We start from the raw sequence: 223,482 nt of genomic DNA, 5'->3' as shown, positions 1-223,482 counted from the left end.
AACCTTTGGCCAGATCGCTTATCGCGACCTCCCTGGCGCTCAGCTGTCTCATGGCTCACGCGGCATCGGTGGCACCGGTCGCGGCGGAAAACGGCATGGTAGTCACCGCGCAACACCTGGCGACCCATGTCGGCGTCGATGTGTTGAAGAACGGCGGCAACGCCGTGGATGCGGCAGTTGCGGTGGGTTACGCGCTGGCGGTGGTCTATCCGGCAGCGGGTAACCTCGGCGGTGGCGGATTCATGACCATTCAACTGGCGGACGGGCGCAAGACCTTTCTCGACTTCCGCGAAAAAGCCCCGCTGGCCGCGACCGCCAACATGTATCTGGACAAGGAAGGTAACGTCATCCCCGAGCTGAGTACCCGTGGCCACCTCGCGGTTGGTGTGCCGGGCACGGTGTCCGGCATGGAGTTGGCCCTGAGCAAATACGGCACCAAACAGCGCAAGGAGATGATCGCTCCGGCGATCAAACTGGCCGAAGACGGCTTCGAACTGCAGCAGGGCGATGTCGAGTTGCTTGAGTACGCCACCGACGTGTTCAAGAAAGACCTGCGCGATTCCGGTTCGATCTTTCTGAGCAATGGCGAGCCGATGCAGGTCGGGCAGAAACTGGTGCAAAAGGATCTGGCAAAAACCTTGCGGACGATTTCCGACAAAGGCGCCGACGGTTTCTACAAAGGCTGGGTCGCCGATGCCATCGTCACGTCCAGCCAGGCCAACAAGGGCATCATCACCCAGGCCGACCTGGACAAATACAAGACTCGCGAGCTGGCCCCGGTGGAATGCGATTACCGCGGTTATCACGTGGTCTCGGCGCCGCCGCCAAGCTCCGGTGGTGTGGTGATCTGCCAGATCATGAATATTCTTGAGGGCTATCCGATGAAGGATCTGGGCTTTCATTCGGCTCAGGGCATGCACTACCAGATCGAAGCCATGCGCCACGCTTATGTCGATCGCAACAGCTACCTCGGCGATCCGGATTTCGTGAAAAATCCGATCGAGCACCTGCTGGACAAGAACTACGCCACCAAGCTGCGCAACGCCATTGAGCCACAGAAGGCCGGTGTTTCCGCTCAACTCAAACCCGGCGTCGCCCCCCATGAAGGCAGCAACACCACCCACTATTCGATCGTCGACAAGTGGGGCAATGCCGTCTCGGTCACCTACACCCTCAACGACTGGTTCGGCGCAGGTGTGATGGCCAGCAAGACCGGGGTCATCCTCAACGACGAAATGGACGATTTCACCTCCAAGGTCGGCGTGCCGAACATGTACGGCCTGGTGCAGGGCGAAGCCAACGCCATCGCGCCGGGCAAGGCGCCGCTGTCGTCGATGAGTCCGACTATCGTCACCAAGGACGGCAAAGTGGTGATGGTGGTCGGCACGCCGGGCGGCAGCCGGATCATCACCGCGACCCTGCTGACCATGCTCAACGTCATCGATTACGGCATGGGCTTGCAGGAGGCCGTCGACGCGCCGCGTTTCCATCAGCAGTGGATGCCGGAGGAAACCAACCTCGAAGACTTCGCCGCCAGTCCGGATACCAGAAAAATTCTCGAAAGCTGGGGCCACAAATTTGCCGGCCCACAAGACCCCAACCACATCGCAGCGATCCTGGTTGGCGCGCCGTCCCTCGGGGGTAAACCGGTGGGCAACAACCGCTTCTACGGCGCCAACGATCCACGGCGCAATACAGGGTTGTCACTGGGCTACTGAGCGGAGTAAAAAGGGGCGGGCTCAGGTCCGCCCCATCTCCAGGACAAATCAAGGAAGGCTCGACATGACCACCGCATTACTGATCATCGACGTCCAGCAGGCCCTGTGTGCTGGTGAGTATCAGTGCTTTGAAATCGACCGCGTGATCGCCACGATCAATGATCTGAGCCAGCGCGCCCGCGGCGCCGGCGTTCCGGTCGTGTTGATTCAACACGAGGAAAAGGACGGTCCGTTCGTTCGTGGCGCAGACGGTTGGCAACTGGCCAAAGGTCTGCAGACGTCCACGCAAGATCTGCGGGTAGGCAAATCCACCGGCGACTCTTTCTATCAGACCGACCTGGGCAGGCTGCTACCCAGCGAAGATTTTGAACGCCTGATCATCTGCGGCCTGCAAACCGATTACTGCGTCAATGCCACAGTGCGTAGCGCGCATAAGCTGGGCTACGACATCGTTGTCGCGCAGGATGCACATTCGACGGTCGATAACGGCAGCATGAGCGCCGAAGACATCATTGCCGGACACAACAAGGACTTCGCCGCCCTCACCAGTGCCGTAACGCGAATTGATGTCACACCGGCAGCCCAAATCGCCTTCTGAAACAGACACATTGGCTGTAGGAGCGAGCCTGCTCGCGAATGCGGTGCGTCAGAAGACAACGGGCTGACTGACCCGCCGCCTTCGCGAGCAAGCTCGCTCCCACTAGCTGGCTGAGTGCAAAGCGATAGCATTGCAGTTATTTGCCTGTTCACCCTTTTCATTACCGATTGCGGTCTCTAGAATCCGCTCCGCTTCTGCAATAGAGGCGTATTGCCACTATTTGATCATTATTTAGGGACGGACATCATGCAATTCGGGAAAACGCTGGCGCTGGGACTGGTTCTTGCGCTGGGCGGTTGTGCCAGTTTCACTAAGGATGAAGTGGCACCGGTCACTCTGCCGTCGATGGCCAACTACGCCAACAAGCCAAACGTCTACGTCGATTTCGACTTCTATCAGGGCGAGCCGAAAAGTGCCTCTGCCGTGGAAGTGCCGCAAGCACGTGATCAACTCAAGCCACAGCTGCAGAAAATTCTCACCGATTCAGGCCTGTTCGGTCGGGTCACGCTGGATGAGTTCCAGAAGCAGCCGGGCGACTACAGCCTGCGCCTGAAAATGTACAACCATCCACCGAATGCCGGTTCCATGGTGCTGGCTTTCATCAGCGGTTTCAGCATGATGATCATTCCGGCCTACGGCAGCGATCAATACACTCTGAGCCTGGAAACCCTGGATGGACAGGGACAGGCTTTGACCACTGCGAGTAACCACGACGCCGTCGGCACCTGGATCGGCATCTGGTTCATACCGCTGATGGCCAACACGCCTAAAGAAGCGGTGAACGACACCTTCACCCGTCAGGTCAATGCGCTGCTCAAACAGATGGTTGATAACAACAACCTGAAGTACTCGGCGCTGGAAACCGGTATTCCCCGGGCGTGAAACAAAAAGAGCCGCAATCGCGGCTCTTTTTTTGTCGGTTACTTCAACGCCTGAATGAATTTCGGGTCGCTGTACAGCTCTTTGAGCAGATCACGCAGCATCGGGTTATAGGCGTTGACCGCGTTCGGGATCGCAATGAAACCGAAGAAGCTGCTGCCCCACTGGCTGCTGACATCCTTGGTTGCGTCGTACACCACATCGCTGCCGTTGAGCAGAGTAAAGCGCGCCGCGAGCTTGCCGTCACCCGTGCCCATACCGGCGGACAGTTCATTTTTCACCACGAGAACTTTCAACTGACGCTGCGCCTGCGGGTCGAGCAAACCGGCCTTGCGCAGCTCTTCGGTGATGGCGTCCTGAATGTGCGCCGGGATGCTGCCCGATGGAGAGCGGACCGGGTTGGCGCGAACCATCAGCGAACCTTCGCCGGATTCGGCGCTTACCTGAGGATTGCTGATGGCATGCAGGGGCGGGGTCTGCTTGAGCTTCTGGACGTTTTCATAACTCGGCTCGTAGCGGGTCATGGTCATGCCACAACCTTGCAGCAACAACGCCAGCATCGGGATCAACAGCAGAGACTTCTTCACGGCAATACCTTGCACAGAACATAGAGGGGCGCGAATTATGGGCAGAGTGCCATCATTGAGCAACTGCGTTTTCCATTTTTGGCCGGCGCCTATCGGTGTCAGCGTTTCACTGGCCCGAGCCCGTACAATTCCGTAACATTCGCCTCCCTCTTTTTTCGCGAAACAGCGACCGTTCTCGACGGCCGCTCATTCAGGTATGCCATGAAACCGATTCGTCTGCGCGCCGATGTCCTGGCCGGACTCACCACCTCGTTTGCTCTGTTGCCCGAATGCATCGCCTTCGCGCTGGTGGCGCATCTCAATCCGTTGATGGGCCTGTACGGCGCTTTCATCATTTGTACGCTGACGGCGTTGTTTGGCGGTCGCCCAGGGATGGTTTCCGGCGCGGCGGGTTCGATGGCGGTGGTGATTGTCGCGCTGGTGGTGCAGCACGGCGTGCAGTATCTGCTGGCGACAGTGCTGCTTGGCGGTCTGATCATGATGGCGTTCGGGTTGTTGCGCCTGGGCAAACTGGTGCGCATGGTGCCGCATCCGGTGATGCTCGGTTTCGTCAACGGCCTGGCGATCATCATCGCGCTGGCGCAACTGGAGCATTTCAAAAGTGGCGAGCACTGGCTCAGCGGTACGCCGCTGTACCTGATGACCGGGCTGGTGCTGCTGACCATGGCCATCGTGTATATCCTGCCGCGCCTCACCAAAGCAGTGCCGCCGGCATTGGTGGCGATTCTCGGTGTCGGCCTGCTGGTTTACCTGTTCGGCCTGCCGACTCGCACCCTCGGTGACATGGCACACATCGCCGGCGGTCTGCCGACTTTCGCGTTGCCGGACATCCCGTGGACGTTCGACACTCTGCGCATCATCGCCCCCTACGCGATCCTGATGGCAATGGTCGGCTTGCTGGAAACCCTGCTGACTCTCAACCTCACCGACGAAATCACCGAAACCCGTGGCTACCCGGATCGCGAGTGCGTGGCGCTGGGCGCGGCGAATATGGTTTCCGGTGCCTTCGGCGGCATGGGCGGTTGCGCGATGATCGGGCAGACCGTGATCAACCTCAGCTCCGGCGGACGCGGGCGCTTGTCCGGCGCGGTGGCGGGTGTGCTGATTCTGTTGTTCATCCTGTTTCTCTCACCGTTGATCGAGCGCATTCCGCTGGCCGCGCTGGTAGGAGTGATGTTCGTGGTATCGCAGCAGACCTTCGCTTGGGCGTCGTTGCGGGTGATCAACAAGGTGCCGCTGCACGATGTGCTGGTAATCATCGCCGTGACCACCATCACTGTGTTTACCGATCTGGCTACGGCGGTGCTCTGCGGGATCATCATCGCTGCGCTCAATTTCGCCTGGCAGCAGGCGCGTGAACTGTATGCCGATGAACATCTGGAGGCCGATGGCAGCAAACTCTATCGCCTGCACGGCACGCTGTTCTTTGCCTCGACCACGCCGTTTCTCAACCGGTTCGACCCGGCCAACGATCCGGCCAGGGTCATCCTCGACTGCCGGCATCTGAGCTTTGTCGATTATTCGGCAATCGCCGCGTTGAAAACCCTGCGTGAACGCTACGCCAAGGCCGGCAAGCAGTTACAGGTGTTTCACCTGTCGGAACGCTGCAAGACATTACTCAAGCGTGCCGGCGTCGATCACGACTGACGCCGCAGGCGTTGCGTCCTTGAGCCAGGTCTTGGCGAGAATCCGCGAAACCTGTTCGGCGGAATAGGGCTTGGCGAGGAACTCGAAACCTTCGTAACCGCTGCGCGCCAGTTCTTCGCTGTAGCCGGAGGTCAGAATCACCGGAAGATCGGGGCGACGCTGGCGCAACATTCTGGCCAAAGCGACGCCGGTGGTGCCCGGCATGACCACGTCGGAAAACACCGCATCGAACGCCAGGGCATCGGCGCCGGCCAGTTGCAGGGCTTCCTCGGCGTTGGTCGCCCACGCCGTTTCATAGCCCAGATCCTGCAGGATCTGATTGGCGAAGCGGCCGACCTCCAGATTGTCCTCGACCACCAATATGCGCCGTTGCTCGCAGGTCCGATGCACCTCGCCATCGTCGTCCGTCTCGTCCACTTGTGCCTCGGTCGCCGGCACTTGCGGTAAATACAGGGTGAACTCTGTGCCTTGGCCGAGCACGCTGGAGACATCGACGTTGCCCCCCGATTGTTTGGCGAAGCCGAATACCTGCGACAGTCCCAGCCCCGTGCCCTTACCGACCGCCTTGGTAGTGAAGAACGGTTCGAAGATGTGTTCCAGGGTGTGCGCATCGATGCCGCCCCCGGTGTCTGCCAACGCGATCGACACGAACGGACCGTTGGAACCACCATGGCCGCGAATCGGCGGCAGGGGTTTGTGGCACTCCAGGCGCAATCTCAGTTCGCCCTGACCATTCATGGCATCGCGGGCGTTGAGGGCGATGTTGATCAGCGCGGTTTCGAACTGACTCAGATCGACGCGGATATAGCAGGGGTGATCCGGCCGCTCGACGCAGACATGAATCTGCGCACCAGTGACCGATTCGAGCATTTCACCGATATTGGCCAACCGTTCGCCGGCATCCACCACTTGTGGATTGAGCGGCTGGCGCCGGGCGAAGGCGAGCAACTGGCTGGTCAGTTTGGATGCGCGTTCGACCGTGTCGGAAACCGCACGCATGTAGCGCTGGCGGCGTTCTTCCGACAGATCGGGCTGGCGCAGAAAATCCATCGACGAGCGAATGATCGTCAGCAGATTGTTGAAATCATGGGCCACGCCGCCGGTCAATTGGCCGATGGCTTCGAGCTTCTGCGACTGACGCAGCGCCGATTCGGCCTGAGCCAGGCGCAGGCTGCGCTCCTCGACCCGTTGCTCCAGCGTGGCATTGAGTTCTGCCAGCGCCAGCAGACCTTCACGCACATTGGCATCGGCACGCACTCGCTCGATATGCGCCCAGCAACGCTCGGTCACTTCGCTCATCAGCGCCAGCTCGAAGCGCGACCAGACTCGCGGCACCTTGTCGTGGACGGCCATCAATGCCGTCAGGCGCCCCTGCTTGATCAGTGGCACGCAGATCGTTGCGGTGATGCCGATGGCCTGAAAGGTCGCTGATTCTTCAGGGGGCAGTTCGCTGCGATTGTCGTGAATGACCAACGGTTCGCCGGCGCGCAGCAGGGTTACGGCTTTCTCGCCGAAATCGCGCAAGCGGTAGTGGCCGACGATACTTGGCGACCCCGGTGCCGCGTAATCGCCGCGAATGGTGAAGCCGTCCTCGTCGGCGTCCATGTCGGCGTAGGCGCAGTTGGACAGGCGCAATTGCTCGACCATCAGCCGTGTGCTCGCGGCAAGAATCGCTTGCGCGTCAGTGGCGTTGGCCACCGCGTCGCCGATCGCGTCGAGCACCGCCAGACGTTGGTTGAGGTAGACCGTCTGGGTGGTTTCGGTAACGGTGTCGAGCATCCCCACCACATTGCCCAGCGAGTCGCGAATCGGGCTGTAGCAGAAGGTGAAAAACGCCTGCTCCGGGCCGCTGCCGCGTTCGATCTTCAGGGCGAAGTTTTCAATGTAGGTGGCTCGCCCGGCGAATGCCGCGTCGGCAATCGGGCTGATCTCCTGCCAGGCTTCTTTCCAGATGTCGCTGAATGGCCGTCCCAGCGCATGGGGCTTGTCGCCAAGAATCGGCACGAAGGCGTCGTTGTACAACGTGATCAGTTGCGGCCCCCACACGATCGCCTGGGGAAAATGCGACGCGAGACTGAGCGAGACGGTGGTCTTGAGTACATCGGGCCAGTGTTCCAACGGGCCGAGGGGCGAATTGGCCCAATCGTGACGGCGGATCTGCCCGGCCATCTCGCCGTTGTCTTGCAACCAGTCTGTCATGAGGTTCGTGTTTTTCCGGGCGTTTGTCCGAGGACAAAGACCTTTGCCCAGGGTGTTTGGTTTCAGCACACCAGACACTGTGTGCGCTATGAGTTCTTCTGACCTGCATCATGGCAGCAAATAACCACGGTGGCGAAGGAGCCTGTCTCTTCGCCACCGGATTTTTTCAGCTCGTGAGGGACTGATCAGGCATCGATGGCCGGGAAGTCGATGTCAGTCAGGGCGGTGTTGTTCAGATAGTTGGTCAGTGTCTGCACGGCCACCAGTGCAATGACTTCGATGATCTTGCGGTCATCGATACCGGCGGCGCGGGCGGCGGCGAGTTGGTCATCGCTCAGGTGGCCACGGGTTTCGGTCAATTGGCGAGCGAGGGCGGCACAGGCATTCAATTCGCCGTGACGTGCCGCGACGATGTCCTGCGCCGACAGCCCGGCCTTGCCGGCAAACACCGTGTGTGCGGACAGGCAGTAGTCGCAGCCGTTGACTTGCGACGTAGCGAGGTAGACAGCTTCTTTTTCCTGAGCGCTCAGCGAGGTCTTGCCGAGGATGGCCGAGGCCTGCAAGTAGGCGTCGAGTGCCACCGGTGCCTGGGCCAATGTGCCGAAAAGGTTGGGCAGGAAGCCGATTTTCTTTTTCACGCCTTCCAGGACAGGGCGGGTGGCATCGGTGGCGGTGTCAAGGCTGATTGCGGTAATGCGGCTCATGGTGATTCTCCGAAAATCCGCGGCGAAGTGCAGCGGCGATGGAGAGATCTTAAGGGCGACCGATGGCGCTTCGGCGGCAAATCGTCGAGGATATGCGGCAGATCGTCCAGATATGCCCTCGGGAGTCAGCCATGGATCGCCTTTCTACATTGCTCAGCCATTTCGGCGTGAATGCCGGCACCTTTCACAGCGGTGCGTTTTGTGGGGTGAGTGTTCACGAGGGCGAGCCGGTTGGCCATGTGCATGTATTGCAAGCGGGGGCGTTGCTGCTCAAACCTGGCAACGAGCGGGAGATGCGTCTGGAGGAGCCGTCGCTGATTTTCTTTCCCCGGCCGTTCACGCACAGAATGTCTGCCGACGAGGCCATGGCCAGCCAAGTGGTGTGCGCCTCGCTGACCTTCGACGGCGGTTCGGGCAATGCCCTGGCCGCTGCGTTACCGGACTATCTGGTGTTGAAGCTCACTGACATCCCCGAATTGCGCAGCACCCTCGACTGGCTGTTCAACGAAGCCTTCGAAGGGCATTGCGGACGTGTAGCGGTGATGGATCGCCTGTTTGAATTGCTGGTGATTCTGCTGCTGCGCCATCTCATCGGCAGCCGCGATCAGCAGCCGGGAATGATGGCCGGGCTGGCTGATCCGCGGTTGTCTCGCGCCTTGAACCTGATTCATGAGCAGCCTCATGAATCGTGGAGTGTGGCCGCTCTGGCTGCTGCGGCGAATATGTCCCGCGCCGGTTTTGCCGGGCAGTTTCACCGCGTGGTCGGGCAGACGCCGGCCGATTATCTATTGAGCTGGCGGGTCAGCCTGGTGCAAAAACGCCTGCGCGAAGGCCGGCCGATTGCGCTGATTGCCGAGGAGGTCGGTTACGAAAACCCGTCGGCGCTGGCCCGGGCTTTTCGGCGCAAGACCGGCCTCAGCCCTCGGCAATGGAAAGCCGGACACTGACGCTTATCTGGCGAATTTTTTCGCCCCGGCCACACAGGCGATTACGCCCAGCGTCACGGCCAGCATGCTGACGCTGACCTGCTCATGCAGCAATGTCGCCGCCAACGCCAGACCGAAAAACGGTTGCAGCAATTGCAGCTGCCCGACCGCCGCGATCCCGCCCTGGGCCAGGCCGCGATACCAGAATACGAAACCGATCAGCATGCTGAACAGCGACACGTAGGCCAGGCTGATCCACGCCGACACGCTGATGTGGCCGAAGGAGGCGGGTGCCAGCCACAGGCTCAGCAGCGCCATCAGCGGCAACGACAACACCAGCGCCCAGCAGATCACCTGCCAGCCGCCGAGGCTGCGTGACAGTTTCGCCCCTTCGGCGTAACCGAGGCCGCAGGCCAGAATGGCCGCGAGCATTAGCAGGTCTCCGGTGGGCGAGGCGCTCAAGCCTTGGGACACGGCGAAGCCCACCACTAACGCGCTGCCCAGAATCGAGAAGATCCAGAACACCGGACGTGGCCGCTCACCGCCACGTAAAACGCCAAACATCGCCGTGGCCAGCGGCAGCAATCCGACAAACACAATCGAATGTGCCGACGTCACGTGCTGCAATGCCAACGCCGTAAGCAGCGGAAAACCGAGCACCACGCCCAGCGCCACTATCAACAACGACAGCCACTGATTGCGCGCCGGCCGCCGCTGTCTGAACAACAGCAAAAGGCCTACGGCTAATACACCGGCAATTGCTGCACGGACTACGGTCAGAAATACCGGCTCGAATTCAAGCACCGCCAACCGCGTGGCCGGTAGCGAACCGCTGAAGATCAGCACGCCGATAAAACCGTTGATCCAGCCGCTGGTTTTTTCCAGTGGCGGGTTGCCCGGTGTCGAGGTTGTGTCCATGTTGCTCGCGCTCAAAAGGAGGTTGTGTGGCTGTGATGCTAGGGCGGAGAATCGGCACAATCAAAAAATTGTCATGGATACAGCCACCATGCCCCGTTCCCGTTACAAAATCCTGGTCGATCGCTACGCGGCGGACATTCGTTGCGCACGACTGGCACCGGGCACACGGTTGCCGACGCATCGGCAGTTGGCCGCTCAAGAGGGGCTGGCGCTGGTCACTGCCTCAAGGGTTTACGCAGAGCTGGAGGCGATGGGCCTGGTCAGTGGCGAAGCCGGACGCGGCACCTTCGTGCGTGAAACGTCACTGGCGCCGGGGCAGGGCATTGATCAGAAGGACGTGGCGGTCGGCATGGTCGACCTGAATTTCAACTATCCATCGTTGCCCGGTCAGGCTGACCTCTTGCGCACGGCGTTGCGCCAACTGGCCTTATCCGGGGATCTGGAAGCGCTGTTGCGTTATCAACCCCACGCCGGGCGCACACACGAGCGTGCTTCGGTCGCGCGTCATTTGCTGGCACGCGGTGTGGCGGTCGACGCCGGGCAGGTGCTGATCGTCAACGGTGCTCAGCAGGGTCTGGCCGTGACGCTGATGGCCCGGCTCAAACCCGGCGATGTGATCGCCGCCGATGCGCTGACCTATTCGGGGTTCAAGGTATTGGCCGAAGCACTGCACCTGGAAGTGCTGGCGGTGCCGGTAACGGAGCACGGCCCGGACCTGCAAGCGCTGGAAAGCCTCTGTCGCAAGCGCTCGGTGCGCGCCGTCTACAGCATGCCAACGCTGCACAATCCGCTGGGCTGGGTGATGCCACTGCAACAGCGCGAGCAGTTGGTCGCGATTGCCCGTCGGCATGATCTGATGATCATCGAAGACGCGGCCTACGCGTTTCTGGTGGACAACCCGCCGCGCGCCCTGATCGATCTGGCACCGGAGCGCACGTTCTACGTTTGCGGCCTGTCGAAAAACATCGCCACCGGTTTGCGGGTCGGCTTCATTGCGGCGCCGTTGCCAGACGTGCCAGCGCTGGAACGGATCATGCGCGCGACGACGTGGAACACGCCCGGGGTGATGACGGCGATAGCCTGCGGCTGGCTTGATGACGGCACAGTCAACTTGCTGGAACAGCAGAAACGTCAGGATGCCTTGGCCCGACAGGCTTTGGCCGCCGAGGTGCTGAAAGGGTTGCGATATATCACTCACCCGGCCTCGTATTTTCTGTGGCTGCCGCTGCCGGAGGACGTACGCGCCGATCAGATCGTTGTCGAGCTGATGCAGCAGCAGATTTCAGTCACCACCGCCGAGCCGTTTTCGGTGTCATCCAGCACGCCCCATGCGATTCGTCTGGCGCTGGGTTCGGTCGACATGGACGTGTTGCGCCAAGCGTTGATCGCCGTCAGAACGGTTGTGGCCGCTTATCTGTAAACTACGCTCCGCCCTGAAAAGCCAGATCTGGACTGTTAAATGAAAGCCACCACATCACTGATTCTCGCCTTGATCTTCAGCGCTGGCGCACAGGCTGATGGTGACCCTGAAGCCGGGGCAAAAATCTTTCCGCGCCTGTGCGGCGGGTGCCATCAGGTTGGCGAGTCCGCCCGACCGGGATTTGGCCCACAGCTCAACGGCATCGTTGGCCGGGCCGCCGGGACTTCAGCCAATTACGTTTATTCGGACGCGATGAAAAACTCGGGGATCACTTGGGATCGGGAGACGCTGAAGGCTTACCTCGAGGATCCCAAAGGGGTAGTGCCGGGCACGCGGATGATCTTCTGGGGGCTGAGCGATGAGGAGAAGCTGAACAATCTGCTGGCCTATCTGCAAACGTTCAGCCCCGAATCGAAGTAGAAACGACGGTATCAATGGAGGTGGCAGGCCACCTGATTACGCCCCGCAGCCTTCGCTTGATACAACTGTTGATCGGCACGTTTGATCAGCGCCGTGTGGGTGTTGTCTGCCGGATCGGCCAGGCCCAGGCCAATGCTCACGGTAACGTTGCCGACGCCGGGGAAATCCGCGGTGGCAACCGCAGCACGAATCTTCTCGGCCACGACTTCCGGAGTGTCGGGATGCGCCACTTCCGGTAGCAGTACGGCGAATTCTTCACCGCCGTAACGCGCGACGAAATCGGTGGTGCGCACGCTGCTCTGGATCAGCTTCGCCAGTTGTTGCAGAACGTCATCGCCCACTGCATGGCCGTAGGTGTCATTGATGCGTTTGAAATGGTCGGCATCGATGAGCAATAGAGCAAACGGGCGTCCGGTGCGGCGCGACAGCAGGGAGTATTCGGAGATTTTTTCGTCGAATCGCCGACGGTTGTAAACGCCGGTCAAGCCGTCGTGGGTTGCCAGACTCAGCAGCTCGGCATTGGCCTGGGTGAGGGCAGCGGTGCGTTGCGCCACGGTGGCTTCCAGCGAAGCATTGGCTTGCTGTAGTTCGCGCTCCTTGCCGAGCAGCGATCGCGTCATCGCATCGATCGACTGGCCGAGCTGGGCGATTTCAAGCACTGGATGATGGAGCGGGAACTGCGCGCCTGCATGGTTGTTTTGCACCTGTTTTGCCGAGCGCGCGAGTTGTTCGATGGGACGGCTCAGATACAGCGCCAAGTAATACGCCACCATACCGAAAACCACGGCGGCGAACACACCCAGCATCAACAGCTCATATTGCAGCAGCCGCGCCGGTTGCAGTGCGGTCTCCAGCGGCTGGCGGATGGCGATGGACCAGGACAACGTTGTACCCGCTGGCGTCGGCACGGTGACCAGACTGGTCAGGTAGCCGTTGCCCGTTGTCCATCCAGGCAAAGCCGGATTATTGACCGCCAGCCGCTGGCCGAGCAGCGCTTCGGGGTAGAGCACCTTACCGTCGTGGTCGACGATAAGCGCCTGAATATCCGGCGCCGAGTTCTTATGGGAAAACGCCGCCGATTCGACGATGCGGGTCACCCAGCTCCAGTGCGCATGCGCTCCCAGCACACCAATCACCTGGCCTGCGGCGTTATGTATCGGCGCTGCGAAGTCGATGAAGCGCAGTGGTTCGCCATTGGGCAGGCCCGGCAGCAATTTGGCCAGCAACACCGCTTCATGGGGATCGCCGGTGTATTGCCCGCGCAAGCCGCTCTGGAACCACGGGCGTTTTTGCACCGATTGACCAACCAGCAAGTCATTCACGGCCTGCCGGACGTTGCCCTCGGCATCGGTAACGCCCATCCAGGCGTATTCAGCGCGGGCCTGCGTGCGCAGTTGCATGGATTTGAGGATGCTCGGGTTATCCAGATCACCACGCTCCAGATGCGGCGCGCGGCTGAGCAGGTAGACCTCCAGTTGCCGCTCGCGCAGTTGTTCGCCCAATAAGGTCGCCGCCGCCCGCGCTGTGTTAAGCAAGGCGTTGCCGCTGGCCTGTTTCATCTGTTCGGTGGCAATGTGACCGACATAAAAGCCCACGCTCAATAATGTCAGCAGGGACAAACCGCCGAACCAGAGAGTGAGATGGCTACGCAGACTGGCTTTGAACATGAGAGGCGGTGTCTGTGTTTATAAAAGTGGTGCCATGGTATGCGACATCGCCGACGGCCGGCCAGCGAACAGGTTCATAGAAATGCAAGAAGGTTGATGGCAGTGAGACATCGTTTTCTCTGGCGATGTGATCAAGCTGAAACCGCGCAGCAAGCGCGGCTGAATGAAGAAAGCCCGGCTGATCAGGCCGGGCTCTTCACGGGTGTTGCGGTACAGCGATGGATTCAAGCGACCCGACGTTCGATCAGACGATCAGAACCACCTTCGGCAACGCGGCGTTCGATCAGACGATCGGAACCACCTTCGGCAACGCGGCGTTCGATCAGACGATCGGAACCACCTTCGGCAACGCGGCGTTCGATCAGACGATCCGAACCTCCCTCGGCAACGCGGCGTTCGATCAGACGATCGGAACCACCCTCGGCCAAACGACTTTCAATCAACCGGTCCGAGCCGCCTTCAGCGACCAGGGTGTGAACGGGGGTTGCGGCAAAAGCGTTAACTGCGAAAACCGAGAAAGCGATGCTGAGAAGGGTTTGGCGTTTCATGATCGTGTGCTCCAGAGAGTTGTTTGTTTGTCTGGAGCCGATGTTACGCCGCGCAGTTTTTATGAGAACTTCATTGACGTGATGTTGAACATCGACGCTGATGATGGTTGCTCAACCCCGCGACTCAGAGGGCTTTCATGCCAATGCACAGCTCGCCGCTGGCTCGTATCAGCGCCAACTCATGCAACGCATCAGAGGCCAGACCGCTGCGGGCGCTGGCCAGCCAGGCTGGGCATTTCGGGTCGTGGCGAAAGGGCGCGAACTCGGCGTACTGCTGCAACAGGCGTTTTTGCAGCTCATCCAGACGCGGGCGAATCTGCTTGCCCAGGTCCGGGCGCGCTGTACCCGGCGCCGCACCAGCCGCTTGCCATTGCGCAAGCAAACCGTATTGCACCAGTTTGTTTGCTTCCATTTGCGCGGCAATCAACTGCTCGACATCGTCGGCGTCGAGCTTGTGTTCGGCGGCCAGCGTTCGGGCATTGGCGATCACCTGAGCTTCTCGCGGGCTGTCCTGGATCGGTTTGCCACTGTCCCATTTGGTAAGCGCCACCAGATCACCGATAGTCAAACGCTCATTGAGAGTTGTCAGTAATGGCTTCAAGGAATCCGGTGCTGCGGCAGGTGCGGCAGCCTGGGTGCTGGCGGCCAATAGAACGAGGAGGGTGCTGAACAGCACATTTGCAACGTTACGCATGAACCGAGCCTCAAGTACATGTTGGTGGAAGCGTGATTTACCACAGCCGCACACTGACACAAAGTGAACGCTGGCATTTACACAAATGCAAAACAGACGATCAACGCCGATTGCAAATGTTGATTGCGCCCTGCACGCAACTCACCGAAGCTGTCTTCAATCGGGCCTCCCGCCGTCGAGATGGACCTCCATTCAATGCAAAGCGCCACCTTCGCCAGACCCCTCTGGCAAACCTATCTGCTGTTTCTCGCACCGATGGTGCTGTCGAATTTCCTGCAATCGATGTCCGGCACGGTCAACAGTATCTACATCGGCCAGATGCTCGGCACCCAGTCGCTGGCGGCAGTGTCCGGCATGTTTCCCGTCGTGTTCTTTTTCATCGCTCTGGTCATCGGCCTCGGTGCTGGCGCGGGTGTGTTGATCGGTCAGGCGTGGGGCGCACGCGAAACGCACCTGGTCAAAGCGATCGCTGGGGCGACGTTGCTTTTGGGTGTGTTGATCGGTCTGGTCGCGGCGGTGCTGGGTACTGTGTTCGCGCGACAGGCACTCGCCGGGCTGGGCACCCCTGCGGATGTACTCGACGATGCCGTGGCCTATGCCCATGTCATGTTGTGGATTCTGCCGTCGCTGCTGGTGTTCGTGCTGTTCACCCAGTTGCTGCGCGGGGTCAGCGATACGCTGTCACCGCTGCTGGCACTGATCGTATCGACCACCGTGGGGCTGGCGCTGACACCGGCATTGATCCGCGGCTGGCTGGGTCTGCCGCCGTTGGGTATTCAGAGTGCGGCGTATGCGGGGCTGGCCGGTAATCTGGCGGCGATGGCATGGCTGGCGTGGCGGCTGATCCGCAAGGGCCATCCGCTGGCGCCGGATCGAGAATTCTTTGCGGCGCTGCGACTGGACCGCGCGATCCTCGGCAAGGTCTTGCGCATCGGCCTGCCGACCGGGGTGCAGATGATCGTGCTGTCGCTGTCGGAACTGGTGATTCTGGCACTGGTCAACCAGCACGGCTCACAGGCGACGGCGGCGTATGGCGCGGTAACGCAGATCGTCAATTATGTTCAGTTCCCGGCGCTGTCGATTGCGATCACCGCATCGATTCTCGGCGCACAGGCGATCGGCGCCGGGCATCTGAAACGCATGGGGCCGATCCTGCGCACCGGGCTATTGATTAACGTCTGCCTGACCGGCGGCCTGATTGTGCTGGGTTATCTGCTGTCGCACTGGTTGCTGGGACTGTTCCTCACCGAAGATTCGACCCGGGCCATGGCTGAGCACCTTTTGCACATCATGCTCTGGAGCCTGTTGGTGTTCGGCTTCCAGGCCATCATCGGCGGGATCATGCGCGCCAGCGGCACGGTATTGGTGCCAGTGTTCATTTCGATTATCTGCGTGGTCGGCGTGCAACTGCCGGCGGCTTATTGGCTGGACGGACAGTTTGGCCTGCAAGGCGTATGGATGGCGTTCCCGGTTGCTTATGTGGGGATGCTGGTGCTGCAGACGCTTTATTACAAACTGGTGTGGAAGCATCAGAAGATCGAGCGGTTGGTGTAGGCGCTGGCGTAACGGCCGGTTGTTTGCTTAAGTCAACCAATCCCCTCGACGCACGCGCCGCCCGGAGAATTCCATGTCGTTGCGATTGCTGCTGGTTGCCGCGTTTTGCCTGTGCGCCACGCCCGTCGTGCAGGCCGTTGAATACCCCGGGTCAATACCAGCGCCAGCCAGATCAGCTTTACCTACAACCAGATGGGCTCGCGGATGTACGGCACCTTCGGCGAATTTGAGGCGACGCTGGACTTCGACACCGACAACCTTGCCAATGCCCGTACCACGTTGCACATCGACCTCAACAGCATCGACGCTGGCAGTGATGACGCCAATACCGAGCTGGTCAAACCGGCCTGGTTCAACACTGAGAAATTCCCGCTGGCGGTGTTCGAGTCCAGCCGTTTCACTCAGGTGGCCGAGCACCGTTACCAAATCGTCGGTCGGCTCACCCTGAAGGGCATCACTCGCGAGGTCGAGGTTCCGGTTGAGCTGAAACCGGACAACGCCATCGGTATTTTCGACGGCGAGCTGGTGCTCAATCGCGACGAGTTCGGCCTCGGAGCGGGAGAGTGGGCGGACAGCGTGGTGTCCAGGGACATCAACATCAAATTCCGAGTGGTGGCGCCGCAACAGTGACAGTTCAGTAGTACCGGTCTTGTTCTTTCATCGCCTGAATCTGCCAGAACGTCCGGCCGGAAATCAGCAGGAACAGCAGGGCGAGCAATATGCCGCCGGTCATGATGTAAAAACCTGCTCGATAGCTTTGCAATTGGCTGGCGATGGCGCTTTTTTCCGGCATCCATGGCGAAACCAACAGCGGAATCAGTCCATTGAGTTCGTACTGGGTGTGTTCGGCGTAGCGTTCGTCGACAAAATCACCTTCATGAAGCTGGCCGTGTTCGTCGGCATAGCGATAGTGGATCACCTTGGCATTCTTGTTCATCCGGATATCTTCCAGTTGCGTGACAGTGCCGTTGGTGTGCGTGCCGTTGAAACTAAGCAGCGCGTACAGAATGCCTTGCTGACGAGCCATGCCCGCCAGGAGCAAGACCACGCAACATGCGACAGTCATCATGACAATACGGTTATAAAGATGATCTTTGGCGGCTTCGCGCGGGTAATACATGGCCCGATCCTTGGTGATGAAGTGAGGGGAGATCGTTACATCGGCTTTCGACACGGGATCTTTAAACGGCAGTCGTTGCGGGCACGGTATGATGTCGCGGTTCGTCGATGGCTCAGATCCTCGGCAACGTTTTTTACCGCCGGAGTTTGCCCATGCCACGCATCACCCACTACACCTGCCCATGCCCCGAAAGCGTCAACAGTCAGATCCTGCAAATGGTCGTCGACTACCTGACTGACATCAGTGCGGTCGGTCTCGGCCCGAGCAATCTGCTGTACAACGTCTACCAGTACGCGGTCGGTTATGAGGTGCATCTGTATCTCGAAGCCTTGAACGGCCAGAAGGGCACCGAGGTGGAATTGCTGGTGGCCACTGACGATGAGGATCCTGAGCAGGTCATCGGATTTCTCATCTGTCTGCCGGTGCAGGGCGATTGGGAGGCGTGCAGCGTTGCCTACATGGCGGTGCGCGAAGGCCATCGGCGCCAAGGCGTGGCACGGGCGATGCTCGCCGAAATGGTTGGACGCTATCCCCACGCGGAACTGGCGTGCAGCGTCGGCAAGGTGCCGTACTTCGAGGCGCTGGGATTTGAAGTGATCGGCCAGCGCGAGACCCAGGTATTGATGAGCACTGGGCATTACCGCAGCAACGGCCTGCGCGGCTTTATCGACACAACGCCAATCTACCGTTCACTGGAAGTGCAACAGATTCACACCTACCTGCTGCAGAAGAATGGCAAGCGCGCGATGCTTGATGCGGAAAAACAGCGCGACCGGCATCTGGATCAGACCAGTCGCCACGTTGCAGAGTTTGTCCGTCAGCGCTTGACCCTGCACTGACCGCCCCGCCCAAACCCTATGCTGCGCTGCCCCGCAGCGTCGCGATCGCGTGCACTGTTCCGAGCACTGATTCTTGCGAACTCCTTGGGTGAGCTGAATATGGCTGACCAGCACATGACCTGTAGGAGTGAGCCTGCTCGCGAGAGCGGTGTATCAATCAGCAATTTTTTATCTGACACAGCGCTTTCGCGAGCAGGCTCGCTCCTGCAAGGGATTCAGGGTGTGTCAGTGGGTGCGTTGGAAAACCAATGCTTTCAGGCCACTCTCCGGGTCGATATCCGGAAACTCCGGCGGATTGTCCAGCCGTTGTTCGAAGCGCAGGCTTGGCGCTTCCCGGGTTACGCCATCGATCAGGAAGTCCGAACCGAATGACGGATCGTTCATGCACGCCAGCACCGTGCCTTGCGCGGTCAATAGTTCCGGTAAGCGGCGTAGCACCCGTTGATAATCCTTGGTCAGCAGAAAACTGCCTTTTTGAAAGGACGGTGGGTCGATGATCACCAGATCGTACGGCCCGCTATTGATGACTTTGCCCCAGGACTTGAACAGGTCGTGACCGAGGAAGCTGACCTTGCTCAGGTCATGGCCGTTCAGGCGGTGGTTGTCGCGACCACGGCTCAGGGCGGCGCGGGACATGTCGAGATTGACCACATGACTGGCGCCACCCTCGATCGCTGCCACGGAAAAGCCACAGGTGTAGGCGAACAGGTTCAACACGCGCTTGCCCGCTGCCTGTTCACGCACCCAGTTGCGCCCGTAACGCATGTCGAGAAACAGTCCGGCGTTCTGCTTGCGGCCGAGGTCGACACGGTATTGCAAGCGACCTTCGACGATGGTCATTTCCTCGATTTCCTCGCCGATCAGCCATTGCGCCGTGCTCTGCGGCAGGTAACGGTGCTGAATCAGCAGGGTATGCGCGCCGGCCTGCTGCCATTCAGGGGAGGCGGGGAGTTGCAGCAGTAGATTTCTCAGCCCCTGTAATTGCTCAGGCGCCGGCTCCTTGAACAGCGACACCAGCACAACGCCCTGCAGCCAGTCCACCGTCAACTGCTCCAGTCCAGGCCAGCAGCGCCCGCGGCCGTGGAACACGCGACGGGTTTCGCTCGGCGCCGCCGCAAGTGCGGCCAGCAAATGAGCGTGGAGGGTGGTGAGGGCTTCAGGGGTCATGGATCACGGTTGGCCAGGCAAAGGGGCGGCATTTTAACCATAAATCAGCGTTCCGGTCGGGGGCTGTGCCTCGAAAAACAACAGCTTGTAGAAAAGCCCTGTATCAAAAATGAATTTCTGCAAAACGCGCTGCTCATACCAGATAAGCAGCGGATTCAAGCCGCTATTCGAAAATGTAATTCGGGGGAGTGCTGTTCATGTGCCCTACACCTACGTCGAGCGCGCACCTTCCTGGCGGGTTGATTCTGGTTGTCGAGGACGATCCGTTGATTCTGGAGTTTCTCTGCGAAATTCTCCAAGAGGAAGGGTTCAAGGTCGAACCACAAACGAGCGCCGACGCCGCGTCGCAATACCTGGAGCAACACGCGGCGGACGTCGCGCTGTTGTTGACCGACATCACCATGCCCGGCACGCTTAACGGCGCCGACCTGGCGAATCTGGTCGGCGATCGCTGGCCAGACAAACCGGTGATGGTCATGTCTGGCTATGAAACGCCGGAAACCTCCGGGGTCAAGCATTCGGTGGCGTTTATCAAGAAACCGTGGGCGATCGGTCAGTTGCTCGATTGCGTAGACAGTGCGTTCAAATCCAAGGCACCGCAGCTGCACTGACAAGTGCTACATTGCCGGCCACTCTTTTCGGCCATCTGTCAGAGGATTTGATCTTTTGTCTGCACCAGCATCGGTTTTCGACCGCGCGTTTGGCGCGTTCCTGTTCGACATGGACGGCACCGTCCTCAACTCCATCGCCGCCGCCGAGCGCATCTGGTCGGCGTGGGCGGTGCGCCATGGCGTTGATGTCGAGACGTTTTTGCCGACCATCCATGGCGCGCGGGCGATCGACACCATCACTCGGCTGAACCTGCCGGGTGTGGATGCCGAACAACAGGCGGCGTTCATCACTGCTGCGGAAATCGAAGACGTCGACGGCATTGTCGAGATCCCGGGGGCTGCCGCGTTTCTCAATGGTTTGCCAAAAGATCGCTGGGCGATGGTCACGTCGGCGCCACGGGATCTGGCCCTGCGGCGGATGGCGGCAGCGGGGATTCCCGAGCCGGCGGTGATGGTCACGGCTGAAGATGTAAAGGCCGGCAAGCCTGATCCTTCGGGTTACCTGCTGGCTGCGCACAAGCTTGGCGTCAAGCCAGCGGATTGCCTGATTTTTGAAGACGCCGCGGTTGGCATCCAGGCTGCGGAAGCGGCGGGCGCGGCGCTGATGATCATTACTACCACGCACCAGCATCCGCTTGAAACGGCGCACGCCACACTGGCCAGTTACGATTTGATCAGCGTCAGGGTCGATAGCGATGGTTTGCTTCGCCTGACGGAAATCTGATCTGCTCCGAAAGCCCCCTGACACTCTCCCTCGCGAGAGGGCCAGGGTGAGGGGCTACCGTCTGCCAAGCGCAAGGAGTGCCGCGCCGAACCCGATCCCGTCACCGGTCGGCAGCTCGACCGCGCACGCAATATCGCAACTACGCTGATCCATGCTTGCGAAATAGTCGCGAATTCGAGCCAGTCACAGGCATCGTCGGCCCAATGAGATCCCTTGCAATGAGGTAACCCCATGAAAATTGATCTGAGTGGAAAACTGGCCATCGTCAGCGGCAGCACGGCCGGCATCGGCCTGGGCATCAGCCAGTCGCTGGCCGAAGCGGGCGCCACGGTGGTGGTGATCGGTCGCGACACGACCAAGGTCGAACAGGCGCTGGCGAGCATCCGCCAAGCCGTGCCGGGCGCGCAACTGCGCGGTCTGACCGCCGATCTGGGCACGGCCGAGGGCGCGGAAAAACTCTTCGCCGCCGAGCCGCGCGCCGACATTCTGGTGAACAATCTCGGCATCTTCAACGACGTTGACTTCTTCGACACGCCCGACAGCGAGTGGACGCGCTTCTATGAAGTCAATGTGATTTCCGGCGTGCGCCTGGCGCGCCATTACGTGCCGGCGATGGTCAAGCGGGGCTGGGGCCGGGTGATCTTTCTGTCGTCCGAGTCCGGGGTGGCGACGCCGGCGGACATGCTCAATTATGGCGTGACCAAAAGCGCCAACCTCGCGGTGTCCCATGGCCTGGCCAAACGTCTGGCTGGCACCGGGGTCACGGTCAATGCGATCCTTCCGGGGCCGACCTACACCGATGGCCTGCAGGACATGCTCAAAGACGCCGCTGCCGAGTCCGGGCGCAGCCTGCGTGACGAAGCCGACGCGTTCGTGCGCAAGGCCCGTCCGACCTCGATCATCCAGCGTGTGGCGGATGTCGAGGAGGTGGCGCATTTGGTCACCTACATCGCTTCGCCGCTGTCCTCGGCCACCACTGGCGCCGCATTGCGCGTCGACGGCGGTGTAGTCGACAGCCTGACTATTTGAATTCTTCGAGAGAGACGTTTTATGCCCACAGCATCCGCAACCATGGATATTCCGGCCTCGGCCGATCAGGTCTGGCAATTGATCGGCGGCTTCAACACGCTGCCGGACTGGCTGCCGTTGATTACCCAAAGTGAATTGAGCGAAGGCGGGCGCGTGCGCACCTTGCAAACCGCTGACGGCGGCGTGGTGGTCGAGCGTCTGCAGACCTTCGATAACGCCGCCAGAACCTACAGCTATTCGATCGAACAGGCACCGTTCCCGGCCAGCGATTACCTGGCGACGATCAAGGTCGAAGCCCAAGGGCAGGGCGCCCGGGTGACGTGGTCGGGACGCTTCAACGCGGCCGGCGTTAGCGATGAGGAAGTGGAGGCTTTGTTCAACGGTATCTACCAGGGCGGCCTCGACGCACTGCGGGCCAATTACCCAGCCTGAATCCTTACACAACCCCTGTGGGAGCGAGCCTGCTCGCGAAGGCGTCAGTTCAGTCAATATTGCTGTGTCTGATCCACCGCATTCGCGAGCAGGCTCGCTCCCACAGGGTGTCCTGCATTTCTTCAGGCCTGGCTGATCAGACTCTGCCGACAATCCAGCACCAGTTTCGCCCCGCCCAGGTCGCTGCTTCCGACCTCAAGGCTGAAGCCGTGCAAGCTGACAATCGCCGCGACGATCGACAGCCCCAGGCCAAAGCCACTTTGCGGCTGGCCGCCCTCGGTGCGGTAGAAACGCTGGAACACCGCCTCACGTTCAGCCTCGGGAATCCCCGGCCCGGAATCGTGAACCTCGATTCGCGTCTGCCCACTCGCGTTGACCCCACGCAACATCACCGTGCCGCCCGGCGGGGTGAATTTGATCGAGTTGCTCAGCAGATTCGCCAGTGCTTCGAACAGCAACGCGCGGTCGCCATTGAGCGGCGGCAGCGTCTGCGGCATGTTCAACTGAAAGCGCAGGTCACCTTCCTCGGCCAGTGGCAGATAGAACTCGTGCAGCTCTTCGAGCAATTGCACCGGATCGAGCTCGACAAAACCTGAGCGGCGCTGGCGATCCTCCAGTTCGGAAATCCGCAGCAAACCGCGAAAGCGCGCCATCAGCGTGTCCGCTTCGGCCAGTACCAGATCCAGCTGTGCCGCCTCCTGCGACCCTTCGCCGGCCTGTTGCTGCATGCGATACAGCTGCGCGCGCAAGCGGGTCAGCGGTGTGCGCAAATCGTGGGCGATGTTGTCGCAAACGCCTTTGACTTCGTTCATCAGGCGCTCGATGCGCTCGAGCATGGCGTTGACAATGGCGGCAAGCATGTCCAGTTCATCGCGACGATTGGACAGCGGCAAGCGGTGAGTCAGGTCGCCGGCGACGATGGCCTGGGCGCTGTTCTGAATCGCGCGGATCCGCTGCAGCGGTCGCCGGCGCAGCAGATGCCAACCGGCGATACCGGGCAGAATCGTCAGCGAAACCCCCCAGAGCAGCGCATGCAGGATGATCCGCGTCACCGCGAACAGCGAGCCGTTGTCGCGCAGCAACACCAGCCAGCGACCGTCGCGGGTTTGTGTCGCTACGGCATCGCAGCTGTCGCTGGGCAGGGTCGGATCGTCGGATTCGGCACACTCGGCGAGCATGTGGATCTTGCCGTCCAGCGGCAGGCCTTCGGGAATCTGCTGCAACGCGCCGCCGAGGTAATTGCCCTGCGTGTCGAACAGGCCGTAGGCGTCGATACCGCGAATATCAAAGGTCATGCTGGCGGCGAGGGCGTCTTCCAGTTGCTCGCCGCGAAAATGCGCGAACAGATGCTGACGTTGCATCAACGAATGTTTGGCGAGCTTGTCGAGGTAGCCGGAAACCTCGTAATACATGACCCCCATGAGGATCGCGCTCCACGCCACGAACAGCGAACTGTACAGCGCCAACAAGCGGCTGCTGGAAGAACGCCAGCCGTCAGACGGGTTCGGCAATGACATAGCCGGAGCCCCTTACCGTGCGGATCAGCGGAACATGGCCCGCTGCGTCGATCTTCTTGCGCAGACGGCCGATGTGCACGTCGATCAGGTTGGTGCCCGGATCGAAGTGGTAACCCCAGACCTCTTCGAAAATCATCATCCGCGAAAGAATCTGGCCGCTGTTGCGCATCAGAAATTCCAGCAGCTTGTATTCGGTCGGCAGCAGCGTCAGCACCTGCTCGGCGCGTCGCGCTTCGTGGCTGATCAGGTCCAGCTCCAGGTCAGCGACTTTCAGCGTGGTGGTCTGGGTGGCGACGCTGTTCTGCCGGCGCAGCAACACTTCAACGCGCGCGGCCATCTCGTCGGTGGCGAACGGCTTGGTCAGGTAGTCATCGCCACCGGCACGCAAGCCGCGCACACGCTCGTCGACATCGGAGAGGGCGCTGATCATCAGAATCGGCGTGGCCACGCCCATGGTGCGAAGTGTGGTGACAATGGCCAGGCCATCGAGCTCGGGCAACATGCGGTCGAGGGTGATCAGGTCGTAGTTGCCACTGACGGCGCGGTCGAGGCCTTCGCGGCCATTGTCGACCCAGTCGACGTCCAGCCCGTGGCTGCTCAATTCGGCGACGATTTCCCGCGCGGTCACGGCGTCGTCTTCGATGGTCAAGATACGAGTCATAGGCAGGCCTGCTGATCGGTTCAAACGGAATGGCAGCATTTTGCCAAGAATTTGCCGTGACGCTTTAAATTAACTTTCATCTTCGCGCCGCAGGTGAACCGGATCGAGTCGTATCTGCAGAGCTGTCATTAATGCAGAAAACCCGCAGTCCGTTGCGCTTTATTGCAAATTGCACGGGCCGGGGAAGTTCAAGTTTTCTAACGCATTGAAAACAAAGGGTTTGTTCAGGGGCGCTAACTGGCACGGTCACTGCAATTACTCATCTGACGAGTTGTAACACCATTTTTCATGCCTGGAGCACTAGAACAATGAATAGATCCCCTGATGACTATTATCCTGCCTTGGCAGAGTCGAGCAGCGTGTCAGGCGTGTCCTGGGGCGCGATCTTCGCAGGTGCCGCGGCTGCCGCTGCCTTGTCGATGATTCTGGTGCTGCTCGGTTTCGGCCTGGGCTTTTCGGCAGTTTCACCGTGGGCCGGAGAGGGCGTCAGCGCCAAGGGCCTAGGCATTTCGACGATTGTCTGGCTGGCGGTGACGCAGATCATTGCCTCCGGGATGGGCGGCTACATCGCCGGTCGTCTGCGGGTGAAGTGGGCCAACATGCACGGTGACGAAGTGTACTTCCGCGACACCGCCCATGGTTTCCTCGCCTGGTGCGTTGCGACGCTGGTCACCGCTGTGCTGGTGGTGGGTTCGGTCAGCAGCGTCGTCAGTGGCGGTGTGCAGGCCGGTGCCAACGTCGTTGGCGGCGCTGCCGGTGCGATGAGTCAGGCCGCGGGTTCCGCTGCCGCCAATACTGACAGCGATCAGTACGGCTACTTCGTCGACAGCCTGTTCCGTGACGACCGTCCTGCAGCGGTCAGCGATGACGCTGCACGCGGTACCGTGACCCGCATCTTCACCCAGAGCCTGGCCAACGGTCAGCTCAGCGCCGAAGATCGTACCTACCTCGCACAACTGGTGTCGCAACGTACCAACCTGAGCCAGGCCGATGCCGAACGCCGTGTCGACGAAATCTATGCCAACACGCAGAAAGCCATCGCCGACGCCAAACTGAAAGCCCAGCAAGCCGCCGACACTGCTGCGAAAGTCGCTGCCTACACCTCGCTGTGGATGTTCGTTGCCCTGCTGGCCGGCGCGTTCTTCGCCAGCCTCGCAGCCACCTTCGGCGGTCGTCGTCGCGATGCGGTCGAGTACGTCGAAGTCGACACCTACACCACTACCACTCCGGTTCGTTAAAAAGGAGAGTCACCATGCGCTCATTACTGCTGTTCTTCCTCGGCGTACCGATCCCGATCATCATCCTGATCGCCCTGTTCGTCCACTGATTGCTCTATTGAGGCTTGTGCCTCTGCCGCTTTCACCTTCGGGTGGAAGCGGCGTTTTGCTTTCTGGGGGTCTTGAGTGGCGAGTTCATAGGGATGAGGCGGGCATGAACAGCGGTTTTTGCTTTCCCCCGCTCAACAAAGCGACAATCCGCACACGAAGTGCATCTTTCCTTCACCCCCCGATTTATTAATCAAGGACGAACACGTTGGACAAGAAAGAAATCAAACGTCAGGTCGGCGAAATGCTTGATGCTGGTCGCTCGAAAACCGAGACGTTTCAGGCGCTTTCCGGTGATGCGCTGAAAGACAAGGCGCTGGCGTATCTGATCGGCGCGCGGCCTGATCCGGTTTTACTGGAACGGCATGCCGGCAAGCGCAAAATCCTTCTTGGCTTGATGGCTGCCCAAGTGTTGATAGGTCTATTGGCCGGTATTTTTCTGGGGCTGACGCTCAGCACCGGTTTTGCCATCGGTCTGGGACTGTTTGCCGGCGGCGTTCCGTTGCTGTTCGGTTGGGGCTTCTATCGAAACATGGCGCACGCTTACACCGTTTACGTCATCCTCTCGATCAGTCAGATACCGCGACTGTTAAAAGATTTTGGCGAGGATTCGTCGGGTATTCTGATCGCCGTGGCAATCACGCTGGCGATGGTGTTCTACGTCGCATGGCTGAAAAACCTGCTGTTCCCCGACCTCGGCTTTTTCGGCGCGAAGAAGATCAAAGGTCAGTTCGTTTTCTCCAATTGATCGTTTGAACGTCCCGCCATCTTCACTGGCCTGGATCAATATTTCGCCTGGCGATATCGCCTACCGTAAATGATGCAAGCCTTTGCTGAGGTATGAGCTACAGTGCTTCTCGCGCACCTTGTTGCGCTGACGGAGTAACCGCGTCGACGTCCCGAACAAAGCAAAAACCCGTCGACGAGGTGTAGTGCAGCAAGGAGCTGACACAACCTCACTTGAATCTTCACGGACGAACACCGTAATGAACTGCCTAGAAAGATCCTTCGATATCCAGCCCTTGGTGCAGGCGGACATGACCGTGCACATCAATGGCCAAGCGGTCAGCGCTGCCATCGGCGAAACCGTTCTCAGCGTCATCCAGTCCCTCGGCGTGCGCCAGATCGCACGCAACGATCACGATCAGATCAGCGGCGCCTATTGCGGCATGGGCGTGTGCCAGTGCTGTCTGGTGAAAATCAACGGACGTCACAAACGCCGCGCCTGCCAGAGCGTGGTGCGCGATGGCATGCAGATTGAAACCCGGGTCAACCGCGTCGTCGGGCAGGAGGTCGTATGAGCCTGCAACCGGTGATCGTCGGCGGTGGGCCGGCGGGTATGGCGGCGGCCATCGAACTGGCACGCCATGGCGTGCGCTGCACGCTGCTCGAAGAGGCCTCGCGTCTGGGTGGCGTGGTCTATCGCGGGCCGCTGCGCGATGGCGTGCAACTGGATTATCTGGGGCCGCGCTATGCCGAGGCGCTGAGCAAGTTGCACGGTGAATTTCAGGAGCAATCGGGCCTGATCGATGTGCGTCTCAACCATCGCGTAGTCGGTGCCGAAGGCACCCGCGCACTGGTGGTGCTCGACGGTGACGAACAGCTGCATGAGATCGCTTGTCCGCAATTGCTGCTGGCCGCCGGTTGTCACGAACGCAGCGTGCCGTTTCCCGGCTGGACGTTGCCGGGGGTGATTCTGCTCGGCGGTCTGCAATTGCAGATCAAGAGTGGCGTGGTCAAGCCGCAAGGGCCGGTGATCATCGCCGGCACCGGGCCGCTGCTGCCGCTGGTGGCGACCCAGCTGCATGTCTCTGGCGTGCGCGTGGCCGGCGTTTACGAGGCGTGCGCGTTCGGCAGGATCGCCCGGGAAAGTCTGGCGCTGTTGAACAAGCCACAACTGTTTCTCGATGGCCTGAGCATGCTCGCCTATCTGAAATTGCACGGCATCCCGATGAATTACGGTTGGGGCGTGGTGCAGGCCCATGGCGAAGGCGAGTTGAAAAGCGTCAGCGTCGCGCCGTATTCGGCGACGTGGGAGGCGGATCTGTCGCGGGTCGAACGCTTCGAAGCGCAGACCCTGGCCGTCGGTTACGGCTTTATTCCGCGCACACAATTAAGCCAGCAAATGGGCATCGATCACGGCTTCAGCGATGACGGCTACCTGCGCGCCCACGCGAATGCCTGGCAGCAAAGCAGCGAGCCGCACGTGCATCTGGCCGGGGACATGGGCGGGATCCGCGGCGGTGAAGCGGCGTTGCTCGCCGGCAAGATCGCCGCGACGTCAATCCTGCTGCAACGCGGCGTACTCGACGCTGAACTGGCCGGTGTGCGGCGTGATCGCTACGCGAGCAAACTCAGGGCCATCGTGCGTTTCCGTGCAGCGGTGGATCGCTACACCGAACGTGGCGTCGGCCAGACTGCGCTGCCTGCGGCCGATACGGTGATTTGCCGCTGCGAACACGCCACCCGCGCCGACATCGATCTGGCCCTGGAGCAAGGGGTGCAAGACATCGCCAGCCTGAAAATGCGCACCCGCGTGAGCATGGGCGATTGCCAGGGGCGGATGTGCGTCGGTTATTGCAGCGATCGCCTGCGTCAAGCCACCGGACGCCAGGATGTCGGCTGGCTACGGCCGCGTTTCCCGATTGATCCGGTGCCTTTTTCCGCGTTCCAGTTCCTCGGCACGGAGGCCGAATCCCATGAGTAAGTTCTACGATGTGGTCATCGCCGGTGGCGGCGTGATCGGCGCGTCCTGCGCCTACCAATTGTCCAAGCGTAAAGACCTCAAGGTCGCGCTGGTCGATGCCAAGCGCCCCGGCAACGCGACCCGCGCTTCGGCCGGCGGTCTGTGGGCGATCGGGGAGTCGGTGGGCCTCGGTTGCGGGGTGATTTTCTTTCGCATGATGTCGGCCAACCGCAAGCGCGCAACCCAAGGCGCGGCGGTGGCAGTGGACGCCAGTACACCGCATATTTTGCCGGCGTCGTTTTTCGATTTTGCCTTGCAGTCCAACGCGCTGTATCCGGCATTGCACCGCGAGTTGAAAGACAACCACGGCATGGATTTCAAGTTCGAGAAGACCGGGCTGAAATTTGTGATTTATGACGATGAAGACCGGCTCTACGCCGAGCACATCGTCGGCTGCATTCCGCACCTCGCCGATCAGGTGCGCTGGCTCGATCAGGCGGCACTGCGCGAGGCCGAACCGAGCGTCAGCCATGAGGCGCGCGGGGCGCTGGAGTTTCTTTGCGATCATCAGGTCAGCCCGTTCCGCCTTGCCGACGCGTACATGGAAGGCGCGCGGCAGAACGGCGTCGACATCTTCGTCAACACCAACGTTACCGGCGTGTTGCATCACGGCTCGCGCGTCACCGGTGTGCAAACGGCGGAGGCGGGGGTGTTCCACTGCAAGACGCTGATCAACGCCGCTGGCGCCTGGGCGGCGGATCTGAGCGAGTGGGCGACGGGGATTCGTATTCCGGTGAAACCGGTGAAAGGCCAGATTCTGCTGACCGAGCGCATGCCGAAAATCCTCAACGGCTGCCTGACGACCAGCGACTGTTACGTGGCGCAAAAGGACAACGGCGAAATCCTCATCGGCAGCACCACCGAAGACAAAGGCTTCGACGTCACCACCACCTTCCCGGAAATCGCCGGGCTGGTGCAGGGCGCGGTGCGTTGTCTGCCGGAGCTTGCAGACGTCAACCTCAAACGCACCTGGGCGGGACTGCGCCCGGGCTCGCCGGATGAACTGCCGATTCTCGGGCCGATGCGCGGTGTGGAGGGATATTTGAATGCCTGCGGGCATTTCCGCACCGGCATTCTGACGTCGGCGATTACCGGGGTGCTGCTGGACAAACTGGTGAATGACGAGCCGCTGCCGCTGGATATCGCACCGTTTCTGGCGGATCGGTTTGCGGTTGCAGTTGCAGCCGTGGAGCCTGCGCCCGCGTTCGAGCTGGCCTGACCCAATCCCCCTGTAGGAGCTGCCGAAGGCTGCGATCTTTTGATTTTGCTCTTAAAAAACAAGATCAAAAGATCGCAGCCTTCGGCAGCTCCTACAGGGGATTGGCATGCATCAGGTGTTGCGGGCTTCCTCTTCGAGCTGATCCGATTCGAACAGTTTGGCCAGTTCCGCCCGGGCTTCCTGAGCGGTCTGCAGGACTTTGGCGGCATCGTCGTAGACCGCGTGTTGCGCCTCCAGCACCTGTTCGTCGTGGTGCTTGAAGCGCTTGATCCGCGCATCGGCCTGGGCTTGCGTCAGACCGAGGCCGACCAGGGTGCGACGGCTCATTTCCAGGCTCGAATAATAAGTTTCGCGAATTGCTTGCGCGCCTACATCAACCAGGCGATGCACGTGCTGACGGTTACGTGCGCGGGCGATGATTTTCATGTGCGGATAGAGCTTGTGCACCACTTCGGCAGTCTTGATGTTGGTCTCCGGATCGTCCGTGGCGATGACGAAATACTCCGCCTCGCCAACCTTGGCCGCGTGGAGGATTTCCGGGCGCATCGGGTCGCCGTAGAACACCGGCACGCCACCGAAGCTGCGTGACAGTTCGATGGTCTCCACCGAAGTATCCAAGGCGACAAACTTGATGTTCTGCGCGCGCAGAATACGCGCGACGATCTGGCCCATCCGGCCCATGCCGGCAATCACCACGCGCGGTGCTTCGGTGTCGATTTCGCGGAATTTCTCCGGCACTTCCACCGGCTGCACTTTCGGGCTGACCAGGCGTGCACAGATCAACAGCAACAACGGCGTCAGCGCCATCGACAGGGTAATGGTCAGCACCAGCAGATCGTACAGACGCGGTTCGAACAGGCCCTGATCGCGACCGATCTTGAACACCACAAATGCAAACTCACCGCCGGCGGCGAGGACGATGCCGAGGCGGATTGCGCTGATCTTGTTCAGGCCGCCCGCCAGACGCCCAACCACGAACAGCAGCGGCAATTTCAGACCGATCAGCAGCAGCGTCAGGCCCAGCACGGTGATCGGCGCACTGAGCAGCAGGCTCAGGTTGGCGCCCATGCCGACGCTGATGAAAAACAGCCCGAGCAGCAGGCCCTTGAACGGTTCGATCTGCGCTTCCAGTTCATGTCGATACTCCGAATCCGCCAGCAGCAGACCGGCGAGAAACGCCCCCAGCGCCATCGACACACCGACCAGATCCATCAACCATGCTGTGCCGATTACCACCAGCAGCGCGGTGGCAGTAGACACCTCCGGCAGCCCGGTTTTTGCGACCACGCGGAACACCGGACGCAGCAGATAACGCCCGCCGATCACCACCACGGCAATGCCACCGAGCACCTGCAGACTGTGACGGATATCGTCGGCAGTGCTGGTGTGGTGATCGACGCCGGCGAGCATCGGTACCAGGGCAATCAGCGGAATCGCGGCGATGTCCTGGAACAGCAGAATCGCGAAAGCCAGGCGCCCGTGGGGGCTGGTCAATTCCTTGCGTTCGGCGAGGCTTTGCAGGCCAAACGCCGTGGAAGACAGCGCCAGACCCAGGCCCAGCACAATCGCGCTGTTCAGCGGCTGGCCGAACACCGACAGCGCCAGCACGCCGATCACCGATGCGGTCAGCAGCACCTGCGCCAGACCCACGCCGAACACCGATTTGCGCATCACCCACAAGCGACGCGGCGACAGTTCGAGGCCAATGATGAACAGCAGCAACACCACGCCGAGTTCGGAAATATGCGCAACGCTCTGCGGGTTGCCGATCAGGCCCAGCACCGACGGGCCGATGATCACCCCGGCAAACAGGTAACCGAGCACAGCCCCCAGTTGCAGACGTTTGGCCAAAGGCACGGTGAGCACCGCCGCGAACAGAAACACGACAGCGGCTTGCAACAGATTGCCTTCATGGGGCATGAATTTACTCCTGACTACGGGTACGGCGGGGGGCGCCAAGGATAAGGGCTGACCCGATTCCAAATCCACCAAAGATCCTTGTAGGAGCTGCCGAGTGCAATAAGGCTGCGATCTATTGATCTTGCTTTTGCCTACAGAGAATCAACATCAAAAGATCGCAGCCTCGTTGCACTCGGCAGCTCCTACAGGATTTTCGGCGTTGTTGTGATAATTTGCATCAATTGGTTACATTCATAACCCCTGCGAATCAATTTCCGGAAACGCCATGGCCATCAACTTCGACCTCAACGACCTGCAAGCCTTTCGTGCGGTGGTCGAGCAGGGCAGTTTCCGCAAGGCCGCCGACACCGTGCGCCTGTCGCAACCGGCGCTGAGCCGGCGTATCGAAAAGCTTGAAGACGCCCTCGGCGTCAAACTGTTCGAGCGCACCACGCGCAAGGTCAGCCTGACCCAGGCCGGGCGCGGCTTCATGCCCAGTGTCGAACGGTTGCTGGATGATCTGGACATCGCTTTGCTCGGCATCAGCGAAGTCGCCTCGACCCGCCTGGGCCATGTCACCGTCGCTTGCGTGCCATCGGCGGCGTACTACTTCATGCCCCGCGTGGTTGCGCGTTATCACCAGCAATTTCCACGAATCAAAGTCAAAGTCGTCGATTCCAGCGCCCACGATGTGTTGAGTGCGGTGGTCAATGGCGAGGCGGATTTCGGCTTGAGTTTTCTCGGCACGCAGGATGCCAAAGTCGAGTTCGAACCGCTTGTGCAGGAGTGCTACGTCGTCGCCTGTCGACGCGATCATCCGCTGGCCGGGCGCAGCAGCGTGAGCTGGGACGAGTTCTATCAGCAGGATTACATCGCCCTGGACAAGACTTCCGGCAATCGCTTTCTGCTCGATCAGGCCTTGGGCGGGGTGGTGCCGCAGCGCCAGAGCATCTGCGAAACGCGGCATGTGACGACGATGATCGGGCTGGTCGAGGCGGGGTTGGGCGTGGCAGCGGTGCCGTTGATGGCGATGCCCGGGCCGGATCATCCGATCCTGACACGGGTGCCGCTGACCGAGCCGCAGGTGATGCGCAGTGTCGGCATCATCAAGCGTCGGGACCGTACGTTAACCCCGGCGGCACTGGAACTGGAGCGGCTGGTCGTGGAAATGCGCGTCCAGCCGCCAGCGATCAGCGCTTGATCGAATCCAGCCCGGTGGCCTGCACGTCAGCCTGGGCGGCCGGTGCAGCGAGGTAGGCGAGCAGGGCTTTGGCTTCTTCCGGGTGTTCGGCCTTGACCGGAATACCGGCAGCGAAACGCGTCACCGACTGCACCGACTCCGGAATCTTCGCGACGAAACTCACGCCCGGCACCGGCAGCAATTCGCTGACCTGCTGGAAGCCCAACTGATAGTCGCCAGTGGCAACCACCGAACCCACCGGGATCCTGGCGATCATCTTCGCTTTCGGTTTCAGCTGATCTTCGATGCCGAGTTTCTTGAACAGCTGCTGCTCGATGTACACGCCGCTGGCGCTGTCGGAGTAGGCCACCGATTGCGCGTCGAGCAGGGTTTTCTTCAGGCCGTCGACGCTGCTGATGTCAGGTTTTGGCGCGCCCTCACGCACCACCATGCCGATCCGTGAATCCGCCAGTTCGACGCGGGACGCAGGATCGACCTTGCCTTGTTTGATCAGCTCATCGAGGGCATAGCCGACCATGATCACCACGTCGGCGTGCTCACCGCGCGCCAGACGATTGGGGATCGCTTCCGGTGCCTTGCCCATCGACGGGCCGAGGCTGGTGGTCAGGGTGTTGCCGCTGGCGGCGGCGAACTTTGGCCCGAGAATCTTGTAAGCGGCAGTGAAGCCGCCGGAGGTCATCACGCTCAATTCTTCGGCCTGAGCCGCGAGGTTGAACGCAAGACCGGCGAGCAGGGCGGTGACAGTAAACAGTTTTTTCATGGCGAGTTTTCCTCAGGCCGCGACAGGTTGCAGACGACCACCGGCACGGCGGTACAGATAAAGCGTGGCGCACAGGGCGCACAGCGCACCGATGCTCATCCAGTAACCCGGCGCGGCTTTGTCGCCGGTGTACTGGATCAGGAAGGTCGACATCGCCGGGGTGAAGCCGCCGAAAATCGCCGTGGCCAGGCTGTAGGCCAGAGAGAAACCGGCCACGCGCACTTGCACCGGCATGATTTCGGTCAGCGCCGGGATCATCGCGCCGTTGTACAGACCGTAGATAAACGACAGCCACAACAGCGACAGCAGCATGTTGGTGAAGCTCGGTGACTGCACCAGGAACGACAGCGCCGGATAAGTCGTGGCCAGCGCCAGCAGTGCCATGCCGATCAGCACCGGGCGACGGCCGATGCGATCCGACAACGCGCCGCCAATCGGCAGCCAGAAAAAGTTCGACACACCGACCAGCAGCGTCACCAGCAATGCGTCGGAGGTGCTCAGGTGCAGCACGGTTTTACCGAAGGTCGGCGCGTACACGGTGATGAGGTAGAACGCGGTGGTGGTCAGCGCGACCATCAACATCCCGCCAAGTACCACGCCCCAGTTCTGGCCGAGGGTGCGGAACACTTCGCCCATGCTCGGGCGATGTTTGCGTGCGGCGAACTCTTCGGTTTCCGCCAGGTTACGGCGCAGAAAAAAGATGAACGGGACGATCATGCAGCCGACGAAAAACGGAATGCGCCAGCCCCACGCGCCCACTGCCTGCGGCTCCATCCACTGGTTCAGACCGTAGCCCAGCGCGGCGGCCACGATGATCGCCACTTGCTGACTGGCCGACTGCCAGGCAGTGAAAAAGCCTTTGCGACCGGGCGTGGCAATCTCGGAAAGATAGACAGAAACACCGCCCAATTCCGCACCGGCCGAGAAGCCTTGCAGCAGCCGCCCGATCAGCACCAGCGCCGGGGCAAACAGGCCGATGGTTTCGTAGCCGGGCACCAGCACAATCAGGATCGTGCCGCTGGCCATGATCGACAGAGTCACGATCAGGCCTTTGCGCCGCCCGACATCATCGATGTATGCACCCAGCACGATGGCGCCCAGCGGCCGCATCAGGAAACCGGCGCCGAATACTGCAAAGGTCATCATCAGGGAGGCGAACTCGCTGCTCGCCGGGAAGAACACCGCCGCGATCTGCGTGGCGTAGAAGCCGAACAGAAAGAAGTCGAACTGTTCGAGGAAGTTGCCCGAGGTCACCCGGAAAATGGCACCGGCCCGCGAGCCGTTATGTGGGATTGAGGCTGTCATAGAAAAGTACTCCACCGCTTTTATGACGTGCGCTACGGAGAAGCGGCGCACGGTTTTTATTGAGGTGGATGGTGGCGCAGATGTAACAATCTGTTAATTGCATTGTTGGCATGGATTGATGCGTGGGGCGGATCAATGGCCTCAGTTCTTGGCGCATTTGTGGGAGCGAGCCTGCGTCGCATCAAGCGATATTAGTCCTGGCTGACCGAGTACATATCCATTGCTGCGGTAACGGCGGCTTAGGGTTTCGCCCTGACGGCGACTCACTTTTTTTACAAACGCCTAAAAAAAGTAAGCAAAAAAACGCTTGCTCCCGCGTTCGGCCCTCGCAGGCTCGGGTTCCTTCGCTCCGGGACCGATCCGGGCGCAGCGTCTCCGGTTTGCTTCGCTGCACCTCCTCCCGCTGTGTCTGGCTGCGCCAGACGGTCGCTGCGCTCCCACGCCCGGATCAATCCCTCCACTCAGCCTTCCGACGTCGCCCGTGGATCAAGATCAAAAGCACTCGAGCTTACGCTCATCGTGTAGGAGCTGCCGAGGGCTGCGATCTTTTGCTTTTCTGTGGGAGCGAGCCTGCTCGCGATGGCGGCCTGACAGCCGACCTGATCTAGAGGTTTTGCCCAATCCAACTGTAGGAGCTGCCGAAGGCTGCGATCTTTTGATCTTGCTTTTGCTCCTGCTCTCACTCCTACAAGGACCGGAGCTCACGTCAAAAAATGTGGTGCAACACAACCCCTGTGGGAGCTGACCTGCCAGCGATGGCGGTCTGATGGACAAAGCCCTCCAACGGCCACCTCCGGCAAAAAACAAGGAATGTTTCCCGCGCCGCGCAGTCGGAGTTCAGGTATTACCCATCACAAAGAGGTTCACCGATGAACAGTAAAACCCTAATCGCCAGCCTGGCCCTTGTCGCCGGTATTGCCGCGATCAGTCCCCTTGTTCAAGCGGCGCAAACCTCAAGCGACCCTCAGGTGCAATCGCCGACCAGCGACCGCCAACTGAAGGTCAACGACCGCGCGCCGGAAATGTACCAGCGCGAGGAAAAGGCGTTGAAGAACTGGAAAGCCAAAGGTCTGAAAGCGCCGATCGAGCAAGCGCAGTGGGTGCAGATCAACGATCACTACGTCATGGTAATGATCACCAACGGCACGATTGTCGAGATGCAGCCGGTCGAGAAATAGCCTGAACACCGCGGGGAGCTTTTATACAAGCTCCCCCTTGTCCCAAAGATGCACCAGCTCCCCCGGCGCCTGATCCTCCGGCACCTTCAACACCATTTCCCCGGACTTGTAGCGCACTTCAATCTGATAGAAGCGTTGATCCCCGCGTCCGGATTTCTTGCTGTCCAGCGGCAGACATCCTTCCAGCACCGAGCAGATTCTTGAGCGCTGGCTGATGTCGCATCGCGCGAATTCGATTTCCCGTGGGCGGCTCAGGCTGTGGATCGCTGCAACGCCACCCTGGCGAGATACGCGCAAAACGGATTCGTCATCCAGCTCGGGTAGCGTTTTCATACAGCCTCCTCGGATTATTCGATGCCGACCTGCGCCCAGGCGTCCTGCACGGCTTCAGTCGCTTTGGCGCCGAAGCGTTGGCCGGCGTGCTCGATGGTCAATTTGGCGAACGCGTCAAACGTCGCGTCCTGGCTCAAGCGATCATCGCACAGCGTGTCGTACCAGATGGGGCCGGCTTTCTCCCAGGCAAAGCCGCCGAACGCTCGGGCCGCGAGATAAAACGCGCGGTTGGGAATGCCGGAATTGATGTGCACCCCGCCATTGTCTTCGCTGGTGATGACGAACTTGCGCATGTGGTCCGGTTGCGGATCCTTGCCCAGCAATGGGTCGTCATACGCCGTGCCGGGGTGCGACATCGAGCGCAGGCCCTTGCCCTGGATTTTCGGCATCAGCAGGTCGGCGCCGATCAACCAGTCCGCCTGCTCGGCCGTGTGGCCCAGGGTGTATTGCTTGGTCAGCACACCGAATACGTCCGATAGCGACTCGTTCAACGCACCGGACTGGTTGGCGTAAACCAGACCGGCCTCACTCTCGGTGACGCCATGGGCCAGTTCATGGCCAATCACGTCCAGCGAACGGGTGAAACGCTGGAAGATTTCGCCGTCGCCGTCACCGAAGACCATCTGCGCACCGTTCCAGAATGCGTTCTCGTAGCCCTGGCCATAATGCACGCTGCCAATCAGGGCAAAGCCTTGATTGTCGATCGAATCGCGACCGAGCACTTTCCAGAAGAAGTCATAGCTGGCGCCCAACGCATCGTAAGCCTCATCGACCGCCGGATCGCCCGACGGCGGCTGGCCTTCCAGGCGCACCGGCATGCCCGGCAGAAGCATTTTGTTCTGCGCATCATGCACGCTGCGCCGCGCCAGGCCGGGCTTGGTGGCTTCCGGCAGAATTGCCCGCGCCGGCGGCTGCGAAGGGCGGCCGGGATTGGGCAACAGGCTGCGCACATGGTTGAGCGTCTGCATCGCGGCACTGCGCTGCGGCTCCGAACCGTGGGCAATGATGCGGTTGAGGATGTAGGGCGGAATGAAACTGCGCAGCAATCTAGAGTCGGTCATCAAAGCATCCTTGTCGTCATACGATGTCGATACCTATGTGAGCGGCGCTGCGTGTTTTCGGTTCCATGGATTGCCATCGGCGACGGATTCTGCGAAAAACGCCGTCCGCGACAATCTCGACAGAGCCAACGACATGACAGACGAACTGCAAATCATCGACCTGCAACCGGGCGACGGCAAAACCGTGGTCAAAGGCGCCCTGATCACCACCCAGTACACCGGCTGGCTGGAAGACGGCACTGAGTTCGATTCTTCCTTCAGCCGAGGCAAACCTTTTCAGTGCGTAATCGGCACGGGCCGGGTGATCAAAGGCTGGGATCAAGGCCTGATGGGCATGCAGGTGGGCGGCAAACGCAAATTGCTGGTGCCCGCGCATCTGGGGTACGGCGAGCGCAGCATGGGCAAGATTGCGCCGAATTCGAATCTGGTGTTTGAAATTGAGTTGCTGGAGGTTTTGACGCGGGAGGATTGAGGTCTGAGGAACGTGCGTCTGGCTGAAGCCACCCTCATCCAGACGCTTGCAACTTCGGATGCTCAGGTGAACATCTCTATATCGTCAATCGTGTCCTCAATGACGCCCTGCAACGAGGGCATCCGACGCCTTACGTTTTCGAGCGCCGGCAAAACGGTTTCGGTATCCAGTCTTCCATGCCGACGAGCGATATGGCCCAGGGCGGTGATGGCAGAGGCGGCAATCGCTTCGGTTTCGCTGGAGAGGTACTTGGAGCAGATTTCCTCTGCCCAACTGCCATCGGGTTCATTCAAACCAATGGAAATCAGTGCGCGAATGACATTTTCCTGAGCGCCGCTGGCCAGTAATCGTATGGATTCATCATGATCTATTGACGGGTCTTGGTAGGTGAGGCTCACTTTCTTGCTCCCAGAATATTGCCCTTGCTGTCTACTTTCTTGGCTTTGATCAATGCGTTTTTCATGTCTTGATGAAGCTTATTCCATGGTCTTACGTGTCCGTGGTAGACCTCACCACCAGTGCGATCAAAAACGACCAACTCATTGGCATCGGGATCGACTCCAATCCTGCGCGCAGATGTAGGCTTTACCTGAACCGAACTCTCCAAAGCCTTCTGCCCATTCGAGGGACCTTTGCTTTTGACCGGCGTGTCTTTTTTTCCATGGTAGTTGGCAGCGTCGAACTCAAGTGCCAAGACAATGTAAAGAGGCTTTATTCCCGAGTCAGCCGGAAAGACCAGAATAAAATCCTGGTACTCAGGCGGGTAAACCGGATTGACAATGATTTTGTCCGCCTGCTCGGTCGGCGGGTATACCCAGATGTGCGGAACCTGCGGTGCACCCTCCAGCGGCGGAATTGCCGATCCGCGTGACGAGTCTACTGAGGGAGTCCAGAGTAGGGTCGACCCATTGCCAAAATCTGCGACGTACGAGGCGCCTTGCTTGACGAACTGGACGACAGGAATCATTTCCCAATCGCTGCGCGTTTGAGTGTTGTATCCGTATCCTTTCACCGTGCCGTCGGGCTGCTGTTCTACATGCAATCGAACCCGAGTCCGAGCTGTCTCGAGCGACTGTAGTTGCTCGTCTGTGTAGAGAGCGCTATCGGCGAGACTCGATGGCCACAGTAGCGCAACCAATCCGAGCAACCCCCCTGCGACGACACCGCCGGTGGCCAGGCTTGTGCTACTTGCGGTCGCAGTGCTGGCGCTCAGACTGCCAGAGCTGCCGAGAGCAAAAGCTCCGATGGATGCCTGCAGATTGGTGGCGCCAACAGCCTTTAGTGAGATATTCCCGGCCGAGTCACGCTCACGCCCCGCTAGCAAGGACAGCGTTCCATAATCCGAAATTTTCCCAACCGGTATAAATCCGGATGGATTGGCATCATTGATAACACCGTCCGGCAGCTTGCAACTTTTCACAAACACACAGCCGCTTCTATTTTGCTGTTGCTGTATGACCTGGTTGCGAAGTCGGTCTTCATGGGCCTGCTGCCGCGCCAGCATGTCTTCATAAGCGCCATGCGCGGCCTCGCGCTCAGCAAGTTCGCTGGCAGTCATGTAGCGGGTGGTGATGTGGTGTCCGTCTCCCTCTGGCAGGTTTTGGACCCGGGGGATGTCTTTCTTGCGAGCCATGAGCGTCCTTGTCCGCTGTTTAAAAACGAAGCGGACGCTAAAGCAACGAAGAAGTGATGGATGTAGGACGCGTCTGAAAGTGTTGCGGTTGTTACAACTGTAAAAAGGTCAAGAAACTATCGAATTCAGGTGTGCCAGATCACCTGCAGAGAAAGCGCTTATATTTTCGCCGAGCACGCCATTCATCGGCGTCTTTGTTATTTCCAATGCGCATTTCGACAACCCATTGCCAGACTCGTCAACAAATCGCTTTACCCTCCCGCCCAAACCGCTCCCGATAAACCGATGGCGGTACGCCCACCACACTGCGAAACGCCACACGAAAACTTTCCACCGAGCGATAGCCGCAGCGCTGGGCGATCTGCTCGGTGTGTTGATGGGTGCTCTCGAGCAATTCTCGCGCCCGCGCCAGGCGTTCATGCTGCAGCCACGCCTTGGGCGATTGGCCGCTGGCTTCGGTGAAGCGCCGCAGAAAGGTGCGCTCGCTCATTGCTGCTTCGCTGGCCAGATCGCGGACTTCCAGCGGTTCGTGCAGGCGTTCGCGGGCCCATTGCATGACGCGCGACAAGTCGCTGCGTGGTGTCGGGCTGACCGGCGTGGGGATGAATTGTGCCTGGCCACCGGTGCGTTGCGGCGACATGACCAGACGCCTCGCGACGGTGTTGGCGACCTGGGTGCCGAAGTCGCGCGTCACCAGATGCAGGCAGGCATCGATGCCGGCGGCGCTGCCGGCGGAGGTGATCAACTGACCGGCGTCGACGTAAAGCACATCCGGATCGACTTCAATGGCCGGGAAGCGTTGCGCCAGTTCGCTGGTGTAGCGCCAGTGGGTGGTGGCGCGGTGGCCGTCGAGCAAGCCGCTGGCCGCAAGGACGAACACGCCAGAGCAGATCGACAGCAAACGAGCACCACGGTCATGGGCGCGGCGCAACGCTTCGATCAGCGCTGGCGGTACAGGGGCGTTGCGGTCGCGCCAGCCGGGGATGACGATGGTACGCGCTTCGGCGAGCAGTTCGAGGCCGCCATCGGCCAGCACTTGAATCCCGCCCATGGCGCGCATCGGGCCTTGATCGACCGCGGCGATCGCATGCTCGTACCAGGGGAAATCGAACTCTGGCCTGGCCAGGCCGAAGATCTCCACGGCGATGCCGAACTCGAATGTGCAGAGGCCATCGTAGGCCAGAATGGCAACCAGATTCGGGTGAGTGGGCATTTGGCGGAAAACTCCCGGTCGGTGTCTTGTACGCCACTGTAGCGGCAAGCGGCGCCTCGATAAAGTCTGTTCACATCACACCGACAAAGGAGCAACACCGCATGACCAGCCTGGTTCGCGAAATTCCTGCCGCCTCATCGGCCATAGCCCTGATGCATTTCAGCAACCGCCTGACCTTCGAAACCGATTGCTCTGACGTATTCAGCAGCCAGGAGGCCGGGGAGGTCGACTTTGTTTTGGTGGATGTGCGGGGGCCACTGGCTTTCGAGCGCGGACACGTGCCGGGGGCGATCAATATCCCGACACGCTTGCTCACGGCGGATCGCTTGGCCGAATACCCGAAAAACAGCTTGTTCGTGGTGTATTGCGCCGGGCCGCATTGCAACGGCGCGAACAAGGCTGCAGTGAAACTTGCCGCGTTGGGTTATCCGGTCAAAGAGATGATTGGTGGCGTCACCGGATGGCTGGATGAAGGCTTCAAACTGAGCTCGGCGTCAGCAGCCAGCGCCCCTGTCGCTTGCGAATGCTGATCCCTGTGTAGGAGCTGCCGAAGGCTGCGATCTTTTGATCTTGCTTCTCGCGATCAAGATCAAAAGATCGCAGCCTTCGGCGGTTCCTACAGGGGGAATCATCGTTTTTTGCTCTGAATACAGTCTTGTCCTACAGCCTTTGCACCACCACGGCGCACGCGTTGACCCTCGTCAATGCGTGCGCCGAAGTTCTGTAAGTATTTGTCGCTTAAAAACAATTGCCCCTGTGCGCGTCGCCATAGACTGCCGGCCACTTCGGTTTTTGCCGTTACCACGCCATGACCGAACGCTGAATCCAAAGCTGCCAATAAAAGCCTCCGCACGGGAGTAATAAATGAAAAAGCTAGTGATGTTCGGTGCCCTGGCACTGTCGATGTTGTCCCTGACCGCTGTGGCCGCCGACGCCAAGCCGATCCGCATCGGTATCGAAGCCGGTTACCCGCCATTCTCGATGAAAACCCCTGACGGCAAACTCACTGGTTTTGACGTGGACATCGGCGACGCGCTGTGTGCGCAGATGAACGTCAAATGCACCTGGGTCGAGCAAGAGTTCGATGGTCTGATCCCGGCGCTGAAAGTGAAGAAGATCGACGCGATTCTGTCGTCGATGACTATCACCGATGACCGCAAGAAAAACGTCGATTTCACCATCAAGTACTACCACACCCCAGCCCGCTTCGTGATGAAGCAAGGCTCGGGCGTCAAAGACCCGCTGACCGAGCTCAAGGGCAAGAAAGTCGGTGTGTTGCGTGCCAGTACCCACGACCGTTACGCAACCGAAGTGTTGGTGCCGGCCGGGATCGAACTGGTGCGCTACGGCTCGCAGCAGGAAGCCAATCTCGACATGGTTTCCGGGCGTATCGATGCGATGCTGGCCGACTCGGTCAACCTCAGCGACGGTTTCCTGAAAACCGACGCCGGCAAGGGCTTCGAATTCGTCGGACCGACCTACGAAGACGCCAAATATTTCGGCGGCGGCGCCGGCATTGCAGTGCGCAAGGGCGATACCGCGCTGGCTGAGCAGTTCAACAAAGCCATCACCGAAATCCGCGCCAATGGCGAGTACAAGAAAGTCCAGGACAAGTACTTCGACTTTGACGTATACGGCCAGTAATAAGCCGTAAGAAAAAGTGGCCACCGTTTGCGCAGTGGCCACTTTTTTTATGCTTTCCTATTGGTGGACATTCCCTGTGGGAGCGAGCCTGCTCGCGAAAGCGGTTTAACATTCGACCTATTCATCGTCTGACGTAACGCATTCGCGAGCAAGCTCGCTCCCACAAGGGAATTGCGTGATATCAGCCATTCAGGAGTTTGCCATGCAACGCATCGACCACGTTCTGCCCTGGAGCCACTTGGGCAGCGAGCGCTCACTCAGTGTGTTTCGTTACGGTGCGGGCAGCCGCAAGGTGTATATCCAGGCCAGCCTGCACGCCGACGAATTACCGGGCATGCGCACCGCGTGGGAACTCAAGCTGCGCCTTAACGAACTGGAACAGCAGGGCCGCTTGCAAGGCGTTGTCGAACTGGTGCCGGTGGCCAACCCGATTGGGCTGGATCAGCATCTGCAAGGCAATCACATGGGCCGCTTCGAGCTGGGCAGCGGCAAAAATTTCAACCGGGCATTCGTCGAGCTCAGCGCCCCTGTGGCCGCGTTGGTCGGCGAGCAACTGGGCGCGGATGCCCAGGCCAATATCGCACTCATCCGCCAGGCAATGGCGCAGGTGTTCGATGAGTTGCCGGCGCCGGTCTCGCAACTGCAAGCCTTGCATAGGCTGTTGCTGCGCCACGCTTGCGACGCCGATATCACCCTCGATCTGCATTGCGACTTCGACGCTGCGATTCACCTCTACGCACTGCCGCAACACTGGCCGCAATGGCGATCGCTGGCCGCTCGACTGAAGGCGGGCGTGGCGTTGCTGTGTGAGGACTCCGGTGGTAGCTCGTTTGACGAGTCCTGCTCGACGCCGTGGCTGCGTCTGGCCCGGGCATTCCCCAACGCGGCGATTCCAGCGGCGAATCTGGCGACCACGCTGGAATTGGGCAGCATGGGCGACACCCGCGTCGATCAGGCGCAGGCCAATTGCGAGGCGATTCTGGGCTTTCTCGCCGAGCAGGGTTTCATCAGCGGTGAATGGCCGGCGGCGCCGAGCGAGTGCTGTGAGGGCCTGCCATTCGAAGGCACCGAATATCTGTTCGCCCCGCACCATGGCGTGGTCAGCTTCCTGCGCAATGCCGGTGAATGGGTAGAGCAGGGCGATGCGCTGTTCGAGGTAGTCGATCCGTTGCAGGATCGCGTGACCACCGTGCGCGCCGGCACCAGCGGAGTTCTGTTCGCGATCGATCGCGGGCGCTATACCGAACCGGGGATCTGGCAGGCGAAGGTGGCGGGGCGGATACCGTTTCGTACCGGGAAGCTGACCAACGACTGATGGATTGCGAGTGAGTTTTCGGACCTCTTCGCGAGCAAGCTCGCTCCCACATTTGAATGCATTCCCTTGTGGGAGCGAGCTTGCTCGCGAAAGGGCCACCAGCAACACCACTAGATTTAGATCTTCACTCTGCAATGTTAGGCTCCCACGCGAACCCGACACGCTGTGAAGGAACGCTCAATGTTGAAAGTCTTCGCTCTGCTGACCCTGCTCGCATCCACCGCCGTCCACGCACAAACGACCCTGCAATCGGATCTGCCGCTCAAATACCTCGAACAGGTTCACGCCGACGCCAAGCCGCGTCCGCTGGTGATTTTCCTGCACGGCTACGGCAGTAACGAGGCCGATCTGATCGGTATGAAATTTCAACTGCCGACGCAGTACAACTACCTGTCGGTGCGCGCGCCAATGTCGCTGGGTGAGGGACGTTACCAGTGGTTTCGCAAAAAAGGCGAAGGTGCCTACAACGGCGAGACCGACGATCTGAAGGTCAGCGGCCAGAAGCTGCGCGACTTCATCGCCCAGGCCGCGAAGAAATATCACGCCGCGCCGGACAAGGTGTACCTGATCGGCTTTAGCCAGGGCGCGATGATGAGCTACGAAGTCGGCCTGCGAGCGCCAGTGGTCGTGGGCGGATTTGCCGCGTTGAGCGGGCGCTTGTTGCCGGTACTGAAGGCCGAACTCAAGCCCGGGCAACCGCCGCTGCCGCTGAGCATTTTCATCGGCCATGGCACCGCCGATGATCCGGTGCCTTACCGCCATGGCACCGAGGCCAATGCTCTGCTGCAGAAGCTCGACTACCAACCCGAGTTTCACGCTTATCCCGGCGCCGGCCACAGCATCACTGCGGCCGAACTGCGCGACTTGAATGGCTGGTTGCAGCGGCTCAATCCTTGACGATGGCTTTTACCAGGGCGTCGTGAGCCTTTTTGTCGCTGGCGCGGGAAATCACCTGCACCAGCGCCATTTTCGTCCCGGAGCCAGCCAGCAACGTGGTGTTCAGCGTCTGGCCACCGCCCTGAGTGGCCGTGCTGTCAACCTGACGCAAACCCAGGCCAGTGCCTTTCTGAGTCAGGCTTTTCTCACTGAGCTTGTTGAAATCCGGCAGCGCCTTGCGTTGGTCGTCGATGAAACTCGACACGCTGCCGTCGAGAAATTCACCGTCGTTGTCCTTGACGTTCTGCCCTTGCGGGATCTGATTTTCGGCGGCGATGACCACGGTTTTGGTGGTCTGGTTGGTGTACATCGTGCCCTTGGCGCCGCTCGGGCTGGCGGGCAGCGGGTCGGCGACGAACCCTTTGGGCAGGACGAAGGAGAACTTGCCGTCGAGCATCGAGACCTTTTCGGTTTTGACTTTTTCCCTGGCGGCGTGCGCGTTGATCGCGGCGAATCCGGCGACGGCAGCCAGTATCAGGACGGCGGCTTTTTTGCTCAACAATGACATGTGAATCTCCGGTGAATGGTCGCGCGAGGCGGGCGATCATCCCACGCAGAGCGTGATCACTCCAGTCCGGCTCGTCTGGACACGGTGCAATTGTGGCGAGGGAGCTTGCTCCCGCTCCAGGGCGCAGCACTGGAAAAGCGGACACTTTGGTGCGTCAGGTGTGCTGAGTCGGATGGGTTTGGGGCCGCTTCGCTGCCCGGCGGGAGCAAGCTCCCTCGCCACGAGTGTGTTTCAAGGTTGGGTTGAAGTAGTGTTGGCGGGGGCGGGTCTGGCCAGCAGTTTGCGGGTCACGCCGAGCATGGCTACCGACACTGCCACGCCCACCACAAAACTGCTCAGGCCCATGCTGGGCAAGGTCAATGCCGACACCAGACAGAACGCCGAGAACGAATACATGCCGGTTGCCGTCGCTCGCAATAGCGCCGCAGTGAACGCCGGCCCGCGAGTCTGTTGCGAGAAAACCGCCATCACGCTGCCGAGCACCGGGAACACCGCGAGCAGGCCGCTCCAGCGTTCGCCGACGGTGCTGGCAAGCAGCGTCACCAGCAGCGTTAATGCCGCACCGGCAATCATCCGCCAGATCAATCTGTCCGACTTCGGTGCTGGCCCGTTCACCGCCGGCTGCACCTCGGGAAACAGATACGGCGATGCCAACAGCGCAACGGACGCGACGACCACCGAGAACGGCAAGGACGCCGGAATCACCGACAACAGCAGTGCCAGCACGCCCCAAACGCTCAATGAAGCCGCCAATGCCCATGGCCAAGTCGCCCGCTGTGCGACCTGCGCATACGTAATGCAGAAGGCGATCATCGCGAACATCGCTGACAGCGCCGCGACGGCGGATTGCGCGGCAAACTGCTGGCCTTGTTCGATCGCCAGGAAGAACAGAATCGGCCCGACCACCACCGGCAACCCCGACAGCCACCCGGCCACGCTCGGCCCCCAGCGTTTGCCCGCCAACGAGATCAGCAGGAGAAAACCGGGAATCAGCAGCAGTTTGAGGATCAGCACGTAAGTGTCTCGGTCAATAATGGTGAGTCACGTTAACATTGCTCACTGAAGATTGCTGCCTATGCGTGCAAGTTTTGTATACAAAATTCCATGGGCGAATGCGGCTATGCTCTGAACATCAGCATGCAGCGGAGACAATACCGCGATGAAAAGAACACCGAAGCTTGCACGTGGATGTTGTGGCATCGGCTTGTGGGCATTGCTGCTGACGCCGACATGGGCCAATTGGCAGGATGCTGTGCCGGGTGCGCAGATCATCGGCAGTGGCGATTTCAGCGTGTTCGGCTTCGACGTCTACAGCGCGCGCCTGTGGAGTACCGGGCGACCTTTGGTGGATGGCCAGCCCTTTGCGCTGGAGCTGATCTACCGCCGTGCGATCTCGCGCGACGATCTGGTCAGTACCAGTGTCGATGAGATCAAGCGCCTGAACGGCTCCCGCGTCAGCCCGGCGCAACTGGCCGGTTGGCAAGTGCAGATGCAGCAATCGTTTGTCGATGTGCAGGCCGGCACCCGCATTACTGGTGTGTATCTGCCGGGGCAGGGTGCGCGTTTTTTTGTGGGGCAGAAGCTGCAACACGAGATTGAAGATGCGCAATTTGCCAAGGCGTTTTTTGATATCTGGCTGGATCCGCGAACGCGCAGTCCCGAGTTGCGCGAGCAGTTGCTGGGCGTGAGTCAATAAGATCAAGAGACCGCATTCCACAGGTAGGAGCGGCCGAAGGCTCGGGCCGCGATCGGACGATCTTTTGCTCTTCAACGCTTCGTTCGAAACGACTAAGCTGCCCGGCTCCCGTGTTTGTTTCTGGATGTGTGCGTGAAATTCAGTTTTCCCAAAATCGCCACCGCGCCGTTTTGTCCGCCGGAAGTGGCCGGCAGTGTCGCGGTCGATCCGACTGCCTCGTTCTTCAAGCGCGTGCTGCGTTTTGCCGGCCCAGGTTTGCTGGTGTCGATCGGCTACATGGATCCGGGCAACTGGGCGACCGCGATCGAAGCCGGATCGCGCTTTGGTTACAGCCTGCTGTTTGTGGTGCTGCTCGCGAGTCTGGCGGGCATGGTCGTGCAGTGCCTGTGCTCGCGGCTGGGCATCGCCACCGGCCGCGATCTGGCGCAACTGTCCCGCGAGCGCTACAGCACGCCGACCGCGAGGTTGCAATGGGTCCTGGCAGAGATATCGATCATCGCCACCGACCTTGCCGAAGTGCTCGGCTGCGCGCTGGCGTTTCATTTGCTGCTCGGTTGTTCGCTGACTTTCGGCATCGCCCTGACGGCGTTCGATACGCTGCTGGTGCTGGCCTTGCAGAATCGCGGTTTCCGCCGTCTCGAAGCGATCATGCTGGTGCTGGTCGCGACCATTGGCGGGTGTTTCTTTGTTGAGCTGCTATTGATCAAGCCGTACTGGCCAGACGTAGCGCAGGGCTTCAAGCCTTCGCTGTCAGCCATCGGCGATGCTGCGCCACTGTATTTGGCGATCGGCATTCTCGGCGCCACGGTGATGCCGCATAACCTTTATCTGCACACCTCGATCGTGCAGACGCGGATGATCGGCAAGGATCTGGCGAGCAAGCAGGACGCGGTAAAACTGGCGCGCATCGACACCATCGGCTCGCTGGCGCTGGCGCTGTTGGTCAACGCGGCGATTCTGATTCTCGCCGCAGCGGCGTTTCACCAATCCGGGCATACCGATGTGGTCGACATTCAGGATGCCTATCACTTGCTCGACCCACTGGTCGGCGGTGCGCTGGCGAGTGTGTTGTTCGGCGTGGCGCTGCTGGCGTCGGGGCAGAGTTCGACCTTCACCGGGACCATCGCCGGGCAGGTGATCATGGAGGGCTATCTGAACCTGCGGATCCCGTGCTGGCAGCGGCGGTTGATCACTCGCGGGCTGGCGCTGATTCCAGCGTTCATCGGTGTGTGGCTGCTCGGTGATGGCGCGATTGGCCAGTTGCTGGTGTTGAGTCAGGTTGTGCTGAGCCTGCAATTGCCGTTTGCCTTGTATCCGCTGATTCGCATGACCAACGACCGGCAATTGATGGGGGCGTTCGTCAATCGCTGGCCGACCCGGGTGCTGGCGTGGGGGCTGTTTGTGTTGATCAGCGGGGCGAATGGCTGGTTGATAATGCAGTGGGCGGTTTGATCACCAAGTGGCGGTGACTGCGCAGGTCTCTTCGCAAGCAGGCTCGCTCCCACATGGCTTGGTGATGACCTCGACATTGTGGGCGCGAGCCTGCTCGCGAAGACTGACCATCAGGCGCCGCCAATGCTGAACAGTGGAATCCGCCCATTGAGCGAAGGCCCGTAATACCAGGCGAGGCTATCCAGATCAAGGCCACTGGCAAGGATTTTATTCAAGGTCGCAGCGGCAATAGTCATCGCCAGCCCTTGCCCCGGACACGCATGCCGACCGTTGCCAAAACTGAAACTGCGCCGATTCGGCCGCTGCAGCAGAAACCGGTCAGGCTGTTCGTTCAACGCTGGATCCCGGTTGGCCGAGGCCATCAGCAGCAGCACCACATCACCTGCCGCAAGGCGCATGCCGTCGATTTCACAGCAAGCGGCCAAGAACCGGCGGGTGTTCTGCACGGGTGGGTCGAAGCGTTGAACTTCCGCCAGCAGATTCTCCCTGGGTGCGGCGCGTAATTCAGGCTGACGCTGCAACATGATCAATGCGTTGCCGATCAACCCGGCACAGGCATCGAAGGTCTGCGAGCAGAGGCCGATCAGATTGGCAACCAAGGCGTCTGGGTCGCCTTCGAAACGCTGCCTGATCCCCGCCAGTAAGGCGCTGCTCACTTCGGCATCGGCCAACAGCTCGATGAAAGAGCCGCGTAACTGCGCCGCCGCAGCATGAGCAGCGGCAATTTGCGAGTCGTTGCTCAACGGCGAGAGGCACGCGACGAAATCAGCGGTCAGTTCGCTGATGGTGCGGCTCTGTGCCGGAGCGAAGCCGAGCAATGTCGCGACAACCGCGACCGGGCCGCGAAACATTGCTTTGCAGAGGCCATCTGCATCCGCGGTGAATAGTCGGGCCGCAACTGACTCATGCACTGCTGTGTCATCGATCAACTCAAGCGCCGGTTCGATGGCCGAGCGTGGACAGCGCTGGCGTTCGCCGTCATTCATGCGCATCAGCCGGCCGAAAACTTCGCCGGCCATTCCTGTCGCAATCGCCTGTGGAACCGGTTCCGAGGCCGGACGCACGCGACAATCGGCCTGCGCCAACACCGCCTCTACTGCCCGTGCGCTGCTGGCAACCCACAGTTTCAGCCCGTGATGAAAGACCAATCCGCCCGCAGCGCGGAGTTCGGCGTAATAAGGATAGGGATCGGCGTGAGTCGCAGCGCGAAGCGGGTCCATGATTGGCAGCCTTGTCAGCGGAGAAAGTGTTGCTACTATCTCCAGTCCTTGCAGGCGACGATTCGTTCGGGAGCGAAATATGCACGCAGAGCATCAAGATATCGGCGTCTCGCAAGTCGCCGCCGCCATCGCCGAACCGGCGCGGACGAAAATGCTCTGCTCGCTGATGGACGGCCACGCCCGTACCAGCACCGAACTGGCGACCATTGCCGACGTCAGTGCTTCCACTGCCAGCGCGCATCTGAGCAAGCTCAAGGATCTGGCGCTGGTGCGCCTGCATGTGCAGGGCCGTCATCGCTATTACAGCCTCGCCGATCCGCGCGTCGCCCAAGCGCTGGAGGCGTTGATGGTGATCGGCCAGAACGCCGCGCCGACGTTCAAATCGCACACGCCGGATCGTCTGCAATTTGCCCGTACCTGCTATGACCACATGGCCGGGACACTGGCAGTGTTGCTGCATGATCGTTTGGTCGAGCAGGGTTGGCTGGTGCAGACCGATGAGCTGGCGTATCGCTTGAGCGACAGCGGCGAGGCGCTGTTTGTGGGGTTGGGCATCGATGCGCAGGCGCTCGTCACCCTGCGCCGAAAATTTGCCTGCCCATGTCTGGACTGGAGCATGCGCCGCCCGCATCTGGGCGGCTCGCTGGGAGCGGCGTTGTTGCAAACGGCGCTGAAGCGCAAATGGGTGACGCAGGATCTGGACAGTCGGGCGTTGACGCTGACGGCGCTGGGACGCAGAGAGATCAGTGCGCGGTTCGGCTTTGAGGTGCCGGTAGACGGACAGATCAAAAGATCGCAGCCTTCGGCAGCTCCTACAGAAATCGCGTACATCCGATAAATCTCGACCCTACCCAATCCATGTAGGAGCTGCCGAAGGCTGCGATCTTTTGATCTATGCCTTGCGCCGACGAGGGGTCGTTGCCGATCTTGTGCACGCGCGCCTGACTCTATACTGTATATGCACACAGTAAAGAGCCCGCGCCATGCAAATCATCGACAAGCTCAGCATCCTCGCCGACGCCGCCAAGTACGACGCCTCCTGCGCCAGCAGCGGCGCGCCCAAGCGCAGCTCCGAGGGCAAGAGCGGGCTCGGTTCGACGGACGGCATGGGCATCTGCCACAGCTATACGCCGGACGGGCGCTGCGTATCGTTGTTGAAGATTTTGCTGACCAACTTCTGCCTTTACGATTGCCAATACTGCGTCAACCGCCGTTCCAGCGACGTGCCGCGTGCACGGTTCACTCCAGAGGAAGTCGTCACGCTGACCATGGATTTCTACCGGCGCAATTGTGTCAGTGGTCTGTTTCTCAGCTCGGGGATCATCCGTTCGGCGGACTACACCATGGAGCAACTGGTACGCGTGGCCAGGTTGTTGCGTGAAGAGCACGAGTTTCGCGGCTACATCCATCTCAAGACCATTCCGGAAGCCGACCCTGCCTTGATCGAAGAAGCGGGGCGCTACGCCGATCGCCTCAGCGTCAACATTGAACTGCCCACCGACGCCAGCCTGCAGACACTGGCGCCGGAAAAAGACATCACGTCGATCAAGCAAGCGATGAACACCATCTACACCGGTGTGCAGACGGTGCTGAACGAGCCGCGCTCGGCGAAGTTCGCCCCGGCCGGGCAAAGCACGCAACTGATCGTCGGTGCCGATGACACCGATGACAGCACCATCCTTCACAGCGCCCAGTCTCTGTATGGCAACTTTCGCCTGCGCAGGGTTTATTACTCGGCGTTCAGCCCGATCCCCGACAGCCCGAAAAGCGTGCCACTCGCCGCGCCACCGCTGATGCGCGAGCACCGCTTGTATCAGGCTGATTTCCTCTTGCGCAGCTACGGCTACAGGGCCGATGAATTGCTCAACGGGCCGGGTAATCTGGCGCTCGACATCGATCCGAAGCTGGCTTGGGCACTGGAGAATCGCGAGGTGTTCCCGTTGGACCTGAACCGCGCCGACGCGACCCTGATCGCGCGCATTCCCGGTATCGGCTTGCGCACCACCGAACGCCTGGTCGAGCTGCGTCGCCAGCGCCGCATCCGTTACGAAGACGTAGCGCGGATGCGCTGTGTGCTGGCCAAGGCCAAGCCGTTCATCATCACCAGCGACTATCACCCGCAACAGGCCGAGGTCACCAGTCACATGCTCTATCAGCAATTGCGCGATCGGCCGATGCCGCAGCAGATGGGGCTGTGGGGATGATCAGCCTTGATTGTGACGATCTGTTCGATGTCTGGCGGCAGCAGGCGCGCTGGTTGCTCAGTCATGAAATCGACCCGAGTCTGGTCAGTTGGGCGGCGGAAGGTGTGGGCGATCTGTTTGCCAGCGACGATCACGTGCCCGAAGGGCAGGGGCCGTTTCAGGCGCGTATCCCGCGCGCGCTGCTCGACACCCTAGAACAAGCGGCTCGTTATCGCGGCGAACAACGCTGGAGCCTGTTGTATGAAGTGCTGTGGCGAGTCAGTCATGGCGATCGCACGGCGATGATGGCCGGCGACAAACTCGGCAGCGAGTTGCAGCGGCGCATCAAACAGGTCAGCCGCGAGGCCCATCATCTGCATGCGTTTGTGCGTTTCATCGAGCGGCCGAAGGATCTGCCCGGTCCGCAATACGTGGCCTGGCAGGAACCTGCCCATGACATTTTGCACAGCGCCAGCGAGCACTTCATCGGACGCATGGGCCAGCACCGCTGGTTGATCGCCACGCCGCGTGACGGTGTGTATTACGACGGTGAGCAATTGATTCACGAGCGCCAGTGCCCGATTGAATGGCAGCAATTGGCGCAGAACGTCGACGACCCCCATGGCGATCTGTGGCTGACCTATTACAGCCACATCTTCAACCCGGCGCGGTTGAACCCGAAGGTCATGCAGGGGCATCTGCCGGTGCGTTTCTGGAAAAATCTGCCGGAAGGGGAGTTGATTCCGGGACTGATCACCCAGGCGCGGATGGGCAAGCAGCAGAATGGGCAGGCGAGCGGGATTGCCGATCGGACGGGTAAACGCATTACATTGAAATAAAAATCAAAAGATCGCAGCCTTCGGCAGCTCCTACAGAGACCGTGCAGGAGCTGCCGAAGGCTGCGATCTTTTGATCTTTTACCCCAACAAAAAGCCCCCATCAATCACTCAATGGAGGGCTTTTCCAGCATCAACAATGGTCACTTCAAACCTTGACGATCCAGCCCGCTGGCGCTTCGATGTCGCCGGTCTGCACGCCAGTCAGCTCTTTGTAGAGCTTCTGGGTCACCGGGCCAACCTCGGTTTCGCTGTGGAACACATGCAGGTGGTCGTTGTAGCTGATGCCACCGATCGGGGTGATCACGGCAGCGGTACCGCAGGCACCGGCTTCCTTGAAGTCCGACAGTTTGTCGATCAGCACGTCGCCTTCAACCACTTCCAGGCCCAGACGCGATTTGGCCAGTTCGATCAGCGACAGGCGGGTAATGCCCGGCAGAACCGACGGCGAGTTCGGGGTGACGAACTTGTTGTCGTGGGTGATCCCGAAGAAGTTGGCCGAACCGACTTCCTCGATTTTGGTGTGGGTCATCGGATCGAGGTAGATCGCGTCGGCGAAGTTGGCTTTTTTGGCTTTCGAGCCCGGCATCAGGCTGGCAGCGTAGTTGCCGCCGACCTTGGCGGCACCGGTGCCCTGTGGCGCGGCGCGGTCGTAGCTGGAGATCTGGAAGTTGTGCGGGGTCAGGCCGCCCTTGAAATAGGCGCCGACCGGGATGCAGAAGATCGAGAAGATGAACTCGGGCGCAGTACGCACGCCGATGTTGTCACCCACACCGATCACGAACGGACGCAGGTACAGCGCGCCGCCAGTGCCGTAAGGCGGGATGAAACGCTCGTTGGCGCGCACCACGGCTTTGCAGGCTTCGATGAACTGCTCGGTGTCGACCGTCGGCATCAGCAGACGCGCGCAGCTGCGTTGCATGCGCAGGGCGTTCTGGTCCGGGCGGAACAGGTTGATCGAGCCGTCCTTGCAGCGATAGGCCTTCATGCCTTCGAAGCATTGCTGGCCATAGTGAAGGGCAGTGGAGCCTTCGCTGATGTGCAGGACGTTATCTTCGGTCAGGGTGCCTTTGTCCCACTCGCCATTGCGAAAGTACGACAGATAGCGCTTGTCGGTCTTGATGTAGTCAAAACCCAGCTTGTCCCAATTGATGCTTTCGTTACCCATGACACCCTCTATCACTGAACAACCGCCGAAACGGTTCAAGGCTTCTGACGTTTTTTTGGATGGGCACAACAATACTTCATTCTTGAGCGGTTTCGCAGCCCGGACTATCGGATGACACACAGATAAATCGTGTTGCCCTCAAGAATTCGCGAGCAGGCTCGCTCCCACAGGGAAATGCATTCCAAATGTGGGAGCGAGCCTGCTCGCGAAGGGGCCTACAGGTGCAGTGCATGCCCGAGGGCACGCAACGCCGCTTCCTGCACGGCCTCACCCAGGGTCGGATGCGCATGAATGGTGCCGCCGATATCCTCCAGCCGCGCGCCCATTTCCAGGCTTTGCGCAAATGCCGTGGACAGTTCCGACACGCCGACACCCACCGCCTGCCAGCCGACAATCACATGGTTGTCGCGACGTGCGACCACACGCACGAAGCCGCTTTTCGATTCCAGAGTCATCGCCCGGCCATTGGCGGCGAACGGGAAGCTGGAAACGATGCAGTCCAGCCCGGCAGCCTTGGCCTCTTCCGGAGTCTTGCCGACCACCACCAGTTCCGGGTCGGTAAAGCATACGGCGGCGATGGCGGTCGGGTTGAATTCGCGGGTTTTGCCGCTGATCAGTTCGGCAACCATCTCGCCCTGAGCCATGGCGCGGTGGGCGAGCATCGGTTCGCCGCTGACATCGCCGATCGCGTAGACGTTACGCATGCTGGTCTGGCAACGGCTGTCGATCTTGATTGCCGCACCGCTCATGTCCAGGTTCAGCGCTTCGAGGTTGAAGCCTTGAGTGTTGGGTTTGCGACCGACCGCGACCAGTACCTGATCGGTTTCCAGCTGCAAGGTTTCGCCTTCGGGATCGCGCACCTGCAGCGTGCCGTCGAAACCCAGCACGCTGTGGTTGAGGTACAGCTGCACGCCAAGTTGCTTCAAGGCGTCATGCACCGGTTGCGTCAGTTCGGCATCGTAAGCGGGCAAGATACGATCCTGCGCCTCGACCACGCTGACCTCGGCGCCGAGCTTGCGATAGGCGATGCCCAATTCCAGACCGATGTAACCGCCGCCGACCACGATCAGGCGCTTGGGCACTGAAGTCGGCGCCAGCGCTTCGGTGGACGAGATGATCGGCCCGCCAATCGGCAGAATCGGCAGGTTGACGCTGGTCGAACCGGTGGCCAGTACCAGATGCTCGCACTGAATGCGCGTATCGCCGACTTCCACGGTTTTGCCGTCGATGATTTTCGCCCAGCCGTTGATCACCTGAACCTTGTTCTTCTTCAGCAGCGCGGCAACGCCAGTGGTCAGGCGATCGACGATGCCATCCTTCCACTCGACGCTTTTGCCAATGTCGAGGGTCGGCGCGGAAACATTGATGCCCAACGCCGAATGCTGGCTGTGATGCTGCGTCTGATGAAACTGCTCAGCCACATGAATCAGCGCCTTCGACGGAATGCAGCCGATGTTCAGGCACGTGCCGCCCAGCGACTGACCTTCGACGAGAATGGTCGGGATGCCCAATTGTCCGGCGCGAATCGCCGTGACATAACCGCCAGGGCCGCCGCCAATAATCAGCAGCGTGGTGTTCAAAGTCTGCATTCCATTACTCCACAAACAATGTGGCAGGTTGTTCGAGCAAGCCACGGATGGCCTGGATGAAGAGCGCTGCGTCCATGCCGTCGACCACGCGGTGATCGAAAGAGCTGGAGAGGTTCATCATCTTGCGGATGACCACCTGGCCTTTGACCACCATTGGCCGTTCGACGATTTTGTTTACGCCAACGATCGCCACTTCCGGCAGGTTCAGCACCGGCGTGCTGACGATGCCGCCCAGCGCGCCAAGGCTGGTCAGGGTGATGGTCGAACCGGACAACTCGTCGCGACTGGCCTTGCCATTGCGCGCGGCATTGGCCAGGCGCGAGATTTCTGCAGCGCTGTCCCACAAACTGCGTGCCTCGGCGTGGCGCACCACCGGCACCATCAGGCCGACGTCGCTCTGTGTTGCGACGCCGACATGCACGGCGCCGAGGCGAGTAATGACCTGTGCTTCGTCGTCATAGCGCGCGTTCATCTGCGGGAAGTCGCGCAGGGCGACCACCAGGGCTCGGACGAGAAATGGCAGCAAGGTCAACTTGCCACGGCTGGCGCCATGTTTTTCGTTCAGATGCGCGCGCAATTCTTCGATGGCGGTGACGTCGATTTCCTCGACATAGCTGAAGTGCGCGGCACGCTGTGTGGCGTCCTGCATGCGCTGGGCGATCTTGCGGCGCATGCCGATTACTTGAATCTGTTCTTCGTCGTGGCGTTGCGCGTAAGCCGCAGCAGCCGGGGTCGAGGCATTCGACTGACCATGCGCCAGATAGGCCTCGAGATCTTCATGCAAGATCCGGCCAGCCGGGCCAGTGCCACGAACCAGACGCAACTGAATGCCCAGATCCAGCGCATGTTTGCGTACGGCCGGCGAGGCCAGCGGGCGCTCATCCGCTTCGCGAGCAACCATCGGGCCTTGGCAAACGGGAGCAGGGCGCGGCGCGGCTGCAGCAGGTTTGCTCTCAACAACGGCTTCAACTTTTGGCGCAACCGGCGCTTCTTTGACAGGCGCGGGAGCGGCGGGCTCTTTCAAGTTACCGGCACCTTCAACCTCAATGCTGATCAGCACACTGCCGACCGCCATCACTTCACCCGGCTGCCCGCCAAGGGCAATGACTTTGCCATGTACTGGCGACGGGATATCGACCATCGCCTTGTCGGTCATCACGTCGGCCAGCACCTGATCTTCAACCACCAGGTCGCCAACCTTGACGTGCCACTGCGACAGTTCCACTTCTGCGATGCCTTCGCCGATGTCCGGCATCTTGATAACGTGCGTGCCCATTCAGACCTCCATGACCCGTTTCAATGCCGCGCCCACTCGGGACGGCCCTGGGAAATACGCCCACTCTTGCGCGTGCGGATAGGGGGTGTCCCAACCGGTGACGCGTTCGATCGGCGCTTCCAGGTGATGGAAGCAATGCTCTTGCACCAGTGACACCAGCTCGGCGCCGAAACCGCAGGTGCGCGTGGCTTCGTGAACCACCACGCAACGGCCGGTTTTCTTCACCGATTTGACGATGGTTTCCAGGTCCAGCGGCCACAGGCTGCGCAGGTCGATGACTTCGGCATCTACACCGCTTTCTTCAGCGGCAACTTGCGAGACATAGACGGTGGTGCCGTAGGTCAGCACGGTGACGTCCTTGCCTGGACGGGTGATCGCGGCGACGTCCAGCGGTACGGTGTAGTAACCGTCCGGCACCTGGGCTTGCGGGTGTTTCGACCACGGGGTTACCGGGCGGTCGTGATGGCCGTCGAACGGGCCGTTGTACAGGCGTTTCGGCTCGAGGAAGATCACCGGGTCATCGTTTTCGATAGACGCGATCAGCAGGCCTTTGGCGTCGTACGGATTGGACGGCATCACGGTGCGCAGACCGCAAACCTGAGTGAACATCGCTTCGATGCTCTGGCTGTGGGTCTGACCGCCGTAGATACCGCCGCCGCAGGGCATGCGCAGGGTCATCGGTGCGGTGAACTCGCCGGCCGAGCGATAACGCAGGCGCGCCGCTTCGGAGATGATCTGGTCGGAGGCGGGGTAAACGTAGTCGGCGAACTGAATCTCGGCGACCGGGCGCAAGCCGTAAGCGCCCATGCCGACGGCCACGCCGACGATGCCGCTTTCCGAAATCGGCGCGTCGAACACTCGCGAGGTGCCGTACTTGGTCTGCAGACCTTCGGTGCAGCGGAACACGCCGCCGAAATAACCGACGTCCTGACCGAACACCACGACATTGTCATCGCGCTCAAGCATCACATCCATGGCCGAGCGCAGAGCCTGGATCATGGTCATGGTGGTCGTGGTCATGGCGGTTTCCAACTGAATATTGTTGTTGTGATCGTTCATGTCAGATCCCCAACTGCTGACGCTGGCGCTTCAAGTGCTCCGGCATCTCTTTGTAGACGTCTTCGAACATGGTCGCCGCGCTCGGAATCTGACCGCCGGCGAGGGTGCCGTACTGTTCGGCCTGCTTCTGCGCGGCAATCACTTCGGCTTCGAGTTCGGCACTGACGGCGGCATGCTCTTCTTCCGACCAGTGGCCGGCCTTGATCAAATGCTGTTTCAGGCGCGCGATCGGATCGCCGAGGGGGAAGTGGCTCCAGTCATCGGCGGGGCGGTATTTCGACGGATCGTCGGAGGTCGAGTGCGGGCCGGCGCGGTAGGTGACCCATTCGATCATCGTCGGGCCGAGGTTGCGGCGGGCGCGTTCGGCAGCCCAGGCCGAGGCAGCGTAGACCGCGTAGAAGTCGTTGCCGTCGACGCGCAGCGAGGCGATGCCGCAACCGACGCCGCGTCCGGCAAAGGTAGTGGCTTCACCGCCGGCAATGGCCTGAAAGGTGGAAATCGCCCATTGGTTGTTGACCACATTGAGAATCACCGGCGCGCGATAGACGTGGGCGAAGGTGAGGGCGGTGTGGAAGTCCGATTCGGCGGTGGCGCCGTCACCGATCCACGCCGAGGCGATTTTGGTGTCGCCCTTGATCGCCGAGGCCATGCCCCAGCCGACACCCTGAATGAACTGGGTGGCGAGGTTGCCGGAAATGGTGAAGAAACCGGCGTCCTTGACCGAGTACATGATCGGCAATTGCCGGCCCTTGAGCGGATCGCGCTCGTTGGACAGCAACTGGCAGATCAGGTCGACCAGCGGCACGTCGCGAGCCATCAGGATGCTTTGTTGGCGATACGTCGGGAAGCACATGTCGTCGATGTTCAACGCCAGCGCCTGAGCGCTACCGATGGCTTCTTCGCCGAGGCTCTGCATGTAGAACGACATCTTTTTCTGACGCTGGGCGACCACCATGCGGTTGTCGTAAATGCGCGTCTTGAGCATCGCGCGCATGCCCTTGCGCAGGATCTCGACCGGCACATTTTCAGCCCACGGGCCGAGGGCGTTGCCTTGATCGTCGAGCACGCGAATCAGGCCGCGGGCGAGGTCGGCGGTGTCGGCCGGTTCTACATCGATGGGAGGTTTTCGCACCGTACCGGCATCGGTCAGATGCAGGTAGGAGAAATCGGTTTTACAGCCGGGACGGCCCGAGGGTTCAGGGACGTGCAGGCGCAGCGGTTCATACGCTTGGGTCATGGCTTCTACGCTCGATCTTGTGAATTTCTTGTAGTGAGCTGGCAGTCATTCCTGGGTAGAGGAAATCTTGTCCTACAACAATCATAGGCGCGGCCAAGAAGAATATTTCTCTGTGTTTCGTTGCGCTGGCGACCATTTGCAGATAGAAATTCTGCATAAACATAAAAAACTGGTGGTTTTGTCTCATGCGCAAACTGGACCGTACCGATATCGGGATTCTCAACAGCCTGCAGGAGAACGCGCGCATCACTAACGCCGACCTCGCCCGTTCGGTGAATCTGTCACCGACGCCATGCTTCAACCGGGTCAAGGCGATGGAAGAGTTGGGCTTGATTCGTGAGCAGGTCACACTGCTCGATGCCGATCTGCTGGGGCTGCACGTGAATGTGTTCATTCACGTCAGCCTGGAAAAACAGGTAGAGGAAGCGCTGCAGCATTTCGAAGAAGCGATTTCCGATCGCCCAGAGGTGATGGAGTGCTATTTGATGGCGGGCGACCCGGATTATCTGATCCGCGTGCTGGTACCGAGCATCCAGTCGCTGGAACGCTTCATGATGGATTTTCTGACCAAAGTGCCGGGAGTGGCGAACATTCGCTCAAGCTTTGCGCTCAAGCAGGTGCGCTACAAGACCGCGTTGCCGTTGCCGGCTAATGGATTGACGTTGGGAACCTGAAGATCAAAAGATCGCAGCCTTCGGCAGCTCCTACAGTTGCACCGTATTCCAAATGCAGGAGCTGCCGAAGGCTGCGATCTTTTGACGTTAAAGTTTGTTAAGCGGGATTTTCAGGTAAACCACACCGTTGTCTTCCGCCGCCGGCAGATTGCCCGCCCGCACATTCACCTGAATCGCCGGCAGGAGCAATGTCGGCATGCCCAGCCCGGCATCACGCTGGGTACGCATGTCGACAAACGCCGCTTCATCTATTCCGTCGTGCACATGAATATTGCTTTTGCGTTGTTCGCCGACGGTGGTCTGGCACTGCGAGGCGCGCCCTTCGGGCGGGTAATCGTGGCAGACGTAAAGCTTCACGCTCGCCGGAAAAGCCAACAGCTTGTGGATCGACTTGAACAGTTGCCGGGCATTGCCTCCCGGAAAATCACACCGCGCCGTGCCCACATCAGGCATGAACAGCGTGTCGCCGACCAGAATCTGTTCGCCGTCGATCAGGTACGCCATGTCCGCTGGTGTATGGCCGGGAACGTGCAACGCGGTGGCCTTCAGGTTGCCGATCAGGAACGACTCGTTCGGCGCAAACAGGTGATCGAACTGCGAGCCGTCGACGCGAAATTCCGGCTCCAGATTGAACAGTGCCTTGAACACGTCTTGCACCTTGCTGATCGACTCGCCGATGGCGATTTTGCCGCCGAGCTCACGGCGCAGGTACGGCGCGGCGGAGAGGTGATCGGCGTGGGCGTGGGTTTCCAGCAGCCATTGCACTTGCAACTGATGCGCCCGCACGAAGGCGATGATCTTGTCCGCCTGCACGGTGCCGGTACGCCCGGCGGCGCCGTCGTAATCGAGCACCGGGTCGACGATTGCGCAGTGTCCGCCGTCGGCTTCGTAGACCACGTAGCTGTAGGTCGAGGAGGCGGGGTCAAGGAACGCTTCAATCAAGGCGGGCATGGCAAAAACCTGTGCGGTGGAATTTCGGGTTGCAACACTTTATGTAAAAACATAATGTTCGCAGCTTAAGTGACCTTCAAGGCCTCGTGCAAATGCAATCCAGTCTGACCGAATGTGAAGTCGCCCAACTGCGCGCCTCGGCGTCCAAGGCCTGTGCGTTGCTCAAGGCCCTGGCCAATGAGGATCGTCTGTTGATCCTCTGCCAGCTGACCCAGGGCGAACGCAACGTCGGCGAACTGGAAACCATGACCGGTGTACGCCAGCCGACGCTGTCCCAGCAACTGGGCATCTTGCGTGACGAAGGGCTGGTCGCGACCCGCCGTGAAGGCAAATACATTTTCTACGGCCTGGCCAGTTACGAAGTGATTCAGGTGATGAAGACCCTCTCCGGGCTTTATTGCGGAGCGGTGCTCAAGAGCTGGGAACAGCCATAAATGCCGGCCCTCACAAGTCATCTCCCCTGTGGGAGCGAACCTGCTCGCGAAAGCGGCGTGTCAGTCGACGATTAATTGACTGAGCCAGCGCTTTCGCGAGCAGGCTCGCTCCCACATTGGTTGTTGTGGTGGGCCAAAAAATCCTTGCGTGCAGCAAAAGGAACAAGCAATGAACGATCAACACTGGGGCCCATCCATCAGTGCGGACATCGTGGTCATCGGCGGCGGGACGGCCGGCATCGGTTTTGTCGCCAGCCTGCTCAAGCGCGACCCGCACCTGAAAGTTACCGTGATCGAACCAGGTTCACAGCACTACTATCAACCGGCGTGGACGCTGGTCGGCGGTGGCGCGTTTGACGTGAAAGACACGGTCAGGCCGATGAGCAAAGTCATGCCGCCTCGGGCGACGTGGATTAAGGCCAGCGTCACCGCTATCGATCCGGACCAGCGTCAACTCACTCTCAACGATCAGCGCACCGTCACCTATCAGAACCTGATCGTCTGCCCTGGCCTGCGCCTGGCCTGGGAGAAAATCGAAGGCTTGCAGGAAAGCCTCGGCCAGCACGGCGTGACGTCCAATTACAGTTATCAGCACGCCCAATACACGTGGGATCAAGTGCAGAAATTACGCGAGGGCCGGGCGCTGTTCACCCAACCGGCGATGCCGATCAAATGTGCGGGGGCGCCGCAAAAAGCGCTTTACCTGTCCTGCGATCACTGGCGCAAATCCGCCGTGCTGCACAACATCAACGTTGAGTTCAATCTGGCTGGCGCCGCGCTGTTCGGCGTACCAACCTTCGTGCCGCCGCTGATGAAGTACATCGAACAGTACAACGCGCAGTTGGCCTTCAACTCCAATCTGGTCAAGGTCGACGGCCCGGCGCAAACCGCGTGGTTCGAAGTCAAGGACGCCGACGGCAATGTCACCCGTGAAGCAAAAACCTTCGATCTGCTGCATGTCGTGCCGCCACAGGTGTCGCCGGATTTCATCGCGCAAAGTCCGTTGGCCGATGCCGGCGGCTGGTGCGAAGTCGATCCGCACAGCTTGCAGCATCCACGCTATCGCGAGGTGTTCGCCCTGGGCGATATCTGCGGCACCGGCAACGCCAAAACGGCTGCGGCGGTGCGCAAGCAGATCGTGGTGGTCGCGCAAAACCTGATCGCCTTGCGCAAGCAGCAACCGTTGCCACTCAAATACGACGGCTACGGTTCCTGCCCGCTGACGGTGGAGAAGGGCAAGGTGATCCTCGCCGAGTTCGGCTATGGCGGCAAATTGCTGCCGACCTTCCCGCTGGATCCGACCGTGCCCCGGCGTTCGGCCTGGTGGCTGAAAGCGACATTGCTGCCGTGGTTCTACTGGAACGGCATGCTCAAGGGCCGCGAGTGGCTGACGCGTCTGTCCAGGGTCGACTGAGTACACTCTATGTTGCTGGCAAGTCTGTTTGGTGTGGTGATGGGGTTGGTGCTCGGCCTGACCGGGGCTGGCGGCGGGATTCTCGCGGTGCCGGCGCTGGTGCTCGGGCTCGGCTGGACGATGACGCAGGCGGCGCCGGTGGCCTTGTTTGCGGTCGGCAGCGCGGCGGCGGTCGGCGCCATCGACGGTCTGCGTCATGGCCTGGTGCGCTATCGCGCGGCGCTGTTGATTGCGGCACTGGGCGCGGTGTTTTCGCCGCTGGGCATCTACTTCGCGCATCAGTTGCCGGAGAAGATTCTGATGATCCTGTTCAGCATGCTGATGGTCATGGTGGCTTGGCGAATGTTCAGAAAAGAGCGACAGCAAGCGGGCCCCAGCGATCATGGTCACGCCAGTTGGGGCCAGAAGAATTGCATGCTCAACGAACACACCGGGCGCTTCGACTGGACCGCCAAATGCACCGCGACCCTGGCCGCGCTGGGGGCGATTACCGGCGTGGTCTCGGGGCTGCTCGGCGTCGGCGGCGGGTTCCTGATCGTGCCGGCGTTCAAGCAACTGACCGATGTGCAGATGCGCGGCATTGTCGCCACGTCGTTGATGGTGATCAGTCTGATTTCAGCGATCGGCGTGATCGGCTCGTTTCACGCTGGCGTGCGCATCGACAGCCAGGGCGCGGCGTTCATTGTTGCCAGCATTGTCGGCATGATCATCGGACGCAGGCTCTGCGCGCGGGTACCGGCGCGGGCGTTGCAGGTGGGGTTTGCCAGCGTGTGTCTGGTGGTGGCGGGGTATATGTTGTTGCGGGCGTGAAGATCAACAGATCGCAGCCTCGTTGCACTCGACAGCTCCTACAGGGGAATGCGATTCCTGTAGGAGCTGTCGAGTGCAACGAGGCTGCGATCTTTGCGGTTTACAACACCAGATGCGGCAGCCACAGCGAGAGGGCTGGAATGTAGGTCACCAGCATCAGCACCAGGAACAGCACCGCGTAGAACGGCAGCAGGGCCTTCACGGTGCTTTCGATACTGACCTTGCCCACCGCCGAGCCGACGAAGAGCACCGCGCCCACCGGCGGTGTTATCAATCCGATCCCCAGGTTGACCAGCATGATCATGCCGAACTGCACCGGATCGACACCGATACCCAGAATCACCGGCATCAGGATTGGCGTGAGAATCAGGATCAGCGGCGCCATGTCCATCACCGTGCCCAACAGCAGCAACATCACGTTGATGCACATCAGGATCACGTAACGGTTGTCCGACAGGGTCAGGAACATCGTGGTGATTTTCGCCGGGATCTGCATCAGCGTCATGATGTAGCCGAAGCTGGCGGCGAAACCGATCAGGATCATCACGATGGAGATGGTGCGTACCGTGCGGTGCATCAGCTTGGGCAGTTCACGCCACTTGTAGTCGCGGTAGATGAACATGGTCACGAAGAACGACCACAGCACGGCGATCGCCGCCGATTCCGTCGCGGTGAAAATCCCCGAGAGGATGCCGCCGAGGATGATGACCATCGCCATCAGGCCCCAGAGGGCTTCGCCGACAATTTTCAGCGCCTGGCGCATCGGGATCACTTCGCCCTTGGGGTAGTTGCGCTTTTTCGCGAAGATCAGGCACAGCACCATCAGGCAGGCGCTCATCAGCAGGCCTGGAACGATACCCGCCATGAACAGCGAGGCAATCGAAACCGTACCGCCAGCGGCCAGCGAGTAGAGCACCGAGTTGTGGCTTGGCGGGGTCAGCAGGGCTTGCACCGAACCGCTGACGGTCACGGCGGTGGAGAAGTCCCGTGGATAGCCCTTGCGTTCCATTTCCGGAATCAGCACCGAACCCACCGACGCAGTGTCGGCCACCGACGAACCGGAGATCGCGCCGAAGAAGGTCGAGGCGACGATGTTCACCAGTGACAGGCCACCGCGCACGAAACCCACCAGCACTCCGGCGCACGCCACCAACCGGCGGGACATGCCGCCCTCGGCCATGATCGCACCGGCCAGCACGAAGAATGGAATCGCCAACAGCGAAAATTTGTTCACCCCCGAGGCGACCTGGATCATCACCGCCTGGAACGGAATGTCGATCCACCACGCGCCGATCAGCGCGGCCGCGCCCAGTGCGTAGGCGACCGGCATGCCGATCAGGATCAATGCGATAAAACTGCCCAGCAGTATCAGAGCGTCCATTAAGCGGCACCTTCACTTTCTTCAACCAGGTCGAACTGCACGACCCGCCGTTTGCTCTGGTCACCGAGCAAGAGTTTTTCAAGAACAAAAATCAGCGTCAGCAAGCCGCCCACGGGAATCGGCAGATAGGTCACGCCAACGCGCAGATCGGGCAGGGCGGCCATGAACTGGTTCCAGGTGGACATGCACAGCTTGGCGCCCCAGATCGTCATGAAAATGCAGATCGCCGCCATGAGCAGTTGCGAAAAAATCGCCGCTGCGGATTTCAACTGCGGCGGCATGCGATCCGTGAGCATGGCCACGGCCATGTGCGCACCGGCACGGTAACTGGCGGCGGCACCAATGAAGGTGAACACCATCATCAGCAGGATTGCCGTCGGCTCTGGCCAGCTCGAGCCGGTGCCGAGCACATAGCGGGCGAATACGCCCCAGGGGATCATCAGGGAAATCGCCAGGACAGACAGGCCGGCGACCCAGATACACGTCATGTAGATCTTGTCGTTGATACGCAGCAGCAGATTCTTCATCGGGTTCCACCGTAACCGGGCGCGCCTGAATCATCGGGCGCGCCGGGCCTTGTCGTGAGTACGGAGCGGGAGGCGTTACTGAACGGCTTCGATTTTCTTGATCAGGTCGGCGTATTTCGCGCCGTACTTTTCCCGCACCGGGGCGGTGGCGTCGTAGAAGGGTTTCTTATCGACTTCGATGAACTCGACACCGGCAGCCTTGAGTTTTTCTTCACTGGCAGCTGACTTCTTGTCCCACAACACGCGCTCTTCGGCCTGGGCAGCCTTGGCGGCTTTCTTCACCAGTTCCTGCTGATCCGGGGTGAGTTTTTCCCAGGTGATTTTCGACATCACGATCGGCTCTGGCAGGATCAGGTGGCCGGTGAGGCTGTAGAACTTGGCGTTCTGGAAATGGTTGTGTTCGAGCAGGGTCGGCGGGTTGTTTTCCGCGCCGTCGATCACGCCGGTCTGCAGGGCGCTGAAGATTTCGCCGGTGTCCATGGCGATGCCGTTACCGCCCATGGCGTTCATCATGTCGATGAACATCGGGTTGCCCTGCACGCGGATTTTCATGCCCTTGAGGTCTTCGAGCTTGCGTACCGGTTTCTTGGTGTAGATGTTGCGCGTGCCGCCGTCCATCCACGCCAGGGCGACCAGGCCGAATTCCGAGTTGGTGATTTTGTCGAGGATCTCATCGCCAACCGCGCCGTCGATGACGTTACGCATGTGCTGATGGTCGCGGAAGATGAACGGCATGTTGAACACGTTCACGTCCGGCACTACAGGGCCGACGATACCCAGACTGACGCGCGACAACTGCACCGCGCCGACCTGCATCTGCTCGATGACTTCCTTTTCCGAACCCAGCACACCGCCCGGGAAGTATTGGAAGGTCAGCTCGCCGTTGGTTTCCCTGGTCAGGGTCTTGCCCATGTTTTCTTCGGCCACCACGGTTGGATAACCGGCGGGGTGGATGTCAGCGAATTTGAGTTGCAGGGCCTGAGCGGCGCCAGTAAAGGTGAACATCAGCGGGAGTGCAGCGGCGAGCAAGGTGCGTTTGAAGTTCATGGGGTGAGTCTCCAGTCTTGTTATTTTTGTGTTCAAGGCGCAGCGGTGCAGCAGAGGGTTCAAAGCAAACCGTTGAATTCAGGTTCCGCGAGGCCTTTGACGCCTGGCTTCAACGCGAATACGCCGCCGGCCAGCGATTGCGGATCATGATCGTCGCCGGGGCGGATCGAGGCGACAAACAAGGTGTCCAGATTGCTGCCGCCGAAGGCACACATGGTCGGTTTCTTCACCGGTACTGCCAGCGAAAAGTCGAGGCGTCCATCCGGGGCAAAGCGGTGAATCAGCCCGGCGTCGTTGGCGCAGATCCAATAGCAACCTTCGGCATCCACGGCAGCGCCATCGGGGCGACCGGGGAAGTGATTCATGTCTACGAAGATTCGGCGATTCGATGGCGTGCCGGTTTCGATGTCGTAATCGAACGCCCAGATCAGTTGCACGTTGGGGTGAGAATCCGACAGGTACAGGGTCTTGCCGTCGGGGCTGAAGCCGAGGCCGTTGGGCACGATGAAGCCATCCAACTGCGCTTGGATCACGCCCGTCTGCCCGGCGCTGTAGCGATAGAGCCGGCCCTCGCGCGCATTCAGGCCCATGTTCAACACCATGCTGCCGGCCCAGAAACGCCCCTGACGGTCGCAGCGACCGTCGTTGAGACGCATGTCTGCGCGACTGTGTTCGACGCTGGCGAGCAATTCGCTGTCGAGGCTGCCGTCGCTGTGCGGGTGCAGACGAAAGAAACCGCTCTCCATGCCGGCGACCCAGCCACCACTGCGGTGACGGGTGATGCAGGCGAGCATTTCTGGCGCCTGCCACGACGAAACATGGCCGCTGGCGGCGCTCCAGCGTTGCAGCCCGCCGTTGGGGATGTCGACCCAGTACAGCGCGTTTTCCTGCGGCACCCAGACCGGGCTTTCACCGACCGCGTTGCGGGCGTCGACGATCAATTCGGCTTGCATACTCATTCCCTTGGTTTTTATTGGAGGGGGATCAAGTCGAGCGATCAGTCGCCAAACGGGCCTGCTGCGACGAACGCGCCGCCCTGATAGATCCGCGCCGGGTCATCGTCGGCCGGCATCGGCTGCGCTTCGACCTTGTCGCGGAACACTTCTGAAGTGTCCTTGGCTTGGAAGCCGAGGTGGCTGGCGTAGCGGTTGTCCCACCAGACCTCTTGGTTGGCGGACATGCCGTAGACCACGGTGTGGCCGACGTTCGGTGTGTACAGCGAGCGTTCGAGCAGTTGCGTCAGATCGTCGAAGCTCAGCCAGGTGTGCATCATCCGGCGGTTCTGCGGCTCGGGGAACGAGGAGCCGATGCGGATACTGACGGTTTCGATGCCATAGCGATCGAAGTAGAAACTGGCCATGTCTTCGCCATAGGACTTGGACAGGCCGTAGTAACCATCTGGACGGCGCGCCGAGGTGGCGTCGAGCTTTTCGTCCTGTTTGTAGAAGCCGATGACGTGGTTGGAGCTGGCGAAGATCACACGCTTCACGCCATGCCGGCGCGCCGCTTCATAAATGTGGAAGACGCCGCAGATGTTGGCGCCGAGGATTTCTTCGAACGGACGCTCAACCGAAACGCCACCGAAGTGCAGGATCGCGTCAACGCCTTCGACCAATTGATGCACGGCCTGCTTGTCGGCGAGATCGCAAAGCACCACTTCCTCGTGCTCATCGACGGCCGGGGCGAGGGCGGCGATGTCGGACAGGCGCAGGACATGGGCGTACGGGCGCAGGCGTTCGCGCAGGACTTTGCCCAGGCCTCCGGCAGCACCGGTCAGCAGCAGGCGGTTGAAAGGGGCGCGGGGGGTAAAAATAGACGTCATGGCAATCCCTGAACACATTGTTATTAGGTTTGTTGTAGGTTGTCGTATGACTGTGCTGAAGTATCGGTAGGGTTTCCGGATCTTGTCAACGCGACTTTTGGTGTAGATGACGGAAGGGCTAGCTCATTTTCTCAACACCCGATACCCGCTTTGCAATGCGATCCCCTTGTGGGAGCGAGCCTGCTCGCGAAGGCGGTGTGTCAGTCACAACAACTTGACTGGTCTGGCGCTTTCGCGAGCAGGCTCGCTCCCACAATGTGAAACCGCGAACCTTTACAACAACGAAATCGGATAGCTGATGAAGATCCGGTTCTCGTCGAACTCGTTGGTGCTGAAGTCGCGGCGAATGGTTGCGTTGCGCCATTTCACGTTGAGGTTTTTCAGCGGGCCACTCTGTACGGTGTAGGCCAGTTCCGATTCACGGCCCCATTCCTTGCCGTCATCGGTAGTGGCGGTATGCACGTTATCGCCGCTGATGTAGCGGTTCATCAGGGTCAGGCCAGGCACGCCGAGGGCAGCAAAGTTGTAGTCGTGACGCAATTGCCAGGAGCGTTCCTTGGCGTTGTCATAACTGGCGTTGTAGCTGTCGTTGGCCAGGGTGCCGCCGCTGGTGCCGTTCACGCGCATCCACGCATCGTCGCCGCTGAGTTTCTGCAGGCCGACGTAGAAAGTGTTGCCTCCGTACTTGGCCGAGAGCAGGGCGAACGCGGTTTTGTTGTCGAGGTCGCCGGCCTGGGCGCTACCGTCTTCCTTGCCGGTGAAGAAACCGAGGTTGGCGCCCAGCGTCCAGTCACCCATCGGCTGGCTGTGGCTGAGGTTGAAATACTGCTGCTGGTAAATATCAGTCAGCTCGGCGTACCACACGCCGACCATAGTGCGCTTTTCGTTGAACGTGTACTCGCCGCCGCCGAAGTTGAAGCGATCGGAAGTAAAGGCACCACGGCCGTTCATCGACATGTCTTCCATGCTTGCATCGTTGCGCGGGCTGTTGCCACGGAACTGACCCCCATAGACGGTCAGGCCGTTGATCTCGGTGGAAGTGATCTGGCCGCCGCGAAAGGTCTGCGGCAGGGAGCGGCCATCATCGGAGCGCAGGATCGGCAGCACCGGCATCCATTCGCCGACCTTAAGTTCGGTCTTCGACACCTTGGCCTTCAGCGCCACGCCGAGGCGGCCGAAATTGTCGGCCGGGCGCCCGTCGTCGTGGATCGGCAACAGCTGCGTGCCGCCGGTGCCTTTGCCGCCATCGAGTTTCTGCGAGTACAGGCCAAGGATATCGATACCGAAACCGACGGTGCCTTGGGTGAATCCGGATTTGGCGTCGAGGATGAAGTTCTGCGTCCACTCTTCAGCCTTGCCCTGCGGATAGGCGGGGTTGACGAAGTTACGGTTGAAGTAGGCGTTGCGCAGATTCAGCGTGGCTTTGCTGTCTTCGAGAAAGCCTTCGGCCTCAGCGCTCATTGGCAAGGCAAGGGCGAGACTGCTGCAACCCAGCAGACTGAGGGTGGTGCGTGGGCGGACAACGGCAAAGCGCGGAGGGCGGACGGAATTGCGGGCGAGTGTGCTCACTGTGACGCTCCCAGAATCGTTTGTTGTTTTTATTATTTGTCATACGTCGTCGTACAACATCGATGCGGATACTTCCGCGATTTCCGGGGATTGTCAACTGGAAGTTATACGATGATTCCCTATCGTGACGCCGATTATCTTGTAGGAGCTGACGAGTGAAACGAGGCTGCGATCTTTTGCTTTTGCTTTGCTTTTAAGAAATACGGATCAAAAGATCGCAGCCTCGTTTCACTCGTCAGCTCCTACAGGGTTTTTTGTTGTCCATGGAAAAGTGTGCTGCAAAGAAATATGCGGCAAACTTCCCTCACCCCAAGCACCAGGCCGACCCATGGATAAATACGCCCCGCGCAACTGGCAGCCGCACGAAAAGCCCAGCCTGCCCGGTTCCCCCTCGACACCCTTGCACTCCACGCCCAAGCGCCTGGCGTATGCGGCGGTCGGGGGGCTGGTGGCGGTGACCGGTGGGCTGGGCAATTCGCTGGTGGTAGCCAACCTGCCTTATCTGCAAGGCTCGCTGGGTGCGACGACGGCGGAGATGGCCTGGTTGCCGGCGGCGTATGTGATGACCAACGTGTCGATGAACCTGCTGCTGGTGAAGTTTCGCCAGCAGTTCGGCTTGCGCGCTTTCACTGAGGTGTTTCTGGTGCTGTACGCGCTGGTGACCTTCGGCCACTTGTTCGTCAACGACCTGAACTCGGCGGTGGCGGTGCGTGCCGCGCACGGCATGGTCGGCGCGGCGCTGAGTTCGCTGGGTCTGTATTACATGGTGCAGGCGTTCCCGGCGAAGTGGCGACTCAAGGCGCTGGTGCTTGGCCTCGGTACTTCGCAACTGGCATTGCCGCTAGCGCGGCTGTTTTCCGAAGACTTGCTGCAGATCGCCGAATGGCGCGGCTTGTATCTGTTCGAACTGGGCATGGCCCTGCTGTCACTCGGCTGTGTCTTGCTGCTCAAACTGCCGCCGGGTGATCGCTTCAAAACCTTCGAGAAACTCGACTTCCTGACCTTCGCCATCCTCGCCACTGGCGTGGCGTTATTGTGTGCGGTGCTGTCGCTGGGACGGATCGACTGGTGGCTGGAGGAAGACTGGATCGGCATTGCTCTGGCCTGTTCGATTGCGCTGATCATCACGGGCCTGGCCATCGAACATAACCGCAGCAACCCGATGCTGATGACCCGCTGGCTGGGCAGCGGCGTGATGATTCGCCTGGCCCTGGCGGTGACCCTGATTCGCATGGTCACCTCCGAGCAATCCACCGGTGCGGTCGGTTTCATGCAGTACCTCAACATGAGCAGCCAGCAATTGCACAGCCTCTACGTGGTGATGCTGCTGGGCAGTGTCGCCGGGTTACTGGTCAGTGCGCTGACCATCAACCCCAACCATCTGCTGATGCCACTGATCATCTCGCTGGCGCTGATGGCCACCGGCTCGGTGATGGACAGTTCTTCCAGCAACATTACGCGGCCGCATAACCTGTATTTCAGCCAGTTCCTGCTGGCCTTCGGCAGCACCTTTTTCCTCGGCCCGACCATGGTACTCGGCACGCGCAACGTGCTGACCAATCCACGCAATCTGGTGAGTTTTTCCGTAATGTTCGGGATCTGCAATAACCTCGGCGGCCTCATCGGTGCGGCACTGCTGGGCACCTTCCAGATCGTGCGCGAGAAGTTTCATTCCAGCCACATCGTCGACCATCTGGTGCTGTCCGATCCCTTGGTCGCCGCACGTGTGCAAAGCGGCGGTTCGGCCTACGGTTCGCTGCTCGCCGACCCCAGTCTGCGCAACCTGGCCGGCCTGCGCAGCCTGGCCAACGCTGCCACGCGTGAAGCGAACGTGCTGGCCTATAACGATGTCTTCATGCTGATCGCGGTGATTGCAGTGCTGACCATGATCTGGATTTCGATCCGGGCGCTGTGGCTGATGAGCACCACCAAAACCGTCGAACCGACACCTACCGGACCTTCCAGCGGCGCCACTTCTTCATGACCGAACCGACCACCACAACCACCAACGCCATTGCCGCCACGCCTGAAGGTGAGGCGCCGCCATCATCACCCAATACCGAGCCACGTTCTTTGCGCGTGCGGATCATTTCTTCGCTGGGGTTCGCGGCAATTGCCATCGTCGGCGTGCTGATCGTGTTGTACGCCTGGCAACTGCCGCCGTTCAGCAGCGCCGTCGAAACCACCGAAAACGCTTTGGTGCGCGGGCAGGTGACGATCATCGGCCCGCAGCTCAGCGGCTATGTGTTCGAGGTGCCGGTGCAGGACTTCCAGTACGTCAAGGCCGGGGATTTGCTGGTGCGTCTGGACGACCGCATTTATCAGCAGCGCCTTGATCAGTCCCTGGCGCAACTGGCGGTACAAAAAGCCGGGCTGGCCAATGTGGTGCAGCAGCGCAACAGCGCCGAAGCGACGATCAAATTGCGTCAGGCAGTTCTGGCCGACAGTCAGGCGCAGTTGCGCAAAAGCGAAGCGGATCTGCGCCGCAATCAGGAACTGGTGGGCGATGGCTCGGTGTCCAAACGCGAGTTCGACGTGACCCTCGCCGCCAATGCGCAGAGCACAGCGGCGGTGGCGCAGGCCAAGGCCAATCTGGAAATCGCCCGTCAGGATCTGCAAACGGTGATCGTCAATCGCGGCTCGCTGGAAGCGGCAGTGGCCAGCGCCGAAGCGGCGGTGCAACTGGCCCGGATCGATCTGTCGAACACACGAATTGTCGCCCCGCGAGACGGTCAGCTCGGGCAGATTGGCGTGCGCCTCGGCGCCTACGTCAACTCCGGTGCGCAGTTGATGGCGTTGGTGCCGGACCAGAAATGGGTGATCGCCAACATGAAGGAGACCCAGATGGCCAACGTCCGCGTCGGCCAACCGGTGCGCTTCACTGTCGATGCCTTGAACCACCGCAGATTCACCGGCCATGTGCAGCATATCTCGCCCGGCACCGGCTCTGAGTTCGCCTTGCTGCAGGCCGATAACGCCACCGGCAACTTCGTCAAAATCGCCCAACGCGTGCCGGTGCGCATCACCATCGATCCCGATCAGCAGGAAGCAGAACGGCTACGACCAGGGATGTCGGTGGTGGTCAGCATCGACACCGCAGCGGGGGATACTCAGCATCACTGACAGGCTCACTCCTATAGGGTTGTTCATTCGGGCGAGGGGGTGACCCGGCAGCTCTTGCGGTTGCGAATCTGCTCGTCACTGGGCCTTTCGCGCACGAATTCAAAGCGCGGCTCGCCTTCGCTGTAATGCACCAGCCAACCCCATTCGAGTTCGCTTTCGTCCTGCCCGGGATGCGGTGGCCGGGCCCACCACGGTTCTTTGCTGAGGATCTCGCGCATGGCAGCCTCCGGTTATTGGCAATCCATGAACTATAGCTTCCTGCCGCGAGTCGGCAGAACAGGCTGTGTAGAATCGGCTCGATCATGACGAGCAAAGGAGCAGGTGATGATTGATGAGGTGCCGTCGAAGCGACTGTTTTTCGCCCTGGACTGTCCGCCTGCGCAGCGCAAGGCGATTGCGCAGTGGCGCTCGGAGCTGGGCCTGCGCACTGGCAAACCGGTGCCGGCAGATAACTTTCATCTGACCTTGCTGTTTCTCGGTGCGGTGCCGTTGGCGCAGATCCATGGCGTCTGCGAAGCCGCAAGCGCTGTGCGTACTCCGGGCGAAGCGTTGCGCATTTCACTGGATCGCTTGCAGGTCTGGCATCGCGCAGGCGTATTGTCGCTGGCACCCGAGCAGGCGCCACGGGCGTTGTTGCACCTGGTCTATGCGCTGGAGCAAGCGATGTTGCCGTTTGGCTTCGAAGAACCTGCCCGCGAGTTCCGCCCGCACCTGACCCTGGCCCGGGAGTACCGCGCGCCGGAGCCGGAAGCCAACACGCCGCCGGAGTTCTTCCTGCGTGCTGACCGCTTCGCTTTGTTCGAATCGCACAAGGGCCGTTATCGGATCTTGCAGGACTGGTCGCTGATCTGAGCTGACAAAAAAAGGCGCCCGAAGGCGCCCGCAAATTCACCCGAGCCGAGGGAGCCGGGTGAGGCCGTTCAGAGCAGGGGGCAGCGGTGGTAAGGCGCTGCGTGAACGGGAAACTTCAGAATCTGGCCAACTCACACCGATCCCCTGTGGGAGCGAGCCTGCTCGCGAAAGCGTCGGCACATTCGGCATATCAATCGCCTGGCACGGCGCCTTCGCGAGCAGGCTCGCTCCCACATTTGCACATCAGTGTGCTGCTTATTTCCCGAGCTTCACCCGAGTCCAGCCGCGGGTCATGATCCGCTGCGTGGCAATCGGCTGATCCGGCACCGCATACAAGGTCGCCATCACCGCTTGCGACGGATAAGAGCCTGGTTCATTGCGGATCGCTTCGTCCACCAACGGCGTGGCCGCTGCGTTGGCGTTGCTGTAGCCGATGCTGTTGGTGACCTCGGCGATGATGTCCGGGCGCATCAGGAAGTCCATGAACAGGTATGCGTTGTCGACGTTTGCGGCATCGCGCGGTATGGCAACCATGTCGTAGAAACTGCCGGCACCTTCCTTGGGAATGCTGTAGTCGATCACCACGTTGTTACCCGACTCCACCGCGCGGGCCTTGGCCTGCAGCACGTCGCCGGAGTAACCGACTGCCACGCAGATGTTGCCGTTGGCCAGATCCGAGATGTATTTCGACGAATGAAAGTACGCCACATACGGGCGGATTTTCATGAACAGCGCTTCGGCCTCGGCGATGTGCGCCTTGTCTTTGTCGTTCACCGGATAGCCCAGATAGTGGAGAGCGGCCGGGAGCATTTCGGTCGGCGAATCGAGGAAACTGATGCCGCAGGCTTTGAGCTTTTCTGCGTTCTCCGGTTTGAACAGCAAGTCCCAGGAATTGGTCGGGGCGTTGGCGCCGAGCACTTCTTTGACCTTGGCCGGATTGAAACCGATGCCGATCGAGCCCCACATGTAAGGGAACGCGTGAGCGTTGTCCGGATCACTGGCGGAAGCGTTTTTCAGCAGTACCGGGTTGAGGTTCTTCCAGTTCGGCAGCTTCGATTTGTCCAGCGGCTGATAAACGCCCGCCTTGATCTGCTTGGCCAGAAAACTGTTCGACGGCACGACGATGTCGTAACCGGATTTGCCCGCCAGCAGTCGCGCCTCAAGGGTTTCGTTGCTGTCGAAGACATCGTAGGTCACGCGAATGCCGGTCTCGTCTTCGAACTTTTTGACGGTGTCCGGCGCGATGTAATCGGACCAGTTGTAAACACGCAGCACCTTGTCGTTGGCCTGGGCGCCCATGACCATTGCGCCCATTAAGGACAGTGTCAGCAGAGTCCTGCCAAACATTTTCATCGGTACAACTCCCTTCTTCTTATTCAAAAACACAACACAAAACCTGATGCACACCGACCACTGTGGCGAGGGAGCTTGCTCCCGCTGGGCTGCGCAGCAGACCGAAAAAGCTTGTGAGCGCTGCGCACTCAAGCGGGAGCAAGCTCCCTCGCCACAAAAGCGATAAAGTCGTTATGCGGTCGCCGTGCGTTGCGGCTGCCACGACTCATTCGCCGTCTGGTCCATCGCTTCCTGGATCGCCCGTTTGCGGTTGGCTTCCGCCTTGCGGCCGAAGTACCAGACCAGGAACGTCACCAGCGACACCGCCAGCAGAATCAGACTCGCCACCGCGTTGATCTCGGGTTTCACACCCAGCCGCACCGCCGAGAACACTTCCATCGGCAGGGTGGTCGAACCTGGCCCCGAGACGAAACTCGCCAGCACCAGGTCATCCAGCGACAAGGCAAACGACATCATCCCGCCCGCCGCCAGCGACGGTGCGATCATCGGAATGGTGATCAGGAAAAACACCTTGAACGGTTTCGCGCCGAGATCCATCGCCGCTTCTTCGATCGACAGATCCAGCTCGCGCAGGCGGGCGGAGACTACCACCGCGACATAGGCCGCACAAAACGTGGTGTGGGCGATCCAGATGGTGACGATACCGCGCTCCTGCGGCCAGCCGATCAGTTGCGCCATGGCGACAAAGAGCAGCAACAGCGACAGACCGGTGATTACTTCCGGCATCACCAACGGCGCGGTGACCAGGCCGCCAAACAGCGTGCGACCTTTGAAACGCGTGACGCGAGTCAGGACGAAAGCGGCGAGGGTGCCCAGCGCGACCGCAGCAATTGCGGTATAGCAAGCGATCTCTAGCGAGCGCACCACCGAGCCCATCAGTTGCGAGTTGTCGAGCAGCCCGACGTACCACTTCACCGACCAGCCGCCCCAGACTGTCACCAGTTTCGAGGCGTTGAACGAGTAGATCACCAGAATCAGCATCGGCAGATAAATGAACATCAAGCCGAAGATCAGCATGAACCTGGAAAAGTTGAAACGCTTCATCCCCGTGCCTCCATCTCTTTGGCCTGGCTGCGGTTGAACAGCAGAATCGGCACAATCAAAATCAACAGCATCACCACCGCCAGCGCAGACGCCACCGGCCAATCGCGGTTATTGAAGAACTCCTGCCACAGCACCCGACCGATCATCAGGGTCTCCGGGCCACCCAGCAGTTCCGGAATCACGAATTCGCCGACCACCGGAATGAACACCAGCATGCAGCCTGCGATGATGCCGTTTTTCGCCAGCGGCACGGTGATTTTCCAGAAGTTGTTAAAGTTGCTCGAACCCAGATCCTGCGCGGCTTCCAGCAGGCTGTTGTCGTGCTTGACCAGGTTGGCGTAGAGCGGCAGCACCATGAACGGCAGATACGCGTAAACCACGCCGATGTAGACGGCGGTGTTGGTGTTGAGGATCTCGATCGGGTGATCGGTCAGCCCGATCCACATCAAGAACGCGTTGAGCAGACCGTTGTTGCTGAGGATGCCCATCCATGCATACACGCGGATCAGGATCGCCGTCCAGGTCGGCATCATGATCAACAGCAGCAGGACGTTTTGCGTTTCTTTGCCGGTCTTGGTGATCGCGTAGGCCATGGGGAAACCGATCGCCAGACACATCAGCGTGCTCAGCGCCGCGACCTTCAGCGAGCCGAGGTAGGCCGACAGGTACAGCTCGTCTTCGCCGAGCAGGGTGTAGTTGCCGATGTTCAGCAGCAGCTGGAATTTCTGTTCGGCGAAGGTGTAGATCTCCGAGTAGGGCGGGATCGACAGCGCCGCTTCCGAGAAGCTGATCTTCATCACCAGAAAGAACGGCAGCATGAAGAACAGGAACAGCCAGATGAACGGAATGCCGATTACCAGTTTTCGTCCGCTAGGCACCAGGCGCAGCAATTGCTGATTGAAAGTTCTCATGAGCGCAGTACCACGCCGCTGTCGTCTTCCCACCAGACGAAGACCTTGTCGTCCCAGGTCGGCCGCGCACCACGGCGTTCGGCGTTGGCCATGAACGACTGGACGATCTTGCCGCCGGGCAGCTCGACGTAGAACACCGAGTGGCCGCCAAGGTAGGCGATGTCATGCACCTTGCCTTCGGACCAGTTGTAGCGGCCTTCGGGCTGGGTGCTGCTGACGAGCATTTTTTCCGGGCGGATGGCGTAGGTGATCGACTTGTCCTGCACCGAAGTACTGACGCCATGACCGACGTAGATCTTCTGCTGCAAGTCCTTGCTGTGAATGATCGCGTGGCCTTCCAGATCTTCCACCACGGTGCCGTCGAAGGCGTTCACGTTGCCGATGAATTCGCAGACCATGCGGCTGACCGGTGCTTCATAGATGTCGACCGGGCTGCCGATCTGTGCGATCCAGCCCAGGTGCATGATCGCGATGCGCTGAGCCATGGTCATGGCTTCTTCCTGATCGTGGGTGACCATCACGCAGGTCACGCCAACGCGCTCGATGATCTCGACCAGTTCCAGCTGCATCTGCGAGCGCAGCTTCTTATCCAGCGCGCCCATCGGCTCGTCGAGCAGCAACAGCTTCGGTCGTTTGGCCAGCGAGCGGGCGAGGGCGACGCGTTGACGCTGGCCGCCGGATAACTGGTGCGGGCGGCGTCTGGCGTATTGGGTCATGTGCACCAGGCGCAACATTTCTTCGACACGGGCGTCGATTTCGCTGGCGGGCAAACGGTCCTGCTTTAGACCGAAGGCGATGTTCTGCGCCACCGTCATGTGCGGGAACAGCGCGTAGGACTGAAACATCATGTTGATCGGCCGCTCGTACGGCGGCATGTCGGTGATGTCCACGCCATCGAGCAGAATCCGCCCTTCGGTCGGCCGCTCGAAACCGGCAAGCATGCGCAACAGGGTCGATTTGCCCGAACCGGAGCCGCCCAGCAACGCGAAGATTTCGCCCTGATGGATCTCCAGGGACACATCGTCCACGGCCACGGTTTCGTCGAACTTCTTGGTGACACGATCGACTTTCACCAACACCTTTTTCGGTTGCTGATGACCTTCGAGTGCCTTGCGGTAAGTGCTGGAGGCGTTTGCCATGTGAAACTCCCAACAGGTTTCGTTTGCCTGGCCAACGTGGCCGGGCTTAAGTGGATTGCAAGCCTGCAAATGCACCTGTAGGAGCTGCCGAAGGCTGCGATCTTTTGATTTTGTTTTTCAGGATCAAGATCAAAAGATCGCAGCCTTCGGCAGCTCCTACAGGGCTCCTGCCCTGCGGCTTGTTCGGCGCCGCCGTCCTGGCTGCCTGGGTCGTACTTGTTGTTATTACGGGTGTTGCTGTTCACGACTGACGGGTGTGCAAACGCACACCCGCCAGCCGTGGGGGCAGTGAATCGTTATCAGGTTTGCAGGTGCGTCAGCGCTGACTGCGCCGCGCCGCGCGTTGCCGGCAAGCCTGGCCGAACGCCTGGAAAATCTTCAGGTAATTGGGGTTGTCCAGCACTTGCCATTCCGGGTGCCATTGCACGCCGAGGGCGAAGGTCGGGCTGTGTTCGACCGAGACCGCTTCGATCAAACCGTCCGGCGCCACGGCCTCGGCACGCAGGCCGGGAGCGAGGCGGTCGATGCCCTGGCTGTGAATCGAATTGACCTGAAATTCGGCGGGTAACTCCAGCGTTTCGAACACACCGCCAGCGAGCACGCTCACCGCATGAGCCGGTGCGTACTGCACCGCCACATCCGGGCTGTTGGCTTCACGGTGATCGAGCATGCCTGCCAGCTCATGGACTTTCTGATGCAGGCTGCCGCCGAACGCCACGTTCATTTCCTGGAAGCCTCGGCAGATTCCCAGCACCGGAACGCCCGCCGCGATGGCTGCACGCAATAGAGGAAGGGTAGTGGCGTCGCGGGCCGGATCGTGATCCGTGCCGGGTGCACTGGCCGGGCCATGATAGTGGAAAGGCTCCACATTCGACGGCGAGCCGGTCAGCAGCAGACCGTCGAGTTGACCGAGCAGGTCGTCGGTTTTAGTCAGGCTGCCGAGGGATGGAATGACTACCGGCAACCCCAGCGCCGCAACGCTGACCGCGCGCAGGTACTTGTCGCCGCTGATGTGATAGGGGTGCAGGCCAATCTGTTTGACGCACGCAGTAACGCCGATCAATGGCTTGAATGCCATTTTTATTCACCTCGAAGTCTGACACTTGAACGAGCTTTTCCGGAGCTTAGCGTCGTTGATTTTAATTAACAACTGTCATGTAAAAAATTCTAAACGCTGTTCCTCGGATCGCTCAGGTTTTCCGTGGTTTTGCGGCGGATCAGGCGTATGAGTGTTAATAAAGGCCCGAAAAATAAAGGCTGCGGGGCCAGCTGTTCGCTATTGACTTCACTTTGCCTTTCGGATTGACTGGCTGCGCAACACGGTGGTGAACATAATAATTAACAGCTAAATAGGTGCATCATGTCGGTCCCTCTGCGTACCGTTCAACTCAACGAAGCCAACGCATTCCTTAAGAAATATCCTGAGGTTTTGTACGTCGACCTTCTGATTGCGGATATGAACGGTGTGGTGCGCGGCAAGCGCATCGAACGCACCAGTCTTCACAAGGTGTACGAAAAAGGCATCAACCTGCCGGCGTCGCTGTTCGCGCTGGACATCAACGGCTCCACGGTGGAAAGCACCGGTCTGGGCCTGGACATCGGCGACGCCGACCGCATCTGCTACCCGATCCCCGGCACCCTGAGCATCGAGCCGTGGCAAAAGCGCCCGACCGCGCAACTGCTGATGACCATGCACGAGCTCGAAGGCCAGCCATTCTTTGCCGATCCGCGTGAAGTACTGGCCAACGTTGTGCGCAAATTCGACGAGATGGGCCTGACCATCTGCGCAGCGTTCGAACTCGAGTTCTATCTGATCGACCAGGACAACGTGAACGGCCGTCCGCAGTCGCCACGTTCGCCGGTGTCGGGCAAGCGCCCGGTGTCGACGCAGGTTTACCTGATCGACGATCTCGACGAATACGTCGACTGCCTGCAAGACATCCTCGAAGGTGCGAAAGAGCAGGGCATCCCCGCTGATGCCATCGTCAAGGAAAGCGCCCCGGCGCAGTTCGAAGTCAACCTGCATCACGTTTCCGACCCGATCAAGGCTTGCGATTACGCGGTGTTGCTCAAGCGTCTGGTGAAGAACATCGCCTACGACCACGAGATGGACACCACCTTCATGGCCAAACCCTATCCAGGTCAGGCGGGCAACGGTCTGCACGTGCACATTTCGATTCTGGACAAGGAGGGCAACAACATCTTCGCCAGCGAGGATCCCGAGCAGAACGCCGCGCTGCGTCACGCGATCGGCGGTGTGCTCGAGACCCTGCCGGCGCAGATGGCTTTCCTCTGCCCGAACGTCAACTCGTATCGCCGCTTCGGCGCGCAGTTCTATGTGCCGAACTCGCCGAGCTGGGGCATCGACAACCGTACCGTGGCCGTGCGCGTGCCGACCGGTTCAGCGGATGCCGTGCGCATCGAGCACCGCGTCGCCGGTGCTGACGCCAACCCGTACTTGCTGATGGCGTCGGTGCTGGCCGGTATTCACCACGGCCTGACCAACCAGATCGAACCGGGCGCCCCGGTGGAAGGCAACAGCTACGAGCAGAACGAGCAGAGCCTGCCGAACAACCTGCGCGACGCGTTGCGCGAACTCGACGACAGCGAAGTCATGGCCCGTTACATCGACCCGATGTACATCGACGTGTTCGTCGCGTGCAAGGAAAGCGAGCTGGCCGAGTTCGAGAACTCGATCTCTGACCTTGAGTACAACTGGTATCTGCATACCGTTTAACGACCAACACCCAACTCTGTAGGAGCTGCCGAAGGCTGCGATCTTTTGATTTGATTTTTCCAAGCAAGATCCAAAGATCGCAGCCTTCGGCAGCTCCTACATGGGAGCGGGTTATCAGATTTCGTTTGGCGTGCGTTCGCCCGTCCCCAATCCCCCTTGTCGAGCTCAAAACAATGACCACAACCCGCAACGACTGGGAACAACGCTTCCAGTCCCTGTCTATCGAATCCCGCGCCTTCATCAACGGTGAATACCGCGCCGCGATCAGCGGCGACACCTTCGAATGCCTGAGCCCGGTCGACGGCCGCTTTCTTGCCGCCGTCGCCAGTACCGATGAAGCCGACGCCAATCTCGCCGTCGAAGCTGCGCGCCAGTCCTTCAATTCCGGCATCTGGGCAAAAAAGGCTCCGGCCGAGCGCAAGCGCATCCTGATTCGCTTCGCCGATCTGATCCTGCAACATCAGCAAGAGCTGGCGCTGCTGGAAACCCTCGACATGGGCAAACCGATCAGCGATTCGATGAACATCGACATCCCGGCGACCGCCAACGCGATCCGCTGGAGTGCCGAGGCCATCGACAAGCTCTACGACGAAGTCGCCGCCACGCCCCACGACCAACTCGGCCTCGTGACCCGCGAGCCATCCGGTGTCGTCGCGGCCATCGTGCCGTGGAATTTCCCCTTGATCATGGCCAGCTGGAAGTTCGCTCCGGCGCTGGCGGCGGGCAACTCGTTCATTCTCAAACCGTCGGAAAAGTCGCCGCTGACCGCAATCCGCATCGCCCGGCTGGCGCTGGATGCCGGTATTCCGAAAGGCGTGTTCAACGTCCTGCCGGGCTTCGGTCACACCGTCGGCAAGGCGCTGGCATTGCACATGGACGTCGATGTGCTGGCCTTCACCGGTTCCACGGCGATCGCCAAGCAACTGATGATTTATGCCGGCCAGAGCAACATGAAACGCGTCTGGCTCGAAGCCGGCGGAAAGAGCCCGAACGTGGTGTTTGCCGATGCACCGGACTTGCGCGCGGCCGCTCAAGCCGCGGCCAGCGCCATCGCGTTCAACCAGGGCGAAGTCTGCACTGCCGGTTCGCGTTTGCTGGTCGAGCGCTCGATCCGCGAGCAATTCATTCCGCTGCTGGTGGAAGCCTTGCAAGCTTGGAAACCGGGGCATGCCCTGGATCCGGCGACCACCGTCGGCGCCGTGGTCGACCAGCGTCAACTGGACAACGTGCTGCGCTACATCAGCATCGGCCGCGAGCAGGGCGCCGAGCTGATTGCCGGCGGCCAGCGCACCCTCGAGGACACCGGTGGCCTCTATGTGCAGCCAGCGATTTTCGACGGCGTAACCAACGCGATGACCATCGCCCAGGAAGAAATCTTCGGCCCGGTGCTGTCGCTGATCACCTTCGATACCGCCGAAGAAGCGCTGCAGATCGCCAACGACAGCATTTTCGGCCTCGCCGCCGGCGTGTGGACCAGCAACCTGAGCAAGGCGCACACCTTCGCCCGAGGGCTGCGCGCCGGCAGCGTCTGGGTCAACCAGTACGACGGCGGCGACATGACCGCGCCGTTCGGTGGTTTCAAACAGTCGGGCAACGGTCGCGACAAATCGCTGCACGCGTTCGACAAGTACACCGAGCTGAAAGCGACCTGGATCAAGCTCTAATTCTTTTACAGCGGCGGTCGCCCTTTATTGGCGGCCCTCGGAGAGACCTATGAAACAGCAACATGTAAACAGCTACTACGCCGCCACCCGCAACGAAGTCATCGATTTTCCGATCCTTGAAGAAGCGGTGGACTGCGATGTCTGCATCATCGGCGCCGGCTACACCGGCCTGTCCTCGGCGCTGTTCCTCAGCGAGGCGGGCTACAAGGTCACGGTGCTGGAAGCGGCAAAAGTCGGCTACGGCGCCAGCGGTCGCAATGGCGGTCAACTGGTCAATTCCTACAGTCGCGATGTCGATGTGATCGAAGAGCGCTACGGCGACAAGACTGCAGAAATCCTCGGCAGCATGATCTTCGAAGGCGCCGACATCATCCGTTCGCGGATCAAGGATTACGACATCCAATGCGACTATCGCCCGGGCGGTATTTTCGCGGCGATGAACAAGAAACAGCTCAACGGTCTGGCCGAGCAGAAGCGCCACTGGGAGCGCTACGGCAACCGCAATCTGAAGCTGCTCGATGCGGCGGACATTCGCCATGAAGTCGGCTCCGAGGCTTACGTCGGCGGCCTGTTGGACATGCAGGGCGGCCACGTTCATCCGCTGAATCTGGCGCTCGGTGAAGCCGCTGCCATTGTGCGTTTGGGCGGCAGGATCTATGAGCAGTCCGCCGCCGTGGAAATCAGCTACGGCGAGCCCATCACCGTGCGCACCGCCAAGGGCCTGGTACGCGCCAAATACCTGCTCATCGCCGGCAATGCTTATCTGCCGCAGGGTCTCGACAATCGTGTCACGGCGAAAAGCATGCCGTGCGGTTCGCAGATCGTCGTCACCGAACCGCTGACCGAGCAACAGGCGCGCAGCCTGATCAGCAACAACTACTGCGTCGAAGACTGCAACTATTTGCTGGATTACTACCGCCTGACCGCTGACAACCGTCTGCTTTACGGTGGTGGTGTGGTCTACGGCGCGCGGGAACCCGACGACATCGAACAACTGATTCGGCCGAAGATTCTCAAGACCTTCCCGCAGCTCAAGGACGTGAAAATCGACTACCGCTGGACCGGCAATTTCCTGCTGACCATGTCGCGCATGCCGCAATTCGGTCGCATCGAGAAAAACGCCTATTACATGCAGGGCTACAGCGGCCACGGCGTGACCTGCTCGCATCTGGCCGGCAAACTGATTTCGGAAATGATTCGCGGCGACGCCGAACGCTTCAATGCCTTCGCCTCCTTGCCACACATGCCGATGCTCGGCGGCCGCACCTTCGCCGCACCGCTCACCGCTTTGGGCGCGGTCTACTATTCCCTGCGCGACCGTTTCGGCGTCTGAGTGACCTCACCGGCGGCGGTCCGCGGGCCCCGCCGGTTCACCCCTGTGGGAGCGAGCTTGCTCGCGAAGAGGTCATATCTGCCAACATCTCTGTCGTCTGACACACCGCTTTCGCGAGCGAGCTCGCTCCCACATTGGCCGTATTGCCAAGGCGGGAAAGACTTTCGTCACACCATCCATCGAACCTGCTGAGCAACACCCGCAAACGTGATTTAATAGCCGCCTTTCACGGTTCCGGGACACGGGAGCAACGTGATCCGCGCGACCTGCGCGGCACCCGCCACCCACCCCCATCGCCCTTAAGTCGTTTTCACATAAGGCAGTCATGGATACGGGTTCTCGACTCAAACTAGTACGCGAAAGCTACAAACTCTCCCAGCGCGAGCTCGCCCGGCGCAGCGGCGTGACCAACGCCACCATTTCGCTGATCGAACAGAATCGCGTCAGTCCCTCCGTCAGCTCACTGAAAAAGCTGCTCGAAGGCATACCGATGTCCCTGGCCGACTTCTTCACCTTCGACCAGCCCCCGCGCGAACACCAATACGTCTTCCGCGCCAACGAACAACCCGACCTCGGCCGCCACGGCCTGCGCCTGCTGCTCATCGGCGCCTCTGTCCCCAGCCGCCAGATGCGCTTACTGCGCGAACAATACGCCCCTGGCGCCAGCTCCGGAGAAGAGCCGATCGTGCATGCCGAAGGCGAAGAGTGCGGGCTGGTGACGCGTGGCACCGTGGAGTTGACCGTGGACGGCCAGGTGAGTGTGCTGAGTGCGGGGGACGGGTATTACTTTCCGACGACGCTGCCGCACAAGTTCCGGAATATCGGGGCGGATGAGGCTGAGATTATCAGTGCGAACACGCCGGCGAATTTTTGAAGGGCATGCGTTTCGCATCGCTTTATTGAGGTTGAGTCTTCTGAAAAGCGCGGGCCGCCTGGGTGTTTTTCTGCGAAGTATTCAGATGTCGAAATTTCGCGATGGCTTCGGGCGATAACCATTCGTCCGACGCGTCGCACGTTCGCCGCACACCTGCTTCCAATGCTGTAACTCACCACGCAAAGGAAGAGCCACCATGCTGAACCATAAAATCGCGGTGTTAACCTTCGCGGCGTTGCTGTTCGGCAGTTCGCCGTATGTGCTCGCGGCGGGCGAAACGTCGACCCCTAAGGCCAGCGACGGCACCAGCCAGACTCGGGAACCGGCGTCTCCAGCCACCAATGCCGACCCGGATGCCGATTCGCTGCCCAAAGGTGGTGATGGAGGCAAGACCGACAATGGGCCGGTGCCATCTGCCTCCAAACCCAGCCCTGCGGGTCAACCGTCCGGTAGCAGCAGTGGCGGGAGCGGCGGTAGTTGATGGGTATCGCAAACTAAAAGCCCGGTTTTTCGAGCCGGGCTTTTTTTCTGCGTACAAGACGTGGTCATTGAAAACCCGATGTCTCTTCGAGGCGTCGGGTTATTTATTTCTTCCATTCGTCAGCCGCTTCGCATTTTCACCGGACACCTGTTTCCAATGCGTAACCCACCCCCGCAAAGGAACCATCGATATGCGCCCAGTCAAACTCGCAGCACTCACCCTGGCCACCCTGTTATCCGCCACTTCGCTCTGCGCAACAGCCGCAAGCGAAACCTCAGCGCCGGCTGCCAATGACGGCAATAGCCAAACCAACCCGAGCGCGCCGGAAGACATTCATTCCAACGGCGCCACCGTGCCCAAGGGCACTCAGGGCAACACCACCAACAATGACGGCTCAACCCCTTCGGGCTCCAAGCCCAGTGGTTCGAAGCAGTCGAACGACAGCGGTACCAGCAGCGGCGCTGGTGAGGGTTGATGGTGGGTTCAAATACAGCAAGCCCAGCATCCAGCCGGGCTTTTTGATAGATCCTGGAAGCTATTTAGCCTTCCACTCACCACCACTGTTTTCACAATCAATCTTCGACTGAGCCAGATGTTCACCGTCGTAGTAATACGTGGTGACTTTGGCGTTGTCGGGCATGTTCAGCGGTTTTGCGCTTTTATCTTTGCTGGTGGAGTGCGGGTTGGCCAGGGATTCCTGGGTGAGGCGGGCAGTGCAGGTGGCCTGGTAGTGGTCGTCGCAGCGTTCGACTTTTTTCTTGGTGGCGCTGAGGGTGTCCTTGCTTTCATTGCTGCACGACCAGTTGATGGAGTCCACGGGCATGCCTTCGTATTCGTAGCAGCTGTGGGTTTCCACCGCCGGCACCGAGGCGCTGGAGGAGCGGGTTTGTACGTCGCAGCCTTCGGCCATGACGCAAGTGGGGATGATGCAGAATGTGGCGATCAGGAGCAGCAATCGGGTTGTCATCGGCAATTCCTCTCCAATGGCGCCGCGTCTGATCGGTGATTTGGCGCTTGTCTGGTTTCGAGGCGGCAATGGCGCGCAAGGTTCCATTGGCTTTGCGCCGGGCGATCTTCGCGTACACTGCGCAACAATCAGAAACATTCAGCGCCCAAGGACTGGAACGTCGCCATGCTTGAGATCAGCCCTACGACCCCTGAAACCACGGAGATTGCCATGGCTCAATCCCTCGAACGCGCCATCGCCATTGCCGCCATGGCCCACACCGGGCAGGTGGACAAGGGCGGCGCGCCGTACATTTTGCATCCGCTGAAAGTCATGTTGCGCATGAGCACCTTGGAAGAACGCATCGTTGCTGTGCTGCACGACGTGGTCGAGGATTGCGGCGTGAGCCTCGATGATTTGCGCCGGGAAGGTTTCAGCGAAGAGGTGCTGACGGCGATTGCCGCGGTGACCAAGGTGCCTGGCGAGTCCTACGAGGATTTCGTCGATCGTGCCGCGCAGAATCCGATCGGCCGAGCGGTCAAACTGGCGGATCTGGAAGAGAACAGCGATCTTTCGCGGATTGCCTCGCCGAGCTGGGAGGATCTGGAGCGGATCGAGAAGTATCGGCGGGCGATTGCGCGGCTTCGCGCATAGAAATGCCAATCCCCCTGTAGGAGCTGCCGAAGGCTGCGATCTTTTGATCTTGAAAAACAAAGTCAAAAGATCGCAGCCTTCGGCAGCTCCTACAGGGGACCGTGGTGTGTCAGTTGGATAGCCAGGAAGGCGAACTATGAAATCCATTTTGTGTGTGTTGATTGCTGCAGGTTTCGGCGCGTTGTTACAGTTTGAGGGAGTACCCCACGGCTTGTTGTTGGGCTCCATTGCAGTAACTGCTTTATTTGCCAGTAACACCGGCATTGCCCCGGCCACCCCGTATGGGCTGGGCTACATTCAGGTCACGCTGGGCATCGCCACCGGGCTGATGTTCGAAGCGTGGGACAGTGCGACGGCCTCGACGATGTTGCCCAGCCTCGGCGTGTTGCTCGTTTGCCTGACCGTACAAATCGCCCTCGCTGGCTGGTGGCTGATGCGCGGCGCCGGCTGGAACCGCACCGACGCACTGCTGGCGGTCTATCCCGGCGCGCTGGCAGCGGTGTTCGATCTGCTTGAGTCGGAAAAAGCTTCGAGCAAAGTCATCATCGTCCACTTGACGCGCCTGCTGCTGATCACCCTTCTGGTCAGTGTGCTCATCCCCGGGCAAGCAGCGGTGGCCGTGGTCACCAGCGATCCATTGACCACCGGCATGGCGTTGACTGCGCTGTCGGTCATCGCGTTGAGCATAGTGCTCGGGCGCTTGCTGCTGCTGATTGGCGTCCCGGCGCCGTTCATGCTCACCGCGATCATCATCACCGCGGTGTTTGTGAAAACAGGATGGCTGCACGGCTTTCATATGCCCGAATGGAGCCTGAACCTGGCGGCGCTGATTCTTGGGGTACGGATCGGTTCACGGTTTCAGGGGCTCGGCTTCGCTGAATTGGCGCGACACGGTCGCACGGCGTTGGTGTCGGTCGGTTTGATGGTCGTGGTTGCGGCGGTATTTGCCGAAGTAGCGGCGCGCTCGCTGGGCAGCGATCCGCTGTCGCTGTGGCTGGCGTATATGCCGGGGGCGATTGAAACGATTGCGATTGTCGCGTTCGGTGGCGGGCTGAATGTGGTGTTCATCCTGACGCATCATTTGAGCCGGATGGTGCTGCTGCATTTCGCGCCGGCGTTGTTGGTGCAGGTGCGGCGAGTGCGAGCGCAAAGCTGAACTACACTCCATGATTACCCCGCACCACCGCCAATCCAGGCTCGACGGAGGTAATCATGAATCACATAACGTGCATCCCGCTCTTGATCGGCGCCTTATTCATGGCTCAGGCCAGCGCCGAATCCGTCGTCCCGCTCAAAGGCCAGTCCTCGCAACAAACCCAGATCGATATCAATGACTGCCACTCCATCGCTTCGAGTTCCGGCACATCGACCCCGCAGACCGGCGGACGCCTGAAGGGCGCCGCCGTCGGTGCCGCGGCAGGGGCGGCCGGTGCAGAAGTGCGCGGTCGTCAGTACGACGATGTCTATGAAAACGTCGATGACGATCGCAAGCAGGATTACCGGCAGAACCGTGCCCGGCAGACTGCCGCCGCCGGCGCGGTAGTGGGCGGCGCACGGCAGCGCCAGGAACGACGTGCGCAAAGCAAGACCGATGCGGCGGCCAGTTCCAGTGCCTACGCGGGTTGCCTGCAGGGCCGCGGCTATCAGCTCGCGCCTTGAGGTTTCGGCGGGTGCGCCGCAAGCAGGTGCATCATCAACGTGCCGTAGAGCGTCACCAGAATGAACAGGCCCATGCGCACGGCGAACGCGGTGTAGACGTCCTTGCCCGCTTCGCTGTCCTGCACGGACTGGCCGAGCAGGATGATCATTGTAATCAGGGTATTGAGCCAAAAGCCCGGGCTGAAGCGTGTCGGGCTGAGGCGATAGAGCTTGCGTGCCAGGCACAGGCCGAACAGCAGCGTCCACAGAAAGAACATCCACAGGTGCACGAACAGGCTCAAGCCACACCAGAGCAACACGGCCAACACCCCGGCGAGCAGGGTTGACCCGAGCAGTTCGCGTCCGGCGTGATGGGTATGGGTGGTGGAGCTTTGCTGGCCGAGGCTGACAGCCTTGAGGATGATCGGCGTAAAGCTGGCCGGGTCGCTCAAGGCCAGCAAGAACGTTGGCAGCACGATCAGCGTGGCACGCAGGGCCACGCGCGGGACTTCGTCGGCAGGCATGGCAGGTGGTTTGGGGGGCGCGGGGCTGTCGGGGCGCTCCGCAAACAGCACGTGACTGATGCCGACCACGGCCACCGCCAGCAACAGGCCTTTGACCAGCGCGCCAATCACCGCCATCGCCAGATCGAATTCGGCAAAACCGGCGGCGGAGATCATGGTCATGCCGATCACCAGAAACGTCATGATCAACGGATTACCGCCCCGCAGGCCAAAGCGAAACACCACAAACAGACCGAGGCCGATCAACAGCACGCCACTCAGCGGGTAGTAGCGCAGCAACGGCACCAGCAGCAGGCCGATGCTGGTGGTCAATGCGGCGACCAGCGCCAGCACCAGCGCGCCTTTGAGCGGTAATGCCCGGGGCAGACTGGCTAGCAGCAACACCGCCAGCACCGGCGAGATGAACGCCAGTGGCAATGCCAATGCATAACTGGCGGCGGTGCACAGCGCTGTGCCGAACGCCAGGCGCAAGGCCCGTTGCGCCGGGACGCTGCGCTCAGTAGGCATACGACAGCCAGCTCATCAACCCGACAAACAATCGCCCCAACGGGTTGAGTGGATTGCCTTCGCTGGGGAAAGCCATGAGTTCAGCCTGCCCGCCGGCACGGATCGCGCGGCTGTCGATCAGGCGCTTCTTCGCCTCTTCGGTGAACTCGACGATCACCGGGAAACGTTGCGCCGGACGCAGCCAGTCGCGGCTGTTCTGGATGCTCGGCAGGGTACCGGGCGCCGGAGGCTGGCCGACGCTGACACCGTAGCCGACGCTGCGTACGCGACCGTCGAGGACTTCGCCGGGTAACGCATCGAGGACGATAGCGACCGGTGTTCCGGGTTGTACGCGGCCGAGATTGTTTTCCGTGAGATCGGCGCTGATCCATACGTCGTGGATCGCGATCAAGGTCATCACCGGGCTGCCAGCGGCGGTGAACTGGCCAACGTCGGTGCGCAGGTCGGTAATCAGACCGGCCGAGCGCGCACCGATGCGGGTGTTGGCCAGATCCAGTTCGGCTTTGGCCAGTACCGAGGCGGCGCTGCGCAGCTGGGCGTTGGTGTCGGTGCTGCCGCCTTCCTGTTCTTGCGCGCGCTGCACTTCGGCGCGGGCCGCGGCGACTTGGGCGACGGCTTGTTCGCGGTTGGCGCGGGACACTTCCAACAGCCGTACGGAGACCGTGCCGGGATCCTGTCGGTACAAGCCTTCGAGGCGCTGATTGTCTTGGCGTGCCTTGAGCTCATTGGCTTGCGCGGCCCTCAACGATGCCTGCGCCGAAGCGATCCCGGCGGTGCTGGCGCCGACCTGACGGCGGGTCGATTCCAGGTCAGCTCTGGCGCGATCCACAGCGATTTGCAGCGGCTGCGGATCCAGTTCGAAAAGCACCTGGCCAGCCTTGACGTCCTGGTTGTTGCGCACGTTGACGCGGATCACCCGTCCTGCCACTTCGGCGGCCACCGGAATCACGAACGCACCGACCCGCGCCTGCTGGGTGTAGGGCGTGTAGCGGTCGGCGAGCAGATACCAGGCCAGGCTCAGCACAATCCCCAAAAGAACCCAGCGAATGCCTTTCTTCGCCGAATCGGATTGGACGGGCGCGGAGGGCGGGGCGGGCGTCGCGTTGTCAGTCATGGCGGCTTACCTGCGAGGGAAGGGGATACGCCGGTCGGGCGGGCGGCGCGCTGAGCAAATCCGCCCAATCGGTACGTTGCTGCATCTGTTGCCGAGTCGGTTCATCGATCAGCGGCGCGTTGCTCTGCCAGCCGCCGCCAAGAGCTTTGTACAGGGCGATGAGATTGCTCACTGCATTGCTGCGACTGACCAGATAGTTGTCCTGCAACTCCAGCAGCGCCCGTTGCGCATCGAGCACCCGTTGAAAATCCGAATAGCCTTCGCGGTATTGCGTGTTGGCCAGCACCAGCGAGCGCCGCGCTGCACCTTCAGCGTCACGCAGAATACGCTCGCGCTCCAGCGCCTTGCTCATGCCGCTGGCGGCGTCATCCGCTTCGCGAGCTGCCTGGCGCACCTTGTCGCGATACGCTTCGATCAGTTGCTGCAAGCGCGCATCCTGCACCCGCACGTTGTTGCGGATACGGCCGTAGTCAAAGATGTTCCAGCGCAGGCTCGGGCCGCCGATGAGGTCGAGGCTGCGCGGGGTGGCGCTGAGTGTGTCGCTGGACCAGACGATGCTGCCAAGCAAGGTCAGCGACGGGTACAGATCGGTCTCGGCGACGCCGACCAGCGCCGATTGGGCGGCGACATTCAGTTCCGCCGCGCGCACGTCCGGACGCCGCAGCAGCAGACTGGCCGGGACGTCTTGCAACACAGCACGATCCACTAATGGAATGAGTCCGGTTTGTTCGGCCAGCAACGCCGCGCCACCGGGCGGCTGGCCGACCAGCACCGCCAGAGCGTTGCGCGTGCGCAGCAGTTGATCTTCGAACGCCGGGATGCTGCTCAACGTGCCGAGGTATTGGGTTTTTGCCTGCTGCAGATCGAGTTCGGCAGACTGGCCGCTGTTGAACAGTTTTTCGGTGATGTCGAAATTGCGTTTTTGCTGGACGGCGTTTTCCCGAGCGACTCGTAGCCGCGCTTCGGTGGTGCGCAGGGAAAAATAGCTGTCGGCGACCTGCGCACGCAGCAGCACGAGAGCGTCTTCGTAGTTGGCCTGGGCAGCGAAATATTGCGCATCGGAGGCTTCGATGGCACGGCTGAAGCGCCCCCAGAAATCCAGTTCCCAACCGACATCGAACGCCGCGCTGTGTTGCCAGAAGTGCAGATCCTGCGGATTGTTGCCGCCGGACTGGTCGCGGTCGACATGGAAGCTGTCGACGCCGAGCTGTTGCAGTTGCGGGTAACGACCGCTCTCGGCGATGCCCAGTTGGGCGCGGGCTTCGAGCACCCGCAGCGCGGCGATTTTCAGGCTGCTGTTATGCGCCTCAGCCTCGGCGATCAGACGGTCGAGCACGGGGTCGGCGAACACCTGCCACCACTGGCGTACATCCGGTTGGGCCGCGCGCGCGCTCGCCTGCTCCAGCGCCGCGCTGTTCCACTGCTTGCTCCAGGCCTCGGCCGGCGGCTGGAAATCCGGCCCCAATCGCACGCAACCACTGAAGCTCAACGCACCGAGTAAAAGCAGGTGACCGGGCCGCGTCAGCAGGGCGGTTGTTAGAGGCATTGCGTAGGTTCCTGACCCGCGAATATCAGTGGAGCATAGACGGCGGATTGCAGCTTGTTCGGGCAAATCTGCTGCTACGCTTCTGAGGCACTTGACCTTCACCTTCACAGGAACGAAAACATGGATACTGCCCAAGAACCGCTCACACCGCCGACGCCTGCTACCTGGCGCTTCAAGGTTGGCGTGGCGATCATTTGCCTGATGCTCGGCTCGTGGCTGATGGTGCCGCTGGCGGCCGCCCTCGACGTGCCCGGCCCGAAGGTTGCGGCGTTGACCGGGGTGCTGTTCATCAGCAACAAGGTGTTGTTGCTGCTGGTGATTGCGGTGATGGGCAAAGCCGGGTTTGCCGAGCTCAAGCGCACGATCGGCCGGCATGTCTCGGGGATGCTTCCGACGCCCGTGGCCGAAGTCTCACCGCTACGGCACCGAGTGGGTGTGGTGATGTTTTGCCTGCCGTTGCTGACGTCTTTTCTGGAACCGTATATCGATAACTTCTGGCCAGGGTTGCGGCCTAATCTGTGGCAGCTGCAACTGCTGGGGGATCTGATGTTTATCAGCAGCTTCTTTGTGCTGGGCGGCAATTTCTGGGACAAGGCCCATGCGTTGTTTGTGCGGAAGGCGAAGGTGGTATCGACCTGATGGTGAATTGAAATCCATTGTGGCGAGGGAGCTTGCTCCCGCTGGGCTGCGCAGCAGACCCAAACCTGACGACCGAGGCATTCTGATGCGACCGGGTTGCCAGGGTTTACGACGGCTTCGCCGCCGAGCGGGAGCAAGCTCCCTCGCCACAGGTTTGTGCAGTGCATTAGATGATGTGTGCAGCAAATCCTTGGAGATCCGGCGCGACATCATCTTTGAGCGTCAACGCCGGAATCTCGTAATCCCCGGCATTCTGTTGCCGAAACGCAATTGGCCGGGTGCTCCACAACTCATCCAGGCGCCGGCCCAATGCATCCGTTGTTTCAGCGTACCGGGCCGCGTCCATCTTGCTGGTGCGATAGATCAGGAACGGTGGCACCACTTCAAACCCCGGGTAATACAGAATTCCGTGCTGAATCGGGAACAGCAGGTCGTCCATCGGCCCATTGATGCCGCGTGGGCTGTAGTGCGATTCCCAACCGCCGGTGGTGACCAGCAGCATGGCCCGTTTGCCCTTCATTCTGCCTTCGCCATAGCGCTCGCCCCAGCGGCTGTCGGAGTGTTCGCCGACGCCGTAGGCAAAGCCGTAGGCGTAGACGCGATCGAACCAGCCTTTGAGAATCGCCGGCATGCTGAACCACCACATCGGGAATTGCAGAATCAGCGCGTCGGCCCAAAGCAGTTTCTCTTGCTCGCGAGCGATGTCGGCAGCCTGGGTGCCGTCGGCGTAGGCGCGTTTCGAGTCGAGCGAGGCATGGAACGGTTGCGATTGATCGCGCTGCGGCGCGTCGTCGGCGTCGAGTACGGGCTTCCAGTTCATTGCGTAGAGGTCGCAAACCTGCACGCTGTGCCCGGCGGCCTGCAGGCGCTGGACAGTGAAGTCGCGCAGCGAGCCGTTGAGCGAAGTCGATTCAGGATGGGCGTAAACCAGTAGTACGTTCATGGTGCAAGCTCCGTGGGTTGAATGACTGCAGGATCGGCGCTCGCCCGGTATATTGGAAATGAATGTCTGATATGTCTGGTATAGCCATGAATAATTTGAGGCGCCTGGATATCAATCTGCTGTTGACCCTGGACGTGTTGCTCGCCGAACACAACGTGACCCGCGCGGCCCAGCGCCTGCACCTGTCGCAACCGTCGGTGAGCGTGCACCTGGCCCGGTTGCGCGAAATCTTTGGCGATCCGTTGCTGTTGCCCGGGCCGAGAGGCATGCGCCCGACGGCCCGTGCCGATGAGCTGCGCGAGCCGTTGCGTGAAGCACTGGAGGCATTGGAAAGGGCGGTGGCGCCGGCCAGCGCGTTTGACCCTGCGCAGGCGACGCACAGCTGGAAAATCGCCGCGACCGATTACGGTGAATCCACCGTCGTGCTGCCGGCGCTGAGCGGGTTGCGCGAGCAGGCACCGGGCACGCGTCTGGCGATCATCGACCTGACGCCGGCGCAAATGGTCAGGCAAGCCGAACAAGGCGTGTTCGATCTGGCCCTGCACATCAGCGAAGACGCGCCGCCGGAGTTGCATCGGCGACCGTTGTTCAGCGAACGCTACGTGTTGGCCGGGCGCATCGGCCATCCGGGGTTGTCCCGTGCGCCCAGCCGCGAGCAGTTCTGCGCACTGGAACAGGTGCTGGTGTCGCGCGAGGGCGGGGGCTTCTTCGGGGTGACCGACAAGGCGCTGGCCGAGGTTGGGCTGGCGCGTAAAGTGGTGCTGTCGGTGCCGCACTTTCTGATGGCGATGTCGGTACTGGCAAGCACCGATCTGGTGGCGATGCTGCCGTCACGCCTGGTGCGCGGCAACCCGGCGCTGCAAGTGGTCGATGCGCCGTTGCAGGTGCCGGGCTACGAAATGGCGATGTTCTGGGCTGAACGTGTGCATCGGGATCCGGCGCACAAATGGTTGCGTGAGCAATTGCTCGCCTCGGTCTGACGGCTTGTCAGGCATGGCCGAGGGCAATCGCGAACGACACGACGATCATGCAGGCGAAGGCGAAATTCAGATTCATCAGCGGGTCATCCTGAGCTTTTTAGAGTGGGCCATTGTGAACAGTCGCAATGCAAAGAAAAAATTCGCCTTGTCGATTCCAATGATCGAAAGCATTGATAGCCGTCGCGTTTGTATTTAACGAGGGCTTTGGCTAACCTCGGAAAAACCTGCAACTACACGCACAAACAGGCGTAACCATGCACGATCACTCCTCCACTGAATTGCCGTCCCTGCGTCGGCAGAAGATACTTTTGCTGCTTGAGCGCGATGGCAAGGTCATTGCCTCCGAACTGAGTCAGCACTTTGCTGTGTCCGAGGACACCATCCGCCGCGACCTCGCCGAACTGGACAACGCCGGGCTGGTGCAGCGCGTGCATGGCGGGGCGTTGCCGCGGCCGAAGGATTCCGGCAAGGACTACTTCACCCGCCTGGATGAGACCGACGAGGTCAAAGTGCGCCTGGCGCAATTGGCGGCGCAGCATATCGAGGACGGGCAGATTGTGCTGTTCGACTCCGGCTCGACCACGTTGCAGGTCGCGCGATCGTTACCTGCACAGATCCGCATCACCGCCGTGACCGCTTCGCCGCTGACGGCAATTGCCTTGTCGGAATACAAGGGGGTTAAAGTGATTCTGGCCGGCGGGCAATTGAATCCACATTCAATGTCGGCCAGTGGTCAGGAGACGCTGCGCCTGCTGGCGGGCATCAAGGCTGACCTGGCGATTACCGGGGTCTGTGCGATTCATCCCGAGGTGGGGATCACTTCGCTGCATTTCGATGAGGTGCCGGTGAAACAGGCGATGCTCGACAGCGCCACGCGAGTGATTGCGGTGACCACAGCAGACAAGCTGGGCGCGGTGGAGCCGTTTGTGGTGGCGCCGTGCACGCGCCTGCATGGGTTGATCACCGAGCGGCATCTGGGGTCGGGCAGTGTCGAGGATTATCAGAGATTGGGCATCGCGGTGGAGCAGTTGCCGGATTGATTGTGGTGTCGCGTTTGAGGCCTCTTCGCGAGCAGGCTCGCTCCCACAGGGGATGTGCAGCGAACAAATGACCCTGTAGGAGCTGCCGAAGGCTGCGATCTTTTGATTTTGATTTTCAAAAAACAAGATCAAAAGATCGCAGCCTTCGGCAGCTCCTACGGGTAACGGATCAGCGCATCTTTTCAAGCATCTGGTAATACCACATCCCCGCCGCCAGCAACGGGTTGCCGAGCAGATCGCCCATTGGCACGCGAATGTGCTGGCAGGCGGCGAAGGTGTCGAACTGCTCCATCTGCCCGGTGATCGCCCGGCTCATGATTTCACCCATGATGTGCGTGGTAGCGATGCCGTGTCCGGAGTAGCCCTGGCAATACCAGACGTTGTCCGAGAGCTTGCCCAGTTGCGGGATGCGGTTGATGACGATGCCCATCGCGCAACTCCACTGATAGTCGATCGGCACGCCTTTGAGCGCCGGAAACGTACGTTCGATGCACGGCCGCAGTTCGGCGGCGATGTCCCGTGAATCCTTGCCGCTGTAGTTGGCGCCGCCACCGAACAGCAATCGACCATCGGCGGTGAGCCGGTAGTAATCGAGGACGAAGCGGCAGTCATACACGGCGAGATCCTCGGGGTTGATCTGCCGGGCCAGATCGCCCAGTGGCGCGGTGGTGACGATGCCGCCCATGGCCGGAAAAATCTTGCCCTTGAGCTGGCCCGGTTCGAGCTTGTGATAGACGTCCCCGGCGAGCATTACCTGATCCGCGTCGATCTGGCCGTGGGCAGTTCTCAATCCGGGCGCAGCACCGTGAATGATCTCCAGCACTTCGCTGTTTTCGAAGATCAGCGCGCCAAGGCTTTGCGCCGCCCGCGCTTCGCCGATGCACAGGTTGAGCGGGTGCAGGTGCATGTTGCGGGTGTTCTTGATCGCGCCATGGTAGAGGTCGCTTTGCAGCAGATCGCGCACCTGGCTGCGCTCGAGCAGACTGACCTCATCGCCCAGGCCTCGACGCACGGCTTCGTCGTAATCCTTGCGCAGATCGGTCATGTGGCTCGGCTTGTATGCCGCGTGTAGATGGCCGTGTTTGAGGTCGCACCGGATCGCATATTTCTCCACGCGCTGGCGGATGATTTCATGCCCGCGCCAGCGCAGGTGCCAGATGAAGTCATCGATCTCATCGCCGAGTTTCCCGCGCATCTGTTTGCGCATCGCGCCGTCACCGGAAAGGCTGCCGGTGACTTGCCCGCCATTGCGCCCGGTGGCGCCCCAGCCGATCTTGTGGCTTTCGACGATGGCGACTTTCAAGCCTTTTTCGGCGAGTTCGACAGCGCTGGCGACACCGGTGAAACCACCACCGATGATCACCACATCGACCTTGTGCCTCCCTTGCAGGGTCGGGTAGTCGGTATCCTGGTTGAGGGTGGCGGTGTAGTAGGAATTGCAGCGAATGGTCATGGCAGCGTCCACAAGAAAATGGGAGTCGAAATGCAATCTCCTGTGGGAGCGAGCTTGCTCGCGAAGGCGTTGTGTCATTCACAATAAAGGTGACTGACACGGCCTCTTCGCGAGCAGGCTCGCTCCCACAGAAGGTGTGTGTTCTCCAGGAATCAGGCCTCGGTGAGATACCACCGCCAATCCTGCTCACCCACTTCGGCCATGAACTGCCGATACTCGGCGCGTTTCACCGCCAGATACACCCCGAGAAACTCCTGCCCCAGCGCCTCCCGCGCCCACGCGGAATTTTCCAGCGCCTGCAACGAGGTCAGCCAATCGGTCGGCAACAGTTCTTTCGCCTGGGCATAACCGTTGCCCTCAACCGGCGCGCCTGGATCGAGCTGTTCACGAATGCCGCGATGAATGCCGGCGAGGATCGCCGCTGCCGCCAGATACGGGTTGGCATCGGCGCCGCAGATGCGGTGTTCGATGTGTCGCGTGTGCGCGGGGCCGCCCGGTACGCGCAGGCTGACAGTGCGGTTGTCGACGCCCCAGGTCGGCGCCAGTGGTGCGTAACTGTTGGCCTGAAAACGCCGGTAGGAGTTGGCGTTGGGGCAGAACAACAGCAGCGAATCGAGCAGGGATGCGAGCATGCCGCCAATCGCCGTGCGCAACAGCGGCGTACCGGCCGGGTCTTCAGAGGCGAACAGATTATGCCCAGCGCCATCGGCGAGGCTGACATGCATGTGCATGCCGGTGCCGGCCAGATCGTCGAACGGCTTGGCCATGAACGTTGCTTGCATACCGTGCTGGTGCGCCACGCCTTTGACCAGACGTTTGTAGCGCACTGCCTGATCCATCGCCGCCAGTGCATCGCCGTGTTCGAGGGTGATTTCCACCTGGCCCGGAGCGTATTCGGAAATCGCCGTGCGCGCCGGGATGCCGTGCAGTTTGCAGGCGCCGTAGAGGTCGGCGAGGAACGGCTCGATCTGCTCCAGCTCGCGCAAGCCATAGACTTGCGTATGGCGCGGTCGACCGCCGTCGGCGTCCAGCGCCGGTTGCGGACGTCCGTTGTGATCGCGTTTGGCATCGAGCAGATAGAACTCCAGCTCGCAGGCCATCACCGGGTGATAACCCTCCGCCTTGAGCCCGTCGATCACTTTGATCAGTAGATGACGCGGGTCGGCGATGCTCGCCGGCAGGCCTTCGCTCGGGTGCATGCTGACCTGCACCGCAGCCGTCGGTATCTGCCGCCACGGCAGGCGCACCAGGCTGCCAGCCAGCGGATAGGCGCGGCAGTCAATGTCCCCGACGTCCCAGACCAACCCGGAGTTTTCTACGTCCTCGCCCTGCACGGTCAGGCCAAGGATGGTGCTGGGCAACGGCCGGCCGCTTTCATACACGGCGAGCAGTTCTTCGCGATGCAACAGTTTGCCGCGCGGCACGCCGTTGGCGTCGAGGATGAACAACTCGATCATGTCGATATCGGGGTTCTGTTCGAGGAACAGGCGTGCGTCTTCGATGGCTGCGAATTTCATGGCAAATCACTCACGATGGCGCCGCACAGGCGCGCAGATTCGGCCGGACACGTAAAGGGCGTCCCGGCAGGGATTTCAAATGGATATCAGTCAGAGGTGACACAGAATCTGTGGCGAGGGAGCTTGCTCCCGCTGAGGCGCGAAGCGGCTCTCGCTTGTTGATTCAAAGGCGGGGACTGCGACGCAGTCCAGCGGGAGCAAGCACCCTCGCCACAATGGCTCACTGACTGACAGAAATCAGCAGGCGATATCCGGCGGGCGTGCGGAGTGACGCAGCTTGGAACGGCGCAGGGCCATGGGCAGATTGACGATGCGGTTCATACGCGGCCCCTGTTGCGGTGGGCGCATACAAAAGAGACGTTCAACCCTTGTGGTTGTTGTGGTGACGTACTCATAACGCGTGTTCCGTTGGCGGAAAGCGTCGGCAGCAGGGCAGGCCCGGCCACCGGTGTGCCCGGATAGTAAGGGGGAATTTGCGCGCATGTAAACGGGAGATTCGCCGGCGGCGTTTGCCCGCGCCATTCACCCGTTGACTCAGCCGCCGGTCATGTTCATGAAACGCACCACTTGCACGTCGTCGTTGACTTCGAAGTTGTGTCGATACGGTTTGAGTTTCATTGCCTCGATAATCGCGTTTTCCAGGCGTTCCGGGTGGCCCGGATGGGCGCGCAATACGGCTTTGAGATCCATCGAATGCTCATTGCCCAGGCACAGCAGCAGGCGACCTTCGACGGTCAGGCGCACGCGATTGCAGGTGCCGCAGAAGTTGTGGCTGTGCGGCGAGATAAAGCCCAGGCGAATGTTCGGCGCCTCGGCTACACGCCAATAGCGCGATGGCCCTTGGGTCGATTCGGTCGAGTCGATCAGGGTGAAGCGTTCGGCGATGCGTTCGCGCACCTGTGCGCTGGAATAGAACGACTCGGCACGACTGTGTTCGGCAATCGCCCCCAGCGGCATCTCCTCGATGAAGGAAATGTCCAGATCACGGTCGATGGCGAAGCTGACCAGATCGTTGATCTCGTGATCGTTACGCCCCTGCATCACCACGCAGTTGAGCTTGGTACGGGAGAAACCGGCAGCGCGGGCGGCATCGATGCCATCGATGACCTGCGCCAGATCGCCGGTGCGGGTCAGCTCCTTGAAGCGTTGCGCATCGAGGCTGTCGAGGCTGATGTTGAGACGCTTGACCCCGGCGTCGAACAGCGGTTTGGCCAGTTTGCCCAGCTGCGAGCCGTTGGTGGTGAGGCACAGTTCACGCAGGCCGGGCAGGGCAGCAATCTGCTCGCAGAGTTGCACCACGCCGGGGCGAATCAGCGGCTCGCCGCCCGTGAGGCGAATCTTGCGCGTGCCAAGCGCGACGAAGCTTTGCGCCACTTGAAACAGCTCTTCCAGCGTAAGGATCTGCTGACGCGGCAGAAACTGCATGTCCTCGGCCATGCAGTAGACGCAGCGGAAGTCGCAACGGTCGGTGACCGACAGGCGCAGATAATCCACGCGGCGGTTGTGACCATCGATCAATTCACGCTGTGTCATAGGCTCGCCTCGTGGATATGGAGCGCCGTTATCGGGCGCAGATTGCGCAGGGTAGGGTGCGCTCGCCACGCCGTCCAATCACTCCGGCTGACCGGATGATTGACGGCGTCGATGATGGTTCATGGCGCGCCGAACATTGCCGTCCAGTAGATGCCGGCATTGCTTTTCGGATCGGTCGCGTAGGCGGCACCCAATTCCTGGTATTGCGGGTTCATCAGGTTGGCGCAATGGCCGGGGCTGGCGAGCCAGCCGTCTACGACTTTGCCGACGGTGTCTTGCCCGGCGGCGATGTTTTCACCGACCAGTTGCCCGCTGTAACCGGACAGTTCGGCACGGTCGCCGGGCGTTCTGCCGTCGCGATCCTTGTGGTCGAGATAGTTATTGTTGGCCATGTCGCGGCTGTGATCCTGAGCGACCGTGCCCAGGGTCGCGTTCCAGGCCAGCGGCGCGGCCGCCGCGAAGGACTGGCCGCCGCACTGGCGCGCCTGACTGCGCGCGCTGTTGAGTTGCGCCAGCAGCTTTTGCCCTTCGCTTTGCGCATCGGCGAGTTTCGCCGTCAGCAACGGCCGCGCGAGGACGATGCGCCAGTCGCGGTCGGCGCGGCTGACACCGACATCGACAAACTGCGGATCGAGCACCACCTGACAGAAGCTTTCCTTGATCGCCTGCATCGCCGCCGCTGCATCGCGCGGGCCGTTGAGGGTGATCGCCTGAACGTTGACCATCGGGTAGCGGGCGCTGGCCATGGCCTGTTGCAGATCGACCGCGCCACTGGCCGGCAGGCGCAGCCGTGGGTCGGCCGACAGCGGTGGCAGCTCGTTCGACGCCTGGCTGCCGCAACGTTGCGGCTGGCTGCGATAGCTGTTGATCGACTCGATCAATTGCAGTTCATCGGCGGCCTGCGCCGAAGTGGCGAAAATCACCCCCAGTGACAATGCGGCACAACGCAAAACGGACGGCATGAAGCGCATGGAAATCTCCCTTGAGCTGAATGCGCCCATGATGCGCGAAAGGCCCCCGGTGGGTGCAATGTCTTTTTCTTTTCGGCAATTTTTTTCTGCACTGGAGTGTTCGCGCATTTGCTCGCTACACTCTGCGCAGACCCCCGGATTGCGGGCGTCTCACCGACGAAACAGGTTGCCCCCGGCGGGCATTGACGGAAGAACCGACATGGGATTGAAAGGCTTGGCAGGCGGTTTGTTGTGTACCTTTCTGGCCGGCGCAGCATGGGCCGGCGCTCAGGCCCCGATCGAGGCCAAGGCCGAACACAAGGCCCAAGTGCTGGAGGAGAAAGCGGCGGACAAGGTCAGCGCTGCTCCGGCGCCGAAATCCGAAGCCATTACCCCGACCGAGGCGCAAGCCGTGGATCCGGCCGGCGCCGCGCCGCTGGACGATCCGCTGACCTGTCTGGCGCGCAGCATCTATTGGGAAGCCAAGGGCAAGAGCACCCCGGAAATGGAGGCCGTCGCCAGCGTGGTGATGAATCGCCTCGGCCATGAAGGCTTTCCCGACACGGTGTGTGCGGTGGTCAAGCAAGGGTCGGAAACCGGCAATTGTCAGTTTTCCTGGTGGTGCGATGGCAAGCCTGATCAGGTCAAGGAAGACGCCGAATACGCTCTGGCCAAGGAAATTGCCGGCAAGGCGCTGAACCGCCAGCTCAAGGATCGCACCCGTGGCGCCCTGTATTTCCATGACCGCAATGTGCACCCGAGCTGGGCCAGGGCGTACCGCAATACGGCGCAGACCGGCAAGTTTCTGTTCTACAAACCTGCCGGGGGCGACGCGCGTTAACTGGCGTGGGTGTTGAGGATGCTCGCTACCTGCTGCGGCTGGCAGTTCAGGTACGGAGACTTTTGCAGCCAGCGCTGATCCGGATACCAGGAAAACATGAACTGGCCGTTCTTCAGGCGATCGATCACCTGTCTGGCGATCTGCGGCCGCACGGCGGGGCAACCCTGACTGCGGCCGATGCGCCCCTGACGCTTGCTCCACAACGGGTTCACGTAACTGGCGGCATGAATCACGATGGCGCGGTCGCGGGCCAGATCATTGAAACCGGGTTCGAGGCCGTCCATGCGCAGCGAATAACCGTGGGTACCCTCGTAGCTTTCCTGAGTGCGGAACAGGCCGAGGCTGGACTGATAACTGCCTTCGCGATTGGAGAACTGCGTGGCGAAATTTTCCCCGGAGTTCGAACCGTGGGCGACCAGATCGCGCAGCACCAGCTTCTGTTTGTTCAGGTCGAAAATCCACAGGCGGCGTTCGGTGGACGGTTGTGAATAATCGATGATCGCCAGATGTCGCGACGGTTTCGCACCGTTGTTGAGCGCGCACTGCATGGCGCTCAATGCACCTTTGAGCGCTTGGGGATTGAGTTGCGGCGCGGCGTGGGCGAGGCTGTTGTAGAGAACCGGCGATGGCTTGCCGGCGGCAAATACTGGGCTGGTCACAGCGACGAGGGTCGCGGTGCTCAACAGAAGTCGGCGCAAAAACGTCAACATTTTATAAAGTGTCCTCACTTGCTACAAAAACGGCACTTTGGCTCCTGACTCCCAGTCAATACCCGCAGGCTCGCGGTTCGAGCCTGACTGTTCAGCGCACCTGATGTAAGGTTGGCCGTCATCTGGACGGCCATGGATTGGAGTAAAGCAGTTGTTCAAAAAGTACGCATGCTACTTGAGCATTTGTTTGCTCGCTGCGCCGTTTGTCGCTTGCGCCGATGAGCCGCTGCCACCGCTTGAAACGCCGCCGACGGCGCCCGCGCAATTGCCGGTAGAGCCGAGCAGCCCGTTGCAGGCGGTTTTGATCAGCCTGGCGCACTCGTGTCCGGCGATTGCCCCGCGCCTCAATGGCCCGGCGCTGAGCCAGCTGCAGGCGTTCTACGAGCAGCAGGACTGGATGCCGGTGTGGGCGAGTGAGTCGGCGCGATTGCCAGCCTTGCGCGCGCAATTGCAGCTATTGGCGGACGACGGGCTGAATCCGATTCGCTATGCCGTGCCGACAACGCCGCCGCAGGATGGCGAGCTTTGTGCAGACATCGATATCAGCCGCAACTACCTGCAGGCCTTGCAGGATCTGCATTACGGTCGTCTGTTGCAGTCGCATTTCGAACCGCTGTGGCAGGTTGACGGCCCGTCGACCGACCGCCAGTCGCGCTTGCTCAGCATCGCCGTGCCGGGCATCCATGACATTGCGGCGGCGTTCGATCTGGCGCGTCCGCATCTGCCGCAATATCAAAGTCTGCGGCAGCTGTACGCCGCACAGCGCTTGCAGGCCTTGCCGCAATGGCGACCGCTCGGCAATGGCCCGTTGCTGCGCCCGGCCATGGAAGACAAGCGTGTGCCGGAACTGGCCCAGCGTCTGTACAACGAAGGCTATCTGGCTCACGCCGTCGTCACGCCGGGCAATGCCTACGATGACGTGCTGGTGGAGGCGGTGAAGCATTTTCAGGCCAGTCACTCGTTGCAGGCTGATGGCGTGGTCGGGCCGGGCACGATTGCCGAGCTGAATATCAGCCCGCTGACCCGCCGCGATCAGTTGCGCGTCAATCTCGAGCGTTTCCGCTGGCTGGCGCAGGACATGGAGCCCAACGGTCTGGTGGTCAATGTCGCTGCCGCTGAGCTGACCCTGTATCAGGGCGGTCAGCCAGTGTGGCAGACCCGCACCCAGGTCGGCCGCGCCGAGCGTCAGACACCGCTGCTCAAATCCCGCGTCACCCGGCTGACGCTGAACCCCACCTGGACCGTGCCGCCGACCATCTGGAAAGAAGACAAGCTGCCGGAAATCCGCAAGGACCAGACCTTCCTCAGCCGCCAGAACCTGCAAGTGCTCGATGCCAACGGCCAGCCTTTGGCAGCGGCGGACATCGACTGGGACAACCCCGGCAACATTCTTCTGCGTCAGGATGCCGGTCCGCGCAATCCGTTGGGGCAAATGGTCATTCGCTTCCCCAACCCGTTCTCGGTGTACCTGCACGACACGCCGAGCAAGGCGCTGTTCGAGAAAGGCCCGCGAGCATTCAGCTCCGGCTGCGTGCGCGTCGAGCATCCGCTGCAACTGCGCGATCTGCTGCTGTCCCCGGCGGAAAAGGCCCGCACCGACACGTTGCTCGCCAGCGGGACCACCCATGAATTTCGTCTGTCGGCGCCGGTGCCGATCCTGATGACTTACTGGACAGCGCAGGTCGACAGTGCCGGACATGTGCGTTATGCCCCGGACATCTACAGCCACGACAGCGCGTTGCTGGTGGGGCTGGACCGGGCGCACTGAGTCCGAACACCCCGGTCAGGCCCCTCTCCCTTGGGAGAGGGGCCTGACCGGGGTGAGGGGGCGAATCTTGAGTCGAGCGCAATACTCAAAATCTCACCGATCCAGCTCCCCCACCAACCACGGCAAAAGTTCTTCACACGACCCTTCAATCTTCAAATCGAGCAGATCATCGGCCCGGGTCTTGCCCAGATTGATCGCCATCAACGGCTTGCCACGTTCGGCAATCACCCGACACAAGCGAAACGCCGAATACGCCATCAACGACGACCCGACCACCAGCAAGCCCGCCGCATTCTCGACAGCGGCCATGGCTCGCGCCGCCGTAGCCTGAGCCACGTTCTCGCCAAAAAACACCACGTCCGGCTTCATCCGCTCACCTGCGCAATGCGGGCACTGCGGTACCTGAAACCGCGCCTCGAAAGCCGGGTCGAGCAAGGTATCGCCATCCGGTGCCTGCACGGCATCAACACCCCTCAGATAAGGATTTTGCGCTTCCATCTGGCGCTGGATCTCATCGCGCTGGCTGCGCTGCCCGCAGTCCAGGCACAGCACCCGATGCAGACTGCCGTGCAACTCGATCACATCGTGACTGCCCGCCTGATCGTGCAAGGTGTCGACATTCTGCGTGATCAAAGCGCTGATGCGGCCCCTCTGTTGCAAGGTGGCCAGCGCCTCATGGGCTGCATTCGGCTGTGCCTGACGCACACGCGGCCAGCCGAGCATGGCCCGCGCCCAGTAGCGTCGACGTGATTCCGGCGCGGCGAGAAATTCCTGGTACATCATCGGCTGCCGTCCCCGGCGTACACCATCGCTGTCGCGGTAATCCGGAATGCCTGACGGCGTGCTGATGCCAGCGCCGGTCAGCACCACAAAATCATCAGCGGCCAGGGCCTGCAGCAGGGTGTCGAGGTGTTCGCGGATCGGGCTGTCGAGCATGGTCGGCACTCCAGAATGGGCAGTGCCCGCAGGTTAGCATCAACCACTGTGGCGAGGGAGCTTGCTCCCGCCGGGGCGCGAAGCGGCCCTTGAAGGGAAGGGCCTGCTGCGCAGTCCAGCGGGAGCAAGCTCCCTCGCCACAGGTTCTTGCCAGCCTTTTCAGCCGGGCAACTCCAGATTATCCAGCACCCGGTTCACCGCCAGTTCGCCGAGCATGATCAACCGCGCGATCCCCATCAGCGTTCGGCTCTGGTCGCGGACAGGGCAGGGTCTTGGGGCCCCCTCGACCGGGTAAAGATTGAGTCTGGCGCCGGTTTGCCGATTCACTGCGCCCATGAACGACAGGCGTGCGCCCAGAAGCCACAGACGTAGCGCCAAAGACGCGTCAGTCAGGGCTCAACCATCGGGGCGGACAAGGGTGTTGGCGATAAAAACGCCGCAGGTGTGCCACGTCGTGTTCGAACCATGCGCCCAACCAGCGCTGGTACTGCGCTTGCGCCAGGTTTTGCAGAGGCGGATGAAGCAGACCGTCATGGACGGCCTGGGCGGCTTGCATCGCGCTCATCAGCGCCTTGAGTACACCGTGCGAAGACGCTGGATCGAGCCGGCTTGCCGCATCGCCGACGAGAAAGTAGCCTTCACCGGCAACCGCCGCGCTGTGACGCCAGGTTACATCCGCTCCCCTTGTCGGACCCTCTTGCGGCAACGCTCGCAGGGTTTCGGGCAGCCTTCGTGCAGAAAGCGCTGACGCATGGAGAGAGTCGCCTTCAAAGCTCAGATGCGTCCAGTGCAGCAACTGCGCCTCAACCTGAGCGAGCCACGTCCAGCCATCAGGTGTGGCGTGCAAGTGCGGATGGCTTGCGTAAGGCTCGACACACCCCCGTAAATAACCGTAGCGGGCCACTAACGCAGGAGAAGCGAATTGCTCTGTCAGCTGCAATTGCCGGCCCAGCCAGCCGGCTGCGCCACTGGCGTCGATCAGATACGAGGCGTAAAGACAGTCGCGGTCGGTCTCTACGCCGATCACTCGGTGTCCATGGGTGAGCAGCTTGCGCGCCCGACAGGGTTGCTGCACCTGCACACCCGCTGACGCCGCTTGCTGCAACAATGCGCCGTCCAGTTGCGCGCGGCTGACCTGAAAGCCGCGCCACGACCCGTTTGCATCCGCGCCAAAAGCATTGAAACGTGGCGGGCCGTTCCAGTGTACCCATTGACCTTCAAAGCGCAGCGTCGCTTGGGCGTGCAGCAGGTTGCCGACGCCCAGTTGCTGCAACAACGGTTCAATACCCGGATGCAGGCTTTCGCCGGGGCGGAATCGAGGAAAGCGCTGGCGTTCGATCAATGCCACACGCAACCCGCGGCGGGCACAGCAGATGGCGCTCGCGCAACCCGCAGGTCCCGCGCCGATCACCACCACATCAAAGTGTTTCAACAGCGATCTGCCAGCGACCGGCACCCCGTTTCATCAGGATGGCCTCGGCGCTGACAAACAGCAGCACTTGTTCCTCGATCTCAACGTGACGCAGCTTGAAATCTTCATCGGCAATGCCTACCGCCCCGCGCTTGTACATCGAAAACCGCTGAACCCATCCCTCAAGGACTCGCCCGGCCTGGTGCTGTGCGGTATCAAGTTCACTGTCCGGCGATTGAACCTCGCGAAACGACAATACCGGCCAGGCATTACGCTGGGCGTTGTCGCCGGCAGCACCCAGCGCTCGGTAGACGCGGTACATCGAGACGACGCGGCGCTGGTACACGGCTTGCGACGTATGGCCGGTCTGGCTCAGGGAAAACCGGCCATCAAGGGCGACTTGTGTGTAATCGGCGTGGGCGTAGGCGTGGTATTGGGCGATCAGTCGATTGTCCTGAACGATCACTTGCGGCCCCTGTTGATCATCCCAGGCAACCGCGCCGTTCTGGCCGATTTCCTCATCGGTCAATGGAATGATGGTGTGCAAACTTGAACGTGGCTCGAAAACACGCGCCGAGTCCGGCGCAACCCCAGGCCAGAAGGAGCCCAGTGCCGCACAGATTTTCGCATCTTCGGGAAAAGGGCTCGCCATCTGATAGCCAGCGAGGATATTGATCCACTGCTGATCGGGCGTTTTCTGCCGAACCCAGCCCACCTCCCAACCCGGGCCGAACACACCGGCCGCGCTGTCGGGCAGAAAGGATGGACGCGAACCGGACTCGAGCGGCATCTGTAAGGGTGTCGATTGCCGGGATTCAGCCAGGGCGACGATTGCCGTCACCCCGCGATCGCTGGCGCAGAACAATTGATCCTTGAGATTCAGGTTGGCGCAGTAGCGCACGTTGGAAAGTGCTTCGAGGCGGGCGTGCCAGATGTTTGCATCGGGGAACAGCGGCTCCTCTCGGACCCAGTTCAACAGTTTGCGCTGACTGCACAGCGGGTAGAAATCCGGAGGGCCGATGATCGAATAAGCGGCGACCGTCGGCAGACTGCCCGCCAGTGCCGGGCAGTCGGGGCGAACCCAGCCGTCAGCGGTCGCATCCTGATAATGCAAGGCCTGATAGCCGCCTTGACGCACCAGCGCCTCGACATCGGCGCGCTGGTTCAAGTCCTCGATGTTGCCATCCGCGTCAACCTTGTGCCGACCATGAACCATGCCGGCGGTGTTGGCCGGCATCAGAAACGACAGCGGCCGTCCCTCGACCTGCGCAGGTTCGACCAGCCGCGCTTTCGGTTGTGGCAGCAGCAGGCCCGCGCCGAAGTCTTCGCTGGCCGCCCAGTCCGCCAGCCCATCGACCACGACAAAGGGCGGCTGGCTGATCTGTGGTTCCTGCCAGCCGGTGCCGCTGTGACGCAAGTGGATGTGCCGCAATTTCTCGTTGACCTGATGGTTTTGCAGCGTCACTGACAGTTCCATGCCTGCCAGACACCGATCGCCGTTGAACAACTTGTGCAGCGGCACCCAGAAATCGAGCCCGGGATCGACCTCGGCCTGAAAGTCCAGCGGCCCGAAACGCTGTGCGTCACCGCGCAATTGCATGGCGATGTAGGCGCTGTAGCGCACCGGCATCACCCGAATGCCGCGTTCGTCATCTTCGACAAACGGCAGAAAGCTACGCAGCCTGGCTTCGTAACGGGCAGGGGCGGTGCCGACACGCGCAATGCCGGTACGGGAAAAACACAAATCGGCATGCTGACCGTGCACGGTGTCGGCTGCGCAGCGATATTCGCTGGCGAACGCCACCACCGCCAGCGGTGCGTCTCCCGCTTGCTGGCGCAGTCGGTCGAGTGTGGGCGGGGCAATGCTGTAGAGATAATCGAGCACGGCCTCGATTTCAGCTGGCGTCGCAAACAGCCGCAGATCCGCTCCGGTTTCGTCGACAGTCACCCGTGGCGAGGCGAGGGCGTGATAGAGCAGGCTGCGCGAGGGCGCTGCGGCTTCGATCGCGCGGTTGCCGTCAAGGTTGAAATCTTCGAACCCGCTCAGTGAGCGATCGATGGTCAGTGGCCGCCGCAGTTCGGCCGCCAGTGGCTCGGCCAGTAGATCAAGGCCGTGGGCCAACATCAGCGAATGCCAGCCGCCGGGGGCCAGTCGATGACATACCTGGGTGACGGATTCGAGCAAGCTCATGGCTGATCCTCGTTGCGGTTCGCGTGCGGTCATCAGACAGCAGAACGCTGATGCCCGCTACTGTCAGGTCTGACAGTAGCGGGGGCGTGGGGACACGCTGACAACGATAAAGGCGGGCGCTTGAGCGCAACAGTCGGGCGATTCCGGCGAAGCTGTAGGCAGACGCCTGCTGTTTGTCCGGAAACAGCAGTGGCTTGGGGAAGAAATTTAAACAGGCACAGTCAGAAGGCCTGGCTCTGCAGCGGCAGTTTGAGCTCGGCACACAAGCCGCCACCTTCACGGTTGCTCAATATCAGTGACCCCCCCAGCGCCATCGCCAATTGCTGAGCGATCGCCAGCCCGAGGCCGGTACCGCCGGTGTCGCGGTTGCGCGAGTTTTCCACGCGGTAGAACGGCTCCATCACCTGCGCCAGTTCCGCTTCGGCGATGCCCGGGCCGCGATCCAGGACTTTCACCGATACGCTGTTGTCGTGCGCTTCGACCTGCAACTGCGCGGCACCCGCGAATTTCAGTGCGTTGTCGGTCAGGTTCACCAGCACCCGGCGCAATGCCTGCGGGCGGGTATCGATCACGGCTTTGCTTTTGCCGCCCAGCTGCACGTCCTTGCCCATGTCCTGATAATCGAACACCAGGCTGTCGAGGAACGAGTCGAGATCGGTGCGCCGGCTCTCTTCGGTGGCGCCGTGAATGCTGCGGGCGTAGGCCACGCCTTCTCGCACCAGATGTTCGATCTCGCCGAGGTCGCTGCTTAGCTTGTCTTTTTCCACCGAGTCGTCCATGAACTCCGCGCGCAGTTTCATCCGCGTGATCGGCGTTTGCAGGTCGTGGGAAATCGCGGCGAGCAGCTGCATGCGTTCTTTAAGATAAGCGGCAATGCGCGTCTGCATGGCGTTGAAGGCACGTGCCGCGTGGACCACTTCGGTCGGGCCGTGCTCGTCGAGTCTGATCGGGTGCGCGTTGGGATCGAGAGTCTCCACGGCATTGGCGAGACGGGTGAGGGGGCGGATGGCGATGCGCACCGCGAGCCAGGTGCAGAGGATCAGCAACGCCAGTTGTCCCAGCAGCACCACCGGCAACCATGGCGACAATGGCACCATCGCCGGACGCAGGTCGATGGTCACCGGGCTGCCGTCGCTCAGGCGCAAATGGCCCTGAAAATGTCTTCTTGGTTCGCCGGGAATCTCGGTAAAGACGATCGGGTAGGTGTCGCCGATGGCGGCGGTGATTGAAGCGATGGCAACCGATTCGTCGCTTGAAGTCACCGGCATGCCCGGTTCGCCCTCATTGAGCAGGTAGCCGTAATTGCGCCGCGCCAGCCGTGGCAGCCAGGCCTGACGTTCTGCGGCAGGCAGGCGATCGAGGATTGCCATCGAGGTCGAGACGTCGGTTTCGAGATTGCCGAGCATGGTGCTTTTCGCACTCTGGTAACGCTCATAGTACTGCGCGCCGAACGACAGCCCCTGGGCGAGGATCAGCCCGATCAGGAAAATCAGCGACAGACGCGAGGCGAGTGTGCGCGGCCATTGCAGTTTGAAGGTCATGCCGAGGCCCCGAGCAGTTCCACCGGCAGCGAGAACACATAACCTTCACTGCGCACGGTTTTGATGTAGGCCGGCTCGCGGGCATCGTCAAGCAGGCGCTGACGCAAGCGACTGACCAACAGATCAATGGAACGGTCGAACAGATCGGCCTCGCGGCCCTGGGTCAGATTGAGTAACTGATCGCGGCTGAGTACCCGCTGCGGGTGGTCGAGGAATACGCGCAGCAAACGGTATTCGGCGCCACTGAGGGCAACCATGGTGCCGTCGCTGTCGAGCAGGTGGCGGGCCGAGGTGTCCAGTTGCCAACGACCGAAGGCCAGCAAACGTCCAGCCTCGGTGACCACCAGGTTTGGCGGCAGCATGCGGGTGCGGCGCAATACCGCGTTGATCCGCGCCAGCAGTTCGCGAGCGGCGAACGGTTTGGTCAGGTAATCATCGGCACCCATTTCCAGGCCGATGATACGGTCGGTTTCATCGTTGCGTGCGGTCAGCATCAGCACCGGCGTGGCCTTGTGTTTGCCCACGCGCAATTCGCGGCACAGCTGCAGGCCATCGTCACCGGGCATCATGATGTCGAGCACGATCAGGTCGACGGTGTTGGCATCGAGGAAGCTGCGCATCTGCCGGCCATCGGCGACCACCGTGGTGCGCAGGCCGTTTTTCTTCAGGTAGTTGCCTACCAGTTCACGGATCTCGCGGTCGTCGTCGACGATGAGAATGTGATCGACATGTTCCATCGGTTCAAGCCTCTGTCAAAAGGGGAATGTCGTGCAGTCTATAGCGCCGATGACCGCACGCCTGCCTGCCTTTGTATTGCAGTGTATCTGCCTCGACGACGGATACACGCCGACGCAAAAACGCGATTTTTTCCGGGGTTTGTATCGCTGTGTATCTACACACGACGTGGATACACAGCGATTGATTCTCGTCCTTTCCTGACACAGACGCGATACCTCCAAAGCCTCAAATAGGCTCCATCGAGGCACACACAGATGGCCTCGGCTCAAACCCACTGAAGCCTTGAGGACACCACCATGAACAACAAATCCGTATTCGCCGCCTGCCTGTTCGCCGCCCTGAATATCTGCACCCTGTCGGCCCACGCCGAAGCCGACGTCAGCCGGCAAACCTACACCTACGGCACCCATCTGGATATCAAGAAAGTGCTGTCGATGACCGAGGACACCTCAGTGACCTGCGGCATCACCGAGGCACGCATGACCTACCTCGATTCGGCCGGCAAAACCCGCGAGCTGGATTACAGCAAATTCGCTGACGGCTGCAACAACCAGAACTGAGTCATCCCCACTTTTTCTCCAAGGAGTTTTGCCATGAACAACGTCTCGCGCTTTTTGACTGCTATTGCCTTTGCCTTCACCGGTGTTGCTGCCCACGCCAACAGTGTTGTGGAGCAGAGCGGTTGCGCCCACAGCACCTGCTTCCAGCTGACCACGGTGGCGAAGGAGGGTAGCGATGCGCTGATCGCTGCTGACGGCTCCAGTCGGACACCGCAGGGCCAGACGCTCGCCGCAGATGGCTCCAGCCGCACGCCGCAGGGCCAGATGGTTGCCGCTGATGGTTCCAGCCGTACGCCGCAAGGCCAACTGGTCGCAGAAAACGGTGCCAGTCGCACGCCGCAAGGGCAGTTGCTGGACGGCCAGACCGCATGAGCCACGGCGTAGATAAAGCAGGCTAGCGAGGGACGTTTCCCTCGCTGCCCGGTTGCGTGCCCAGCCCCCCACATTCAAGGTGACCCCGTTATGTACCTCATCGCATTTCTCGGCGGTCTGCTGACCGTCCTCAGTCCCTGCATCCTGCCGGTGGTGCCGTTTCTGTTCGCTGGCGCCAACCGTACACGCTCATCCATCCTGCTGACGCTCGGCGGTATGGCGTTGACCTTCGCGCTGGTCTCCAGCCTCGCTGTGGTCAGCAGCGAGTGGGTGATTCAGGCCAGCAACACCGGCCGCCACGTTGCCCTGATCGTCATGGCGCTGTTTGCCCTGTCGCTGATCTCCGCCCGCGTCGGTGACTGGCTGACCAGGCCCTTCGTCGCCCTGGGCAATCGTCTCGATCAGGACACCCGTAAACGTGCCGGGCCATTGGCCTCGATCATGCTCGGCGTCGCCACCGGCCTGCTGTGGGCGCCCTGCGCCGGGCCGATTCTTGGGGTGATCCTGACCGGCGCGATGCTGCAAGGCACCAATGCGCAGACCAGTCTCTTGCTGCTGGCTTACGGTGCCGGCAGTGCCTTGTCACTGGGTACGTTGATCTTCGCCGGGCGCGGTCTGGTCAACCGGCTGAAACCGTCGATTCCGTTCAGCGGTTGGTTGCGCCGTGGTGCCGGGGTTGCGGTACTGGCCACGGTGGCGGTAATTGCCACCGGCGCGGACAAGACACTGCTCGCCAGTACTTCTTCCGAAGGCGTCGCCAGCGTTGAGAAAAACGTCCTGGAAAACGTGCCGAAAGTCGTCGACTACTTCGTCAGCAAAGTCCGCGCAGATTCGCTGATGGACGAGGCCCAGGGCGCGATGCCGTCGCTGTCCGGCGCTGTGCAGTGGCTCAACTCACCGCAACTGAGCGCCGAATCCCTGCGCGGCAAGGTGGTTCTGGTGGATTTCTGGACCTACGACTGCATCAACTGTCAGCACACCTTGCCGTACGTCAAAGAGTGGGCGAAGAAATACGAGAAGGACGGCCTGGTGGTGATCGGCGTGCACACGCCGGAATATGGCTACGAACGCATCATCAGCAACGTCAAGGATCAGGTGAGAAAGCTGGGCATCACCTACCCGGTAGCCATCGACAACAACTACGCCATCTGGCGCAACTTCGATAACCAATACTGGCCGGCGCATTACCTGATCGACGCCAAGGGCCAGGTGCGTTACAGCCACTTTGGTGAAGGACGTTACGAAGCGCAGGAGCAGATGATCAAGCAGTTGCTGGAGGAGGCCAAGGCACCGGCAGCCTGAACAAAAAAAGCAATGGCTCAGAGGTCGCGGACCATGAGCCATTGTCGGTATCTGCAGCGATCTGCCAGGCAACCTGTTTCATGCGCTTGACAGATTTCCACCGCTCATCGGCAAAGTCCCCGGTTTATGAGGTCGCCGGACGATTGACAGGGACGCCATCGAGTCCCGGCGCGATAGTGATAGAGCACGGTCCGCGTCTGCGCCCGTGCTTTTTCTCTGCCACGGAGCTCGATGTCATGAGTACCCCGATTGATCTCACCGCCCTGAAGGAACGTCAGAAAGTCGCTTGGGCCAGTGGCGACTACGCCGTGATCGGCACCACTTTGCAAATCGTCGGCGAAAACCTTGCCGAGGCCTGCGACCTGCGCTGTGATGAAGCAGTGCTGGATGTCGCTGCCGGTAATGGCAACGCAACGCTGGCCGCCGCGCGGCGCGGTTGTGTGGTGACTTCCACCGATTACGTTGCGGCCTTGCTGGAGCGCGGCCAGGATCGCGCCCGGGCCGAGCATCTGGAGGTGATCTTCCAGGTGGCCGATGCCGAAGCACTGCCATTTCCCGATGAAAGTTACGACGCCGTGCTGTCCACGTTCGGGGTCATGTTCGCCCCCGATCAAGTCACCGCCGCCGCTGAGTTGGGGCGGGTGTGTCGTCGTGGCGGGCGGATCGGTCTGGCCAACTGGACGCCGGAGGGTTTTGTCGGCCAGATGTTCAAAACCCTCGGCCAGCATCTGCCACCGCCAGCGGTTGCACAGCCGCCGTCAAACTGGGGCTCGGATGCGTGGCTGCACAAGCACTTCGATGATCGCGACTTCGTCGTCCGTGTGACCCGCAGCCACTTCAATTTCCGCTACCGCTCGGCCGCGCACTTTATCGATGTCTTCCGCCACTGGTATGGACCGGTGCACAAAGCTTTCGCCGTGCTCCCGCCGGAAGGCGTGCAGGCGCTGGAGGATGATCTGACGCAGTTGCTTAATCGCTCGAACCGGGCGGGGGAGGAGTCACTGGTGGTGCCGAGTGAGTATCTGGAAGTGGTGATTACCAAACGTTAGTTCACATCGATTTCACTGGTGGATGAACATCCCTGTGGGAGCGAGCCTGCTCGCGAAGGCGGTGTGCCAGGCAACTTTTATGTTGTTGGGTCCACGGCATTCGCGAGCAGGCTCGCTCCCACAGGTGGGAAAGCGTTTGCAGCCTATTTCACCTGCGGCCGGTCAAACCACTCCAGCGCCGTACGCCAAATGCAGATGCCCAGGAAATAAGCCGACATCAACAACCACAAGCCCATCACCATTGGGTTGCTCACCGGGTGATTGAGCACCAGCGACAGGCTGCACAACAGCCAGATCGCCGTCACCGCGATGTTGATCGGCATGAACCGGCGCACGCGGAACGGGTGCAGGAACTTCATCCGCGTGACCGTCAGCAGCGCCAGGCCGATCACGGTCAGAAAGGTGATCCACGGGCCCGGCCCGATGATATACAGGCACAGCGCGACAACATTCCAGGCGGCCGGGAAGCCGACAAAGTAGTTGTCCTTGCTCTTCATGTTGACGTTGCAGAAGCAGAACAGCGACGACACCAGAATCACCGATACCGTCAGCAGCAGGGTGTAATCGGGCAGGGGGATGTAGCGGTAGATGAACAGTGCCGGGATGAACACGTAGGTCAGGTAATCGATCACCAGGTCGAGGATCGAGCCGTCGAAACTCGGCAGCACCGATTGCACGTTGACCTTGCGTGCCAGCGCGCCATCGAGGCCGTCGACGATCAACGCCACGCCCAGCCACATCAGGCAATGGATCGGCTGATTCTCCAGCAGGGCAAGGGTGGCCAGGAAAGCGTTGACCACGCCGGTCGCAGTAAAACCATGGGCGCCCCATGCTTTGAGCCTGGCGATGTGTACGGTGGATATCACGGGGGCGTTCTCCAGAAAGTGAAGCAAGCCGGGTATCACCCTCAGGTAAAAGGGCGTCGGCAAACCGGGTCGGGTTGCAGCTATCGACCGGTTTGGCCGGGATAAGGTTCACCACCCTTGAATCTTAGCTGGCTGTCGGGAAATTTCTTGCGTAGCGATTCATCGATTATCAGGCTTCAGCCCAACGGTGCTGGCGCTATGACTGGGTCGGTCTATGGTTGCCTGACGCAATCGGGCCGGGGCTTTGAGGATGACGTCATGAACACCAGTGATTTGCTCGAACAACTGCTGCGAGGACAGGCCTCGGCAGGACAACAACGTGGCGCTTCGGCCGGTGATGGTCTGGGCGGATTGCTCGGCGGCCTGTTGGGCGGCGGTGGCCAGACACGGGCGGGTGGCGGCGCACCTTCCGCTGGCCTCGGCGGCTTGGGCGGTTTACTTGGCGGGTTGCTCGGCGGTGGCGCATCAGGAAGCGCCCTCGGTGGCGGCAGCCGAAGCCGTTCCGGCAGCACCCGTTACGCGGCACTCGCTTCACTGGGCATGATGGCCTACCAGGCGTATCAAGCCTGGCAGCGCAGCCAGGCCAGCATGGCCCCGCAGGAAATGCCCCAAACCGCCGACTTGCTCGCCGGCCCGCAAATCGAAACCCACAGCCATGCGGTATTACGCGCCTTGATCGCCGCCGCCAAGGCTGACGGTCGCATCGACGACTCGGAAAAACACCTGATCAGCAGCGAAATCGGCAAGCACACCGCCGACCCGCGGTTGCAACAATGGCTCGACGCAGAAGTCGCCAAGCCGCTCGACCCCAGCGAAGTGGCGCAATCTGCCGAAAACGACCCGGCCGTGGCGGCGGAAATGTACCTGGCTAGCGTGATGCTGATAGACGATCAACAGGACGCCGAACGCAGCTACCTCGATGAACTGGCTGCAGCCTTGCAAATCGATCCGGATCTACAGGTGCATCTGGAACAGCAGGCCAAAGGATTAGCCTGACGCAACGTCAAAAGATCGCAGCCTTCGGCAGCTCCTACAGTTGGAATACGGTGCAACTGCAGGAGCTGCCGAAGGCTGCGATCTTTTGCTCCTCAAAGCCAATGGCATCCCACAAAAGGTAATCCCCAGCCCGGTTTAGACAGGATTCCTGCCGCGCGGGACGCGCGTTTGAATATCCGTAGAAGATCGCAGCCTTCGGCAGCTCCTACAGTTGGAATACGGTGCAACTGTAGGAGCTGCCGAAGGCTGCGATCTTTTGATCCTCAAAGCCAAATGGCATCCCACAAAGGGTAATCCCCCACGCGGGCAACCAGGCCGGCTCGCACGGGATTCCTGACTACATAGAGCGCGGCGTCTTTAAGATTTTCATCTCGTCTCAAGGCGCGATCGTAATAGCCTCGCTGCCACAATTGCCCTTGGCGGCCATGTCTTCGATTGTATGCCTGGCAACTTCGGGATTTAACGCGGCACATCAAGTCTGCGAGCGAGCCCTCATTAAGCTCAACGAGCCAATGCAAATGGTCTGGCATTACGACCCACACCAGAGAGGTGGCGAGTCCAGCTTCACTGCACCGTCTCAACTCGTTGACCACCAGTCTCCCGTCGTGCCAATTGGTGAAAACACACTCACGTTGGTTAACCACAGCTGTCAGCAGATAAATTCTTCCGGTTTCAGAGTACCGGCCTTTTCTAAGACGACAGGCTTTCGCAGCAGCAGGCATTCCATTGCCTCCCTTTCAATATCCTGAAAAAAAACCTAGCGTCTGCACCGTGTTTAGCCACCCGCTGCAATTACCGAATGTGTCGATACGAGCCCCGGTCGCTCCATCCGTCCGGGGCTTTTTTACGTCGATTGAATTTTTCCGCGGCGATATCGCTCTTCTGCATAACAGAACCCGTCCGCCATCGGTGTGCTCATGAACAGGAATCTCGACGATTACAACCGCATGCGTGATTTTTCGGCGACTTCGGAACCGGCCGCTGTCAAGCGTCCGGGCCGTAAAACCGCCAAGGATCATGCCTTGCAGTTCTGCATCCAGAAGCACGACGCTTCGCACCTGCATTACGACTTCCGCCTGGAACTCGATGGCGCGCTGAAGAGCTGGGCGGTGCCCAAGGGGCCGTCGCTGGATCCCAAGGTCAAGCGCCTGGCGATCCATGTCGAGGATCATCCGCTCGATTACGCGACGTTCGAGGGCAGCATTCCCGAGGGGCACTACGGCGCCGGGGATGTGATCGTCTGGGATCGCGGCGTGTGGATTCCGCTGGAGGATCCGCACAAGGCCTACGCCAAGGGCCGGCTGAAGTTCGAGCTGCAAGGCGAAAAGCTTGGCGGCGTCTGGAACCTGGTGCGCACGCACATGCCGGGCAAGAAAGAACAGTGGTTTCTGATCAAGCATCAGGATAACGCCGCGCGCCCGCAGGATGATTTCGATGTGTTGGTCGCCGAGCCCGACAGCGTGCTCAGCGAGCGCACGATTGTCGGCAAACCCACGCTGGCCGCTGAACAGGTAAAACCGGTCAAGAAGGCCCCGGCAAAGCCACGCAAACCGGCGTCGGGTCAGCTTACTGGCGCGCGCAAGGCCAAACTGCCGGCGCTGATCAAACCGGAACTGGCCACGCTGGTCGATAGCGCACCCGAAGGGGAGTGGAGCTATGAGATCAAGTTCGATGGCTACCGGATCATGGCGCGGATCGATCACGATGAGGTTCAGCTGTTCACCCGCAATGGCCATGACTGGACGCACAAACTGCCGCAGCAGGCCAAAGCGCTGGCGGCGCTGGGCCTCGAATCGGCCTGGCTTGACGGTGAAATGGTGGTAGCCAACGAGCAAGGCGTGCCGGATTTTCAGGCCCTGCAAAATGCCTTCGAAGCCGGACGTAGCGGCAACATCGTTTATTACCTGTTCGACGTGCCGTACCTCAATGGCGTCGATCTGCGTGATGTGCCGGTCGAGGAACGCCGCGCTGCGCTAAGCACGATTCTCGGCACGCAAAAAGATCCGACTCTGCGCTTCTCCGAAGCCTTCGCCGAGACCCCGGAAGCGCTGCTTAACAGCGCTTGCCAGATGCAGATGGAAGGCCTGATCGGCAAGCGTCTCGGTTCTCCTTATGTGTCACGGCGCAGTGGCGACTGGATCAAACTCAAGTGCAAGCATCGTCAGGAGTTCATAGTTGTCGGTTATACCGAACCCAAAGGTGCGCGCAGTGCCTTTGGTGCCCTGCTGCTCGGCCTGCACGACCGAGACAGCGGCGAGTTGCGCTATGCCGGCAAGGTCGGCACCGGGTTCAATGAAACGACGTTGAAAAGCATCCTTGCCCGGCTCAAACCGTTGCAGACCAAAAGCGCGGCAGTGGTCAACCCGCCCAGTGGTTTCGAGGCCAAAGGCGTGCACTGGCTGAAACCGAAGTTGCTGGCCGAAGTAGCGTTCGCCGAGATGACCAAGGATGGCTCGGTACGTCACGCCGTATTCCATGGCATGCGCGATGACAAGCCGGCCGAGGACATTACAGAGGAGCGAGCGAAGCCTGTGAAAGCTGCCAAGAGCGAAAAACCGCAGAAGCCGGAAAAAACCGAAACCGCTGCAAAGAAGCCGGTAAAAAAAGCCACAGCGAGCAAGGCCGAAACTGCACCGTCGCAAGCCGGTCTGGCCGGCGGCAAGGTGCGCATCACTCATCCCGATCGGGTGATCGATGCGGTCAGCGGCACTACCAAGATGCAGTTGGCGCAGTATTACGCCAGCGTTGCCGAATATATTCTTCCGCAACTCAAGGATCGCCCGGTGGCGCTGGTGCGTGCGCCGGACGGCATCGGTGGCGAGCTGTTCTTTCAGAAAAACGCCGAGCGCTTGGCGATCCCCGGCATTACCACGCTGGACAAAGAGCTGACCGGCCAGCCAGTGATGCTGATCAACAACGCCGAAGCACTGATCGGCGCGGTGCAGATGAGCACGGTCGAGATGCATACCTGGAATGCCACAACGGTGGATCTGGACAAGCCCGACCGCTTCGTCCTCGACCTTGACCCGGATCCGGCGCTGCCGTGGAAAAGCATGGTCGAAGCCACCGCGCTGACGCTCACCGTGCTGGATGAACTCGGGCTCAAGGCCTTCCTGAAAACCAGCGGCGGCAAGGGTATCCATCTGGTGGTGCCGCTGACTCGCAAACATGGCTGGGACGAAGTGAAAGACTTCAGCCACGCCATCGTCAGCCACATGGCCAACCTGCTGCCGGATCGTATTTCCGCAGTGTCCGGGCCGAAAAACCGGGTGGGGCGGATCTTCATCGATTACCTGCGCAACGGCCTCGGCGCCACCACCATTTGCACCTACGCCGCGCGGACTCGTGAAGGCCTGCCGGTGTCGGTGCCGGTATATCGCGAGGAGGTCGCCGAGCTCAAGGGAGGCAACCAGTGGAACATCCACAACGTTCACGAACGCCTGGCCGAAGTCGGTGACGAGCCTTGGGCGGACATGAAGAAAACCCGGCAGACCATCACCGCCGAAATGCGCAAACGGGTCGGCATGAAAAAGTGATCAGGTGTCGCGCAGCAAGTCGTGGGCGTTGAGCAGTTCGAAGGCGATTTGCGGATGATTTTCCAGACCTTTGCGAATCGCCGCCGGGATCGCCGCGCGAGTCTTGCGACACAGGCCCGGCAAATCATCGACCTGGATGGCGATGCCGCGCATGGTGCGCACTTCATTGAAACCGGGGGCGACATCGACGCGGATGCCCAACTGCTCATACATGCGCTGTTGCAGGTGTTTGAGGTCGTCGAGGTCTTTGAGTTGTTCGAGGCGGCCGAGAAGGATTTTCTCCTCGGCGCGCGTCAGGCGCAGGATGCGCAAATCCGCACCGGGGGTTTCCAGCAACGGATCGCGCCCGCAAATGCAGGCGCCAGGGGGGCAGGGAGAGCGCAGGGGCATGGTGGTCGTCATGGCCTCCATCATAGAGGCCGGTCAACGCGTTTGCCTATGCGCACTCAGCGGCCGTCCATCGGCCGCTGCTTCCCTCGTGATTACTGATGCACGCCTTCGTATTGCACCAGAATGGCATTGGCCAGGTCTTCATCGCTGGCGTTCAGCCCAGGGTTGGCCTGACGCACCTGTTGCAATATCGATTCAAGATAAACCCCACGAATGGCACCGCCGCTGGCGACAAAGGCGGACACGTCGTCACGGGCCGGAATCACCATTTTGTCATCTTTGAAGGTCGAGTACAGCGACGCGGAGACACCCGCCGACGTGGCGACATCACCCGCATCGACGCGGGCCAACGCCGAACCCACCGGCAGGCAAAGCATTAAAGAAGAAAGCAGGACTAACTTGCGCATGACGTGTTCCTCCACAAGCGCGAAGCAAAAAGGAAGGGACTACATAACCTGAGAGGGGATCGCCGCGCCGGAGTTCCATAAGCGGCGAAAACCCGCGAGCGGTCGCCCCCGCGGGCCAGATTGGATTCAAGTCCCTGCCGACATCAGCCGATACGTTCTGTGTCGGCAGTTCTGTGCAGATAGGCTTAACTCAAACCGACAAGCGCAATCCAGCGTGCCCACGGGAGATTCCACGGTGTCGATCAAACTGCGTTTGGTGTTGCTGATTGCGACCAGCCTGCTGACGGCGCTGGTCGTGAGTCTGGTCAGTTATGTCGGGAATCAGCGGATGGCCACGGCGGTCAGCGATAACACGGTGAGCATGAGCGCACTGCGCAATCACATGGAAGCCGACATGATGCACGATGCCCTGCGCGCCGATGTCTATTCAGCCATGCTGGTGGGGTTGGGCAAAAGCACTGGCACGGCGAACGAGGTGCGCGATTCATTGGCCGAGCACGCCGGACATTTTCGCGAAGTGCTGGAAGCCAATCTGAAACTGCCGGTCAATCCGTCGTTGCGTACAGCGCTGGAGCAGATCAAACCGAGCCTCGACACTTACATCAAGACGGGCGAGCAGATTGTCGGGGTGGCGCTGGACGATCCGGACACCGCCCAGCAGCAACTCGGCACGTTCAGCGCGGCGTTCAGCCAGCTTGAAGAGCAGATGGCCGCGCTCAGCGAGCTGATCGAAAGCAACACCCGGCAGACCAGCGAAGGCACCGAAACAGCCATTCGCAACGCCAATTTCGCGCTTGGAATCGTGCTGATCGCCAGTCTGGTGCTGCTGCTGGTTCAAGGCCGCTGGGTGATGCTCAGCATCCTCGGGCCACTGAAGTCCGCCAGTCGCATCGCCGAGAGCATTGCGCATGGCAACCTCAGCGAGCCGATCGTCGAACCCTCCGGCAAAGACGAGGCCAGCGTCTTGATCCGCACATTGGCGACAATGCAGCGCGATCTGCGCAACATGATCGACGTGGTACGGCGCAATGCCCACGGCGTCAGCGGCATGAGCGACCAGCTCAGCCAAGGCTGCCATCAGGTCGCCGACAGCAGCCAACAACAGAGCGTCGCCGCCGGGACCATGGCGGCTGCCGCCAGCCAGATGACCGCCAGTATCGAGGAAATCACCCGTCACGCCGAACGCGCCCTGAGCATGGCCAGTCAGGCAGAAACGCTGGCCAAGGAGGGCGGTGGGGTGATTCATCAAGTGGTCAGCGACATGGACGACATCGCCCGCTCGGCGCAGCAGTCGGCGCAGGTGATTCGCACGCTGGACCAGGAATCCGAGGCAATTTCCAACATCATTCAGGTAATCAAGAGCATCGCCGACCAGACCAACCTGCTGGCGCTCAACGCCGCGATCGAGGCCGCGCGGGCAGGTGAGCAGGGCCGCGGCTTTGCCGTGGTCGCCGATGAGGTGCGCAGTCTGGCCGCACGCACCAGCGCCTCGACCCAGGAAATCGCGGCGATGGTCGCGCGTATCCAGAACAGCACGCGCGAAGCGGTCACCAGCATGGAGGCGGGCGTGGCTCAGGTCGACAAGGGCATGGCAGTGACAGCCGAGGTCGAGCGGGCGATCCGGGAAATCCTCGATGCCACGCTGAGCACCACGCAACTGGTCAACGACATCACCCGCACGATTGGCGAACAGAGTATGGCCAGTAACGAAATCGCCCATCAGGTGGAGATGATTGCCGGGATGTCTGAAGGCAATAGCCGGGTGATTGGTCAGACGGCAACGACCACGGACGAGTTGTCGAATCTGGCGGGACAGTTGGCGCGGTCGGTGGACAGGTTTCGTTTGTGATATTCAGTTGAGGGTTATGTGGTGTCTGGTCTGACGCAATCGCGAGCAGGCTCACTTCTACAGGGGATTGGCGGTGTAAATGCGATCTGCATGACACCGCTACCCTTTGTAGGAGTGAGCCTGCTCGCGATGAGGCCAGTTCAGGCTACCTCTATCTCCAAGAGATTCACCCCAATCAGAATTTGAACGCCTGCCGCCCGACCAACAACCATTTCCCACCCTGTTTCTGCCAGATCTGAAAATTCTCGATTTCGGTCGGAATCACTTCGGCCCCCTTCAACGCCTGCGCGGAGAAGTGGTGACGCACCAGCGCGGTGTCGCCGGACAAGGTGATGGTCTGCTTTTGCATTTCCAGGGTCTTGAATGCGCTGCGGCCGGTTTCGATGTCGGCAATGAATTCCTGCTTGTCCTGAATCTTGCCGCTGGAGTGGCCGTAAGTCAGGTTCGGTGCGGTAAGGGCGTTGAGTTCGGCGATGTCCTTGTGCAGCATCGCCTGGGTCAGGTGGTCGACCGCTTGGGCAACTTCCTTTTCCGCTGGGGCAGGGGCGGCCATGGCGCTGGCGCTGAAGGCGCAGAAAAAGCCGATCAGGAGGCGGGACTTGGTCATGTTCTTTCCTTGTTGTTATTGGGTTTGAAAATAGCTGATATCTCATTCATCAGTCATCGTACAACGTAGCAGGTTATTTTCTGCTTAGGCAACGCGCCGTGATGGTTGATTTCGCGAGTTGCGACGACCAGCACACCAAAAGTTTGAAGTCAGATGCTCAATGGCCATCATGTTTAGCGCGTGATGGCCGATAAGTTCCTGAGCGTAAAAGACTCTTGGGTCGGGAACAGACGCGCGGGTTTGCCTGACGTGATATTCTGCGCGCCAATTTGCTTTGACCTGATTCGGTTGGCCTGCCTTTCTGGCGGGCCGACGGGACCCCTGTCGCTCAAGCAACTGAGCCAATAACGATAAGAAGTCAGTTCAGAAGGGACATTAACTGAGGTCGATGCCACACATCGGCCTTGTGTGCCCACCCGTCAATATTGAAGTGTGCCGACATCCGCGACGCCAGCCTGAGCGTCAGCAAAAGCGGAGCGCATACTGATAAGAACGACGGGCGGAAGGCGTTTTATCATAGGTGCTACAGATGTTTAAGAAAGTGAACACGGCCTTGCTAGGGCTGGCTTTGTCGATGGGGCTGACGTCTGTTCAGGCGCAAGAGGCCAAGAAAGTTGACGTCCTGCTGATCGGCGGCGGCATCATGAGCACCACCCTGGGTGTGTGGATCAATGAGCTGGAACCGACCTGGTCGATGGAAATGGTCGAGCGCCTCGATGGCGTCGCCCTGGAAAGCTCCAACGGCTGGAACAACGCCGGTACCGGTCACTCGGCGCTGGCCGAGCTGAACTACACTCCGGAAGACGACAAAGGCAACGTAACGATCCCGAAAGCCGTCGAGATCAACGAAGCGTTCCAGGTCTCCCGTCAGTTCTGGGCCTGGCAGGTTCAGCAGGGCGTGCTGAAGAACCCGCGCTCGTTCATCAACACCACACCGCACATGAGCTTCGTGTGGGGCGATGACAACATCAAGTTCCTGAAAAAGCGCTACGAAGCCCTGCAGGCGAGCCCGCTGTTCGCCGGCATGCAGTACTCCGAAGATCCGGCAGTGATCAAGAAGTGGGTTCCGCTGATGATGGAAGGGCGCGACCCGAACCAGAAAATCGCGGCCACCTGGAGCCCGCTGGGAACGGACATGAACTTCGGCGAAATCACCCGCCAGTTCGCCGCTCACCTGCAGACCAAGCCTAACTTCGATCTGAAACTGTCGAGCGAAGTCGAAGACATCACCAAGAACGCCGACGGCACCTGGCGCGTCAGCTACAAGAACCTCAAAGACGGCAGCAAAACCGAAACCGACGCCAAGTTCGTGTTCATCGGCGCCGGCGGCGGTGCCCTGCACCTGCTGCAGAAGTCGGGCATTCCTGAAGCCAAGGAATACGCAGGCTTCCCGGTAGGTGGCTCGTTCCTCGTGACCGAGAACCCGACGATTGCCGAGCAGCACTTGGCCAAGGCCTACGGTAAAGCGTCGGTTGGCGCGCCACCGATGTCGGTTCCGCACCTGGACACCCGTGTTCTGGATGGCAAGCGCGTCATTCTGTTTGGCCCGTTCGCAACCTTCAGCACCAAGTTCCTCAAGGAAGGTTCGTACTTCGACCTGCTGACCAGCACCACCACCCACAACATCTGGCCAATGACCAAGGTCGGCATCAAGGAATACCCGCTGGTCGAGTACCTCGCCGGCCAACTGATGCTGTCGGATGAAGACCGTCTGAACGCGCTGAAGGAATACTTCCCGAACGCCAAGGCCGAAGACTGGCGTCTGTGGCAAGCCGGCCAGCGCGTGCAAATCATCAAGCGTGATGAAGCCGCTGGCGGCGTGCTGAAACTGGGCACCGAGATCGTGGCTTCGCAAGACGGCTCGATCGCCGGCCTGCTGGGCGCATCGCCGGGCGCGTCGACCGCTGCACCGATCATGCTGAGCGTGCTGCAGAAAGTCTTCAAGGACAAGGTCGCGACCCCTGAGTGGCAGACCAAGCTGCACCAGATCGTGCCAAGCTACGGCACACAGTTGAACAGCGATCCGGCCAAAGTGGCTGCCGAGTGGGCGTACACCGCGAAAATCCTCGAACTGCCGACGCCTCCGGTGATCGGTCAGGCAGCGGCTCCGACGGCGCCTGCGGCTGACAAAGCTGTAGCACCGAAGGAAAACGCTGCACGCGACATGGCGCTGTAACCCGACGCCAGCGACAACAAGCCCACTGCACCGGCGACGGTCAGTGGGCTTTTTTATACCCGGGATTTTTAGAAGCTGACTGTATGGGCTGACTGTAGGAGCTGACGAGTGCAACGAGGCTGCGATCTTTTGATCTTGATCTTGATCTTGATCTTCAAACGTCAAAATCAAAAGATCGCAGCCTCGTTGCACTCGTCAGCTCCTACGCTCCTACGCTCCTACGCTCCTACGCTCCTACGCGGCAGGGTTAGGATTTTGTGCTAGCCAGGTAGGCACCGAGGCGCCGACCCATTTCCTCGCCCAGTGCCTGTAATCCGCTCAGCGGCCGCACCATGACTTCAAACTCGACGATCTTGCCGCTGGCGTCGAAGCGGATCATATCGATGCCTTTAAGCTCTTTAGTGCCGACTTTGGCGCTGAACTCCAGGATCACGTTCAAGCCATCCGCCGTTGCAAACTCGCGGTGATAGGCAAAATCTTCGAAAACTTCGAACACCGTGTTGAGGATCATCGCCACCACCGGCGCGCCAGGGTAGGGCGTGTGGGCCATGGGCGAGCGGAACACGGCTTGGGGATCGAGCAATTCAGGCAGGGCTTTGAGATTGCCGCTGCGAATCATCTCGTGCCAGCGCTTAAGGGATTCGGCGACGTGGGGCTGCAAGGCAAGATCGGGCATGGTCACTCCTGGTTTTTGTTGTTGTTCGACGGCAGTGACTGTAGATCAACCCGGCTGGAAGTGAACCCTCGAGTCTCGAGCTGAATACCTGTTCATGGCCGAAGCGGATCAGATACGCATCTGATCCGTATATTTCTGTTTCATCTGCCTCTGTATTCAGTACAGCCGCAAGCTCAGAATGCCCCGGCAGTGCGAACACTTGCCAACCGGCCTCATCCGAAGCGTCCGGTGCACCGCATACTCAGTAACAAGGAGAGCAACATGTACAAGATGGCTATTTTTCTCGGCGGCTTCCTGACTCTGACCATCCTGATTGGCGTGCTCGCAACAATCTCTCCAGTCTGATCAGGACGCAGCTTTTTCGAACTCCAGCGTTGTTCTGCTTTCAGTTGCAGAACAGGGCCAGCAACAGGCCCGTCACTGAACGTTTGAGGAGCGAAACATGCGTAGTACAACCTCGCAGGGACGTTGGGTTCCCATCGGTTTGATGGTCGCCGCGTTGACCGGTTGCGCGATGAGCAACACCGATTCTCCGGTGCAGACTCCAGGGGTGGCCAAGGCCTCCGACACGGAAATGCTCGAAGTCGGTGCGCAGTTGTTGCAGGACAAGCCGCCGATTCGCGCGTTGAACATGTATCTGGATGGCTTTCATTTCTATAACGGCCATCCCGGCGCGCAGATGGAAGCTCACCATTACTGCTCAGCGCTCAACGAGGAAGTGTTCCAGTGCGTGATCTACGACGGCAATACCGCTGAAGCGAAGCTGATGGGCGTGGAATACATCATCAGCCAACGCCTGTTCACGCAATTGCCGGCGAAGGAAAAAGCCTTGTGGCACAGCCACGCGCACGAAGTCACTTCTGGCCAGTTGATTGCGCCCGGTATTCCGCAGGTGGCGGAAACCCGGCTGATGGAAAAACTCGCCAATACCTACGGCAAGACCTGGCACACCTGGCACACCGATCAGGACAAGCAACTGCCCCTGGGCGTACCGCAGTTGATGATGGGCTTTACTGCTGACGGTCAAGCGGACGCACAGATGGTTCGCCAGCGCGATCAGCGTCTGGGCGTCGACAGCGCGGAGAAGAAAAAGGCCCGTGCCCAGATCAAACCGGCACCGGTCGCGCAGGGCGCTGATGCTTGGCAGAAGGGCAACGTCTTGCAGCTCAACGACCCGACCGGACACCCGCACGTCATGCCCCGCCCGGCCACATCCGCTGATGAAAATGCCCGCAGTCGCAGTCAGCCTTAAGCTTGGGGAGGAGCTGCTCGCACCGTGAGTCAGCTCCGCTGGATATGGTCAAACTGACGCCTTCGCGAGCAGGCTCGCTCCCACAGGGGAAACGCATTTCAACGGTGGGAGCGAGCCTGCTCGCGAAAGCGTCCGCCCAACCGCCACCATCCTCAACGGTTCAACACATCCCCCATCCACTGCAAATATTCCCCCCGTTCGGAAATCGAGTTATGCCCCGAATCCGGCACCACCTTGAGTGTCGCCACACCCTGAGGGAAATTCTCCAACAGCCGCTGCGTACTGCCGCGTCCGATCACTTCGTCATCACTCGCCGCCAACAGCAATGTCGGCACGCGGATATGGGCGGCATATTTGCCCGATTCGAAACGATCCTTGAGCAACCACTTCACCGGTACCCACGGATATTGCTTCACAGCAATTTCCTCGAGGCTGTTGAATGGCGTCACCAATACCAGATTCTGCAGCGGTCGCTGACTGGCCAGACGCACCGCGACGCCTGAGCCGAGGCTGCGCCCGACCACCGCGACCTGCGGATGGCTGGCGTAGACCTGATCGAACAACGCCAGCGCATCTTCGGCAATCGCGGCCTCCGAGGGCGCGCCAGTGCTGCCGCCAAAGCCTCGGTAGTGCAGAAAATACAGCGCGTCATCTGGAAACGCTTCGGCGAACGCGGGCAGATTGCGCGAAACATCCTCGGCATTGCCGCCGAAATAGATCAATGCCCGTGAACCGGCGTGTTCGCGAACCGTGACCCAGACCTCTGCGTCGGGCATCGCCAGTTTCAACCGCGAATCCGCTGAATCGACGGTTGCAGGCTGAGGGAACCAGATCAGCGAACGCTGAAACACGAACAGCGCCGCGCACAGCACCAGGTACACGGCAACCAGCAAAACGACGAGTGACATCAGGGTTCGGGACATTCGGCTACTTTTAACGAAGTGAGAGGTTTGCCGTCGCAGTGTAGTTCAGCAACTGCGCCTGGCAGCGTTCGCACACAACGTGCAACAGATCCGCGCAGCAGGAGAACCCGCATGCGCCACACTGAGGGTTGCTCCCGTCGCCGGTTGCTCAGACTGGCTGCCGAGGTTGCGGCGGTTTTTACCTTTGATCGGGCGTTGGCCACCGGCATGTCGCCGACCGTCACTGCGCCGCACACGGCAGGAGACCAGACCATGCAGACCCGCGCCATCCCCGCAACCTCCGAGTCGCTGCCCATGGTCGGGTTGGGCACGTATCGCGGTTTCGACGTCGCGCCGGGCGATCCGGTGTACAAACAATTGCCGGGCGTGCTCGAAGCGCTGTTCAGGAAGGGCGGCACGCTGATCGACAGCTCGCCCATGTACGGTCGTGCCGAACAGACCACCGGGGAACTGCTGTCGATCCACGAACCGCGCTCACCGGCCTTTCTCGCCACCAAAGTGTGGACGCGCGGGCGCGAGGAGGGCATTGCGCAGATGGAGCGCTCATTCAGCCTGCTGCAAACCGAATGCATCGACCTGATGCAGATCCACAACCTGCTTGATTGGCAAACCCACTTGCCGACCCTGCGCGAATGGAAAGAGCAGGGGCGCATTCGCTACATCGGCATCACCCATTACACCTCATCGGCGTATGACCAAGTCGAAGCCGTACTGAAGGCCGAACCGCTGGATTTCCTGCAGATCAACTACGCCCTCGATGACCGTGGCGTCGAAAAACGCATCCTGCCGCTGTGTCGCGAGCGCGGGGTGGCGGTGATCTGCAATCGGCCCTTTGGCGGTGGTGACCTGCTCGCCGGGCTCAAGGGCAAGCCGCTGCCGGCGTGGGTTTCGGATGTGCAGGTCAACAGCTGGCCGCAACTGGCGCTGAAGTTCCTGCTGGCGCATCCAGCGGTGACCTGTGTGATTCCCGGAACCAGCAATCCGCGCTACATGGCCGACAATGCCGGGGCTGGATTCGGGCCGATGCTGACCGATGCACAGCGGCATCAGTTGATTGCCCTGGTGGGCTGAACTGCTCTGAAGTTCGACAAGCAAGCAACGTACCGCGTGAAGCCGGCCCGTCCCAGCCCTCTCCCGAGGGAGAGAGCCAGGGTGAGGGGCTCTTTGCTTCAGATCATCTCGGGCAACGCATCAAGAATCTTGTCCAGCGTAATCGGATACTCGCGCACCCGCGCACCGGTGGCGTTGTAAATTGCATTCGCCACCGCTGCACTCACGCCGCAAATCCCCAATTCACCAACACCCTTGGCCTTCATCGGCGAAGAAATCGGATCGGTTTCTTCGAGGAAGATCACTTCCTGATGCGGAATGTCGGCGTGCACCGGCACCTCGTATCCGGCGAGGTCATGGTTGACGAAAAAGCCCAGGCGCTTGTCCACCGACAGCTCTTCCATCAAAGCCGCGCCGACGCCCATGGTCATCGCGCCGATGACCTGACTGCGCGCCGACGTCGGGTTGAGAATCCGCCCCGCCGCGCAAACCGCCAACATGCGTCGCACACGCACTTCGCCAGTGGCCGCATCGACGGCGACCTCAACGAAGTGCGCGCCGAAGGTCGATTGTTGATACTTCTCGGCCAGATCACCGAATTCGATGCTGTCCTCGCCGACCAGCGCGCCGCCCTCAGCGGCATCGCGCAACGGCAGGCTCTTGCTGCCGACGCGCACCTGACCATCGGCAAACTCGGCCTGATCCGCCGCTAGCCCCAGCTTCTGCGCCACCGCTTCGCGCAATTTCACGCACGCAGCGTAGACCCCGGCGGTCGAGCAGTTACCGCCGAACTGGCCGCCGGAACCGGCCGAGACCGGGAAGTCCGAATCGCCCAGACGCACCACCACATCATTGAGACCTACACCCATCATTTCGGCGGCTGTCTGCGCGATGATCGTGTAGCTGCCGGTGCCGATATCGGTCATGTCGGTTTCGACTACGACTTTGCCGTCGCGCTCCAGGCGCACGCGGGCGCCGGACTTGACCAGCAGGTTGTTGCGAAACGCCGCCGCCACGCCCATGCCGATCAGCCAACGACCTTCGCGGCGAGTGCCCGGTTGCGCCTTGCGCTGATCCCAACCGAATTTTTCTGCGCCGATCTGCAGGCATTTGACCAGTTGGCGTTGCGAGAACGGCCGCTCGGTCTTCACCGGATCGACCTGAGTGTCGTTAGCGATGCGGAACAGCACCGGGTCCATCTTCAGCTGTTCGGCCATCTCGTCCATGGCGATTTCCAGCACCATCAAACCCGGTGCTTCACCTGGCGCGCGCATGGCATTGCCCTCGGGCAAATCCAGCGGTGCGAGGCGCATGCTCACGCGGCGGTTTTCGGCGGCGTAGAGCAATTGGCTCGGTTGTGCGGCGAGTTCGACCTTGCCATCGGCGAGGTTGCCCGACCAGCCTTCGTGGGCGATGGCGGTGAGCTTGCCGTCGGCGGTGGCGCCCATGCGGATGCGCTGAATCGTTGCCGGGCGGTGCGTGGTGTTGTTGGCCATCTGCGGGCGGGCGAGGGCGACTTTCACTGGCCGGCCAGCCATGCGTGCGCCGAGAGCGGCGAGGATCACGTCGGCGCGGATGAACAGCTTGCCGCCGAAACCACCGCCGATGTACGGAGAAACCAAACGGACTTTTTCTTTCGGCAGGCCGAGGGTTTTCGCAATGTCGCCGACACTCCAGGCGACCATCTGATTCGATGTCCACACGGTCAACTGATCGCCTTTCCACGCGGCCAGTGTGGCGTGGGGTTCCATCATCGCGTGGGACTGGTCTGGCGTGGTGTAGGTCTGATCGAACTGCACCGGTGCGGCGGTGAAGGCCTTGTCGAAGTCGCCGTGATTGACGTCGGGCAGCTCGTCTTTCGGCTCGACGCCGAGGTCTTTGACGCTGGCGAGATCGAACTTGCCCTCGGTGGTTTCGTAATCGACCTTGACCAGTTGCGCGGCGGCGCGGGCCTGTTCAAAGGTTTCGGCAACCACCAGCGCAACGGCCTGCTGGTAATGCTGCACTTCGGGGCCGGCGAGCAGATGCGCGGCGTTGTAATCTCCCTTGTCGAGCTTGCCGGCATTCTCGGCGGTGACAATCGCCAGCACGCCGGGCGCGGCTTTGGCTGCGTCGAGATGAATGGCTTTGATCCGTCCTTTGGCGATCGCCGAATCAACCATGAAACCGTAGGCCTGATTGGCCGCCGCTTCATGTTGCTCGTAGGCATAAGTGGCCTGGCCGCTGGTTTTCAACGGGCCTTCGATGCGCTCGGTGGGCTGGCCGACAACTTTCAAGCGATCGATTGGATTGGTGGTGGCGGGCGTGTCGAATTTCATACGGTTTCCCTCGCTTGCGCCAACACCGAAGCCAGCGTGCGCTCGACCAGTGTCAGTTTGAAGTGGTTGTCATCGGTGGGTGTCGCGCCTTCGAGCAGGCGTTCGCTGACTGCTTTTGCGCCTTTGGGCAGCAGCGCTTCTGCGGCTTCCACCCGCCACGGTTTCGGCGCGATACCACCGACGGCGACGCGGCCGGTGCCGTCCTTTTGCAGGATCAACCCCACCGAGACCAGCGCAAAGGCGTAAGACGAGCGATCCCGCACCTTGTGATAAATGTGCGTGCCGCCGACCGGCGCCGGCAGCGTCACGGCAGTGATGAATTCACCGGGCGTCAGGCTGGTTTCGATGTGCGGCGTGTTACCGGGCAATTGATGGAAATCGGCCATGGGGATGCTGCGAGTGCTGCCATCGGGCTTCACCGTTTCGATCTGCGCATCAAGCGCGCGCATGGCGATGGCCATGTCGCTCGGATGAGTGGCAATGCAGGTGTCGCTGACGCCAATGATCCCCAATTGCCGGGTGACGCCGCCGATGGCCGCGCAACCGCTGCCCGGATTGCGCTTGTTGCACGCCTGATGAGTGTCGTAAAAGTACGGGCAACGGGTGCGCTGCAACAGGTTGCCGGCGGTAGTCGCCATATTGCGCAGTTGCCCGGAGGCCCCGGCGAGCAGGGCGCGGGAGAGCAGGGCATAGTCCTTGCGCACGCGGGCATCGGCGGCCAGATCCGTGTTGCGCACCAGCGCACCGATGCGCAGTCCGCCCTCGGGCGTGGCTTCGATCTGATCCAGGCCCAGGTGATTGACGTCGATCAGTTGCACCGGGGTTTCGATGTCGAGTTTCATCAGATCCAGCAGGTTGGTGCCGCCGGCGATGAACTTGGCGCCCTCAATCTGTGCGGCCTGGGAAGCGGCTGCGGCAGGCGAGTCGGCGCGGCTGTAATTGAAGGCTCTCATGCCGGCACCTCCGCAACTTCAGTGATGGCTTCGATGATGTTCGAGTAGGCACCGCAGCGGCAGATGTTGCCGCTCATGCGCTCCTGCAGTTCGGCGGCGATCAGCTTCGGCGGCTCGGTCAGGCTCGGGCTGACGTGGCTGGGGATACCGTCGCGGATTTCCTTGAGCACGGCGACCGCCGAGCAGATCTGCCCTGGGGTGCAATAGCCGCACTGGTAACCGTCGTGCTTGATGAACGCGGCCTGCATCGGGTGCAGCTTGTCCGGCATGCCGAGGCCTTCGATGGTGGTGACCTCGCTGCCCTCGTGCATGACTGCCAGGGTCAGGCAGGAATTGATCCGCCGTCCGTCGGCGATCACTGTGCAGGCGCCGCACTGGCCGTGGTCGCAGCCTTTCTTGGTGCCGGTCAGGTGCAAGTGTTCACGCAGGGCGTCCAGCAGGGTGGTGCGGGTGTCGACTTCGAGGGTTTGTGGTTTGCCGTTGACTTGCAGGGTGACTTTGCTCATGGCCGGTTGCTCCAGACTGGCCGCATAGGCCTTGAGGCTGATAAAGGGGGGCATCGCGAACGCCGTCGCGGTTACGGCGCCGAGGATCAAAAAGTTGCGTCGGGAAATCGTCATGGTTCGATTCCTTGTCTCTCATCGGGCGGCAGGATTGCAAAAGGCCCATACGGGCGCGCCGGCATGCATGCCAGTCTCGTAAAAGGAGTGACCGCGGGAGGGAGGAAAAGGTTTTGTTGGATTTGCGCTATAGAGTCATGCGCGTGATTCACCAATCTTCAGATCACACAAAACCTCTGTAGGAGCGAGCAGGCTCGCTCCTACAGTGGAGAGGTGTTTTTCAGTTATTGCCCCACCACCATCGAGGTAAACGGCGCGACGTACGCCTGCAACGTCACCAGCCCGCCGACCAGTATCGCCAGCACGATCGAATGAAAGAACACGTAACGCAGAATCTCCCCCTCATGCCCGTACCAACGGGTCGCGGTGGAGGCGACCACAATGGATTGCGCATCGACCATTTTGCCCATCACCCCACCTGAACTGTTGGCCGCCGCCATCAGCACCGGGCTGATACCGAGCTGTTCCGAGGTCACTCGCTGCAAGCCGCCGAACAACACATTCGACGCGGTATCCGAACCCGTCAACGCCACCCCGAGCCAACCGAGCAAGGTGCCGAACATCGGGTAGAAAATCCCTGTGGCCGCGAACGCCAGGCCCATGGTTGCATCCAGCCCCGAATAGCGCGTGAGGAACCCCAGCGCCAGCATTGCCGCAATGGTGATCAGCGAAAACCGCACCACCCACAATGTGCGCAGGTATTGCTTGATCAACTGCGGGATCGAATAGCCCATCAGCAAACCGCCAACAATTGCCGCCAGCAGAATGCCGCTGCCGGTCGCGGTCAGCCAGGTGAACTTGTACACCGCTTCCTCGGCTTTCGGCGCGGCGACGACTGGCGGGACTTTTTCGATCTGCAGGTGCAGGCTGGTGAAGGTCACCGCCGGAGCGAAGATCGGGTTGGCTTCACGCACTGGCTTGCCTTGGGCATCGAGCTTGGCTGACTGCGTCACCGGATCAATCACCGGGCGCGTATCGAACATGTTCTTGAAGCCTTGAGTGCCCCAGGCGAACACGAACACGGTGAGGATGATCCACGGCATCCACGCGCGCATCACCGCCGGGCGCGCCTGATCGCTGAATGCAGCGCTGGCGGTGACTTTTTCCTCATCGACCTTGGAATTGTCGACGCGGCCGGACAATGCCGCCGAAGTATGGATGGTGGCCGGTTTCCACACCTTGAGGAACAGCGTCAGGCAGGCCATGGAAATCAGCGCGGCGATGACGTCCACCAGCATTGGCCCGTGGTAGTTCGACACGAGGAATTGCGGGATGGCGAAACTCACGCCGGCTACCAGAATCGCTGGCCACACCTCAAGCATTTTGCGCCACCCGGCAAAGGCCCAGATCAGCCAGAACGGCACCAGCACCGAGAAAAACGGCAACTGTCGACCGACCATCATCGACAACTCCATCTCATCCAGTCCGGTGACTTTGGCCAAGGTAATGATCGGCGTGCCCAAGGCACCAAAGGCCACCGGCGCGGTATTGGCGATCAGCGCCAGGCCGGATGCGGCCAATGGCGAGAAACCAAGACCAATCAGAATCGCCCCGGTCACCGCCACCGGCGTGCCGAAACCTGCCGCGCCTTCGAAGAACGCACCGAAGCAGAAGGCAATCAGCAACAGCTGTAAACGGCGGTCGTCAGTGATGCGCGCGAGGGAATCCTGCAGCACTTTGAACGAGCCGTTTTCGGTGGTCAGGCGATGCAGAAAGATGATGTTGAGGACGATCCAGCCGATCGGCAGCAGGCCATTCGCCGCGCCGAACAACGCTGCCGAACCGGCCATGCCCGCCGGCATGTCGAAGGCGAAGATCGAGATCAGCAGGGCGGACGCCAGCGCCAGCAGCGCGGCCAGATGCGCCTTGACGTGAAAGAACGCCAGCGCCGCGAGCATCACCACCACCGGCACGGCGGCCATCAGCGTGGAGAGCACCGGATTGCCGAACGGGTCATAGATTTGCTGCCAGACCATGGTCCACCTCTGCTTGTTGTTATTGAGGGTGCAGATCCATTGCATGGGGGTTGGTTGCAAGCAGTATAGGTGGCATTACGCCGCCGCTCGGGCGCGGGGGACGGGCCGACAAACGGTCGATAGTGGCCACTGAATCAAGGCGCTTTTGCCCGGTCGTATCTGCGGCTGCGCGCACTGCGTCCTGAAGGCGTGGGCAGCGCAGCTATTTCCGTCGCCAAGACCTGGGTTTTAGGGAAGTGTTGAATGAAGCAAGCGACAACGATGCTGCTCACTGTGACCGCCGCCGTATTGCTGAGCGGCTGTATTGCGGATTTTGATGATGACCACCGGCACGGCCGGCATTACGACCGCGATCATGGCCGCTACTACGATCATGACCGGCGCTGGGACGACCGCGATGACGACCGCCGCGATGGTCGTCGCTATTACCGCGATCGCGATGATGACTGATTGAATGAGAAGAGGGCGCTGCCGACAAGGCACGCCCTCTGGCGTCAGCCTTCAGTTGAAAAAACGAGCGTTCGCCTGGACGCGGGATCGCGCAGGCACCGAGGCCTCGTGATCGAGCAGATGGGTGGCGAGAATGTCGCTCAGAAAACGGAACTGATCGTTGAGACCGACCACTTCATTGCTGAAATGATTGCTCGCGGCGGGCATCAGCAGATCGTCGAAATCTTCGTTGAACACCAGCGTCTGTGCCTTGCGTGGCACGACGTGCTGTTGGTAGTAGTTGCTGCCGAACACCGGGAAACTCACGGACAGGGTAACTTGGGTGTGGATCATGATGTGAATGCCTCGTTGTGTTTCGGATGAGCTCATCGTGCCTTTCAGGGGCGGTGGGCGGAAGGCAATCCTGGCGATGGTGGATATCGATGGTGGTGATGGTTGAGGCTTGTGGCGCTGCTGATGGCCTCTTCGCGAGCAAGCAGTACACCTCTTGCTGACCCACCTATACTCAAACCTGCACCTCCCTGAGCCAAAGGACACCGCCACCGTGAACCCGCGCGCGCTGGTTGTTGCCGCACTGTTCCTGCTGGCCGGCTGCGCCACGTCGGCCCGGGCACCCGTGCCGGCACCGCAAGCCGTGCTGGTGTCGGCGCAAACCTGGCAGCAGATCGACCGCGAAATTCTCAGCGCTTCGCAGCAAGCCACCGAACAGGTCAAGCTGTTCGCCCGTGGCTCGATGGAACATTGGCGTACGCGGGTCTATCAGCAAACTGAAGAAAATTTCATCCCGTGGTTCAGCAGCTACTGGACCCAGGAATGGCTGTCGATGAAAGTCAGTTGGTACACGATCAGCGCCGGTGGCGAGCAGGACGCTTCGGCGAAACGATTGGCGGCGTATCTGCTTGAGCAATATCAGGAAAGGGTACTGGCCCCGGTCGCGGTGGAGATCGACCCGGACGCGATTCTGGCTCAGGCCACGGCGTTCTACGCACAGTTGATGGCGCAGCAGATGCCGCTCATCGCCCAGCGCCATGGCGTGCCAATTGCACAGTTCAATGGACGCTTGCAAAAGATCCCGGCGATTGCACTCGGGCCGCCACCTGCGCGGGATGCTTCGTTGTTCAAGGTCATCAGCACCGAACCGCTGAACACCCTGCCGGCCTACGCGGCGCTGATTGACAAGATCCACAGCGATGGCGGCGCCAAGGGTATTTCCGCCACCGACGCGGCGATGGCCCCGGTGGCCAAACGTGCCAGCCAGCGCATCGAAGCGGAAATGGCCCCGCGCGGCGCCGCCAGTGCGGTGGCTGCAGCGGCGGGGAAACTGGCCGGGGCGATGATTTCTGTGGGCGTGGCTGGCATTCGCGCGATCATTCAGGCCAATGATCGACCCGATAGCGAAGCGTTGATTCGCAGCAGCCTCGGCAACACGTTTGACAAGGCCTGGCTGAAACTGGTGCAGAACCCGACCACGGGCGTCATGGCGGGCACGCTGCACATCGCCGGGCAGGTTGAGGGACATTTGGGGATCAGTGAATAAACCCAGCGGTGGGGCTGGCAGTTTTGGCTGCCGGGGATCATGTGGCTGACAGTAAAGTCGCGCAAAACCGTCAAATCCTGTGGGAGCGAGCTTGCTCGCGAAAGCATTCTGCCAGTCAAATCATCTGTCGACTGACCCAGCGCATTCGCGAGCAAGCTCGCTCCCACAGGGGATTTTTGGCCGATTTCGAGCCGTCGCACGATCTCAAGCCGCCGCGGTCGTACTTTTCACCTAGCCGCATCACAGTGTGGAGATCCAATGAGCCAGGAAGTCCTGACCACCGAAACCAACCGTCGCCAGTTGCAGCAGATCATTGCCGGGCTGTCGGACGGCGTGATTCTGCTGGAACTCGACAAAAGCATTCTCTGGGCCAACGAAGCGGCGCTGACCATGCATGGCGTCAGCACCATCGGTGATCTGGGCACCAACGCCGACGAGTACGCCAAGCGCTTCACTCTGCGCTATCGCAATAATCATGCGCTGCCGGCCGACAACTATCCGATCAGCCGTGTGGCGCGCTGCGAGGCGTTCAACGACGTACTGATCGAGATCTCGCCGGTGGACGACCCGGAGCGCGTCTGGGTACACAGCGTGCGCAGCATGGTGCTGACCGATCGCGTCGGGCAGCCCGAGTCGCTGGTGCTGATCATGAGCGATGTGACCGACTGGGCCAACGCCGAGCAGCGCTTCGAAAAGACCTTCAACGCCAACCCGGCGCCGGCGGTGATCTGCCGGCTCAGTGACTTGCGCTATATCAAGGTCAATCCGGGCTTTCTGGAAATGACCGGCTATACCCGCGACCAGGTGATCGGTACTTCTGCCTACGAAATCGATATCTTCGAACAGGCCGATCAGCGCGATCTGGCGATACAGCGCCTGCGCGATGCCGCGACCATTCCGCAGATGCAGGCGGAACTGCGCCTGCCCGATGGCGGCAGTAAACAGGTGATCGTCGCCGGCCAGCCGCTGCTGCTCAACGACGAGAATTGCATGCTGTTTTCCTTTGTCGACATGGAGCCCAGACGTCGCGTCGAAGTGGCGCTGCGCCAAAGCGAGGAGCGTTTCGCCAAGGCCTTTCGGCTGACGCCGGTGCCGATTCTGATCTGCACTGCCGACAGGCAGGAGGTCATCGATGTCAATCAGGCATTTCTCGACACGCTGGCCTACGACAGTGACGAGGTGCTCGGTAAAACCGTGACGCAGTTGAGCTTTCTTCACGACGACGGCGCACGTACGCGATTGCTGTCGACGCTGGCGAAGACCGGTCGCGTGGATCGCGTGGACGTACCGGTGCGCAAGAAGGACGAGGAATTGCTCGAATGCGCCGTGTCAGCCGACACGGTGAATATTCACGACACCTCGTGCTATCTGCTGGTGTTGATGGACATGACCGAGCGCAAGCGCACCGAGCTTGAGCTGGTCGCGGCGATCGAAGAGGTGATGAAAGACGCTTCATGGTTCAGCCGGACGCTGATCGAGAAGCTGGCCAACGTGAAGAAAATCAACTCGCCACAATTGCCCAGCGCCTCGTTCACTGACCTGACGGCGCGCGAGCGCGACGTGCTGGGATTGATCTGCGAAGGCCTGGCGGACAAGGAAATCGCTGCACGGTTGAAACTGGCACCCAATACCGTGCGCAATCATGTGGCAACGGTGTATTCCAAACTGGACGTACACAGCCGCAGCGAGGCCATTGTCTGGGCCCGGGAGCGTGGCTTGTTTTCTGGAGAGTGGGGCACCAAGGGGCAGCGCTGAGGGTGCAAATGCACTAGTTACAAGGGTGCAAATTCATGTATTGGCCAGGGCCGTGTGTTCTTAGGCTGGTGGGGTACGGTGTGGGCCATTTCAGGCTTGCGATCGTGCCCCCTTTGATACAGCCACAGGAACGATGTCGATGATGAATCTTGCGCAGTTGCGCGCTCGGCTTGAGCACAGTTTTGCGCCGCTGGCTTGTGAGTGTTCGGTGGATGGTGATCATTCGCTGACAGTCAAGTTGTATCACCCCGGGTCGGGGCAGGTGGATCTGGTGATCAGCGGTCTTGGTCTGGATTCGCTGCGTACGCCTGAGTCGGTTGAGGCGTTCGTGGAGGAGTTGCGGTATGAGCTTGAGAGTAATTCTTTGCGCTCTTCGCGGGATCCGGATTTGGCTTAGCGCTTTTGGTCTTGGCGGCCTTTGGGCCGGCCATGCTTTGGGTTGATGGTGTGAATATCCGGTTCTTCGGGGGTTGCGGCTGGCGGTTTCGCCCTTACGGCGAGTCCCTTTTGGCAAACGCCCCAAAAGGAACCAAAAGGTCTTCGCCCTGACGTTCGGCCCCTCGCTGGGGCTCGGGGTTCCTTCGCTCCGGGATCGATCCTGGCGCAGCGGCTCCGGTTTGCTTCGCTGCACCTACACTCGCTGTGTACGACTGCGTCGTACGGTCGTTGCGCTCCCACGCCCGGATCAATCCCTCCACTCAGCCTGCCGACGGGCTCTGAGATCAAGATCAAGAGCGGTACTCGAGCTTGCGCTCATTGTATGTAGGAGCTGCCGAAGGCTGCGATCTTTTGATTTTGCTGTTCTGTGGGAGCGAGCCTGCTCGCGAAGGCGGCCTGACAGCCGACCTGGTGTCGAGGTGCACTCAGTTCCATTGAAGGAGCGAGCCTACCCGCGATGGGGCTCTCGCCGACAACGATAATTCCAATTCAGCCTTCTGCTGGAAAATCTGCGCAAAACCGACAGCCCAAGACACCCGGTAACCCCAATCCACTGGCGCTAACAACGCGCTCAGCTATAAAGAATGAGTGGTCAGGTCTTCCGCCGCCAGTCGGGTTGCGGGAGTTTGTCTCCCATTACCGCGGGTCATCCTATGAATAATCCTGGGAAACGCGTATTGCCGTTGGCTTTTCTTGCAGTGCTGTTGGCCGGTTGTGCCAGTCCGCCACCCCCTGCGCCGGCAGCACCGCCGCCACCGCCGGAACGTCGGTGTGAGGTGCTGGAGAATACTGAAGTTGCCGGCGACATGTATGTGGACGGGCAAGTGACACGCCAAATCACCACTACCCGTTGCATAACCCAGTAAGTCGGGCGATCCCGCGGATGCCGTAAGCCTGGATTTCTGCACCGACCCTGCGGGAGCGAGTCGGCTCGCGAAGGCGTGATGTCAGTAAAGATATTACTGACTGACACAACGTTTTCGCGAGCAGGCTCGCTCCCACACGGGACAGCGATCAGGACAGGAACCCGCCGTCCACATTCAGCGCAACCCCGGTGGTGTAGCTCGATGCATCACTTGCCAGATACAACACCGCGCCGGCCATTTCGCTTGGATCGGCTACGCGTTTCAGCGGGATCTGGGTCAGTGCCTGTTTCAGAATCGCGTCGTTCTTGACCAGCGCCGAGGCGAACTTGGTGTCGGTCAGACCCGGCAGGAGGGCGTTGCAGCGGATGCCGAATTGCGCGCACTCCTTGGCGAAGACTTTGGTCATGTTGATGACCGCGGCTTTGGTCACCGAGTAGATGCCCTGGAAGATGCCCGGCGAAATGCCGTTGATCGAGGCGACGTTGATGATGCTGCCGCCACCGTTTTCGCGCATCAGCTTGCCGGCTTCGACCGACATGAAGAAATAACCGCGAATGTTGACGTCGACGGTCTTCTGGAACGCACCGAGATCAGTGTCGAGCACGTTGCAGAATTGCGGGTTGGTCGCGGCGTTGTTGACCAGAATGTCGAGGCGGCCGAATTGTTCCTTGATGCTGGCGAAGACCTGGCTGATCTGATCCATTTCACCAATGTGGCAGGCCACGGCAGTTGCCTTGCCGCCAGCCGCGGTGATCGCGTCGGCGACGTGCTGGCAACCCTCGAGCTTGCGGCTTGAAACGATCACATGGGCGCCTTGCTGGGCCAGCAGCTTGGCGATGGCTTCACCGATGCCACGGCTGGCGCCGGAGACGAAAGCGATTTTGCCGTCGAGGTCGAACAACTGAGTCTTGGACATGGGATTCCCTTGTGAAATGTCTTGTTGGAGGGCATGGGTCAGAGGCTGGATTTCTGAATGACCTGCAGGCTCATCTGCTCCAGCAGTTTGTTCATGTGAATGAACTGCGCGAAGCGTTTGTCCTGGGTCTGGCCATGGTAGAAGCGGTAGTAGATCTGCTGCACGATGCCGGCCAGGCGGAACAGGCCGTAGGTGTAGTAGAAGTCGAAGTTGTCGATGCGGATACCCGAGCGCTCGGCGTAGTAATCGACGAATTCGCGGCGAGTGAGCATGCCCGGTGCGTGGCTCGGCTGCCGACGCATCAACTGTACCGGTGCCGGGTCGCCGGCTTCGATCCAGTAGGCGAGGGTGTTGCCCAGGTCCATCAGCGGATCGCCGAGAGTGGTCAGTTCCCAGTCGAGTACGCCAATGATCTGCATCGGGTTGTCCGGGTCGAGGATGACGTTGTCGAAGCGATAGTCGTTGTGGACGATGCTCGACACTGGATGGTCGGCCGGCATTTTGTCGTGGAGCCAGGCTTTCACTGTTTCCCAGTGCGGCGCATCCGGGGTCAGGGCTTTTTCGTAGCGCTCGCTCCAGCCTTTGATCTGCCGCGCGACGTAGCCTTCGGGCTTGCCCAGATCGCCGAGGCCGCAGGCGCTGTAATCGACCCGGTGCAGTTCAACGAAACGGTCGATGAAGCTTTTGCACAGCGCTTCGGTTTTTGCTGAGTCGAGGCCCAGCTCCGGCGGTAGTTCGGCGCGCAGGATGATGCCCTTGACCCGTTCCATCACATAGAACTCGGCGCCGATCACCGCTTCGTCAGTGCAATGCACATAGGCCTTCGGGCAATACGGAAAGCCGTCGCGCAGTTGGTTGAGAATGCGGAATTCACGGCCCATGTCGTGGGCTGATCTGGCCTTGTGGCCGAACGGCGGACGACGCAGGACAAACTCTTGCTCGGGGTATTCCAGCAGGTAGGTCAGGTTCGACGCGCCGCCGGGAAACTGGCTGATCTGCGGGGTGCCGGTCAGGCCGGGAATATGCGCCTTGAGGTACGGATCGATCAGGCCGGCATCGAGTTCTTCGCCAGAGCGGATCCGGGTGGACTGGTCAGTAAGCGCCATGCTTATCCCTTCTGCTTATTTTGGAGGCCAGACATCATTGGCTAATCTAATGGCGCGCTCGGGCGGTCACAAGCGCGGGTCGGTCTTATAGGCTAGCGTGTTGCCGGATAATCACCTGTGGGAATGGGCACCCGGGGGGAGCAGACAGAGAGGGTCGAATCCATTCGACAGCGATGAATCCGCGGCTGGCTGCGCGCTTCAGTGCACGCGCTGATTGCTGAATTTGGGCGGCAGGGCGACGGGAGTCAGCACCGGTTGGCCCGTGAAAAACGCCATGAGATTTTTGCCCACCAGTTCAACGGTGGCTTGCGTGGCTTCGGGGGAAAGACCGGCGACATGCGGCGTCAGTACGACATTGCTGAGGTTCTTCAATGTGTCCGGAACCTCAGGCTCGTGATCGAACACGTCCAGTGCCGCACCGGCAATGCGCCGTTGTTCCAGTGCGGTGATCAGATCCGCCGTGGCGACAACACTGGCCCGCGCGATGTTGACGATAAAACCTTTAGGGCCGAGCGCATCGAGCACCGCGCGCGTGACCAGATGCTGCGTGCCGATGCCGCCCGGCGTAGCGACGACTAAAAAGTCCGAGGCGCGGGCCAGATCGGTCGGAGTCGAGCAGAACGCGTAAGGCACGTCACTGCGCACCTGGCGGTTGTGGTAACTGATCTGCATGTCGAAACCCAGCTCGGCGCGTTTGGCGATGGCCATGCCCACAGCGCCCAGCCCGAGAATACCCAGGCGTTTGCCCGCCAGCGAAGGACGCATGATTTTGGGCCATTCACCACGGCGCACCGCTGCATCGCAGCGCGGGATGTCACGCACCAGTGCCAGGAGCAGCGCCATCGCGTGATCGGCTACCGACGAGGCATTGACCCCGGCGCCATTGGTGACGGTGATGCCACGGTCACTGGCCGCTTGCAGATCGACCTGTTCATAGCCAGCGCCGATTACCGTGATGATTTTCAGGGCGGGCAGGGCGCTGATCTCGTCGGCAGTCAGGCCCAGCGGGCCACGAGTGAGCACGGCATCGATGCGACTGCCATGGGTGACGATGGCTTGCGCCCGTTCGGCAGGCGTGGGTGCAAGGATCAGGTGGAACCCCTGATGTTCGAGAATCGGCAGATAGTCATTGATCGTTTCAACCAGTACCAGAACGGTTGCGGGCATTGCGCGGCTCCTGTGATTGGCGGCGGGTGGGTCGCGAAAGTCGGCTCAGGGTGCTGAGTCCGCAGCGGCTTGGCAATGGTGTTCCTTCGCGCAGTAATCCTGTTGATTCTGGACGCCTTCGCCGAAGAAGCAAGCATCACAGCCGTCCCGTGGATTGCCGGCAGCAATCCATCTGGCCTGGCTCACCACAATCAGGTGACGTACTGCGCGACGCCATTACCGAATGACCAGTTCTCTTTTTTCACTTCCACCAGATTGATGAATACATCCTCCAGGCGCACGCCCAATTGTGCATGCAAGCTTTCGGCGATGGTTTTGAACAGCAATTGTTTCTTCTCCACGGTGCGCCCTTCGCTGATGGTGATTTGAATGAACACCACGCCGTCGCTGCGCTGGATGCCGAGGTACTGCGAGTCATACACGAAGTGCTGGCTGTCGTGCTCGTTGAGAATCTGGAAGTTGTCGTGCTCGGGCACATCGATACAGGTGCGCAGGGCGGCGTAGATCTGTTCGCCGATGCGCCTGGCGAAAGTGGGATCGGGATTTTTCTGGATGTCGACGCGGACCAGTGGCATGGCAGGCTCCTTGAGTAGTGGCTTGTCTCACGCTAGATCAAAAGCAGTGTTCTGGCAGGTAAATGGTCTGGAATATCGTGGATTGCGTGTATGAGGGGGCTTACGTGACTCGCGGACTTTGCCTACGGGAATGGCAGATGCGTCTGCTGGTCAGCATGGATGAAACAGCTTGATGATTAGGGCGTGACGAGATCCGTCATCCAAAGGTGAATCAGTATGAGCACATATGACCGTAAGGCACGACTGGAGCAAATCGAGCGGGAGTTCGCAGAGCATGAAGAAGCGGTGCGCAACAGAGATAAGCGCGAAAATGGCAAGCTCTGGGCGCTCTTCGGTTTCGGACTGTACTGCGTTTTATTGGGTTTCATGCTCGGCATATCGCTCTAGGCGCTTTCGATGACGCATTGGTGGGTGCAAAACGTATCCGTTTGCGGCATCTGACGTATCCATATACGACCTTGTTTTTTCCGTAAACGACTATCCTTCGATCTGCTCCGCACAACCATTCCTCAGCTAAGTCTTTGCTTGTGTTGATTTATCACGGAGAATCGCGCCCCTGTTTCGGCCGGAGCATGTCTGTCGGTTTTTTCCGACGCGTCCCGACCGAGTGGCAAGTGACCGGAATGCGGAGATCCGACCGGATGAATGATCAGGCCAATAGCCTCGAAAAGCGCTTCGATGCAGCAGCACCCGCTGAACTTTCGAGCTGGAATCGCCAGGACACCACCTGGATGCTGGGACTGTTTGGGACGGCCATTGGCGCCGGTACCCTGTTTTTGCCGATCAACGCAGGGCTGGGTGGCTTCTGGCCGCTGGTGATCCTCGCGCTGCTGGCCTTTCCGATGACGTTCTATGCGCACCGTGGCTTGACCCGTTTTGTGCTGTCCGGACGTGAAGGCGCCGATATCACCGAAGTGGTCGAGCAGCATTTCGGTATCAAGGCCGGTGCACTGATCACATTGCTGTACTTCTTCGCCATCTTTCCGATCCTGCTGATCTACAGCGTCGGCCTGACCAACACGGTCGCCAGTTTCCTCGAACACCAATTGCACATCACACCACCGCCGCGAGCGCTGCTGTCGTTCGTGTTGATTCTCGGTTTGCTGGCCGTGGTGCGTTGCGGTGAACAGGCCATCGTCAAAGCCATGAGCCTGATGGTGTACCCGTTCATTGTCGCGTTGCTGTTTCTTGCCGTGTACCTGATTCCGCACTGGAACGGCGGCATCCTCGCCACCGCCTCACAAGTACCGGCACCGTCCGCGCTGCTGCATACGCTGTGGCTGGCGATACCGGTAATGGTGTTCTCGTTCAATCATTCGCCGATCATTTCGGCGTTTGCGGTGGACCAGAAGCGTCGTTACGGCGTGCATGCCGAACAGCGCAGCTCGCAGATCCTGTCCCGCGCCCATGCGTTGATGGTGCTCATGGTGCTGTTCTTCGTGTTCAGTTGCGTACTCACCCTGTCGCCAGAGCAACTGGCTGAGGCAAAAGATCAGAATCTGTCGATCCTGTCGTACCTGGCCAACCACTTCAGCAATCCGACCATCGCCTTCGCCGCGCCGTTGATTGCATTCGTGGCGATTTCCAAGTCGTTCCTCGGCCACTACATTGGAGCCAGCGAAGGCCTCAAGGGCTTGATCGTCAAAAGCGGCAAACGCCCAGGCGCCAAGGCACTTGATCGCATCGTAGCGGCGCTCATGCTGGTGATTTGCTGGGTCGTCGCGACGCTGAACCCGAGCATCCTGGGCATGATCGAAACCATCGGTGGCCCGGTGATTGCGGCGATTCTGTTCCTGATGCCGATGTACGCGATTCGCAAGGTGCCGGCGATGGCGCGCTATCGCGGCCAGGCGTCGAACGTTTTTGTTACGGCGGTAGGCCTGGTGGCGATTTCGGCGCTGGTTTACAAGCTGGCTGTCTGACCGATCTGTGCGATTGCGAGCCTGCCATCGCGAGCAGGCTCGCTCCCACAAGGTTTTGCGTGATGCTTACCCGGCAGGCATAAAAAAACGCCGCTCATCTCACGATGGGCGGCGTTTTTTATTGCTTTGCAGGGTTAGGCTTGAACCACCGGGATCTTGGCGTTCGCAGCAGCCTCACGGAACTCGGCGATCTGGTCGAAGGACAGGTAGCGGTAGACATCGGCCGCCATGCTGTCGATCTTGCCGGCGTATTCCATGTACTCCTCGACGGTCGGCAGGCGACCCAGGATCGATGCGACGGACGCCAGCTCAGCCGAAGCCAGGTAGACGTTTGCGCCGTCGCCCAGACGGTTCGGGAAGTTACGGGTCGAAGTCGACACCACGGTGCTGTTCGGCTCAACGCGTGCCTGGTTACCCATGCACAGCGAGCAGCCTGGCATTTCCATGCGTGCGCCAGCCTTGCCGTAAATGCCGTAGTAGCCTTCTTCGGTCAGTTGGTGAGCGTCCATCTTGGTCGGCGGCGACAGCCACAGACGGGTTGGCAGCTGACCCTTGACCTGATCCAGCAGCTTACCGGCAGCGCGGAAGTGACCGATGTTGGTCATGCACGAACCGATGAACACTTCGTCGATCTTCTCGCCAGCAACGCTGGACAGCAGACGGGCGTCGTCCGGGTCGTTCGGCGCGCAGAGTACAGGCTCGCTGATGTCGGCCAGATCGATTTCAATGACTTCGGCGTATTCGGCGTCGGCATCGGCTTCCATCAGCTCAGGGTTCGCAATCCAGGCTTCCATCGCTTGCGCACGACGTTCCAGGGTGCGCGCATCGCCGTAGCCTTCGCCGATCATCCAGCGCAGCAGGGTGATGTTGGACTGCAGGTACTCGGTGATCGACTCTTTCGACAGCTTGATGGTGCAACCGGCAGCCGAACGTTCGGCCGAGGCGTCGGACAGTTCGAACGCCTGCTCCAGGGTCAGTCCTTCCAGACCTTCGATTTCCAGGATGCGGCCGGAGAAGGCGTTTTTCTTGCCTTTCTTCTCGACGGTCAGCAGACCGTTCTGGATGGCGAAGTACGGAATGGCATGAACCAGGTCACGCAGGGTGATGCCAGGTTTCATCTTGCCTTTGAAGCGCACCAGGATCGATTCCGGCATGTCCAGCGGCATGACGCCGGTGGCTGCGGCGAACGCGACCAGACCGGAACCGGCCGGGAACGAGATGCCCATCGGGAAACGGGTGTGCGAGTCACCACCGGTACCCACGGTGTCCGGCAGCAGCATGCGGTTCAGCCACGAGTGGATGATGCCGTCGCCCGGACGCAGGGAAACGCCGCCGCGGGTCATGATGAAGTCAGGCAGGGTGTGGTGGGTGGTTACGTCGATCGGCTTGGGATAGGCCGCGGTGTGGCAGAACGACTGCATCACCAGATCAGCGGAGAAGCCCAGGCACGCCAGGTCTTTCAGTTCGTCACGGGTCATGGGACCGGTGGTGTCCTGAGAACCTACGGTGGTCATCTTCGGTTCGCAGTAGGTGCCAGGACGGACGCCTTTGCCTTCCGGCAGACCGCACGCCTTGCCGACCATTTTCTGCGCCAGGGTGAAGCCCTTGGTGCTTTCAGCCGGGGCTTCCGGCTTCTTGAACAGGTCGAACGCTGGCAGACCCAGTTCGGCGCGAGCCTTCTCGGTCAGGCCACGGCCGATGATCAGCGGAATACGACCGCCGGCACGAACTTCGTCCAGCAGCACAGGGGTCTTCATTTCGAAGGTGGTGATGACTTCGTCGGTACCGTGTTTGCAGACCTTGCCGGCGTGCGGGTACAGGTCGATCACGTCGCCCATGTTCATGTTCGATACGTCGAACTCGATCGGCAGGGCGCCGGCATCTTCCATGGTGTTGTAGAAGATCGGAGCGATTTTGCTGCCGAAGCAGAAACCGCCAGCGCGCTTGTTCGGCACGTAAGGGATGTCGTCGCCGAAGAACCACAGCACCGAGTTGGTCGCCGATTTACGCGAGGAACCGGTACCGACCACGTCACCGACGTAGGCGATCGGGAAGCCCTGGCCGCGCATTTCTTCGATCTGCTTCATCGGGCCGGTCTTGCCTTGCTCGTCCGGAACGATGCCGTCACGGGCCATTTTCAGCATGGCCAAAGCGTGCAGCGGAATGTCCGGACGCGACCAGGCGTCTGGTGCAGGCGACAGGTCGTCGGTGTTGGTTTCGCCGGTGACCTTGAACACGCGCAGGCTGATCTTGTCGGCCAGAACAGGGCGCTTCTTGAACCACTCGCCGTCAGCCCAGGATTGCAGCACGGCTTTGGCGTGAACGTTGCCGTTCTTGGCTTTTTCAGCGACGTCGTGAAAGGCGTCGAACATCAGCAGGGTGTGCTTGAGTTCTTCGGCGGCCACTGGCGCCAGCTCGGCGTCGTCCAGCAGTTCAACGAGTGTGACGATGTTGTAGCCGCCCTGCATGGTGCCGAGCAGTTCGACAGCGCGTTTCTTGTCCAGCAGAGGGGAGGTGACTTCGCCCTTGGCCAGGGCAGACAGGAAGCCGGCCTTGACGTAGGCGGCTTCGTCCACTCCAGGCGGTACGCGATTGGTGATCAGGTCAACGAGGAAAGCTTCTTCGCCAGCCGGAGGGTTCTTCAGCAGCTCGACCAGGCCTGCTGTTTGTTCGGCGTTAAGCGGCTGGGGAACGATACCCAGGGCTGCACGCTCTTCGATATGTTTGCGGTAGGCTTCAAGCACAGTTATTACCCTCATCAGTGGTCCCAAATGGGTGTCCGGGACGCTCGTCGCGAAATGCTCGTACTCATGCGCTGCGTGGCGTTGTGGGCCGCTTAGCCAGAATTACCGACCATTCCTTACAGAAGCTGCTTTCAAAGTTTTACGCCTGCAGAACGGGGAGCTGATGAGGGTTGGCGTTGGGCTTTTCCCCGCTGGAAAAACCCTTCGCCAACACCGCTCTGAAGGAACGACTGTGCTCGTGACGCTTTGAAAACAGCTTCTAACGGACATTGGCGCCTTAAAAGGCTGGCTGATTCTACGGCAAAAAAAATTTAAAGGTAAGTCGCGCTCTATTGGACTTTCGTGGCAATCAGGGGGACGCAGCGAACCTGCGGCCCCTGGTTAACCCCTGACGTTTGAGGGGTGATCAATGCTCGACAAAGGGCTAACATGCCGGCCTGTTCCGCGTTTCAGTGTTCTGCCCATTTATGCCCAATCAGACCATCAAGACCCCGTGCGTCGGCCTCTGCTCTACCGTTTACGGTGATCTGGTGTGCCGTGGCTGCAAGCGTTTCCACCACGAAGTGATCCATTGGAACGGGTACAACGAGGCGGAAAAACGCGCGGTCTGGCTGCGTCTGGAGCAATTGCTGTCACAAGTGATGGCGAGCAAGGTCGAGATCTTCGACCCGGCGCGCCTGCGCGAACAGCTGGAACAGCGCAAGATCCGTTTCGTGCCGCATCAATCGGAATATTGCTGGGCCTATCAACTGATTGCCCGGGGCGCGCGGGTGATCATTAATCTGGAAGCGTACGGGATGGTGTTGCTGCCGGAGTTCCGCGACTGGTACCTGCCGGAGTTGCGCGATGCCATTGATCGGGAATTCTTCCTGCTGTCAGAAGCGCATTATCAGCGCTACATCGCCCCAGGTTTCCTCAAAGACGCCTTTGGCGGCTGAACAGCGAAAGATCGCAGCCTTCGGCAGCTCCTGCATGGGAATGCGCACTACTTGTAGGAGCTGCCGAAGGCTGCGATCTTTCGCGCTTAATGTTTCACCGCCAACTCCAGCAGATGATCCTCAACTTCCTGCGGCTTGAGCACCAGTACATCGCTTTCCAGCGCGTCCAGCACCGCCTCCGCCGTGTTACCGATCAGCGCGCCTGACAATCCACTCCTGGCCACAGTGCCAATCACTGTCACCGCCGCCTGCAGTTTGTGCGCCATGAATGGAATCAGCACATCAGCCGGGCCTTCTTCGATGTGCAGATGTTCGTCATCAACATCGAACTCGGCCTGAAACGCCCGGCACTGCTCGCGGTATTTGGCTTCTATGGTCGATTTGAGCTGAAAGGTCGGGTCGGCCGCCGACAGCATCGGCGACGGATGCGCGGTGATCACATGCAGATGCGCCTTGGCCAGGCTGGCAATGTCGTAACCGTGATCGATGATTGTGCTGTGCAAATGCCGATGTTCACCGTCGGTATTGCCGACATCGACCGCCGCGAGAATCACTCTGTCTTTCCACGAACCGGCGGTTTTCACCAGCAGTACCGGGGCAGGGCAGTGGCGCAGCAGTTTCCAGTCGGCCGGGGTCAGCAGGGCTTTTTTCAGCGAACTGTCGGGGAAATGTTGTTTGATCACCAGACCGCAGCCTTCGGCCTGCTGCACATCGATGATGGTCTCATGCAGGCTCTCGTTCCACGCCTGTTCGGTGGTCACGCTGTACCCTTCGGCGAGCAATGCAGCCTTGAGCACGCTGAGCAGGCCGGCATGGTCATGCTTCTTGTCGCACACCAACAGATGCAGATGGGCCTGGGTGACGCCGGCGATCAGCTTGGCGCGCTTGAGCGCCAGGCTTTGCGCGTGTTCAGGTTCGATGACCACCAGAATGCTGCGAATGGCTTGCATGAGCGGAGTCTCCAGCGAAGAAAAGGCACGGCGTTGCACAACTATAGTTGCTGCCCGAATGTCTGCGACTTGACGCATATCAACAGCCGCCGCTGGTGGTCTGCGGGCAGGCCGGTATAATCGGCGCCCTTCGCTCGAACACCTTTTACCGTGAGCCCCATGATCCTTCCCGAAATCCACGAATTCCTCGGCTGCCGTACGCCCGATGCCTGGGTCCAGGCGGCACTGGCCAATCAGGAAACCCTGCTGATCGACCACAAGAACTGCGAGTTCAAGGCCGCCAGCACCGCGCTGAGCCTGATTGCCAAGTATCACGCCCACGTCGACCTGATCAACATGATGTCGCGTCTGGCCCGGGAAGAACTGGTGCACCACGAACAGGTCATGCGCATCATGAAACGGCGCAAGGTCGAGCTGCGTCAGCTGCACGCCGGCCGTTACGCCTCGGGCCTGCGCAAAGTGGTGCGCAGCCACGAGCCGGTGAAGCTGGTCGATACGCTGGTGGTCGGCGCGTTCATCGAAGCGCGCAGTTGCGAACGCTTCGAAGCGCTGGTGCCGCATCTGGACGAAGAACTGGGCAAGTTCTACTTCGGCCTGCTGAAAAGCGAGGCACGGCATTTTCAGGGCTACCTGAAACTGGCGTATCAGTACGGGGATGCGAAGGATGTCGCGCAGGTGATCGAGCGCGTGCGTGCTGCCGAGCAAGAGCTTATCGAATCGCCGGACGAGGAATTCCGCTTCCACAGCGGTGTTCCGGTTGCCGCGTAATCGGGTAGGAGCTGCCGCAGGCTGCGATCTTTTGATTGTTAAAAACAGGATCAAAAGATCGCAGCCTTCGGCAGCTCCTGCACAAAACGGACATCGTTGTTTGATTGTTAAAAACTCTTAAGAGTATGAAACATCACCGCAAACCGGCCCGCGTGGCCGGTTTTTGCTGTCTGGCGTCATCGCCTGACCGATGATTGCCCGCATAATATCGGCCCTTCCACGTTTGGCTTGGCAACGGTCGTTATGGATAACCTGGGTTTTGGCAAAGTCCTGCTGGTCGAGGACGATGAACGTCTCGCCGCGCTGATTGCGCACTTTCTTGAACAACACGGCTACGAGGTGCGCACGGTGCATCGTGGCGATCTGGCGGTGGCCGTGTTTCTCGAGTTCAAGCCGAAAGTGGTCGTGCTGGATCTGATGTTGCCGGGGCAGAGCGGGCTGCAGGTGTGTCGCGAAATTCGCAGCGTGTCGGACACACCGATCGTGATCCTCACCGCCAAGGAAGACGATCTCGATCACATCCTCGGCCTGGAATCCGGTGCCGATGATTATGTGATCAAACCGATCAAGCCGCCGGTATTGCTCGCGCGGCTGCGGGCGCTGCAACGGCGGCAGATGCCGGACACCAGCGTGGTCAGCTTTCTCGAGTTTGGCAACTTGGGCATTGATCGCAGTTGCCGTGAAGTGCGGCTGGCCGGTGAGGTTATCGAGCTGACCACCATGGAATTCGAACTGCTCTGGTTGCTGGCCAGCGCGGCGGGCAAGATTCTCTCGCGCGATGACATTCTCAATCGCATGCGTGGCATCGCCTTCGACGGGCTCAACCGCAGCGTTGACGTCTACATCAGCAAATTGCGCAACAAACTCAAGGACAACCCCCGCGAGCCGGTGTGCATCAAGACCGTGTGGGGCAAGGGCTATCTGTTCAATCCGTTCGCGTGGGAACTATAGATGCTGCGCTTGTTTCTTGGTCTGTTTCTGGTGATGACGGTGGGGCTGGTGCTGGCGTTGCAGACTGTCGAGCACACCTTCAATGCGCTGCTCGACAGCCAGATGCAGGATTACAACCGTGAGGCGGTGCGCGGCCAGGCATGGTCGCTGGTCGATCATCTGCAAGGCCGACAAGGTGCGGAGCGAGAGCAGAAACTCGATGCATTGCGACCGCACTATGGCCTGTCGCTGAGTCTGGTGGAGGCCGATCAACTGGCCCTGACCTCCCAGGAAAAAGCCGAGCTGGCGCAGAACCTGTTGGTGATCCGCGACGACTACACGCAGTTCATCAGCAACATCGACGGCGGTTCGCAGTTGCTCAGCATCAAGCTGCCGCTGGAGCCGAGTCTGATGCCGTTCTACATTACGGCTGCGTACGTGATGCTGGCCGTGCTGATCGGCATCGTGCTGTTCTTTTGGGTGCGCCCGCACTGGCGCGATCTGGAAAAGCTGCGCCTGGCCGCCGAACGTTTTGGCGCTAACGATCTGTCGGTGCGCATTCAGTTGTCGCGGCGCTCGAACATCCGCGACCTGGCCGGGCACTTCAACCTGATGGCGGCGCGTATCGAGGGTTTGATCGCCAATCAGCGCGAGCTGACCAACGCCGTGTCCCACGAATTGCGCACGCCGATTGCGCGGCTGTCGTTCGAGCTCGATCAGCTCAAGCAACAACCTGATGCGAGCCAGAACCGCGAGCTGATCGCTGACATGTACGCCGACCTCGGTGAGCTGGAAGAAATGGTCTCTGAGCTGCTGACCTACGCCAGCCTCGAACACGGCGCGACGGTGATCAAGCGGGAAAATATCCAGGCAGCAGACTGGCTCGACAGCGTCGTCGGCAGCGTGGCGCTGGAGGCCGAAGCGGCGGGGGTGCAGTTATCGATTGCGGACTGCCAGGTCGACACCTTGCGCATAGAACCGCGCTTCATGGCGCGGGCGGTGATCAACCTGCTGCGCAACGCCATTCGCTATGCCGAACAGCGCGTCGAGGTGTCGCTGGTGCGTAACGGCGACGACTACGAGGTGCGGGTCAGCGACGACGGGCCGGGCGTGCCGTTGCAAGGTCGGGAGAAAATCTTCGAACCGTTCTCGCGACTGGATGCCAGCCGTGATCGGCGTACCGGTGGTTTTGGCCTGGGACTGGCGCTGGTGCGGCGGGTGTCGCAGTCCCATGGCGGGCAGGTTGAGGTTGGCGATTCGGTTTGGGGTGGGGCGTTGTTCAGGATGACCTGGGCGCATCTGGAATGAATGATGTGCCTGAGCCTGCCCCTTGTAGGAGTGAGCCTGCTCGCGATAGCGGTCGGTCATTCGATAATGAGTGAACTGACACAACGCCATCGCGAGCAGGCTCACTCCTACAGGGGCCGGTGTTCAGCGGGTCACACCGAGTCGCTCATGCCACTGTGCAATCGATTCTTCCGGGTATTCATCAAACTGCTGATCCTTCGGCTTCGCCTCGACCTCAACCCACGGCGCTTTTGACCCAAGCATCAGGTGCGTGCGTTCCGGCGGCACCGGCAGCGGCGTATCGATGGCCGAGGCGAATGGATGGATCAGCTCCGGCCACTCGGGGCTGAACAGCCACAGAGCGCTGCCGCACAGTGAGCAGAAGTGCCGCTCGGCGCTGCTGCGATGGGCGCGCTTTGCGCCTTCCTCCTTCATCTTCGCGTGATAAATGCTGATGTGTTTGCGCCCGCGTACCTTGAGGCTCGTCGCGTCGCCACCCAGGTTGATCGCGTAACCGCCGCCGCCTTGGGTCTTGCGGCAGATCGAGCAGTAGCAGCGTTGATAAGGGTAGGGGTGGGCGCTGTCGAGGCTGAACGTGACCTCGCCGCAATGGCAGGAGCCTTCGAGGTGCATGGTGTTCTCCGGTGTTTGAAAGATGCGTTTGAGCCTAGAACATTTCGGCTAACGCTTGCCGGTGTGATGCGACCGGCGGGCGCAGCGTCTAGCCCCAGTGTCCCCGCAATCCCATGGGGCGAGACTTCGGAACTTGGCATGCAAGCGCTGTTGAACGAGATCCTTGACGCGGTCCGGCCCCTGATCGGGCAGGGCAAGGTTGCTGACTATATTCCCGCCCTCGGCACGGTAGCGGCCAATCAACTGGGCATCGCCGTGTACGGCAATGACGGCGAGATGCATTGTGCTGGCGATGCCGAAACACCGTTCTCGGTGCAGAGTATTTCCAAGGTGTTCAGCCTGGTGCAGGCCATTGACCATTCCGGCGAAGCGATTTGGCAGCGGCTCGGTCATGAGCCCTCTGGCCAGCCATTCAATTCGCTGGTGCAACTGGAGTTCGAGCGTGGGCGCCCGCGCAACCCCTTCATCAACGCCGGGGCACTGGTGATTTGTGACATCAACCAGTCGCGCTTCGCCGCGCCAACATTATCGATGCGTGATTTTGTCAGGCGGCTGTCCGGCAATCCACAGATCATGATCGACGGCAAGGTCGCCGACTCCGAATACCAGCACCGTGCGCGCAATGCGGCGATGGCTTATCTGATGCAATCGTTCGGCAATTTCCACAACGATGTCGAAGCCGTGTTGCGCAGCTATTTCAGCCACTGTGCGTTGCGGATGAATTGCATCGACCTCGCCCGGGCGTTCTGCTTTCTGGCCAATGACGGCTTCTGCAAACACAGCGGCGAGCAGATTCTGACGCGCCGTCAGACCCAGCAGGTCAACTCGATCATGGCCACCAGCGGTTTGTATGACGAGGCCGGCAATTTCGCCTACCGCGTAGGTCTGCCGGGCAAGAGCGGGGTCGGTGGCGGGATCGTTGCGGTGGTGCCGGGGCAATTTACCGTGTGCGTGTGGTCGCCGGAACTGAACGCGGCTGGCAACTCCCTGGCGGGGATGGCGGCGCTGGAACTGCTCAGCTCGCGGATTGGCTGGTCGGTGTTCTGAAGCCAAACCACGATTCCCATTGAGGGAGCGAGCCTGCTCGCGAAGAGGCCGGTACATTCGGCATCGATGTCGTCTGACCGGACACTTTCGCGAGCAGGCTCGCTCCCACAGGGTGCAGTGTTGCTTTGCAGGATCGTGTTCTATACATTTTCCGGCCGCCCTCTGCATGGTGAATCCGCTTAATGTCTCTTGCGCTCGAACGTCTTGTCGCTGGCACGCCGATCCCTTTCGCTGGTAACCGCGTCACCGTGGTCAGCCCCGAACTGGCCGCGCGGTTTCAGCCCGGTGACCATTTGCTGGTCGAGCAGGTCAGCGGCGAGTTGTTGCTGATCCCCGTGGCGGATCAACAGGCCGCGTCGGTGGCGATTGAGCGTGCGGCGGCGGCATTCAGCGGGTTGTCGGCGGTGTCCGATGAAGCCATCAGCCAGTTCTTCGATCTGTTCGCCCTGCGCCTGGAAGATCCCGAATGCTGGGCGCGCATCAACGCCGCCAACCTTGCCGACATCGAGCGGGCCAAGGCGCGCGGTCGCTCGACCACGCGGCTGCTCGCCGATGAACGCATGCGCCGCGACATGATCGCCGGCCTGCGCGCCTGGCGTGATGCGCCGCCCACGCGGGGCATGGTGATCAGCAGCGTCGAGCATGACGGCTGGAAGGTCGAGCAGGTGGTTTCGCCGCTGGGCATCGTTGCATTTGTCTTCGAAGGCCGGCCCAACGTGTTTGCCGACGCTGCCGGTGTGTTGCGCACCGGCAACACCGCTGTACTGCGCATCGGCAGTGATGCGTTGGGCACCGCGCAAGCCATCGTCACTCACGCCTTGAATCCGGCGCTGGCCGAAGCGGGCCTGCCGACAGGCGCGGTGTCGTTGGTGGAAAGTGTCAATCATGCCGCCGGTTGGGCGATGTTTGCCGATCGGCGTCTGTCATTGGCCGTGGCTCGCGGCTCGGGCCGGGCAGTCAGTCAGTTGGGCAGCATCGCCCAGCAGGCCGGCACCGCCGTCAGCCTGCATGGCACCGGCGGCGCTTGGCTGATCGCCGACCGTGACGCCGACGCCACGCGCTTTGCCGCAGTGGTGCGCAACTCGCTGGACCGCAAAGTCTGCAATACCTTGAACGTCTGCCTGATTCAGCGTGAACGCGCCGCCGAGCTGGTGCCGCTGTTCCTTGCTGCGTTGAAAGACGCCGGTACTGCGCGTGGGCAGGGCTGCAAGTTGCATATCGTCGAGGGCAGTGAAAGTGGCCTGCCGAGTGAATGGCAGAACGCAACCGTGCAGGTTTATCGGGCCGAGGGCTACCGGACCGAAGCGCTGGCCGAACCGTTGCCCGAGTCGGATCTGGGCCGCGAGTGGGAGTGGGAAGAAACCCCGGAAGTCAGCCTGATGATCATCGACGATCTGGATCAGGCGATTGCGCTGTTCAACCGCTACAGTCCACAGTTCACGGTGTCGTTGATCAGTGAGGACGCGGCTGCTCAGGAGCGCTTCTATAACGCGGTGAATGCGCCGTTCGTAGGCAATGGCATTACCCGTTGGGTCGATGGGCAATACGCGCTGAACAAGCCGGAGCTGGGCCTTTCGAACTGGGAGAGCGGAAGGCTGTTTGCGCGCAGTGCGATTCTGTCCGGCGATGGCGTGTTTACCGTGCGTAGCCGGATGAGTCAGGTTGATCTCGCGGTGAAACGCTGACGTAACCCGGACCGCACCGTGTAGGAGCTGCCGAAGGCTGCGATCTTTTGATGTTTGTAAATCAAGATCAAAAGATCGCAGCCTTCGGCAGCTCCTACAGGGAACGGGTCAAGCGACGTGGGTTATTTGTGCGCTGATCGCGCAAGTCTCAGGTTGTTCGGCCAGCGGCACAAAGGTGCGGCGATCCGAAGACAACGCGTCGATCGAGCCGGTCTCGATGTCGTACACCCAGCCATGCAGATTCAACCGGCCTTGCTCCTGGGCCAGGCGCACACTCGGATGGGTCTGAATATTCGCCAGTTGCGCGATCACGTTCTCGCGCACCATCGAACTCAACCTGGCCGCGGCGCTGCCATGCGAGCGCGCTTCGTTCATCACTTTTGCCGACTCGGCATGCTGCAGCCAGCCTCTGACGGCAGGCAGGTGATCCATGCATGTGCACTGGGCAATCGCGGTCATCGCGCCGCAATCGGAGTGCCCGCAAATCACGATATCGGTCACACCCAGCACCGCCACCGCATATTCCACGGTCGCCGACACCCCGCCTGGGTGCGGGCTGTAGGACGGCACGATATTACCGGCGTTACGGATCACGAACAGCTCGCCGGGTTCTTGCTGGGTCAGCAGTTCCGGCACGACACGGCTGTCGGAGCAAGTGATGAACAGCGTGCCGGGTTGTTGCGTGGTCGCCAGATGTTTGAACAGTTCGCTGCGTTGCGGGAAGGCTTCGTTCTGGAATTTCAGGAAGCCGTCGATCAGGGCTTTCATGGGGGTTTCCTCTTGAGCGGAAATCGAATGGCCCGCACGCAATGCGCGGGCCGGACACGTCAGAACGGACGCAGCGGCAGGAACTTGCCGTCGAGGGTGACCACGGCGCGGGATCCGCCTTCCGGGTCTTCGATTTTCTTGATGTCCAGTTTGAAGTTGATCGCGCTGATGATGCCGTCACCGAACTGCTCGTGGACCAGCGCCTTGAGCGTGGTGCCGTAGATCTGGATCATTTCGTAAAAACGGTAGATGGTCGGGTCGGTCGGTACGCCGCTGAGGCTGCCGCGCAGAGGAATGATCTGCAGGGCGGCGATGTCATCAGCGCTCAGTTCCAGCTTGTCGCCGACTATTTGCGCGGCGTTTTCCGGCAGCGGATGTTGACCGAGCAGAGCGGCGGTAACGTACGCCAGGCTGAGGCCGGTGCCGTCGGCGAGATCCTGCCACGACAGATCTTTCTTCGCCTTGGCATCGAGCATGCGGGTGGTCAGGGCCAGGCTGCTGTCGTTGTAGGCGTGGGACTGTTGCATGGTGTCACTCCTTTCAAGGTTGGCTTGCTGTGTGGGAGCCATCTTGCGCTGGGCGATCCATAGCGTCCAAGACCGATATACAATGCTACGCATAAGTCCTGCCTATGGATGATGTTCCCATGCTATTGCGACATTTGCGTTATTTACTCGCCGTTGCCGATCACGGCGGCTTCACTCGCGCGGCTGAAGCGCTGCATGTGTCGCAGCCGACTTTGTCGCAGCAGATTCGGCAACTGGAGGACACTCTTGGCGTGAGCCTGTTCGATCGCACGTCACGCACGGTCAGACCAACGGATGCCGGCCAGGCTTACATCGAGTGCGCGCGGCGTGTGCTGGTAGAGCTGGAGGCGGGACAGCGCGCACTGCACGACGTGAAGGATTTGTCGCGCGGGACGTTACGTCTGGCGATGACGCCGACGTTCATGGCCTATCTGGTCGGGCCGCTGATGCGCGACTACACCGCGCGGTTTCCCGGCATTCATCTGGAAATCTTCGAACTGTCGATGGACGACATCGAGGCGGGACTGGCGGATGACTCGCTGGACGTTGCGATCGCCTTTACCCCGGTGCGCAATGCCGAGATCGAATGCATCCCGGCGTTTACCGAGACGCTGGCGATCATGGTCGGACGCGAGCATCCGCTGTATGACGGCCGTGCGGTGTTGAAGCCGGAGGAGGTTGCTGCGTTGGACTTCGCCTTGCTGGCGCCGGATTTCATCACGCGGTTATCGGTGGATGAGTATTTTCGCGAGCATGGGATTACGCCCAATGTGCGAATCGAAGTGAATTCAGTAAGTACGCTGCTGGAGGTTGTGCGCTCTTCACCGCTGGCGACTATGTTGCCGGAGGCGATTGCCAACGAAGGCCGAGCGTTGCGCCGGTTGCGGGTCGCAGGGGAAGCGCCGCAGCGGGGAGCGGCGTTGTTGCGGCGACAGACTAATTATCACAGTGCGGCGGCGCTGGCGTTTGTTGACCTTGTCCTGGAAACGCACATGGCATGAACAACGTCTGTGGGAGCGAGCCTGCTCGCGAATTCGGTGTGTCAGAGATTTATGCTTGCGATGAAGCACTGCATTCGCGAGCAGGCTCGCTGCCACAGGGTTATGTGCCGGATTCGGGATGTAAAAAGGGCCTGCTCCCAATCGGAACAGGCCCTTTCATCTTTAAAGTTATAACTCAATAAAACCGATCAATCACCCGAACTTCATTCTTGTTCTGCATCGAGTCCCACGCCTGTTTCAGCGTCTGCAGCACATTACCGATGAAGTCCTTGTCGGCCGCAGCCTTCTTGCCGACGTAACCGTGACCGCGGCGGTACATCTTCAGGCGGGCCAGCAGGTTCTGGTTATTGCGGTCGAATTCTTCTTCGCCAGCGTGGGGCGACAGGCAGTCAATGTGCACCTGGCCCGACTTGCTGATCCAGAGAATGTGGCTGTCGTGGCTGTCTTTTTGCGCCGCGAACATACGAGCCAGTTCTTCGATGGTGGGTTGATTGTTCAGATTCATTGTTATGCCCCTTGACCAGTCTGATGATCTTTCAAAGTTGATTCGCTAATACAGGTAGACCATCGGTTAGTTGATCCCTGGCACCGAAACCAGGACGTCAGCGCTCGCCCGTATGCAATACGGGGTCGTGCATCTGTTGCATGTAGTCGTGTTGAATAACTGCTACGCAATAGCGTCACAACGAGGAGAAGCAGCGAAAACCGGGAGGCTCCTTGACGACATATCCAGTGTCGACCACAAGCGACTTGAGAATTTTCGCCAGCGCTTCTCGTCCTTGTACTGGACGTTCAGGCCAGGTCAGCTTCTTCAATCTGCCTTGTGGGCAGCGTGTATCCGGAAAAAACAACTCGGCGGTCAGACGAGTTTGCTCAAGCGTATTACCAGCGCTCCCGATCGGGGAGCGTCTTCATCATGCAAAAGCAAAACGATGCCGTCAACGGTTTTGTAGTGATTATTTTCAAGCACTACATATTGTCGGACAAAGCTGTTTTGGAATGAAAAGAGTTCGAATCTGCAGACGGGATCCTGGAACCGAGGATGGAATCAGCGGGGCGCCGGTCGGGTCGAGCGTTTGCGTGTGCCGGTGGTTTTACTGGCGCTGGATTTGCGTTTCTTCTTCCACGGCGCTGCGGCTTTGCCGGCGGGGGGCGGGCCGCTGATGGTCAGGCTGAGACTGGAGCAGCGGGTCACCTGCTTGCTCATCCATGCGGCCTGTTTGGTAACGAATTCTTCCAGGCTCATCTCACCGCTCTGCACCATGTCCAGCGCCTGCTCCCAGATTGCGGTGGTGCCGGGGTCGGCGATTGCGCGCGGCACTGCATCGATCAGACTGAAGGCGGCCGGTGTCGCGGCGAGGGCCTTGCCGTTTTTCACCAGATAGCCACGATCCAGCAGACCCTGAATGATGGAGGCGCGAGTGGCCTCGGTGCCAATGCCGGTGGTGTCCTTGAGTTTCTGTTTGAGCAGCGGATCTTCGACCAGTCTGGCGACGTTCTTCATCGCCTTGATCAGATCGCCTTCGGTGTACGGCTTGGGCGGCTGAGTCCATAAATCCTTGAGGTTCACCTGCGCCACCGCACATTCAACGCCTTGGTTCAAGGCCGGCAAGGTTTGCGGTGCCGGCGCTTCGCGGCCCTTGGCCGGGGCCAGCGCCTCAGGTAATGCGCGCTTCCAGCCGGGTTCGATGATCTGCTTGCCCACGGCGCGCAACGCTTGCCCGTTGCAATCGAAATCGGCCTGGGTGCGATCGTATTCGTGATTGGGCAGAAACTGCGCCAGATAACGTGCACGAATGAGCGTGTACACCGCACGGTGCTTGCCGCTGAGGCGCTCCAGGTTTTTCGCTGCTGCGGTGGGGATGATGCCGTGGTGAGCACTGACCTTGGCGTCGTTCCATGCCCGGGATTTGCGCTGGGGCTCCAGAAACCCGTTGAGCGCTTCGAGGCCCGGATCGGCCTGACGCAACGCAGCGAGAATGGCCGGCGCTTCGCCGTGCTGGCTCAGCGGTAGGTAGCCGCAGTCGCTGCGTGGATACGTGATGACTTTGTAGGTTTCGTAGAGCGCCTGGGCGATGTCCAGAGTTTCCTGAGCGCCGAGCCCGAGTTTCTTCGAGCAGACTTCCTGCAGCGTGCCAAGATCGAAAGGCAGCGGCGCCACTTCGCGCATGCGCTCGGTTTTCAGTTTGACCACCCGAGCACTGGCTGCGCTATTGATCGCCGCTGCCGCTTGTTGAGCCAGCACTTGGTTCAGGCAGCGATCCTGATCATCGCAAACGTCCGAAGGCGCACGCCATTGCGCGGTAAACGCCGTGCCTTTGTGCCGCAACTCCACATCGATTGCCCAGAAGGGCACCGGGACGAAATCGGCGATGCTGCGGTCGCGATCAACCACCAGTCGCAGGGTCGGCGTCTGCACTCGGCCAACCGGCAATACGCCCTGATAACCGGACTGACGACCCAGCAGGGTAAATAAGCGACTCATGTTCATGCCGATCAGCCAGTCCGCCCGCGAACGGCCGAGCGCCGAGTGATACAGGCTGAACGTCTCGGCTCCCGGTTTAAGCGCCGCGAGGGCTTTGCGGATTGATGCCTCGTCCAGTGCCGACAACCACAAGCGGCGGATCGGCCCGCGATAGCGGCAGTGTTCGACCAGTTCCCGGGCGATCATCTCGCCCTCACGGTCAGCGTCGGTGGCGATGATAAGTTCACTCGCTTCGCCGAGCAGACGCTTGACCGCTTTGTACTGGCTGGCGCTGCGCGGTTTGACGGTCATTTTCCACTTGTCGGGAATGATCGGCAGGTCCGCCAGTACCCAGCGCTTGTAGCGAGCGTCGTAGGCGTCAGGCGGTGCGGTTTCGAGCAAATGGCCGATGCACCAGGTCACCGTGACGTTCATTCCCAGCCAGCAGCCGTCGCCCCGACGCCGGGCGCCGAGCACGGCCGCAATGTCTTTGGCCTGGGACGGTTTTTCACAGAGGTACAGCTGCATATCTGCCATCGCTGGTTGGTGTGTGGAGTGGGCACAGGATGGCCGGAGTTGGCGGCGGGGGCAACTTTTATCTGTATGGATATACAGATAAAGCGTTGCTGAAGGTTTGTACCGTTCGGCTGCACGGCCAGCCGGGCCCGGGCCCGTCAGCTATACCTGAACCGGTCTCTTCGCTGTGTTCCAGGAGAACCTCATGAAAAGCCCCAGTCCCGTAATCAGCCTCGAACAACTGGCGGGCTGCCTGCTGGTGAAATTCCACGGCATCCAGGTCGCCGCGTCCTCCCACGCGCTGATCCTCCAGGAGGCCAACTACCCGCCGGTCTACTACATTCCCCGCGAAGACATCGACGAGAAATATTTCGCCCGCACCGACCACACCAGCTATTGCCCGTACAAGGGCGACGCCAATTACTTCAGCCTCCAGGTGCCGGGACATGAGGGCGCGAATGCGGTGTGGACTTACGAGAGCCCGAAAGTGTCGGTGGCGGCGATCCGCGACTATGTGGCGTTTTATCCGGATCAGGTGAAGTTCGAGGTGATCAAGGCTGAAGGCTGATGCCGCCGACGTACTTCATACGCCAGCGGCCAGTCTTGCCGAGTCAGCTATTTAACAAAAGCAGCGCCACCATCGGGTACCGCTTGTTGTCATGGCTGGGGGTTTTCTGCGCGTCTGTTGGGCAGACCCAGGCGAGCGCATCGTTGGGCAATGCCAGGAGCATTGTCTGAAAGGCCTCGATCTGCTCAATGCTTGCTGACTTGGTAAGCGAATAGGGGGCGATAAACACCGCGCCGACTTTAGGCTCGTCGTAGTCAAGCCGGCCGGCCTCAAAGGTCGCCAGTTTGCATTTGCCCAGTATCCAGTCGCGGGCGGCCGTCAGATTATCAATCGGCACGTAAGCGACCTTGGCTTCGATGCAAAAACCGTTTTTTTCGTCGGCAATGTACAAATCGTTGCGGCCGATCACCGAGGTCTTTTCGTCCGCCTCGGTAGCGATCTTGATGATCTGGTATTCCTCGATGGCGGTCCAGTCGGCTTTCCAGGCGGCTCCGGCGAGAATGCTGACGTTGGCCTGCTCGTTGTACCAGTAGGGCAAATCACCACCCTCCCACATATCAATGTAGCGCTGCGTGCAGGTTATCCAGCTGTTCAGTACTGGCTCGATTGCCTGCAATGCCGGGCAGGAAATGCCGACACGTTTATCGTTGAACATGGCGATACTCGTTCAAAGTTCGGGTCAGAAAAAGTAGCTGAGGAAGCCTTTGGATTGCCTGGCGCTGATCTCTTCGGCAAACAGATCATGCGTTGCCCGGAAAAAAGTTGCAGGGGCGCTGGAGGGTGTTTGTGAGGAGGGTGAATTGTTTGCCATATCCTGTTCCTTAGGATGATTGGATGTCGTTTGGGCAGACGCGCTCGGGTTATGGCACTGAGGCCATGCCGATCGCGCCGGCATGATAGGTAGGTGCCATCATTCTGTCGAACATCCAATCTCAAGGCAGTAGTCCGCTTCAGGGCTGGCCTGAAGCGGATTCGATGACGACGCTCAGTTCTTGTCCAGATCGATATTCTTCGTCTCACGCAAGCAGATCATTCCCACCACCAGGCTCACCCCGGTGATCAATACCGGGTACCACAACCCATAAAAAATGTCCCCGGTGTACACCACCAACGCAAACGAGACAGTCGGCAGGAACCCGCCAAACCAGCCGTTGCCGATGTGATACGGCAACGACATCGAGGTGTAGCGGATGCGCGTCGGGAACAGTTCGACCATCAGTGCCGCCAGCGGCCCGTAGCACATGGCCGAGATGATGATCAGCGCAACGATCAGAGCGACGATCATCGGTTTGTTGATCTGTTGCATGTCGGCCTGTTGCGGGTAGCCGGCGAGGGTGATCGCGCCGCGCAAGGCCGCTTCGTCATAACCGTCGATCTTCACGTCGCCGATACTCACCTGCACGCCGCTGCCGGCCGGGGCGGCGGCGCTGGTGTAGGGCAGGCCTTGCTTGACCAGGAAGGTTTTGACCTTGTCACAAGGGCTGTCGAATTTGGCCTTGCCCACCGGATCGAACTGGAAGGTGCAGGTCGCCGGATCGGCCAGCACAGTGATCGGTGCCTGACGGCTGGCCTGATCGATCGCCGGGTTGGCGTAATGGGCCAGGGATTTGAAGATCGGAAAGTACAGTGCGGTCGCCAGCAACAGGCCGAGCATCAGCACCGGTTTACGCCCGACCTTGTCCGACAGCCAGCCGAAAAAAATGAAGAACGGCGCGCCGATGACTACGCTGATGATCAACAGACTGTTGGCCACCGCCGGGTCCATTTTCAGGAACTGGGTGAGGAAGAACAGCACGTAGAACTGCGCGGCGTAGAAGGTCACCGCTTGTCCGGCGTTGATGCTGAACAAGGCGATCAGTACGACTTTGAGGTTCTCCCATTTGCCGAACGATTCGCGAATCGGCGCCTTCGAGGCTTTGCCTTCTTCCTTCATTTTCAGATAGGCCGGCGACTCGTGAAGGCTCAGGCGAATCCAGGTGGAAATGCCCAGTAGCACGATCGACAACAGGAACGGAATACGCCAGCCCCAGACTTCGAACTGGTCGCCGGTGAAGTAGCGGCAACCGAGCACCACTAACAGCGACAGCAGCAGGCCGAGGGTGGCGGTGGATTGAATCCAGCTGGTGTGGAAACCGCGTTTACCGATTGGTGCATGCTCGGCCACGTAGGTCGCCGCGCCGCCGTATTCGCCGCCCAGGGCCAGGCCCTGAAGCATGCGCAGCACCACGAGGATGATCGGCGCGGCGATGCCGATGCTGGCGTAGGTCGGCAACAGGCCGACGCAAAAGGTCGCCACGCCCATCAGAATGATCGTCGCGAGGAAGGTATATTTGCGCCCGATCATGTCCCCCAGTCGGCCAAACACCAGCGCGCCGAACGGCCGCACGATAAAGCCGGCGGCGAACGCCATCAGCGCGAAGATGAATGCCGTGGTGTCGTTGACGCCGGCGAAAAACTGCTTGCTGATCACCGCCGCGAGGGCGCCGTAGAGGAAGAAGTCATACCACTCGAACACCGTGCCCAGTGACGAAGCGAAGATGACTTTCTGTGTCGCGTTGCTGGTTTCGGCGCTGCTCGCAGCGTCCAGCGGCTGAGCGTGGTCTGACATATCGGTATCCCTCACAGTGATTGTTTTTGTTGTTCCACTGGTGTTGCGTGTCCGGGTGATGCGTTGCCTTGAATTTAACGCGGTCTCCTGTAGGAGCTGCCGAAGGCTGCGATCTTTTGACTTTGGTTTTTTTCAGGTCAGAAGCAAGATCAAAAGATCGCAGCCTTCGGCAGCGCCTACAGGCTCTGAGTCAACTCCAGTTTTGGGGTGCTGCTCTTGGTGCTGTGGTTGAGGATGAGTTGAGCCGCCTTCTCGGCAATCATCAGCGTAGGCGAACAGGTGTTGCCCGAGGTGATTCTCGGCATGATCGAGGCATCGGCAATGCGCAACCCCGGTACGCCATGCACGCGCAGTTGCGCATCGACCACCGCGTCACCGTCATTGCCCATGCGGCAAGTGCCGACCGGGTGGAAAATCGTCGTGCCGATTCTGGCCGCCGCTTCATGCAGTTGTTCTTCGCTTTGCAAGCTGTCGCCCGGCAGGTATTCGACCGGTTTGAATGACTGCAGGGCTGGGGCGCTGACGATGCGCCGGGTCAGCCGAATCGCATCGGCGGCCACGCGCAGATCTTCCGGATGGCTGAGGTAATTGGGCTGAATCAACGGCGCCGCTTGTGGGTCGGCCGAGCGAACTTCGATGCGTCCACGGCTCTGCGGGCGCAGGTCGCACACCGACGCGGTGAATGCCGGGAAGCTGTGTAGCGGCTCGCCAAAGCGCTCCAGCGACAGCGGCTGCACGTGATATTGCAGATTCGCTGAGGTCTGCTCCGGGCCGGAGCGGGCAAACGCGCCCAACTGGCTCGGCGCCATCGACAGCGGCCCGCTGCGGTCGTACAGATAACGCAGGCCCATGCCCATCTTGCCCCACACGCTGCCAGCGATCTGGTTCAGTGTGCGCGCGTTTTCCAGTTTGTAGATCAGGCGTAATTGCAGGTGATCCTGCAGGTTGTCGCCGACGCCCGGCAACTCATGAATCACGCCGATGCCCAAGCGTTCGAGCAGCGGCCGCGGACCGATCCCGGAGCGCTGCAGAATGCTCGGCGAACCGACCGAACCGGCGCACAAAACAATCTCCTTGCGCGCCTTGAACTGTTTGATCCGGCCTTCATGGCGCGCGCTGACTTTCGTCGCGCGGCCGTCTTCCAGCAGAACCCGATCAACCTCGACGCCGGTCAGCACAGTCAGGTTCGCCCGCCCTCGCAGCGGTTTCAAAAAAGCCTTGGCCGCGTTCCAGCGCACCCCGGATTTCTGATTGACCTGAAAGTAACCGCAACCCTCGTTGTCGCCCTGATTGAAGTCATTGATGCTGGCGATGCCGCTTTGCTCGGCAGCGCTGCGAAAGGCATCCAGAATCGGCCACGACAGGCGCTGTTGCTCGACCCGCCATTCACCTTGATTGCCGTGAAATTCAGCGCCGCCGGCGAAGTGGTTTTCGCTTTGTTTGAACAGCGGCAGCACGTCCTTCCAGGCCCAACCCGGATTGCCCGCAGCGGCCCAGCCGTCGTAGTCGTTGGCCTGGCCGCGCATGTAGATCATGCCGTTGATCGACGAACAGCCACCGAGCACTTTGCCGCGCGGATAGCTCAAGGCGCGGCCGTGGAGGCCAGGTTGTTGTTCGGTCTTGAAGCACCAGTCGGTGCGCGGGTTACCGATGCAGAACAGGTAACCCACTGGAATGTGAATCCACGCATAGTTGTCGCGGCCACCGGCTTCGAGCAGCAACACCCGTTGCTGTGGATCAGCCGAGAGCCGATTGGCCAGCAAACACCCGGCGGGGCCGGCGCCGACCACGATGTAGTCGTATTCATCGAGGGACATCTGCATGCCCTGACCTCGCTTTTTGTTTTTATTGTCGGACACTCTAGTTGTTAGCTTTCGTTAAAAGAATGTTAGTTTTTGCGCAGCCGCTGTGCATTTTCAAACAGCCGGAATCGACGATTGCCGACAAGGAGCCGCCATGTTCGACTGGAACGACCTGCGTTTTTTTCTCGAACTGCAACGCAGTGGCCGGCTGCTCACCGCCGCCCGCCGCCTGAACACCACCCATGCGACGGTGGCGCGGCATATCGAATCCATCGAAAAAAGCCTCGGCACCGCGTTGTTCATCCAGCACGCCCAAGGCTACGAAATGACCCCGGCGGGGGAGGCCCTGCTCAAACATGCCGAAGCGATGGAAAACGTCGCGCTGCTGGCGCAGGAAGAAATTACTCAGTCAACCGCGCCGCTGGGCAAGATCCGCGTCGGTGTGACTGAAGGCCTCGGTATCAAATTTCTCGCCAGTCGCATGATCGGCCTGTTCGAACGCTACCCCGGGCTGGAAGTGGAACTGGTCGCCGTGCCGCGCTTCGTCAGCATCCTCAACCGCGAAGCGGAAATCAGCATCCACCTCGAACGCCCATCCGCCGACATGCTCGTCACGCGCAAGCTCACGGACTATCGGTTGGCGCTGTACGCCAGCCAGGCGTATCTCGACAAGGCGCCGCCGCTGCAAAGCCGTGAGGATCTCGGGCGACACGCGTGGATCGGTTACGTGGACGACTTGCTGTTCAGTCAGGAACTGATGTTCCTCAACAGTTTCTGCCGCAGCCCTCGCGTGGTCTTCCACAGCACTAGCGTCATCGCCCAGCAGGAGGCGGCGCGCTCGGGGTTGGGCATCGCGGTGTTGCCGTGCTACATGGCCGCGTCCGACCCGGATCTGGTGCCGTTGCTGCCCCATGAAAGCATTGAGCGCAGCTACTGGATCAGCACTCGGCGGGAGCTACACAAATCGGTGCGGCTGCGGGTGGTCTGGGATTACGTGGTTGAACTGTGCGAAGCGGAGCATGGCCTGTTACGCGGTTAACCTGATGTACCCAGCCCCCTGTGGGAGCGAGCCTGCTCGCGAAAGCGCTGTATCTGAAACTTAAATATTGCCTGACCCTCAGCCTTCGCGAGCAGGCTCGCTCCCACAGGGTGATTCATCGTGGCTGCTTTCGCGGGTTGATAAATATATGGATATCCGTATATTCGTTTTCCCGCATATGGCAAAGGCGAGCACCATGATCACTCCCACCGAAGTCTTCAAAAGCCTCGCCGACGAAACTCGCGTGCGCGCCATTCTGCTCATCGCCGAGCAAGGCGAGTTATGCGTCTGCGAGCTGATGTGTGCGCTCGACGACAGCCAGCCGAAAATCAGCCGCCACCTCGCGCAGCTACGCAGCAATGGCTTACTGCTCGACCGGCGCCAGGGCCAGTGGGTGTATTACCGCCTCAACCCGGAGCTGCCGGCATGGATCGGCGAAATCCTGCGAGTGACCTCGAAGGCCAATGTCGATTGGCTCAATGACAACGCCATGCGCCTGCAACTCATGGATGGCCGCCCGGTGCGCGAACGCGCCTGTTGCTGAATCTTTTCATTTTTACGGAGCGCCCAGATGCGAGTCCTGTTCATGTGTACGGCCAACAGCTGCCGCAGCATTCTTTCTGAAGCCATGTTCAATCACTTGGCCCCCGCCGGTTTCGCGGCGGTGAGTGCCGGGAGTTTTCCCAAAGGCCAGGTTCTGCCGCGTAGCCTGGTGACCCTGCAACAGCACGGCATTGCCACCGACGGCCTGTACAGCAAAGGCAATGACGCTTTTGCAGAAAACCCGCCGGATATCGTCATCACCGTCTGCGACAAAGCTGCCGGCGAAACCTGCCCGGTGTATTTCGGCCCGGCACTGAAAGCGCACTGGGGGCTGGAGGATCCGTCCGAAGTGCAGGGCGACGAAGCCGCTGTCGACGCCGCATTCAACGCCACCCTGGTGCGCATCGGCCAACGCTGCCAAGCGTTCCTCGACCTGCCTTTTGACGCTCTCAGCCGCGATCAACTCAAGGCCGAGCTCGACCGCATCGGCACACTGTAAGGAGGCTCCATGTCAGACCATCTGCCCAACCTCGACACAACTCTGTTCAATGCGGCCAGGCCATCGATTATCGGTGAACACAAACCGCGCATCCTGTTGCTCTACGGCTCGACCCGAGAGCGCTCCTTCAGCCGCTTGCTGGTCGAAGAGGCCGCACGCCTGCTCGAACACTTCGGTGCGCAAACCCGGATTTTCAATCCGTCCGGTTTGCCACTGCCCGACGACGTCCCGGTCGACCATCCGAAAGTCCAGGAACTGCGCGATCTGGTGCTGTGGTCGGAAGGCCAGGTGTGGTGCTCGCCGGAGCGCCACGGTGCCATGTCTGCCGTGTTCAAGGCGCAGATCGACTGGGTCCCCCTCGAGCTCGGCGCCGTCCGCCCGACCCAGGGCAAAACCCTGGCGGTGATGCAAGTCTGCGGCGGCTCGCAGTCGTTCAACGTGGTCAACCAGTTACGCGTTCTTGGTCGCTGGATGCGCATGTTCACCATCCCCAACCAGTCTTCCGTACCGAAGGCCTACATGGAGTTCGACGAAGCGGGGCGGATGAAACCCTCGCCGTTTTACGACCGCGTGGTGGATGTCATGGAAGAACTGGTCAAGTTCACCGTGTTGCTGCGCGGCCAGCAGGCGCATCTGGTTGATCGCTATTCCGAACGCAAGGAAAGTGCCGAACAGTTGATGGCGCGGGTCAATCAGCGCTCGATCTGACCGCCAGACCACAGCCAGGCTCTATCCCCTTGCGGGAGTGAGCCGGCTCGCGATGACGCCAGCCCGGCACCGTTCATTTAGCGTCAGCCCAAATCCTCTTGTAGGAGCGAGCACGCTCGCATTAACACGCCATGGCTGGCACACGGCCACGGCTTGCGCCACCCAGCCCCGGCTGTCACCCTGCGGGCCGTTCAAGGATCAGAACAAGGAAATCGAGGATTGAGTGGCTACGTTCCAAACCCGCCGAAAAACTATCGCTACGAAGAAGCCAAACCCGTCGACATACATGCCCAGCACTGGGCCGAATATGAGAAACACGGGAAAGAGCCTGCGCGCGAGCCCGAGAAGATCGGGATTGCGCTGAGGATTGAAGTTTTCTTTGATGGGACTGGCAATAACGCAAACAACTCTGCTGCGAGGTTGCTTTGTGGTGCGCAGCATCCGATTGCGCCGCAGGATATACCGGCTAGCTGTGAGCCTTACATGAATGATCCGGACAGTAGTTATGGCGCGGGCCCGACGAATATAAGAAAACTGAGTGAGCTCTATGACGCCCCGGAGAGGGCCGAAGGTGAAGGCCTCCGAAAGCAAGCTTCCCGTATGATTTATGTAGATAGTATTGGCACTCAAGCGGGGGAGAAAGATAGCCCCTTCGGAGGTGGCACCGGACGAGGTGATACCGGAGTTGCAAGTCGGGTCCAGTCTTCATTTGAATCGATTGGTTTACGTATCAAAGAGCTCTTGGATGATAACCCGGGTAGCGAAGTGACTTCGCTGACCTTTGACACCTTTGGATTCAGCCGGGGTGCAGCCGCCGCTCGCCACTTTGCCAATCAGGTAGTGCGTGGTAAACAAGGCCCCTTGGGTGAAGTGCTACGGAGTCATTCTGAAGCTTTCCGCAGGACTTTCAATGATCAATACAATGGCGATATCAGAATGGGATTTATCGGGTTATTCGATACAGTTCCGTCAATCGCTGGTTGGTCCAATCTCGGCAATGTGAAAAGTCCCATTGCAACGGGCATCAAACTCTATCTGGATCGTCGTTTTTTTACCGACGTCGTCCATTTGGTTGCTCGTGATGAATGTCGAGGCAATTTTGCCCTAAACCGCGTAAAGCCCGCTCATCTAGAGATTACTCTGCCGGGCGTTCATTCCGATATCGGAGGTAGTTACCTCGATGAAGCTCAAGAATGTGTGCTCGTCAGCCCTATGCAAGTACTGGAGGTCTCGCTGCATACTGATGTTCTGACCACGTCTATTTACCGCGATGCGGTATTAGTAAGAGATCAGTGGCTAGCAAACGGATGGCCTGCTGAGATGCTGGAAATTGTAATGCCGCCTGCTCTGTTGATGCCGAGAAGCCCGCAAGATCGGATGAGCCCACGTGTCAAACGCGTGTATGCCGCTGTGCAGCTCAAACGTTCGGTTAGCGGCATGCTCTCCAGAGTTTATCTGCGTGTAATGCATAAGATGGCGAAAGATAAAGGCGTTCGTTTCAACGACATCTCAGACACGCCTGATCTGGCACTTCCGGCAGAACTTCAGGCTTTGTGTGATCGATTTGTCGCCGGTGATTACAGTACTACGCCAGAAGAGGAGCACATGCTCAAACTCAAATACATTCACATTTCTGCTAACTGGAACCATCCGCTTGGCAGGAAAGATGGAAGCGGCGTGAAAGCGGTGTACATCAATGCGCCGACACCTGACGCTATAAGAGTTCAACATCCGCACGTACCCGATTGGACGCTTTTTTGATGAAATTTCTTTCAAGCCTGCTCTGTGTGGTCTTCATGACTGGCTGTCACGCCAATCCACTTTCCACAAAAAATGATCCCAAGTCTCCTTGGTGGGAACTCGCATTCACCGAACCTGATTACATGAAGGTTTGGGTAGAAGATACCGCTGTAGAAGACGTCAAGGGCGACACTTTCTTAAGCACCGGCGGTGGATCCGCTTCAGGCGGCCAGCCGGAAGACGGCACAGACTCTGCCCGCGGTTGGCACGGTGTGGGAAGCACCGGAAAGGCAGTTGTTGGCGCTGATCTTCCCAAACGGATCTATGTTCGCTGGCAGTCCATTGTTGAACCGCAAACATATAAGGTCTGGGTGGACATTCCAGAAGAAGCCAGGCAACTGATGCTTGAGTCTGTAAACCAACGCTGCGTAAAAACACCCGAACAAAAGGGGCGTTATAACGCGTCTATTTACTTGGGCCTGGCTCCCGGTGGTGTCGTACAAGTCTGGGTCAGAGACTCATGCCACCATCCTGTCAAAGTCGCCAGAGCACAGGCAGAGATCGAGCCTTTAGGGCCAAGTCAGGGTAAGAACCAAGGGCGCTACGCATATCCCGTTAATGAGAAGTCGAAGCGATATATCGAAAAATACGGCATTCCATACGGAAGTTGGTAGCCGCTGAGCCGTGAGTCGTCCAATATGAGGCCGTGCTTAATATGATGTACGGCTGCCTGGGTACTGACCAGCGACCACTCTTTCAGTCAATGAATAACTCGCTTCTCAGATCAGTATCTCAAACGCCGCACTACCCAACACCTCTCCATTAACCATCACCTGCACAGCATGCCGCCCAGCAAAATGCTTGCGCGTTGTGAAATCTTTAATGACCTGATTGCGCCGTACGACGTCAACCCCAAACCCCGCCAACTCCAATGTCTTCAACTTGAACACCTTCCGTGAAACCTTGCCGTTGGCCTTTAAATAGTCAATCGCATAATCAATCACCAGCCTTTGCTCATGTGCCAGCGTCGACTTCACCGTAAACGACAAAGTAATCGCGTCTCCCAACCTGACCACCGCTGGCGCAACTTTTACATCAAGTAACTCAACCTCAGCTTTTGCCCCCGCGCCAATCACCGTCAACGCCCGCAAATCCCCCTGCTTGATCAAACTGCGCAACGCATGCTTCGCAATCCAGGCCGTATGCTTGTTCTCCAACGACCACCCTTCAATCGTGTCCAACACCCACTCCGGATGCACCTTCGTCACATCATTCAAATGATTCGCCACGGATTTGCGCACGTACAAACTCTCATCCGCCTTCAACCGATCCAGTATCCCGGCAGCCAGTTGCGGATCAGCTTGCACCGCTTCCAGGCGAAATGACCAAGGCAGGCGAGGACGGCTGCCTTCGCTGGCGAGGCGGCGGACGTGGTGGTTTTCGTCTTGGGCCCAGTCGTACATGAGTTCCAGCGAGCGCTCCAGATTTGTGCGCAAAAAGTAGCGGATGGCGAATTCTGAGGAGCCGAAGGTAGTGAAGTACTTCAGGGCTTGCATGGACGTCTCGAACGCGTGCCCGCCGTAGCTGGCGACATAGTGAGGCAGGCACATGCTGACGAATCCGCTGTTCAGCCTTGGCGCGAGTTCACGTAATACCTCGAGGGAATCTTCGTAATTCAGCGGCAGCACGGCGTGTAGGCTTTCGGCGACGCGGGCCATGCGTTGCATCACCGACAACTCGGCCAGCCCTTGGTTGGCATGCTTGATAAATGCTGTGCCTTTGAACGCGGGATACACCGCGCTCATTTCATCGGCAATGTGCTGCAGGCGTTCAGCGTTGAAGATTTCTTTTAACGCCGGGGCGGCGGTGTCGGTGGTGCTCATGGTCAATTCATCGGTGTGCTGGTGAATGCGACGGTGCAGGTGGAACGGGCGGGAAGGCATAACCTAGCCGAGCCTGAGGCAATTGTCAGTCGTCGAATCCGGCCTGCTCGTGGATCTCGTCGATATTCCGCTCCAACCGATACGCCACCGCCACCAACAGTGCCTGACACAAACACAGCGTCGCGCTCATTGAGCGAAAGGCGAGGGCGCTTGCTCCCTCGCCACAAGGGTTGCGGGTTTGCGGCTGATATCAGGGCGGCTTTTGCGGTTGTGCTTTGCTGAAACGATGCAGGGCGGGGTAAATAAATTGTGTATGAGCGCGGCGTGGTTAGCCGTTTGTCTTCTATATACAGCCGCTGGACTGAATTTCTTGCTATAAACGCACTCCGATGGCCATGTGAACCTTGTGTCAGAGCAGTTTCCTGGGCTTGTCGGACAAATTCCCTGTATTTACAGTTGCTGAGGTCTTGATCGGGCCTTAGACTGCCGCCCCTCGTAAATTGAGTGCCGGGTGGCGTTTGCAATAAAACGATGCCTTTTCGACGGCCAGACACGGTTCGTCGAAACGCTCCCTTATTCGCCTTAATGCACGTTTTTTTATAGAGATATCAATGACAAAGGACAAGTTGCTGGCCATGCCGGCAGATGACTACATGAATGCAGAGCAACACGCTTTCTTCACTGAGCTGTTGCAGAACATGAAAGTCGAAACCCACGAGCGCATTGAGCAAAACCGTATCGCCATCGAAAGCCTGGACACTCCGGCCGACCCGGCGGACGCGGCTTCGGTTGAAGAAGAGCGCACCTGGCTGGTCAATGCGATCGATCGCGACCAGCGTATGCTGCCGCAACTGGAACAAGCCCTTGAGCGTATCAAGGACGACAGCTTTGGCTGGTGCGACGACAGCGGCGAGGCGATTGGCCTGAAGCGTCTGCTGATCAGTCCGACCACCAAATACTGCATCGAAGCTCAAGAGCGTCACGAGCAGATCGACAAGCACCAGCGCCAGGCCTGATTCTGTGGGGTGATCCTTCAACAGGGGCGCCTCGAAAAGATCGCAGCCTTCGGCAGCTCCTACACGGGAGTTGCCAAAGGCTGCGATCTTTGTTTTTGCTTGTCTGCGATATTCATCGCCATTCCATTGAGCTGCCACAGACCCCACGACTAACGGACCATGGATAATGGCGTTGTAGTGGCGTTTAATGCAGTCACAACAATGAGAACAAGCGGGGTGATGAAGATGACGAGAGATGGATCTCTGGTTGCGGCGCTGCCTGCACCAGTGCTTTTGCCGAAAAACCGCTGGATCGCACCGACTTTGCAGAGTATCGCCTTGCTGCTGTTGCTGGCCGGCATGGCGATGACTGAAGGGTCGCTGTACATCGGCATGCCCTTGGCGGTGCTGATTGTCTGGCTGCCGCGCCTGCGTTCGCGCACGGTCCCCGATGCTGCCCCGGTCGACACCGCCAGCACGCTGTCCGCCCTGACCCGTGATCTTTCCTTCACCACTAGCCACAACGCCTTGTCGGCCGCCGGCGTGGCCTTCTCGGTCAAGGCGCTGGCGAGCAAGGTTCAATCGCAACTCGACGCTGCGGCGCAGATCGTCAGCAACGCCGAGGTGATGATCGCCACCGAAGAGGCTACCTCGCAGCTCAGCCGCGATGCACTCGACGCAGCGAGCGAAGCGCACCACAGCAGCGCGGCGGGGCGTAGCGAATTGCTCGACTCCATTTCCCGTATGCGTCAACTCAGTCAGCGCGCCAACGCCAGTCGTGAATTGATCGAAGCCCTGAGCGTGCGCAGTGATGACATTCAGCGAGTGACGTTGGTGATTCAGTCGATCGCCAGTCAGACCAATCTGCTGGCCTTGAACGCCGCCATTGAAGCGGCTCGGGCCGGTGAGCATGGTCGCGGATTTGCCGTGGTAGCCGATGAGGTGCGCGGATTGGCGGCGCGCACGGCGGCGGCAACGAGCGAGGTGGGTGAGATGGTCGCTGACATTCAGCAACGTACTGCGCAAGTAGTGGCGCAGATTCGCGAGTTGTCGAATGACTTGCACACCGGTGTCGAGCAAGTCGAGCAGACGGGCCAGCATCTGGAGAACATCGCCCGACTGGCGGCAGGGGTGGAAACCCAGGTCGGCGAAATTGCCCGTGGTGCGCAAACCAATCGTGAGCAGCTTGACGCATTGTTTGCTGCCATCGAGCAAATGCGCAGCGATCTGGCAATCAGCGACCAACAGACCCGCCGCCTCGCCGATGCGGCAGTGCAGATGGAAGGACAGGCGGAAACCATCAGCGAGCGTCTGGCCGAGGTGGGCCTGGACGACTATCACCAGCGCATTTATGACCTGGCCCGAGAAGGTGCACGCCAGATTGCAGCGCGCTTTGAGGCGGATGTCGAGCAAGGACGGGTCAGTATCGAGGACCTGTTCGACCGCACCTACCAGCCGATTCCCGGAACCGAACCGGCCAAATATCAGACCCGCTTCGATCGCTACACCGATCAGGTGTTGCCGGCAATTCAAGAGCCTTTGCTCTTGCGCCACGAGGGCCTGGTGTTTGCGATTGCCTGTACGCAGCAGGGTTATGTGCCGACGCATAATCAGGCATTCAGTCAGCCGTTGACCGGGGATGTGCAGGTCGACACGCTGAGCAACCGCACCAAGCGTAAATTTACCGACCGCACCGGCATTCGCTGTGGCAGCCATCAGCAGCCTGTGCTGTTGCAGACCTACACGCGCGACACCGGCGAACTGATGCATGATCTGTCGGTGCCGATCATGATCAAGGGCCGGCACTGGGGCGGTTTGCGTCTGGGCTACAAGCCGGAAAATCCACACTGAGATTGTTACCGTTGACGCAATGAATCTGTGCACGGCCGTTGCTGTTTTCGCGCCGAAGAAAGCTATAACCTGACGACTTAGTTAGGTAGCTAATCATTCCGGGGGGCGTATGCAGTGCAGGGTGGATGTTGCGGTGATGATCGGCAGTGGCGTGCCGGCTGGTTTGCGCGCAGCGGGTCGAAGCGTGTGTTGGGTGGTTTTGCTCAACGGGGAGCGGCGCGGTACGGCTTTCGCCAGCCGTGATGAGGCCGAGGAATGCAAGGCTGCCTGGCTCGAGCAACTGAACATCGAGCCCGGCGACAGCCTGCACTGATTACCCTTATTTGCCGCGATGCAAGCGCACGTTCAGCTCATCGACAATGGGAGCTTCCTCACCGTCCGCTCGCAGCCACTCTTTGAGCAACTGCGCCTGTTGAGGCGTCCAGAAATCCGCCTCAATGAGTTTGGTGTCCGGGTCCAGTGGGTGTGCTTCGACAAAATCGTTGATCGATGCCTCATCGGAGGGCAAGCCCAGCTGTTCGAAAAGGGTGGTCAAGTTAAGCTCGGTTGGCAATTCCATCATCTACTCCTTGGTGGGCGCCGGTATGGCTTGTTCGTTCTTCTTATCTGAGGCAGCCCGCGGCGTGGAGTTCGATTTTTGATTCAAGTGAGCGGGCAAGGGCGCACGCTTCGTTGTGGTCGCCGCGGAAACCTCTTACGCGCCCGGTGGATATCTCTTTGATGTGAAAGAAGGCGATGCCAGCGGGCACCACTTGAAAATGCGCAGTTCGATGATTGTTGGAAGATGTCGGCAGGTTATCGAATCCGGTAACCTGCATCTTCAGAGGTGGATTGATTCGCGCGTCAGCCGACGTGGCAAAATGAGTCAAAGTGCACATATGAAGTCCTTTTCATCAGTCGGCCGGGATTTGGCGGCCGTTGCGGGTAGTCGTAGTAAGCATCGCTGCTCTAGAATCGCCAGTACCTGTTGACGACCGGGCTTATCTAAAGCAATTTTTCGCCAGCGATATGTCGGAAAAATGCTTTTTTTCGTGAGAAATTTCCCTAAAGTTCGTAGTCAGATTTGCTCTAGTCCCACCTGAGGCTTTTTCCTTCAAGGTTTGGCGATTTCAGAGCAGGTTTCACCAATGACAATCCAGTAGTCTACGAACCTCGCGATTCACAAGCGCTTTGCTCTCTTCGGGTTTCTGAGTGATTTGCAGTTTTCATCGGCCAGGCCGTTTTTTTGCCGTGCGCGGTTTTCGGTGCATGGTTTTCCACATGTGGGGATGTTTCTTTGGCAGTCAGTAATCTCGATATGCATGCTTTGTTCGTGCTGGGTGATTTGCGTGCAAAGCTGGTCAAGCAATTCCAATCACGTTTTGTTTACATCACCGAGCAAAACGCTGAAGGCATCTACGTCGCCGAAATCGACACCGAAAGTGCATTGGTGGTCGACGACAAACCGGGGCTCAAGCTCAAGGTCGGCGACCACTTCATCGCGTCGGTTCTGCCCAGCCGCGAAGGCGGCAAGATGGACATTCGTTTTCGCGACATCAAACTTACGGTGTACGGGCTGGGCGACTACGCCTTCGTCAGTACCTCCGACGGTCACGCGATCCTGTTCAAGGAAGGTCATAGCGTCGTCACTGTTTTCGCCGCCAATGAACAGTTACAGGACGGTCTGACCAAAACCTTGAAAGCCGTTACCGGCAAAGCCGCGAAATGGCGCAAGGGCGAACTGGTGACCTTCAAGGCCAGCGAGTGAGTCGCGCGGATTTCCATTCGCAGCACCTCGCTTGCGCGCGTGAAGAGGCGCAGCGACTGTTTGCCCGCAAAGCGCAACTGCAACGGGCCTGGCTGGGATGGGTGGCGTCGCAGATCTATGCGTTGCGTCCTGCGGAATACGCCAGCATGGTCAGACGTGAGCTGCAAATCCTGCAGGAAAATTCTGAAACGTAGCCTCGTGCGCAGCCAACCCCGGAAAAAGGAGGAACCTCGGCTAAAGTCAGTTGACTGAGTCATTCAGAGGCTTGCGTTTCTCTCAGGCCAACTGCCATTGCTGTGAACAGCACGAGGTGCAATGCATGAACGGATTTCGACGGTTACTGGCCGCCAGCGTGGCCACGTTCGGTTTGCTGACATCAGCGCAACCGGTACAGGCTGCACAAGCGCCGATACACTTTGCCGACCTGAACTGGGAAAGCGGCAGCCTGATTACCGAAGTGCTGCGGGTGATCGTCGAGAAAGGCTACGGTTTGCCGACCGATACCTTGCCGGGCACCACCATCACGCTGGAGACCGCGCTGGCCAACAATGACATTCAGGTGATTGGCGAGGAGTGGGCCGGGCGCAGTCCGGTCTGGGTCAAGGCTGAAGCGGAAGGCAAGGTCGTCGGCCTGGGAGATACCGTGAAAGGCGCCACCGAAGGCTGGTGGGTGCCGGAATATGTAATCAAGGGCGACCCGGCCAAAGGCATCAAACCTCTGGCGCCGGACTTGCACAGTGTCACTGATCTGAAGAAATACAAAGACGTGTTCAAGGACCCGGAAAGTCCAGGCAAGGGGCGTTTCCTCAACAGCCCGATCGGCTGGACATCGGAAGTGGTCAACAAGCAGAAACTGACGGCGTACGGCTTGCAGGACGATTACACCAACTTCCGCAGCGGGTCGGGTGCCGCGCTGGATGCCGAGATCAGTTCTTCGATTCGTCGCGGCAAACCGGTTTTGTTCTATTACTGGTCGCCGACGCCGCTGCTTGGCAAATTCAAACTGGTGCAGTTGCAAGAGCCGCCATTCGACGCCGAGGCGTGGAAGACCCTGACCGACGCCGATAACCCCAATCCAAAACCGACACGCTCGCTGGCGTCCAGGCTATCGATCGGCGTGTCCACGCCGTTCCAGAAACAGCACCCGCAAATTGCCGAGTTCTTCAGCAAGGTCGACTTTCCGATCGAACCGTTGAACAAGGCGCTGGCGGACATGAGTGATAAACATACCGCTCCTCGTGAGGCGGCGGTGGCGTTCATGAAAGCGCATCCGGATGTGTGGCAGACATGGTTGCCCAAGGATGTGGCTGACAAGGTCATGGCTGATCTGAAATAACCGGGAAAACACCATACCGCCGACCGGTCGTGCACGCGCAAAAAATCCGGCTACGATGGTTTGTTCAAATCCCTTTCAAGGATTTCAACCATGACCTTTGTGGTGGCTCAATGGCTGGTGACGATCTTCGCGGCAATCGGTCTGATGCATATGTATTGGGCGTTGGGTGGGCAATGGGCGGCGGCGGCAGTGGTGCCGCAAGTGCCGGTTTCGGGCTTTGTGGTCAGCGTGCGGCCGGCATTCAATCCTTCAGGCTGGCTGACTTTAACAGTGGGGGGTGCGCTGCTGGTGATTGCGGCGCTGGTTTGCATGCGCGTCGGCTGGGGGTTGCCGGCGGTGCAACATAAGGCACTGCAGTGGGTCATCAGCGCCATTGCGTTATTGATGTTTGCCCGGGCGATCGGTGATTCGAACCTGGTGGGTTTTTTCAAGGAAGTGAAGGATTCGCGCTTCGCGCGGCTGGATACATGGGTGTATTCGCCGCTGTGCGCGCTTTTAGGAGCGGGGCTGTTGGCGGTGGCTTGGGTCTAGAAAAGCAGAAACAAGGGATCGCAGCCTTCGGCAGCTCCTACATTGGGAATGTGATTGCCCTGTGGCAACTGCCGAACGTTGCGATCTTTGAAATGACTACCTACCGCTCTCAGTCCGACGACTGCTGACCTCAGCCGGCACATCATCCCCAGCCATGCGCTTGCGGAACAACGCTGCTCGCGCCAGCAGCAGGGTGGTCACCGGCACGGTGATCGCCAGCAGAACCGGAATCAGCCAGGCATGCACCACCGGCCCGGACTTCAGCGCCGAAAAGCAGATGATCGACGCCAGCGCTACGCACCACGCTCCGATCGTTGAGGCCAGCGCCGGCGGGTGCATGCGCTGGAAATAATCCTTCATGCGCAGCAGTCCGGTTGCGCCCAGCAGCGTAAACACGCCGCTGAGGACCAGCAGAATCGCCACTGGAATCTCGATCCACAGGGACAGTTCGGCATTCATTCGATCACCTCGCCACGCAGGAGGAATTTCGCCAGGGCAAACGAGCCGACGAAGCCGAACAGTGCGATCAACAGCGCTGCCTCGAAATAGGTGTCACTGGCATAACGAATGCCCAGCGTCAGCATCATCAACATGGCGACGATATACAGATAATCCAGCGCCAATACCCGATCCTGCGCCGACGGGCCCTTGAACAGGCGCACCAGAGTCAGCGCCATCGCCACGCAGTACAGGAACAGCGTCAGCACAATCGCATTCGACAGCAATGGGCTCATTCAAAAATCTCCATCAACGGCCGCTCATAGGTGCTCTTGAAGTGCTCGATGAACTGCGCTTCGTCATGCAGATCCCAGACATGCAGCAACAGTACGCTGCGGTCCAATGCCAACTCAGACCAGACCGTACCGGGCACCACGGTGCAGATCATCGCCAGTGCCGCCAGACCATGGGCGTCTCGCAGGTCCAGCGGTACCTTGATAAAACACGAGCGCGGTGAACGGCGAGCGACATTGAGTACGCCCCAGGCGACGATCAGGTTGGATATGATCACGTCACGGCCGACCAGGAAGAACAGGCGCAGGACGACCATCGGGTTGCGAATGTGCGCACGTTTAGGCCGCAGCTTGCGCATCATCAAGGGCGCGGCAAAACCCAGCGCAGCGCCGAGCAGCAGGTTGCCCGGGCTGACCGACAGGTTCAGGGTCAGCCACAACATCCCGAGTGCCAGCGATAACCATGGAGCGGGGAACAGACGCGTCATGGCTGCACCTCCAGCATGTCGGCTCTGGCCTGCGGGCTCGGAACTGCCCGAGTACCGAGGACGGCCAGAACGTATTGCTGCGGATTGTTCAGCGCATCGGCGGTGGCCTGGGTGTAGCGCAGCAGCGGTTCAGCCTTGAAGGTCAGGACGATGCTCAACCCGAGCAGGAGGAAAATCGGCGCGCATTCCAGTTTGCGCAGTAGCGGTGACGGCCGCTCCTCCGGTGTCCAGAAACGCTGAATACCAAGGCGCGAGAACGCCATGAGTGACGCCAGCCCGGTAAGGATCAGCAGTGCCAGCAATCCCCACGCGCCAACGGACAGCGGCGCTTCGGCACCGAGCCCCATTGGGTTGAGCAGGGCGCCGATCAGGCTGAGCTTGCCGATAAACCCGGAGAGCGGCGGCATGCCAATGATCAGCAGCGCGCAGGCAATAAAGCTCAAGCCGAGAAACGCCATGGTCCAAGGGATGACCTGACCGACAACGGCTTTCTGCTCGTCATCAAGGTTGATGCCCTTGGGCGGTTGCAGCGATTCCTGCGGGCGTGGCAGCAGTTCGCTTTCGTCTTCAAGTGGAATCTCATTGGCCGAACGTGAACGCTCGATCAGTTCGGCCAGCAGGAACAGCGCACTCAGCGCCAGGGTCGAGCTGACCAGATAGAACAGCGCGGCGCCGATCAGGTTGGGCTGGGCGAAGCCGATCGCCGAGAGCAGGATGCCCGCCGACACCAGAATGCTCAGACTGGCCATGCGTTCCAGGCGTTGTGCGGCGAGGATCGCCAGCCCCGCGCAGGCCATGGTCGCCATTCCGCCGTAAATCAGCCAGTCGCCGCCGAAGAATGCCGAAGCGCCGGCCTGTCCGGAAAACAGCAGAGTCCAAAGGCGCAGCAGGGTGTAGACGCCGACCTTGGTCATGATCGCAAACATCGCCGCGACCGGCGCGCTAGCCGAAGAGTAGGCCGGTACGAGCCAGAAATTCAGCGGCCACATGCCGGCCTTGGCCAGAAACGCTACCGCGAGAATGCCGGCACCAGCGTGCAGCAGACCACGATCGGCTTCCGACACCAGCGGGATCTTCATCGCCAGATCAGCCATGTTCAACGTGCCGGTGACCCCGTAGATCAGTGCGGCGCCGATCAGAAACAGCGACGAGGCCAGCAGGTTGATCGAAATGTAATGCAGCCCCGAGGACACGCGCGCCCGGCCGGAGCCGTGGAGCAATAAGCCGTAAGACGCGGCGAGCAACACTTCGAAGAACACGAACAGGTTGAACAGATCTGCCGTCAGAAAGGCGCCGTACAAACCCATCAGCTGGATCTGGAACAGCGCGTGGAAGCTCGAGCCGGCGCCGTCCCAGCGCGCCATGGCAAACAGCAGGGCGCTGACGCCGATGATGCCGGTCAACACCAGCATCAGTGCCGACAGACGATCGACTACCAGTACGATACCGAAGGGGGCCTGCCAGTTCCCCGGCAGGTATACGCCGATGGAGCCTGGAACGCCGGTGGTCTGCGTCCATTGCAGGAGCATCACCGAAATGAACAGGCCGAGCAGGCTGGAAAACAGGTTGATTTTCGCCTTCAGCGGGCGGTGCTTTTCGCCCAGCATCAGCATGATCGCGGCAGTCAACAGCGGCAGCAGGATCGGTGCGGCGATCAGGTGAGTCATTGCCATCATTCTTTAGGCTCCCGGCCGTCGACGTGGTCGGTGCCGGTCAAGCCGCGCGAGGCGAGCAATACGACGAGAAACAAGGCGGTCATGGCGAAGCTGATGACGATCGCCGTCAGCACCAGTGCCTGAGGCAGCGGGTCGGTGTAGTGCAGCAGATCCTGGGTCACGCCGTCCTTGATCACCGGCTCCTTGCCGATGAACAGACTGCCCATGCTGAAAATGAACAGGTTGACTGCATAGGACAACAGGCACAGGCCCATGACCACCTGAAAGGTTCGCGGCCGCAGGATCAGCCAGACTCCGGACGCGGCAAGAATGCCGATGGCGATTGCGATGACTTCTTCCATCAGACGGCTCCTTTGCTGGCGACGGCTTTGGGCAGCGATGCCGTCTTGTGGCCGCGCACCGATTGGTGGGCGAGGGCGGTGAGGATCAACAGCGTCGAACCCACCACCACGGCGTACACGCCGATGTCGAAGAACAGCGCGCTGGCGATATGAATATCGCCCAGCAGCGGCACGTTGATATGCCAGGTGTGGGTGGTCAGGAATGGATAACCAACCACCATCGCTCCCAGCCCGGTGGCAGTGGCGAATAACAGTCCGGTGCCCATCCAGCGCAGCGGTCGCAGGCTCATCTGCGCCTCGACCCACTGTGTGCCGGCAACCATGTATTGCAGGATGAACGCCACCGACATCACCAGGCCGGCGACAAAGCCGCCGCCCGGTTGATTGTGCCCGCGCATGAACAGATAGAAGGACACCACCAGCGCGATCGGCAGCAACAGGCGCACCAGCACTGCCGGCACCATCATGAAGCCGAGCGCGGTATCGCTGGCTGAACGGGGGTTGACCAGATCAGTGACCACGTCCGGCGCGAGCAGGCGCTGCTGTGCGGGCAATTGCAGGCTTTCTTTCGGCGGGCGGAATCGGCGCAGCAGCGCGAACACGGTCAGTGCCACCGCGACCAGCACGGTAATTTCGCCGAGGGTGTCAAAGCCACGGAAATCCACCAGCATCACGTTGACCACGTTGCTGCCACCACCCTCGGGCAGGGCGCGACTGAGGTAAAACGAGGAAATGTGGTTCGGCGTCTGTCGGGTGAGCATGGCGTAGGACAGCAGGGCCATGCCGGCGCCGACCGCTATCGACAGCAGCAAGTCGCGCAGACGCCGAATACGCGCCTTGCGCAGGCTGCTTGGCAGTGGCGAGACTTCTTCGATCCGTCGCGGCAACCAGCGCAGGCCCAGCAGGATCAGCACGGTGGTCACCACTTCGACCGCCAGTTGCGTCAGCGCCAGATCGGGTGCGGAGAACCAGACAAAGGTCACACAGGTCATCAGGCCACAGACGCTGACCATGGTCAGGGCGGCGAGACGGTGGTATTTGGCCTGCCACGCGGCGCCGAGGGCACAGGCAATCGCCAGCAACCACAGGGTCACAAAGACAATCGAACCGGGGATTTTCGGCCGGTCGCCCCAGCTCAGGCTGCTGTGCAGCATCGGGATCAGCCCGGCAAGCACCGCAGCCGAGACCATCAGGAACAGCTGCATCTGCAAACGCTTGGTGCCCAGGCGTCGCTCGACGCGCCGCGCGATACGCATCATTACCACCAGACTGCGCTCGAACAGACGCTTGCCATTGAAACGTCCCACCAGCGGCGGGTATTTGAAGCGGCCGAGCTTGAATTGCTTGCGCAGCAGCAGATACAGGACAATGCCGCCGGACATGGCAATCAGGCTCATGATCATCGGCGCGTTCAGGCCATGCCAGATTGCCAGACTGTATTCCGGCAGCTCGCCGCCAACGACAGGTAGCGCCGCTGCAGCGAGCAATGGCCCGACGATCTGCGCCGGGAAAATCCCCACCAGCAGGCAGGTAAAGACCAGCAGCTCGACCGGGGCACGCATCCAGCGCGGCGGTTCGTGTGGGGTGTGGGGCAGGTCAGTGGCGGTTGGCCCGAAAAACACATCGACGGTGAAGCGCAGGGAATAGGCGACGCTGAACATGCCGGCGATGGTTGCCACGATCGGCAGACTGGTTTCGACCCACGCCGTGGCGTTGATGAATACGGTTTCGGCGAAAAACATCTCCTTCGACAGGAAACCGTTGAGCAACGGCACGCCGGCCATCGAAGCGCTGGCGACCATGGCCAATGTCGCCGTGTAGGGAATGAGCTTGATCAAGCCGCTGAGCTTGCGGATATCACGAGTACCGCTTTCGTGGTCGATGATGCCGGCGGCCATGAACAGCGAGGCCTTGAACGTTGCGTGATTGAGAATGTGGAACACCGCGGCGACGGCGGCCAGTGAACTGTTAAGGCCCAACAGCAGCGTAATCAGCCCGAGATGGCTGATGGTCGAGTACGCCAACAGTCCTTTGAGGTCGTTCTGGAACATCGCGCAATATGCGCCGAGCAACAACGTACAGGCGCCAGCTCCACTCACGATGTAGAACCATTCTTCACTGCCGGCCAGCGAAGGCCACAGACGTGCGAGGAGAAAAACCCCGGCCTTGACCATGGTTGCCGAGTGCAGATACGCGGAAACGGGCGTCGGCGCCGCCATCGCGTGGGGTAGCCAGAAGTGAAACGGGAATTGCGCGCTTTTGCTCAGCGCACCAATCAGAATGAGGGGCAGGAGCACAGGGTAGAGGGCATGTGCGCGAATCAGATCGCCGGCGGCCAGGACCTTGTCGAGGTCATAGCTGCCGACGACATGGCCGAGAATCATGACCCCCGCCAGCAGGCATAAGCCGCCGGCCCCCGTAACCATCAGCGCCATGTAGGCGCCGCGCCGGGCGTCGGCACGGTGGTGCCAGTAACCGATCAGCAGGAACGAGAACAGGCTGGTCAGCTCCCAGAAAAATACGATTTGAATCAGGTTGCCGGAGATCACCAGCCCGAGCATCGCGCCCATGAACGCCAGAAAAAACGCGAAGAAGCGCGGCACCGGATCGTCCGGCGACATGTAATAGCGGGCATATAAGGAGACAAGGGTGCCGATGCCAAGGACGAGTATCGAGAACAGCCAGGCGAAGCCGTCCATGCGCAGAATGAAGTTCAGCCCGAGGCTGGGCAACCACATGATCTCTTCGCGGATCACGCCGCCGTGGGCGATCTGCGGGTACAGCATCGCGACCTGGACGGTGCCGATCAAAGCGACCAGTCCCGCCAGCAGGGATTCGGCATTACGGGCATTGTGCGGCAGCACCGCTGCCAGACAGCTGCCAATGAACGGCAGAAGCAGTAGAACTATCAGGGACATAGGCTTCTAATCTGCGGAAGTTTGTGAAGCATCATACGTGCCAGCTCCCCGATCACCAAATGCGAGGATGTCTCAGAATCCTACAAAGTAGTCTGCAATTTTGTGTTCAGCATTGCTTCCGCTAGGCCCGACAGTCGCCGGACGCCCTCGGAAGGATGAAATTTCACTGAAAGGCCACGCTTGATAGGCGACCGTTTGTCGGGAAAAGCGTTCTACCTGTAATTTCTGACAGTAGACGACCTTTTGCAACGGGGCTCTACTTGATCTGCACCGAGGTGCATTGAACGGCCAGCCGCATTGGCGTGGGCCATACCAGTACAAGGAGAGTTGAAAGATGCTTATTCAAACGGAAGGGAAACATACACCGAAGAAGGATCAGTTAGAGGCGCCCATGTTTTCTGAAGCAGTCGGGAGTGTTATCTACAGGGACAAAATCAAGAACGGCGCTACGTTTGTGGTTCCCCCTATTGATCAGGCAAGAGCCGGCGACACACTGGACGTTTATTCCGATACGAAAGGATCGTTTTGGTCCTCTCGTCTGCAGCTCAGTGAGTTGCATCTGGGCAAGCCTTTGGAATTTAAAGTTCAAGCGTTCCACTTTGACAATACTGATTGGGCAGATGCGTCCTACGTGTTAACGCAAGGAGGCAATGACTTCCCCTCTCAAAAGAGCACGTATGACGTGAAGGATTGATAGTGGTATAGCCAGGTCGGTACCTCACTGTGAGTCGTGAGTGAACCGTCCTGGCAGTTTGTACAGAGGCTTGTTGTGTGCAGGGCGTGCACTTTTAGTCCCTACTGACCTTCAGCTTCCTGGCCCTGATCCACATCGGATTGCATAACTATACTCTTGGTCTTCAACTCACTGACAATCACCGCCACAACAATCAGCCCCGCCCCGACCAGCGCAATCGCTGGCAAGCGCTCTCCGGCAATCCGTCCGACAATCCCGGCCCACACCGGCTCACCGGCGTAGATCAGCGTTGCGCGCGTCGGCGAAACACTCTTCTGCGCCCAGTTCATCGCCACCTGGATCGCTGCACTCGCTGCGCCCAGACCCAAAGCAGACACCAGCAACAACCAGGAAAAAACCGGAATTGCTTCCCCGGTCGGAACCACCAGGAGAAACGACAGCACCGCTGTCACCGCCAGTTGCACCACGGTCACGCGCCGCACATCGACCTGACCGGCGAATGTGCTGATCAGAATGATTTCGGCAGCGATGGCGACGGCGCTGATCAGCGTGGCAATTTCACCGGAGCTGAAATTCAACGCGGCACCCGAAGGGCCTGACAACAGCATCAACCCGGTAAACGCCAGCATGATCCCGATGCTCGGCATCAACCCTGGACGCCGGCCCAGCACCAGCCATTGCAGCAGCGGCACGAACGGCACGTATAACGCGGTAATAAACGCCGACTGACTGCTCGGAATGCTTTGCAACCCAACGGTCTGTAGTCCGTAGCCGAGCATGATCGCCACGCCGATGAACGAGCCGGCCTTGACCTCGAACAAGGTCAGCTCCCGCAGATGACGCCAGGAAAACAGCGCCACAATGGCTGCGGCTGCCGCGAAGCGCAGGCCAACGAAAAACATCGGGCCGCTCACCGTCATGGCGTGCTGCACCAGCAGAAACGTGCCGCCCCAGATCATGGTGATCAGTACCAGCACGCACTCGGCTTTGCTGAGTCGGGAGAAGCGGATTCGGGTAGGAGGGTTGTTCGGCGACATCATGACCTTGCGTACTGTAAAAGAGAGGCCGCACAATGCCGCCAACGTTGCGCAGTATACTGCCCAACCCCACCGAGTGAGCAATATAGTGCACAAAGATTCGACCCAGCGAGCTTCTGTCCTGCAACACGTCAGCCAGAACGTCCGACGCCTGCGCCACGCTGCGGACATGAGCCAGACCGCATTGGCGGAAAAGTCCGGAGTGAGTCGCCGCATGCTGGTGGCGATCGAGGCGGGGGAAAAGAATGTCAGCCTGACTACGCTCGACCGCGTCGCCGAAGCCCTCAATGTTGCGTTCAGCGATCTGATTCAAGCGCCTGACGCTCGCGACCCAAGCCGGATCAATGAAGTCGCCTGGGCAGGCGCGATTCCCGGCAGCAAGGCTGTCTTGTTGTCCAAAGCCACCGCTACCCGCGCAGTCGAGCAATGGGAATGGTGCCTGCAACCCGGCGAGGTCTACCCGTCGCAACCGGATGCCGATGGCTGGAGCGAGCAGCTCTACGTATTCGAAGGTTGTCTGACGCTGATGCTGGGCGATCAGCCGCAGCACATCAATAAGGGAGAGTTCTTCATGTTCGCCAGTAATCAGCCGCATTCCTATCGCAACGATGGCGATGTAGCAGCGCGCTTTGTGCGCAACGTGGTGATTTGAATGGAGCACCACGCAGACATACTGATCATCGGCGGTGGACTCAGCGGCACGATGCTGGCGGTGCAGTTGTTGCGTCTGCCCGGGCAGCGCAAGATTCTGATTATTGAACCGCGTAAAGAACTGGGTCGAGGCGAAGCTTATAGTGCGGTGGAGTTGGGCCATACGCTGAACGGCAACGCGGCGCGGATGAGTGTCGATCCGGACAACCCTGATGATTTGACGCAATGGTTGACCGAGCATATTACCGCTGGCGGCTGGCCGGAGTCCGCTGAGCAGGATGTCCCTATTAGCGAGTTGTTCCCGCCTCGTGGCTTGTTCGGTGTCTATGTGCAACAGCGTCTTGCCGAGGCAAGGGCAACGGGCGCGCAGCAAGGTTCGACCGTTGAACATATCTGTACTGAGGTCGTCGACCTGCAAATCGATTCTGGTTCAGTGCAGCTCACCTTGAACGATGGCCACCTCTTGCGTGGATCCCAGGCAGTTTTGGCCACGGGCATGTTCCCCGCCGCTCGCACGCCGCAAACCCAATCCAGCGGCCTCAACGCCGCCGCGCTCGACCCGTGGGATGTCGCGGCCATGCGCGAGCTCGATCCACAAGCGACCGTGTTGATCATCGGCTCCGGCCTGACCATGGTCGATGCCGTGGTATCGCTGGAACAGGCCGGGCATCGCGGGCCGATCAAGGTGTTTTCCCGGCATGGCTTGCTGCCGCAGGTGCGCCGACAACCACCGGCCTGGGCGGATTTTCTGGCAGAGGATCACCGCCTTCGCACGCCACGTCAGTTGCTGCGCGAATTGCGCCGGCAGTGTCGCGACGCCATCGCACACGGTGTCGACTGGCAAGCGCCGCTGGATACGGTGCGTGCGCATATTGCCCGGTTATGGAGTCAGGCGACTGACGTGCAGCGTCGACAATTCGTACGGCATGTGCGGCCGTGGTGGGAAAGTCATCATCATCGTTCACCGCCGCTGAGCGCCGAGTTGATCGAGCGGCTATACAACCAAGGGCGCCTGCGGATTCATGCGGCGTCATTCAAGGGGCTTGAACCCGGCACCGGCGACGCTGTGAGCATTCGCATTCGTCCCCGTGGCGAGACTGAAACGTGCGTGGTGAGCGGTGCGGCGCTGATCAACTCCAGCGGTATCGAATACGACTGGCGACGAGTCGCGCGACCGTTGCCGCAGCAATTGCTCGCGCGAGGGTTGGTGCAGCCGGGGCCACTGGCGTTGGGCATCGCAGCCGTCGACGGAGCGGTGATGGATGCCGAAGGGCGGGCGAATTCCCGGTTGTTTGCCATGGGCCCGCCTTTGCGCGGGATGTGGTGGGAGAGTACGGCGGTGACGGATGTGGCCGCGCAGGCTAAAGCGTTGGCTGTGCGGTTGGTGAATGGTCTGAGGGATTGATGTGTTCTATCGGGCTTCGCGAGCAGGCTCGCTCCCACAGGGGATTGAGGTTGTGAACACGATTTGTGCCACACCGCAGACCCTGTAGGAGTGAGCCTGCTCGCGATAGCAGGCCGACATTCAAATCATATGTCGGCTGTGGCACCGCGATCGCGAGCAGGCTCACTCCTGCATTTGTCAGGTGCTGGCCGGAAGAGTTACGCCACCACCTGGTAGCACGGCACATACGCCGCGCCGCCCGGCAGTTTCATCCGGTGCTGGGCGACAAAGGCTTTGAGCAGCGCGTCGAGCGGCTGCATGATCGCCGCATCGCCACGGATCTGGTACGGCCCGTGTTCTTCGATCAGGCGAATGCCCTTGTCCTTGACGTTGCCGGCGACAATCCCCGAAAACGCACGGCGCAGATTGGCTGCCAGTTGGTGCGGCGGCTGGTCGCGATGCAGCTTGAGGTTGGCCATGTTTTCGTGGGTCGGATCGAACGGTCGCTGGAAGCCTTCATCGATTTTCAACAGCCAGTTGAAGTGGAACGCGTCATTACGCTCGCGACGGAACTGCTTCACCTCTTTCAGGCCCTGAGTCATCTGCCGCGCCACCTCGGCGGGGTCGTCGATGATGATCTCGTAGTGCTGTTTCGCTGCTTCGCCCAGGGTAGCGACGACGAACGCATCGAGCTGTTCCAGATACGGCGCGGCATGTTTCGGCCCGGTGAGGATTACCGGGAACGGCAGACCTTTATTGTCCGGGTGCATCAGAATGCCGAGCAGATACAGGAATTCTTCCGCAGTACCGGCGCCACCCGGGAAGATAATGATGCCGTGGCCGACACGGACGAAGGCTTCCAGACGTTTTTCGATGTCCGGCAGGATCACCAGCTCGTTGACGATCGGGTTCGGTGCTTCGGCAGCGATGATGCCCGGCTCGGTCAAACCGAGGTAGCGGCCGCCGTGAATACGTTGTTTGGCATGGGCGATGGTTGCGCCTTTCATCGGGCCTTTCATCACGCCGGGGCCGCAACCGGTGCAGATGTCGAGGCTGCGCAGGCCCAGTTCGTGGCCGACTTTCTTGGTGTATTTGTATTCTTCGGTATTGATCGAGTGACCGCCCCAGCACACCACGATTTTCGGTTCGACGCCCGGACGCAAGGTTCGCGCGTTGCGCAGCAGGTGGAACACGTAGTCGCTGATGCCCTGGGAATTGCTCAGGTCGATGCGTTGGCTGTCGAGTTCGTTTTCGGTGTAGACGATGTCGCGCAGGGCGCTGAACAGCATTTCCCGGGTGCTGGCGATCATCTCGCCATCGACGAACGCGTCGGCGGGAGCGTTCAGCAGCTCCAGACGCACGCCGCGATCCTGTTGGTGAATACGGATTTCGAAGTCCTTGTAGGCTTCGAGGATGGTCTTGGCGTTGTCGACATGGGCGCCGGTATTGAGAATGGCCAGGGCGCACTGGCGGAAGAGGGTGTAGGTGCTGCCGGATCCGGCTTCGCTCAGTTGTTGCACTTCACGTTGAGAAAGGGTTTCCAGACTGCCTTTCGGGCTGACCGAGGCATTGATTACGTGTCGTTGGGTCATGCAGTGATCCTTAAAACGATGGCATCCGCAACGCAGCGGAGGCCATCCGAATAGTGTGTATCCATGAATGAAGATGGCACGATCTGCGCTATACCGCCATGTCCCCGTTGGACGCTGAAAAAATGAAGAGGGACCCCAGCATAGCTAAAACCCGGCGCGATGCGATAATGCGCCGGCGAGTTTTTTCCGTTGCGCCTTTTGTCTCTCAGGGAAGTCATTTTTGATGTTCGAGATCCAGCCGATGGACCCCGCTACCTTTCGTCAACAGACCCGCCGCAGCACGATGATCATCGCCGTGCTGTTTCTGCTACTGGCCATGCTGTTTTCGTCCGTCGCCGTGGCAGTGTTCGGCGACCCCGACGGGGATAATCTGCGATTCAATGTCGGCGGCGTATTCGTGGCATTTCTGCTGACGGCGGGGCTGTTGCGCGGGCGCTTCTGGCATCAGACCTGGATGGCCCCGGCTGTGTACAGCTGGCGTCTCAAGCGCAGTCTGATGAGCATCACCAATGTGATGCATCAGGTGACAGCCGCGGTGCAAAACAACGATCCGACGGCGATGAAGGTACTGCGTTTTTATCATCTCGGCTTGCTGCAGATGCATGAGCTGGACGGCAACTCCAGCGATCATCGGCAATTGCGTGATGAGGTCGAACAGCACAAGGCGCGTATGCAGGCGCTGAACCTTGATCCTCACCAGCCACGCTTCGATCCGCAGTGGCTGGAGACGTTGAAAGCGGCCTCGCGTTAAAACGGAATGTGCCTGGCGCGGCGCAGTTTCCACAAGCGCAGCAGTCGTGCGTACACCAGCAGGTTGACCGCCAGCACGACACTGCCGAGCGCCAGCTGAATCTGCGGGGTCAATCCTGCCGGGTAGATGATCGGCCAGATGTAGTGTTCGATGAAGCCGCCGGCGTATTCAGTCTGCCCGGCCGCGTGACGCAGCAGATTTTCCCAGTAAGTCAGCGGGCAGGTCAGGTGCAAGACCTCGACCGCCACGCCCCACGCGGCTGCGGGCAAATGCAGCCACATCAGTCGCGGCCAGCGCAGCACCAGCAGCCCGCCGAACAGCACGAACAAGATAAAACCCAAATGAAACAGCAGCAGCCCGTCAGCTGCGATTCGGTACAGCATGGTGTCTTCCTGACGTAGAAATGAACAGTGCCATGGTACGCCTGGTGCGCCGAAATGCGCGGGTGCAGTCGGACGCATACGAACAGCTCCACATAAGCGGGGCTCTTCGTATCTTAGAGCTCTTCGAGCTGCGTGAAGTCCGGGTAGGTTGCTCGATACCCCAACGTTCGATCGATCCACGCATTGAGTTCATTGACCATCACCGGCGGATGACCGGGATACGTTTCGAGAGTGCTGCGCAGGGTGCGTTCGATGTCGGCAACACTGTGCAGGTTTCGGGTCTTGATGTAATGGCCGATAAAACAGTCGAGTTCCAGGCGTTCTGTCTTGGACAGATGGATACACTTCAGGCCGTTGACCTGTTTGATTGCAAAATCGTCGCTCACTTATTTCTCTGCAAGGCTTGAAAATTGTTGATGGATTGCTGATTTTTTTTGGCCCTTTGCTCAATTGGTATACCAATCGGAAAGGCGGCGGGCATGCTATCCGCAGCGCGCAAAAAAGTATGTATGACAGTCGAAATGTCAGACAGGCGGTTAGATCGCTCAAGCGACTGTTTTATAGAGGCTGTGCGCGATTGAAACACTTTCTGTAACGCGTGGGATTCGGGAAGGTCATGCCTGTATAACGAAGCGTGGGCGAATTATTCAGGCCAGTTTTTCTATCAGATGCGCGCCTTGGTTGCGCGTATTACCCACCGCTTTGCCGACCTTGTACCATTCGAACGCATCGCTTGGCGCACCTTCGAAAAGCAGCATTTGTTCGGCGCGCTCCGGCGGTGTAGCCGGATCGAGCCATTCCAGAGTCCGTTCTGCATCGAACACTACGGGACGGCGGTCATGGATATCGAGCATGCCGCCCATGCTGTCGGCGGTGATGATGACGAATCCGACATCCTCCCGCTGTACGGCTCCCAGCATCGGAAGTTGTCCGATGGCAGCGCAGAAAACCGGATTGCGGTCTGCGCGACGAATCAACCAGGGCTGTCGGATTTTTTCCCCGACATCGACCCATTCAAACCAGTTATCGACGGGGACGATCAAGCGCTGACGCCAGATTGAGCGAAAGAACGCGCCGTTGGCGACTTTCTCTACCCGAGCGTTGATCGGAGCAGCGCGGTCCTTCGCCCAGTGCGGGCGCCAGCCCCAGCGCAGATTGTCAGCATGGAGGGATTGTTCGTGCTGATGGAGCACCGCCAGCTCCGTGGTCGGCGCGGCGTTATAGCGTTCCAGCGGCGCCTCGCCGACATGATTGATCAACGCATCGGGGATGCTCAACACCGCGACAAAGTCGTGAATCCCGCGATACTGCGTGAGTCTTCCGCACATGGGCTGAATCTCCTCAGGGAAATTTCAGTTTAGTTGCATCTGGTCGATTGTCCGGTAGGGCGCGATCTGCAGTGATTAGGTTATGCAAAAATAGAATTTAAAAATAAAAATCAAGAGCGTTATGGTCTATGCAAATGTCATTTGCAGGTCTCGCCATGATGCTGTTTCGTTTCCTACGCCGCGCTCTCACTACCGCTTTGTTAACTTCGCCATTTGCCTATGCTGCCGAGCCATTGGTCCTGCACGTAGGCGATCAGAACTACTACAACGTCCGTGCATCAATCGAAGCGTCCGGGGTTTTAAAAGATGCGCCCTATACGGTTGACTGGAAGCATTTTCAGGCGGCTGCCCCGCTTGCCGAAGCGTTGCAAACCGGCTCGCTGGATCTTGGCTTTCTCGGCGACTCAGGTTTCCTGTTTCTGGCTGCCAAAAACGCGCCAGTAAAACTGATCGGCGTGTCGCGGCAAAATCCGGACACTATTGCCTTGCTCGTACCCAAGGCTTCACCCGTGAAAACCATCGCCGACCTCAAAGGCAAAAAAGTCGCGTACTGGCCGGGTGCCTGGAGCCAACAATTGACTTTGCGCGCGCTGGAGAAGAGCGGCTTGCCGGAAAATTACGTCGACCTCGTCAAGTTGATGCCAATCGACGCGGCCGCCGCGCTGCCACAGGGCAGCATCGACGCTTTTCCGGTATGGGAGCCGTATATTTCGCAACAGATCGTGTTCTCCGGCGCTCGGCCAATTCTGACGGCGAAAAATCTCATGCCCGGGCTCAGCGCGATTGCTGCTTCGACACCCGCAATCGACAATAAGCGCGAGGCGCTTGCCGATTTCCTCGCACGTTTAAAGCAGGCGCGAGCCTGGGTCGATAACCACACCGATGAGTACGCTGACCTGTGGGCGAAAAAGGCCAACCTCGACCAGCAGGTCTCGCGGCATTGGTTGCGTCAGGCGCACATGACCGTCGGGCCCGTGGATCAACAGGCGGCAGCAGACCTGCAAAGCACCGCGGACTTCCTGTTCAAGGTCAAAGCACTTGCCGCACCGCTGGCCACGGCAGGTCTCATCGACACCTCATTTCAACAGGTCCTGACGCACTGAAGTCCTGCGCCGGAACCAAACCCTGTGTACCTTATCCAACCTGCGCTCGCGAAGCGCGGCGCAGGGACGGAGGAAGGCGAGGGAGTTTTGCCATTCGATAACACGACGGCGGTGGCCGGGCTCAGGGCAAAACATGAAATCCGGATGCAAGCTTCTGTGTGCTGCGTTTATTGCGGTCGGTCTGGCCGGTTGTATCGCCGCGCCGATCGAAATGACCGCGCAAACCCGAACCCGTCTTCAAGACCGGGCACCCGTGCGGTTTCTGCTGACGTTCGATGATGGCCCGAGCGCTTCAGGATTGTGGAATCCAACGGCGACCGTACTCAACAGCCTCCAAACCAATCCGGTGCAAGCGAACATCAAAGCGGTGTTTTTCGTGCAGACCCGAGCACCCCGAGCCGGCGACAGCGAGATTGGTCGAAGCCTCATGCAGCGTGAACACGCGCAGGGGCATATTCTTGCGTTTCACACCGCCACGCACTGGCACACCAACCATCGCTTGCTCGATCCGCAGGAACTGGAGCAGTCACTGAGCGATGGCAGCGCGGACATCGCCGCCATTACCGGCGCTGCGCCAAAACTGCTGCGCCCGCCGTTCTGGAATTATGACAAACGCACATTCGCGGCTTATCAGAAGCACGGGCTGAAGGTTTTACTCACTGACGTAAGCGCCAACGACGGCAAGATCTGGGGATTCAATGCCAGCCCACGACGTCGCGCGAATATGCTGCGTCAGTTGTCCGAAGTGCGTGAACGCATTGCCTACGGCCAATTGCCGACGGTGGATGGCGTCATCCCGGTGGTGGTGACGTTCCATGATCTCAATCGCTACACCGCGCGGCACACCCGCGAGTATTTGCAGATCCTGCTCGATAGCGCGGCCGCTACCGGGGTCAAGCTAGCGGCCAAGCCGTTTTATGACGATCAGGCCGCGCTGGAAAAAGCCGCGCTTGCGCGTACCGTTCAGCAAAGTGCGGAACCGGTGAATCTGCCCGGCTTGTGGAACTGGATCTGGGATCACGACGCGCATTGAGAACTGGGAAATTGTGCACAGAAAATGCGCGCTGGACGTCGAGCCTTTCGGCTGACCTTTACAAGCGCCGTTGAAAGGCCTGGACGATGCGCCGTGTCGCGTCGTTGGTATCGAGATTTTGCACGGCATCCAGCGGATACCAGATGCAATCGACGATTTCATTCTGCGGACGTACGTCATCGATGTTGAGCACCGATGCCTCGTAAACATGATGCCGCGTGCTGCCGGCTTGTAAATCCATCAAGTACAGGACTTCGTTGGCATCCAGCCCGGTTTCTTCCTGCAATTCGCGCACGGCTGCAGCCGCGCGGGTTTCCCCAGGCTCGACCTTGCCGCCCGGCAACGACCAGTGGTGGCGGGATTTGCGTACCAGAAGGACATGCCGATCCTGCTCGCAAATGACGGTAGCGCGTACTTTCATAGGGGCCTTGTTGTAGCTGTCATAAAACTGCAATTAAACTGCAATATTCGAGCCGCCACCGGATTCAAAGGTTCCATCGCAGTAAAGAGTAGGGGATGGCATTAAGTGCCAGAGTTTTGACCGCTAGCGGCTGCGATATCCGGTCGTCATCAGGGGGCGCACCGGGTGTAAGGTGAGCGCGTAAATCGATAGACCTTTGGCAAACAGGAGGTGCTCATGAGCATTCCAATGCTGAACAAGCTGCACATGAACGGTTACGACGTGCTCAGCGTGAACAACGGCCCATGGCGGGTCTGCACCCAGGGTGACCGATTGGCGTCCTTTGCCAGCAGGGAAGAAGCGATGGCTTATGCGGCGGCGCTTCCCGGCTACAGAAAACGCATCAAGCGGGCGCAAAGCCCAAACGCCGATTGATTCGCCGTAATGAAAGAGCCCCGGTTTCGGCCGGGGCTTCTTGTTGGGGGCAGGCAAGTCAGTATCAGTGGATTTTGGTTCGGCTGATGGTCCGGGCTTTTACCTCCTTGGCATAGCTTTGCAATCTTTCCTCGTCGTTCTGCAGAATTTCGCATGAGCGCAGCACGGTCTGAGCGTCCGCCTCATTGCCTGATTTTCGCAGCTGTTCGGCAATGCGCTTGAGGTCGACTGCTGACCATCTCAGGTCCGACGCGACACTTTGCAAATCCCGTTGAAGTTCGTGTTCGTATTCATTGAGCCGCATGATCACCTCCAGAACATTCTCGGTAAAAAAGAGTAGTCGCATTTTCTCGAATGGGAGCAAGTCATCTGACACCCGGCTGAACGGATGTAAAAAATTGTCCAATCGCCCATAACGGCGGGGTGCCACGATGGATGTACAGGCGGTTAAACGTTACATTCGCTTTTTTTCGAACAGGTAAACAACATGCGCATATGGATCGGCAGTCTGGCACTGGCTCTGTTGACCGGGTGCTCGTTACCGGCGTCGCTGGTGCCGGGCGAACCTAACCTCAGCAAGACCAGTGACAAGCCACCCAGGGAATATGCTGCGTGTTTGTTACCGTTGTGGCAGAAGGACGTCGCCAAGACTTCGCAGACGTCGATTTCCAACGGCTATCGGATCACCGCGCCGAGCATCATTACCGCGGACGAAATCCTCGATATCGTCAAATACAAGGACGGCAGCAAAGTGTCGTTGTATCAGGGGCCACCATGGGCGAAGTCCGGGTCGCTGCGCCAATCGGTGCGTGACTGCCTGTAACCACTCTGGGCATTTGTGTTTTCGCTGATACTGGGATTGTTTGCCTGTTACCTGGCTACGAATGACAAATTGCACGGCTGGCTACGCAGGCGAAACGTCACGAAACAATCTTCTTATCCTAGTGAATGGTTCTGCGCTTTTTCCCCCGTTCGACCGGTTCATAACCCTGCATTTACATGACGAGAGGCGCGTATTTGGCTGGCCGGTCGAGTGGCCGTCCGGATCCAGTTGCGGGCAGTTTGTGATGCAGAATCCACGTTGGGTCAGAGAGGATGGCAGGTCAACGCCTTTTGGTGCCGAAATTTTGCTGAGAGATTCCGCTCAAGTTAAGTGGGTTGAATTCAGCCCGATATCGGAGGGTTCATCATGGCGACCGCAAGAGCACCGCGACCAATGCCAAAGCAATACGAACGCCTGTTCACGGGGCCTGACGGCAAACCGCTGGAGGAGCCGTTGATCAAAGCACCGAGCGCTCCGCCTCCGCTCAAATACAGGTCGCCATGCTAATTTCAGCCCCAATCTTGCGCCACCGCCCGGCGAATCGCCTCCAGCAACATCGCGAACGCCGGGTTGTCATTATTTTCCCGCCAGATCAAATGCAGTTCACTCTGCACCCCTTCACCCAGATCGATCTCGCGGAACACCACGTCCTTGAACACCACGCTCGTCGCACAACGCGGCACCAGTGCCAGACCCATGCCGGCGTTCACCAGTGCCAGAATCGTCAGCGATGAGCCTAGCCATTGCACGTAATCCGGCGCTACTCGGGCCGAGCGCAGCATGCCGGTCAACAGTTCGTTGAACGGCGGATAAGCCGCGTGGGAATACATCAGGAACGGCTGTTTATCCAGATCAGCCACTGATACTTCAGTCGCGTTCGCCAACCCATGACCACGCGGCACCGCCAGCACGAACGGTTCGCGCACCAGGCATTCAGTTGCATAGCCTGGCTCAAGCAATGGCGCGCGGGCAATGCCCAGGTCAATGCGACGGGCGCGCAACGCCTCGTGCTGCTGATAGGTGTTCATCTCCGCCAGATCGATTTTCACCTGAGGCTGTTTCAGCCGCGCCTCGGCAATGACCTTCGGCAAGAATTCATACACCGCACTGCCGACGAACGCGATGTTCACTGAGCCGATGTCACCTTCGGCAAACCGGCGTGCGGTGACCGCCGCTTGCTGGGCGCGCTCCAGCAGATTCTGTGCTTCGACGAAAAACGCCCGGCCAGCCGCCGTCAGCGCAACGCTGCGGGTACTGCGGGTGAACAGCTCGACGCCCAGATGATGCTCCAACAACTGGATCTGCCGACTCAACGGCGGCTGAGTCATGTTCAGTCGCTCGGCGGCACGGCGGAAGTTCAATTCGGTGGCGACAGTGGTGAAACAGCGCAGTTGAGTGAGTTCGAACATTGATCTAATCCAGGTATCAATCGAATGCGAGTTTAGATTAGACGGGATCAATGTCCGGCGTCCATGATCGATCCATCACTTCGAGTCATCCCTAAAAAAACAAGATCGGGAGTCGCCCCTTGAAAACCCTGCAGAGTTCGCCGGACATCACGGTACTCGCCCGCGCCGCGGCGAAGGTCAAGCGCCATGTGCTGCCACTGTTCGTGGTGATGTTCATCGTCAATTACATCGACCGGGTCAACATCGGTTTCGTGCGCAGCCATCTGGAGACCGATCTGGGTATCGGTGCAGCGGCGTATGGCCTCGGTGCCGGGCTGTTTTTCATCGGTTACGCGCTGTTCGAAGTGCCGTCCAACATGCTTCTGCAACGCTATGGCGCGCGCGTCTGGCTGACCCGGATCATGTTCACCTGGGGCGCCGCAGCCATGGCCATGGCGTTTGTTCAGGGCGAAACCAGTTTCTACGTCCTGCGCTTTATTCTCGGCGCCGCCGAGGCCGGGTTCTTCCCGGGGATCATTTATTACTTTACCCAGTGGTTGCCGGCGTCCGAGCGTGGCAAAACCATGGCGGTGTTTCTCAGTGGTTCAGCGATTGCCTCGGTGATTTCCGGCCCGGTGTCCGGCGCGCTGTTGCATATCAGTGGGCTGGGCATGCACGGCTGGCAATGGATGTTCCTGATCGAAGGCGCGGCGTCGGTGGTGTTGTGCGCATTTGTCTGGTTCTGGCTGCAATCGCACCCACGCCAGGCCAAGTGGCTGAGCGAAGAAGAACGCGCAGCGCTGGTCGCGGCGATTGCCGAGGAACAGCGTGCTCGTGAAGCGGTGCAGGTTGCCAGGCCGTCGATGTTCAAGCTGCTGGCCGACCGGCAGATCGCGCTGTTCTGCTTCATCTACTTCTCCATCGCCCTGACCATTTACGGCGCGACCTTCTGGCTGCCGAGCATGATCAAGAAGATGGGCAATCTCGGCGACTTTCAGGTCGGGCTGCTCAATTCGATCCCGTGGATCATCTCGATCGTCGCCATGTACGGCTTCGCGGCGCTGGCCGGCAAGTGGAAATTCCAGCAGGCCTGGGTGGCGCTGACACTGGTGATCGCAGCCATCGGCATGTTCATGTCGACCACCGGCGGGCCGGTGTTTGCCTTCGTCGCCATCTGCTTTGCGGCCATCGGCTTCAAAGCGGCGTCGGCGCTGTTCTGGCCGATTCCGCAAAGCTATCTGGACGCGCGCATTGCCGCGGCGGTCATCGCGCTGATCAACTCGATCGGCAATCTCGGCGGTTTCGTCGCACCGACCGCTTTCGGCATTCTCGAACAAACCACCGGCTCCATTGAGGGCGGCCTGTATGGCCTGGCGGCGACATCACTGATCGCTGCCGTGGTGATCTTCTTCGCCCGCACGGCGCCCGGCGCCAAAGGCCAGACCCCGGCAAAGCCTGGTGACGAGACCGCCGTCGGCGCGACGGCCCGTCCGGCTGCGAGCCACTGAATCGATTATTGATCTGTCAGGAGCGTTATCTTGAAAATCACCCGTGTCAGCGTTACCCCGATCGCCTTCCGCGATCCGCCTTTGCTCAATGCCAGTGGCATCCACGAACCCTTCGCTCTGCGCTCCATCATCGAAATCGAGAGTGACAACGGCTACATCGGCCTCGGCGAAAGCTACGGCGATGCCCCGGCACTGGCGATCCAGCAGCAGTTGCAGAGCCAATTGATCGGACTCGATCCGTTCAATCTCAATCAACTGCGCGCGATCGTGCAGGCCACTGTTGCAGCGAACAAACCCGCCAGCATTTCCGGCGCCGAACTGGCGCCCGGTTCTCACGCCAGCAAAGCGCTGAGCAATGCCTATTCGGCATTTGAAGTGGCTTTTCTCGATCTGCAGGCGCATTACCTGAATGTGCCGCTGGTGGATCTGCTCGGCGGCGCGATACGCGATGAAGTACCGTTCAGCGCCTACCTGTTTTTCAAATACGCGCAACATGTCGACTCACCCTATAAGCCGGACAACTGGGGCGAGGCGCTCAGCGAGCAGCAGATCGTTGCGCAGGCGGCGCGGATGATCGAGGCCTACGGTTTCAAGAGCATCAAGCTCAAGGCCGGCACCTTGCCGCCGGAGCATGAAGTGGCTTGCATCAAGGCGTTGAAAAAAGCCTTCCCCGACTATCCCCTGCGCATCGATCCGAATGGCAACTGGTCACTCGAGACGGCGATTCGCATGGCCGAATTGCTCGGCGATGATTTGCAGTATTACGAAGACCCGACTCCGGGCCTTGACGGCATGGCCGAGCTGCACAGGCGCACCGGTCTGCCACTGGCGACCAATATGGTGGTCACTGATTTCGATGAGTTGCGCCATAGCATCGCGCAAAACAGCGTGCAGATCGTCCTTGCCGATCACCATTACTGGGGCGGCCTGCGCGATACGCAGACGCTGGCGAAAATGTGCGATGTGTTCGGTCTCGGCGTGTCGATGCATTCCAACTCGCACTTGGGCATCAGCCTCATGGCCATGGCGCACGTGGCAGCGGCGGTGCCGAATCTGGATTACGCCTGTGACACTCACTACCCGTGGCAGGAGCCGGACGAGGAAGTGATCAAGGGCGGCAAGTTGCCGATTGTCGATGGCTGCGTAAAGATCACCCGCGCGCCGGGGCTGGGGCTGGAACTCGACCCTGAGCAACTGGGCAAGCTGCATGATCAGTACCTGACGTGCGGGATTCGTCAGCGCGATGATGTGCGGCAGATGCAGCGGTACAAGCCAGATTGGAAAGCGGTGAAACCAAGGTTTTGAGGTTATTGCAACTGGCCTTTTCGCGAGCAGGCTCGCTCCCACAGGGGAACGCGTTTCCGAATGTGGGAGCGAGCCTGCTCGCGAATGGCGGCGACTCGATCCTTCATAGGGTATGAACCAGCCAATCCCTGAACGCCTTCAACGAAGGCAAATTCTCATTGCGCGGCGGATATACCAGGTAATAACTGCGCCGACTGGTGATCGGTTCGCCCAGTTGCAGCAAATCACCCTTGAGCAATTCATCCTCGACCAGTATCCGCGGCACCAGGCCCACGCCGATATTGGCCCGTACCGCCTGAATCAAATGCGAGGTCATTTCAAAGCTCGGCCCGACACGCATGCTGCGATGAGGCAGTCGGTGATGGCTGAACCATTCCGCCCACGCCTGGGCATTGCTGCTGACATTGAGCAGTAGCTGTCCGGCAATGTGGCGCTCGGCATCATCGCGCTCAGCCGCCGACAGCTGCGCACTGGCTATCGCCACCAGTTCTTCGGTGTGCAAGGGCAGGGCGGCCAGGCCAGGCCACTCGCCGCCGCCGACGCAGATGGCGGCGTCGATTTCGCTGGTATCGAAATCGATGGTTTCGATCCGCGAATGCAGGTGCACGGTCATGCCCGGATGCGCCGTATAGAAATCCTTCAACCGAGGCAGCAACCATTTCGAACCGAAGGTCGGCAGCGTCGCCAGGCGCAGACTGTGGATGCCCGAGCCGAACGCCATGGCCTGCAACGTCGCGCTGCGAATCTGCCCGAGAGCTTCGGTGAGCTCGCGCTGGTACATGCGCCCGACATCGGTCAGCACCACTTGCCGGCCCTCGCGGCTGAACAGGCGCATGCCGAGCATCTTCTCGAGGATCTGCACCTGGCGGCTGACTGCGCTCTGCGTCAGCGACAACTCATGGGCAGCGCGGGTGTAGCTTTCGTGGCGTGCAGCGGCCTCGAAAGCCAGCAGCAGCGACATGGATGGCGTGAGTGTGCGCGGATTCATTCGTAAAACTCATGGATAGCGGGCCGAATTTACGCTTGTTCGCTGTGTCGTCAGCCATGAACATGGGCGCAATCAGATAGCGGAGCCTGACGCAATCATTCGTTGCGTACAACTGTTCACCGCCACGCAGCCAGATTTGACCGAGATAACCTGACCGATGATTGCCCAGCTGTCGCCTGCGAATGCTTTGACCCGCGATTACCAACAATTCCTCGCAGCCCTGAAAACCAGCGGCTTTCGCGGTGAAATCAGCGCTGATTACGCCAGCCGGGTGGTGCTGGCCACCGACAACTCGATCTATCAACGCCTGCCACAAGCGGCGGTGTTTCCACTGGATGCCAATGATGTAGCGCGGGTGGCGCGGCTGATCGCCGAGCCGGCGTTTCAGCACATAGTGATCACTCCGCGCGGCGGCGGCACCGGCACCAACGGCCAATCGTTGACTGATGGCATCGTCGTCGACCTGTCGCGGCACATGAATCGCATTCTGCAAATCAACGTCGAGGAGCGCTGGGTGCGGGTTCAGGCCGGGGTGGTCAAAGATCAGCTCAATGCCGCATTGAAATCCGCCGGGCTGTTCTTCGCCCCCGAACTGTCGACCTCCAATCGCGCAACTGTCGGCGGCATGATCAACACCGACGCCAGCGGCCAGGGCAGTTGCACTTACGGCAAGACCCGCGATCACGTGCTGGAACTGGACATGATCCTGCGTGGCGGTGAGCGTTTGCACGGGATGGCGCTGGAGCAAAGCGAGCTTGAGGCGCAGTGCGCTCGCGATGATCGGGTTGGCGAAGTCTATCGCTGCGCGCGGCGGATCATTGATGAGCAGGGCGAACTGATCAAGGCGCGATTCCCGGATCTCAACCGCTGCCTGACCGGGTATGACCTGGCGCACCTGCGTGAGGCCGACCAGCGCTTCAACCTCAACAGCGTGCTCTGCGGCGCTGAAGGTTCGTTGGGGTTTGTCGTTGAGGCGCGGTTGAACGTGCTGCCGATTCCCAAACACACGATGCTGGTGAATATCCGCTATGCCGGTTTCATGGATGCCTTGCGCGATGCACAGGCGTTGATGGCGCTCAAGCCGCTGTCGATCGAAACGGTGGATTCGAAAGTCTTGCTGCTGGCGATGCAGGACATCGTCTGGCACGGCGTCGCCGAATACTTTCCGCAAAACGTTGAGCGCCCGATACTGGGCATCAACCTTGTCGAATTCTGCGGTGACGACCCCGAAGACTTGCAGCGCCGCGTCGAGGCGTTCATCCAACACCTGCAAGACGACCCGACGGTAGAACGCCTGGGCCATACGCTGGCGGTCGGTCAGGCAGCGGTGAACAAGGTCTACGGCATGCGCAAACGTGCGGTGGGCCTGCTCGGCAACGTCGCCGGTGAAGCCCGACCGCAGCCCTTCGTTGAAGACACCGCTGTGCCGCCGCAACATTTGGCCGAATACATCGCCGAGTTGCGCGATTTGCTCGACAGCCATGGTTTGCAGTACGGCATGTTCGGCCATGTCGATGCCGGCGTGTTGCACGTACGGCCGATTCTCGACATGAAAGACCCGCAGCAAGCGGCGTTGGTGCGCCCGGTGTCCGATGGTGTCGCCGCGTTGACCCAGCGCTACGGCGGCCTGCTTTGGGGTGAGCACGGCAAGGGGTTGCGTTCGGAATACGCGCCGGCATTCTTCGGCGAGTTGTATCCGGCGCTGCAAGCCTTGAAAGCGGCGTTCGACCCGTTCAACCAGTTCAACCCGGGCAAAATCGCCACGCCGGCCAACAGCGGCGCCGCGTTGCTGAGGATCGATGAAGTCACGCTGCGCGGCGAGCTGGATCGGCAGATCGATGAGAAAGTCTGGCAGAGCTACGGCGCGGCCATGCACTGCAACGGCAACGGTGCCTGCTACAACTTCGATCCCGACGACGCCATGTGCCCGTCGTGGAAAGCCACCCGCGAACGCGCGCAGTCGCCCAAGGGGCGCGCCTCGCTGATTCGCGAATGGCTGCGGTTGCAGGGCGAGGCGGGGGTCGATGTGCTCTCGGATGCGATCCGTAAACCGGCATTTTTTCGCACGCTGTGGCAGCGCTGGCGCAACAGCCGCGATCCGTCGGCGGACTTTTCCCATGAGGTGTACGACGCCATGGCTGGTTGCCTGGCCTGCAAGTCCTGCGCGGGACAATGCCCGGTGAAGGTCAACGTGCCGGAATTTCGCTCGCGCTTCCTTGAGCTGTATCACAGCCGTTATCTGCGTCCGGCGCGGGATTACCTGATTGCCTCGCTGGAATACACCATTCCCGACATGGCGCGGATTCCGGCGCTGTACAACGGTTTGATGGGCGCGGCTCGGATTCGCGCCGTGCTGGCGAGTGTCGGCGGTATGGTCGATGTGCCGTTGCTCAGCCGTTTCGATTTCCATGCAGCGATGCGCCGGTGGCAGGTGCAGCCGGCGACGGTTGCGACGTTGACGGCACTGACGCCAGAGCAACGCGAGCGCAGTGTGGTGATCGTGCAGGACGCCTTTACTCGCTACTTCGAAGCGCCGCTGTTGGCGGATCTGGTCGAGCTGATTTCGCGTCTGGGCTATCAGGCGTATCTGGCGCCGTTCAGCGCCAATGGCAAACCGCTGCATGTGCAGGGCTTCCTCTCGGCATTCAATCGCGCGGCGTTGCGCAACGCTGAGCAATTGCAGGCGCTGGCGCAGACTGGCGTGCCATTGCTGGGGCTCGATCCGGCGATGACGCTGGTCTATCGCCAGGAATACCTGAAAGTGCCGGGCATGCCAGCCTGCCCGGAAGTGGCGCTGGTGCAGGAGTGGTTGCTCAGGGTCATGCCGGAGCAGGCGTTCAAGGGCCAATCCAACGCATTCCGCCTGCTCGCCCATTGCACCGAGAAAACCAACGCGCCGGCCGCGACCCGGCAGTGGGAACAGCTCTTCGAGCGAGCCGGCATGAAGTTGGCCACCCAGGCCACCGGATGCTGCGGCATGTCCGGCACTTACGGCCACGAAGCGCGCAATCGCCAGACTTCAGCGCTGATTTACGAACAATCGTGGGCGCGTCAGGTGCAGGCACCGGCGGAGCAGGGCGAGGCGTTGGCGACCGGTTATTCCTGCCGCAGCCAGGTCAAGCGCCAGTCGGATCGGGCGTTGCGCCATCCGTTGCAGGTGTTGCTGGAGACGCTGCGTCGCTGACCGAGTCGCTGGCGTCCTTGTCCCAGATCAGGCGCGGATCGAAACTCATCGCCGCGAGCATGGTGAACACAACGACCAGGCCGAAGAACAGGATGCCCGGTCGCGGCTCGATATCGCCCAGCGCCTGGAATTTCACCAGCGCCGCGACCAGCGCGACCACCAGCACGTCGAGCATCGACCAATAGCCGATCAGCTCGACGAAGCGGTACAGCTTGGAGCGCTCCTTGCGCGCCCAGTCGCTGCCACGCTGCACGGTCACCAGCAACAACGTCAGGGCAACGAATTTGACCCCCGGCACCGCAATGCTGGCGATGAAAATGATCAGCGCAATGTCCCATGCCCCCGCTTCCCAGAACTCCAGCACGCCGCTCATGATCGTGCTGTCGGCGCCGTTGCCGAGCATAACGGTGTTCATCACCGGCAGCAGATTGGCCGGGATATAAAAAATCAGCGCGGCGAGCATGTACGCCCAGGTTCGCGTCAGTGAATTGGTCTTGCGTCGATGCAACGGCGCATCGCAGCGCGGGCACTCATGCGGCTCGTCAGTCATGTCGCAGGCCAGGCCGCAGCTGTGGCACAGGCACAGGTTGAGTTCGCTGGCAGTCGGCGCACGCTTCATAGTGTGTCCCAGAGTTCGCGGATGTCGCGCCCGGCAATGCGGATCATCATCAGGCTCAGCACCGCCAGAGCAAACAGGCCGATACCGGGCAGCACATCGAGCAGGCCGGCAAGTTTGAACACCGCAACCATTGCTCCCAGCAGACACACTTCCAGCATGCTCCACGGGCGCAGGGTTTCCAGCCAGCGCATGCACAGATTGAAACCCGGCGCCCGGCGCAGGCCGAGGGCAAAACTCAGCACCCAGATCAGTAGAACCAGTTGGAACGCCGGGGCGATGATGATCGCAATCGCTGCGACCAGGGCGATGAAGGTGATCGGGCCTTGGCTGAGCGCCAGTACCGAATCCCACAGGGTTGCGCTGTTTTTCATGCCCTGGAGGCTGATGCTCATCACCGGGTAGAAATTGGCGAACAGCCACAGCATCGCCGCTGTGCAGGTCAGGGCCAGACGCTGCTCGATGCTCAGGCCATTAAAGCGCTGCAGCACGCCACCGCAGCGCGGGCACAGGGTTTTCTGGTGTTTGCCGAGCACGGCTTTTTCGTACACGCAGTCACAGTGTTCGCAGATGATCAGGTGTGCGGTAGTGACCATGGACAACGCTCGACGATGGGCCGCGAGAAAACGGCAGGCCTGTTGACTATAGAAGGCCCGCGCGGATGGGCAACCGTGACTCTTCAAATTGATGGTTTTGCTGAGAATCACCCTTGGTAAAAACGTGCATTTTGATGTTATAAGGTAACACGAAATTTGCGGTCAGCGTTGTGGCTGTCCGGTGTTATTCCTCTCGATTGCGAAAGATCCATGACTCCTGTGCTTCCCCGTTCCACCCCGTTGACGACTGGCCGGCTGCTGTCCATTGACGCCCTCAGAGGCCTGGTGATCCTGTTCATGCTGCTCGATCACGTACGCGAAACCTTTCTCCTGCACCGCCAGGTGTCTGACCCGATGGACATCGCCAGCACCGAGCCGGTGTTGTTCTTCAGCCGCACCCTGGCGCATTTGTGCGCGCCGGTGTTTGTCTTGCTGAGCGGATTGTCGGCGTGGTTGTACGGTGAGAAATATGCTGGCAAAGCCGATGTCAGTGCATTTCTGTTCAAGCGTGGATTGTTTTTGGTCGCGCTGGAATTCACCTTGGTCAACTTCGCCTGGACGTTTCAGGTGCCGCCCAGCGTGATCTATTTGCAGGTGATCTGGGCGATCGGCCTGAGCATGATCGCGCTGGCGCTGCTGGTCTGGTTGCCGCGTGCGCTGCTGCTGATCTTGAGCGTGGCGATCGTTGCCGGACACAACCTGTTCGACGCGGTGCATTTTCCGGTGGAATCCGCCCTGCATGTGCCTTGGGCGATCCTGCATGACCGTGGCTGGATCGAGGTCAGCGACAGCCTGCGTCTGCGCACCTCGTATCCGTTGTTGCCGTGGATCGGTGTGATTGGCCTGGGCTATGCGCTGGGTCCGTGGTTTGCCCGCGGCATGGACGCGACTGTGCGCCAGCGTCGATTACTGATGGCCGGAGTCGGTGGATTGCTGGGCTTCGTGGCGCTGCGCCTGATCAATGGCTATGGCGAAAAGCCGTGGACGCTCAGCGACTCGCTGGTGCAGACACTGATGAGTGTTTTCAACATCACCAAATATCCACCGTCGCTCTTGTTTATCGCACTGACCGTGAGCACGGGGCTGTTGCTGCTGCTCGCCTTCGAACGCGTGCAGAGTCGCCGCTGGATTCGCTGGCTGACGGTGTTCGGTTCGGCGCCGATGTTTTTCTATCTGCTGCATCTGTATGCGTTGAAGGTGTTGTATGTAATGGGCGTCGCCCTGTTCGGACTGAATCAGGGCAGCTACTTCGGCTTTTCGACGGTAGCGGCGGTGTGGCTGGCGGCTATTGTGCTGGCTGTCGTGCTGTTCCCGGCAGTGCGCTGGTTTTCGGCATTCAAAGCGCGGCGGCGGGACATCCGCTGGTTGAAATATCTGTAAATCGAAGCAGCCCTTGTGGGAGCGAGCTTGCTCGCGAAAGCGTCCGGTCAGTCGCCCATGTGTTGACTGATAAAACCCCTTCGCGAGCAAGCTCGCTCCCACAGGTTTCGGGGTGTCTGGATTATTTGCGATCCAGCCACACGGTCTGTGCGTTGCAGAATTCGCGCACGCCGAAGTGCGAGAGTTCACGGCCGAAACCGCTCTTCTTCACGCCGCCGAAGGTCACACGCGGGTCGCTAGCGGAGTAACCGTTGATGAACACGCCGCCGGTTTCCAGTTCGCTGGTCAGTTGCTCGGCCAGTGCGACGTTGGCGGTGTAGATCGTCGCGGTCAGGCCGAATTCGCTGTCGTTGGCCAATGCCACGGCATGCGCACAATCGCGGGCGGTGATGATCGAGGCGACCGGGCCGAACAGCTCCTGTTTGAACGAGGTCATGCGGTCGGTGACGTTGGCCAGCACGGTTGGCTGGTAATAGTTGCCAACGCCCTCGACCTTGCCGCCGCCCAGCAGCAGCGTCGCGCCTTCTTCAAGGGTGTCGCGCACTTGCTGATCCAGTTCATCACGCAGATCGAAGCGCGCCATCGGCCCGATGTAGGTGTCGGCGGCCAGTGGATCGCCCATCTTCAACTCACGTGTAGCTTCGACGAACTTGCGGGTGAATGCTTCGACCACACCTTGTTCAATGATCAGCCGTTTGGCGGCGGCGCAGACCTGGCCGGAGTTCTGATAGCGACCTACCACCGCCGCGTGTACGGCTTCATCAATATCAGCGTCATTGAGCACGATGAACGGATCGGAGCCGCCCAGTTCCAGCACGCACTTCTTCAGCGCCGCGCCGGCCTGAGCGCCGATGGCCATGCCGGCGCGCACGCTGCCGGTCAGCGTCACCGCGGCAATGCGCGGATCGGCGATGGCTGTGGAAACGCCCTCTGGAGTGACATTGATCACTTCAAACACGCCATCGGGGAAACCGGCGCTAACAAACGCATCGCGCAACAGGTAGGCGCTGCCCATCACGTTCGGCGCATGCTTGAGCACGTAAGTGTTGCCGGCAATCAGTGTCGGAACAGCGCCGCGCAGCACCTGCCAGAACGGGAAGTTCCATGGCATCACTGCCAGAATCGGCCCCAGCGGACGGTATTCGATACGCGCCTTGCCGCCTTCAACCTGAGTGGCCTCGGCATCGAGCATGGCCGGGCCGTGTTCGGCGTACCATTCGCAGAGTTTGGCGCATTTCTCGATTTCGCCGCGGGCCTGGGTGATCGGCTTGCCCATTTCCAGGGTGATCATGGTGGCCATGGCGTCAGCCGTTTCACGCAGCGCTCCGGCGAGGGCGGAGAGCAGGCGCGAGCGATCCTGCAGCGGCTTGCGCTTCCACTTGCCAAAACCATAAGCGGCGCGGGTCAACGCAGCGTCCAGGTCGGCAGCGGATTCAAAAGCGTAGTGGCCGATCTGTTCGCCGTTGGCGGGGTTGATCGAAAGGGCGTGGGTCTGGCTGGAAATCTGGCTCATGGCGTCATCCTGCGTATTCAGTGGATGAGCGAAGAGTAGGGTGGTGTTTGTTTTCTGGAAACTGAATAATAAAGATCGTTTCCTTCACGATTGGAGAATGACTGTGGATCTGGTGCAACTGGAAATCTTCAAAGCCGTGGCCGAGCACGGCAGCATCAGCGCCGCTGCCACGCACATCCATCGCGTGCCGTCGAACCTGACCACGCGCATCAAACAGCTGGAGCAGGATCTCGGCGTCGATCTGTTTATCCGCGAAAAGAGCCGTTTGCGTCTGTCACCGGCCGGATGGAGTTTCCTCGAGTACACGCGGCGCATTCTCGACCTGGTGCAGGAAGCCCGGGCCACCGTGGCCGGTGAAGAACCTCAGGGCGCGTTCCCGTTGGGCTCGCTGGAAAGTACCGCTGCGGTGCGTATTCCCGAGCTGCTGGCCGCGTACAACCAGCAGCATCCGAAGGTCGACCTCGACCTGTCGACCGGGCCTTCCGGGACGATGATCGACGGCGTACTTTCCGGGCGGCTGGCGGCGGCCTTTGTCGACGGCCCGGTGCTGCATCCGGCCCTGGAAGGCGTGCCGGCGTTCGAAGAGGAAATGGTCATCATCGCGCCGCTCAATCACTCGCCGGTTGAACGTGCGGCGGATGTGAATGGCGAAAATATCTACGCTTTTCGGTCCAACTGTTCCTATCGCCACCACTTTGAAAAATGGTTCGGCAGCGACGCCGCCGTGCCGGGCAAGATCTTCGAAATGGAGTCCTACCACGGCATGCTCGCCTGCGTCAGCGCCGGCGCCGGGCTCGCACTGATGCCACGCAAAATGCTGCAGAGCATGCCCGGCAGCGCGACTGTCAGTGTCTGGCCGCTGAGCGCAGATTTCCGCTATCTGACGACCTGGCTGGTCTGGCGTCGGGGCACGGTGTCGCGCAGTTTGAGCATGTTTGTCCGATTGCTCGAGGAGCGCGGTGTGGTGCGCGCCGAATCCGAACCTGCCTGAGGCGTGACTACGCTGCCGATTGCTGATTGAGGCTGGCAATCAATTCGTCCGTGCCGACAATCGCATGGGCGAACGTCGGGCCGTTGAGCTCATGGGCGGCGTGCATCATTTCCGCCTTGAACGCGGCCGTCGCGTCGCGCACCAGCGTGACGTGGTAACCCAATTCCGAGGCGTAGCGGGCAGTGGCTTCGATGCAGGTATTGGCGAGCAGGCCGACGATGATCACATGGGTGATGCCTTGCTGCTTCAGGCGAAAATCCAGGTCAGTGTTGGCGAATCCGCTGGACCCCCAGTGTTCCTGCACCACGATATCGCCATCGCGCGGAGCGAAATCCGGATGCCATTCGCCGCCCCATTCGCCCCGGGCGAAATGGTGCATGTGCATGATCTTGCATTGGGTGGGAGTGGGATGATCCCAGGCTTCGTAATCGCCTTTTTCCCAGCGGTGGTGGGGGACGATGACCACCGCAATATCAAGGCTGCGCACGGCGCGGTCGAGTTTGCGCAGATTGTCGAGCAAGCCGTTCTGCTCTGCCATCGGCTGGATCAGCGGGAAGACTTTGCCGCCCTCCGAGAGAAAATCGTTGTACGGATCGACCAGCAGATAGGCGGTTCTGTCCAGCGGGTAAAGGGGCTTCGACATCACGATAACTCCGATAAGGAAATGGATCGTTGCACGGCGCTTGCCCCGGCAACGTGTCCATATGATAATCATAGTAACTGTAAAGGAGGCAAGTGCTGATGGTTGTAAACGATAGCTGCGGGAAAACCTTATGTCCGATTTCCCGGGCCGAGGATCTGGTTGGCGATCGCTGGACCGTACTGGTGCTGCGCGAGTTGTTCATGGGCAGTCACCGCTACGACGAGATTCAGGCGCAGACCGGCGGGACGCCGCAGATGGTCGCTGCCCGCCTCAAATCGCTTGAGGCGGACGGACTGGTTGAGCGGCGTCTGTACAGCGAGCGCCCCAAGCGCTACGAATATCACCTCACCGCGAAAGGCGAGGCGTTTTATCCGGTGATCATCGCTTTGCGAGCGTGGGGCGAAACCTGGTGCAAGACGCCCGAGGAAGGTCTGGCGGTGGTTCTCACCCACAAGCGCTGCAACCATGCGGCCGGCCTCGGGCCGCTGTGTGAACACTGCGGCGAACCGCTGCGCCGCGAAGATTTGATCAGCCAGCCACAGCAGGCTTACGCCGCCGAACGACAGGCACGGCGCGATGCCTTCAAGCGCAAGTGACCAAGGGCTTTACGGCGTGCCGTTGCGCCCATAAAGACGATAACCGTCGCGCTGATTCAAGCGGTCGTAGTACGCACGCACCGCCGCGAAATCCGGATGCTCGAGCGGTGTTTCGAACCAGCGATTCACCGACAACCCGATCGGAATGTCCGCCAGAGAAAACTGCTCGCCACTGACGTAGGCCCCGGTTTTCTGCAACTGACGGTCGAGGATTTGCATGTTGCGCGCCCAATCCCGGCAACCGGCGGCCAGCGCGTCGCGATCCTGGTAATCCGGCGATTTGCGCACCAGCGCCATCAGCGGATACGACCATGAACGGTTGAGCTCCGAGGCCTGCCAGTCGATCCACTGATCGACTCGCGCCCGAGCGATCGGCTCGGCCGGATACAGATGAGCGCCGCCGTAACGCGTCGCCAGATAGCGGATGATTGTATTGGATTCCCACAGGGTGAAATCACCGTCCTGAATGACTGGCACCATGGCGCAGGGATTGAGCGCGAGAAATTCCGGCGTGTCCGGCGACTTGAAGCCCGAGCCCCAGTCTTCACGCTCGAAGGCGATGCCCAGTTCAGCGCAAGTCCACAACACTTTGCGCACGTTGATCGATGAGGCTTTACCGAGTATTCGCAACATTGGATCTCCTTGTCGGCTGATGTCGGACGCAGGGAATACCATAGCGCAAAACACAAGGCCCGCATCGTGCGGGCCTTGGTTCATCCATGCTCGATCGATTCAGAGACTGCCCGCCAGCTTGCCGCCGGTCATGCGTCGGCGATAGGCGCTGTCGCGGTTGGCCAGCCAGAAATACAGCGGTGACGTCACCAGCAAACCGACCAGCCAGGACAGGTCGGCGCCATTGATGTATGCCGAGACCGGGCCGACGTACAGCGGTGTGTTCATGAACGGGATCTGCACGGCGATGCCGATGGCGTAGGCCAGCAAAGCCTGCGGGTTGTAGCGACCGTAGATGCCGCCGTCGACCTGGAAGATCGAGTTGATGTCGTACTGACCCTTGTGGATCGCGTAGAAGTCGATCAGGTTGATCGCCGTCCACGGCACCAACACCACCAGCAACACCAGCACCATGTCGACGAAGTGGCCGATGAAGTCAGCCGACGCGCCGACCGCAGCGAAGCAGCACGCCAATAACACGATGATCGAAATCACCGCACGACTTTTTGCCGTCGGAATCCAGCGGTAGGCGAAGGTCTGCACCAGAGTAATCAGCGACAGCACAGCGCCGTACAGATTGAGGGCGTTGTGGCTGATCACGCTGAGCAGAAAGAGCACCAGCATCAGCGGGCCGATGGCGCCGGTGGCCAGTTTGACCGCGTCCATGGTGTCCATGCCCACGGGCGTGGCCAGCACCGCCACGGCGCCGAACACGAATGACAGGCTCGAGCCCAGTGCCGAGCCGAGATAAGTCGTCCAGAACGTCGACGACACTTTCACATCGGCCGGCAGGTAACGCGAGTAGTCGGACACGTAGGGCGCGAATGCGATTTGCCACAACGCCGCCAGCGACACCGTGGCCAGCCAGCCGGAGAGATTGAAGCTGCCGCGCGTGAGGAAATCGTCGGTCTGGATGTGGGTCAGGATGTAACCGAAACCGACGGCGATACCGATCCCCAGCACCCAGGTGCCGATGCGATTGAGCACGTGGATGAAACGGTAGCCAATGATGCCGATGATCCCGGAACCCAGTGCACCGATGACGATACCGACCGGCACCGGAACGCTGTCGACCACCCCGTGCAACGACTTGCCGGCGAGCACGATGTTGGAGGCGAAGAAGCCGATGTACATCACCCCGGCAATCAGCACCACCAGCAAGGCACCAAGCGAGCCGAACTGCGCGCGGCTCTGGATCATTTGCGGAATGCCCATCTGCGGGCCTTGCGCCGAGTGCAGCGCCATCAGCACGCCGCCGACCAGGTGGCCGACCAGAATCGCGACGATGCCCCAGACCAGATTCAGATGAAACAACTGCACACCCAGCGCCCCGGTGACGATGGGCAACGGCGCGATGTTGCCGCCGAACCAGAGGGTGAACAGATCGCGGACCTTTCCATGGCGATCTTCGGGCGGCACGTAGCCAATCGTGTGTTTTTCAATCAGCGCAGCGGAGGTGGATGCGGGGGTAGCCATGACGAACTCCAAGGCAAGGATGAGTACGTGGACGTACTTCGGTAAGCGCCGGCACGGGTGGCGCATTTCTTGTTGGAGTGATCATGTGCAAAGCCCTGGCATAGATAAATTAGTAAGTTTGTTGCTTCAGACCTTAAAAAATATATGTCCCGAACGGCGGGGCTGTCCGGTATGTTCTCTCTCAGTTGTCAGCGCTCTTTGTGGCGAGGGAGCTTGATCCCGCTGGGCTGCGAAGCGGCCCCAAAAGTTTTCGGTTCGCCACCGGTTTTTTGTGAATGCTGCGCACTCAAGCGCGAGCATGCTCCCTCGCCACAAAAAGCACTGTTTGATTTCGCTGGAGGTTCCATGGCCGCCTACAACCTGCGCCAGCTCAAATACTTCGTCACCACCGCCGACTGCGGCAGCGTCGCCGAAGCTTCGCGCAAGCTCTACATCGCCCAGCCTTCGGTGTCCACGGCGATCAAGCACCTGGAAGAGAGCTTCGGGGTGCAGTTGTTCATCCGCCACCACGCCCAGGGCGTGTCGCTGACCCCCAGCGGTTCGCGCTTTTATCGCAAGGCGCTGGAGCTGTTGCGGGTGGCCCATGAGTTCGAACAGAACGCCCTGGCGGACAACGATGTGGTCGCCGGGCAGATCGATATCGGCTGTTTCGAAACGGTTGCGCCGCTGTATCTGCCGCGCCTGATCGCTGGCTTCAAGCAGCGCTGGCCGGGGGTGGAAATCCGCATTCGCGACGGTGAGCAGCAGGAGCTGGTGCAAGCCCTGACGGCGGGCAGCATCGATGTGGCGATGCTCTTCGAACACGACCTCGACAGCACCATCGAAACCGCGTCACTGATGCCGCCGCAGCAGCCGTACGCCTTGCTGCCCGCCGACCATCGCTTTGCGCAACAGGCCAAAGTCTCGCTGCATGATCTGGTGCTGGAACCGATGATTCTGCTCGACGTGGTGCCGAGCCGGACGTACTTCGTGAGCATTTTCGAAGAGCGCGGTTTGACCCCGAACATCGTCTTCAGCTCGCCGTCGATCGAGATGGTGCGCGGCATGGTCGCCAACGGCTTCGGTTTTTCCATTTTGGTGACCAGGCCGTTCAGCGACTACACCTACGACGGGCAGCAAGTCGTCTGCGTGCCGCTGGCCGAAACCGTCACCGGCTCAGGTTTGTCGGCAGCGTGGCTGCGGCGGGTGCAACTGACCAAGCCGGTGCAGTTGTTTGTCGATCATTGCCGCGAGGAACTGGCCCGGCTGTACACCTGAACCGTGCCGGGCCGGGTGTCACAGGCGGATGAAATTGAGCATGCGTTGCAGCATTTCATCGCAGGCGTGCAATTGTTCGAGGCTGACAAATTCATCCGGCTTATGTCCCTGATCCATGCTGCCGGGGCCGCACACCACCGTGGGAATTCCCACTGCGTCGAATAATCCGCCTTCAGTGCCGAATGCCACGGTGCCGAAGTCCGTGGAGGCGCAAAACGCGGCGACCAGCGCAGCTGCTTCGCTATGTGCCTCGGTGACCAGTCCCGGATAGGCCGACAACTCGCTGAAACGGATGTCGCTGTGCGCACTGACAGCACGCATGCGGGACAGCACCTCGCGTTCAGCGTAGGCCTTCAGCGCTTCGGCGACGAGGGCCGGATCCTGCGAGGGCAGGGCGCGGATCTCGAAATCGAAGCGGCAATCGGCGGGCACGATATTCAGTGCCTTGCCGCCACTGATGAGCCCGGTTTGCACGGTGCTGTAGGGCGGATCGAAGCGCGCATCATGGTATTCGGGTGCCTTGAGTTGCTGGCCGAGCCGCCCCAGTTCGGCGATCAGTTCGGCGGCGTATTCGATGGCGTTGACCCCGAGCGGCGCATAGGCTGAATGACACGGATGACCGTGCACGTCACAGCGCATCGCCAGTTTGCCTTTGTGACCGAGCACCGGTTTCAGCTCGGTCGGTTCGCCGATGATGCACAGCAACGGTTTGACCGGACGCTGCTGCAACATTTCAAGCAACGAGCGCACGCCAAGGCAGCCAACTTCCTCGTCATAAGACAGGGCGATGTGCACCGGCAGGCGCAAAGGCGTTGCAACCAATGCCGGCACCAACGCCAGCACGCAGGCGATATAGCCTTTCATGTCCGCCGTGCCACGGCCGAACAACTTGCCGTCGCGCTCGCTCAGTTCGAACGGCGGTAGCGTCCAGAGCTGACCATCGACCGGCACCACATCGGTGTGCCCGGACAGCACGATGCCCGGTTGATCGGCCGGGCCGAGGGTAGCGAACAGATTGGCTTTGTTGCGCTCCTGGTTGTAAATCAGCGCGCACGGCACGTCATGACTGGCGAGGTAATCGCGCACGAACTCGATCAACTGCAGGTTGGATTCGCGGCTGGTGGTGTCGAATCCCACCAGCGCTTTGAGCAGCTCGACGCTGTTCATCGATCATCTCCGGCGACGCCGTAGCCGGGTGCCCTGGCCGGATCGAGGGCGCGGTCGATGTAGTCCTGCAGTTGCGGCCGGTAGGCATCCCAGAGTGTCTGCAACTGGCCGATCGGATTGTCATCGGCCCAGTCCACGCGCAGGTTGACGATGGGCCAGGTCTGTTCGCCCACCACCAGCAGCGCTGCCGAATGCACCGGCCCGGCTTCACCGCCGAGTGCTTGCGCAGCGTGCAGAGCCTTGAGCAAGCGCTCGGCAAGTTGTCCTTCGCCGTGCTCGAAAGCACTGACCATCGCCTCGATGACATCGCGTCCGGCGAGCATGTTGCCGGCGGCTACGCACTGTTCACCGACAACGGCGTTGTGCACGCCGAGGGTTTGCGCGCCGCTGAAGTGCGCGGTCTGGCCGAGGTGGTTGATCGCAGTAATCTGGCGGTACTGGCTGTAGCCGTTGCGCGTGAGCACCTGGTCCAGCGCGGCGGCGGGGGTGACGCCTTGTTCCAGCAGGGCGAGGACTTCCGGGCCGAGGGAGGGCAGGGTGATGTTCTGGCTCGACACCGCGCCGACACCCGGCAACAGCCACGGGCAGCGGGCGCCGACGGCGATGCTGGAGGAACTGATGGCGATACCCAACTGGCCGGTGTCGGCGCAGCGGGCGGTGATTGAAAAGGTCATGGGCGGGCTCCTTGGTTGTCTGGGCTGGCGTCTTCGCGAGCAGGCTCGCTCCCACAGGGGGAATGCGTTCAAGCGGGGTGGGTGGTTGTCTGTGCTGGCCTTATCGCTGGCAAGCCAGCTCCCACAGGAGAATGAAGTTCAATGTGGGAGCGAGCCTGCTCGCGAAGGCCGCGACTTGGCTTTCCTGACTTACTCAGGAATCACCGCAATCACATCAATTTCCATCAGCCACTGCGGCTGGCCCAGCGCCGAGACCACCAGCCCGGTGGAAATCGGAAACACGCCCTTGAGCCATTTGCCGACTTCCTGATACACCGCTTCGCGATAACGCGGGTCGATCAGGTAGGTGGTGGTCTTGACGATATGGCTCATGTCGCTGCCGGCTTCCTCCAGCAATTGCTTGACGTTGCGCATGGCTTGCTCGGCCTGGGCGCGCGGGTCACCGAGACCGACCAGATTGCCGTCGAAATCGGTGCCGACCTGGCCGCGGACATACACCGTGTTGCCGGCGCGCACGGCCTGGCACAAGTCGTTGTCGAGCGTCTGGTTGGGGTAGGTGTCTTTGGTATTGAACATGCGGATGCGCGTGTGGGTAGGCTGGCTCATGGGTGGCTCCTGAAGAAGGCTTGCACCGGCGCGACCGGCGCCGGTATTTGAGAGGGAATCAGGCGTTGACGCTGTCGACGATGGCGGTGTGCACCTGGGCTTCGCGCTGCTCGGCATCGCGGTAGGCAAGGTATTTGCGCTGGGTGGCGATGTGGTCGGCAACGTGCCTGGCGTCGTGCCACACGCCCCAGATAAACGACGAACCCCGCCGCGATTGCCACGGCAGACCAAGGAAATAAATCCCCGGCTCGCTCGACACGCCACGCTGATGTACGGGCTTGCCCTGCGCATCCAGCGCTGCGACTTTCAGCCACGAATAATCCACGGCGAACCCGGTGGCCCATATGATCGAAGTGACCCCGGCGTCGTGCAGATCCAGTTCGCGCAGCGGGTTTTTCACGCACTCGGGGTCGGCAAACATTTCCCGCGCCTCGGGCTCCTCGGGCAGGTCGAGGCCGTTGCGTTCGATGTAGGCATCGGCGGCATCGAGCAGTGCCAGATAGTTCTCGTCGCCGCGCTTGAGGTTGGCGAGCAGATCCTGCTTGAACGTCACCACGCCATCGTTGAACGACTCGGTGACACCGACCAGGGTCATGCCGCGATGAGCCAGGACGCGGAAGTCGATGGTGCGCCCGCCATGAGCGCCGCTGACGGCAATGGTCACGTGCTCGCGCCCGGGTTTCATCGCCGCTTGATCCCACTCGCCGAGCACCCCCAGCCACCAGCAGAAATCCCGATTGCGATAAGCGCGAGGCGGGCGGTCATGCGCTCCGACCGACAGGTAAACCTGTTTGCCGGCGCGTTGCAGTTCGTCGGCAATCTGCACCCCGGAAGAACCGGCGCCCACCACCAGCACCGCGCCCTCGGGCAGTTGCTGTGGATTGCGGTAATCGGCCGAATGGATTTGCAGCAAGCGTTCGTCGTGCGGCGCGATCGCCGGGATCACCGGTGTCTGAAAAGGCCCGGTCGCCGCCACGACACGGCTGGCTTCGATCACACCTTCGGAAGTCTCGACGGTGAAGCCGGGACGGCCGACATTGCGCACCACGCTTTTGACTTCGACGCCGGTACGGATCGGTGCATTGAATTTCTTCGCGTAGGCTTCGAAGTAATCGGCCACGCGCTCTTTCGGGGCAAAACCGTCGGGATCGACGTCATCGAATTCCAGGCCGGGAAAGCGGTCGTGCCACGCCGGGCCGTTGGCCACCAGCGAGTCCCAGCGCCCGGTGCGCCAGCGTTCAGCGATACGACTGCGCTCCAGCACCAGATGCGGGATGCCGAGTTTGCTCAGGTGCTCGCTCATCGCCACACCCGCTTGGCCGGCACCGACGATCAGCGTGTCTGTTTTTATTATTTCAGGGGTCATCTCTACATCCTTCCTAGCAAGGCAGTTGGATTCGGGCCGCTGTCGGCTTGTCCGTTTGGCTTGAGGTCAGACTAGGGAGAGGGGGGGTATCGGTAAAATATTATTAAGCTGGGAAGTGAAGATAAAAATCTGATGCAGGTTGGCTTGAGCCTTTGTTTTCGGGGCTTCAAGGGCGCACGTGCTCTGCCAGCAAGCAGTTATTTTGTGGCGAGGGAGCTTGCTCCCTCGCCACAGGTTCTGTGGGGTTGAGGAATCGGCTTATCGATTCAGGAACGCCAACAGGTCTTCATTCAGCGCCTGTCCATGGGTCACGGCAAACCCGTGCGGCGCGCCGGCGTAGACCTTCAATTCGGCGCCCTTGATCTGCGCGGCGGCCTGCTTGCCGGTGATTTCGAACGGCACGATCTGATCGCCGTCGCCATGGATCACCAGTGTCGGCACATCAATTTTGGCCATGTCCGGGCGGAAGTCGGTTTCCGAGAACGCCGTTACGCAATCGACGGTGCCCTTGAGCGAAGCCAACAGTGCGATGTTCAGCGTCTGGGTGAGCACGCCGTCGGAGACTTTCTGGCCCTGATTGAGGCCGTAGAACGGCGTGTTGAAATCAGCGATGAACTGCGCGCGATCCTTCAGCAGGCCGGCCTTGATACCGTCGAATACCGATTTGTCGACGCCCTCGGCGAAGTCGGCTTTCTTGCCGAACAGCGGCGTTACGGCGCCGAGCAAGACCAGGCCGGCAACCCGCTCACTGCCATGGCGGGCGATGTAACGGCTGACGTCACCGCCGCCCATGGAAAAGCCCACCAGGGTCACGTCGCGCAGATCCAGATGATTGATCAGACCGGCGATGTCATCGGCGAAGGTGTCGTAGTCGTAGCCGGTCCACGGTTGATCGGAGCGGCCGAAACCACGGCGATCGAACGCGATGGTGCGGTAGCCGCGACTGCTCAGGTATTCCATCTGGTATTCCCACATGTCGGCATCCAGCGGCCAGCCGTGGCTGAACAGCACGGGCTTGCCGCTGCCCCAGTCCTTGTAATAGATCTCGGTACCGTCTTGGGTCTTGAAGGTGCTCATGCAAACTCCTTGGGATCGTGTGTGTGGGCAAGAATAGATGCCGAATGGGCAACGGCCACTATCCGCGCAAAACTCGCCGGCCACTTGTACGCAGGTGCTGGTTTCACACGTATGAAAGCGCGACGAACCCCGATGAACGGTCGAAACATAAGTTTGACGCCAAAATGATGGCCATCTAATATCGCGCCACTATTTTGATGTCACTTTTTGTGTCGAGGGATCGAACATGTTTTCACCCGCCTTCACGGCGCGGTTGTGTCTGGCGCTGCTTTGCCTTTCTCCGCTTGAATCTGCCTGGGCTGCGCCCACTCCCGGTGAAACCGACCTGATCCGCGAACGCCAGAATCGCTTGCTCGAAGAGCAGCAACGGCGCCTCGAAGAACTCAAGGATCTGCCCGGCAAAGACGCCAAGCCTGCGCAGCCGACGGCGCCCGCCGATACTCGCTGCTTCACCATTAAGGACATCGAGCTCAAAGGTGCCGACAGCCTTTCGGAGCGCGAGAAGGCGCGTCTGCTAGAACCCTATATCGGCGAATGCCTTGGTGTGCCGCAGCTCAACGAACTGCTGAAAGTCATCACCGACCACTACATCGAGAAAGGTCTGGTGACCAGCCGCGCTTACTTGCCGCAGCAGGATCTGTCCGCCGGGCATTTGAAAGTGCTGGTGGTCGAAGGCAAGCTCGAAGGCATGAAGGGCGCGGAAAACAGCCGGCTTTCGGATCGCGAACTGGCCATGGCCTTCCCCGGCAAGAGCGGTGAGCTGGTCAACTTGCGCGAGATCGAGCAGATGGTCGATCAGCTCAATCGCCTGCCGTCCAATCAGGCAAAAATGGAGCTGGCGCCGGGGCAGAATGTCGGCGGCAGCGAAGTACGGGTCACCAACACGCCGCAAAAACCTTGGCGCGCCGGCCTGTCGCGCAGCAACGATGGCCAGCGCAGCACCGGCGAGCAGCAGTGGGGCACCTCGTTCGACTGGGACAGCCCGCTGGGTCTGGCCGACCAATTGAGCCTGCGCGGCGGTCACGATGCGATGACCGATCATCAGCACACCTCCAACAACGCCATGCTCAATTACAGCCTGCCGTGGGGCTGGTGGACCTTCAGTTACACCTACAGTCAGAGCGAGTACCGCTCGCAGATCGCCGCCAACGGTTACAACTTCAAGCAGACCGGCGACAGCGAAAACCATCAGTTGCGCGCCGAGCGCGTGATTCATCGAGACTCGGTGAGCAAGACTTCTTTAAGCGCCGGTCTGTCGTACCTGCGCACCAACAACTTCATCGAAGACAGCAAACTCAAACTGAGCAGCAATCGCATCAGCGAAGCGCAGTTCGGTTTCAACCATGGCCGTCGCGTCGGCAGCGCATTCGTCAACTTCGACGCTGGCATGCAGGAGGGCATCGGCGCGTTCGATGCCCAGGGCAATCACGAGCCCGGCCCCGGCGAGCCAGATGCGCGCTACCGCAAATACACCGCAACCTTGAGCTATTTGCAGCCGTTCAAATTGCTCGGCGAATCCTTCAGCTTCAGCAGCCTGATGACCGGCCAGCGCAGCGAAGACGTGCTGTTCAGCCCACAGCGCACCAGCCTTGGCGGCTCGGCGTCGATTCGTGGCTACAAGGATCAGTCGCTGTCCGGTGACAGCGGCGGTTACTGGCGCAACGATTTGCGCTGGAGCCGACCGGTGAGCGCCGACTGGCTGCAACCGGTGTTCGCCGAATACGGCGCCAGCCTCGGTTACGACCAGGGTGTGATTGCGAACGATCGCTATAACGGCGATCAGCACGGGCGCATGTCGAGCAACTCGCTGGAGCTGTTCGCCCGAGGCCAGCACGTGGCCGCGAGCGTGACCTTCGCGCATTCCCTGGAACGACCGGACGCGCTGACCGAGCGCGAAGCGCCGATCTATTTCCGCCTGGATTTCTTCATTTAATTTTTGCCCGCTTCGAGATTCTGATATGGACATTCGCCACCTGGCCTTCCTGGCCGGCCAACCTTCTGTGGCCGTAAAAAAGCGCGAGCAATTCTGCGGCATGCCCAAGCGCGGACTGGCCTTCCTGCTGGCGAACGTCATGTTCTGGCAACCGATGTGGGCGCAGGCCGATGGCATCGTTGTCGCTAACCCCAATACCACACTGGATCGTGCCGGCAACGGCGTGCCAATCATCAATATCGCCACGCCCAATGCCAGCGGGCTGTCGCATAACCAGTTCCATGATTACAACGTCGGTGCGCAAGGCGTCATCCTCAACAACGGCGCGACCCAGACGTCGAGCACACAACTGGGCGGCCACGTCATAGGCAACCCGAACCTGAAAAACAGCGGTTCGGCGCAGGCAATTCTCAACGAAGTCATCAGCGGCAATCCAAGTCAGTTGCGCGGCTACACCGAAGTGGCCGGGCAGTCGGCGCGGGTCATCGTCGCCAACCCGTACGGCATCACCTGCAATGGCTGCGGCTTTATCAACGCGCCACGGGTGACCTTGACCACCGGCAAACCGGTGCTGGAAAACGGTCGGCTGGATCGTTTCCAGGTCGATCAGGGCAGCGTGGCCATCGAAGGCGCGGGCATCAACGCGACCAACATCGACCGCTTCGAAATCATCACCCGCAGCGCGAAAATCAACGCGCAGATTCAGGCGCAGAACCTGACCATCGTCGCCGGTCGCAACGACGTCAACGCCGACAGC

Annotated in this window: 217 protein-coding genes and 4 pseudogenes (1 of these 221 only partly in view); 108 read left to right on the top strand and 113 right to left on the bottom strand. The window is 60.2% G+C overall.

The window, feature by feature from the left end:
- The 3 genes from ggt to VNV36_RS04595 form a co-directional block, all read left to right on the top strand.
- Positions 1–1,718 carry the 3' portion of a gamma-glutamyltransferase gene (ggt, locus tag VNV36_RS04605; protein ID WP_325716691.1) on the top strand. 10 nt of this gene lie to the left of the window's left edge, so only the last 1,718 of its 1,728 coding nucleotides appear in the window; its start codon lies off the left edge, out of view; its stop codon occupies positions 1,716–1,718.
- A 64-nt stretch (positions 1,719–1,782) separates the two neighbouring features.
- Positions 1,783–2,316 (top strand): cysteine hydrolase family protein, encoded by a 534-nt coding sequence (locus VNV36_RS04600; protein WP_325716689.1) that lies wholly within the window; start codon positions 1,783–1,785, stop codon positions 2,314–2,316.
- A gap of 246 nt (positions 2,317–2,562) precedes the next feature.
- Complete coding sequence (locus VNV36_RS04595) at positions 2,563–3,198, top strand: hypothetical protein (protein ID WP_325716687.1); 636 nt, start codon at positions 2,563–2,565, stop codon at positions 3,196–3,198.
- A 38-nt stretch (positions 3,199–3,236) separates the two neighbouring features.
- Here VNV36_RS04595 and VNV36_RS04590 read toward each other — a convergent pair whose 3' ends face one another.
- Complete coding sequence (locus tag VNV36_RS04590; protein WP_325716685.1) at positions 3,237–3,782, bottom strand: hypothetical protein; 546 nt, start codon at positions 3,780–3,782, stop codon at positions 3,237–3,239.
- Between the two features lie 201 nt (positions 3,783–3,983).
- Between VNV36_RS04590 and VNV36_RS04585 the strand changes: the two genes are divergently transcribed.
- Positions 3,984–5,429 carry a SulP family inorganic anion transporter gene (locus VNV36_RS04585; RefSeq protein WP_325716683.1) on the top strand — a complete coding sequence of 482 codons (1,446 nt, stop codon included), beginning with the start codon at positions 3,984–3,986 and terminating at the stop codon, positions 5,427–5,429.
- Here VNV36_RS04585 and VNV36_RS04580 read toward each other — a convergent pair.
- On the bottom strand, positions 5,397–7,628 hold the full coding sequence (locus VNV36_RS04580; protein WP_325716681.1) for a GAF domain-containing protein: 2,232 nt from the start codon (positions 7,626–7,628) through the stop codon (positions 5,397–5,399). The genes VNV36_RS04585 and VNV36_RS04580 overlap by 33 nt on opposite strands.
- 185 nt (positions 7,629–7,813) lie before the next feature.
- Positions 7,814–8,332 (bottom strand): carboxymuconolactone decarboxylase family protein, encoded by a 519-nt coding sequence (locus VNV36_RS04575; protein WP_325716679.1) that lies wholly within the window; start codon positions 8,330–8,332, stop codon positions 7,814–7,816.
- Between the two features lie 131 nt (positions 8,333–8,463).
- On the opposite strand from VNV36_RS04575, the gene VNV36_RS04570 reads away from it, so the two are divergent.
- Positions 8,464–9,279 carry an AraC family transcriptional regulator gene (locus VNV36_RS04570; protein ID WP_325716677.1) on the top strand — a complete coding sequence of 272 codons (816 nt, stop codon included), beginning with the start codon at positions 8,464–8,466 and terminating at the stop codon, positions 9,277–9,279.
- A gap of 3 nt (positions 9,280–9,282) precedes the next feature.
- Here VNV36_RS04570 and VNV36_RS04565 read toward each other — a convergent pair whose 3' ends face one another.
- Positions 9,283–10,176, bottom strand: coding sequence for a DMT family transporter (locus VNV36_RS04565; RefSeq protein ID WP_325716675.1), 894 nt, complete (start codon positions 10,174–10,176; stop codon positions 9,283–9,285).
- 88 nt (positions 10,177–10,264) lie between these two features.
- Between VNV36_RS04565 and VNV36_RS04560 the strand changes: the two genes are divergently transcribed.
- Positions 10,265–11,596: an aminotransferase-like domain-containing protein gene (locus VNV36_RS04560; protein WP_325716673.1), complete on the top strand. Its 1,332-nt coding sequence runs from the start codon at positions 10,265–10,267 to the stop codon at positions 11,594–11,596.
- Between the two features lie 39 nt (positions 11,597–11,635).
- Positions 11,636–12,016 carry a c-type cytochrome gene (locus tag VNV36_RS04555; protein WP_325716671.1) on the top strand — a complete coding sequence of 127 codons (381 nt, stop codon included), beginning with the start codon at positions 11,636–11,638 and terminating at the stop codon, positions 12,014–12,016.
- A gap of 11 nt (positions 12,017–12,027) precedes the next feature.
- Here the strand turns inward: VNV36_RS04555 and VNV36_RS04550 are convergent, their stop codons facing one another.
- From VNV36_RS04550 to VNV36_RS04540, 3 genes are all read right to left on the bottom strand, one after another.
- Positions 12,028–13,683, bottom strand: a complete 1,656-nt coding sequence (locus VNV36_RS04550) for a sensor domain-containing diguanylate cyclase (RefSeq protein WP_325716669.1) — start codon at positions 13,681–13,683, stop codon at positions 12,028–12,030.
- Positions 13,684–13,907: 224 nt separating this feature from the next.
- Complete coding sequence (locus VNV36_RS04545) at positions 13,908–14,231, bottom strand: hypothetical protein (protein ID WP_325716667.1); 324 nt, start codon at positions 14,229–14,231, stop codon at positions 13,908–13,910.
- A 124-nt stretch (positions 14,232–14,355) separates the two neighbouring features.
- Positions 14,356–14,925 (bottom strand): chorismate mutase, encoded by a 570-nt coding sequence (locus VNV36_RS04540; RefSeq protein WP_325716665.1) that lies wholly within the window; start codon positions 14,923–14,925, stop codon positions 14,356–14,358.
- Positions 14,926–15,120: 195 nt separating this feature from the next.
- On the opposite strand from VNV36_RS04540, the gene VNV36_RS04535 reads away from it, so the two are divergent.
- A complete protein-coding gene (locus VNV36_RS04535) occupies positions 15,121–16,479 on the top strand; it encodes an MATE family efflux transporter (protein ID WP_325716663.1) in 1,359 nt (452 codons plus the stop codon).
- A 73-nt stretch (positions 16,480–16,552) separates the two neighbouring features.
- Positions 16,553–17,109: pseudogene (locus VNV36_RS04530) on the top strand (YceI family protein).
- Positions 17,110–17,113: 4 nt separating this feature from the next.
- Here the strand turns inward: VNV36_RS04530 and VNV36_RS04525 are convergent.
- Positions 17,114–17,758, bottom strand: a complete 645-nt coding sequence (locus VNV36_RS04525) for a DUF3592 domain-containing protein (protein ID WP_325716662.1) — start codon at positions 17,756–17,758, stop codon at positions 17,114–17,116.
- Between VNV36_RS04525 and VNV36_RS04520 the strand changes: the two genes are divergently transcribed.
- Positions 17,752–18,438: a GNAT family N-acetyltransferase gene (locus tag VNV36_RS04520; RefSeq protein WP_325716660.1), complete on the top strand. Its 687-nt coding sequence runs from the start codon at positions 17,752–17,754 to the stop codon at positions 18,436–18,438. The genes VNV36_RS04525 and VNV36_RS04520 overlap by 7 nt on opposite strands.
- A gap of 225 nt (positions 18,439–18,663) precedes the next feature.
- On the opposite strand, the gene VNV36_RS04515 is transcribed toward VNV36_RS04520, so the two are convergent.
- On the bottom strand, positions 18,664–19,605 hold the full coding sequence (locus tag VNV36_RS04515; RefSeq protein ID WP_325716658.1) for a class I SAM-dependent methyltransferase: 942 nt from the start codon (positions 19,603–19,605) through the stop codon (positions 18,664–18,666).
- Between the two features lie 197 nt (positions 19,606–19,802).
- Here VNV36_RS04515 and VNV36_RS04510 point away from each other — a divergent pair, with 197 nt between their 5' ends.
- The 4 genes from VNV36_RS04510 (at position 19,803) to VNV36_RS04495 (ending at position 22,401) form a co-directional block, all read left to right on the top strand.
- Positions 19,803–20,216 carry a response regulator gene (locus VNV36_RS04510; RefSeq protein ID WP_325716656.1) on the top strand — a complete coding sequence of 138 codons (414 nt, stop codon included), beginning with the start codon at positions 19,803–19,805 and terminating at the stop codon, positions 20,214–20,216.
- 55 nt (positions 20,217–20,271) lie between these two features.
- On the top strand, positions 20,272–20,940 hold the full coding sequence (locus VNV36_RS04505; protein ID WP_325716654.1) for an HAD-IA family hydrolase: 669 nt from the start codon (positions 20,272–20,274) through the stop codon (positions 20,938–20,940).
- Positions 20,941–21,171: 231 nt separating this feature from the next.
- Positions 21,172–21,969, top strand: coding sequence for an SDR family NAD(P)-dependent oxidoreductase (locus VNV36_RS04500; protein WP_325716652.1), 798 nt, complete (start codon positions 21,172–21,174; stop codon positions 21,967–21,969).
- A gap of 21 nt (positions 21,970–21,990) precedes the next feature.
- A complete protein-coding gene (locus VNV36_RS04495; RefSeq protein WP_325716650.1) occupies positions 21,991–22,401 on the top strand; it encodes an SRPBCC family protein in 411 nt (136 codons plus the stop codon).
- Between the two features lie 122 nt (positions 22,402–22,523).
- Here VNV36_RS04495 and VNV36_RS04490 read toward each other — a convergent pair whose 3' ends face one another.
- Positions 22,524–23,918, bottom strand: a complete 1,395-nt coding sequence (locus VNV36_RS04490) for a sensor histidine kinase (protein WP_325716648.1) — start codon at positions 23,916–23,918, stop codon at positions 22,524–22,526.
- The gene (locus VNV36_RS04485) at positions 23,896–24,579 is read right to left on the bottom strand and encodes a response regulator transcription factor (protein ID WP_325716646.1); all 684 of its coding nucleotides are present in this window, start codon (positions 24,577–24,579) and stop codon (positions 23,896–23,898) included. Before VNV36_RS04485 ends, VNV36_RS04490 begins: the two co-directional genes overlap by 23 nt.
- Before the next feature lie 308 nt (positions 24,580–24,887).
- On the opposite strand from VNV36_RS04485, the gene VNV36_RS04480 reads away from it, so the two are divergent.
- The 5 genes from VNV36_RS04480 (at position 24,888) to hcnC (ending at position 29,869) form a co-directional block, all read left to right on the top strand.
- Positions 24,888–25,817: a hypothetical protein gene (locus VNV36_RS04480; RefSeq protein ID WP_325716644.1), complete on the top strand. Its 930-nt coding sequence runs from the start codon at positions 24,888–24,890 to the stop codon at positions 25,815–25,817.
- Between the two features lie 295 nt (positions 25,818–26,112).
- The gene (locus VNV36_RS04475) at positions 26,113–26,652 is read left to right on the top strand and encodes a hypothetical protein (protein WP_325716642.1); all 540 of its coding nucleotides are present in this window, start codon (positions 26,113–26,115) and stop codon (positions 26,650–26,652) included.
- 238 nt (positions 26,653–26,890) lie between these two features.
- Positions 26,891–27,205, top strand: coding sequence for a (2Fe-2S)-binding protein (locus VNV36_RS04470; RefSeq protein WP_325716640.1), 315 nt, complete (start codon positions 26,891–26,893; stop codon positions 27,203–27,205).
- Positions 27,202–28,611, top strand: coding sequence for a cyanide-forming glycine dehydrogenase subunit HcnB (hcnB, locus tag VNV36_RS04465; protein WP_325716638.1), 1,410 nt, complete (start codon positions 27,202–27,204; stop codon positions 28,609–28,611). Before VNV36_RS04470 ends, hcnB begins: the two co-directional genes overlap by 4 nt.
- The gene (gene hcnC / locus VNV36_RS04460) at positions 28,604–29,869 is read left to right on the top strand and encodes a cyanide-forming glycine dehydrogenase subunit HcnC (RefSeq protein WP_325716636.1); all 1,266 of its coding nucleotides are present in this window, start codon (positions 28,604–28,606) and stop codon (positions 29,867–29,869) included. The genes hcnB and hcnC overlap by 8 nt, the downstream gene beginning before the upstream one ends.
- 111 nt (positions 29,870–29,980) lie before the next feature.
- On the opposite strand, the gene VNV36_RS04455 is transcribed toward hcnC, so the two are convergent.
- Positions 29,981–31,789, bottom strand: coding sequence for a monovalent cation:proton antiporter-2 (CPA2) family protein (locus VNV36_RS04455; RefSeq protein ID WP_325716634.1), 1,809 nt, complete (start codon positions 31,787–31,789; stop codon positions 29,981–29,983).
- A 265-nt stretch (positions 31,790–32,054) separates the two neighbouring features.
- On the opposite strand from VNV36_RS04455, the gene VNV36_RS04450 reads away from it, so the two are divergent.
- Entirely contained in the window at positions 32,055–32,969 is a 915-nt protein-coding gene (locus VNV36_RS04450; RefSeq protein ID WP_325716632.1) for a LysR family transcriptional regulator, read from the top strand.
- Here the strand turns inward: VNV36_RS04450 and VNV36_RS04445 are convergent.
- Complete coding sequence (locus VNV36_RS04445; RefSeq protein ID WP_325716630.1) at positions 32,959–33,729, bottom strand: substrate-binding domain-containing protein; 771 nt, start codon at positions 33,727–33,729, stop codon at positions 32,959–32,961. The genes VNV36_RS04450 and VNV36_RS04445 overlap by 11 nt on opposite strands.
- A 12-nt stretch (positions 33,730–33,741) precedes the next feature.
- Positions 33,742–35,034: an MFS transporter gene (locus VNV36_RS04440; RefSeq protein WP_325716628.1), complete on the bottom strand. Its 1,293-nt coding sequence runs from the start codon at positions 35,032–35,034 to the stop codon at positions 33,742–33,744.
- A gap of 869 nt (positions 35,035–35,903) precedes the next feature.
- Here VNV36_RS04440 and VNV36_RS04435 point away from each other — a divergent pair.
- Positions 35,904–36,212 carry an RcnB family protein gene (locus tag VNV36_RS04435; protein WP_325716626.1) on the top strand — a complete coding sequence of 103 codons (309 nt, stop codon included), beginning with the start codon at positions 35,904–35,906 and terminating at the stop codon, positions 36,210–36,212.
- 21 nt (positions 36,213–36,233) lie between these two features.
- Here the strand turns inward: VNV36_RS04435 and VNV36_RS04430 are convergent, their stop codons facing one another.
- Both VNV36_RS04430 and VNV36_RS04425 read right to left on the bottom strand, forming a co-directional pair.
- On the bottom strand, positions 36,234–36,545 hold the full coding sequence (locus VNV36_RS04430; RefSeq protein WP_325716624.1) for a protealysin inhibitor emfourin: 312 nt from the start codon (positions 36,543–36,545) through the stop codon (positions 36,234–36,236).
- Positions 36,546–36,559: 14 nt separating this feature from the next.
- The gene (locus tag VNV36_RS04425; RefSeq protein WP_325716622.1) at positions 36,560–37,606 is read right to left on the bottom strand and encodes a M4 family metallopeptidase; all 1,047 of its coding nucleotides are present in this window, start codon (positions 37,604–37,606) and stop codon (positions 36,560–36,562) included.
- Positions 37,607–37,739: 133 nt separating this feature from the next.
- Here VNV36_RS04425 and VNV36_RS04420 point away from each other — a divergent pair, with 133 nt between their 5' ends.
- Positions 37,740–38,078 carry an FKBP-type peptidyl-prolyl cis-trans isomerase gene (locus VNV36_RS04420; protein ID WP_325716620.1) on the top strand — a complete coding sequence of 113 codons (339 nt, stop codon included), beginning with the start codon at positions 37,740–37,742 and terminating at the stop codon, positions 38,076–38,078.
- Positions 38,079–38,140: 62 nt separating this feature from the next.
- Here VNV36_RS04420 and VNV36_RS04415 read toward each other — a convergent pair whose 3' ends face one another.
- The 3 genes from VNV36_RS04415 to ftrA form a co-directional block, all read right to left on the bottom strand.
- Positions 38,141–38,476, bottom strand: coding sequence for a hypothetical protein (locus tag VNV36_RS04415; RefSeq protein WP_325716618.1), 336 nt, complete (start codon positions 38,474–38,476; stop codon positions 38,141–38,143).
- Positions 38,473–39,711, bottom strand: a complete 1,239-nt coding sequence (locus tag VNV36_RS04410; protein WP_325716616.1) for an S-type pyocin domain-containing protein — start codon at positions 39,709–39,711, stop codon at positions 38,473–38,475. The genes VNV36_RS04415 and VNV36_RS04410 overlap by 4 nt, the downstream gene beginning before the upstream one ends.
- Before the next feature lie 238 nt (positions 39,712–39,949).
- Complete coding sequence (gene ftrA, locus VNV36_RS04405) at positions 39,950–40,924, bottom strand: transcriptional regulator FtrA (RefSeq protein ID WP_325716614.1); 975 nt, start codon at positions 40,922–40,924, stop codon at positions 39,950–39,952.
- A 101-nt stretch (positions 40,925–41,025) separates the two neighbouring features.
- Here ftrA and VNV36_RS04400 point away from each other — a divergent pair, with 101 nt between their 5' ends.
- On the top strand, positions 41,026–41,454 hold the full coding sequence (locus VNV36_RS04400) for a rhodanese-like domain-containing protein (RefSeq protein WP_325716612.1): 429 nt from the start codon (positions 41,026–41,028) through the stop codon (positions 41,452–41,454).
- Between the two features lie 98 nt (positions 41,455–41,552).
- On the opposite strand, the gene VNV36_RS04395 is transcribed toward VNV36_RS04400, so the two are convergent.
- Positions 41,553–41,762, bottom strand: coding sequence for a hypothetical protein (locus tag VNV36_RS04395; RefSeq protein WP_325716610.1), 210 nt, complete (start codon positions 41,760–41,762; stop codon positions 41,553–41,555).
- 26 nt (positions 41,763–41,788) lie between these two features.
- Between VNV36_RS04395 and aotJ the strand changes: the two genes are divergently transcribed.
- The 3 genes from aotJ to VNV36_RS04380 all read left to right on the top strand — a co-directional run bounded on the left by aotJ (position 41,789) and on the right by VNV36_RS04380 (position 44,780).
- The gene (aotJ, locus tag VNV36_RS04390; RefSeq protein ID WP_325716609.1) at positions 41,789–42,568 is read left to right on the top strand and encodes an L-arginine-binding protein AotJ; all 780 of its coding nucleotides are present in this window, start codon (positions 41,789–41,791) and stop codon (positions 42,566–42,568) included.
- 202 nt (positions 42,569–42,770) lie between these two features.
- Positions 42,771–43,883, top strand: coding sequence for a succinylglutamate desuccinylase/aspartoacylase family protein (locus tag VNV36_RS04385; RefSeq protein WP_325716607.1), 1,113 nt, complete (start codon positions 42,771–42,773; stop codon positions 43,881–43,883).
- Positions 43,884–44,063: 180 nt separating this feature from the next.
- Positions 44,064–44,780 (top strand): alpha/beta hydrolase, encoded by a 717-nt coding sequence (locus tag VNV36_RS04380; protein WP_325716605.1) that lies wholly within the window; start codon positions 44,064–44,066, stop codon positions 44,778–44,780.
- Here VNV36_RS04380 and VNV36_RS04375 read toward each other — a convergent pair.
- Together VNV36_RS04375 and VNV36_RS04370 are read right to left on the bottom strand one after the other, a co-directional pair.
- Positions 44,770–45,327, bottom strand: coding sequence for a DcrB/PsbP domain-containing protein (locus VNV36_RS04375; protein ID WP_325716603.1), 558 nt, complete (start codon positions 45,325–45,327; stop codon positions 44,770–44,772). The genes VNV36_RS04380 and VNV36_RS04375 overlap by 11 nt on opposite strands.
- A 231-nt stretch (positions 45,328–45,558) precedes the next feature.
- Positions 45,559–46,341 carry a hypothetical protein gene (locus VNV36_RS04370; protein ID WP_325716601.1) on the bottom strand — a complete coding sequence of 261 codons (783 nt, stop codon included), beginning with the start codon at positions 46,339–46,341 and terminating at the stop codon, positions 45,559–45,561.
- Positions 46,342–46,486: 145 nt separating this feature from the next.
- Here VNV36_RS04370 and VNV36_RS04365 point away from each other — a divergent pair, with 145 nt between their 5' ends.
- Together VNV36_RS04365 and VNV36_RS04360 are read left to right on the top strand one after the other, a co-directional pair.
- Complete coding sequence (locus tag VNV36_RS04365) at positions 46,487–47,023, top strand: chalcone isomerase family protein (protein WP_325716599.1); 537 nt, start codon at positions 46,487–46,489, stop codon at positions 47,021–47,023.
- Positions 47,024–47,155: 132 nt separating this feature from the next.
- A complete protein-coding gene (locus VNV36_RS04360; protein ID WP_325716597.1) occupies positions 47,156–48,475 on the top strand; it encodes an Nramp family divalent metal transporter in 1,320 nt (439 codons plus the stop codon).
- 110 nt (positions 48,476–48,585) lie between these two features.
- Here VNV36_RS04360 and VNV36_RS04355 read toward each other — a convergent pair whose 3' ends face one another.
- Positions 48,586–49,695, bottom strand: coding sequence for a cytochrome P450 (locus tag VNV36_RS04355; protein ID WP_325716594.1), 1,110 nt, complete (start codon positions 49,693–49,695; stop codon positions 48,586–48,588).
- Positions 49,696–49,774: 79 nt separating this feature from the next.
- Here VNV36_RS04355 and VNV36_RS04350 point away from each other — a divergent pair, with 79 nt between their 5' ends.
- The 3 genes from VNV36_RS04350 (at position 49,775) to VNV36_RS04340 (ending at position 52,717) form a co-directional block, all read left to right on the top strand.
- Positions 49,775–50,533, top strand: coding sequence for an ArsR/SmtB family transcription factor (locus VNV36_RS04350; RefSeq protein WP_325716592.1), 759 nt, complete (start codon positions 49,775–49,777; stop codon positions 50,531–50,533).
- 145 nt (positions 50,534–50,678) lie between these two features.
- On the top strand, positions 50,679–51,899 hold the full coding sequence (locus VNV36_RS04345; RefSeq protein ID WP_325716590.1) for a putative DNA modification/repair radical SAM protein: 1,221 nt from the start codon (positions 50,679–50,681) through the stop codon (positions 51,897–51,899).
- On the top strand, positions 51,896–52,717 hold the full coding sequence (locus VNV36_RS04340) for a TIGR03915 family putative DNA repair protein (RefSeq protein WP_325716588.1): 822 nt from the start codon (positions 51,896–51,898) through the stop codon (positions 52,715–52,717). Before VNV36_RS04345 ends, VNV36_RS04340 begins: the two co-directional genes overlap by 4 nt.
- A gap of 145 nt (positions 52,718–52,862) precedes the next feature.
- Here VNV36_RS04340 and VNV36_RS04335 read toward each other — a convergent pair whose 3' ends face one another.
- The 5 genes from VNV36_RS04335 to VNV36_RS04315 all read right to left on the bottom strand — a co-directional run bounded on the left by VNV36_RS04335 (position 52,863) and on the right by VNV36_RS04315 (position 59,043).
- Positions 52,863–53,882: a branched-chain amino acid aminotransferase gene (locus tag VNV36_RS04335; RefSeq protein ID WP_186551860.1), complete on the bottom strand. Its 1,020-nt coding sequence runs from the start codon at positions 53,880–53,882 to the stop codon at positions 52,863–52,865.
- A gap of 215 nt (positions 53,883–54,097) precedes the next feature.
- On the bottom strand, positions 54,098–55,471 hold the full coding sequence (lpdA, locus tag VNV36_RS04330) for a dihydrolipoyl dehydrogenase (protein ID WP_325716585.1): 1,374 nt from the start codon (positions 55,469–55,471) through the stop codon (positions 54,098–54,100).
- 4 nt (positions 55,472–55,475) lie between these two features.
- Positions 55,476–56,747: a dihydrolipoamide acetyltransferase family protein gene (locus VNV36_RS04325; RefSeq protein ID WP_325716583.1), complete on the bottom strand. Its 1,272-nt coding sequence runs from the start codon at positions 56,745–56,747 to the stop codon at positions 55,476–55,478.
- Positions 56,748–57,806 carry an alpha-ketoacid dehydrogenase subunit beta gene (locus VNV36_RS04320; RefSeq protein WP_003224000.1) on the bottom strand — a complete coding sequence of 353 codons (1,059 nt, stop codon included), beginning with the start codon at positions 57,804–57,806 and terminating at the stop codon, positions 56,748–56,750. It lies immediately after the preceding gene.
- A 1-nt stretch (position 57,807) separates the two neighbouring features.
- Complete coding sequence (locus VNV36_RS04315; protein ID WP_101162558.1) at positions 57,808–59,043, bottom strand: 3-methyl-2-oxobutanoate dehydrogenase (2-methylpropanoyl-transferring) subunit alpha; 1,236 nt, start codon at positions 59,041–59,043, stop codon at positions 57,808–57,810.
- Positions 59,044–59,228: 185 nt separating this feature from the next.
- Here VNV36_RS04315 and bkdR point away from each other — a divergent pair, with 185 nt between their 5' ends.
- Positions 59,229–59,717, top strand: coding sequence for a Bkd operon transcriptional regulator BkdR (gene bkdR / locus VNV36_RS04310; RefSeq protein ID WP_039762201.1), 489 nt, complete (start codon positions 59,229–59,231; stop codon positions 59,715–59,717).
- Between the two features lie 87 nt (positions 59,718–59,804).
- Here bkdR and VNV36_RS04305 read toward each other — a convergent pair whose 3' ends face one another.
- Entirely contained in the window at positions 59,805–60,668 is an 864-nt protein-coding gene (locus VNV36_RS04305) for an MBL fold metallo-hydrolase (RefSeq protein WP_325716575.1), read from the bottom strand.
- Positions 60,669–60,760: 92 nt separating this feature from the next.
- On the opposite strand from VNV36_RS04305, the gene VNV36_RS04300 reads away from it, so the two are divergent.
- From VNV36_RS04300 to VNV36_RS04290, 3 genes are all read left to right on the top strand, one after another.
- A complete protein-coding gene (locus tag VNV36_RS04300) occupies positions 60,761–61,102 on the top strand; it encodes an ArsR/SmtB family transcription factor (RefSeq protein WP_325716573.1) in 342 nt (113 codons plus the stop codon).
- 169 nt (positions 61,103–61,271) lie between these two features.
- On the top strand, positions 61,272–62,516 hold the full coding sequence (locus tag VNV36_RS04295; RefSeq protein WP_325716571.1) for an NAD(P)/FAD-dependent oxidoreductase: 1,245 nt from the start codon (positions 61,272–61,274) through the stop codon (positions 62,514–62,516).
- A 9-nt stretch (positions 62,517–62,525) separates the two neighbouring features.
- Entirely contained in the window at positions 62,526–63,326 is an 801-nt protein-coding gene (locus VNV36_RS04290; protein ID WP_325716569.1) for a sulfite exporter TauE/SafE family protein, read from the top strand.
- 100 nt (positions 63,327–63,426) lie between these two features.
- Here the strand turns inward: VNV36_RS04290 and VNV36_RS04285 are convergent, their stop codons facing one another.
- The 6 genes from VNV36_RS04285 to VNV36_RS04260 all read right to left on the bottom strand — a co-directional run bounded on the left by VNV36_RS04285 (position 63,427) and on the right by VNV36_RS04260 (position 69,672).
- Positions 63,427–64,707 carry a TRAP transporter large permease gene (locus VNV36_RS04285; RefSeq protein WP_253503012.1) on the bottom strand — a complete coding sequence of 427 codons (1,281 nt, stop codon included), beginning with the start codon at positions 64,705–64,707 and terminating at the stop codon, positions 63,427–63,429.
- A complete protein-coding gene (locus tag VNV36_RS04280) occupies positions 64,707–65,234 on the bottom strand; it encodes a TRAP transporter small permease (RefSeq protein ID WP_325716566.1) in 528 nt (175 codons plus the stop codon). The genes VNV36_RS04285 and VNV36_RS04280 overlap by 1 nt, the downstream gene beginning before the upstream one ends.
- Positions 65,235–65,309: 75 nt before the next feature.
- Positions 65,310–66,281 carry a TRAP transporter substrate-binding protein gene (locus tag VNV36_RS04275; RefSeq protein ID WP_325716564.1) on the bottom strand — a complete coding sequence of 324 codons (972 nt, stop codon included), beginning with the start codon at positions 66,279–66,281 and terminating at the stop codon, positions 65,310–65,312.
- Between the two features lie 59 nt (positions 66,282–66,340).
- Positions 66,341–67,234 carry an SMP-30/gluconolactonase/LRE family protein gene (locus tag VNV36_RS04270; protein ID WP_325716562.1) on the bottom strand — a complete coding sequence of 298 codons (894 nt, stop codon included), beginning with the start codon at positions 67,232–67,234 and terminating at the stop codon, positions 66,341–66,343.
- A gap of 44 nt (positions 67,235–67,278) precedes the next feature.
- Positions 67,279–68,103: an NAD-dependent epimerase/dehydratase family protein gene (locus VNV36_RS04265; protein ID WP_325716560.1), complete on the bottom strand. Its 825-nt coding sequence runs from the start codon at positions 68,101–68,103 to the stop codon at positions 67,279–67,281.
- Between the two features lie 273 nt (positions 68,104–68,376).
- A complete protein-coding gene (locus tag VNV36_RS04260; protein WP_325716558.1) occupies positions 68,377–69,672 on the bottom strand; it encodes an OprD family porin in 1,296 nt (431 codons plus the stop codon).
- Positions 69,673–70,000: 328 nt separating this feature from the next.
- Here VNV36_RS04260 and VNV36_RS04255 point away from each other — a divergent pair, with 328 nt between their 5' ends.
- Both VNV36_RS04255 and VNV36_RS04250 read left to right on the top strand, forming a co-directional pair.
- The gene (locus VNV36_RS04255; protein WP_325716556.1) at positions 70,001–71,656 is read left to right on the top strand and encodes an MFS transporter; all 1,656 of its coding nucleotides are present in this window, start codon (positions 70,001–70,003) and stop codon (positions 71,654–71,656) included.
- A complete protein-coding gene (locus tag VNV36_RS04250) occupies positions 71,653–72,795 on the top strand; it encodes an HlyD family secretion protein (RefSeq protein WP_325716554.1) in 1,143 nt (380 codons plus the stop codon). Before VNV36_RS04255 ends, VNV36_RS04250 begins: the two co-directional genes overlap by 4 nt.
- 23 nt (positions 72,796–72,818) lie before the next feature.
- Here VNV36_RS04250 and VNV36_RS04245 read toward each other — a convergent pair whose 3' ends face one another.
- A complete protein-coding gene (locus VNV36_RS04245) occupies positions 72,819–73,013 on the bottom strand; it encodes a hypothetical protein (RefSeq protein WP_024013337.1) in 195 nt (64 codons plus the stop codon).
- Positions 73,014–73,119: 106 nt separating this feature from the next.
- Between VNV36_RS04245 and thpR the strand changes: the two genes are divergently transcribed.
- Positions 73,120–73,647, top strand: coding sequence for an RNA 2',3'-cyclic phosphodiesterase (gene thpR, locus VNV36_RS04240; protein WP_325716551.1), 528 nt, complete (start codon positions 73,120–73,122; stop codon positions 73,645–73,647).
- A 255-nt stretch (positions 73,648–73,902) separates the two neighbouring features.
- On the opposite strand, the gene VNV36_RS04235 is transcribed toward thpR, so the two are convergent.
- From VNV36_RS04235 to VNV36_RS04215, 5 genes are all read right to left on the bottom strand, one after another.
- The gene (locus VNV36_RS04235) at positions 73,903–75,000 is read right to left on the bottom strand and encodes a polyamine ABC transporter substrate-binding protein (RefSeq protein WP_024013335.1); all 1,098 of its coding nucleotides are present in this window, start codon (positions 74,998–75,000) and stop codon (positions 73,903–73,905) included.
- Positions 75,001–75,171: 171 nt separating this feature from the next.
- Positions 75,172–76,044, bottom strand: a complete 873-nt coding sequence (locus tag VNV36_RS04230) for an ABC transporter permease subunit (protein WP_325716547.1) — start codon at positions 76,042–76,044, stop codon at positions 75,172–75,174.
- Complete coding sequence (locus tag VNV36_RS04225; RefSeq protein WP_325716545.1) at positions 76,041–76,955, bottom strand: ABC transporter permease subunit; 915 nt, start codon at positions 76,953–76,955, stop codon at positions 76,041–76,043. The genes VNV36_RS04230 and VNV36_RS04225 overlap by 4 nt, the downstream gene beginning before the upstream one ends.
- Positions 76,952–78,094 carry an ABC transporter ATP-binding protein gene (locus VNV36_RS04220; RefSeq protein ID WP_325716543.1) on the bottom strand — a complete coding sequence of 381 codons (1,143 nt, stop codon included), beginning with the start codon at positions 78,092–78,094 and terminating at the stop codon, positions 76,952–76,954. Before VNV36_RS04220 ends, VNV36_RS04225 begins: the two co-directional genes overlap by 4 nt.
- Positions 78,095–78,410: 316 nt before the next feature.
- Complete coding sequence (locus VNV36_RS04215; RefSeq protein ID WP_325716541.1) at positions 78,411–79,172, bottom strand: gamma-glutamyl-gamma-aminobutyrate hydrolase family protein; 762 nt, start codon at positions 79,170–79,172, stop codon at positions 78,411–78,413.
- 282 nt (positions 79,173–79,454) lie between these two features.
- Between VNV36_RS04215 and VNV36_RS04210 the strand changes: the two genes are divergently transcribed.
- The 6 genes from VNV36_RS04210 (at position 79,455) to VNV36_RS04185 (ending at position 85,658) form a co-directional block, all read left to right on the top strand.
- Positions 79,455–80,831 carry a glutamine synthetase family protein gene (locus tag VNV36_RS04210; protein WP_325716539.1) on the top strand — a complete coding sequence of 459 codons (1,377 nt, stop codon included), beginning with the start codon at positions 79,455–79,457 and terminating at the stop codon, positions 80,829–80,831.
- Positions 80,832–81,004: 173 nt separating this feature from the next.
- Entirely contained in the window at positions 81,005–82,495 is a 1,491-nt protein-coding gene (locus tag VNV36_RS04205; RefSeq protein WP_325716537.1) for an aldehyde dehydrogenase, read from the top strand.
- Positions 82,496–82,544: 49 nt separating this feature from the next.
- A complete protein-coding gene (locus tag VNV36_RS04200; protein ID WP_325716535.1) occupies positions 82,545–83,828 on the top strand; it encodes an NAD(P)/FAD-dependent oxidoreductase in 1,284 nt (427 codons plus the stop codon).
- A 325-nt stretch (positions 83,829–84,153) separates the two neighbouring features.
- Positions 84,154–84,702 (top strand): type II toxin-antitoxin system RelB family anti-toxin, encoded by a 549-nt coding sequence (gene relB, locus VNV36_RS04195; RefSeq protein WP_011333561.1) that lies wholly within the window; start codon positions 84,154–84,156, stop codon positions 84,700–84,702.
- Positions 84,703–84,898: 196 nt separating this feature from the next.
- The gene (locus tag VNV36_RS04190; protein WP_325716528.1) at positions 84,899–85,183 is read left to right on the top strand and encodes a hypothetical protein; all 285 of its coding nucleotides are present in this window, start codon (positions 84,899–84,901) and stop codon (positions 85,181–85,183) included.
- A gap of 190 nt (positions 85,184–85,373) precedes the next feature.
- Positions 85,374–85,658 carry a hypothetical protein gene (locus tag VNV36_RS04185; RefSeq protein WP_325716526.1) on the top strand — a complete coding sequence of 95 codons (285 nt, stop codon included), beginning with the start codon at positions 85,374–85,376 and terminating at the stop codon, positions 85,656–85,658.
- Between the two features lie 60 nt (positions 85,659–85,718).
- Here VNV36_RS04185 and VNV36_RS04180 read toward each other — a convergent pair whose 3' ends face one another.
- Positions 85,719–86,150 carry a hypothetical protein gene (locus tag VNV36_RS04180; protein WP_325716523.1) on the bottom strand — a complete coding sequence of 144 codons (432 nt, stop codon included), beginning with the start codon at positions 86,148–86,150 and terminating at the stop codon, positions 85,719–85,721.
- 210 nt (positions 86,151–86,360) lie between these two features.
- Between VNV36_RS04180 and VNV36_RS04175 the strand changes: the two genes are divergently transcribed.
- From VNV36_RS04175 to VNV36_RS04165, 3 genes are all read left to right on the top strand, one after another.
- On the top strand, positions 86,361–86,783 hold the full coding sequence (locus VNV36_RS04175; RefSeq protein WP_325716521.1) for an HD domain-containing protein: 423 nt from the start codon (positions 86,361–86,363) through the stop codon (positions 86,781–86,783).
- A gap of 136 nt (positions 86,784–86,919) precedes the next feature.
- The gene (locus tag VNV36_RS04170) at positions 86,920–87,939 is read left to right on the top strand and encodes an AbrB family protein (protein WP_325716519.1); all 1,020 of its coding nucleotides are present in this window, start codon (positions 86,920–86,922) and stop codon (positions 87,937–87,939) included.
- Between the two features lie 56 nt (positions 87,940–87,995).
- On the top strand, positions 87,996–88,442 hold the full coding sequence (locus VNV36_RS04165) for a hypothetical protein (protein ID WP_325716517.1): 447 nt from the start codon (positions 87,996–87,998) through the stop codon (positions 88,440–88,442).
- Here VNV36_RS04165 and VNV36_RS04160 read toward each other — a convergent pair.
- Genes VNV36_RS04160 through VNV36_RS04150 form a run of 3 tightly spaced genes read right to left on the bottom strand, consistent with a single transcriptional unit; the run spans position 88,427 to position 92,112 of the window.
- The gene (locus VNV36_RS04160; RefSeq protein ID WP_325716515.1) at positions 88,427–89,452 is read right to left on the bottom strand and encodes a DUF2955 domain-containing protein; all 1,026 of its coding nucleotides are present in this window, start codon (positions 89,450–89,452) and stop codon (positions 88,427–88,429) included. The genes VNV36_RS04165 and VNV36_RS04160 overlap by 16 nt on opposite strands.
- Positions 89,442–90,566 (bottom strand): HlyD family secretion protein, encoded by a 1,125-nt coding sequence (locus VNV36_RS04155; protein WP_325716513.1) that lies wholly within the window; start codon positions 90,564–90,566, stop codon positions 89,442–89,444. Before VNV36_RS04155 ends, VNV36_RS04160 begins: the two co-directional genes overlap by 11 nt.
- On the bottom strand, positions 90,559–92,112 hold the full coding sequence (locus tag VNV36_RS04150; protein WP_325716511.1) for an efflux transporter outer membrane subunit: 1,554 nt from the start codon (positions 92,110–92,112) through the stop codon (positions 90,559–90,561). Before VNV36_RS04150 ends, VNV36_RS04155 begins: the two co-directional genes overlap by 8 nt.
- A gap of 120 nt (positions 92,113–92,232) precedes the next feature.
- Here VNV36_RS04150 and VNV36_RS04145 point away from each other — a divergent pair, with 120 nt between their 5' ends.
- Positions 92,233–92,751, top strand: coding sequence for a transporter suffix domain-containing protein (locus tag VNV36_RS04145; RefSeq protein WP_325716509.1), 519 nt, complete (start codon positions 92,233–92,235; stop codon positions 92,749–92,751).
- Positions 92,752–92,917: 166 nt separating this feature from the next.
- Here the strand turns inward: VNV36_RS04145 and VNV36_RS04140 are convergent, their stop codons facing one another.
- Positions 92,918–93,694, bottom strand: coding sequence for an NAD(P)H-dependent oxidoreductase (locus VNV36_RS04140; RefSeq protein ID WP_325716507.1), 777 nt, complete (start codon positions 93,692–93,694; stop codon positions 92,918–92,920).
- Positions 93,695–93,780: 86 nt separating this feature from the next.
- Here VNV36_RS04140 and VNV36_RS04135 point away from each other — a divergent pair, with 86 nt between their 5' ends.
- From VNV36_RS04135 to VNV36_RS04125, 3 genes are read left to right on the top strand one after another with little or no spacing between them, the layout of a single operon-like run.
- Positions 93,781–94,674, top strand: coding sequence for a LysR family transcriptional regulator (locus VNV36_RS04135; RefSeq protein WP_325716505.1), 894 nt, complete (start codon positions 93,781–93,783; stop codon positions 94,672–94,674).
- A gap of 13 nt (positions 94,675–94,687) precedes the next feature.
- On the top strand, positions 94,688–94,870 hold the full coding sequence (locus tag VNV36_RS04130) for a hypothetical protein (protein WP_325716503.1): 183 nt from the start codon (positions 94,688–94,690) through the stop codon (positions 94,868–94,870).
- Between the two features lie 58 nt (positions 94,871–94,928).
- Complete coding sequence (locus VNV36_RS04125) at positions 94,929–95,714, top strand: DeoR/GlpR family DNA-binding transcription regulator (protein ID WP_325716501.1); 786 nt, start codon at positions 94,929–94,931, stop codon at positions 95,712–95,714.
- 169 nt (positions 95,715–95,883) lie between these two features.
- Here the strand turns inward: VNV36_RS04125 and VNV36_RS04120 are convergent, their stop codons facing one another.
- The 4 genes from VNV36_RS04120 to VNV36_RS04105 all read right to left on the bottom strand — a co-directional run bounded on the left by VNV36_RS04120 (position 95,884) and on the right by VNV36_RS04105 (position 101,188).
- Positions 95,884–97,167, bottom strand: a complete 1,284-nt coding sequence (locus tag VNV36_RS04120; RefSeq protein WP_325716499.1) for an NAD(P)/FAD-dependent oxidoreductase — start codon at positions 97,165–97,167, stop codon at positions 95,884–95,886.
- A 152-nt stretch (positions 97,168–97,319) separates the two neighbouring features.
- Positions 97,320–98,684: a glutamine synthetase family protein gene (locus tag VNV36_RS04115; RefSeq protein WP_325716497.1), complete on the bottom strand. Its 1,365-nt coding sequence runs from the start codon at positions 98,682–98,684 to the stop codon at positions 97,320–97,322.
- A gap of 534 nt (positions 98,685–99,218) precedes the next feature.
- Positions 99,219–100,217, bottom strand: coding sequence for a GTP 3',8-cyclase MoaA (moaA, locus tag VNV36_RS04110; RefSeq protein ID WP_325716495.1), 999 nt, complete (start codon positions 100,215–100,217; stop codon positions 99,219–99,221).
- A gap of 119 nt (positions 100,218–100,336) precedes the next feature.
- Entirely contained in the window at positions 100,337–101,188 is an 852-nt protein-coding gene (locus tag VNV36_RS04105) for a CAP domain-containing protein (RefSeq protein WP_325716493.1), read from the bottom strand.
- Positions 101,189–101,387: 199 nt separating this feature from the next.
- Here VNV36_RS04105 and VNV36_RS04100 point away from each other — a divergent pair, with 199 nt between their 5' ends.
- A complete protein-coding gene (locus VNV36_RS04100; protein ID WP_325716491.1) occupies positions 101,388–102,008 on the top strand; it encodes a cell wall hydrolase in 621 nt (206 codons plus the stop codon).
- Here VNV36_RS04100 and VNV36_RS04095 read toward each other — a convergent pair.
- A complete protein-coding gene (locus VNV36_RS04095) occupies positions 102,005–102,718 on the bottom strand; it encodes a murein L,D-transpeptidase catalytic domain family protein (RefSeq protein ID WP_325716489.1) in 714 nt (237 codons plus the stop codon). The genes VNV36_RS04100 and VNV36_RS04095 overlap by 4 nt on opposite strands.
- Before the next feature lie 151 nt (positions 102,719–102,869).
- On the opposite strand from VNV36_RS04095, the gene VNV36_RS04090 reads away from it, so the two are divergent.
- A complete protein-coding gene (locus VNV36_RS04090) occupies positions 102,870–104,486 on the top strand; it encodes a L,D-transpeptidase family protein (RefSeq protein ID WP_325716488.1) in 1,617 nt (538 codons plus the stop codon).
- 93 nt (positions 104,487–104,579) lie between these two features.
- Here the strand turns inward: VNV36_RS04090 and VNV36_RS04085 are convergent, their stop codons facing one another.
- The 6 genes and pseudogenes from VNV36_RS04085 to VNV36_RS04060 form a co-directional block, all read right to left on the bottom strand.
- Positions 104,580–105,422 carry an NAD-dependent protein deacetylase gene (locus VNV36_RS04085; RefSeq protein WP_325716487.1) on the bottom strand — a complete coding sequence of 281 codons (843 nt, stop codon included), beginning with the start codon at positions 105,420–105,422 and terminating at the stop codon, positions 104,580–104,582.
- Positions 105,423–105,581: 159 nt separating this feature from the next.
- Positions 105,582–105,674, bottom strand: a pseudogene (locus VNV36_RS25900) (DUF6124 family protein); the annotation flags it as partial.
- Positions 105,675–105,807: 133 nt separating this feature from the next.
- On the bottom strand, positions 105,808–106,854 hold the full coding sequence (locus VNV36_RS04075) for an NAD(P)/FAD-dependent oxidoreductase (RefSeq protein ID WP_325716485.1): 1,047 nt from the start codon (positions 106,852–106,854) through the stop codon (positions 105,808–105,810).
- Positions 106,841–109,024 carry a hypothetical protein gene (locus tag VNV36_RS04070; protein ID WP_325716483.1) on the bottom strand — a complete coding sequence of 728 codons (2,184 nt, stop codon included), beginning with the start codon at positions 109,022–109,024 and terminating at the stop codon, positions 106,841–106,843. The genes VNV36_RS04075 and VNV36_RS04070 overlap by 14 nt, the downstream gene beginning before the upstream one ends.
- Before the next feature lie 221 nt (positions 109,025–109,245).
- A complete protein-coding gene (locus VNV36_RS04065) occupies positions 109,246–110,565 on the bottom strand; it encodes a sensor histidine kinase (protein ID WP_325716481.1) in 1,320 nt (439 codons plus the stop codon).
- The gene (locus VNV36_RS04060; protein ID WP_039762337.1) at positions 110,562–111,302 is read right to left on the bottom strand and encodes a response regulator; all 741 of its coding nucleotides are present in this window, start codon (positions 111,300–111,302) and stop codon (positions 110,562–110,564) included. Before VNV36_RS04060 ends, VNV36_RS04065 begins: the two co-directional genes overlap by 4 nt.
- Positions 111,303–111,599: 297 nt before the next feature.
- On the opposite strand from VNV36_RS04060, the gene VNV36_RS04055 reads away from it, so the two are divergent.
- From VNV36_RS04055 to VNV36_RS04040, 4 genes are all read left to right on the top strand, one after another.
- On the top strand, positions 111,600–111,863 hold the full coding sequence (locus VNV36_RS04055; protein WP_042609337.1) for a DUF2790 domain-containing protein: 264 nt from the start codon (positions 111,600–111,602) through the stop codon (positions 111,861–111,863).
- Positions 111,864–111,896: 33 nt separating this feature from the next.
- Complete coding sequence (locus VNV36_RS04050) at positions 111,897–112,235, top strand: hypothetical protein (RefSeq protein WP_325716475.1); 339 nt, start codon at positions 111,897–111,899, stop codon at positions 112,233–112,235.
- A 90-nt stretch (positions 112,236–112,325) separates the two neighbouring features.
- Entirely contained in the window at positions 112,326–113,537 is a 1,212-nt protein-coding gene (locus VNV36_RS04045) for a cytochrome c biogenesis protein DipZ (RefSeq protein WP_325716473.1), read from the top strand.
- A gap of 236 nt (positions 113,538–113,773) precedes the next feature.
- Positions 113,774–114,586 carry a class I SAM-dependent methyltransferase gene (locus VNV36_RS04040; RefSeq protein WP_325716471.1) on the top strand — a complete coding sequence of 271 codons (813 nt, stop codon included), beginning with the start codon at positions 113,774–113,776 and terminating at the stop codon, positions 114,584–114,586.
- A gap of 143 nt (positions 114,587–114,729) precedes the next feature.
- Here VNV36_RS04040 and pcsA read toward each other — a convergent pair whose 3' ends face one another.
- The gene (pcsA, locus tag VNV36_RS04035) at positions 114,730–115,452 is read right to left on the bottom strand and encodes a phosphatidylcholine synthase (protein WP_325716469.1); all 723 of its coding nucleotides are present in this window, start codon (positions 115,450–115,452) and stop codon (positions 114,730–114,732) included.
- 258 nt (positions 115,453–115,710) lie between these two features.
- Here pcsA and VNV36_RS04030 point away from each other — a divergent pair, with 258 nt between their 5' ends.
- A complete protein-coding gene (locus tag VNV36_RS04030) occupies positions 115,711–116,448 on the top strand; it encodes a tellurite resistance TerB family protein (protein ID WP_325716467.1) in 738 nt (245 codons plus the stop codon).
- Between the two features lie 263 nt (positions 116,449–116,711).
- Here the strand turns inward: VNV36_RS04030 and VNV36_RS04025 are convergent, their stop codons facing one another.
- Positions 116,712–117,170 carry an REP-associated tyrosine transposase gene (locus tag VNV36_RS04025; protein WP_325716465.1) on the bottom strand — a complete coding sequence of 153 codons (459 nt, stop codon included), beginning with the start codon at positions 117,168–117,170 and terminating at the stop codon, positions 116,712–116,714.
- Between the two features lie 195 nt (positions 117,171–117,365).
- Between VNV36_RS04025 and ligD the strand changes: the two genes are divergently transcribed.
- Complete coding sequence (gene ligD, locus VNV36_RS04020) at positions 117,366–119,984, top strand: DNA ligase D (RefSeq protein WP_325716463.1); 2,619 nt, start codon at positions 117,366–117,368, stop codon at positions 119,982–119,984.
- Here ligD and VNV36_RS04015 read toward each other — a convergent pair whose 3' ends face one another.
- On the bottom strand, positions 119,985–120,386 hold the full coding sequence (locus VNV36_RS04015) for a hypothetical protein (protein WP_325716461.1): 402 nt from the start codon (positions 120,384–120,386) through the stop codon (positions 119,985–119,987).
- Positions 120,387–120,466: 80 nt separating this feature from the next.
- Positions 120,467–120,781, bottom strand: coding sequence for a DUF2388 domain-containing protein (locus tag VNV36_RS04010; RefSeq protein ID WP_325716459.1), 315 nt, complete (start codon positions 120,779–120,781; stop codon positions 120,467–120,469).
- A gap of 214 nt (positions 120,782–120,995) precedes the next feature.
- Between VNV36_RS04010 and VNV36_RS25715 the strand changes: the two are divergent.
- Both VNV36_RS25715 and VNV36_RS25710 read left to right on the top strand, forming a co-directional pair.
- A pseudogene (locus tag VNV36_RS25715) lies at positions 120,996–121,772 on the top strand (MCP four helix bundle domain-containing protein); the annotation flags it as partial.
- Entirely contained in the window at positions 121,767–122,630 is an 864-nt protein-coding gene (locus VNV36_RS25710) for a methyl-accepting chemotaxis protein (RefSeq protein ID WP_414705495.1), read from the top strand. The pseudogene VNV36_RS25715 and the gene VNV36_RS25710, both read left to right, overlap by 6 nt.
- 175 nt (positions 122,631–122,805) lie before the next feature.
- On the opposite strand, the gene VNV36_RS04000 is transcribed toward VNV36_RS25710, so the two are convergent.
- The gene (locus VNV36_RS04000; RefSeq protein WP_325716455.1) at positions 122,806–123,237 is read right to left on the bottom strand and encodes a nuclear transport factor 2 family protein; all 432 of its coding nucleotides are present in this window, start codon (positions 123,235–123,237) and stop codon (positions 122,806–122,808) included.
- Between the two features lie 529 nt (positions 123,238–123,766).
- Here VNV36_RS04000 and mqo point away from each other — a divergent pair.
- Entirely contained in the window at positions 123,767–125,413 is a 1,647-nt protein-coding gene (mqo, locus tag VNV36_RS03995) for a malate dehydrogenase (quinone) (protein ID WP_325716453.1), read from the top strand.
- A 247-nt stretch (positions 125,414–125,660) separates the two neighbouring features.
- Here mqo and VNV36_RS03990 read toward each other — a convergent pair whose 3' ends face one another.
- The gene (locus tag VNV36_RS03990; RefSeq protein ID WP_325716451.1) at positions 125,661–126,089 is read right to left on the bottom strand and encodes a nuclear transport factor 2 family protein; all 429 of its coding nucleotides are present in this window, start codon (positions 126,087–126,089) and stop codon (positions 125,661–125,663) included.
- A 442-nt stretch (positions 126,090–126,531) separates the two neighbouring features.
- On the opposite strand from VNV36_RS03990, the gene VNV36_RS03985 reads away from it, so the two are divergent.
- Positions 126,532–127,341 carry an OBAP family protein gene (locus tag VNV36_RS03985; RefSeq protein WP_414705493.1) on the top strand — a complete coding sequence of 270 codons (810 nt, stop codon included), beginning with the start codon at positions 126,532–126,534 and terminating at the stop codon, positions 127,339–127,341.
- 152 nt (positions 127,342–127,493) lie between these two features.
- Here the strand turns inward: VNV36_RS03985 and VNV36_RS03980 are convergent, their stop codons facing one another.
- Positions 127,494–128,264, bottom strand: coding sequence for an alpha/beta hydrolase (locus tag VNV36_RS03980; protein WP_325716449.1), 771 nt, complete (start codon positions 128,262–128,264; stop codon positions 127,494–127,496).
- A gap of 111 nt (positions 128,265–128,375) precedes the next feature.
- Here VNV36_RS03980 and VNV36_RS03975 point away from each other — a divergent pair, with 111 nt between their 5' ends.
- The gene (locus VNV36_RS03975; protein WP_325716448.1) at positions 128,376–129,335 is read left to right on the top strand and encodes an aldo/keto reductase; all 960 of its coding nucleotides are present in this window, start codon (positions 128,376–128,378) and stop codon (positions 129,333–129,335) included.
- Between the two features lie 98 nt (positions 129,336–129,433).
- On the opposite strand, the gene paoC is transcribed toward VNV36_RS03975, so the two are convergent.
- From paoC to VNV36_RS03955, 4 genes are all read right to left on the bottom strand, one after another.
- Positions 129,434–131,632: an aldehyde oxidoreductase molybdenum-binding subunit PaoC gene (gene paoC / locus VNV36_RS03970; protein WP_325716446.1), complete on the bottom strand. Its 2,199-nt coding sequence runs from the start codon at positions 131,630–131,632 to the stop codon at positions 129,434–129,436.
- Complete coding sequence (locus VNV36_RS03965; RefSeq protein ID WP_325716442.1) at positions 131,629–132,585, bottom strand: FAD binding domain-containing protein; 957 nt, start codon at positions 132,583–132,585, stop codon at positions 131,629–131,631. Before VNV36_RS03965 ends, paoC begins: the two co-directional genes overlap by 4 nt.
- Complete coding sequence (gene paoA / locus VNV36_RS03960) at positions 132,582–133,205, bottom strand: aldehyde dehydrogenase iron-sulfur subunit PaoA (RefSeq protein ID WP_325716440.1); 624 nt, start codon at positions 133,203–133,205, stop codon at positions 132,582–132,584. The genes VNV36_RS03965 and paoA overlap by 4 nt, the downstream gene beginning before the upstream one ends.
- A gap of 224 nt (positions 133,206–133,429) precedes the next feature.
- Positions 133,430–135,181: an L-lactate permease gene (locus VNV36_RS03955; RefSeq protein ID WP_325716438.1), complete on the bottom strand. Its 1,752-nt coding sequence runs from the start codon at positions 135,179–135,181 to the stop codon at positions 133,430–133,432.
- 243 nt (positions 135,182–135,424) lie between these two features.
- On the opposite strand from VNV36_RS03955, the gene VNV36_RS03950 reads away from it, so the two are divergent.
- Positions 135,425–135,631: a hypothetical protein gene (locus VNV36_RS03950; RefSeq protein WP_253502789.1), complete on the top strand. Its 207-nt coding sequence runs from the start codon at positions 135,425–135,427 to the stop codon at positions 135,629–135,631.
- Positions 135,632–135,682: 51 nt separating this feature from the next.
- On the opposite strand, the gene VNV36_RS03945 is transcribed toward VNV36_RS03950, so the two are convergent.
- A complete protein-coding gene (locus VNV36_RS03945; protein WP_041480860.1) occupies positions 135,683–135,964 on the bottom strand; it encodes a hypothetical protein in 282 nt (93 codons plus the stop codon).
- Positions 135,965–136,175: 211 nt separating this feature from the next.
- On the opposite strand from VNV36_RS03945, the gene VNV36_RS03940 reads away from it, so the two are divergent.
- The 3 genes from VNV36_RS03940 (at position 136,176) to VNV36_RS03930 (ending at position 139,320) form a co-directional block, all read left to right on the top strand.
- Entirely contained in the window at positions 136,176–137,168 is a 993-nt protein-coding gene (locus tag VNV36_RS03940) for a hypothetical protein (RefSeq protein ID WP_325716434.1), read from the top strand.
- A 258-nt stretch (positions 137,169–137,426) separates the two neighbouring features.
- Positions 137,427–138,923 (top strand): helix-turn-helix transcriptional regulator, encoded by a 1,497-nt coding sequence (locus VNV36_RS03935; protein WP_325716432.1) that lies wholly within the window; start codon positions 137,427–137,429, stop codon positions 138,921–138,923.
- A 139-nt stretch (positions 138,924–139,062) separates the two neighbouring features.
- The gene (locus VNV36_RS03930; RefSeq protein WP_325716430.1) at positions 139,063–139,320 is read left to right on the top strand and encodes a DUF1652 domain-containing protein; all 258 of its coding nucleotides are present in this window, start codon (positions 139,063–139,065) and stop codon (positions 139,318–139,320) included.
- 1,055 nt (positions 139,321–140,375) lie between these two features.
- On the opposite strand, the gene VNV36_RS03925 is transcribed toward VNV36_RS03930, so the two are convergent.
- The 4 genes from VNV36_RS03925 to VNV36_RS03910 all read right to left on the bottom strand — a co-directional run bounded on the left by VNV36_RS03925 (position 140,376) and on the right by VNV36_RS03910 (position 143,991).
- Entirely contained in the window at positions 140,376–141,143 is a 768-nt protein-coding gene (locus tag VNV36_RS03925) for an SDR family oxidoreductase (protein WP_325716428.1), read from the bottom strand.
- Between the two features lie 38 nt (positions 141,144–141,181).
- Positions 141,182–142,249 carry a phosphotransferase family protein gene (locus VNV36_RS03920; protein ID WP_325716426.1) on the bottom strand — a complete coding sequence of 356 codons (1,068 nt, stop codon included), beginning with the start codon at positions 142,247–142,249 and terminating at the stop codon, positions 141,182–141,184.
- Positions 142,250–142,447: 198 nt separating this feature from the next.
- Positions 142,448–143,416 carry a 2-hydroxyacid dehydrogenase gene (locus VNV36_RS03915; RefSeq protein ID WP_325716424.1) on the bottom strand — a complete coding sequence of 323 codons (969 nt, stop codon included), beginning with the start codon at positions 143,414–143,416 and terminating at the stop codon, positions 142,448–142,450.
- A gap of 191 nt (positions 143,417–143,607) precedes the next feature.
- The gene (locus VNV36_RS03910; protein ID WP_325716422.1) at positions 143,608–143,991 is read right to left on the bottom strand and encodes a tautomerase family protein; all 384 of its coding nucleotides are present in this window, start codon (positions 143,989–143,991) and stop codon (positions 143,608–143,610) included.
- A 216-nt stretch (positions 143,992–144,207) separates the two neighbouring features.
- On the opposite strand from VNV36_RS03910, the gene VNV36_RS03905 reads away from it, so the two are divergent.
- The gene (locus tag VNV36_RS03905; RefSeq protein WP_325716420.1) at positions 144,208–144,378 is read left to right on the top strand and encodes a hypothetical protein; all 171 of its coding nucleotides are present in this window, start codon (positions 144,208–144,210) and stop codon (positions 144,376–144,378) included.
- 254 nt (positions 144,379–144,632) lie between these two features.
- Complete coding sequence (locus VNV36_RS03900; protein ID WP_325716418.1) at positions 144,633–145,913, top strand: HAAAP family serine/threonine permease; 1,281 nt, start codon at positions 144,633–144,635, stop codon at positions 145,911–145,913.
- 134 nt (positions 145,914–146,047) lie between these two features.
- Here the strand turns inward: VNV36_RS03900 and acnB are convergent, their stop codons facing one another.
- Positions 146,048–148,657, bottom strand: a complete 2,610-nt coding sequence (gene acnB, locus VNV36_RS03895; RefSeq protein ID WP_325716809.1) for a bifunctional aconitate hydratase 2/2-methylisocitrate dehydratase — start codon at positions 148,655–148,657, stop codon at positions 146,048–146,050.
- 467 nt (positions 148,658–149,124) lie between these two features.
- On the opposite strand from acnB, the gene VNV36_RS03890 reads away from it, so the two are divergent.
- Positions 149,125–149,595, top strand: coding sequence for a DUF1289 domain-containing protein (locus VNV36_RS03890; RefSeq protein WP_325716416.1), 471 nt, complete (start codon positions 149,125–149,127; stop codon positions 149,593–149,595).
- 86 nt (positions 149,596–149,681) lie between these two features.
- Here the strand turns inward: VNV36_RS03890 and uspL are convergent, their stop codons facing one another.
- Positions 149,682–150,545, bottom strand: a complete 864-nt coding sequence (uspL, locus tag VNV36_RS03885) for a universal stress protein UspL (RefSeq protein WP_325716414.1) — start codon at positions 150,543–150,545, stop codon at positions 149,682–149,684.
- A 159-nt stretch (positions 150,546–150,704) separates the two neighbouring features.
- Here uspL and VNV36_RS03880 point away from each other — a divergent pair, with 159 nt between their 5' ends.
- From VNV36_RS03880 to VNV36_RS03870, 3 genes are all read left to right on the top strand, one after another.
- On the top strand, positions 150,705–151,313 hold the full coding sequence (locus tag VNV36_RS03880; RefSeq protein WP_325716412.1) for a MiaE family protein: 609 nt from the start codon (positions 150,705–150,707) through the stop codon (positions 151,311–151,313).
- 243 nt (positions 151,314–151,556) lie between these two features.
- Entirely contained in the window at positions 151,557–152,264 is a 708-nt protein-coding gene (locus VNV36_RS03875; protein ID WP_325716411.1) for a response regulator, read from the top strand.
- Entirely contained in the window at positions 152,265–153,551 is a 1,287-nt protein-coding gene (locus VNV36_RS03870; protein ID WP_325716409.1) for an ATP-binding protein, read from the top strand.
- A gap of 123 nt (positions 153,552–153,674) precedes the next feature.
- Here the strand turns inward: VNV36_RS03870 and VNV36_RS03865 are convergent, their stop codons facing one another.
- Complete coding sequence (locus VNV36_RS03865) at positions 153,675–154,163, bottom strand: GFA family protein (RefSeq protein ID WP_325716407.1); 489 nt, start codon at positions 154,161–154,163, stop codon at positions 153,675–153,677.
- A 138-nt stretch (positions 154,164–154,301) separates the two neighbouring features.
- Here VNV36_RS03865 and glsB point away from each other — a divergent pair, with 138 nt between their 5' ends.
- Together glsB and VNV36_RS03855 are read left to right on the top strand one after the other, a co-directional pair.
- Positions 154,302–155,210, top strand: coding sequence for a glutaminase B (glsB, locus tag VNV36_RS03860; protein ID WP_325716405.1), 909 nt, complete (start codon positions 154,302–154,304; stop codon positions 155,208–155,210).
- A gap of 182 nt (positions 155,211–155,392) precedes the next feature.
- Positions 155,393–156,895, top strand: a complete 1,503-nt coding sequence (locus tag VNV36_RS03855; RefSeq protein WP_325716403.1) for an aldehyde dehydrogenase family protein — start codon at positions 155,393–155,395, stop codon at positions 156,893–156,895.
- A gap of 108 nt (positions 156,896–157,003) precedes the next feature.
- Here VNV36_RS03855 and VNV36_RS03850 read toward each other — a convergent pair whose 3' ends face one another.
- Positions 157,004–157,663, bottom strand: coding sequence for a carbonic anhydrase (locus VNV36_RS03850; RefSeq protein ID WP_325716401.1), 660 nt, complete (start codon positions 157,661–157,663; stop codon positions 157,004–157,006).
- Positions 157,664–157,722: 59 nt separating this feature from the next.
- The gene (gene cynS / locus VNV36_RS03845) at positions 157,723–158,190 is read right to left on the bottom strand and encodes a cyanase (protein ID WP_325716398.1); all 468 of its coding nucleotides are present in this window, start codon (positions 158,188–158,190) and stop codon (positions 157,723–157,725) included.
- Positions 158,191–158,309: 119 nt separating this feature from the next.
- Here cynS and cynR point away from each other — a divergent pair, with 119 nt between their 5' ends.
- On the top strand, positions 158,310–159,191 hold the full coding sequence (gene cynR, locus VNV36_RS03840; protein ID WP_325716396.1) for a transcriptional regulator CynR: 882 nt from the start codon (positions 158,310–158,312) through the stop codon (positions 159,189–159,191).
- Positions 159,192–159,366: 175 nt separating this feature from the next.
- Here cynR and VNV36_RS03835 read toward each other — a convergent pair whose 3' ends face one another.
- Together VNV36_RS03835 and VNV36_RS03830 are read right to left on the bottom strand one after the other, a co-directional pair.
- Positions 159,367–159,696: a hypothetical protein gene (locus VNV36_RS03835; RefSeq protein ID WP_085602835.1), complete on the bottom strand. Its 330-nt coding sequence runs from the start codon at positions 159,694–159,696 to the stop codon at positions 159,367–159,369.
- Positions 159,697–160,239: 543 nt separating this feature from the next.
- Positions 160,240–162,183, bottom strand: coding sequence for a DNA topoisomerase III (locus VNV36_RS03830; protein ID WP_325716393.1), 1,944 nt, complete (start codon positions 162,181–162,183; stop codon positions 160,240–160,242).
- A 193-nt stretch (positions 162,184–162,376) separates the two neighbouring features.
- Between VNV36_RS03830 and VNV36_RS03825 the strand changes: the two genes are divergently transcribed.
- Positions 162,377–162,739 (top strand): DUF427 domain-containing protein, encoded by a 363-nt coding sequence (locus VNV36_RS03825; RefSeq protein ID WP_325716391.1) that lies wholly within the window; start codon positions 162,377–162,379, stop codon positions 162,737–162,739.
- Positions 162,740–162,782: 43 nt separating this feature from the next.
- Here VNV36_RS03825 and VNV36_RS03820 read toward each other — a convergent pair whose 3' ends face one another.
- From VNV36_RS03820 to VNV36_RS03810, 3 genes are all read right to left on the bottom strand, one after another.
- A complete protein-coding gene (locus tag VNV36_RS03820) occupies positions 162,783–163,394 on the bottom strand; it encodes a hypothetical protein (protein WP_325716389.1) in 612 nt (203 codons plus the stop codon).
- Between the two features lie 330 nt (positions 163,395–163,724).
- Complete coding sequence (locus VNV36_RS03815; protein WP_325716387.1) at positions 163,725–165,347, bottom strand: MFS transporter; 1,623 nt, start codon at positions 165,345–165,347, stop codon at positions 163,725–163,727.
- A 176-nt stretch (positions 165,348–165,523) separates the two neighbouring features.
- Positions 165,524–167,170: a GMC family oxidoreductase gene (locus tag VNV36_RS03810; protein ID WP_325716385.1), complete on the bottom strand. Its 1,647-nt coding sequence runs from the start codon at positions 167,168–167,170 to the stop codon at positions 165,524–165,526.
- Positions 167,171–167,303: 133 nt separating this feature from the next.
- On the opposite strand from VNV36_RS03810, the gene VNV36_RS03805 reads away from it, so the two are divergent.
- The 6 genes from VNV36_RS03805 (at position 167,304) to VNV36_RS03780 (ending at position 172,352) form a co-directional block, all read left to right on the top strand.
- Positions 167,304–168,188 carry a LysR family transcriptional regulator gene (locus VNV36_RS03805; RefSeq protein ID WP_325716383.1) on the top strand — a complete coding sequence of 295 codons (885 nt, stop codon included), beginning with the start codon at positions 167,304–167,306 and terminating at the stop codon, positions 168,186–168,188.
- A gap of 196 nt (positions 168,189–168,384) precedes the next feature.
- Entirely contained in the window at positions 168,385–168,732 is a 348-nt protein-coding gene (locus tag VNV36_RS03800; protein WP_325716382.1) for a metalloregulator ArsR/SmtB family transcription factor, read from the top strand.
- 27 nt (positions 168,733–168,759) lie between these two features.
- Positions 168,760–169,230, top strand: a complete 471-nt coding sequence (locus VNV36_RS03795; RefSeq protein WP_325716380.1) for an arsenate reductase ArsC — start codon at positions 168,760–168,762, stop codon at positions 169,228–169,230.
- 9 nt (positions 169,231–169,239) lie between these two features.
- Entirely contained in the window at positions 169,240–169,938 is a 699-nt protein-coding gene (arsH, locus tag VNV36_RS03790; RefSeq protein ID WP_325716378.1) for an arsenical resistance protein ArsH, read from the top strand.
- A 219-nt stretch (positions 169,939–170,157) separates the two neighbouring features.
- The gene (locus VNV36_RS03785; RefSeq protein WP_325716376.1) at positions 170,158–171,699 is read left to right on the top strand and encodes a T6SS phospholipase effector Tle1-like catalytic domain-containing protein; all 1,542 of its coding nucleotides are present in this window, start codon (positions 170,158–170,160) and stop codon (positions 171,697–171,699) included.
- Positions 171,699–172,352, top strand: a complete 654-nt coding sequence (locus VNV36_RS03780) for a DUF2931 family protein (RefSeq protein ID WP_325716374.1) — start codon at positions 171,699–171,701, stop codon at positions 172,350–172,352. The genes VNV36_RS03785 and VNV36_RS03780 overlap by 1 nt, the downstream gene beginning before the upstream one ends.
- A gap of 105 nt (positions 172,353–172,457) precedes the next feature.
- Here VNV36_RS03780 and VNV36_RS03775 read toward each other — a convergent pair whose 3' ends face one another.
- Positions 172,458–173,561 carry a DNA alkylation repair protein gene (locus tag VNV36_RS03775; RefSeq protein WP_325716372.1) on the bottom strand — a complete coding sequence of 368 codons (1,104 nt, stop codon included), beginning with the start codon at positions 173,559–173,561 and terminating at the stop codon, positions 172,458–172,460.
- An 85-nt stretch (positions 173,562–173,646) separates the two neighbouring features.
- Positions 173,647–173,772, bottom strand: a pseudogene (locus VNV36_RS03770) (MurR/RpiR family transcriptional regulator); the annotation flags it as partial.
- Positions 173,773–174,172: 400 nt separating this feature from the next.
- On the opposite strand from VNV36_RS03770, the gene VNV36_RS03765 reads away from it, so the two are divergent.
- The 3 genes from VNV36_RS03765 to VNV36_RS03755 all read left to right on the top strand — a co-directional run bounded on the left by VNV36_RS03765 (position 174,173) and on the right by VNV36_RS03755 (position 176,720).
- Entirely contained in the window at positions 174,173–174,577 is a 405-nt protein-coding gene (locus tag VNV36_RS03765; RefSeq protein ID WP_016775095.1) for a TraR/DksA family transcriptional regulator, read from the top strand.
- A 159-nt stretch (positions 174,578–174,736) separates the two neighbouring features.
- Positions 174,737–176,407: a methyl-accepting chemotaxis protein gene (locus tag VNV36_RS03760; protein ID WP_414705492.1), complete on the top strand. Its 1,671-nt coding sequence runs from the start codon at positions 174,737–174,739 to the stop codon at positions 176,405–176,407.
- 109 nt (positions 176,408–176,516) lie between these two features.
- Positions 176,517–176,720 carry a hypothetical protein gene (locus tag VNV36_RS03755; protein ID WP_325716367.1) on the top strand — a complete coding sequence of 68 codons (204 nt, stop codon included), beginning with the start codon at positions 176,517–176,519 and terminating at the stop codon, positions 176,718–176,720.
- Positions 176,721–176,726: 6 nt separating this feature from the next.
- Here VNV36_RS03755 and VNV36_RS03750 read toward each other — a convergent pair whose 3' ends face one another.
- Both VNV36_RS03750 and VNV36_RS03745 read right to left on the bottom strand, forming a co-directional pair.
- Positions 176,727–176,966, bottom strand: a complete 240-nt coding sequence (locus VNV36_RS03750) for a DUF2789 family protein (protein ID WP_325716365.1) — start codon at positions 176,964–176,966, stop codon at positions 176,727–176,729.
- A 43-nt stretch (positions 176,967–177,009) separates the two neighbouring features.
- Positions 177,010–177,225, bottom strand: a complete 216-nt coding sequence (locus tag VNV36_RS03745) for a hypothetical protein (protein ID WP_325716808.1) — start codon at positions 177,223–177,225, stop codon at positions 177,010–177,012.
- A 479-nt stretch (positions 177,226–177,704) separates the two neighbouring features.
- Between VNV36_RS03745 and VNV36_RS03740 the strand changes: the two genes are divergently transcribed.
- The 4 genes from VNV36_RS03740 (at position 177,705) to VNV36_RS03725 (ending at position 180,021) form a co-directional block, all read left to right on the top strand.
- Positions 177,705–178,154, top strand: coding sequence for a hypothetical protein (locus VNV36_RS03740; protein WP_325716363.1), 450 nt, complete (start codon positions 177,705–177,707; stop codon positions 178,152–178,154).
- The gene (locus VNV36_RS03735; protein WP_325716361.1) at positions 178,151–178,348 is read left to right on the top strand and encodes a hypothetical protein; all 198 of its coding nucleotides are present in this window, start codon (positions 178,151–178,153) and stop codon (positions 178,346–178,348) included. Before VNV36_RS03740 ends, VNV36_RS03735 begins: the two co-directional genes overlap by 4 nt.
- 125 nt (positions 178,349–178,473) lie before the next feature.
- Positions 178,474–179,490, top strand: a complete 1,017-nt coding sequence (locus VNV36_RS03730) for an ABC transporter substrate-binding protein (RefSeq protein ID WP_325716359.1) — start codon at positions 178,474–178,476, stop codon at positions 179,488–179,490.
- 90 nt (positions 179,491–179,580) lie between these two features.
- Positions 179,581–180,021: a DUF3995 domain-containing protein gene (locus VNV36_RS03725; RefSeq protein WP_325716357.1), complete on the top strand. Its 441-nt coding sequence runs from the start codon at positions 179,581–179,583 to the stop codon at positions 180,019–180,021.
- Between the two features lie 96 nt (positions 180,022–180,117).
- Here the strand turns inward: VNV36_RS03725 and VNV36_RS03720 are convergent, their stop codons facing one another.
- From VNV36_RS03720 to VNV36_RS03695, 6 genes are read right to left on the bottom strand one after another with little or no spacing between them, the layout of a single operon-like run.
- The gene (locus VNV36_RS03720) at positions 180,118–180,480 is read right to left on the bottom strand and encodes a Na+/H+ antiporter subunit G (RefSeq protein ID WP_325716355.1); all 363 of its coding nucleotides are present in this window, start codon (positions 180,478–180,480) and stop codon (positions 180,118–180,120) included.
- The gene (locus VNV36_RS03715) at positions 180,477–180,755 is read right to left on the bottom strand and encodes a K+/H+ antiporter subunit F (protein ID WP_325716353.1); all 279 of its coding nucleotides are present in this window, start codon (positions 180,753–180,755) and stop codon (positions 180,477–180,479) included. The genes VNV36_RS03720 and VNV36_RS03715 overlap by 4 nt, the downstream gene beginning before the upstream one ends.
- Positions 180,752–181,240, bottom strand: coding sequence for a Na+/H+ antiporter subunit E (locus VNV36_RS03710; RefSeq protein ID WP_325716351.1), 489 nt, complete (start codon positions 181,238–181,240; stop codon positions 180,752–180,754). Before VNV36_RS03710 ends, VNV36_RS03715 begins: the two co-directional genes overlap by 4 nt.
- Positions 181,237–182,916: a monovalent cation/H+ antiporter subunit D gene (locus tag VNV36_RS03705; RefSeq protein WP_325716349.1), complete on the bottom strand. Its 1,680-nt coding sequence runs from the start codon at positions 182,914–182,916 to the stop codon at positions 181,237–181,239. The genes VNV36_RS03710 and VNV36_RS03705 overlap by 4 nt, the downstream gene beginning before the upstream one ends.
- Positions 182,913–183,257, bottom strand: a complete 345-nt coding sequence (locus tag VNV36_RS03700) for a Na+/H+ antiporter subunit C (protein WP_016775082.1) — start codon at positions 183,255–183,257, stop codon at positions 182,913–182,915. Before VNV36_RS03700 ends, VNV36_RS03705 begins: the two co-directional genes overlap by 4 nt.
- On the bottom strand, positions 183,257–186,175 hold the full coding sequence (locus VNV36_RS03695) for a monovalent cation/H+ antiporter subunit A (RefSeq protein WP_325716346.1): 2,919 nt from the start codon (positions 186,173–186,175) through the stop codon (positions 183,257–183,259). The genes VNV36_RS03700 and VNV36_RS03695 overlap by 1 nt, the downstream gene beginning before the upstream one ends.
- 334 nt (positions 186,176–186,509) lie before the next feature.
- On the opposite strand from VNV36_RS03695, the gene VNV36_RS03690 reads away from it, so the two are divergent.
- On the top strand, positions 186,510–186,869 hold the full coding sequence (locus VNV36_RS03690) for a hypothetical protein (RefSeq protein WP_325716344.1): 360 nt from the start codon (positions 186,510–186,512) through the stop codon (positions 186,867–186,869).
- A gap of 101 nt (positions 186,870–186,970) precedes the next feature.
- Here VNV36_RS03690 and VNV36_RS03685 read toward each other — a convergent pair whose 3' ends face one another.
- Entirely contained in the window at positions 186,971–187,909 is a 939-nt protein-coding gene (locus VNV36_RS03685; protein WP_325716342.1) for a DMT family transporter, read from the bottom strand.
- A gap of 85 nt (positions 187,910–187,994) precedes the next feature.
- Between VNV36_RS03685 and relB (VNV36_RS03680) the strand changes: the two genes are divergently transcribed.
- A complete protein-coding gene (relB, locus tag VNV36_RS03680; RefSeq protein WP_325716340.1) occupies positions 187,995–188,558 on the top strand; it encodes a type II toxin-antitoxin system RelB family anti-toxin in 564 nt (187 codons plus the stop codon).
- Entirely contained in the window at positions 188,559–189,962 is a 1,404-nt protein-coding gene (locus VNV36_RS03675) for an FAD/NAD(P)-binding protein (RefSeq protein WP_325716338.1), read from the top strand. It begins immediately after the preceding gene.
- Positions 189,963–190,159: 197 nt separating this feature from the next.
- Here the strand turns inward: VNV36_RS03675 and ppnN are convergent, their stop codons facing one another.
- Positions 190,160–191,533: a nucleotide 5'-monophosphate nucleosidase PpnN gene (gene ppnN, locus VNV36_RS03670; protein ID WP_325716336.1), complete on the bottom strand. Its 1,374-nt coding sequence runs from the start codon at positions 191,531–191,533 to the stop codon at positions 190,160–190,162.
- 223 nt (positions 191,534–191,756) lie between these two features.
- On the opposite strand from ppnN, the gene VNV36_RS03665 reads away from it, so the two are divergent.
- Positions 191,757–192,284 carry a DUF3087 domain-containing protein gene (locus VNV36_RS03665; RefSeq protein WP_325716335.1) on the top strand — a complete coding sequence of 176 codons (528 nt, stop codon included), beginning with the start codon at positions 191,757–191,759 and terminating at the stop codon, positions 192,282–192,284.
- Here VNV36_RS03665 and VNV36_RS03660 read toward each other — a convergent pair.
- The 3 genes from VNV36_RS03660 to VNV36_RS03650 all read right to left on the bottom strand — a co-directional run bounded on the left by VNV36_RS03660 (position 192,281) and on the right by VNV36_RS03650 (position 193,995).
- Entirely contained in the window at positions 192,281–192,667 is a 387-nt protein-coding gene (locus VNV36_RS03660; RefSeq protein WP_325716334.1) for a DUF2784 domain-containing protein, read from the bottom strand. The two genes, VNV36_RS03665 and VNV36_RS03660, sit on opposite strands and share 4 nt — an antisense overlap.
- A gap of 113 nt (positions 192,668–192,780) precedes the next feature.
- Entirely contained in the window at positions 192,781–193,053 is a 273-nt protein-coding gene (locus tag VNV36_RS03655; RefSeq protein ID WP_325716332.1) for a hypothetical protein, read from the bottom strand.
- A gap of 261 nt (positions 193,054–193,314) precedes the next feature.
- The gene (locus tag VNV36_RS03650) at positions 193,315–193,995 is read right to left on the bottom strand and encodes an SOS response-associated peptidase (RefSeq protein ID WP_325716330.1); all 681 of its coding nucleotides are present in this window, start codon (positions 193,993–193,995) and stop codon (positions 193,315–193,317) included.
- A gap of 155 nt (positions 193,996–194,150) precedes the next feature.
- On the opposite strand from VNV36_RS03650, the gene VNV36_RS03645 reads away from it, so the two are divergent.
- Positions 194,151–195,098, top strand: a complete 948-nt coding sequence (locus VNV36_RS03645) for an ABC transporter substrate-binding protein (protein ID WP_325716807.1) — start codon at positions 194,151–194,153, stop codon at positions 195,096–195,098.
- A 133-nt stretch (positions 195,099–195,231) separates the two neighbouring features.
- Positions 195,232–196,131 carry a polysaccharide deacetylase family protein gene (locus VNV36_RS03640; RefSeq protein ID WP_325716328.1) on the top strand — a complete coding sequence of 300 codons (900 nt, stop codon included), beginning with the start codon at positions 195,232–195,234 and terminating at the stop codon, positions 196,129–196,131.
- Between the two features lie 58 nt (positions 196,132–196,189).
- On the opposite strand, the gene VNV36_RS03635 is transcribed toward VNV36_RS03640, so the two are convergent.
- Positions 196,190–196,552, bottom strand: coding sequence for an NUDIX hydrolase (locus VNV36_RS03635; protein ID WP_325716326.1), 363 nt, complete (start codon positions 196,550–196,552; stop codon positions 196,190–196,192).
- 216 nt (positions 196,553–196,768) lie between these two features.
- On the opposite strand from VNV36_RS03635, the gene VNV36_RS03630 reads away from it, so the two are divergent.
- On the top strand, positions 196,769–196,966 hold the full coding sequence (locus VNV36_RS03630; RefSeq protein WP_325716324.1) for a DUF2188 domain-containing protein: 198 nt from the start codon (positions 196,769–196,771) through the stop codon (positions 196,964–196,966).
- A 64-nt stretch (positions 196,967–197,030) separates the two neighbouring features.
- Here the strand turns inward: VNV36_RS03630 and VNV36_RS03625 are convergent, their stop codons facing one another.
- The gene (locus tag VNV36_RS03625; RefSeq protein ID WP_325716322.1) at positions 197,031–197,270 is read right to left on the bottom strand and encodes a hypothetical protein; all 240 of its coding nucleotides are present in this window, start codon (positions 197,268–197,270) and stop codon (positions 197,031–197,033) included.
- Between the two features lie 183 nt (positions 197,271–197,453).
- Between VNV36_RS03625 and VNV36_RS03620 the strand changes: the two genes are divergently transcribed.
- Positions 197,454–197,789, top strand: a complete 336-nt coding sequence (locus VNV36_RS03620) for a hypothetical protein (protein ID WP_325716320.1) — start codon at positions 197,454–197,456, stop codon at positions 197,787–197,789.
- A 509-nt stretch (positions 197,790–198,298) separates the two neighbouring features.
- Here the strand turns inward: VNV36_RS03620 and VNV36_RS03615 are convergent.
- Positions 198,299–199,198, bottom strand: a complete 900-nt coding sequence (locus tag VNV36_RS03615; RefSeq protein WP_325716318.1) for a LysR family transcriptional regulator — start codon at positions 199,196–199,198, stop codon at positions 198,299–198,301.
- A 119-nt stretch (positions 199,199–199,317) separates the two neighbouring features.
- On the opposite strand from VNV36_RS03615, the gene VNV36_RS03610 reads away from it, so the two are divergent.
- A complete protein-coding gene (locus VNV36_RS03610; protein WP_325716316.1) occupies positions 199,318–200,685 on the top strand; it encodes an MFS transporter in 1,368 nt (455 codons plus the stop codon).
- A gap of 30 nt (positions 200,686–200,715) precedes the next feature.
- Positions 200,716–201,990: a glucarate dehydratase family protein gene (locus tag VNV36_RS03605; RefSeq protein ID WP_325716314.1), complete on the top strand. Its 1,275-nt coding sequence runs from the start codon at positions 200,716–200,718 to the stop codon at positions 201,988–201,990.
- 103 nt (positions 201,991–202,093) lie between these two features.
- On the opposite strand, the gene VNV36_RS03600 is transcribed toward VNV36_RS03605, so the two are convergent.
- The gene (locus tag VNV36_RS03600; protein WP_325716312.1) at positions 202,094–202,978 is read right to left on the bottom strand and encodes a LysR substrate-binding domain-containing protein; all 885 of its coding nucleotides are present in this window, start codon (positions 202,976–202,978) and stop codon (positions 202,094–202,096) included.
- Positions 202,979–203,135: 157 nt separating this feature from the next.
- Here VNV36_RS03600 and ydiJ point away from each other — a divergent pair, with 157 nt between their 5' ends.
- Entirely contained in the window at positions 203,136–206,162 is a 3,027-nt protein-coding gene (gene ydiJ / locus VNV36_RS03595; RefSeq protein WP_325716310.1) for a D-2-hydroxyglutarate dehydrogenase YdiJ, read from the top strand.
- Here ydiJ and VNV36_RS03590 read toward each other — a convergent pair.
- Both VNV36_RS03590 and VNV36_RS03585 read right to left on the bottom strand, forming a co-directional pair.
- Positions 206,095–206,781 (bottom strand): paraquat-inducible protein A, encoded by a 687-nt coding sequence (locus tag VNV36_RS03590; protein WP_325716308.1) that lies wholly within the window; start codon positions 206,779–206,781, stop codon positions 206,095–206,097. The genes ydiJ and VNV36_RS03590 overlap by 68 nt on opposite strands.
- A complete protein-coding gene (locus VNV36_RS03585) occupies positions 206,778–207,374 on the bottom strand; it encodes a paraquat-inducible protein A (protein ID WP_325716306.1) in 597 nt (198 codons plus the stop codon). Before VNV36_RS03585 ends, VNV36_RS03590 begins: the two co-directional genes overlap by 4 nt.
- Positions 207,375–207,584: 210 nt before the next feature.
- Between VNV36_RS03585 and VNV36_RS03580 the strand changes: the two genes are divergently transcribed.
- On the top strand, positions 207,585–208,754 hold the full coding sequence (locus VNV36_RS03580; RefSeq protein ID WP_325716304.1) for an acetyltransferase domain-containing protein: 1,170 nt from the start codon (positions 207,585–207,587) through the stop codon (positions 208,752–208,754).
- 121 nt (positions 208,755–208,875) lie between these two features.
- Here the strand turns inward: VNV36_RS03580 and VNV36_RS03575 are convergent, their stop codons facing one another.
- Positions 208,876–210,267 carry an aldehyde dehydrogenase family protein gene (locus VNV36_RS03575; RefSeq protein WP_325716302.1) on the bottom strand — a complete coding sequence of 464 codons (1,392 nt, stop codon included), beginning with the start codon at positions 210,265–210,267 and terminating at the stop codon, positions 208,876–208,878.
- 103 nt (positions 210,268–210,370) lie between these two features.
- Here VNV36_RS03575 and ptrR point away from each other — a divergent pair, with 103 nt between their 5' ends.
- Entirely contained in the window at positions 210,371–211,258 is an 888-nt protein-coding gene (ptrR, locus tag VNV36_RS03570; protein WP_325716806.1) for a putrescine utilization regulator PtrR, read from the top strand.
- A gap of 7 nt (positions 211,259–211,265) precedes the next feature.
- Here ptrR and VNV36_RS03565 read toward each other — a convergent pair whose 3' ends face one another.
- On the bottom strand, positions 211,266–211,901 hold the full coding sequence (locus VNV36_RS03565; protein WP_325716300.1) for a cysteine hydrolase family protein: 636 nt from the start codon (positions 211,899–211,901) through the stop codon (positions 211,266–211,268).
- 98 nt (positions 211,902–211,999) lie between these two features.
- On the opposite strand from VNV36_RS03565, the gene VNV36_RS03560 reads away from it, so the two are divergent.
- On the top strand, positions 212,000–212,497 hold the full coding sequence (locus VNV36_RS03560) for a winged helix-turn-helix transcriptional regulator (protein WP_325716298.1): 498 nt from the start codon (positions 212,000–212,002) through the stop codon (positions 212,495–212,497).
- 9 nt (positions 212,498–212,506) lie between these two features.
- Here the strand turns inward: VNV36_RS03560 and VNV36_RS03555 are convergent, their stop codons facing one another.
- Together VNV36_RS03555 and VNV36_RS03550 are read right to left on the bottom strand one after the other, a co-directional pair.
- Positions 212,507–213,130, bottom strand: a complete 624-nt coding sequence (locus tag VNV36_RS03555; protein WP_325716296.1) for a glutathione S-transferase family protein — start codon at positions 213,128–213,130, stop codon at positions 212,507–212,509.
- 99 nt (positions 213,131–213,229) lie between these two features.
- Complete coding sequence (locus VNV36_RS03550) at positions 213,230–214,645, bottom strand: purine-cytosine permease family protein (protein WP_325716294.1); 1,416 nt, start codon at positions 214,643–214,645, stop codon at positions 213,230–213,232.
- A gap of 345 nt (positions 214,646–214,990) precedes the next feature.
- Between VNV36_RS03550 and VNV36_RS03545 the strand changes: the two genes are divergently transcribed.
- A complete protein-coding gene (locus tag VNV36_RS03545) occupies positions 214,991–215,902 on the top strand; it encodes a LysR family transcriptional regulator (RefSeq protein ID WP_325716292.1) in 912 nt (303 codons plus the stop codon).
- A gap of 18 nt (positions 215,903–215,920) precedes the next feature.
- Here the strand turns inward: VNV36_RS03545 and argE are convergent, their stop codons facing one another.
- The 5 genes from argE to VNV36_RS03520 form a co-directional block, all read right to left on the bottom strand.
- Entirely contained in the window at positions 215,921–217,069 is a 1,149-nt protein-coding gene (argE, locus tag VNV36_RS03540; RefSeq protein WP_325716290.1) for an acetylornithine deacetylase, read from the bottom strand.
- Complete coding sequence (locus VNV36_RS03535; protein WP_325716288.1) at positions 217,066–217,743, bottom strand: DUF1028 domain-containing protein; 678 nt, start codon at positions 217,741–217,743, stop codon at positions 217,066–217,068. The genes argE and VNV36_RS03535 overlap by 4 nt, the downstream gene beginning before the upstream one ends.
- Positions 217,744–217,932: 189 nt before the next feature.
- Positions 217,933–218,349 carry a RidA family protein gene (locus VNV36_RS03530; RefSeq protein ID WP_039763092.1) on the bottom strand — a complete coding sequence of 139 codons (417 nt, stop codon included), beginning with the start codon at positions 218,347–218,349 and terminating at the stop codon, positions 217,933–217,935.
- Between the two features lie 58 nt (positions 218,350–218,407).
- Positions 218,408–219,715: a flavin-containing monooxygenase gene (locus VNV36_RS03525; protein WP_325716285.1), complete on the bottom strand. Its 1,308-nt coding sequence runs from the start codon at positions 219,713–219,715 to the stop codon at positions 218,408–218,410.
- A gap of 258 nt (positions 219,716–219,973) precedes the next feature.
- Positions 219,974–220,792 (bottom strand): alpha/beta fold hydrolase, encoded by an 819-nt coding sequence (locus VNV36_RS03520; RefSeq protein WP_325716283.1) that lies wholly within the window; start codon positions 220,790–220,792, stop codon positions 219,974–219,976.
- Positions 220,793–221,018: 226 nt separating this feature from the next.
- Between VNV36_RS03520 and VNV36_RS03515 the strand changes: the two genes are divergently transcribed.
- Together VNV36_RS03515 and VNV36_RS03510 are read left to right on the top strand one after the other, a co-directional pair.
- Positions 221,019–222,725, top strand: a complete 1,707-nt coding sequence (locus VNV36_RS03515) for a ShlB/FhaC/HecB family hemolysin secretion/activation protein (RefSeq protein ID WP_325716281.1) — start codon at positions 221,019–221,021, stop codon at positions 222,723–222,725.
- A 25-nt stretch (positions 222,726–222,750) separates the two neighbouring features.
- Positions 222,751–223,482 (top strand): filamentous hemagglutinin N-terminal domain-containing protein (locus VNV36_RS03510; protein WP_325716278.1); only part of this gene is annotated, 732 nt, incomplete at its 3' end.

Source organism: Pseudomonas sp. (assembly GCF_035554175.1).
Taxonomy (GTDB): domain Bacteria; phylum Pseudomonadota; class Gammaproteobacteria; order Pseudomonadales; family Pseudomonadaceae; genus Aquipseudomonas.
Note: the sequence above shows the minus strand (reverse complement) of the source record. Positions and strands in the feature narration are given on the sequence as shown.

Bases quoted from the DNA above. Each gene is read 5' to 3' on its own strand.
- VNV36_RS04600 (WP_325716689.1), top strand. From the start codon at position 1,783: ATGACCACCGCATTACTGATCATCGACGTCCAGCAGGCCCTGTGTGCT.
- VNV36_RS04595 (WP_325716687.1), top strand. From the start codon at position 2,563: ATGCAATTCGGGAAAACGCTGGCGCTGGGACTGGTTCTTGCGCTGGGC.
- VNV36_RS04585 (WP_325716683.1), top strand. From the start codon at position 3,984: ATGAAACCGATTCGTCTGCGCGCCGATGTCCTGGCCGGACTCACCACC.
- VNV36_RS04580 (WP_325716681.1), bottom strand. From the start codon at position 7,628: ATGACAGACTGGTTGCAAGACAACGGCGAGATGGCCGGGCAGATCCGC.
- VNV36_RS04575 (WP_325716679.1), bottom strand. From the start codon at position 8,332: ATGAGCCGCATTACCGCAATCAGCCTTGACACCGCCACCGATGCCACC.
- VNV36_RS04570 (WP_325716677.1), top strand. From the start codon at position 8,464: ATGGATCGCCTTTCTACATTGCTCAGCCATTTCGGCGTGAATGCCGGC.
- VNV36_RS04565 (WP_325716675.1), bottom strand. From the start codon at position 10,176: ATGGACACAACCTCGACACCGGGCAACCCGCCACTGGAAAAAACCAGC.
- VNV36_RS04560 (WP_325716673.1), top strand. From the start codon at position 10,265: ATGCCCCGTTCCCGTTACAAAATCCTGGTCGATCGCTACGCGGCGGAC.
- VNV36_RS04555 (WP_325716671.1), top strand. From the start codon at position 11,636: ATGAAAGCCACCACATCACTGATTCTCGCCTTGATCTTCAGCGCTGGC.
- VNV36_RS04550 (WP_325716669.1), bottom strand. From the start codon at position 13,683: ATGTTCAAAGCCAGTCTGCGTAGCCATCTCACTCTCTGGTTCGGCGGT.
- VNV36_RS04545 (WP_325716667.1), bottom strand. From the start codon at position 14,231: ATGAAACGCCAAACCCTTCTCAGCATCGCTTTCTCGGTTTTCGCAGTT.
- VNV36_RS04540 (WP_325716665.1), bottom strand. From the start codon at position 14,925: ATGCGTAACGTTGCAAATGTGCTGTTCAGCACCCTCCTCGTTCTATTG.
- VNV36_RS04535 (WP_325716663.1), top strand. From the start codon at position 15,121: ATGCAAAGCGCCACCTTCGCCAGACCCCTCTGGCAAACCTATCTGCTG.
- VNV36_RS04520 (WP_325716660.1), top strand. From the start codon at position 17,752: ATGCCACGCATCACCCACTACACCTGCCCATGCCCCGAAAGCGTCAAC.
- VNV36_RS04515 (WP_325716658.1), bottom strand. From the start codon at position 19,605: ATGACCCCTGAAGCCCTCACCACCCTCCACGCTCATTTGCTGGCCGCA.
- VNV36_RS04510 (WP_325716656.1), top strand. From the start codon at position 19,803: ATGTGCCCTACACCTACGTCGAGCGCGCACCTTCCTGGCGGGTTGATT.
- VNV36_RS04500 (WP_325716652.1), top strand. From the start codon at position 21,172: ATGAAAATTGATCTGAGTGGAAAACTGGCCATCGTCAGCGGCAGCACG.
- VNV36_RS04495 (WP_325716650.1), top strand. From the start codon at position 21,991: ATGCCCACAGCATCCGCAACCATGGATATTCCGGCCTCGGCCGATCAG.
- VNV36_RS04490 (WP_325716648.1), bottom strand. From the start codon at position 23,918: ATGTCATTGCCGAACCCGTCTGACGGCTGGCGTTCTTCCAGCAGCCGC.
- VNV36_RS04485 (WP_325716646.1), bottom strand. From the start codon at position 24,579: ATGACTCGTATCTTGACCATCGAAGACGACGCCGTGACCGCGCGGGAA.
- VNV36_RS04480 (WP_325716644.1), top strand. From the start codon at position 24,888: ATGAATAGATCCCCTGATGACTATTATCCTGCCTTGGCAGAGTCGAGC.
- VNV36_RS04470 (WP_325716640.1), top strand. From the start codon at position 26,891: ATGAACTGCCTAGAAAGATCCTTCGATATCCAGCCCTTGGTGCAGGCG.
- hcnB (WP_325716638.1), top strand. From the start codon at position 27,202: ATGAGCCTGCAACCGGTGATCGTCGGCGGTGGGCCGGCGGGTATGGCG.
- hcnC (WP_325716636.1), top strand. From the start codon at position 28,604: ATGAGTAAGTTCTACGATGTGGTCATCGCCGGTGGCGGCGTGATCGGC.
- VNV36_RS04455 (WP_325716634.1), bottom strand. From the start codon at position 31,789: ATGCCCCATGAAGGCAATCTGTTGCAAGCCGCTGTCGTGTTTCTGTTC.
- VNV36_RS04450 (WP_325716632.1), top strand. From the start codon at position 32,055: ATGGCCATCAACTTCGACCTCAACGACCTGCAAGCCTTTCGTGCGGTG.
- VNV36_RS04445 (WP_325716630.1), bottom strand. From the start codon at position 33,729: ATGAAAAAACTGTTTACTGTCACCGCCCTGCTCGCCGGTCTTGCGTTC.
- VNV36_RS04440 (WP_325716628.1), bottom strand. From the start codon at position 35,034: ATGACAGCCTCAATCCCACATAACGGCTCGCGGGCCGGTGCCATTTTC.
- VNV36_RS04435 (WP_325716626.1), top strand. From the start codon at position 35,904: ATGAACAGTAAAACCCTAATCGCCAGCCTGGCCCTTGTCGCCGGTATT.
- VNV36_RS04430 (WP_325716624.1), bottom strand. From the start codon at position 36,545: ATGAAAACGCTACCCGAGCTGGATGACGAATCCGTTTTGCGCGTATCT.
- VNV36_RS04425 (WP_325716622.1), bottom strand. From the start codon at position 37,606: ATGACCGACTCTAGATTGCTGCGCAGTTTCATTCCGCCCTACATCCTC.
- VNV36_RS04420 (WP_325716620.1), top strand. From the start codon at position 37,740: ATGACAGACGAACTGCAAATCATCGACCTGCAACCGGGCGACGGCAAA.
- VNV36_RS04410 (WP_325716616.1), bottom strand. From the start codon at position 39,711: ATGGCTCGCAAGAAAGACATCCCCCGGGTCCAAAACCTGCCAGAGGGA.
- ftrA (WP_325716614.1), bottom strand. From the start codon at position 40,924: ATGCCCACTCACCCGAATCTGGTTGCCATTCTGGCCTACGATGGCCTC.
- VNV36_RS04400 (WP_325716612.1), top strand. From the start codon at position 41,026: ATGACCAGCCTGGTTCGCGAAATTCCTGCCGCCTCATCGGCCATAGCC.
- aotJ (WP_325716609.1), top strand. From the start codon at position 41,789: ATGAAAAAGCTAGTGATGTTCGGTGCCCTGGCACTGTCGATGTTGTCC.
- VNV36_RS04385 (WP_325716607.1), top strand. From the start codon at position 42,771: ATGCAACGCATCGACCACGTTCTGCCCTGGAGCCACTTGGGCAGCGAG.
- VNV36_RS04380 (WP_325716605.1), top strand. From the start codon at position 44,064: ATGTTGAAAGTCTTCGCTCTGCTGACCCTGCTCGCATCCACCGCCGTC.
- VNV36_RS04375 (WP_325716603.1), bottom strand. From the start codon at position 45,327: ATGTCATTGTTGAGCAAAAAAGCCGCCGTCCTGATACTGGCTGCCGTC.
- VNV36_RS04365 (WP_325716599.1), top strand. From the start codon at position 46,487: ATGAAAAGAACACCGAAGCTTGCACGTGGATGTTGTGGCATCGGCTTG.
- VNV36_RS04355 (WP_325716594.1), bottom strand. From the start codon at position 49,695: ATGGACCCGCTTCGCGCTGCGACTCACGCCGATCCCTATCCTTATTAC.
- VNV36_RS04350 (WP_325716592.1), top strand. From the start codon at position 49,775: ATGCACGCAGAGCATCAAGATATCGGCGTCTCGCAAGTCGCCGCCGCC.
- VNV36_RS04345 (WP_325716590.1), top strand. From the start codon at position 50,679: ATGCAAATCATCGACAAGCTCAGCATCCTCGCCGACGCCGCCAAGTAC.
- VNV36_RS04340 (WP_325716588.1), top strand. From the start codon at position 51,896: ATGATCAGCCTTGATTGTGACGATCTGTTCGATGTCTGGCGGCAGCAG.
- VNV36_RS04335 (WP_186551860.1), bottom strand. From the start codon at position 53,882: ATGGGTAACGAAAGCATCAATTGGGACAAGCTGGGTTTTGACTACATC.
- lpdA (WP_325716585.1), bottom strand. From the start codon at position 55,471: ATGCAGACTTTGAACACCACGCTGCTGATTATTGGCGGCGGCCCTGGC.
- VNV36_RS04325 (WP_325716583.1), bottom strand. From the start codon at position 56,747: ATGGGCACGCACGTTATCAAGATGCCGGACATCGGCGAAGGCATCGCA.
- VNV36_RS04320 (WP_003224000.1), bottom strand. From the start codon at position 57,806: ATGAACGATCACAACAACAATATTCAGTTGGAAACCGCCATGACCACG.
- VNV36_RS04315 (WP_101162558.1), bottom strand. From the start codon at position 59,043: ATGACCCAAGCGTATGAACCGCTGCGCCTGCACGTCCCTGAACCCTCG.
- bkdR (WP_039762201.1), top strand. From the start codon at position 59,229: ATGCGCAAACTGGACCGTACCGATATCGGGATTCTCAACAGCCTGCAG.
- VNV36_RS04305 (WP_325716575.1), bottom strand. From the start codon at position 60,668: ATGCCCGCCTTGATTGAAGCGTTCCTTGACCCCGCCTCCTCGACCTAC.
- VNV36_RS04300 (WP_325716573.1), top strand. From the start codon at position 60,761: ATGCAATCCAGTCTGACCGAATGTGAAGTCGCCCAACTGCGCGCCTCG.
- VNV36_RS04295 (WP_325716571.1), top strand. From the start codon at position 61,272: ATGAACGATCAACACTGGGGCCCATCCATCAGTGCGGACATCGTGGTC.
- VNV36_RS04290 (WP_325716569.1), top strand. From the start codon at position 62,526: ATGTTGCTGGCAAGTCTGTTTGGTGTGGTGATGGGGTTGGTGCTCGGC.
- VNV36_RS04285 (WP_253503012.1), bottom strand. From the start codon at position 64,707: ATGGACGCTCTGATACTGCTGGGCAGTTTTATCGCATTGATCCTGATC.
- VNV36_RS04280 (WP_325716566.1), bottom strand. From the start codon at position 65,234: ATGAAGAATCTGCTGCTGCGTATCAACGACAAGATCTACATGACGTGT.
- VNV36_RS04275 (WP_325716564.1), bottom strand. From the start codon at position 66,281: ATGAACTTCAAACGCACCTTGCTCGCCGCTGCACTCCCGCTGATGTTC.
- VNV36_RS04270 (WP_325716562.1), bottom strand. From the start codon at position 67,234: ATGCAAGCCGAATTGATCGTCGACGCCCGCAACGCGGTCGGTGAAAGC.
- VNV36_RS04265 (WP_325716560.1), bottom strand. From the start codon at position 68,103: ATGACGTCTATTTTTACCCCCCGCGCCCCTTTCAACCGCCTGCTGCTG.
- VNV36_RS04255 (WP_325716556.1), top strand. From the start codon at position 70,001: ATGGATAAATACGCCCCGCGCAACTGGCAGCCGCACGAAAAGCCCAGC.
- VNV36_RS04250 (WP_325716554.1), top strand. From the start codon at position 71,653: ATGACCGAACCGACCACCACAACCACCAACGCCATTGCCGCCACGCCT.
- VNV36_RS04245 (WP_024013337.1), bottom strand. From the start codon at position 73,013: ATGCGCGAGATCCTCAGCAAAGAACCGTGGTGGGCCCGGCCACCGCAT.
- thpR (WP_325716551.1), top strand. From the start codon at position 73,120: ATGATTGATGAGGTGCCGTCGAAGCGACTGTTTTTCGCCCTGGACTGT.
- VNV36_RS04235 (WP_024013335.1), bottom strand. From the start codon at position 75,000: ATGAAAATGTTTGGCAGGACTCTGCTGACACTGTCCTTAATGGGCGCA.
- VNV36_RS04230 (WP_325716547.1), bottom strand. From the start codon at position 76,044: ATGAAGCGTTTCAACTTTTCCAGGTTCATGCTGATCTTCGGCTTGATG.
- VNV36_RS04225 (WP_325716545.1), bottom strand. From the start codon at position 76,955: ATGAGAACTTTCAATCAGCAATTGCTGCGCCTGGTGCCTAGCGGACGA.
- VNV36_RS04220 (WP_325716543.1), bottom strand. From the start codon at position 78,094: ATGGCAAACGCCTCCAGCACTTACCGCAAGGCACTCGAAGGTCATCAG.
- VNV36_RS04215 (WP_325716541.1), bottom strand. From the start codon at position 79,172: ATGGCATTCAAGCCATTGATCGGCGTTACTGCGTGCGTCAAACAGATT.
- VNV36_RS04210 (WP_325716539.1), top strand. From the start codon at position 79,455: ATGTCGGTCCCTCTGCGTACCGTTCAACTCAACGAAGCCAACGCATTC.
- VNV36_RS04205 (WP_325716537.1), top strand. From the start codon at position 81,005: ATGACCACAACCCGCAACGACTGGGAACAACGCTTCCAGTCCCTGTCT.
- VNV36_RS04200 (WP_325716535.1), top strand. From the start codon at position 82,545: ATGAAACAGCAACATGTAAACAGCTACTACGCCGCCACCCGCAACGAA.
- relB (WP_011333561.1), top strand. From the start codon at position 84,154: ATGGATACGGGTTCTCGACTCAAACTAGTACGCGAAAGCTACAAACTC.
- VNV36_RS04190 (WP_325716528.1), top strand. From the start codon at position 84,899: ATGCTGAACCATAAAATCGCGGTGTTAACCTTCGCGGCGTTGCTGTTC.
- VNV36_RS04185 (WP_325716526.1), top strand. From the start codon at position 85,374: ATGCGCCCAGTCAAACTCGCAGCACTCACCCTGGCCACCCTGTTATCC.
- VNV36_RS04180 (WP_325716523.1), bottom strand. From the start codon at position 86,150: ATGACAACCCGATTGCTGCTCCTGATCGCCACATTCTGCATCATCCCC.
- VNV36_RS04175 (WP_325716521.1), top strand. From the start codon at position 86,361: ATGGCTCAATCCCTCGAACGCGCCATCGCCATTGCCGCCATGGCCCAC.
- VNV36_RS04170 (WP_325716519.1), top strand. From the start codon at position 86,920: ATGAAATCCATTTTGTGTGTGTTGATTGCTGCAGGTTTCGGCGCGTTG.
- VNV36_RS04165 (WP_325716517.1), top strand. From the start codon at position 87,996: ATGAATCACATAACGTGCATCCCGCTCTTGATCGGCGCCTTATTCATG.
- VNV36_RS04160 (WP_325716515.1), bottom strand. From the start codon at position 89,452: ATGCCTACTGAGCGCAGCGTCCCGGCGCAACGGGCCTTGCGCCTGGCG.
- VNV36_RS04155 (WP_325716513.1), bottom strand. From the start codon at position 90,566: ATGACTGACAACGCGACGCCCGCCCCGCCCTCCGCGCCCGTCCAATCC.
- VNV36_RS04150 (WP_325716511.1), bottom strand. From the start codon at position 92,112: ATGCCTCTAACAACCGCCCTGCTGACGCGGCCCGGTCACCTGCTTTTA.
- VNV36_RS04145 (WP_325716509.1), top strand. From the start codon at position 92,233: ATGGATACTGCCCAAGAACCGCTCACACCGCCGACGCCTGCTACCTGG.
- VNV36_RS04140 (WP_325716507.1), bottom strand. From the start codon at position 93,694: ATGAACGTACTACTGGTTTACGCCCATCCTGAATCGACTTCGCTCAAC.
- VNV36_RS04135 (WP_325716505.1), top strand. From the start codon at position 93,781: ATGAATAATTTGAGGCGCCTGGATATCAATCTGCTGTTGACCCTGGAC.
- VNV36_RS04130 (WP_325716503.1), top strand. From the start codon at position 94,688: ATGGCCGAGGGCAATCGCGAACGACACGACGATCATGCAGGCGAAGGC.
- VNV36_RS04125 (WP_325716501.1), top strand. From the start codon at position 94,929: ATGCACGATCACTCCTCCACTGAATTGCCGTCCCTGCGTCGGCAGAAG.
- VNV36_RS04120 (WP_325716499.1), bottom strand. From the start codon at position 97,167: ATGACCATTCGCTGCAATTCCTACTACACCGCCACCCTCAACCAGGAT.
- VNV36_RS04115 (WP_325716497.1), bottom strand. From the start codon at position 98,684: ATGAAATTCGCAGCCATCGAAGACGCACGCCTGTTCCTCGAACAGAAC.
- moaA (WP_325716495.1), bottom strand. From the start codon at position 100,217: ATGACACAGCGTGAATTGATCGATGGTCACAACCGCCGCGTGGATTAT.
- VNV36_RS04105 (WP_325716493.1), bottom strand. From the start codon at position 101,188: ATGCGCTTCATGCCGTCCGTTTTGCGTTGTGCCGCATTGTCACTGGGG.
- VNV36_RS04100 (WP_325716491.1), top strand. From the start codon at position 101,388: ATGGGATTGAAAGGCTTGGCAGGCGGTTTGTTGTGTACCTTTCTGGCC.
- VNV36_RS04095 (WP_325716489.1), bottom strand. From the start codon at position 102,718: ATGTTGACGTTTTTGCGCCGACTTCTGTTGAGCACCGCGACCCTCGTC.
- VNV36_RS04085 (WP_325716487.1), bottom strand. From the start codon at position 105,422: ATGCTCGACAGCCCGATCCGCGAACACCTCGACACCCTGCTGCAGGCC.
- VNV36_RS04070 (WP_325716483.1), bottom strand. From the start codon at position 109,024: ATGAGCTTGCTCGAATCCGTCACCCAGGTATGTCATCGACTGGCCCCC.
- VNV36_RS04065 (WP_325716481.1), bottom strand. From the start codon at position 110,565: ATGACCTTCAAACTGCAATGGCCGCGCACACTCGCCTCGCGTCTGTCG.
- VNV36_RS04060 (WP_039762337.1), bottom strand. From the start codon at position 111,302: ATGGAACATGTCGATCACATTCTCATCGTCGACGACGACCGCGAGATC.
- VNV36_RS04055 (WP_042609337.1), top strand. From the start codon at position 111,600: ATGAACAACAAATCCGTATTCGCCGCCTGCCTGTTCGCCGCCCTGAAT.
- VNV36_RS04050 (WP_325716475.1), top strand. From the start codon at position 111,897: ATGAACAACGTCTCGCGCTTTTTGACTGCTATTGCCTTTGCCTTCACC.
- VNV36_RS04045 (WP_325716473.1), top strand. From the start codon at position 112,326: ATGTACCTCATCGCATTTCTCGGCGGTCTGCTGACCGTCCTCAGTCCC.
- VNV36_RS04040 (WP_325716471.1), top strand. From the start codon at position 113,774: ATGAGTACCCCGATTGATCTCACCGCCCTGAAGGAACGTCAGAAAGTC.
- VNV36_RS04030 (WP_325716467.1), top strand. From the start codon at position 115,711: ATGAACACCAGTGATTTGCTCGAACAACTGCTGCGAGGACAGGCCTCG.
- VNV36_RS04025 (WP_325716465.1), bottom strand. From the start codon at position 117,170: ATGCCTGCTGCTGCGAAAGCCTGTCGTCTTAGAAAAGGCCGGTACTCT.
- ligD (WP_325716463.1), top strand. From the start codon at position 117,366: ATGAACAGGAATCTCGACGATTACAACCGCATGCGTGATTTTTCGGCG.
- VNV36_RS04015 (WP_325716461.1), bottom strand. From the start codon at position 120,386: ATGACGACCACCATGCCCCTGCGCTCTCCCTGCCCCCCTGGCGCCTGC.
- VNV36_RS04010 (WP_325716459.1), bottom strand. From the start codon at position 120,781: ATGCGCAAGTTAGTCCTGCTTTCTTCTTTAATGCTTTGCCTGCCGGTG.
- VNV36_RS25710 (WP_414705495.1), top strand. From the start codon at position 121,767: ATGCAGCGCGATCTGCGCAACATGATCGACGTGGTACGGCGCAATGCC.
- VNV36_RS04000 (WP_325716455.1), bottom strand. From the start codon at position 123,237: ATGACCAAGTCCCGCCTCCTGATCGGCTTTTTCTGCGCCTTCAGCGCC.
- mqo (WP_325716453.1), top strand. From the start codon at position 123,767: ATGTTTAAGAAAGTGAACACGGCCTTGCTAGGGCTGGCTTTGTCGATG.
- VNV36_RS03990 (WP_325716451.1), bottom strand. From the start codon at position 126,089: ATGCCCGATCTTGCCTTGCAGCCCCACGTCGCCGAATCCCTTAAGCGC.
- VNV36_RS03985 (WP_414705493.1), top strand. From the start codon at position 126,532: ATGCGTAGTACAACCTCGCAGGGACGTTGGGTTCCCATCGGTTTGATG.
- VNV36_RS03980 (WP_325716449.1), bottom strand. From the start codon at position 128,264: ATGTCCCGAACCCTGATGTCACTCGTCGTTTTGCTGGTTGCCGTGTAC.
- VNV36_RS03975 (WP_325716448.1), top strand. From the start codon at position 128,376: ATGCGCCACACTGAGGGTTGCTCCCGTCGCCGGTTGCTCAGACTGGCT.
- paoC (WP_325716446.1), bottom strand. From the start codon at position 131,632: ATGAAATTCGACACGCCCGCCACCACCAATCCAATCGATCGCTTGAAA.
- VNV36_RS03965 (WP_325716442.1), bottom strand. From the start codon at position 132,585: ATGAGAGCCTTCAATTACAGCCGCGCCGACTCGCCTGCCGCAGCCGCT.
- paoA (WP_325716440.1), bottom strand. From the start codon at position 133,205: ATGACGATTTCCCGACGCAACTTTTTGATCCTCGGCGCCGTAACCGCG.
- VNV36_RS03955 (WP_325716438.1), bottom strand. From the start codon at position 135,181: ATGGTCTGGCAGCAAATCTATGACCCGTTCGGCAATCCGGTGCTCTCC.
- VNV36_RS03950 (WP_253502789.1), top strand. From the start codon at position 135,425: ATGAAGCAAGCGACAACGATGCTGCTCACTGTGACCGCCGCCGTATTG.
- VNV36_RS03945 (WP_041480860.1), bottom strand. From the start codon at position 135,964: ATGATCCACACCCAAGTTACCCTGTCCGTGAGTTTCCCGGTGTTCGGC.
- VNV36_RS03935 (WP_325716432.1), top strand. From the start codon at position 137,427: ATGAGCCAGGAAGTCCTGACCACCGAAACCAACCGTCGCCAGTTGCAG.
- VNV36_RS03930 (WP_325716430.1), top strand. From the start codon at position 139,063: ATGATGAATCTTGCGCAGTTGCGCGCTCGGCTTGAGCACAGTTTTGCG.
- VNV36_RS03925 (WP_325716428.1), bottom strand. From the start codon at position 141,143: ATGTCCAAGACTCAGTTGTTCGACCTCGACGGCAAAATCGCTTTCGTC.
- VNV36_RS03920 (WP_325716426.1), bottom strand. From the start codon at position 142,249: ATGGCGCTTACTGACCAGTCCACCCGGATCCGCTCTGGCGAAGAACTC.
- VNV36_RS03915 (WP_325716424.1), bottom strand. From the start codon at position 143,416: ATGCCCGCAACCGTTCTGGTACTGGTTGAAACGATCAATGACTATCTG.
- VNV36_RS03910 (WP_325716422.1), bottom strand. From the start codon at position 143,991: ATGCCACTGGTCCGCGTCGACATCCAGAAAAATCCCGATCCCACTTTC.
- VNV36_RS03905 (WP_325716420.1), top strand. From the start codon at position 144,208: ATGAGCACATATGACCGTAAGGCACGACTGGAGCAAATCGAGCGGGAG.
- VNV36_RS03900 (WP_325716418.1), top strand. From the start codon at position 144,633: ATGAATGATCAGGCCAATAGCCTCGAAAAGCGCTTCGATGCAGCAGCA.
- VNV36_RS03890 (WP_325716416.1), top strand. From the start codon at position 149,125: ATGCCCAATCAGACCATCAAGACCCCGTGCGTCGGCCTCTGCTCTACC.
- uspL (WP_325716414.1), bottom strand. From the start codon at position 150,545: ATGCAAGCCATTCGCAGCATTCTGGTGGTCATCGAACCTGAACACGCG.
- VNV36_RS03880 (WP_325716412.1), top strand. From the start codon at position 150,705: ATGATCCTTCCCGAAATCCACGAATTCCTCGGCTGCCGTACGCCCGAT.
- VNV36_RS03875 (WP_325716411.1), top strand. From the start codon at position 151,557: ATGGATAACCTGGGTTTTGGCAAAGTCCTGCTGGTCGAGGACGATGAA.
- VNV36_RS03870 (WP_325716409.1), top strand. From the start codon at position 152,265: ATGCTGCGCTTGTTTCTTGGTCTGTTTCTGGTGATGACGGTGGGGCTG.
- VNV36_RS03865 (WP_325716407.1), bottom strand. From the start codon at position 154,163: ATGCACCTCGAAGGCTCCTGCCATTGCGGCGAGGTCACGTTCAGCCTC.
- glsB (WP_325716405.1), top strand. From the start codon at position 154,302: ATGCAAGCGCTGTTGAACGAGATCCTTGACGCGGTCCGGCCCCTGATC.
- VNV36_RS03855 (WP_325716403.1), top strand. From the start codon at position 155,393: ATGTCTCTTGCGCTCGAACGTCTTGTCGCTGGCACGCCGATCCCTTTC.
- VNV36_RS03850 (WP_325716401.1), bottom strand. From the start codon at position 157,663: ATGAAAGCCCTGATCGACGGCTTCCTGAAATTCCAGAACGAAGCCTTC.
- cynS (WP_325716398.1), bottom strand. From the start codon at position 158,190: ATGCAACAGTCCCACGCCTACAACGACAGCAGCCTGGCCCTGACCACC.
- cynR (WP_325716396.1), top strand. From the start codon at position 158,310: ATGCTATTGCGACATTTGCGTTATTTACTCGCCGTTGCCGATCACGGC.
- VNV36_RS03835 (WP_085602835.1), bottom strand. From the start codon at position 159,696: ATGAATCTGAACAATCAACCCACCATCGAAGAACTGGCTCGTATGTTC.
- VNV36_RS03830 (WP_325716393.1), bottom strand. From the start codon at position 162,183: ATGCAGCTGTACCTCTGTGAAAAACCGTCCCAGGCCAAAGACATTGCG.
- VNV36_RS03825 (WP_325716391.1), top strand. From the start codon at position 162,377: ATGAAAAGCCCCAGTCCCGTAATCAGCCTCGAACAACTGGCGGGCTGC.
- VNV36_RS03820 (WP_325716389.1), bottom strand. From the start codon at position 163,394: ATGTTCAACGATAAACGTGTCGGCATTTCCTGCCCGGCATTGCAGGCA.
- VNV36_RS03815 (WP_325716387.1), bottom strand. From the start codon at position 165,347: ATGTCAGACCACGCTCAGCCGCTGGACGCTGCGAGCAGCGCCGAAACC.
- VNV36_RS03810 (WP_325716385.1), bottom strand. From the start codon at position 167,170: ATGCAGATGTCCCTCGATGAATACGACTACATCGTGGTCGGCGCCGGC.
- VNV36_RS03805 (WP_325716383.1), top strand. From the start codon at position 167,304: ATGTTCGACTGGAACGACCTGCGTTTTTTTCTCGAACTGCAACGCAGT.
- VNV36_RS03800 (WP_325716382.1), top strand. From the start codon at position 168,385: ATGATCACTCCCACCGAAGTCTTCAAAAGCCTCGCCGACGAAACTCGC.
- VNV36_RS03795 (WP_325716380.1), top strand. From the start codon at position 168,760: ATGCGAGTCCTGTTCATGTGTACGGCCAACAGCTGCCGCAGCATTCTT.
- arsH (WP_325716378.1), top strand. From the start codon at position 169,240: ATGTCAGACCATCTGCCCAACCTCGACACAACTCTGTTCAATGCGGCC.
- VNV36_RS03780 (WP_325716374.1), top strand. From the start codon at position 171,699: ATGAAATTTCTTTCAAGCCTGCTCTGTGTGGTCTTCATGACTGGCTGT.
- VNV36_RS03775 (WP_325716372.1), bottom strand. From the start codon at position 173,561: ATGAGCACCACCGACACCGCCGCCCCGGCGTTAAAAGAAATCTTCAAC.
- VNV36_RS03765 (WP_016775095.1), top strand. From the start codon at position 174,173: ATGACAAAGGACAAGTTGCTGGCCATGCCGGCAGATGACTACATGAAT.
- VNV36_RS03760 (WP_414705492.1), top strand. From the start codon at position 174,737: ATGGATAATGGCGTTGTAGTGGCGTTTAATGCAGTCACAACAATGAGA.
- VNV36_RS03755 (WP_325716367.1), top strand. From the start codon at position 176,517: ATGCAGTGCAGGGTGGATGTTGCGGTGATGATCGGCAGTGGCGTGCCG.
- VNV36_RS03750 (WP_325716365.1), bottom strand. From the start codon at position 176,966: ATGGAATTGCCAACCGAGCTTAACTTGACCACCCTTTTCGAACAGCTG.
- VNV36_RS03745 (WP_325716808.1), bottom strand. From the start codon at position 177,225: ATGCAGGTTACCGGATTCGATAACCTGCCGACATCTTCCAACAATCAT.
- VNV36_RS03740 (WP_325716363.1), top strand. From the start codon at position 177,705: ATGCATGCTTTGTTCGTGCTGGGTGATTTGCGTGCAAAGCTGGTCAAG.
- VNV36_RS03730 (WP_325716359.1), top strand. From the start codon at position 178,474: ATGAACGGATTTCGACGGTTACTGGCCGCCAGCGTGGCCACGTTCGGT.
- VNV36_RS03725 (WP_325716357.1), top strand. From the start codon at position 179,581: ATGACCTTTGTGGTGGCTCAATGGCTGGTGACGATCTTCGCGGCAATC.
- VNV36_RS03720 (WP_325716355.1), bottom strand. From the start codon at position 180,480: ATGAATGCCGAACTGTCCCTGTGGATCGAGATTCCAGTGGCGATTCTG.
- VNV36_RS03715 (WP_325716353.1), bottom strand. From the start codon at position 180,755: ATGAGCCCATTGCTGTCGAATGCGATTGTGCTGACGCTGTTCCTGTAC.
- VNV36_RS03710 (WP_325716351.1), bottom strand. From the start codon at position 181,240: ATGACGCGTCTGTTCCCCGCTCCATGGTTATCGCTGGCACTCGGGATG.
- VNV36_RS03705 (WP_325716349.1), bottom strand. From the start codon at position 182,916: ATGATGGCAATGACTCACCTGATCGCCGCACCGATCCTGCTGCCGCTG.
- VNV36_RS03700 (WP_016775082.1), bottom strand. From the start codon at position 183,257: ATGGAAGAAGTCATCGCAATCGCCATCGGCATTCTTGCCGCGTCCGGA.
- VNV36_RS03695 (WP_325716346.1), bottom strand. From the start codon at position 186,175: ATGTCCCTGATAGTTCTACTGCTTCTGCCGTTCATTGGCAGCTGTCTG.
- VNV36_RS03690 (WP_325716344.1), top strand. From the start codon at position 186,510: ATGCTTATTCAAACGGAAGGGAAACATACACCGAAGAAGGATCAGTTA.
- VNV36_RS03685 (WP_325716342.1), bottom strand. From the start codon at position 187,909: ATGATGTCGCCGAACAACCCTCCTACCCGAATCCGCTTCTCCCGACTC.
- VNV36_RS03675 (WP_325716338.1), top strand. From the start codon at position 188,559: ATGGAGCACCACGCAGACATACTGATCATCGGCGGTGGACTCAGCGGC.
- ppnN (WP_325716336.1), bottom strand. From the start codon at position 191,533: ATGACCCAACGACACGTAATCAATGCCTCGGTCAGCCCGAAAGGCAGT.
- VNV36_RS03665 (WP_325716335.1), top strand. From the start codon at position 191,757: ATGTTCGAGATCCAGCCGATGGACCCCGCTACCTTTCGTCAACAGACC.
- VNV36_RS03660 (WP_325716334.1), bottom strand. From the start codon at position 192,667: ATGCTGTACCGAATCGCAGCTGACGGGCTGCTGCTGTTTCATTTGGGT.
- VNV36_RS03650 (WP_325716330.1), bottom strand. From the start codon at position 193,995: ATGTGCGGAAGACTCACGCAGTATCGCGGGATTCACGACTTTGTCGCG.
- VNV36_RS03645 (WP_325716807.1), top strand. From the start codon at position 194,151: ATGATGCTGTTTCGTTTCCTACGCCGCGCTCTCACTACCGCTTTGTTA.
- VNV36_RS03640 (WP_325716328.1), top strand. From the start codon at position 195,232: ATGAAATCCGGATGCAAGCTTCTGTGTGCTGCGTTTATTGCGGTCGGT.
- VNV36_RS03635 (WP_325716326.1), bottom strand. From the start codon at position 196,552: ATGAAAGTACGCGCTACCGTCATTTGCGAGCAGGATCGGCATGTCCTT.
- VNV36_RS03630 (WP_325716324.1), top strand. From the start codon at position 196,769: ATGAGCATTCCAATGCTGAACAAGCTGCACATGAACGGTTACGACGTG.
- VNV36_RS03625 (WP_325716322.1), bottom strand. From the start codon at position 197,270: ATGCGGCTCAATGAATACGAACACGAACTTCAACGGGATTTGCAAAGT.
- VNV36_RS03620 (WP_325716320.1), top strand. From the start codon at position 197,454: ATGCGCATATGGATCGGCAGTCTGGCACTGGCTCTGTTGACCGGGTGC.
- VNV36_RS03615 (WP_325716318.1), bottom strand. From the start codon at position 199,198: ATGTTCGAACTCACTCAACTGCGCTGTTTCACCACTGTCGCCACCGAA.
- VNV36_RS03600 (WP_325716312.1), bottom strand. From the start codon at position 202,978: ATGAATCCGCGCACACTCACGCCATCCATGTCGCTGCTGCTGGCTTTC.
- ydiJ (WP_325716310.1), top strand. From the start codon at position 203,136: ATGATTGCCCAGCTGTCGCCTGCGAATGCTTTGACCCGCGATTACCAA.
- VNV36_RS03590 (WP_325716308.1), bottom strand. From the start codon at position 206,781: ATGAAGCGTGCGCCGACTGCCAGCGAACTCAACCTGTGCCTGTGCCAC.
- VNV36_RS03585 (WP_325716306.1), bottom strand. From the start codon at position 207,374: ATGGTCACTACCGCACACCTGATCATCTGCGAACACTGTGACTGCGTG.
- VNV36_RS03580 (WP_325716304.1), top strand. From the start codon at position 207,585: ATGACTCCTGTGCTTCCCCGTTCCACCCCGTTGACGACTGGCCGGCTG.
- VNV36_RS03575 (WP_325716302.1), bottom strand. From the start codon at position 210,267: ATGAGCCAGATTTCCAGCCAGACCCACGCCCTTTCGATCAACCCCGCC.
- VNV36_RS03565 (WP_325716300.1), bottom strand. From the start codon at position 211,901: ATGTCGAAGCCCCTTTACCCGCTGGACAGAACCGCCTATCTGCTGGTC.
- VNV36_RS03560 (WP_325716298.1), top strand. From the start codon at position 212,000: ATGGTTGTAAACGATAGCTGCGGGAAAACCTTATGTCCGATTTCCCGG.
- VNV36_RS03555 (WP_325716296.1), bottom strand. From the start codon at position 213,130: ATGTTGCGAATACTCGGTAAAGCCTCATCGATCAACGTGCGCAAAGTG.
- VNV36_RS03550 (WP_325716294.1), bottom strand. From the start codon at position 214,645: ATGGCTACCCCCGCATCCACCTCCGCTGCGCTGATTGAAAAACACACG.
- VNV36_RS03545 (WP_325716292.1), top strand. From the start codon at position 214,991: ATGGCCGCCTACAACCTGCGCCAGCTCAAATACTTCGTCACCACCGCC.
- argE (WP_325716290.1), bottom strand. From the start codon at position 217,069: ATGAACAGCGTCGAGCTGCTCAAAGCGCTGGTGGGATTCGACACCACC.
- VNV36_RS03535 (WP_325716288.1), bottom strand. From the start codon at position 217,743: ATGACCTTTTCAATCACCGCCCGCTGCGCCGACACCGGCCAGTTGGGT.
- VNV36_RS03530 (WP_039763092.1), bottom strand. From the start codon at position 218,349: ATGAGCCAGCCTACCCACACGCGCATCCGCATGTTCAATACCAAAGAC.
- VNV36_RS03525 (WP_325716285.1), bottom strand. From the start codon at position 219,715: ATGACCCCTGAAATAATAAAAACAGACACGCTGATCGTCGGTGCCGGC.
- VNV36_RS03520 (WP_325716283.1), bottom strand. From the start codon at position 220,792: ATGAGCACCTTCAAGACCCAAGACGGTACCGAGATCTATTACAAGGAC.
- VNV36_RS03515 (WP_325716281.1), top strand. From the start codon at position 221,019: ATGTTTTCACCCGCCTTCACGGCGCGGTTGTGTCTGGCGCTGCTTTGC.